Annotated in this window: 147 protein-coding genes, 8 tRNA genes, 1 rRNA gene, 6 pseudogenes and 6 riboswitches; of the genes and pseudogenes, 105 read left to right on the top strand and 57 right to left on the bottom strand. The window is 49.2% G+C overall.

Features of this window, described 5'->3' with window-relative positions:
• Positions 1-6: 6 nt before the first annotated feature.
• The 11 genes from rrf (at position 7) to ACZYR9_RS14570 (ending at position 2589) form a co-directional block, all read left to right on the top strand.
• Positions 7-123 (top strand): 5S ribosomal RNA (rrf, locus tag ACZYR9_RS14620).
• 48 nt (positions 124-171) lie between these two features.
• Positions 172-245 (top strand) — tRNA-Ile (locus tag ACZYR9_RS14615).
• 28 nt (positions 246-273) lie between these two features.
• Positions 274-349, top strand: a tRNA-Ala gene (locus ACZYR9_RS14610).
• Positions 350-353: 4 nt separating this feature from the next.
• Positions 354-429, top strand: a tRNA-Asn gene (locus tag ACZYR9_RS14605).
• A gap of 1 nt (position 430) precedes the next feature.
• Positions 431-522 (top strand) — tRNA-Ser (locus ACZYR9_RS14600).
• Between the two features lie 55 nt (positions 523-577).
• A tRNA-Trp gene (locus ACZYR9_RS14595) sits at positions 578-651 on the top strand.
• A gap of 19 nt (positions 652-670) precedes the next feature.
• Positions 671-745 (top strand) — tRNA-Gln (locus ACZYR9_RS14590).
• 12 nt (positions 746-757) lie between these two features.
• Positions 758-833, top strand: a tRNA-Lys gene (locus tag ACZYR9_RS14585).
• 105 nt (positions 834-938) lie between these two features.
• Positions 939-1009: transfer RNA gene (locus tag ACZYR9_RS14580), tRNA-Gly, on the top strand.
• Between the two features lie 485 nt (positions 1010-1494).
• Positions 1495-1581: riboswitch (cyclic di-GMP riboswitch) on the top strand.
• Between the two features lie 141 nt (positions 1582-1722).
• Positions 1723-1929 (top strand): hypothetical protein, encoded by a 207-nt coding sequence (locus ACZYR9_RS14575; RefSeq protein WP_488979217.1) that lies wholly within the window; start codon positions 1723-1725, stop codon positions 1927-1929.
• A 54-nt stretch (positions 1930-1983) separates the two neighbouring features.
• Positions 1984-2589: an HD-GYP domain-containing protein gene (locus ACZYR9_RS14570; protein WP_488979216.1), complete on the top strand. Its 606-nt coding sequence runs from the start codon at positions 1984-1986 to the stop codon at positions 2587-2589.
• Positions 2590-3259: 670 nt separating this feature from the next.
• On the opposite strand, the gene ACZYR9_RS14565 is transcribed toward ACZYR9_RS14570, so the two are convergent.
• The 4 genes from ACZYR9_RS14565 to ACZYR9_RS14550 form a co-directional block, all read right to left on the bottom strand.
• Entirely contained in the window at positions 3260-4699 is a 1440-nt protein-coding gene (locus ACZYR9_RS14565; protein ID WP_488979215.1) for a stalk domain-containing protein, read from the bottom strand.
• Between the two features lie 355 nt (positions 4700-5054).
• Complete coding sequence (locus ACZYR9_RS14560; RefSeq protein ID WP_488979214.1) at positions 5055-6686, bottom strand: anti-sigma factor domain-containing protein; 1632 nt, start codon at positions 6684-6686, stop codon at positions 5055-5057.
• Entirely contained in the window at positions 6683-7429 is a 747-nt protein-coding gene (gene sigI / locus ACZYR9_RS14555) for an RNA polymerase sigma-I factor (protein WP_488979213.1), read from the bottom strand. The genes ACZYR9_RS14560 and sigI overlap by 4 nt, the downstream gene beginning before the upstream one ends.
• Before the next feature lie 202 nt (positions 7430-7631).
• Positions 7632-8090, bottom strand: coding sequence for a hypothetical protein (locus tag ACZYR9_RS14550; RefSeq protein ID WP_488979212.1), 459 nt, complete (start codon positions 8088-8090; stop codon positions 7632-7634).
• A gap of 308 nt (positions 8091-8398) precedes the next feature.
• Between ACZYR9_RS14550 and ACZYR9_RS14545 the strand changes: the two are divergent.
• The 3 genes and pseudogenes from ACZYR9_RS14545 to ACZYR9_RS14535 all read left to right on the top strand — a co-directional run bounded on the left by ACZYR9_RS14545 (position 8399) and on the right by ACZYR9_RS14535 (position 10403).
• A pseudogene (locus ACZYR9_RS14545) lies at positions 8399-9416 on the top strand (zinc-binding alcohol dehydrogenase family protein).
• A gap of 113 nt (positions 9417-9529) precedes the next feature.
• The gene (locus ACZYR9_RS14540) at positions 9530-10066 is read left to right on the top strand and encodes an acyl-CoA thioesterase (protein WP_488979211.1); all 537 of its coding nucleotides are present in this window, start codon (positions 9530-9532) and stop codon (positions 10064-10066) included.
• Between the two features lie 16 nt (positions 10067-10082).
• Entirely contained in the window at positions 10083-10403 is a 321-nt protein-coding gene (locus tag ACZYR9_RS14535; RefSeq protein WP_488979210.1) for a cupin domain-containing protein, read from the top strand.
• Between the two features lie 50 nt (positions 10404-10453).
• Here the strand turns inward: ACZYR9_RS14535 and ACZYR9_RS14530 are convergent, their stop codons facing one another.
• Positions 10454-10747 (bottom strand): DUF3055 domain-containing protein, encoded by a 294-nt coding sequence (locus ACZYR9_RS14530; protein ID WP_488979229.1) that lies wholly within the window; start codon positions 10745-10747, stop codon positions 10454-10456.
• Positions 10748-10962: 215 nt separating this feature from the next.
• Here ACZYR9_RS14530 and ilvD point away from each other — a divergent pair, with 215 nt between their 5' ends.
• Entirely contained in the window at positions 10963-12648 is a 1686-nt protein-coding gene (ilvD, locus tag ACZYR9_RS14525; protein ID WP_488979209.1) for a dihydroxy-acid dehydratase, read from the top strand.
• Positions 12649-12712: 64 nt separating this feature from the next.
• Here the strand turns inward: ilvD and ACZYR9_RS14520 are convergent, their stop codons facing one another.
• Positions 12713-13015: a hypothetical protein gene (locus tag ACZYR9_RS14520; protein WP_488979208.1), complete on the bottom strand. Its 303-nt coding sequence runs from the start codon at positions 13013-13015 to the stop codon at positions 12713-12715.
• 174 nt (positions 13016-13189) lie between these two features.
• On the opposite strand from ACZYR9_RS14520, the gene ACZYR9_RS14515 reads away from it, so the two are divergent.
• Positions 13190-14236 carry an HRDC domain-containing protein gene (locus ACZYR9_RS14515; RefSeq protein ID WP_488979207.1) on the top strand — a complete coding sequence of 349 codons (1047 nt, stop codon included), beginning with the start codon at positions 13190-13192 and terminating at the stop codon, positions 14234-14236.
• Positions 14237-14271: 35 nt separating this feature from the next.
• On the opposite strand, the gene corA is transcribed toward ACZYR9_RS14515, so the two are convergent.
• Complete coding sequence (gene corA, locus ACZYR9_RS14510; RefSeq protein ID WP_488979206.1) at positions 14272-15207, bottom strand: magnesium/cobalt transporter CorA; 936 nt, start codon at positions 15205-15207, stop codon at positions 14272-14274.
• A gap of 475 nt (positions 15208-15682) precedes the next feature.
• Positions 15683-15806: riboswitch (SAM riboswitch) on the top strand.
• A gap of 120 nt (positions 15807-15926) precedes the next feature.
• Between corA and metA the strand changes: the two genes are divergently transcribed.
• From metA to mqnC, 3 genes are all read left to right on the top strand, one after another.
• Complete coding sequence (metA, locus tag ACZYR9_RS14505) at positions 15927-16853, top strand: homoserine O-acetyltransferase MetA (protein WP_488979205.1); 927 nt, start codon at positions 15927-15929, stop codon at positions 16851-16853.
• On the top strand, positions 16850-18040 hold the full coding sequence (locus tag ACZYR9_RS14500) for an aminotransferase class I/II-fold pyridoxal phosphate-dependent enzyme (protein ID WP_488979204.1): 1191 nt from the start codon (positions 16850-16852) through the stop codon (positions 18038-18040). Before metA ends, ACZYR9_RS14500 begins: the two co-directional genes overlap by 4 nt.
• 226 nt (positions 18041-18266) lie before the next feature.
• Positions 18267-19406: a cyclic dehypoxanthinyl futalosine synthase gene (mqnC, locus tag ACZYR9_RS14495; RefSeq protein WP_488979203.1), complete on the top strand. Its 1140-nt coding sequence runs from the start codon at positions 18267-18269 to the stop codon at positions 19404-19406.
• 57 nt (positions 19407-19463) lie between these two features.
• On the opposite strand, the gene ACZYR9_RS14490 is transcribed toward mqnC, so the two are convergent.
• Positions 19464-20960: a L,D-transpeptidase family protein gene (locus ACZYR9_RS14490; RefSeq protein WP_488979202.1), complete on the bottom strand. Its 1497-nt coding sequence runs from the start codon at positions 20958-20960 to the stop codon at positions 19464-19466.
• Positions 20961-21239: 279 nt separating this feature from the next.
• On the opposite strand from ACZYR9_RS14490, the gene ytxC reads away from it, so the two are divergent.
• The 3 genes from ytxC (at position 21240) to sda (ending at position 24910) form a co-directional block, all read left to right on the top strand.
• Positions 21240-22169 carry a sporulation protein YtxC gene (gene ytxC / locus ACZYR9_RS14485; protein WP_488979201.1) on the top strand — a complete coding sequence of 310 codons (930 nt, stop codon included), beginning with the start codon at positions 21240-21242 and terminating at the stop codon, positions 22167-22169.
• A gap of 331 nt (positions 22170-22500) precedes the next feature.
• Positions 22501-24438 (top strand): threonine--tRNA ligase, encoded by a 1938-nt coding sequence (thrS, locus tag ACZYR9_RS14480; RefSeq protein WP_488979200.1) that lies wholly within the window; start codon positions 22501-22503, stop codon positions 24436-24438.
• Positions 24439-24754: 316 nt separating this feature from the next.
• Positions 24755-24910 carry a sporulation histidine kinase inhibitor Sda gene (sda, locus tag ACZYR9_RS14475; RefSeq protein WP_488979199.1) on the top strand — a complete coding sequence of 52 codons (156 nt, stop codon included), beginning with the start codon at positions 24755-24757 and terminating at the stop codon, positions 24908-24910.
• 97 nt (positions 24911-25007) lie between these two features.
• On the opposite strand, the gene ACZYR9_RS14470 is transcribed toward sda, so the two are convergent.
• On the bottom strand, positions 25008-25994 hold the full coding sequence (locus ACZYR9_RS14470; protein ID WP_488979198.1) for an NAD(P)/FAD-dependent oxidoreductase: 987 nt from the start codon (positions 25992-25994) through the stop codon (positions 25008-25010).
• A 406-nt stretch (positions 25995-26400) separates the two neighbouring features.
• Between ACZYR9_RS14470 and ACZYR9_RS14465 the strand changes: the two genes are divergently transcribed.
• Positions 26401-27591, top strand: a complete 1191-nt coding sequence (locus ACZYR9_RS14465; protein ID WP_488979197.1) for an NAD(P)/FAD-dependent oxidoreductase — start codon at positions 26401-26403, stop codon at positions 27589-27591.
• A gap of 3 nt (positions 27592-27594) precedes the next feature.
• Complete coding sequence (locus ACZYR9_RS14460) at positions 27595-27867, top strand: hypothetical protein (protein ID WP_488979196.1); 273 nt, start codon at positions 27595-27597, stop codon at positions 27865-27867.
• 77 nt (positions 27868-27944) lie between these two features.
• On the opposite strand, the gene hemQ is transcribed toward ACZYR9_RS14460, so the two are convergent.
• Positions 27945-28691: a hydrogen peroxide-dependent heme synthase gene (gene hemQ / locus ACZYR9_RS14455; protein WP_488979195.1), complete on the bottom strand. Its 747-nt coding sequence runs from the start codon at positions 28689-28691 to the stop codon at positions 27945-27947.
• A 228-nt stretch (positions 28692-28919) separates the two neighbouring features.
• Here hemQ and ACZYR9_RS14450 point away from each other — a divergent pair, with 228 nt between their 5' ends.
• The 3 genes from ACZYR9_RS14450 (at position 28920) to zapE (ending at position 32001) form a co-directional block, all read left to right on the top strand.
• Positions 28920-29204, top strand: coding sequence for a YuiB family protein (locus tag ACZYR9_RS14450; protein WP_488979194.1), 285 nt, complete (start codon positions 28920-28922; stop codon positions 29202-29204).
• A 279-nt stretch (positions 29205-29483) separates the two neighbouring features.
• Positions 29484-30995 (top strand): replication initiation and membrane attachment family protein, encoded by a 1512-nt coding sequence (locus ACZYR9_RS14445; RefSeq protein WP_488979193.1) that lies wholly within the window; start codon positions 29484-29486, stop codon positions 30993-30995.
• 52 nt (positions 30996-31047) lie between these two features.
• Positions 31048-32001, top strand: a complete 954-nt coding sequence (zapE, locus tag ACZYR9_RS14440; protein ID WP_488979192.1) for an AFG1/ZapE family ATPase — start codon at positions 31048-31050, stop codon at positions 31999-32001.
• A gap of 97 nt (positions 32002-32098) precedes the next feature.
• Here the strand turns inward: zapE and ACZYR9_RS14435 are convergent, their stop codons facing one another.
• Positions 32099-32245 carry a YqzM family protein gene (locus ACZYR9_RS14435; RefSeq protein WP_210022340.1) on the bottom strand — a complete coding sequence of 49 codons (147 nt, stop codon included), beginning with the start codon at positions 32243-32245 and terminating at the stop codon, positions 32099-32101.
• Between the two features lie 182 nt (positions 32246-32427).
• Between ACZYR9_RS14435 and trxA the strand changes: the two genes are divergently transcribed.
• Together trxA and uvrC are read left to right on the top strand one after the other, a co-directional pair.
• A complete protein-coding gene (gene trxA, locus ACZYR9_RS14430; protein ID WP_488979191.1) occupies positions 32428-32745 on the top strand; it encodes a thioredoxin in 318 nt (105 codons plus the stop codon).
• Positions 32746-32814: 69 nt separating this feature from the next.
• Entirely contained in the window at positions 32815-34827 is a 2013-nt protein-coding gene (gene uvrC, locus ACZYR9_RS14425; protein WP_488979190.1) for an excinuclease ABC subunit UvrC, read from the top strand.
• Here the strand turns inward: uvrC and ACZYR9_RS14420 are convergent.
• Positions 34739-36421, bottom strand: a complete 1683-nt coding sequence (locus ACZYR9_RS14420; protein WP_488979189.1) for a CPBP family glutamic-type intramembrane protease — start codon at positions 36419-36421, stop codon at positions 34739-34741. The genes uvrC and ACZYR9_RS14420 overlap by 89 nt on opposite strands.
• A gap of 227 nt (positions 36422-36648) precedes the next feature.
• A riboswitch (cyclic di-AMP (ydaO/yuaA leader) is annotated at positions 36649-36787 on the top strand.
• Between the two features lie 64 nt (positions 36788-36851).
• Here ACZYR9_RS14420 and ACZYR9_RS14415 point away from each other — a divergent pair.
• The 3 genes from ACZYR9_RS14415 to ACZYR9_RS14405 all read left to right on the top strand — a co-directional run bounded on the left by ACZYR9_RS14415 (position 36852) and on the right by ACZYR9_RS14405 (position 40287).
• Positions 36852-38204, top strand: coding sequence for a TrkH family potassium uptake protein (locus tag ACZYR9_RS14415; RefSeq protein ID WP_488979188.1), 1353 nt, complete (start codon positions 36852-36854; stop codon positions 38202-38204).
• Between the two features lie 13 nt (positions 38205-38217).
• Positions 38218-38880, top strand: a complete 663-nt coding sequence (locus ACZYR9_RS14410) for a potassium channel family protein (protein ID WP_488979187.1) — start codon at positions 38218-38220, stop codon at positions 38878-38880.
• 75 nt (positions 38881-38955) lie between these two features.
• Positions 38956-40287: a TrkH family potassium uptake protein gene (locus ACZYR9_RS14405; protein WP_488979228.1), complete on the top strand. Its 1332-nt coding sequence runs from the start codon at positions 38956-38958 to the stop codon at positions 40285-40287.
• A 42-nt stretch (positions 40288-40329) separates the two neighbouring features.
• On the opposite strand, the gene ACZYR9_RS14400 is transcribed toward ACZYR9_RS14405, so the two are convergent.
• Positions 40330-41238: a LysR family transcriptional regulator gene (locus ACZYR9_RS14400; RefSeq protein ID WP_488979186.1), complete on the bottom strand. Its 909-nt coding sequence runs from the start codon at positions 41236-41238 to the stop codon at positions 40330-40332.
• Positions 41239-41504: 266 nt separating this feature from the next.
• Here ACZYR9_RS14400 and ACZYR9_RS14395 point away from each other — a divergent pair, with 266 nt between their 5' ends.
• The 4 genes from ACZYR9_RS14395 (at position 41505) to ACZYR9_RS14380 (ending at position 45911) form a co-directional block, all read left to right on the top strand.
• Positions 41505-42161 carry a succinate dehydrogenase cytochrome b558 subunit gene (locus tag ACZYR9_RS14395; protein ID WP_488979185.1) on the top strand — a complete coding sequence of 219 codons (657 nt, stop codon included), beginning with the start codon at positions 41505-41507 and terminating at the stop codon, positions 42159-42161.
• A 15-nt stretch (positions 42162-42176) separates the two neighbouring features.
• The gene (gene sdhA / locus ACZYR9_RS14390) at positions 42177-43937 is read left to right on the top strand and encodes a succinate dehydrogenase flavoprotein subunit (protein ID WP_488979184.1); all 1761 of its coding nucleotides are present in this window, start codon (positions 42177-42179) and stop codon (positions 43935-43937) included.
• A gap of 2 nt (positions 43938-43939) precedes the next feature.
• A complete protein-coding gene (gene sdhB / locus ACZYR9_RS14385) occupies positions 43940-44707 on the top strand; it encodes a succinate dehydrogenase iron-sulfur subunit (protein ID WP_488979183.1) in 768 nt (255 codons plus the stop codon).
• A 136-nt stretch (positions 44708-44843) separates the two neighbouring features.
• Positions 44844-45911 (top strand): LacI family DNA-binding transcriptional regulator, encoded by a 1068-nt coding sequence (locus ACZYR9_RS14380; protein ID WP_488979182.1) that lies wholly within the window; start codon positions 44844-44846, stop codon positions 45909-45911.
• A 114-nt stretch (positions 45912-46025) separates the two neighbouring features.
• Here ACZYR9_RS14380 and ACZYR9_RS14375 read toward each other — a convergent pair whose 3' ends face one another.
• Together ACZYR9_RS14375 and ACZYR9_RS14370 are read right to left on the bottom strand one after the other, a co-directional pair.
• Positions 46026-46982, bottom strand: coding sequence for a cation diffusion facilitator family transporter (locus ACZYR9_RS14375; RefSeq protein WP_488979181.1), 957 nt, complete (start codon positions 46980-46982; stop codon positions 46026-46028).
• Positions 46983-47480: 498 nt separating this feature from the next.
• Positions 47481-48377, bottom strand: coding sequence for a GAF domain-containing protein (locus ACZYR9_RS14370; RefSeq protein WP_488979180.1), 897 nt, complete (start codon positions 48375-48377; stop codon positions 47481-47483).
• Positions 48378-48757: 380 nt separating this feature from the next.
• On the opposite strand from ACZYR9_RS14370, the gene ACZYR9_RS14365 reads away from it, so the two are divergent.
• Complete coding sequence (locus ACZYR9_RS14365) at positions 48758-49594, top strand: alpha/beta fold hydrolase (RefSeq protein WP_488979179.1); 837 nt, start codon at positions 48758-48760, stop codon at positions 49592-49594.
• A 445-nt stretch (positions 49595-50039) separates the two neighbouring features.
• Positions 50040-50495 carry an OmpL47-type beta-barrel domain-containing protein gene (locus ACZYR9_RS14360; protein WP_488979178.1) on the top strand — a complete coding sequence of 152 codons (456 nt, stop codon included), beginning with the start codon at positions 50040-50042 and terminating at the stop codon, positions 50493-50495.
• Between the two features lie 392 nt (positions 50496-50887).
• Here the strand turns inward: ACZYR9_RS14360 and gcvPB are convergent, their stop codons facing one another.
• Genes gcvPB through gcvT form a run of 3 tightly spaced genes read right to left on the bottom strand, consistent with a single transcriptional unit; the run spans position 50888 to position 54889 of the window.
• A complete protein-coding gene (gene gcvPB / locus ACZYR9_RS14355; RefSeq protein ID WP_488979177.1) occupies positions 50888-52393 on the bottom strand; it encodes an aminomethyl-transferring glycine dehydrogenase subunit GcvPB in 1506 nt (501 codons plus the stop codon).
• Positions 52390-53742, bottom strand: a complete 1353-nt coding sequence (gcvPA, locus tag ACZYR9_RS14350; RefSeq protein ID WP_488979227.1) for an aminomethyl-transferring glycine dehydrogenase subunit GcvPA — start codon at positions 53740-53742, stop codon at positions 52390-52392. The genes gcvPB and gcvPA overlap by 4 nt, the downstream gene beginning before the upstream one ends.
• 40 nt (positions 53743-53782) lie before the next feature.
• Positions 53783-54889 (bottom strand): glycine cleavage system aminomethyltransferase GcvT, encoded by a 1107-nt coding sequence (gene gcvT / locus ACZYR9_RS14345; protein ID WP_488979176.1) that lies wholly within the window; start codon positions 54887-54889, stop codon positions 53783-53785.
• 189 nt (positions 54890-55078) lie between these two features.
• Positions 55079-55173: riboswitch (glycine riboswitch) on the bottom strand.
• Positions 55174-55415: 242 nt separating this feature from the next.
• Between gcvT and gcvH the strand changes: the two genes are divergently transcribed.
• Positions 55416-55823 (top strand): glycine cleavage system protein GcvH, encoded by a 408-nt coding sequence (gene gcvH, locus ACZYR9_RS14340; protein WP_488979175.1) that lies wholly within the window; start codon positions 55416-55418, stop codon positions 55821-55823.
• A 113-nt stretch (positions 55824-55936) separates the two neighbouring features.
• Here gcvH and ACZYR9_RS14335 read toward each other — a convergent pair whose 3' ends face one another.
• A complete protein-coding gene (locus tag ACZYR9_RS14335) occupies positions 55937-56644 on the bottom strand; it encodes a FadR/GntR family transcriptional regulator (protein WP_488979174.1) in 708 nt (235 codons plus the stop codon).
• A gap of 184 nt (positions 56645-56828) precedes the next feature.
• Positions 56829-57038, bottom strand: coding sequence for a PAS domain-containing protein (locus tag ACZYR9_RS14330; protein WP_488979226.1), 210 nt, complete (start codon positions 57036-57038; stop codon positions 56829-56831).
• Between the two features lie 197 nt (positions 57039-57235).
• Between ACZYR9_RS14330 and ACZYR9_RS14325 the strand changes: the two genes are divergently transcribed.
• On the top strand, positions 57236-57436 hold the full coding sequence (locus tag ACZYR9_RS14325) for a hypothetical protein (RefSeq protein WP_488979173.1): 201 nt from the start codon (positions 57236-57238) through the stop codon (positions 57434-57436).
• Between the two features lies 1 nt (position 57437).
• Complete coding sequence (locus ACZYR9_RS14320) at positions 57438-58412, top strand: bile acid:sodium symporter family protein (protein WP_488979172.1); 975 nt, start codon at positions 57438-57440, stop codon at positions 58410-58412.
• 122 nt (positions 58413-58534) lie between these two features.
• Here the strand turns inward: ACZYR9_RS14320 and ACZYR9_RS14315 are convergent, their stop codons facing one another.
• On the bottom strand, positions 58535-59710 hold the full coding sequence (locus ACZYR9_RS14315) for a MalY/PatB family protein (protein ID WP_488979171.1): 1176 nt from the start codon (positions 59708-59710) through the stop codon (positions 58535-58537).
• Positions 59711-59800: 90 nt separating this feature from the next.
• Entirely contained in the window at positions 59801-60370 is a 570-nt protein-coding gene (locus tag ACZYR9_RS14310; RefSeq protein ID WP_488979170.1) for a GbsR/MarR family transcriptional regulator, read from the bottom strand.
• Between the two features lie 294 nt (positions 60371-60664).
• On the opposite strand from ACZYR9_RS14310, the gene ACZYR9_RS14305 reads away from it, so the two are divergent.
• The 5 genes from ACZYR9_RS14305 to ACZYR9_RS14285 all read left to right on the top strand — a co-directional run bounded on the left by ACZYR9_RS14305 (position 60665) and on the right by ACZYR9_RS14285 (position 64933).
• Positions 60665-61873: a quaternary amine ABC transporter ATP-binding protein gene (locus tag ACZYR9_RS14305; RefSeq protein WP_488979169.1), complete on the top strand. Its 1209-nt coding sequence runs from the start codon at positions 60665-60667 to the stop codon at positions 61871-61873.
• The gene (locus ACZYR9_RS14300) at positions 61863-62705 is read left to right on the top strand and encodes an ABC transporter permease (RefSeq protein ID WP_488979168.1); all 843 of its coding nucleotides are present in this window, start codon (positions 61863-61865) and stop codon (positions 62703-62705) included. Before ACZYR9_RS14305 ends, ACZYR9_RS14300 begins: the two co-directional genes overlap by 11 nt.
• A gap of 20 nt (positions 62706-62725) precedes the next feature.
• A complete protein-coding gene (locus ACZYR9_RS14295) occupies positions 62726-63622 on the top strand; it encodes a glycine betaine ABC transporter substrate-binding protein (RefSeq protein WP_488979225.1) in 897 nt (298 codons plus the stop codon).
• Between the two features lie 330 nt (positions 63623-63952).
• A complete protein-coding gene (locus tag ACZYR9_RS14290; RefSeq protein WP_488979167.1) occupies positions 63953-64285 on the top strand; it encodes a hypothetical protein in 333 nt (110 codons plus the stop codon).
• An 18-nt stretch (positions 64286-64303) separates the two neighbouring features.
• Complete coding sequence (locus tag ACZYR9_RS14285) at positions 64304-64933, top strand: GDSL-type esterase/lipase family protein (RefSeq protein ID WP_488979166.1); 630 nt, start codon at positions 64304-64306, stop codon at positions 64931-64933.
• 96 nt (positions 64934-65029) lie between these two features.
• Here ACZYR9_RS14285 and ACZYR9_RS14280 read toward each other — a convergent pair whose 3' ends face one another.
• From ACZYR9_RS14280 to ACZYR9_RS14250, 7 genes are all read right to left on the bottom strand, one after another.
• On the bottom strand, positions 65030-65836 hold the full coding sequence (locus tag ACZYR9_RS14280) for a histidinol-phosphatase (RefSeq protein WP_488979165.1): 807 nt from the start codon (positions 65834-65836) through the stop codon (positions 65030-65032).
• Positions 65837-65843: 7 nt separating this feature from the next.
• Positions 65844-66746 (bottom strand): LysR family transcriptional regulator, encoded by a 903-nt coding sequence (locus tag ACZYR9_RS14275; protein WP_488979164.1) that lies wholly within the window; start codon positions 66744-66746, stop codon positions 65844-65846.
• Positions 66747-67073: 327 nt separating this feature from the next.
• Positions 67074-68666 carry an MDR family MFS transporter gene (locus tag ACZYR9_RS14270; protein ID WP_488979224.1) on the bottom strand — a complete coding sequence of 531 codons (1593 nt, stop codon included), beginning with the start codon at positions 68664-68666 and terminating at the stop codon, positions 67074-67076.
• A 49-nt stretch (positions 68667-68715) separates the two neighbouring features.
• Positions 68716-69150, bottom strand: coding sequence for a MarR family winged helix-turn-helix transcriptional regulator (locus ACZYR9_RS14265; RefSeq protein WP_488979163.1), 435 nt, complete (start codon positions 69148-69150; stop codon positions 68716-68718).
• Between the two features lie 171 nt (positions 69151-69321).
• Positions 69322-70116 (bottom strand): HAD-IIA family hydrolase, encoded by a 795-nt coding sequence (locus ACZYR9_RS14260; RefSeq protein WP_488979162.1) that lies wholly within the window; start codon positions 70114-70116, stop codon positions 69322-69324.
• A 29-nt stretch (positions 70117-70145) separates the two neighbouring features.
• Positions 70146-71810, bottom strand: a complete 1665-nt coding sequence (locus ACZYR9_RS14255) for a sensor histidine kinase (protein WP_488979161.1) — start codon at positions 71808-71810, stop codon at positions 70146-70148.
• On the bottom strand, positions 71803-72495 hold the full coding sequence (locus ACZYR9_RS14250; protein ID WP_488979160.1) for a response regulator transcription factor: 693 nt from the start codon (positions 72493-72495) through the stop codon (positions 71803-71805). The genes ACZYR9_RS14255 and ACZYR9_RS14250 overlap by 8 nt, the downstream gene beginning before the upstream one ends.
• A gap of 250 nt (positions 72496-72745) precedes the next feature.
• Here ACZYR9_RS14250 and ACZYR9_RS14245 point away from each other — a divergent pair, with 250 nt between their 5' ends.
• The 5 genes from ACZYR9_RS14245 to ACZYR9_RS14225 all read left to right on the top strand — a co-directional run bounded on the left by ACZYR9_RS14245 (position 72746) and on the right by ACZYR9_RS14225 (position 77403).
• Positions 72746-73693 (top strand): acetylxylan esterase, encoded by a 948-nt coding sequence (locus ACZYR9_RS14245; RefSeq protein WP_488979159.1) that lies wholly within the window; start codon positions 72746-72748, stop codon positions 73691-73693.
• 59 nt (positions 73694-73752) lie between these two features.
• Entirely contained in the window at positions 73753-74730 is a 978-nt protein-coding gene (locus ACZYR9_RS14240) for an aldo/keto reductase (RefSeq protein ID WP_488979158.1), read from the top strand.
• Positions 74731-74969: 239 nt separating this feature from the next.
• Positions 74970-75899 carry an LLM class flavin-dependent oxidoreductase gene (locus ACZYR9_RS14235; protein ID WP_488979157.1) on the top strand — a complete coding sequence of 310 codons (930 nt, stop codon included), beginning with the start codon at positions 74970-74972 and terminating at the stop codon, positions 75897-75899.
• Between the two features lie 154 nt (positions 75900-76053).
• Positions 76054-76293: a VOC family protein gene (locus tag ACZYR9_RS14230; protein ID WP_488979156.1), complete on the top strand. Its 240-nt coding sequence runs from the start codon at positions 76054-76056 to the stop codon at positions 76291-76293.
• Between the two features lie 90 nt (positions 76294-76383).
• Complete coding sequence (locus ACZYR9_RS14225; RefSeq protein ID WP_488979155.1) at positions 76384-77403, top strand: NADH:flavin oxidoreductase/NADH oxidase; 1020 nt, start codon at positions 76384-76386, stop codon at positions 77401-77403.
• 46 nt (positions 77404-77449) lie between these two features.
• Here the strand turns inward: ACZYR9_RS14225 and ACZYR9_RS14220 are convergent, their stop codons facing one another.
• Complete coding sequence (locus tag ACZYR9_RS14220) at positions 77450-77956, bottom strand: metal-dependent hydrolase (RefSeq protein ID WP_488979154.1); 507 nt, start codon at positions 77954-77956, stop codon at positions 77450-77452.
• A gap of 247 nt (positions 77957-78203) precedes the next feature.
• Between ACZYR9_RS14220 and ACZYR9_RS14215 the strand changes: the two genes are divergently transcribed.
• The 3 genes from ACZYR9_RS14215 to ACZYR9_RS14205 all read left to right on the top strand — a co-directional run bounded on the left by ACZYR9_RS14215 (position 78204) and on the right by ACZYR9_RS14205 (position 80182).
• Positions 78204-78656: an NUDIX hydrolase gene (locus tag ACZYR9_RS14215; RefSeq protein ID WP_488979153.1), complete on the top strand. Its 453-nt coding sequence runs from the start codon at positions 78204-78206 to the stop codon at positions 78654-78656.
• Positions 78657-78815: 159 nt separating this feature from the next.
• Positions 78816-79274 (top strand): chemotaxis protein CheX, encoded by a 459-nt coding sequence (locus ACZYR9_RS14210; RefSeq protein WP_488979152.1) that lies wholly within the window; start codon positions 78816-78818, stop codon positions 79272-79274.
• Positions 79275-79405: 131 nt separating this feature from the next.
• Positions 79406-80182, top strand: coding sequence for an SDR family NAD(P)-dependent oxidoreductase (locus ACZYR9_RS14205; RefSeq protein WP_488979151.1), 777 nt, complete (start codon positions 79406-79408; stop codon positions 80180-80182).
• A 49-nt stretch (positions 80183-80231) separates the two neighbouring features.
• Here the strand turns inward: ACZYR9_RS14205 and ACZYR9_RS14200 are convergent, their stop codons facing one another.
• On the bottom strand, positions 80232-80489 hold the full coding sequence (locus ACZYR9_RS14200; RefSeq protein WP_488979150.1) for a DUF2573 family protein: 258 nt from the start codon (positions 80487-80489) through the stop codon (positions 80232-80234).
• Between the two features lie 187 nt (positions 80490-80676).
• Here ACZYR9_RS14200 and ACZYR9_RS14195 point away from each other — a divergent pair, with 187 nt between their 5' ends.
• Positions 80677-81477: an alpha/beta hydrolase family protein gene (locus ACZYR9_RS14195; RefSeq protein WP_488979223.1), complete on the top strand. Its 801-nt coding sequence runs from the start codon at positions 80677-80679 to the stop codon at positions 81475-81477.
• A gap of 78 nt (positions 81478-81555) precedes the next feature.
• Here the strand turns inward: ACZYR9_RS14195 and ACZYR9_RS14190 are convergent, their stop codons facing one another.
• Positions 81556-82215 carry an MOSC domain-containing protein gene (locus tag ACZYR9_RS14190; protein ID WP_488979149.1) on the bottom strand — a complete coding sequence of 220 codons (660 nt, stop codon included), beginning with the start codon at positions 82213-82215 and terminating at the stop codon, positions 81556-81558.
• Positions 82216-82364: 149 nt separating this feature from the next.
• Between ACZYR9_RS14190 and ACZYR9_RS14185 the strand changes: the two genes are divergently transcribed.
• Together ACZYR9_RS14185 and ACZYR9_RS14180 are read left to right on the top strand one after the other, a co-directional pair.
• A complete protein-coding gene (locus ACZYR9_RS14185; protein WP_488979148.1) occupies positions 82365-83753 on the top strand; it encodes a DEAD/DEAH box helicase in 1389 nt (462 codons plus the stop codon).
• A 28-nt stretch (positions 83754-83781) separates the two neighbouring features.
• Complete coding sequence (locus ACZYR9_RS14180) at positions 83782-84321, top strand: hypothetical protein (protein ID WP_488979147.1); 540 nt, start codon at positions 83782-83784, stop codon at positions 84319-84321.
• A gap of 59 nt (positions 84322-84380) precedes the next feature.
• Here the strand turns inward: ACZYR9_RS14180 and ACZYR9_RS14175 are convergent, their stop codons facing one another.
• Complete coding sequence (locus tag ACZYR9_RS14175; protein WP_488979146.1) at positions 84381-86012, bottom strand: FAD-dependent oxidoreductase; 1632 nt, start codon at positions 86010-86012, stop codon at positions 84381-84383.
• Positions 86013-86345: 333 nt separating this feature from the next.
• Here ACZYR9_RS14175 and ACZYR9_RS14170 point away from each other — a divergent pair, with 333 nt between their 5' ends.
• Together ACZYR9_RS14170 and ilvA are read left to right on the top strand one after the other, a co-directional pair.
• Entirely contained in the window at positions 86346-87608 is a 1263-nt protein-coding gene (locus ACZYR9_RS14170; protein ID WP_488979145.1) for an S-layer homology domain-containing protein, read from the top strand.
• 177 nt (positions 87609-87785) lie between these two features.
• Positions 87786-89039, top strand: coding sequence for a threonine ammonia-lyase IlvA (gene ilvA, locus ACZYR9_RS14165; protein WP_488979144.1), 1254 nt, complete (start codon positions 87786-87788; stop codon positions 89037-89039).
• 66 nt (positions 89040-89105) lie between these two features.
• Here ilvA and ACZYR9_RS14160 read toward each other — a convergent pair whose 3' ends face one another.
• A complete protein-coding gene (locus ACZYR9_RS14160) occupies positions 89106-90413 on the bottom strand; it encodes an aminotransferase class I/II-fold pyridoxal phosphate-dependent enzyme (protein ID WP_488979143.1) in 1308 nt (435 codons plus the stop codon).
• A gap of 199 nt (positions 90414-90612) precedes the next feature.
• Between ACZYR9_RS14160 and ACZYR9_RS14155 the strand changes: the two genes are divergently transcribed.
• Together ACZYR9_RS14155 and kduI are read left to right on the top strand one after the other, a co-directional pair.
• A complete protein-coding gene (locus ACZYR9_RS14155; protein ID WP_488979142.1) occupies positions 90613-91392 on the top strand; it encodes a DeoR/GlpR family DNA-binding transcription regulator in 780 nt (259 codons plus the stop codon).
• A 111-nt stretch (positions 91393-91503) separates the two neighbouring features.
• Positions 91504-92337: a 5-dehydro-4-deoxy-D-glucuronate isomerase gene (gene kduI, locus ACZYR9_RS14150; protein WP_488979222.1), complete on the top strand. Its 834-nt coding sequence runs from the start codon at positions 91504-91506 to the stop codon at positions 92335-92337.
• 75 nt (positions 92338-92412) lie between these two features.
• On the opposite strand, the gene glsA is transcribed toward kduI, so the two are convergent.
• The gene (gene glsA / locus ACZYR9_RS14145; RefSeq protein ID WP_488979141.1) at positions 92413-93363 is read right to left on the bottom strand and encodes a glutaminase A; all 951 of its coding nucleotides are present in this window, start codon (positions 93361-93363) and stop codon (positions 92413-92415) included.
• A 739-nt stretch (positions 93364-94102) separates the two neighbouring features.
• On the opposite strand from glsA, the gene ACZYR9_RS14140 reads away from it, so the two are divergent.
• The 4 genes from ACZYR9_RS14140 to ACZYR9_RS14125 all read left to right on the top strand — a co-directional run bounded on the left by ACZYR9_RS14140 (position 94103) and on the right by ACZYR9_RS14125 (position 96982).
• Positions 94103-94567 (top strand): NUDIX hydrolase, encoded by a 465-nt coding sequence (locus ACZYR9_RS14140; protein ID WP_488979140.1) that lies wholly within the window; start codon positions 94103-94105, stop codon positions 94565-94567.
• Positions 94568-94676: 109 nt separating this feature from the next.
• Entirely contained in the window at positions 94677-95027 is a 351-nt protein-coding gene (locus ACZYR9_RS14135; protein WP_488979139.1) for a hypothetical protein, read from the top strand.
• Positions 95017-96369: a nucleoside 2-deoxyribosyltransferase gene (locus tag ACZYR9_RS14130; protein ID WP_488979138.1), complete on the top strand. Its 1353-nt coding sequence runs from the start codon at positions 95017-95019 to the stop codon at positions 96367-96369. Before ACZYR9_RS14135 ends, ACZYR9_RS14130 begins: the two co-directional genes overlap by 11 nt.
• Positions 96326-96982 (top strand): 7-cyano-7-deazaguanine synthase, encoded by a 657-nt coding sequence (locus tag ACZYR9_RS14125; RefSeq protein ID WP_488979137.1) that lies wholly within the window; start codon positions 96326-96328, stop codon positions 96980-96982. The genes ACZYR9_RS14130 and ACZYR9_RS14125 overlap by 44 nt, the downstream gene beginning before the upstream one ends.
• A gap of 99 nt (positions 96983-97081) precedes the next feature.
• Here ACZYR9_RS14125 and ACZYR9_RS14120 read toward each other — a convergent pair.
• Positions 97082-97315 (bottom strand): annotated as a pseudogene (locus ACZYR9_RS14120) (transposase); the annotation flags it as partial.
• 98 nt (positions 97316-97413) lie between these two features.
• On the opposite strand from ACZYR9_RS14120, the gene ACZYR9_RS14115 reads away from it, so the two are divergent.
• The 3 genes and pseudogenes from ACZYR9_RS14115 to ACZYR9_RS14105 all read left to right on the top strand — a co-directional run.
• Positions 97414-97590, top strand: a complete 177-nt coding sequence (locus ACZYR9_RS14115; RefSeq protein ID WP_488979221.1) for a transposase — start codon at positions 97414-97416, stop codon at positions 97588-97590.
• A gap of 479 nt (positions 97591-98069) precedes the next feature.
• Positions 98070-98312, top strand: coding sequence for a hypothetical protein (locus tag ACZYR9_RS14110; protein ID WP_488979136.1), 243 nt, complete (start codon positions 98070-98072; stop codon positions 98310-98312).
• A gap of 13 nt (positions 98313-98325) precedes the next feature.
• A pseudogene (locus ACZYR9_RS14105) lies at positions 98326-98484 on the top strand (integrase core domain-containing protein); the annotation flags it as partial.
• Between the two features lie 31 nt (positions 98485-98515).
• Here ACZYR9_RS14105 and ACZYR9_RS14100 read toward each other — a convergent pair.
• A pseudogene (locus ACZYR9_RS14100) lies at positions 98516-99419 on the bottom strand (transposase); the annotation flags it as partial.
• Between the two features lie 151 nt (positions 99420-99570).
• Positions 99571-100950, bottom strand: a complete 1380-nt coding sequence (locus tag ACZYR9_RS14095; RefSeq protein ID WP_488979135.1) for an RNA/DNA-binding domain-containing protein — start codon at positions 100948-100950, stop codon at positions 99571-99573.
• A 253-nt stretch (positions 100951-101203) separates the two neighbouring features.
• Here ACZYR9_RS14095 and ACZYR9_RS14090 point away from each other — a divergent pair, with 253 nt between their 5' ends.
• The 4 genes from ACZYR9_RS14090 to ACZYR9_RS14075 all read left to right on the top strand — a co-directional run bounded on the left by ACZYR9_RS14090 (position 101204) and on the right by ACZYR9_RS14075 (position 106487).
• Complete coding sequence (locus ACZYR9_RS14090) at positions 101204-102265, top strand: LLM class flavin-dependent oxidoreductase (RefSeq protein WP_488979134.1); 1062 nt, start codon at positions 101204-101206, stop codon at positions 102263-102265.
• Positions 102266-102602: 337 nt separating this feature from the next.
• Complete coding sequence (locus ACZYR9_RS14085) at positions 102603-102875, top strand: hypothetical protein (RefSeq protein WP_488979133.1); 273 nt, start codon at positions 102603-102605, stop codon at positions 102873-102875.
• A 150-nt stretch (positions 102876-103025) separates the two neighbouring features.
• On the top strand, positions 103026-104246 hold the full coding sequence (locus ACZYR9_RS14080; RefSeq protein ID WP_488979132.1) for a sensor histidine kinase: 1221 nt from the start codon (positions 103026-103028) through the stop codon (positions 104244-104246).
• Between the two features lie 192 nt (positions 104247-104438).
• A complete protein-coding gene (locus ACZYR9_RS14075; protein ID WP_488979131.1) occupies positions 104439-106487 on the top strand; it encodes a catalase in 2049 nt (682 codons plus the stop codon).
• 40 nt (positions 106488-106527) lie between these two features.
• Here the strand turns inward: ACZYR9_RS14075 and ACZYR9_RS14070 are convergent, their stop codons facing one another.
• Together ACZYR9_RS14070 and ACZYR9_RS14065 are read right to left on the bottom strand one after the other, a co-directional pair.
• The gene (locus tag ACZYR9_RS14070; protein ID WP_488979130.1) at positions 106528-106683 is read right to left on the bottom strand and encodes a hypothetical protein; all 156 of its coding nucleotides are present in this window, start codon (positions 106681-106683) and stop codon (positions 106528-106530) included.
• A gap of 19 nt (positions 106684-106702) precedes the next feature.
• Positions 106703-107065 (bottom strand): hypothetical protein, encoded by a 363-nt coding sequence (locus ACZYR9_RS14065; protein WP_488979129.1) that lies wholly within the window; start codon positions 107063-107065, stop codon positions 106703-106705.
• A gap of 225 nt (positions 107066-107290) precedes the next feature.
• Positions 107291-107394, top strand: a riboswitch (purine riboswitch).
• Positions 107395-107562: 168 nt separating this feature from the next.
• On the opposite strand from ACZYR9_RS14065, the gene ACZYR9_RS14060 reads away from it, so the two are divergent.
• From ACZYR9_RS14060 to ACZYR9_RS14020, 9 genes are all read left to right on the top strand, one after another.
• Positions 107563-108168 carry a xanthine phosphoribosyltransferase gene (locus ACZYR9_RS14060; RefSeq protein ID WP_488979128.1) on the top strand — a complete coding sequence of 202 codons (606 nt, stop codon included), beginning with the start codon at positions 107563-107565 and terminating at the stop codon, positions 108166-108168.
• 1 nt (position 108169) lies between these two features.
• Positions 108170-109462, top strand: coding sequence for a nucleobase:cation symporter-2 family protein (locus ACZYR9_RS14055; RefSeq protein ID WP_488979127.1), 1293 nt, complete (start codon positions 108170-108172; stop codon positions 109460-109462).
• Between the two features lie 313 nt (positions 109463-109775).
• On the top strand, positions 109776-110786 hold the full coding sequence (locus ACZYR9_RS14050) for a LacI family DNA-binding transcriptional regulator (RefSeq protein WP_488979126.1): 1011 nt from the start codon (positions 109776-109778) through the stop codon (positions 110784-110786).
• Positions 110787-110960: 174 nt separating this feature from the next.
• Complete coding sequence (locus ACZYR9_RS14045; RefSeq protein ID WP_488979125.1) at positions 110961-112013, top strand: sugar ABC transporter substrate-binding protein; 1053 nt, start codon at positions 110961-110963, stop codon at positions 112011-112013.
• Positions 112014-112095: 82 nt separating this feature from the next.
• Positions 112096-113601 (top strand): sugar ABC transporter ATP-binding protein, encoded by a 1506-nt coding sequence (locus ACZYR9_RS14040; protein WP_488979124.1) that lies wholly within the window; start codon positions 112096-112098, stop codon positions 113599-113601.
• On the top strand, positions 113598-114623 hold the full coding sequence (locus tag ACZYR9_RS14035; RefSeq protein WP_488979123.1) for an ABC transporter permease: 1026 nt from the start codon (positions 113598-113600) through the stop codon (positions 114621-114623). Before ACZYR9_RS14040 ends, ACZYR9_RS14035 begins: the two co-directional genes overlap by 4 nt.
• A 50-nt stretch (positions 114624-114673) precedes the next feature.
• On the top strand, positions 114674-115696 hold the full coding sequence (locus ACZYR9_RS14030) for a dihydroxyacetone kinase subunit DhaK (protein WP_488979122.1): 1023 nt from the start codon (positions 114674-114676) through the stop codon (positions 115694-115696).
• 24 nt (positions 115697-115720) lie between these two features.
• On the top strand, positions 115721-116377 hold the full coding sequence (dhaL, locus tag ACZYR9_RS14025) for a dihydroxyacetone kinase subunit DhaL (protein ID WP_488979121.1): 657 nt from the start codon (positions 115721-115723) through the stop codon (positions 116375-116377).
• 107 nt (positions 116378-116484) lie between these two features.
• A complete protein-coding gene (locus ACZYR9_RS14020; RefSeq protein WP_488979120.1) occupies positions 116485-117150 on the top strand; it encodes a class II aldolase/adducin family protein in 666 nt (221 codons plus the stop codon).
• Positions 117151-117232: 82 nt separating this feature from the next.
• On the opposite strand, the gene ACZYR9_RS14015 is transcribed toward ACZYR9_RS14020, so the two are convergent.
• On the bottom strand, positions 117233-118336 hold the full coding sequence (locus tag ACZYR9_RS14015) for a PRK06851 family protein (RefSeq protein WP_488979119.1): 1104 nt from the start codon (positions 118334-118336) through the stop codon (positions 117233-117235).
• A gap of 224 nt (positions 118337-118560) precedes the next feature.
• Between ACZYR9_RS14015 and ACZYR9_RS14010 the strand changes: the two genes are divergently transcribed.
• From ACZYR9_RS14010 to ACZYR9_RS14000, 3 genes are read left to right on the top strand one after another with little or no spacing between them, the layout of a single operon-like run.
• On the top strand, positions 118561-119136 hold the full coding sequence (locus tag ACZYR9_RS14010; RefSeq protein WP_488979118.1) for a uracil-DNA glycosylase: 576 nt from the start codon (positions 118561-118563) through the stop codon (positions 119134-119136).
• A gap of 38 nt (positions 119137-119174) precedes the next feature.
• Positions 119175-119762 carry a DNA-3-methyladenine glycosylase gene (locus tag ACZYR9_RS14005; RefSeq protein ID WP_488979117.1) on the top strand — a complete coding sequence of 196 codons (588 nt, stop codon included), beginning with the start codon at positions 119175-119177 and terminating at the stop codon, positions 119760-119762.
• 21 nt (positions 119763-119783) lie between these two features.
• Positions 119784-120536, top strand: a complete 753-nt coding sequence (locus ACZYR9_RS14000) for a uracil-DNA glycosylase family protein (protein WP_488979116.1) — start codon at positions 119784-119786, stop codon at positions 120534-120536.
• A gap of 129 nt (positions 120537-120665) precedes the next feature.
• Here ACZYR9_RS14000 and ACZYR9_RS13995 read toward each other — a convergent pair whose 3' ends face one another.
• The 5 genes and pseudogenes from ACZYR9_RS13995 to gmd form a co-directional block, all read right to left on the bottom strand.
• Positions 120666-122219 carry a hypothetical protein gene (locus ACZYR9_RS13995; RefSeq protein WP_488979115.1) on the bottom strand — a complete coding sequence of 518 codons (1554 nt, stop codon included), beginning with the start codon at positions 122217-122219 and terminating at the stop codon, positions 120666-120668.
• A gap of 77 nt (positions 122220-122296) precedes the next feature.
• Positions 122297-122482 (bottom strand): hypothetical protein, encoded by a 186-nt coding sequence (locus ACZYR9_RS13990; protein ID WP_488979220.1) that lies wholly within the window; start codon positions 122480-122482, stop codon positions 122297-122299.
• 93 nt (positions 122483-122575) lie between these two features.
• Positions 122576-123373, bottom strand: a pseudogene (locus ACZYR9_RS13985) (mannose-1-phosphate guanylyltransferase); the annotation flags it as partial.
• 47 nt (positions 123374-123420) lie between these two features.
• Positions 123421-124350 (bottom strand): GDP-L-fucose synthase family protein, encoded by a 930-nt coding sequence (locus tag ACZYR9_RS13980; RefSeq protein WP_488979114.1) that lies wholly within the window; start codon positions 124348-124350, stop codon positions 123421-123423.
• A 38-nt stretch (positions 124351-124388) separates the two neighbouring features.
• Positions 124389-125375: a GDP-mannose 4,6-dehydratase gene (gene gmd, locus ACZYR9_RS13975; RefSeq protein ID WP_488979219.1), complete on the bottom strand. Its 987-nt coding sequence runs from the start codon at positions 125373-125375 to the stop codon at positions 124389-124391.
• Between the two features lie 269 nt (positions 125376-125644).
• Between gmd and ACZYR9_RS13970 the strand changes: the two genes are divergently transcribed.
• Together ACZYR9_RS13970 and ACZYR9_RS13965 are read left to right on the top strand one after the other, a co-directional pair.
• Positions 125645-125938, top strand: a complete 294-nt coding sequence (locus ACZYR9_RS13970) for a Dabb family protein (RefSeq protein ID WP_488979113.1) — start codon at positions 125645-125647, stop codon at positions 125936-125938.
• A 211-nt stretch (positions 125939-126149) separates the two neighbouring features.
• On the top strand, positions 126150-126959 hold the full coding sequence (locus tag ACZYR9_RS13965; RefSeq protein WP_488979112.1) for a DUF2797 domain-containing protein: 810 nt from the start codon (positions 126150-126152) through the stop codon (positions 126957-126959).
• Positions 126960-127141: 182 nt separating this feature from the next.
• Here the strand turns inward: ACZYR9_RS13965 and ACZYR9_RS13960 are convergent, their stop codons facing one another.
• The 3 genes from ACZYR9_RS13960 to ACZYR9_RS13950 form a co-directional block, all read right to left on the bottom strand.
• Positions 127142-128398 carry an MFS transporter gene (locus ACZYR9_RS13960; protein WP_488979111.1) on the bottom strand — a complete coding sequence of 419 codons (1257 nt, stop codon included), beginning with the start codon at positions 128396-128398 and terminating at the stop codon, positions 127142-127144.
• A 40-nt stretch (positions 128399-128438) separates the two neighbouring features.
• Positions 128439-129230, bottom strand: a complete 792-nt coding sequence (asd, locus tag ACZYR9_RS13955) for an archaetidylserine decarboxylase (protein ID WP_488979110.1) — start codon at positions 129228-129230, stop codon at positions 128439-128441.
• Between the two features lie 159 nt (positions 129231-129389).
• Positions 129390-129596 carry a hypothetical protein gene (locus ACZYR9_RS13950; protein WP_488979109.1) on the bottom strand — a complete coding sequence of 69 codons (207 nt, stop codon included), beginning with the start codon at positions 129594-129596 and terminating at the stop codon, positions 129390-129392.
• 164 nt (positions 129597-129760) lie between these two features.
• Positions 129761-129866, top strand: a riboswitch (TPP riboswitch).
• A gap of 111 nt (positions 129867-129977) precedes the next feature.
• Between ACZYR9_RS13950 and ACZYR9_RS13945 the strand changes: the two genes are divergently transcribed.
• The 4 genes from ACZYR9_RS13945 to tenA are packed head-to-tail and all read left to right on the top strand — an operon-like array spanning position 129978 to position 133606.
• Complete coding sequence (locus ACZYR9_RS13945; RefSeq protein WP_488979108.1) at positions 129978-130571, top strand: ECF transporter S component; 594 nt, start codon at positions 129978-129980, stop codon at positions 130569-130571.
• Positions 130568-132088 carry an ABC transporter ATP-binding protein gene (locus ACZYR9_RS13940; protein ID WP_488979107.1) on the top strand — a complete coding sequence of 507 codons (1521 nt, stop codon included), beginning with the start codon at positions 130568-130570 and terminating at the stop codon, positions 132086-132088. The genes ACZYR9_RS13945 and ACZYR9_RS13940 overlap by 4 nt, the downstream gene beginning before the upstream one ends.
• Before the next feature lie 6 nt (positions 132089-132094).
• A complete protein-coding gene (locus tag ACZYR9_RS13935) occupies positions 132095-132895 on the top strand; it encodes an energy-coupling factor transporter transmembrane component T family protein (RefSeq protein ID WP_488979106.1) in 801 nt (266 codons plus the stop codon).
• 48 nt (positions 132896-132943) lie between these two features.
• The gene (gene tenA, locus ACZYR9_RS13930) at positions 132944-133606 is read left to right on the top strand and encodes a thiaminase II (protein WP_488979105.1); all 663 of its coding nucleotides are present in this window, start codon (positions 132944-132946) and stop codon (positions 133604-133606) included.
• Between the two features lie 47 nt (positions 133607-133653).
• On the opposite strand, the gene ACZYR9_RS13925 is transcribed toward tenA, so the two are convergent.
• The gene (locus tag ACZYR9_RS13925; RefSeq protein WP_488979104.1) at positions 133654-134454 is read right to left on the bottom strand and encodes an SDR family NAD(P)-dependent oxidoreductase; all 801 of its coding nucleotides are present in this window, start codon (positions 134452-134454) and stop codon (positions 133654-133656) included.
• 270 nt (positions 134455-134724) lie between these two features.
• On the opposite strand from ACZYR9_RS13925, the gene ACZYR9_RS13920 reads away from it, so the two are divergent.
• Together ACZYR9_RS13920 and ACZYR9_RS13915 are read left to right on the top strand one after the other, a co-directional pair.
• Entirely contained in the window at positions 134725-135792 is a 1068-nt protein-coding gene (locus ACZYR9_RS13920) for a hypothetical protein (RefSeq protein ID WP_488979103.1), read from the top strand.
• A 98-nt stretch (positions 135793-135890) separates the two neighbouring features.
• A complete protein-coding gene (locus tag ACZYR9_RS13915) occupies positions 135891-136319 on the top strand; it encodes a hypothetical protein (protein ID WP_488979102.1) in 429 nt (142 codons plus the stop codon).
• A 63-nt stretch (positions 136320-136382) separates the two neighbouring features.
• Here the strand turns inward: ACZYR9_RS13915 and ACZYR9_RS13910 are convergent, their stop codons facing one another.
• Both ACZYR9_RS13910 and ACZYR9_RS13905 read right to left on the bottom strand, forming a co-directional pair.
• Complete coding sequence (locus ACZYR9_RS13910; protein WP_488979218.1) at positions 136383-137153, bottom strand: pirin family protein; 771 nt, start codon at positions 137151-137153, stop codon at positions 136383-136385.
• A 264-nt stretch (positions 137154-137417) separates the two neighbouring features.
• The gene (locus tag ACZYR9_RS13905) at positions 137418-138215 is read right to left on the bottom strand and encodes an EcsC family protein (RefSeq protein ID WP_488979101.1); all 798 of its coding nucleotides are present in this window, start codon (positions 138213-138215) and stop codon (positions 137418-137420) included.
• Between the two features lie 87 nt (positions 138216-138302).
• On the opposite strand from ACZYR9_RS13905, the gene ACZYR9_RS13900 reads away from it, so the two are divergent.
• The 4 genes from ACZYR9_RS13900 (at position 138303) to ACZYR9_RS13885 (ending at position 144903) form a co-directional block, all read left to right on the top strand.
• Positions 138303-138875, top strand: coding sequence for a DNA-3-methyladenine glycosylase I (locus ACZYR9_RS13900; RefSeq protein WP_488979100.1), 573 nt, complete (start codon positions 138303-138305; stop codon positions 138873-138875).
• A 121-nt stretch (positions 138876-138996) separates the two neighbouring features.
• Positions 138997-140172 (top strand): glycosyltransferase family 4 protein, encoded by a 1176-nt coding sequence (locus ACZYR9_RS13895; protein WP_488979099.1) that lies wholly within the window; start codon positions 138997-138999, stop codon positions 140170-140172.
• Positions 140173-140311: 139 nt separating this feature from the next.
• Complete coding sequence (locus ACZYR9_RS13890; RefSeq protein WP_488979098.1) at positions 140312-144607, top strand: WIAG-tail domain; 4296 nt, start codon at positions 140312-140314, stop codon at positions 144605-144607.
• A gap of 170 nt (positions 144608-144777) precedes the next feature.
• Complete coding sequence (locus ACZYR9_RS13885) at positions 144778-144903, top strand: hypothetical protein (RefSeq protein WP_488979097.1); 126 nt, start codon at positions 144778-144780, stop codon at positions 144901-144903.
• 161 nt (positions 144904-145064) lie between these two features.
• Here ACZYR9_RS13885 and ACZYR9_RS13880 read toward each other — a convergent pair whose 3' ends face one another.
• Positions 145065-146189, bottom strand: coding sequence for a YheC/YheD family endospore coat-associated protein (locus ACZYR9_RS13880; protein ID WP_488979096.1), 1125 nt, complete (start codon positions 146187-146189; stop codon positions 145065-145067).
• Positions 146190-146443: 254 nt separating this feature from the next.
• Between ACZYR9_RS13880 and galU the strand changes: the two genes are divergently transcribed.
• From galU to ACZYR9_RS13845, 7 genes are all read left to right on the top strand, one after another.
• Positions 146444-147343 (top strand): UTP--glucose-1-phosphate uridylyltransferase GalU, encoded by a 900-nt coding sequence (gene galU, locus ACZYR9_RS13875; RefSeq protein WP_488979095.1) that lies wholly within the window; start codon positions 146444-146446, stop codon positions 147341-147343.
• On the top strand, positions 147333-148433 hold the full coding sequence (gene glf, locus ACZYR9_RS13870; protein WP_488979094.1) for a UDP-galactopyranose mutase: 1101 nt from the start codon (positions 147333-147335) through the stop codon (positions 148431-148433). Before galU ends, glf begins: the two co-directional genes overlap by 11 nt.
• 102 nt (positions 148434-148535) lie before the next feature.
• Entirely contained in the window at positions 148536-149357 is an 822-nt protein-coding gene (locus tag ACZYR9_RS13865) for a hypothetical protein (protein WP_488979093.1), read from the top strand.
• A 13-nt stretch (positions 149358-149370) separates the two neighbouring features.
• The gene (locus ACZYR9_RS13860; RefSeq protein ID WP_488979092.1) at positions 149371-151374 is read left to right on the top strand and encodes a glycosyltransferase; all 2004 of its coding nucleotides are present in this window, start codon (positions 149371-149373) and stop codon (positions 151372-151374) included.
• Positions 151375-151449: 75 nt separating this feature from the next.
• Complete coding sequence (locus ACZYR9_RS13855; RefSeq protein ID WP_488979091.1) at positions 151450-152364, top strand: DUF707 domain-containing protein; 915 nt, start codon at positions 151450-151452, stop codon at positions 152362-152364.
• A gap of 63 nt (positions 152365-152427) precedes the next feature.
• A complete protein-coding gene (locus ACZYR9_RS13850) occupies positions 152428-153318 on the top strand; it encodes a glycosyltransferase (RefSeq protein WP_488979090.1) in 891 nt (296 codons plus the stop codon).
• Entirely contained in the window at positions 153315-154412 is a 1098-nt protein-coding gene (locus ACZYR9_RS13845; protein ID WP_488979089.1) for a hypothetical protein, read from the top strand. Before ACZYR9_RS13850 ends, ACZYR9_RS13845 begins: the two co-directional genes overlap by 4 nt.
• Before the next feature lie 214 nt (positions 154413-154626).
• Here ACZYR9_RS13845 and ACZYR9_RS13840 read toward each other — a convergent pair.
• The 4 genes and pseudogenes from ACZYR9_RS13840 to ACZYR9_RS13825 all read right to left on the bottom strand — a co-directional run bounded on the left by ACZYR9_RS13840 (position 154627) and on the right by ACZYR9_RS13825 (position 159678).
• Positions 154627-155631 (bottom strand): annotated as a pseudogene (locus ACZYR9_RS13840) (ketoacyl-ACP synthase III).
• A 345-nt stretch (positions 155632-155976) separates the two neighbouring features.
• Positions 155977-157392, bottom strand: coding sequence for a glycosyltransferase family 4 protein (locus tag ACZYR9_RS13835; RefSeq protein WP_488979088.1), 1416 nt, complete (start codon positions 157390-157392; stop codon positions 155977-155979).
• 28 nt (positions 157393-157420) lie between these two features.
• Complete coding sequence (locus ACZYR9_RS13830) at positions 157421-158389, bottom strand: SDR family NAD(P)-dependent oxidoreductase (RefSeq protein ID WP_488979087.1); 969 nt, start codon at positions 158387-158389, stop codon at positions 157421-157423.
• Positions 158386-159678 (bottom strand): nucleotide sugar dehydrogenase, encoded by a 1293-nt coding sequence (locus tag ACZYR9_RS13825; protein ID WP_488979086.1) that lies wholly within the window; start codon positions 159676-159678, stop codon positions 158386-158388. Before ACZYR9_RS13825 ends, ACZYR9_RS13830 begins: the two co-directional genes overlap by 4 nt.
• Before the next feature lie 289 nt (positions 159679-159967).
• Here ACZYR9_RS13825 and selB point away from each other — a divergent pair, with 289 nt between their 5' ends.
• Entirely contained in the window at positions 159968-161884 is a 1917-nt protein-coding gene (gene selB / locus ACZYR9_RS13820) for a selenocysteine-specific translation elongation factor (protein WP_488979085.1), read from the top strand.
• Between the two features lie 151 nt (positions 161885-162035).
• Positions 162036-163088, top strand: coding sequence for a selenide, water dikinase SelD (gene selD / locus ACZYR9_RS13815; RefSeq protein WP_488979084.1), 1053 nt, complete (start codon positions 162036-162038; stop codon positions 163086-163088).
• Positions 163089-163632: the final 544 nt, after the last annotated feature.

Here is a 163632-nt window from a genome sequence, read left to right as displayed (position 1 = left end):
TCTTAGTTTGGTGATGATGGCGGAAGGGAACCACGCGTACCCATACCGAACACGACCGTTAAGCCTTCCAGCGTCGATGGTACTTGGACCGCAGGGTCCTGGGAGAGTAGAACGTCGCCAAGCGAGCCAAGCCTACCTGAGGTGGGCTTTTCTTATGTTGCCAACTCATTCGGGCCCTTAGCTCAGCTGGTTAGAGCGCACCCCTGATAAGGGTGAGGTCGGTGGTTCGAGTCCACTAGGGCCCATCATTCAAACTTTATAAGCCGCATATACGGGGCCATAGCTCAGCTGGGAGAGCGCCTGCCTTGCAAGCAGGAGGTCAGCGGTTCGATCCCGCTTGGCTCCACCACTATTCCCTGATAGCTCAGCTGGTAGAGCACTCGACTGTTAATCGAGTTGTCACAGGTTCGAGTCCTGTTCGGGGAGCCATGGAGAAGTGTCCGAGCTGGCCGAAGGAGCACGATTGGAAATCGTGTAGGCGTCACAAGCGTCTCGAGGGTTCGAATCCCTCCTTCTCCGCCATATCATCTTAGAACAATACATAAACAGTACGAAAGCGATCAATATTCTTTTACATAGGGGCATAGTTTAAAGGTAGAACAAAGGTCTCCAAAACCTTTGGTGTGGGTTCGATTCCTGCTGCCCCTGCCAATTGTCGAATAGAGGTCATTGGGGATTAGCCAAGCGGTAAGGCAACGGACTTTGACTCCGTCATGCCTAGGTTCGAATCCTAGATCCCCAGCCATTTGTTGTGAGCGAGCCATTAGCTCAGTTGGTAGAGCACCTGACTTTTAATCAGGGTGTCGTAGGTTCGAGTCCTACATGGCTCACCAGTTAGTTTAGATGTGAGTATATGACGGAATGGGCTGACACATCAGACTTAGGATCTGGCGGTCGGTCTTGGGGTCCAAGTCCCCTCTACATGCACGTTGTTCTTTGCGGATGTAGTTCAATGGTAGAACTCCAGCCTTCCAAGCTGGTAGCGTGGGTTCGATTCCCATCATCCGCTTTGATTATATTTTCCTGCCTATTGGCTAATAATGAACGGGAAGCCATAGGAAAGGAGCAATGAACATGGGCGACGATTCCATCAAACCTAATGGGTCACAGCATGCCGAGCCTCCAACGAATGATCCAAAAAAGCAAGGGAGATCAGCGGCAAAGAAAAAATCGAAATAAATCGCTCTAAAGACTTTGCAAACATCTAAGCATCAAGTTAATTATTTAAGCTTAGCAATCGTACAAGTAGGATCATTCGCCGTCAGGTGATATGGTCCTTTTTTGTTATATTTTTGAACTCGATTAGGATAATTGATTTATTGTGAATCGGTTGTCTTTTTCCCGAAATGAATTTTTTAGTAGAGCATACGAACTATTTTTGTTTAAACAATAGTTACAATAAAAATGAAAATTTTTACTATAAAAAAGGAATTTGATTCAATATGTCGAATATTGTTTAATATTATCTAGTTTTCTGACAAGTCTTCCTTGAAAAGTCGATAAAGGCACACCCATTGAAAAGTGGGGTCGCAAAGCTACAGGGGCTTCAGTGCGAATGCACTATGCCAGCCAGTTACCGAAATCTGGATTCACCAATCCTCCAATTTCGGAGGATTTTTTTTGGTTTTGGGACGTTTGATGTAGCATTCTTTCATCGTCACTCTAAGTAGATGAGTCTGACAATCCTTTGAAAATATCTTAGTGATGTGAGGAGAGAGTGAAATGTACCTTGGCCGAGTTCCTGGTATGGGATTAGATGAGATGCAAAACAAATCGTATGAAGAATTAAAAAACCATTACTCCAATCTGAAAGCTGAATTAAAGGTAGCTCGAATTAATTTTGAATTCGAAAGAGCATTAGATCTTAAGGAAGAAATCGAAATTATATTTAAAGAGCTATCTAGAAAAAAGGAAAAAAAGACCAGTTGAGACGGCTTCAGAGGCTCTGCTTGTTTTGAGCTTCACGGTATGGAGGACGATGTAATGAAAAATGAACGATTATTGTACATACTTTTCCGATTAATGAAGAAAGAGCTAAGTACATACGAACATTGTATGAGGGTTGGCAAAATGGCCAAAATTATGGCCTCGTATCTTCATTTTAATCAGGAGCAAACACGCAGTTTGGTAATAGGCTGCCTTCTGCATGACATTGGAAAGATATTTATTCCTACGGATATCATAAATAAGGAGACCGGCACAACGGTAGAAGAGTGGGAAACGATGAAACGTTATCCTGTTCTAGGCGCAAATCTGGCGCAGAAAGAAGGAGTACAAGATCTGAACATCATTGAAATCATTAAATTTCATCGCGAACGCTGGGATGGGGCCGGATATCCTTATGGTTTGCGTGGCGAGTTCATTCCTTCCTTTGCGCGAATTTGCTCTATTCTTGATGCTTTTGACGGTATGCTGCAAGACCGCCCGCATCGCAAGGGCTTATCCGTACAAGAAGCCAAGCAAGAGCTATGGTATCAAAGCAGGAAGCAATTTGACAAAAACCTTGTTCAAGTTTTCCTGAATATCCCTTCACATACAATTGAAAATGTTACCATTTATAATAATTGGCGAAAAGAACATTTCGGATGAATACAGCATGCTTTTATTTAATAGAAAAAAAGTTTGAATGATTTGAATTTCATGCCGGGCCCAAGAGCACAATGAACAAGCTGGGAAAATAGTACCAGTGGAAAAGCATCTTAATCGGTGCCTTCATTGCTTCTTCTTTGGCCCTTTGTTTTTTGCTTACGCAGCGCACTTCTTGTAATGAATTTTTAATTTTAATCCATCCAACTCGATACGGTCGCGTCCCCATTAAACCTTCTCTTCGATGTTTTCCCAAAACGGATTTCCTCCAGACTTATACATGCACAAAGCGATGGTTAAAAAAAGGTTATAAATAACTCTCCTGTAACCCAACCGTTGTTAAGTCAAAACAAGCCCGATATGTTGAAATAACACCTTGATTTCATCGTAAATATGAATGAGATACCCGTAAAAAAAAAGAGCCAAAACCAAAACCATTTTACACCTCAATCGTTGTGGGCTTCAGGAGGCCGATAGAATTGTTCGATGACTCCATCCTTGTGACCCACGAACCTGAGTGGCTTTTCTGGGTCTTTAATGCATTCAAACTGAATTCCAGTAATCGGAATCGTATAAGCTTGTTGCAATGAGTTTTTGTTGTATTTTCTGATTATATAGTGGATTCCCGACCTAAGGACATCCTTAGGTCGGGAGACAATTATGGTTGTCCCATTTATTCGGAGATTACGATCATTTGACTTTCGGCTTTCCAATCGACCGTGGCGCCAAGCGATTCAGCTACAAAACGCAGTGGAAGGACCGTGCTGCCGTTTACTATTTGTGCGGGCGCATCAATGGTAACTTGCTGCCCGTTCACGAAGGCCACATTGCTCTCGTTCGTCAATTGAATCGTCGTCTCACCAAGCTGAATGGTAACTTCCTGCATGGCCTCGTTCCACTCCACATTCGCACCAAGCGATTCTGCAATTGCCCGGGCAGGTACTAATGTAAACCCGTTTTCAATAAATGGATTGACTTCAAATTGAGGCACAACTCCATTAACGAAGGTCTTAAGCTCTGTATTATTGGTTTGTGCAAAAGCTTTATTCAATTCTTCAAATACCAATGGATTGTTTGGATTTAATGCAGCGGCAGTAGAAAGCTGGGCAATCGCTTCGTTAGGCTTGCCCGCGTTATTTAACTCTTCACCAAGTTTAAACCTTGCAACCGCACTAGTCGGGTTTTTCTCAACTGCCTGCTCCAGGTAAAGCTGCTTCTCATCTGTTTTGCCCTGGCTTCCAGCCATCTCGGCCTGCAGGATCAAGGAAAGATAGCTTTCCGGTGCTTTAGCATTCAATTGCTTTGCGATTTCCTGCGCATTGTTAAGGTCGCTATTAGCCAAGTAAGCTAAAGCTAATTCTACATAGAGGTTGTTATTGTCCGGATTTGCAGATAACGCTTGTTGGAATTCATTGATGATGGAATTGTAATCAACATTTTCTTTCAAAGTGAAAAGATCCATTGCTGCTTTTTCTACTGCCAGATATTGCTCATAGGCTGCCGGATCCACCGTAGAACGGAACTCCGCCAGGCTCTGAGACAGGTCCGTTACTGCTTCGAAGTTGAATTCAAAGGAGTCGTCCGTCAAGTCAAAATCAAGCATGTCCTGAATGTTCTCCATATGCGATTCAAAAGAAGCTGAATGATCAGGTGTTTCGGAAGGCTGGGTCTGGTCTTCCTCAGTATTGAAAGAATCGGCTTGGTCAGAAGTATCATCTGATCCGGAATCAGATGAAGAGTCGGAAGACATATCACTCGATTCGTTGGAAGACATATCACTCGATTCGTTGGAAGACGTATCACTCGATTCGTTGGAAGACATATCACTCGATTCGTTGGAAGACGTATCACTCGATTCGTTGGAAGACATATCACTCGATTCGTTGGAAGACGTATCACTCGATTCGTTGGAAGACATATCACTCGATTCGTTGGAAGACGTATCACTCGATTCGTTGGAAGACGTATCACTCGATTCGTTGGAAGACGTATCACTCGATCCGGAATCAGATACCGATGAGGAAGAAGTATCACTTGTTTGAGCAAAGCTGGAATGAACTGGTGCAAGTAATAGCAATGATGCAAGAGATAATGCAGTAAGTTTTTGATTCATTTGTTCATAACCTCCATTGGATATGTAGTATTTTGTTTCATGATTGTTAATACGACCTTAGTTGTACATAAATGGGGGTCATTCGACATATGTTTTCAATTTTTTTTATTTTTATGGTTATTTAGAACTATATATCAGGAAATGATATTCTTTTTGGTCTATGCTATCCTGCCAAGTTCATCGATTGTTATTATACAATAAAGGAGCACGCGTTCTTATTCTGGTGTTGACTTTCAATTAAACAAAACAACCTTACCTCAAGAAAATCTCGAAGTAAGGTTGTCTTGATATGATGATGACCCGGTAAATCTGATGTTTGGGTATCCGATGGCAACGGACAACCTTGTGTTTCAAACTACCATGAATTAGACCCAGCAGATGAGTCGCTGGAATCGGAAGAACTAGACGAATCGTTTGAGTCATCAGAGCTCGACGAATCAGACGAATCGGAAGAATTGGATGAGTCATCAGAACCCGACGAACCGGACGAATCAGACGAGTCGTCAGACCCCGAGGAGCCTGAGGAACTCGATGATCCTGAAGAGTCCGAAGAACTCGGTGATCCGGAAGAACTAGACGAATCGTAAGAGCTGGACGAATCATAAGAGCTGGACGAATCATAAGAGCTGGATGAGCCATTCGAACTCGACGATCCGGATGAGCTGGACGAGTCGTAAGAGCCTGAGGAGCTCGACGAACTTGACGATCCGGACGATCCGGACGATCCGGACGATCCAGACGATCCAGACGATCCAGATGATTTAGGTATACTCGACGAACCGGTTGGACGGTTAGCCTTCGAGGAGTCCGATGAATTAGAGGCTCCTGACGAAGCGGGTGAACCATACGATCCGGACGATCCGGATAAACCGGACGAATTGGAAGTATTAGATGAACCGGTTGTCTGGGAACTGTTGGGCTCCTTAGGTGTATTAGATGAATCTGATTTGTCAGGGATGCTTGAAGCCCCCGGTTTGTCATATGCTTTGAAAGGCTTCGATGAGCTTGAAGGCTCAACGGGGTTCCTATTGCCGTGCTGCTCCCGAGATGAAGCTTCAATCGGTGTTTGCTGCCTTGTATTATTTATGCTTGCGCCAGAAGGAGACACAGTATGACCCGCATTCTCTACTGACATTTCCTCAGGAACCGCCGGTTGGTCCAAGCTTTCGGTATGCTCATTTTGTTCAACCCATGAATCTGCAGGCTGAAGCTCATTTTTCTCTTGAGTTATCGGAGAGCGGATGGACTCAAAAAATTGCTCCTTACGGATTCCCGCTTCTTGTAAGACCTTAGCCAAAGACTCTGATGCGGCTTTTTTCACGTCTAAATGAACTCCAAGCTGCTCGGCCTGCTGGATTAGCAGCCATGTATTCAAAGAAATATTATTTTCCTTGGCTTTGTCATATGAGGCTTGGTCAGCTTGTTCAACCTTGAGGTAAGCATTGATCTGCTCGGCCAGAAGGATTTTTGTTATAGCAGTTTCAATCATGCTTGAGTTTAAGACGGAATCACCTCGAAGTCTTGCAGCCGTGATCATTATCATATTGTCTTTGTTCCGGTTGATATACCCGAGGGCAATCGACCTTGAAATGATTTTCTCTACGGCCTCTGGCATTGTCAATTTTCCCGATGGAAAATGATCCAGCACTTGTTCCGCATCTGTATTCAGGGCTTTGACCTCAACAATGCGATTCTCTGAATCCAAATATAATTCCAGACTAGGGTTAATATCAATAGCAATGACCTGATCATATTTGGGCTGATTTTGAAAAAATATCGTTAAGCCTATGAGAATAAAAAGACATGCTGCAGCCGAATAAAGCCAGGAAGTCGGAATCCGTTTTTTCTTGCGGAGAGGAACAGAGATTCGTTCCCCTACACTAGGGATTTCCTTCGGAAGGGGAAGATTACGGAATTTGCCGTCATCACACATGACTACAATATACTGATCCGTAATCTTCATGACAAGTCCTTTGGTTTCCTTCATGATATTCCCCTCCTTTCCAATTCCGGAAATGCAATGGACGATTTCAAGTGGGGGAGATCATCTGAAATGAGGATCACAATGAGCGCGATCAGATATTTTCTTCCTCTTTCCACCGTTTTGCGGCTTACCTTAACAAAATCGAGAATCTGCTTGAGCGGCAGCTGTTTTGTTTTCATCAGTATCTCAACTAAATGAGGGTAGCTTACAAAGTCGTTGGCAATCTGAATCAGATTGTTTCTGGCATCTGTACGCTCGGGAGAGGCCTCTTCCAATTCCTCGAAATAAATGCCGAATTCCTCTAATCTGGAGCTGTAGATTTGGATTTCTTCCATGCGTTCTTGAATAAGCAGCTGTTCATTATAATGGTTCCAGGATTGCTTAATCTCAGCCGGATTTGACTCATATTCGTCACCCTCCGGATCGTGTGCAGTAGAATCCAAGCTTACTGATAAATGATGACGGCTCGATTTTCTGAAGTAATCAATGAGCCGGGATTGGATGATAAGTTTCGCATATTGATGAAAATTATCGTTTTGAGACTCATTATACCTGTTGATGGCCTCATTGAAAGCAATCAGGCTGATGCTCATTTCATCATCGTTCCAAGAGACGATTCGTTTACAAATTTTAGATGCCGTCTTTTCTACAAAAACTTTGTTGTCTTCAATGATTTCTTGCCGGCTTAATTCATCTCCTTGCTGAGCTTTTTTGATCAATTCTTTAAGAATAAATTCTTCCAACATCTGCCGTCAACTCCCCCCTTGCCATGATACGTAATACGGATGAGTGCCAGCCTAACTGTCCGTTAACCGATTCGTTTTGAACATTTTTTTGTAGGCCGCCGGCGTCATCCCAACGATTTTCTTAAACACGCGATGAGAATGAGCCGATGTAACGGAAGCCTGGTGAGATAACACCGCTAGTCCAAGACTTTGATCCAAATGTTCATCGATATAAAGCAGAGTATCCTTCATCCAATGCGGGCAGTCGGTTGAAGAAGGGGCCTCGATGGGGCGTTCTGTCGGCTTTCCGATGATAATGAAGAAGAATTTGATGAAGCAGCAGTACAACGGCGTCTCGATAACCGGTTTCTTGGTTCTGTATTTCTTCGTTCATCTGTTTCAGCGAGGATGCAAGCATACGCTGCTGCAGCGGCGGTAAAGCAAATTTATAGTTTTTGTGCTGTTTTCCTTGCTCAAAACATTGCAAATAGGGGAAGGACTCGCCGAACGAGGCCTGATGAATCAAAAGCGGACTAAAGAACACGGCGGTCGATGTGACAGGATCAATGTGATCGGGAAAAGCCCGATGGATGGTATTGCCTGGAATAACAAACAGATCGCCTTGCCGCATGTCATGAAACGTTTGATCGATAAAAAAAGGTACCTTTACCGCGATAGACATAAACCAGCTCGTACTCATCGTGCAGCTGATCGGGAAGCTCGTCTTGCGGGCTTTACGTGTCCATATAGACGAAAGCGAAAGGAAAAGCGGTACTCGAATGGAATTGCTTGCGAACGGGTTCCATAACAGAACTCCCAGCACGTGGAATGTGTATTGAAGATATCAAAAAAGAGTATAAAGATGCAAGAATATGTTATTTCATCATCTTGAACTGTTGATAGAATGAGAGAGATGGAGTTGATGATTAGGCAAGGGAAGTCGGGAAACGGATGAAACGAAGATGACTTGGGGAAGAGGAGCAGATGAGCATGAAAGGTATCATTTGTGAACAAATCGAACAGCTGAAGCTTGTTGATCTGCAGGAGCCTTCCTATAAAGAAGGGGAAGCTATTATCCGTATCCGAAGGTTTGGAATTTGCGGCACGGATATGCATGCCTATAAAGGAAATCAGCCCTTCTTCACCTATCCGCGGGTGTTAGGGCACGAATGAGCGGGAACGATCGAACGGGTTGGGGACAATCCGCAAGGATTTCGCGAAGGTGACCAGGTCGGTATCGTTCCTTATATCAAGTGCGGCGATTGTATTGCCTGCCGGAACGGCAGATTGAATGGCTGCAGGCAAATGAAGGTGCTTGGCGTTCATATCGACGGAGGCATGCGGGAGCTCATTACCGTTCCGGTCACACACTTAAACAAGACAGAGGGACTTTCCTTGGATCAAGCCGCGGCCTTGGAACCGTTCAGTATCGGTGCGCATGCGGTAAGAAGGTCGGAGCTTCGCAAAGATGAAACCGTGCTGGTCATTGGCGCCGGGCCAATAGGTTTAGGCGTTATGGCATTGGCCAAACAGTGTGGCGCTCATGTGATTGCGATGGATATCAATGAAGAACGATTGGCCTTTTGCAGGCAGCGGGCCATGGCGGACCAGACAGTGAATGCGCTCCGGCAGCCTAAAGAACAGCTGGAGTCTTTAACGAATGGAGATTTTCCGACTGTCGTATTCGATGCTACCGGTAATTCGAGGTCGATGACCGATTCATTTCAATGGGTAGCTCACGGGGGGAAACTCGTATACGTAGGTATGGTGAAAGCGGGATATTTCATTCTCCTTCCCTGAATTTCATAAACGGGAAATGACGCTGTTAAGCAGCAGGAACGCTACCCGTGAAGATTTCGACCATGTGATCGAGGCGGTTCGAGGCGGCATTCTCAACGTCGGCAGTTATATTACTCATCGTGCGGATTTTATGCAAATGATCGGGCATTTTGATCAATGGCTTAAGCCTGAATCCAAGGTGATTAAAGCTATGGTAGACATGCGCTAAATTCGGCTCATGCTGAACATGACATATTATTGACAACAATTGGATTAAACTGCATAATGTGTTCAAAACGTACATTCGCGTACTACGCACATGAAGGAGCCGGCAGACTACAGATGGAACGAAGATATGTCAAGGAATCAAGGTGCTATAAAACATCCCGAGTGTTTCCGACGGATGTGAATAACCACAATACGCTGTTTGGCGGAAAATTGATGGCTTATATCGATGACATTGCTTCGATCGCGGCTTCCAAGCACTGCCGCAGAAACGTCGTTACGGCTTCGACGGACTCCGTCGACTTTTTATCGCCGGTTCAAACCACCGATTCGGTATGTCTGGAATCGTTCGTCACCTGGACGGGCAGAAGCTCTATGGAGGTTTTTGTCAAGGTCATCACCGAGGATCTGAAAACAGGGGAACGCACCATTGCCGCGACCTCATTCCTTACCTTCGTTGCGCTCGATGACAATAAGAAACCCGTTTCCATACCCGCCGTCATCCCGGAAACAGAAGAGGAAATCAGGCTTCATGAAACAGCTGTGCATCGTGCCGAGATGCGCCGATTGCGCAGGGAAGAAAGCAAAAAATTTGCGGACTACCTTACGATGAGCTTTCCATGGGAATCCCAATCTTCATCCAATCATTCTTAAAGCGGAGGCAAAGCGAATGAGTAATATTAATGTATGGGAAAATGCGGAGCCAGGCGTTAAACGGAAAATTTTTGAACCCGGCGCCGGAATGATGATGATGGAAGTGCATTTTGAGGAAGGAGCGGAAGGCTATATTCACAGCCATCCGCATGAGCAGCTGACTTATTGTTTGAAAGGAAAGCTGGAGTTTAGCATCGACGGTGTGAAGCAAGTCGTAAGCGCTGGAGAATCGATTTATGTTCCAAGCGGCGCCAAGCACGGATGTCGTGCATTGGAGCCGAGCGCGATATTGGATTCCTTCACGCCGGTGCGTGAGGATTTAATCAAGAGATTATAAGAGAAAAGCCGATCGGTTCCCTATGGGAGCTGTCGATCGGCTTACTTCATTTAAATATCCGTAAAGTTGACCGGTCCTATAACCTCCGTCAAGAAGGCTGTGAGCTCCACGGCTTCTTCCTCGTTGATCTTGTATACGTGCTCCAGGTAGCCTTCGGCCTCCAGATCGTCGGGCCCGATAACCGCGGTGCGTCCGGTTTGCAAATCCGTAACCATCTTCTTTCCGTAAAAACGGTTTGTGGTCGTGATGGCCAAGTCAAATCTCCGCAGCGAATCTCCGACAAAACAAACGAACCTTGTTTTCGTTTCCTCCGTACCGTCGTATAAGTAATCAAATTCCATGATTTCCGCTTTCCTCCGTTTCAAGCTGCCGTAAGTAATTTGAATTATAACAGATTTTCCGAGCCTTCGCCAAAATGGCCTGAACAGGGGAAGACATTAGCATATTTTTGGGCATGGGATTCGTTTTCATTTCTGACGAAACATGATACAATCGGTAGAAGCGATAACATTCATAGAATGAAGCGATTCATAGACTAGAAACGGAGGCTTTTAAGAAAATGTCCAAAGGAAAAATGAGAAGTGACATGATTAAGAAGGGCTTTGACCGCGCCCCTCACCGCAGCTTGCTGCGTGCTGCCGGCGTCAAAGAAGAAGATTTCGACAAGCCGTTCATTGCGGTTTGCAACTCCTATATTGATATCGTTCCCGGTCACGTCCACCTGCAGGAATTCGGTAAAATCGTCAAAGAAGCGATCCGTGAAGCGGGCGGCGTTCCGTTTGAGTTCAATACAATTGGCGTAGACGATGGTATTGCGATGGGGCATATCGGTATGCGGTACTCCCTGCCAAGCCGTGAAATCATTGCCGATTCCCTGGAAACGGTTGTTTCCGCACACTGGTTCGATGGAATGGTCTGTATCCCGAACTGTGACAAAATTACGCCGGGCATGATGATGGGCGCCCTGCGCGTTAATATTCCTACCGTATTCGTCAGCGGCGGACCGATGAAAGCCGGTAAAACCAGCGATGGCCGTTCGATTTCCTTGTCCTCCGTTTTTGAAGGCGTTGGCGCTTACCAAGCGGGTAAAATCGATGAAAAAGGCTTGCAGGAGCTTGAGCAGTACGGCTGCCCAACCTGCGGATCCTGTTCCGGTATGTTTACGGCGAACTCCATGAACTGTCTGGCCGAAGGTCTTGGCCTTGCGCTGCCGGGCAACGGTACGATTCTTGCCGTCGCTCCGGAGCGCAGAGAGTTCGTAAAGCGTTCCGCCAAGCAGCTGATGGAGCTGATCCAAAAAGACATCAAGCCGCGTGATATCGTAACGATTGAAGCGATCGACAATGCGTTTGCTTTGGACATGGCGATGGGCGGTTCGACTAATACCGTGCTTCATACGCTGGCATTGGCGCATGAAGCGGGGATCGATTATCCGATCGAGCGCATCAATGAAGTGGCCAAGCGCGTGCCGCATCTGGCGAAGATTGCACCGGCTTCCGATTACCATATTGAAGACGTGCATAACGCCGGCGGCGTGAGCGCGATCATCAACGAGCTGCTTAAGAAGCCTGGAGCAATCCATGGGGATCGGATCACCGTAACCGGCAAGACGCTGAGCGAGAACGTTGCCGGCTGCGAAATTCTGGATAAGGATGTCATTCATACGCTTGACAATCCGCATTCCGAGCAAGGCGGATTAGCCGTTTTATTCGGCAATCTGGCTCCGAACGGATCGATCATTAAGGTCGGTGCAGTCGACAAATCCGTAGGCGGCTACCATAAAGGACCTGCGATTTGCTTCGATTCCCAAGAAGAAGCTCTTTCAGGCATCGCCAACGGCAAAGTGAAAGAAGGCCATGTGGTCGTTATCCGATACGAGGGGCCAAAAGGCGGACCGGGCATGCCGGAAATGCTGGCTCCGACTTCTCAAATCGTCGGTATGGGTCTTGGCGCGAAGGTGGGTCTGATCACAGACGGCCGTTTCTCGGGCGCATCCCGCGGTATCAGTATCGGACATATTTCCCCTGAAGCAGCGGAAGGCGGTCCGATCGCATTCGTTGAGGACGGAGACATCATCGAGCTTGACTTGACAAACCGCAAGATTGAGCTTCTGATCAGTGAAGAAGAATTCGAGCGTCGTAAGGCGAACTGGAAAGGCTTTGAGCCGAAGGTAAAGACCGGTTATCTGGCCCGTTATTCCAAGCTTGTTACTTCCGCAAGCACCGGCGGCGTTATGAAAGTATAATTCACATATCCATGATAAGACAGCCTCATCGGTATAACAGCCGATGAGGCTGTCTTGGTTGTATTTATTCGTCTACGTGATCGTCTCCCGAGGAATCGTGGGTCGGATGGGCTCCGGGATATTCCCGTGAAATTCCCGCATGGAGCTCGCGATTCTCGTAAGTAAACCGCTGCTGCGGCCGCTGGTCTTCTCTCCAAGGGCTGCTTTTGCCCAGCGATTCGGTTTCCAGACTGCTTCCGTAAGGCCCTTCTGGGAATTCCTCTGCGGTCAGGTCATTGCGCTGGGATTCGACGGTTTTTAGATCGGTGTATTTCTTTTGCGGGGCTTCCTCTATAAAGCCTTCTTGATCGCGGTCGATCGAATCCATATGCCGATACCTCCTTGAGACAATATGATAAACTAGTCGTTTCATTTTAACCCTTATCGTGGATTATTATCCAAAAGCCGCTTGATTTCATTTGTTCTTTCGTGATATGATCGAATTAATTTCAAACGTCGATTGAGGAAGCACCTCTCTTACTTACCGTAGGAGGGTGTTTTTTTGCGTTTGAAAAACCATTTTCAGGAGGGAACCCTATTGAATCTGATGTTTTTGAACAGTCTGGAAAAAGCGACGGAGGAGGGAACAGTTCGGACGGCTCAAGTATCCATCGGTGAAAATCAAGGCGTATGGTTCGTGATGTGGAATGAAGTCAAGTCGGATGGACGGTCGGAGCAGGAGACTTGGTATGAAGGATTACAGTGGGATGAGATGCTATATTCCTTCCGGGAGGGTGTATTTACGAAGCAATGTGAAGGCTTTAAGCCCCTGATGGAGATGAGCGTAAGTGAGCTGGATGGACTTGGAGGACGCGCCGCGTTTGTTCAAATGCTGCATTTTTACAGTGAAAAGCATTCGAACGAGGAGCTTTATGAAGCGCTGCGTCAATGGCGGTGGAAGCAGGCTTCGCGCGAAAGTAAAGCGCAGTTCATCATTGCTACGAATCGGCTGCTCAAAATGATCAGCAGCTTCGTTCCTCAAACGGAAGAAGAGCTGCTGCAGCTCCCGGGATTTGGACGAGCCAAATTGGCCTTGTACAGTGCTGAAATCATTGCAATGACTGCGGCATTTCCGCGCACCGGCTCGTTTCCGCTATCGTGGGTCGAGGGAAAGGTCGACCCGTTGGAATTTAATGCTTGGCTGCTCGGAGAGAAGGAGCGTAAACGCAAAGCGGAGGCAAACAAGCAGGAGATCAAACAAAAGCTGCTCGAAGGGATTTCCCGTGGTGAGCAGCTCGATAAGCTGATCGAGCAAACCCAAGTCCAGCGCAGGAATCTGCTGCTATGGATCGAGGAGCTGGACCGCGACGGTTACGATCTTGACAGCTATATCGAGCAGCTTCTCGAGCCGATTTCCGCTCAAGAGCGGGACCTGGCATGGCAGGCGTTCGAGAATCAGGGCGACCGTTATTTAAAGCCGATTCTGCAATCGGTCTATAAGGAGGAAGAGCTCTCGGCCAAGGAAACGGATCGTATCTACGAATGGCTTCGTCTGCTGCGCATGAAATTCCGCCGTGCAAATGCAATGAAAGCGGTGGAGGCGAGCTGATCCGGCAATGGTCGCTTACGCAAAAAAGACCGGCCTTAAAGCCAGTCTTTTTTGCGGAATAGGATGAACATGGACACACCGACAATGATCATAAATCCTACGGCAGCAATTCCGCCATAGGCATAATGAAGGCCGGGAATGTAATCGAAGTTCATCCCATAGATGCCCGTGATAAACGTCAGAGGCATGAAGATCGTGGTGAGCGCCGTAAATACCCGCATGATATCGTTCGCGCGGCCCGCGAGGCTGGACTGATAAGCTTCCCGCAAGTTGCCCATCAAATCCCGCAGCGTATCGAATGTCTCTGAAATTTTCACTGCATTTTCGTAGACGTCGCCGTAATACTTTTTGAGCGGCTCATTGATGAGCCTTAGATCTTTTTTATGGAGTGTATAAAGCACTTCTTTTTGCGGGACAAGCACTTTTCTGAGCCATAATATTTCGCTTCGCAGTCCGATAATTTCATTCAGGTGGGATTTCTTCGTATGCATCAAAATATCTTCTTCAAGCTTTTCGATTTTGGCATCGATCCGGTCGCCGACAATGGTATAATTGTCTACAATCAAATCCATCAGATGGTACAAAAATTGGTCGGGAGAAGTAACCTCTTCTTCCCAAAGCACCGGCTTTACAGCACGGATTTCGTTGATTTTCTGTCTTGTGATCGTGATGATGTAGTGCTTGCCCAGAAACATGTTCAAGGCGCGAAGGAAAATTTCTTCATCGTCAAAACGGATGCTGTTGACCACAATGAAATAATGCGTATCATAAAGCTCGATTTTGGGCCGCTGCTCTTCCTCCGCAAGCACATCCTCTACGGCCAATTCATGAAGATGAAATAAGGGCTGTAAAATATCCAAGTCCTCCGGCTCGGCATCAATCCAGTAAAATCCATGCTGAGGCGGATGAGCGGTCTGAGTAATATCTTCTACAATCGTAAAAATGCCATCCTGCACTAATCGTGCCTTCATAGGTTCCACCCCTTTGTGTATACCCGAGTGGAACGTACGGCCGTATCAGCCGTTCCGGGTGTAAGGCGGTCATTCCCGGAAAAGAGCGTTAAGCCTGCACTCTAACGCATCAAGAAAGGGGAACAATCCGACGAACGGCTGCGACCGGGCTCCAAACGAGTTATTCTGTTGTTTGAACGTAAGATTTCTTCCTCTCGGGTCTCCGTCCATTCGAATACTGCACCCCTTTTTACGTGAATTGTCGAATACTTGTCTAGTATACCTCCTCATTTTCGAGAAGACAATCCATAAGGCATAGAAATATACACCTTACCTATTATATGTAAACGAATCCCTTTTGGTGTCCCGGAATTACTCTTCGGGCGAGTACCGTTTATAAGGTTATGCCGTTTTTTAGAAGGCTGCGCTTGACGTTAGCCGCGTTTTCGTTTACATTAATATTATCTAAAATCAACTGAATAGATTCGGTTTCACACTCTTATCAAGAGCAGGTGGAGGGACTAGCCCTATGATACCCGGCAACCGACAGTTCTTTGCATGGCAAAGACTGCACGGTGCTAAATCTTGCGGAAGCTGTAATGGTTTCTGAGAGATGAGAGAGGACGATGTTATATACAAAGGCCTTTCTCGTGCGTACGAAGAAGGCCTTTTTGTTTTGCCTTCTGCGAGCGTGAGAGTGCAAGGAACAGCGAATCCTACGATGTGAAGGAGTGATACCGATGCCTATTAAGGTTCCAGATCATTTGCCCGCCAAAGAAGTATTAATCAACGAGAACATTTTCGTCATGGACGAAAGTGTGGCCTATCGTCAAGATATACGGCCGCTTCGAATTGGGATTGTGAATTTGATGCCGACCAAGGAGACAACAGAAACGCAGCTGCTGCGGCTGATCGGAAACACTCCGCTCCAGGTCGAATTCATTCTGCTGCATCCGAAAACCCATACGTCCAAAAACACATCACCCGAGCATTTGGAGCAGTTCTATAAAACATTTGACGATGTAAAGCATGAACGGCTCGACGGCTTGATCATCACCGGTGCTCCGGTGGAACAAATGGATTTTGAAGACGTAAACTATTGGGAAGAAATCAAGCAAATCATGGAATGGAGCAAAACGAACGTAACCTCCACACTGCATATTTGCTGGGCGGCTCAAGCCGGTCTGTTCCATCACTTCGGCGTGCCGAAGTATCCGTTGAAGGAAAAGATGTTCGGTGTGTTCCCGCATACGATCACAAGATCCAATGTCAAGCTGCTTCGGGGGTTCGACGAGCAATATCTGGTGCCCCAATCCCGCCATACCGAGGTGCGCCGGGAGGATATATTGAAAGTGCCGGAGCTGGAGATTCTCTCCGAATCCGAGGAGGCGGGCGTATATATCGCTGCCACCCATGACGGAAAGCAAATTTTTGTTACAGGACATTCGGAATATGATGCGTGTTCACTCAAAATGGAGTATGACCGCGATATCAATAAAGGCCTGACGATTGCCGTTCCGAAAAATTATTACCCTAACGATGATCCGAGCAAGCTGCCGCTCAACACTTGGCGGGCGCATGCCAATCTGTTGTTCTCCAATTGGCTCAACTATTATGTGTACCAAGAGACGCCGTTTGATCTGCATAAGGAGGAATTAACCAGATGAGTAGCAGTAATCAGGAAAATCAGCGCTTAAAGATAGAGAGCCGGCTGGCTCAAATCGGTTCTCAGGAGGAGCCGGTGACAGGAGCGGTCAGCTTTCCGATCTATCAATCTACGGCGTTTCGTCATCCGAAGCTTGGGCAAAGCACAGGCTTCGACTATGCGCGAACGAAGAGCCCGACGCGTAAAGTGCTGGAAGACGCCTTTGCCGAGCTGGAATCCGGAGATGCGGGATTTGCCTGCAGCTCCGGGATGGCGGCGCTGCAAACCATTTTTGCCTTGTTTAGTCAAGGGGACCATTTGATCGTTTCTCTGGATTTGTACGGCGGTACATACCGACTCCTTGAACGCATCATGTCGCGTTTCGGGATAACGGCCACTTACGTGGACACGAACAGTATGGATGACCTGGAAGCCAGCATCAAGCCGAATACCAAAGCGATTTTGATCGAAACCCCGACCAACCCGCTTATGATGATTACGGATCTGGAGCTTGTGTGTTCCTGGGCCCAAAAGAAAGGAATTCTGACCATCGTCGATAACACGCTGTTGACGCCTTTCTTTCAGCGGCCGATCGAGCTTGGCGCCGACATCGTCATTCACAGTGCAACCAAATATCTCGGCGGTCATAACGACGTGCTTGCCGGTCTTATCGTCACGAAGGGCAAAGAGCTGTCGGAGCAAATGGCCTTCCTGCATAACTCCATCGGCGCGGTGCTGAGTCCGCAGGACAGCTGGTTGTTGATGCGGGGGATGAAAACGCTGGCGATTCGCATGGAGCGCCACCAGGCCAATGCGATGGCTGTAGCTTCGTTTCTGAAGTCCCATCCGCAGGTGGAAGCGGTGTATTATCCGGCTCTTGCGGATCATCCGGGGCATGAGATTCAAAACAAGCAATCCTCAGGAAACAGCGGCATTTTTTCTTTCAAAATGAAGGATGCCCGCTACATTGAGCCTATTCTGCGGCATATCAAGCTGATTGCGTTCGCGGAAAGCTTGGGCGGGGTCGAATCGCTAATGACATATCCGGCGGTCCAGACGCATGCCGACATTCCGGAGGAAATCCGCCGTAAGATTGGCGTGGACGATAAACTGCTGCGATATTCCGTCGGGATAGAGCATGCCGACGATTTGATTGCAGATTTGTCCCGGGCTATTGAATTGGCCCGTCAGGAAATTGAAGGAAATTAACCTCAAACGTAAGGGTAATGGGAAATGAAGCCGGTGAACCTATCCAATGTCACCGGTTTTTTTCTTTGGGTAATGAAACGGAATTGGAGCATAAATCCGGAGCAGCCGGAACAATTTATTGAATTTTTGACCGTACGAAGAGCGCAGGTTCAAAATGAAGGTCTTTTTGTCTGGCAGGTAACGTGCGATTTATGGTACGATGAAAGCGTAAAGGAGATGAATTGCGATGAGTTCCATCGACCGGATATTGGAGCAAGCGCTGGCCGGAAATCGGATCAGTCTGGAAGATTGCATGACGCTCTATCAATCGGATGAAATTGAAAAAATGGGCCATGCTGCCAACCGGATCATGCTGAAGCACCACCCGGAGCCGATTACGACTTTTGTTATCGGACGGAATGTGAATTATACAAATATTTGTGATGTGTACTGCCGGTTTTGTGCCTTCTACAGGGCTCCAGGCTCAAAAGAAGGATATGTGCTGCCGGATGATGTCATATTCCAAAAAATCCAGGAAACGATAGATGTCAACGGTACGGAAATTTTGATGCAGGGAGGTACGAACCCGGACCTGCCTTTCACGTACTATACTAATTTACTGCGAGAAATTAAAAAGCGGTTCCCCCAGATCACGATGCATTCCTTCTCTCCTGCAGAGATCAGGAAGATGAAGGATGTATCGAACGGTCTTACGCTGGAAGAGGTTGTCCGTGCTCTTCACGAGGCGGGTCTTGATTCACTCCCGGGCGGCGGCGGGGAAATCTTAGATGACAGGACGCGGCGCAAAATCAGCCGTCTGAAGGGCTCTTGGCGCGACTGGATGGATGTTATGCAGACGGCTCACCGGGTCGGGATGAATACGACGGGCACGATGGTTATCGGCTTCGGCGAATCCATAGAAGAGAGGGCTCTGCATCTGCTTCGCATTCGAGACGCTCAAGATGAATGTATTGCCAACGGCTGGAATTCGAAGGGCTTCCTGGCTTTTATCTCGTGGACCTTCCAGCCGGAGAACACGAATATGAAAGCCGAGAAGCTGGGGGCGGAGGATTACCTCAAAAATGTGGCGATCAGCCGTATTATGCTGGATAACATTCCGAATTTCCAATCTTCCTGGGTAACGATGGGGCCGGAAGTGGGCAAGCTGTCTTTGCATTACGGCTGCAACGATTTCGGATCGACGATGATCGAGGAGAATGTCGTATCCGCTGCAGGAACCACGCATAAGGTGAACATCGGCTCGACACTGCAAATCATACGCGAAGCGGGTAAGATCCCGGCTCAGCGAAATACGAAATATGAGATTTTACGCGTGTTTGACGACGAATCGGCCGCTGTGGACAAGGACTTTATCATGCAAAATTAATACACAAAAAGACGCTTACTCTTTGTAGGAGTAGGCGTCTTTTTTGTGTATTCCGGGTCAGCCCAGCCAATGGAACAGGCGGTTTGGCGCCGTCTCGTCGGGAGCAGGAAAGAGAGGATGAACGGGGAACAGCAGCTCAGGGGTTAGCGTAGCTGTATAATTCCCGGCTGCTGCAGTGCCGCTTTCGATCTGCACCCAGGTGCCTTTGGGAACGAGCGGATAGAGCGCAGCGATATCGCTGTTGGTCAGCCGTATGCACCCCTGCGATTGATTTTGCCCAATGGATTCATTATCGAGGGTTCCATGGACCGCAAGCTGTCCCATACCGAGAGCGGCTTCCCCGTATACCCCAGGATGAGTGCCTTGCGGTTTTACAACCCTTTCGGAGATAGAGAACCGGCCTTCCGGAGTAAGGTTATTCTTGCCCAGACCGACGGGAGCTTCCGCCAGGACAAGCGGACCGGCCGCAAGCCGCAAAGCGTGGGCGGACGGGTCAATCGTCAGGGTAAGAGGAATATAAGGATAGGCTGAATTGCCATTAGCTGTGTTGGGATAAAACAAAGCCGAGGGCTCCTCCGCCGCGGGATCGTACACCCAGCCGCCGCCGCGATCAAAAACGGTTCGGACATTGGCCGAACCGGATTCCGTTTCTATAGGAAGGAAGCTTAAATAATTGTTTGGGTAGTCTTTAAACAGCAGGTCGATGGAGGAAGGAGGGCTTCCGTGATCCGCCACATAGGCCAGGAGAGCGGTTCTTACCAGGTTGGCCCCCGCGGCGGTATGAAGCTTCTGGACTTCGGGATTCAGAAAGCGGATTTTTACGGCCGTATCGATAGCTGGGTTATATTCCGCCACAACAAAGGATTTGCTTTTTGACGTCTCATCGATCAGCGGCATGGCTTTATTGTCCATGCTGCTCACGGGAGAAGCCACACCATAAATGCGAATACTGTGGGTCGGATACGTTTCAGAAAGCTGCAGCGCTTTCATATGCAGCGCTTGTTCCACTTGCTCACGAGGGTGGCCGTACGGGAAATGCATGACAAACGGTGTCTCTATGCTTTCATAGATGACTTCTTTGCCGATGGACCACGGTAAGACAACGGATACCGCTTTGGAGACGGCCGCTGGACCGTAAAGCGCTGCAAGCAGCAGAAGATTCAATAGCAGCAGCGCAATGAGCAGTGCTTTCATAAACAGGGGGATGAAAGCGCGCTTCCTCGTACCGGAAGAGTAAGATACATCTTCTTCATGCCGGGGAGTCGCCTGATGTAACAGGTTATCCAACCGACGAAGGGCTGTGTAAGCAGGGTAGTAGTATGGTGAAGGATGCGTTTTCATCGCTTCTTTATAATGAAACAGTGCTTTGCCGGCTTCTCCATCATGCTCAAATTGCTGTCCTAACCGATAATGCGCCTCAGGCGAATGAGGATCGAGGAAGCGAAGGACCTTTTCATAATAATTAGGGTCGTTGCGGTTCAAGTATACATTTTTATGAAGATGAATCAGATTGTCCGCTGCCGGGGATTTGAATCGATTGCGAATGTCCCGCATATCTGCCCTCCTGTTCATTCTAACTATATGATACATATAGTATCATAACCGGAATGATTTTTATATAAAAACTGAGATTTAATATACATATTGTATCTGCTATAAAATGCTATACATCTTGATTGTTTCATGCTGATCCGGGGCATTGGCGTGAGGAAGCCGCAGAATTGTGTGTAAATCTCAATTAACCCTATACTTAGGCTGACTGTTATTTGTATATATGCCGTTGTCCTACCATATACTTAAAAGGAAAGTAAGGCCTTAAAGGAGTGAGTGGGGATGAAGCTGTTTACAGTGACCTTGACCAAACGTACGGATGAACAAGCAGACCGGCTGTATCGACTGCTTCAATTCTCCTGCGGAGTCCTACATAATAAGGAACACATCCATATCGCCCTGGCTCGGCGCAAAGGCTTGCATCAAGTAGAAGTCAGCAGAGTATCGCCTGATTATCAGCCGAAGGAAAAAGGCGTTCAGCTCTATAAAGCGGCGGCGGAGGTCCTCGCGGATTATGTATTGGAGCAAGAGGAACGGGAGCAGCTGCGCAAGATCATTAAACAGGAATCCCGCTATCAGCAGGATGAGGAAGTGGAAGGAATTCTGGCTTTTTGCGGGCAGGTGCTGTACGGTGAAGGCGAATGGAGCGAAGGAGCGGGCCCAACCGAGGCTTATTTAAAAAGAAAATATAAAATTTCGGCAGAGATTTACGAATATCTTGACGAGCATGCGGAGTTGAACCTGGAGGGATTTTTACGGTTTCGGCTTCAAGCCTACAGGGATGAGCTTCGGGAAGTGGTTGAATATGCGATCGACGAATTTGTGATGGACCGTCAGTATCAGGAGTTCATCTCGCTGCTGCAGTATTTTGTTTATATCCAGGAGGCGAAGATACCATGTGTTCACTTGCTCCATAAGGGCGGCAGCGATTTTATGCTGCTTAACGAACGAATGGAGATAATGGACACCGATGAAACAGATGCGGTTGTGACGGTCGAGATGCTGGAGAAGGAAATGAATGTGGAAGATATGATCATCAGTACCTTAATCACGATTTCTCCTCAGTACATCTATATTCACACCAGAGAACCGGAGCTGCAGGTGATCAAGACGATCAAACAAATTTTCGAGAATCGGGTGGAGCTGTGCGGTTACTGCAAGTTGTGTCATAACCTTGACCGGGGAACGGCTGCTGAATATAATAAAGGATAAGGCTGTGATCAAAGATATGAACGATTGAAGTACTGCCCAGAGAGAGGGGACTCGGCTGAAATCCCCTTCAGTGAACAACAATGGTTTACCCCTTTGTAGCCGTGACGTGGAACGACGATCCTGACAGGCAGTGGCCGCGGGCGTTCAGTATATGTCACCGGTTCATTCACGTTACCGAATGTCTTGAGGATTCGAAGCATGACGTCGATTTCTATAGGCGGCTCTCGAATCGAATTAGGGTGGAACCACGAGCCAAGCGCACTCGTCCCTTGCGGGATGATGCGCTTTTTATATTTTTCAAAAATGGATTTAGAATCGGAGGTACAAAAGCATGGCAGTAAAAGTAAGTTTTCCGGATGGTGCAGTAAGGGAGTATGAACAGGGGATCACGGTAGAGGATGTTGCCGGCTCGATTAGCTCAGGCTTGAAGAAGAATGCAGTCGTAGGCAAGCTGAACGAGAAGCTGGTCGATTTGAATACGCCGATCGAAGCGGACGCATCGCTTCAAATTGTAACCCTGGACAGTGAAGAAGGGCTGGAGGTATACCGTCACAGTACAGCTCACTTGATGGCCCAAGCGATCAAGCGTTTATACGGCGAAAAGAATGTAAAGCTCGGGATCGGTCCGGTGATTGAAGACGGATTTTATTATGACATTGATATGGAGACCTCGCTGACGCCGGAGGATCTCGGGAAGATCGAGAAGGAAATGGAGCGAATCACTCAGGAAAATTTGCCGATTCGCCGCCGCGAAGTGAGCCGGGAAGAAGCGATCCGCATTTTCACCGAGCTGGAGGATCCATTGAAGCTGGAGCTGATCCGCGATCTGCCGGAGGACTCCGTGATTACGATTTATGATCAAGGAGAATTCTTCGATCTATGCCGCGGCCCTCATCTTCCGTCCACCGGACGAATTAAAGCGTTCAAGCTGCTGAGCGTTGCGGGTGCTTACTGGAGAGGCGACTCCAAAAATAAAATGCTGCAGCGCATTTACGGTACGGCGTTCGCGAAAAAAGCGGAGCTGGACGAGCATCTGCATCTGTTGGAGGAAGCCAAAAAACGCGATCACCGCAAGCTGGGCAAAGAGCTGAAAATGTTTACCTTCTCCAATGAAGTCGGACAAGGACTGCCTCTGTGGCTTCCGCACGGGGCAAAATTGCGCCGCACGATGGAACGCTACATCGTTGATTTGGAGGAGCGGTTGGGATATCAGCATGTGTACACACCGGTGCTAGCTAACGTGGAGCTTTATAAAACAAGCGGCCATTGGGAGCATTACAGCGAAGATATGTTTCCTAAGATGACGATGGATAATGAAGAGCTGGTGCTTCGTCCGATGAACTGTCCGCACCATATGATGGTGTACAAAAGCGATATGCGCAGCTATCGCGATCTGCCTGTAAGGATCGCCGAGTTGGGTATGATGCACCGCTATGAGATGTCCGGAGCATTGACCGGTCTGCACCGCGTTCGGGCCATGACGCTCAACGATGCGCATATTTTCTGCCGTCCAGATCAGATTAAAGAGGAATTTGCCCGCGTTGTAACCCTGATCCGTCAGGTCTATGAGGATTTCGGAATTAAGGAATACCGTTTCCGGTTGTCCTACCGCGATCCTAAAGATACCGAGAAGTATTTCCAGAACGACGAAATGTGGGAAATGTCACAGCGTATGCTGCGTGAGGTTGTGGAAGAGCTGGGCTTGCCGTTCTTTGAAGCGGAAGGTGAAGCTGCCTTCTACGGTCCTAAGCTTGACGTCCAGATCAAGACGGCGTTGAAGAAGGAAGAAACACTGTCTACTGCACAGCTCGACTTCCTGCTGCCGGAGCGTTTCCAGCTCGAGTATGTCGGCGCCGACGGTCAAAAGCACCGTCCGGTTGTTATTCATCGCGGTATAATCTCCACAATGGAGCGGATGACGGCATTTCTTCTGGAGAATTTCGCCGGCGCGCTGCCGACTTGGTTGTGTCCGGTTCAAGCGAAAGTGCTCCCCGTATCCGGCAATTTCGAGGGCTATGCTAAGGAAGTGGAAGAAAAGCTCAAGCTAGCCGGCATTCGTGTGGAAGCCGATTTGAGGAATGAAAAGCTTGGTTACAAAATTCGTGAAGCACAATTGGAAAAAATCCCTTATATGCTTGTTGTAGGTGAGAACGAGGTCCAATCGGGCAGCGTATCGGTACGTAAGCGGGGACAAGGCGATTTGGGCGCTCAAAGCTTGGAAAGTGTTGTAGCGATGATTGAGGAAGATATTCGTTCGAAGCAGGTATAAATAGTAAACCGTCAGACAAAAGATCAAGTCTGACGGTTTTTTCTTTTGTCTTGAAGGGTGGAGCCCCCATGAAAGGAAATATTTATTAGATTTATTGATTGTGGAATTTTAATTATTCTTTTTTATCAATGAAAAGGAATGTGAGCTTGTGTATAACTTTGCCCACATTTTCCACTGCATAAATATCCAGTTTTCTACAGTTATTCACAAAATACACACAGGTTGTTCACATGGTTCTGTGGATAACAGAACGCTTGTTCTATTTTTTATCGCATGATAATATGATGGTAGATTAAGGAATAAGGTGATAGCGATTATGAAGCTGATCAGTAATGAGATGTTGGTTGAGTCTTATTTCAAGGCCATTGATTTGCGCTTGGAGGAAGAGTTCGTTGAATTGTTGTTGGATGAAATTAGAAACCGGCAAATCAACTTAGAATACTACAGAAAAGGTGAAGCCCAGGTCAGTTGACCGGGCTTTTTTTCTTTGCCAGAAATATGAAAAAAGAAAAAACCGGGTTCAATCCCGGTTTTTGAATTCATAGCTTAGCTTTATAAAAAATAGCTGCCTACATCTTCATGTTCGAGCTGTGGCCCGGTGAAAGCTTGGCCGTAGGGTCAATATATACTTTGGCGTTGTTGATCGCGGTAGGCGCTTCGCCGAAACCGACGGCGATCAATTTCAGCTTGCCCGGGTAAGTTGTGATGTCGCCGGCTGCGAAAATGCCGGGAATGTTTGTTTCCATTCGGGAGTCCACGACGATCGAGCCATTCTCGATCTCAAGCCCCCATTCGGCGATCGGCCCCAGGCTGGAGACGAAACCAAAGTTAACAATAACAGCATCGACATCAACGACGGTTTCTTCACCCGTTTTGATGTGCTTGAGCGTTACTTTCTCAATCAGGCTGTTGCCGTGCATTGCGGTGATCTCCGTTGGAGTGACCACCTCAACCTTCGAGTTCATCAGGTTCTCAACACTATGCTCATGTGCGCGGAATTTATCGCGGCGGTGAATCAGCGTCACCTTCTCGGCGATCGGTTCCAGCATCAGCGCCCAGTCTACAGCGGAATCTCCGCCGCCGCTAATGAGCACTTTTTGTCCTTTAAACTGGTGAAGATCGTTGACGAAGTAATGCAGATTCTTCTTTTCGTATTGGGCTGCTTCCGGCAGCTCCAGTTTTCTAGGTTCAAACGCTCCGACGCCCCCGGTAATGATGACCGCTTTGGATTGGTGAGTCCCTTTGTCCGTAGTCACTTCAAACAGCCGCTCGTCTTTTTTCTCTACCTTCAGCACTTTCTCTTCCAGGCATACTTCGATAGGAAAATGCTTCATTTGGGTATTCAGATTGTTGACCAGCTCTTGAGCCGTCACTTTGGGAAATCCAGCCACATCATAAATGTATTTCTCCGGATAAAGGGCAGCCAATTGTCCGCCAAGCTGAGGCATGCTTTCAATTAACTTTACCGAAGCCTGTCTCATCCCGCCGTAAAAAGCGGCAAACATACCAGCAGGACCCCCGCCGATAATAATCACGTCGCTCATTTCATTACTCATGTATAAATAACACCTCCGAGATTCAATCCTTCTTATTATAAACGTATAGCCGATAGTATGAAAATAAAAAATCCTCTTTTCAATGAGTGATTTAATTGATTAGCCCGATAAAGTTTTTGTATAGCAATCGACAAATTTTGCGTCTTTTTTAGGTGCATGCCCATTAGTCTGCCGATTTTCCTGCTATTTTAAGCAAAATAGGGCTTGATATTTGAGTCATAACATTATATTATTTTGGTGAATTGGTTAAAACTGTTGTTCAAGGTATGCTTTAAACGCTTATACTTTCATTTGCAGTGGAAAAGGTATAGCTTGAAACTATTTTTTGGCATAACTTGTGTAATTTTTCACAAACGGTTTTGTAGCCATATACAAAAGCAAAAAACGGGATGGAAGGGATAAAACCATGAGTCGAATTCCGAGAATAGTCATTTTGGGCGCAGGGTACGGAGGTATTGTAACGGCTATTCGTTTACAAAAAGAGCTGAACTACAATGAGGCGGATGTTACCCTTGTAAACAAGCATGATTACCATTACATTACCACTCATCTGCATATGCCTGCAGCAGGTACGGACAATCCTGAAAATGCAAGAGTGAATATTTTGAAGCTCATCGATGAGTTTAAGATTGACTTCGTTAAGTCCACGGTCGTTCAAATTCGTCCGCAGGAGAAGAAGGTCATTCTTGAAGAAGGAACGCTCTCGTACGACTACTTGGTTATCGGACTTGGCGGAGAGCCGGAAACGTTCGGGATTCCGGGGTTGAAGGAATATGCGATGAATATCCGTTCCATCAACAGTGTGCGCTTCATTCGCGAGCATATCGAATACCAATTCGCCAAATTCAAGCGTGAACCTTCCCGTACCGATTACTTGACCTTTGTAGTCGGCGGAGCCGGGTTTACCGGAATCGAATTTATTGGCGAGCTGGCTGACCGTATACCTCAGCTATGTAAGGAATTTGACGTGGATCCTTCCCTTGTAAAAATTTATAACGTTGAAGCGGCGCCTACCGCGCTGCCGGGCTTTGATCCGGAGCTGGTGGAGTACGCGATGGAAGTTCTGAAGAATAAAGGTGTAACGTTCAAAATCGCTACAGCCATCAAAGAGTGTACGCCAGAAGGCGTCGTGCTCGCGACGGGCGAGGAAATCAGGTCCTCTACGGTCGTTTGGACCGGCGGTATTCGCGGCAATCACATGCTGGAGGAAGCGGGCTTTGAAACGATGCGCGGCCGTATTAAAGTGGATGAGACCCTTCGCGCGCCAGGTTACGATAATGTATACGTCTTGGGCGATTGCTCCATTGTGATGAATCCGGAAGGCCGTCCGTATCCGCCAACCGCACAAATCTCGATGCAGCAAGCGGAAGTGTGCGCAGGCAACCTGGTTGCTCAAATTCGCGGTTCCGAGCTGAAAAAGTTTGAATACAAGCCTAAAGGTACGGTAGCTTCCCTGGGCCGCGGCGAAGCGATCGGCATAGTCGGTTCCAAGAAAATCAAAGGCGGCATGGCTGCGATTATGAAAAAGGTCATCGATTTGCGTTACTTGTACATCATTGGCGGAATTCCGCTCGTTATTAAGAAAGGAAAATTCTAGATCGTGAGACACTGCAGCGTTCAAGTTCGGGGACTTTTAACGCGGGATGAGCTGGACCGGTACAATGCGCTGATGGATGTCGGCCATTACTTGGAAGCACAAGAGCGCTACGATCTGGTGCATACGGTTCAGAATGAAATCGACATTTTGATTCTTCCTGCCATCGAGCGGTTGAAGGAGAAGTCACGTCAGCGCGACCGGGATACGGAAGAGTATCTTCGCCGCAAAGAGCTCGAAAAAGAGCTGGAACGTTTGACCGCGGACGATGACGATTAATCAATAAAACCTTATCGCAGGTTCGGTTTCTTCAGAGACCGGGTGCGATAAGGTTTTTTGTTTGAGCAGGCGGAAGACTAAAGCTTCAGCATCGCTGCCATTTTGTCTTGATCAAGCAGATTTCCGACGTAGAATTCGCCGAACTCCCCGAAGCGGGCGCTCGTTTCGTCAAAACGCATTTCATAGACGATCTTCTTGAATTGAAGTGCGTCGTCGGCAAACAGCGTAACTCCCCATTCCCAATCGTCCAATCCGATGGAGCCGCAGATGATTTGCTTTATTTTTCCCGCATAATTCCGACCGATCATGCCGTGGCCACGCATAAAGTTACGGCGTTCCTCCGTGGAAAGCATGTACCAGTTGTCATTGCCTTCGCGGCGTTTATTCATCGGGTAGAAGCAAATGTGCTTAGCCTTTGGCAAGATCGGCTTCAAACGGGCGACGATTTCGGGGTCCTGCATCGGATCCGTACCCGGTTTAGCCATATAACCGCCAAGCTCAACGATGGAAACATAGGAATAAGTCGGTACGGTGACTTGAGCGAACAGCGTTTTGTTAAATGCCGTTTCAAGCTCATTGAGCTCTTCGAGCGTTTCCCGCAGGTGCATGAACACGAAGTCAGCCTTCTGTCCAACGACGGAATAAAAAGCGGTGCTTCCCTGCTTTTGGTCTTCCGTGCTTTGGTATTGTTTCAGTAAGGTATACAGCTCATCCTCTGCGCGGGCTCTTTCCTGGTCCGTCAGGCTTTTCCAAGCGTTCCAGTCGATGGCGCGGAAATCGTGCAGGCAGTACCAGCCTTCCAAGGTAGCTACGGCTTCACTCATGATAGACAGCTCCTTTATATTCAAAATGGGTTATGTAAATTTGAGGTCGCTTGTACCATTGTAGCGAAAACGGTTGTAAAGGGCAAATGACAGACCGTGACAAAACAGCGAACGATTTGTGTCGAAGTCCTCTATGACAGCTTCTCTCCCTTTACCGGGACCTACCGTTTATTATAAAATGAAATGGATAAGCTTGCGTTATGTACGAAAAGAAAGGGGCTGTCCGGCTTGCTTCAATTGATTATCGTCACGATGCTGTTGTTCGTGCTATTTTTCGGACTCGGTTTTATTCTAAACATGCTGATGAAAACGACTTGGTTTCCCATTTACGGATATATTGTGCTTGTCATCGGTTTGGTCATTTATTGGGAATGGGGTACCGGCTCGCTTGGCGCCAACCTGGCGGAGTACTCGATCGTCGATTATATCCCTGCCATCGGCGGACTGATCGGCGCCGTTGTCAGCGGCTCCACAATCAAATCTCTTCGTCAAAAAGGCTACAAAATGTTTTAAGCTTTCTAGTTTTTTGATGCCTTTGATTTTTCTACCTATTCCCCTATAGGCCCTGCCATTTTGGCGGGGCTTACGTTTTTTGGTGGTTTGGAGTGGAGTGGAGAGTCGTGCAGCGGCCGGAGGCAGTTAACACGAGCTCGCAGCGGAACGCCAACAAACACCATAGGGTACTTAAACTCCGCCAACCCACGCAAAGCCTTCTTTTTCATCTACACATCTTGTCGATTCCTGTGGTAAAATGAAGGGTAAGACTCGCAACACGGATGGAGCTTTGAACGAATGCGAATAACCAATTTGCTGCATTTTTCCGAATATCACCGTTTCTATGTCGTACGGGATTTCGCGTTGAGCAGCCTGGATTACAAGATGCTGACCGCCGTTTATCAGCCCATGATCGGGGCATATGCTTTAAGCATATACCACACGCTGTTTCAGCAGCTGCCGGCCGATAAGGCTGGCTGCTCCGAGGTGGAGCAGCAGCGCAAGCTGTTTTTGGCGTTGGGGCTGGAGGCGGGGGAGCGGGGCAGGCAGCTTTTTATCGAGCAGACCTCGCGTCTTGAAGCGGTAGGGCTTCTGAAGACCTCGCGCCGGTTTGCGGCGGCTTCGGAGGATTATGTATATGAATATACCTTGTATGCACCTCAAACACCGGCGGAATTTTTCCGCAATCAGCATCTGACGCTGCTGCTGCGCGATAAGGTCGGCAAGTATGCGGTCTTTGCGCTGCGGGACGAGCTGGTACAGCCGGAGCCTGAAGAACTGAAGGATGCTAACGCGGAGAATTTATCCGTCCCCTTCTACGAGCTGTTTCGGCTCAACACGCAGGTTGTCGATTATGAGCTGGAGCAGGCTTTCTTTGAGTCTGCAGCGTCTGAACCTGCGGAAGCCAAGCCTGAAGTTATGTACAAAGGCTATCAGTATGCCGAAATCATTATGCATTTTCCCCGTGAGTCCTTAAATCGGGAGTATGTCGAAAGGCTCAAGTACGAAACAGAGCAGATGGCGACAATTAATTTTGTGGCAAAAAAATATAATTTATACCTTACGGATGTTTGTCGTTTGCTGGATGAGGACGGCGTGTTTGATGAAGAGGGCAGGATTCATCTTGAGCTGCTCCAGCATAAGGCGAACCAGGTATTCCGGGCGGATAAGAAACGAAGCGACGACCGTACCCGTCTGCTGGCCAGAATGACCGATCAGCAGGTAGAACCGAACCGCGATGGCAATGAGGGCGGCCGTCCATCGGAGGACAAAATCGTCGAAATGGAATATTATCTGGACGTGCCCGATATTTTCCAAGGCGAATGCAATCAGCATCAGTACAATTACATTTTGCGCAATGAGCCTTATACCTTCCTGTTAGAGAAAATTTTCTCGAAGGGCTCGGTGCCGGACGGTTTGCTCGATACGCTGGCCAAGGTGGATTTGAATTACGGATTGAGCGAAGAAGTGATCAACGTACTCATTCATTATATCTACGTAAATAAACGATCCTGGTCAAGGACGTCCATTGAGTTTAGCGTGACGGACATGCTGGGCAAGCAGGTAAGCTCATTTGAACAAGCGGTGCAATATATTCGCGAGCAGGTGAAATATACGGACAAGAAAGCGTCCAGAAATGCACAAGGCACAAGCGGCAGGGGTGCTGCAGCGGCAAGGGGAGGCCGGGCAGCGGGGCGTCAAAAGCCGGTCATTCCGATCGTCAAGGACGCGCCGGCCGCCAAACGGCTAACGGAAGCCCAACGGGAGGAGCTCCGTAGAAAGGCTCAGCAGCTTGACGGGCAGCGATAGGCTTGTGCATAAGGCTTAAGAGTGAATCGGAAACCATGGGGAGGTGGAGCCGGTGGAATCGTTGGGAGAGCTGCTGCGCGGTGTGCAGGGACGCCAGCTGCTAAAACAGGCGGATGAAAAGCTGCAGCTGGTGGCTGCGGACCCGCTCATCGTCAAGCTGAGGCATAAATATCCGGGGCTGGATCATCAGACGATGAAGCTGAATTTGAACAAGCTGCACCAATATGTGACAGAATATAATAACTGTTCTAATTGTCCGGGCCTGGACCGCTGTCCAAACGACCTTGAAGGGCATTACTCAATAGTAACGGTCGAATCTTCGGAGGATCGAACACGCGTCCACGATCAGAAGGTCGCCTGCAAAAAGTTTGTTGCAAGGTCAACGCAAGAGGCGGTTCGCAGCCGGATTCGCAGCTTTTATGTCGATGAGCGCGCGCTATCGGAAGGCTATTCGTCATTGGAGATATTAGGTAAGGACCCTGATCGTGAAGAGGCGGTCGGACAGGTGATGGATTATATTTTTCGGGCGCGGGAAAACGGGCTGCAGTCGACGGGGCTTTATCTGGCAGGTCAGTTTGGAACAGGCAAAACCTTTCTCATGTGCTATCTGCTTTATGAGCTGGCCAAGGACGGGTATACGGGAGCTATTGTGTACATGCCCGATTTTGCCGAGGATTTGAAGTCGATGTTCCAGGAGCCGCTAAAGCTGAAGGAAACGATCGATGTGCTGAAGGAAACGGATCTGCTGGTATTTGATGACATCGGCGCGGAGAATCTAAACCCTTGGCTGCGCGACCACGTGATGGGAGCCATACTTAATTACCGGATGAACCGCAAGCCGACTTTCTTTACCTCTAACCTGGATTTAGCCTCGCTGGAGAAGCATTTTAGCTTCACCACCAAGGATGGAGACGAGGAATACAAAGGACAGAGGATTATGGACCGCATTCGGCATTTCGTCGAGGTGGTTATGGTGAACGGAACGAATAAGCGGGGGGAGAATTAATCCCGCTCCTTATCTCATCGCAAATAAAAAAGCCCTGCTCGCGTAATAAGGCGTCGAGCAGGGCTTTTGGCTTTGGAAAGCTTGCCTGATGAAGAAATTACTTCACTAACATGGAGATAACAGTGGCCACTACCGCGATTCCGAAAAGGACGATAAAAAATACGCCGAAGCCCATGGCCGTATCCATCAAATCGTCGCGTCCTTCTTCGTACACGTGCAGCTCCGGATGTTTCGGATCGTTCATGTACCTTTCCTCCTTCGGCATGAGCCGGGGTGCATATATAAAAATAGTATACCCAACTTTCAAAGCGATTGTAAAGAATGTGAAAGTGACAATTATGCAAACTTTGCTGCGGTTGAAAAAGGACTGTGATGTGGTATACTTTACATGTTGACATACCAAACCGAAAGGAGAAAATATAAATCATGGCAATCGTAAATGTTTCTGACCAATCCTTTACTAACGAAGTAGAAGGATCCGGTACAGTTTTAGTAGACTTCTGGGCTCCTTGGTGCGGTCCTTGCAAAATGATCGCTCCTGTACTTGAGGAGCTGGATAAAGAAATCGGTGACAGCGTAAAAATCGCTAAGGTGAACGTGGATGACAATCCGGAGTCCGCTTCCCGTTTCGGCGTTATGAGTATCCCTACGCTGATCGTGTTCAAGGACGGACAGCCGGTTGACAAGGTTGTCGGCTTCCAGTCCAAGGACGCGCTGAAAAACGTACTGAGCCGCCATCAATAATTTGGCAGCCGGTATGTAAGGTGACGAAGAAGCTCTTTTTCTGCTATGCTGAAAAAGAGCTTTTTTGTTATGGAAAGGAGAGGAGCGCAGGTGACCGAATACGAAGGGGGAACCCGGGACCCGCAGGCCCGGAAGAAGACGCTGGAAGCCATCAAAACCAAGCTGTCGCTCGTACCGGAGCAGCCCGGCTGCTATTTGATGAAGAACCGGGATGGTACCGTCATCTATGTCGGCAAAGCGAAGGTGCTGCGCAACCGGCTGCGGTCCTATTTTACCGGCAGCCATACCGTGAAGACGCAGCTGATGGTCAATGAGGTCGTCGACTTTGAATACATTGTTACGGCAAGCAATGTGGAGGCGCTCATTCTTGAGGCCAACCTGATCAAAACGTATTTTCCGCGATATAACGTTCTGCTGAAGGACGACAAATCGTTTCCATATATTAAAATTACGAATGAAAAGCATCCGCGGCTCGAGGTGACGCGAAGGGTATTGAAGGATAAAGCCAAATATTTCGGCCCTTACCCGAACGCCTTTGCGGCACAGGAGACCAAGAAGCTGCTGGACCGACTGTATCCGCTGCGCAAATGCAAGACGCTGCCGGACCGGGTATGTTTGTATTATCATATTGGACAATGTATCGCGCCTTGCGAATACGAGGTGGAGCAGGCTGAGTATGACAAGATGGTGAATGAAATCAGCCGATTCCTAAACGGCGGACACCAAGCCATTAAGCTGGAGCTGACCCGTAAAATGAACGAAGCGGCAGAGGAGCTGAACTTTGAGCGGGCCAAGGAATTCCGCGATCATATTCTGCAAATCGATGCTGTAATGGAAAAGCAGAAGATTACGACAACGGATACGGTGGACCGTGACGTGTTCGGCTATGCCGTAGACAAAGGCTGGATGTGCGTGCAAATTATGTACATGCGCCAAGGGAAGCTGATCGAGCGCCACGCATCCCTCTTCCCGTACTATGGGGAGGCAGATGAGGATTTTCTTTCGTTCGTAACGCAGTACTACAGCGAGAATCCGGCGCTGCCAAAGGAGATATTCCTGCCGGCATGGGGAGCGGGGCAGGCGCAGGAGGGGGAAAGAGAGATTGCCGAGCATGCGGAGCATCAAGCTGTATCCTCTGATGCCGAAGCGGAAGAACAGGCTTCCGAATCCAAAGTGGATGTCAAAGAAGCGCTGGAAAGCTGGCTGAAGTTGAAGGTGCACATTCCGCGCCGGGGGTTAAAGAAAAACATGGTGGACATGGCCTGCGAGAATGCCCGGGTTGCTTTAGAAGAAAAATTCCGATTGATTGAACGGGACACCGAGCGTACGGTCAAGGCTGTCGAGAACCTGGGTCACTATTTGGGCACGGGCGTCGTACGGCGTATCGAAGCGTTCGATAACTCCAACATTCAAGGCTCGGACCCCGTTTCGGCAATGGTTGTTTTTACGGACGGCAAGCCGGACCGTAAAGAATATCGCAAGTACAAAGTACGCACGGTAAAAGGGCCGGATGACTATGAAACGATGCGCGAGGTCGTAAGGCGCCGCTACGAACGGGTGCTCAAGGAAGGCCTGCCGCTGCCCGACCTCGTGGTTATCGACGGCGGGAAGGGGCATATCGCTGCTGCGGTAGACGTGCTGGAGAATGAGCTGGGACTATTTATCCCCGTTTGCGGTTTGGTCAAAGACGCCAAGCACAAAACCGCGCAGCTGCTCATGGGAGATCCTGCCGAGGTCGTGCCTCTGCCGCGCGACAGCCAGGAATTTTATTTGCTTCAGCGTATCCAAGACGAGGTGCACAGGTTTGCGATCACCTTCCACAGGGAAACCAGAGCCAAGTCGATGGTCGTATCCCAGCTGGATTCTGTTCCCGGCATTGGGGAGAAGCGACGTAAGGCGCTGCTGAAGCATTTTGGCTCTCTGAAAAAAATAAAAGAGGCCAAGCCCGAAGACTTTAAGCCTCTTGGTATCGGCGCCAAGCTCGCGGAGCAAATCATAACGGCGTTAAACGGCCAGAGCCAGAGTCCGGATTCGGATCAGGCAATGGACTCGGCCGGGGAAACGATGGGGGCCGGCGATTGAATCTGGCGTGCAGCCGTGACAGTATCCAGCCGACGGCCAACGGCGCCGCCAAATAAGCTGCTCCGGCAGCCACCTGTCCGGGCTCTCCGATCAGCATGATCGAGAGTCCCATCAGGATGCTGTTCATCGAAGCATGAGCGAACAAGGCGGTAAGAAAACCATATTTCAAGAATACATAGCCGAAAATCAATCCGATGACCGTCACCTCAACCAATCGGGTATATACCGGATATATGGGGTATTGGGTATGGCTCATGGCCCAAATGACACTCGGCAAAAGCACGGCCAGGAAACGGCTGCGCGTCAGCTTAAGCATAAGAGCTATGCCCAACAGCCGGTAAATCGCCTCCTCGGAGATGGAAGCCGCCCACGCCATCAACGGGAAAATACCGGGATATAGCATGTTGTAAACAGAGTCTGTCGGGTCGCTGACCGTCCATACGCCGAAGGCTTCGGTGGCGACAAAAAACATGGTTTGCTGCAATCCCAGAATGAACAAGCAAAGTAAATAACCCCGTTCCGCCGCTTTCCACACCTCTCTGCCGAATACCGAATCCCGCCATACCGGCCAAGGATTCCATCCGCGGTCAAGCCACAGCTTGCGTCCCGCACTCAAGGCCAAATACGTCGAAACGGCCATAAGCCCGACAAAGATATGGGTAAACCACAAGGTAAACAGGGCCCCCGGTTCGGAAGGTCCGTTCCCGTGCATCGTCCGGAAAGCAGGCATCATATTAAAATTGTTGGCGATATAAATCGCAAGAAAGAAAAACGTAAGCAGCGCACCTCGTGTATAGCGGATTTCACGACGGCTCCTTATGATGACAATAAACGCTGAGAGTGTCATCACAAGCGAGATGCCCATGCTGATTCGCGTCATCAGAGCGGAACGACGGTCCTGCCCTTCCTGCCAGACAATATAATCATCCGGAATGGGAAATAACGGCTCAAACGCAGTGATCCGGCGGTCTGTCACTTTCATGTGAAGCTCCAACGGCGTTTCACCGATTCGCTCCGTTTTGCTGCGGAAAATAAGGTTTCCATTCCCGGCTCGTCCAGACTCGTCTGCCGGCGTAAATTCCACCGGGTCGTAGCCCATCTCCCGCATGATTTCATGGGCCTGCTTCATCGGTTCGGCATCCGGCGCGCTAACGGATTCGCTTTTGGCGGCTGCGGATCGGCTCTTCGAGAATCCGAACACGGTAAGGCTTTTATAGTTGATAGCGACATAGTACGTTACGCTTTTTTCCATGTCGTTGATCTCGACCTCATAATATTCGAGAGGAAATTGCTCTTCATACTTTTCTTTGTAATCATCGTACAGCTGCTCTTTTTGCAAATAACCGTTGCGGACCGGATAGGATTGGTACAAGGTATGGGCTTGTACTTCTTGTCCCAACGCGAAGCGGCCGCGCACAAAACGCATTGCGGCATCCGCCGCTTGCTGCTTTGTAACGGCAGGCAGGCCTGCGGCATCGTCTTCAAGGGAGCGGTTCTCGTCCGTAAAGGCGGAGGCAAACGTAACGCCGAGGTACAGCATCAAGCCAAGGACAGCCAAAAGCAGCAGAGGGGGTTCTTTTAGTCGATTCGGCATGAAAGACTCCTTAAAGAAAGTGGATAATAACAGTCTATTCTTTAAAAGTAACATACATTCCATCGGCAAATCCAATGATAACAAAAGCTATAAGGGGCATTATTCAGTAAAGCGAAGCACCATACCTAAAAAAGCGCTTACACATGTCGTAATTCTGCGAAATCCGGTGCATTTAGGTGAAAAAAGGCTTTGTACTTCAATGAAAAGAGGATTATAATTCATATCAATTGAATAACGAGCCGAATTTCTTTAGGAAAACGGGGGAACCATGAGTTTAGGGGTGAATTCAGCGGTTGTGAGCCGCTGATAGGGTGCCTGTACATCCGAATCCGTCAGCTAACCTCGTAGGCTTGAATTACAGGAACCTTAATTTGACATTGGGTTTCCAGTGTCTTTTTTGTTGCCTGAAACCGTAAACAGGGGTGCAACCATGAAAGTCATCACCAAGAAGATTGAACTAACGCCGCCGCAAATTTTGGTCGTCGGTTTCGCCGTCATTATCTTGATCGGCTCCATTCTGCTTACGCTTCCCGTATCCTCGGCCAGCGGTGAGTCCCTGTCTTTCCTGGATGCATTGTTCACTGCTACTTCGGCTACTTGTGTCACCGGACTCGTCGTTGTAGATACGGGCACTTATTTTTCCGTGTTCGGACAGGTCATCATCATGCTGCTGATCCAGGTCGGCGGGCTCGGATTTATGACCATGGCTACCTTGTTCGCGTTTGCCTTGAGAAAACGCATTTCGCTTAAAGAAAAGCTCGTTTTGCAGGAAGCGCTGAACCAAAGCAGCATCGAGGGTATTGTGCGGTTAATCCGCAAGGTGATCGTATATTCGCTTACGATTGAGTTTACGGCTGCCGTTATTTTTGCCGTTCGGTGGTCGTTTGATCTGGGTCCCGGCAAAGCGGCTTACTATGGCATGTTTCATGCCGTCTCCTTCTTCAATAATGCCGGATTCGATCTCTTTGGGCCGGTAACGGGGAAATTCAGCAGCATAACTGCGTATGCGTCTGATCCAGTCATCAATGTAGTTTCCATGGGACTCATCATATTGGGAGGCATCGGCTTCTTCGTTTTATCGGATCTCATGGACTACCGAAAAAACAAAAGGCTTACGCTTCATTCTAAAGTGGTGCTTAGCGCTACCGGTTTTTTGATCGGAATCGGAGCGATCATTATATTCATCTTTGAATTTACGAACCCACGGACGCTAGTTCCGCTGGACTGGTCCGGTAAAATTCTCGCCTCGCTTTTTCAATCCGTTACACCGCGGACAGCCGGAGCCAATACGCTTGATATTGCCGGGCTCAGGCAAGCGACGCAGTTTTTTATCATTATCCTGATGTTTATCGGGGCTTCTCCCGGCTCTACAGGCGGGGGGATCAAGACGACGACCTTTACCACGCTGATCGGCGCGATGATAGCGATGATCCGCGGGAAGGAAGACATTGTGCTCTTTCGTTACCGGTTAGGCAAAGAAAGGATTCTAAAGGCCGTCTCGATTACGATGATTGCTTTGGCGCTGGTCATCGTCATCACGATGATTCTTTCTACAACGGAGGATCATTCGTTCCTGATGATTTTGTTTGAAGTGACATCGGCCTTCGGAACGGTAGGCTTGTCGATGGGGTTAACACCGGATTTGTCGGATCTCGGCAAGGTCCTGATCGCGATGACCATGTTTATCGGACGCTTGGGTCCGCTGACGCTGGCTTATGCACTGGGACCGAAGACAGAGAAGGAATTGTACAGATATCCGGAAGGAAAAATTACGATTGGTTAGGGGAAACGGAAGTATGAAAAACACGCAGTACGCAGTCATTGGATTAGGGCGCTTCGGCTCAAGCCTTGCCGTGGAGCTTCTGAAATTGGGTCATGAGGTGCTTGGCATCGATATGGATGAAGAAGCCGTGGAGGAGATGAGCGATAAGCTGACTCATGTGGTGGTAGCGGATTCGACGGATGAAGAGGTCATTCGGTCGTTGGGCATCCGGAATTTCGATTGCGTCGTGGTAGCGATCGGCGACGATATTCAAGCCAGTATTCTTACGGCGATTCTGCTTAAGGATATGGGGGTAAAAACCGTTGTAGCCAAGGCGCTTTCGGAGCTTCACGGGAAAGTGCTGAATAAAATCGGCGTAGACCGGGTTATTTATCCTGAACGGGATATGGGGATCCGCGTAGCCCATCAGCTCGTTTCTCCAAATCTGCTTGACTACATTGAGCTCTCCGATGACTACACGATTGCGGAGCTTGCCGTACCCAAAAGGCTTGCCGGCCGGACGTTAAAGGAGCTTGATCCCAGGGCTCGTTACGGCTGCAGCGTCGTGGCGATCAATCGAAAGAACGGTGTCATCATTGCGCCTACTGCGGCGGATACCTTTGAAGAGCGTGACGTTATGGTTGTGATCGGAACAAACGAACAGATCGAAACGTTCGAGAATGAAGTCATTCGCTAGTGTGCGGAGAGCTTTATTGATACCTGTTGTGAAACAGAAGGGACGTGCCAAGGCTTGAAACCTGGGTTTGGAGTTATGAAGCTCTCGCCGCCGCAAATTTTGGCGCTTGGGTTTACTTTGATTATTTTAGTCGGATCCGTTCTGCTGTCACTCCCGATAGCTACGAGAAGCGGGGAACCGATGGCCTATCTGGACGCTTTATTTACAGCTACGTCGGCAGCTTGTGTTACCGGACTTGTATTAGTAGATACCGGCACTTATTTTTCTACATTCGGTCAAATTGTTCTGATTGCTATGATTCAGATCGGCGGACTCGGGTTCATGACGATGGCGGCGCTGATCGCGCTTGTTTTCAGACGCCGGATTTCATTAAAGGAGCGACTGGTGCTTCAGGCCGCGATGAATCAAGGCAGCATGGAAGGCATTGTCCGGTTAATCAAAAAAGTGATTTTTTATTCCCTGACGATTGAGCTTGTGGCGGCTGTGATCTTTACGCTCCGTTGGTCGTTCGATATGGAGTTTTCCCAAGCGGTGTATTTCGGTATCTATCATGCCATCTCATTATTTAATAATGCAGGATTCGATTTGTTTGGCGGGATTCACAAGCCGTTCGGCAGTATGTCGCATCTGACCGGCGATTGGATTGTCAATTTGGTTGCGGTCGTTCTGATCGTGCTTGGCGGGATCGGTTTTATTGTTATCGCCGATTTGCTGGAGTATCAGAAAACCCGAAAGCTGTCGCTTCACTCCAAGGTTGTGCTCACCATTACAGGAATGCTGACGGTGGTCGGATTCATAGGACTGCTGATCTTTGAATTTACCAATGCCAGAACCTTCGGAGCTTTAGACACCTCCGGTAAAATCCTGGCTTCCTTGCTTCACTCGGTGACCCCCCGTTCCGCCGGAGTGACCACGGTGGACATCTCCGAAATGAGGCAAGCCTCGCAGTTTTTTATCATCATTCTCATGTTTATCGGAGCATCTCCGGGATCTGCGGGAGGCGGTATCAAAACGACCACTTTTGCCATATTGATCGGAGCGCTCATCACGATGGTCAGGGGAAAGGAAGACATCGTGATGTTCCGGCACCGGCTTGGTAAAGACCGCATTCTTAAAGCGATTACGCTGACCATGTTCGCTATTTTTGTGGTCGTCTTTATCACCATGCTGCTTTCCACGACGGAGGATCATGCCTTCTTGGTTATTTTGTTCGAGGTGACCTCCGCTTTCGGCACGGTCGGCTTAAGCATGGGGCTAACCCCCCAGCTCACCGAATTTGGCAAAGTCGTGATTTCCCTAACGATGTTCGCCGGGCGGCTGGGACCGTTGACCCTGGCTTATGCGCTGGGAACGAAACCGGAAAAGGAGCTGTACCGTTACCCTGAAGGTAAAATTACCATCGGCTGAGACGGTTTATTTCCATGGGCCGGGGTGAGTTAACCCTGAGAGTTAATCGCCCGTCATTCTTTCGGGCTGGTAATGACGTACCGCTTGATCAATGAACAAACCGATAGAAGGCTGAAGAACGGCATCCTCTGTATACAGCAGAGAGGTCGTTCTTTTTGTTTGCTTCAGCTCCGGTATAAAGCGTACGGTCAATTGGTTATTTTCCATTAAATTATGGCGCAGGTAGGATTCCGGAAGCAATGTGGCCGCATTGCAGGTGGAAACCAGACGCGTAATGGCTTCGAACGAATCGATTTCCATTTTGACGTCGGGATGGACCGCATAGCGGTGGAAAATCTCGTCCATGAGGACACGATACCAGGTGCCCCGCGAGAACAGGATCATCGGAAGCTCGTGAAGATCATGGACCTTAAGCTCCGGCTTGCCGGTATAAGGATGGCCGTCCGGCAGCACAAGGCATAGGTGGTCGTCGAACAAGGGTACGCAGGTAAGGGCCGTGTCTTCGATTTTGGAGGCGACGACACCGATGTCTACTTTTCTTTCCTTAACCAGCGGCACGATTTCATGGGTTTTGCCGGTGACCGCCTTAATATCGGTGTTCGGGTATTCCCGCATGTACATGGTAATCAGGTCAGGCAGCGTAGACTGCAGCGTGGTTAAGCTCGCTCCGATGATCATGCTGGCAGGCTGCACGCCGGTTTTGTATGCCTGCAGCGCTTCGTGCAGCTTGCGTTCAAGCCGCTGCTGCTCAAGAGCGTAATCATAGGTGATTTCTCCAGCGCGGGTCAGCTCAAGACGCTTGCCTATGCGCTTGAACAATTCGACGCCGAGCTCCTCCTCGAGGCGCATGATTTTGCGCGAGAGCGCAGGCTGCGATATATTCAGCAGCTGAGAGGCTTTATTCAAGCTTTGCTGCTCGACAACGGCTGCGAAAACATCAATGAGTTCCATAAAGAGAGCAATCTCCTTTTTGCATATGCAATATTGTTATAACGGTATATAAAAAATCCGCACTTCCATTATAAGCGATTCAAGAGTACTATGTATATGTCACTTCCTGTTCACATATTTCACCGTATTCTGCATAAAAGAATGTCGATTCATGGAAAATAGTTGTAGCGTTTTCTGTTGACGCTCCTTGTATGCGGGAGTACAATGATAAATGGTTTTGACGAAATAGTGACAAGCTTTGACCTTAAGGGGGGAACGAATTACTAATGTTTAAGAACTCGTATTTTTCTCGAAAGCTTCATTCATTGCTGGGTGTCATTCCGGTAGGTTTCTTCCTGATCGAGCACCTGCTGACGAATTACAAAGCGTTCAGCGGTGGACACGCAGGCTTTATGGAGCAAGTGTATTGGCTGCACTCGCTGCCGTTGGTTCTATTCCTGGAAATTTTCGGGATCTGGATTCCGCTGGCATACCATGCCATCTATGGTCTGTATGTAGCCTACACAGCACGCAACAACGTGTCCAACTACGGTTATTTCCGTAACCAAATGTTTTTCCTGCAGCGGGTGACCGGCGTAATCACGTTTATTTTCGTGGCGTGGCACTTTTTCCAAACTCGCTTTCAGATTGCGATCGGTGCGGTAGAGCAAGGTGAAATCGGCGTACACATGCACGGTATTGTAGTCAATCCCGTTTATTTCGTATTTTACGTTATTGGTGTTATCGCAGCCGTATTCCACTTCAGCAACGGAATGTGGTCCTTCCTTGTGAGCTGGGGAATTACGGTTGGTCCGCGTGCACAGCGAGTATCTACTTATATTTGGATGGGCGTTTTTGTTATCATGTCCATCATGTTTATCTTGTCATTGACGGCATTCATGGATCCATCATTCCAGCAAGTGCCGCAAATGGCTAAAGGTTAAGGAGGGCGGACGATCATGGCGAATTCGAAAATTATTGTAGTCGGTGGAGGTCTGGCAGGCTTGATGGCCACCATCAAAGCGGCCGAAGCCGGAGTTCACGTAGACTTGTTCTCCCTGGTTCCAGTCAAACGCTCCCACTCCGTGTGTGCCCAAGGCGGTATCAACGGAGCGGTAAATACAAAAGGGGAAGGCGACTCCCCGTGGGAACACTTTGATGATACGGTATATGGAGGGGACTTCCTCGCGAACCAACCGCCTGTTAAAGCGATGTGTGAAGCGGCACCCGGTATCATCCATTTGATGGACCGGATGGGCGTTATGTTTAACCGTACTCCGGAGGGTCTGCTGGATTTCCGTCGTTTTGGGGGAACCAAGCACTCTCGTACGGCATTTGCCGGTGCCACAACGGGTCAACAGCTGCTGTACGCGCTTGATGAGCAGGTACGCCGTTGGGAGACGGCAGGTCTGGTTAAGAAATATGAGCATTGGGAGTTCCTTGGTGCGGTATTGGACGATGACGGCGTATGCCGCGGTATTGCCGGTCAGGATCTGCGCAGCATGGAAGTAAACACATTCCGCGCGGATGCGGTTATTTTGGCGACAGGCGGCCCTGGGATCATCTTCGGTAAATCGACCAACTCCGTTATTAATACAGGTACGGCGGCGAGCGCAGTGTACCAGCAAGGTGTATATTACGCTAACGGCGAATTCATCCAGATTCACCCGACAGCCATTCCGGGCGACGACAAGCTTCGTCTGATGTCCGAATCGGCACGCGGTGAAGGTGGACGCGTGTGGACCTATAAAGACGGCAAGCCTTGGTACTTCCTTGAGGAGAAATATCCTGCGTACGGAAACCTGGTGCCTCGTGATATCGCGACGCGGGAAATTTTCAGCGTGTGCGTTGACCAGAAGCTTGGCATTAACGGCGAAAACATGGTTTATCTTGACCTGTCCCATAAGGATCCAAAAGAGCTGGACGTTAAGCTGGGCGGGATCATTGAGATCTATGAGAAGTTCATGGGCGACGACCCGCGCAAAATTCCGATGAAGATTTTCCCGGCCGTTCACTATTCGATGGGCGGTATGTGGGTAGACTATAATCAAATGACGAACATTCCTGGCTTATTCGCCGCAGGCGAGTGCGAGTATCAGTACCACGGTGCGAACCGTTTGGGTGCAAACTCGCTGCTGTCCGCGATCTACGGCGGTATGGTTGCCGGTCCGAAGGCTATCGAATATATTAAAGGCTTGGATAAGCATGCGGAAGACATTTCTTCTTCTGTGTTCGACCGTTGGACGAAGCATCACACCGATAAGTACGAAGGCATCTTGAAGATGAACGGTACCGAGAATGCTTATGTCCTGGGTAAAGAGCTTGGCGATTGGATGACCAACAACATGACGGTGGTCCGCTACAACAAGCAGCTGCAGGAAACGATCGACAAGATTAATGAACTGAAGCAGCGCTACAAGAACATCAACATCAACGACTCCGCACGCTTCAACAACCCTGGCGTGGCTTATACCCGTCAGTTGTGGAACATGCTTGAGCTTGCTCATGCGATGACGCTCGGCGCTTTGCTGCGTGACGAGAGCCGCGGCGCTCACTACAAGCCGGAGTTCACAGAACGTAACGACGAGAAGTTTATGAAGACAACGAAGGCCAAATGGACACCGGATGGCCCGCAAATTGAGTATGAAGACATCGACGTATCACTCATTGCGCCTCGTAAACGTGACTATACGACCGACAAGAAGAAGGGAGGAAATTAATCATGGCCGAAGCCACTGCAACTGCAAACAAAACGATTAAGTTTGTCGTAACCCGTCAGGACACACAAGATAGCGCACCATACACCGAGGAATTTGAAATTGCATACCGTCCGAACATGAACGTGATCAGCGCATTGATGGAGGTTCAACGGAACCCGGTGAATGCGAAGGGTGACAAAACGACGCCGGTATGCTGGGAATCCAACTGTTTGGAGGAAGTGTGCGGAGCCTGCTCCATGGTCATCAACGGCAAGCCGCGTCAGGCTTGTACAGCGCTTGTAGACAAGCTGGAACAGCCGATTCGCATCGCTCCAATGTCGACGTTCCCGGTTGTTCGCGACCTGGTTATCAATCGTGAGCGCATGTTCTCCGCTCTGAAAAAAGTGAAGGCTTGGATTCCGATCGACGGTACGTACGATCTGGGTCCTGGGCCGCGTATGGCCGAAGCAAAGCGTCAATGGGCTTACGAGTTGTCCAAGTGCATGACTTGCGGCGTCTGCCTGGAATCCTGTCCGAACGTGAACGATAAGACAGATTTCATCGGCCCTGCAGCAGTATCCCAGGTGCGCTTGTTTAACGCGCATCCAACAGGCGAGATGAACGCTCACGAGCGTCTGGACGCACTCATGACCGACGGCGGAATCGAAGGCTGCGGAAACTCGCAGAACTGCGTGCGCTCTTGTCCGAAGGGCATCCCTCTTACGACTTCGATCGCAGCAATCAACCTCGATACAACGAAGCATTTGTTCAAAAAATGGCTCGGCATGTAATGCTGTAAGTGAAGTCCGGTTAACGGCCGGGCTGAACAGAGTGACCGCCTTTGTCGGCTTTGGCCGGCAGGGGCGGTTTTTTCAAATTTTGTTTACGATATGCTTTACATTTTATGAGATGGGAGCTGCTGAGCCGATGAGTAAAAAGCGCCAGATTACCATCGTTGACCTGGCTGAAGCTGCTGGCGTTTCTATTGCAACGGTCTCCAATGTGTTGAATCGGCGGAATGTCCCGATGTCGGAGGAAACGATCCGCAAGGTCGAAAAAGCGGCAGAGCATCTCGGTTATCGCCGCAATGTCATGGCGGCGAGCCTGAGCCGGCGTAAATCGTATGAATTGGGGATGCTTGTACCCAGTTTTGCAGGCTATTACGGCCGGTTTGCCGAAGAAATGCAAAAGGCGGTGCATTTGCACGGATACCATTTGTCCGTTTTCTCGGCTGCCGGCTTTGATCCCGAGATTGAGAAGAGCCATATTGATGTCTTGCTGCAGAGAAGAGTAGACGGTCTCTTCTGCCATGGTCTTGGGATGTCACAGGAAGCAACAAGGAAAATCGTCGGGGATGGAACCCCCCTCGTCCTGTTTAATGCCTGGGGATGGCCCAACGATATAGCGGCGGGTGCCGTAAATCTGGATTTCGTAGATGGCTGCATGCAAGCGGTAACGCACTTATATGAACAGGGCTGCCGCAGTCTGTTTTATTTAGGACGGAAAAAAGCGCTTGGTACGGATGAGCAGCGCCGGATAGGTTTTACGGCAGGGATCCGGCAGCTGCCCGATGTGGTGATCTCCGGAATGCTCGATTTGGGTGAGGCGGATTTGGAAACATTGGTGGATCAAGTGCTGGAAACGGCCGATGGAGTAAGGTCAATCGGTATTTTGGCCTTTGACGATATGGCGGCCTTGACGGTCATGTCCGCCATTCAGCGCCGTAACGTTCGAATACCGGAGGATGTGAAGATGGTCGGGATTAACAACGATCCGGTAGCTTCGATGTGCCATCCTGCTTTGACAACTCTGGATATTCCTTATCCGGAGCAAGTGAAGCTTGCGATCGGGATTATGCTGGATAAGCTTGGTGAAACCGGGCGGTTGGAGCGTATTGCAGCTTCTGATCCTCATTTTGTTTTACCGGATGAGCATGAAATTCGCATTCCGCTTCAGCTCATTTCACGCATGTCTACATTTGACCGGCAGATCTAAGCAGCATGACATGGGCAGAATTGCCGAATCCATGATACGCGGAAGAACGCAAATTAAGCATAAAACCCTCTTGCCGTCCATCAGGATGGGAGAGGGTTTCGCTTTGTTACCGGATTAGGTCGGCAGTACCGTCCCGTTGATTTCTTCTTTGTGCCGTAGAAATTCCTTGCCGTATTCCCCATGGGGATGAATGACCGCATGCTCCATCTGAATGGTGGAATGCTCAATGCCGTATTTCTCCTTCAGCGTCTCGTTGATGGCGAGAATGATGCAGAACGGTTGGGTCTTATCGTCAATAAATACATGTGCGGTCAGCGAATAATGGTCGGTGGAGATCGCCCATAGATGCATTTCGTGCACGTCCTCCACGCCTTCTACCTGGGCAATCGATGCGCGTATTTCATCCAATTGAAAGCGCTCGGGCACCGACTCCATGAGAATATAGTACGCTTCTTTAACAATTTTGGCGCCGCCTGTAAAAATAATTCCCCCGATCACCATACTGATCAGCGGATCCAACCATTTGTAGCCCGTAAAATAAATCAGAACCGCGGAAACGATAACCCCGACGGAGCTGAGCAAGTCTCCGATAAAGTGCCATAATGCGCTCTTGATGTTTAAGTTTTCTTCTTCCTTCGCACTGCGGCTTAGTACGTAGGTCAATACGATATTAACAACAAGTCCGATCGAGGCTATGGTCAGCATCAGCTTCAGATTGATGTCTTCCGGATGGATAAAGCGCCGGATGCCTTCAATGAAGATCCATACCGAGATGGCGCATAGCGTAAGACCGTTGATCGAAGAAGCGATAATCTCAAAGCGCAGGTACCCGAACGTAAACCTCGCATTGGGGGGGCGGGTTGCCAAATAGATTGCAAACATGCTGAGCCCGAGCGCGAATACGTCGGATATCATGTGAGCCGAGTCGGAAAGCAAAGCCAGAGAATTGGAGAGGAGACCCCCGACGATTTCCACTATGGTAAAAAATCCAGTCAAAAGCAGCGTAATCCACAAGGTTTTCTTGGACCGGGACTGTTCCTTGACGTGATGTAAATGATGATAATCGTACATATACTTCACCTCACCTTTCATGTACCCCTATGATCCGGATTATACGTCAAGCGCTGAATTTTGGCAAATACTTTAATTGAGACTGATATTCATTCGTTTTGGACAGATTATCTCCTATTTGAGAAGTTTTATCAATATTTTGAGAAGTTTTATCAATGATTTGAATATTATTCTCAATACTATATGGAGCGCTTTCAAATTTGTTACACAAATGAAATATTTCTGTTACTTGTTTAACATGTTGACCATGTATTATTAGTGACAAGACCCCCTTTTTAATATATACACCTTAAGACCCGCCCCGTTGGCGGGTCTCTTTTTTTGGGTGTTGTAGTCAACGATCCCTTGAGAGACAAGGGATGGACCGATCTTACCGGGTATTTTAATATTCTAACTATATGTTTTGATAAGGTTATTTTGGAAGCTGTTCCCGCTGATGCGGAATAGGATAGCCGTTTTCCCCAGACTTTAGAACCGTAAGGGGACACTTACAAGCCTTTATGCCATGATTTTTTTACGAAATCTCACTTCATACATTCGTGCGGTATCCGTTGTTATGACCTCATCCATTACTTTTTTCATCATCTCCATACCGGGCATTTCGTTAAGCGTTTCCTGTATGTACACATTAGGAAAATAAAAATGAATAGCAAACACCAGCTGGTTTTCATGAATATTCCAGTAAACGATAAATGGTTTCTTGTAATAAGTCCAAAAATTAACACACAAATCTTCAGTCCCTTGTCGAAAGAGCGAGGCCTCATCCTCAGATATACCGAGCTTTTCGGCCAGGGAATAAGATAGGGCTCCGGCGTTGTAAGCAGCTTGTTTTCCTGTTATTTTTTCCCCGCGGCTCGAAATGCCCTTGCTCAGGTTTTTATTGCGAACCTCAAGCTCGGCTACGACCCAGCTGCTCAAATGATTAAGTAGAATCTGCTGCTCGAGGCTGAATTCCCGAGGCTTGTTATCGATAATACAAAGGGAGCCAAGGATATTACCTTGTCGTGTAACAATGGGTGCGCCGGCATAAAACAGTAAATCGTACTCCTTCACCAATGGATTGTTGGCAAACCACGGATGGGTACGGGCGTCGTTTACCACAATTATGTTTTTAGCGGCAACAACATATTGGCAAAAAGACAACTTCCGGTCGGAGGAACGGTCTCGTTCCAAATCTCCGGTTAAGCCAATGCAGGATTTGAACCACTGCCGATCATCTGTAACAAGCGAGATCAGGCAGGTGGGTACCTCGAATATTTTGCTTACGGTATACGTAATTCGATCAAAGGCCTCTTCAAAATCAGTATCTACAATCTGTAAAGTGTCGAGCTCCTGAAGGCGCTTGAACTCATCTTCCATGGAATAAAATACATGTCCTTTTTCATTGGTTATCATGGAAATTACTATACTCCCTCTACCCGCTCTGGATGCATTGTAGTCAGGTCCAGTAATTGAACCCTCTCTTAATTATAATACCGCCCCGACATTTGAGCACCGAAAAAACTTTGCAATTTGCAATTCCACGCAAAAAACAACACACTCCCCAAAAAAGCTTTGGGTCTGCTTAAAGAACTACCCGATATGATTCAGCAATTTCGGCTGTTAACAGAATTGGTTTAAAAGGAGATTGTGAGGTTAAATATGAAGAAGCATACTAGCAAAATACCGATTACTAAAACAGTTTTACAGCTTTGAAAAAAAGCCGACATCCCCTTGATGGAGGATGGTGGGGCGCGACGAAGACTTAATTTTGAAGATAGGAGTGAAATATAGATATGGCTACATTAACGGTTGCAACAGAAAATAATGCCCCCGTCGAGATTTATTACGAGGATGCTGGAACAGGCAAGCCGGTTGTGCTCATTCATGGTTGGCCTCTTAGCGGGCGTTCATGGGAGGCTCAAGTTCCCGCGCTCGTGGATGCCGGTTATCGAGTCATTACGTACGACCGTAGAGGATTCGGTAAGTCGTCTCAGCCATGGGAGGGATATGACTATGATACATTCACAGCCGACCTGCATAAGCTGATCGAACATTTGGATCTCCGTGACGTTACTCTAGTGGGTTTCTCTATGGGCGGGGGGGAAGTTGCGAGGTATATAGGTACCTATGGTAACGAGCGTGTTGAGAAGGCCGTTTTCGCCGCTGCCGTTCCTCCGTACCTTTACAAGTCAGACGATAATCCTGATGGGGGACTCGATGAAGCTACCATTAATGTATTCCAAGATGGGGTAAAATCGGATCGGATTGCGTTCTTGAACAAATTTACCAAAAAATTTTTCGCTGCAGGGAATCAAACCGATATGGTTAGCAAGCCATTTCGTGTTTACATCCGTGATATGGCGGCTTTTGCATCATCTAAAGGAACGCTGGACTGTATCGAAGCATTTGGGCGTACGGACTTCCGCAATGACTTGGAGAAGGTCACTGTGCCAACGCTTATCATTCACGGTGATTCAGATGCCATCGTACCGTTTGAAGTAAGTGGTAAAAGGACACATGAAACGATTCCCGGAAGCCAGCTCGTTGTCATAAAAGGCGGCCCACATGGACTCAATGCAACCCATGCGGATGAGTTCAATGAAGCGTTGATCGGCTTTCTTAAGGGCTGAGCCGGGAGTGCCCCAGAACCCTTATAAATCAAGGGATCCCGGGCATTTTTCATTCAGTCATTTCTCAGGGATTTCCTGGATGTTAATTGAATGTTCATATAAAAAGAAGGGTCATTAAACAATGGCCCTCTATTATTTTGAGTGGAGATCAAATAGCATATAGGAGGATATGAGCTGTTAGTTCATTTAAGGAAGTATGTCTCAATCTGGATGCTGAGCGTGCTGTGCATTGAGCACTTTTTTTCGAGGCCTACTTCAATGTTCCCGGTTTGAAAAACCCAACGGCAATTGAAAAAATCGATTCTACGGATCCCGTTCCGACACCTGTTCCGGCTGAAGTATCCATAGCTGACGCAAAAATGCGGCCGGGCCAAACGTTGACGATCCAAGGCGTCGTAACGGACCAATCAGCACCGATATCACCGCTCCGGTGACCGAAGCTGCCATGGAAGGCTTGAGCGGGGAAGGCCTATACAATAAAGACGATGTAAAAGTGAAGGTAACAGCGACCGACGGTGACGGGCTCGGTGTTAAAGAAACGCAATACCGCATCAACCAAGGCGAATGGGGAACGGTCAACGGAGGAGCCTTTACGGTAAGCGCAGAAGGACGTAATGCCGTCGAATACCGTTCCATCGATAATGCGGGCAGCATCGAACCGGCAAAGCAGTTGATTGTCGTGATCGACAAAACCGCGCCGGCAATAACATGGGGGCATGGAACGCACACCGTCAAGGCAGCAGCCCAGGATTTGGCGGGTAATCAAAGTGTAATCACTTATTCGTTGGAAGTGATCATGGATTTGGATCATCTCGACGAATTGATCCAAGCCGGGGCGGATGCCGGGAAGATAACAAACCGGGGTATCAAAGTACCAAGGCGTTCGCAGACCTGCGGCTGACGGAAATTAGATATATTTTGCCTAACGGTTATGACCACAATCAAGGCGAGGATCATGAGCATAAGCAAGAGCATGATGATGATCAGAATCAGCATGGAGAAAACGACCAGCACAAAGATTTGGGTCAACGCGGGCAGCGGTGGTAGAAAGGAACTTCATATTCATGTAAAAGGAGAACCCGCCATTTTAGGCGGGTTTGCTTTTTTTATCGGAATTTATTCAATCAGAATCCTTAAGATAGCGCGAAGTAAACCGCCTCCTTGAGAACCCGTTGCTCCCATGACTGCAAATGATTTTTTTATCCGCCATGTACATCCCCCGCTAAACGATTATTCACTCCCGCAAGATGAATATGATACCAAGTGAACATTAATGTATAAATCGAAACATTTTTAGCTGCAGGAACAGTTCAGTACAGGCTTTCGGGCCGCTTGCGTCTCATTGAGTCTTTTCACGGCCGTGGTGTGCGGGGCGTTTAATAATATTTCCGGATGATGCTCGGCCTCGTGTGCGATTTGAATCATTGTATCGATAAAGGCATCAAGCGTTTCTTTGCTTTCGGTTTCGGTTGGCTCGATCATGATGCATTCCTCGACATTCAGCGGAAAATAAATGGTGGGGGGATGATAGCCGAAATCCAGCAGTCTTTTGGCTACATCCAGCGTATGCACACCGAATTTTTTCAGTCCTATGCCGGATATGACGAACTCGTGCTTGCATAAGCGTTCATACGGAATCTCGTAATAAGGCGCAAGCCTTCTCATCATGTAGTTGGCGTTCAGCACGGCGCACTCGGATACGGTGCGAAGCCCTTCCGGACCATAGCTGCGGATATAGGTGTAAGCCCGGACGAGAATTCCGAAATTTCCGTAGAAGGCTTTGACTCGACCGATGGAATGAGGTTTGTCATAGTCGAAGTAATACGTGCCGTCCGCCTTTCGTTCCACGGTCGGCTTGGGCAGGAATGGAACCAGCCATTGCTTCACGCCCACCGGACCTGCTCCCGGACCTCCGCCGCCGTGCGGAGTGCTCATCGTTTTATGAAGATTTAAATGAACGACATCGAAGCCCATATCCCCCGGGCGCGTAATGCCCATAATCGCGTTCGAGTTGGCCCCGTCGTAATATAACAGCCCGCCGGCTTCGTGCACGATTTTCGCTATGTCCACAATCTGCTCCTCGAACAATCCGAGCGTGTTGGGATTGGTCAGCATGAGTGCGGCCGTATCCGGGCCTACCGCTGCGCGAAGCGCTCCCAGATCGACCAGCCCCCTGGCGTCGGATCGGATGGTAACGGTCTCAAGCCCGGCTGCGGTTGCGCTTGCAGGGTTGGTGCCGTGAGAGGAGTCCGGGACAATGACTTTGGTCCGATGCTCGCCTCGGTTTTCGTAATAAGCACGAATCATCATCAGTCCGGTCCACTCGCCGTGTGCCCCGGCTGCGGGCTGCAGCGTAACCTGGTCCATGCCGGTGATAGCGGCCAAGTCATTTTGCAGCGTATATAATAATTCCAATGCGCCTTGAATGGAGGCTTCAGGCTGGTACGGATGAATGCTGGCAAAGCCGGGAAGGCGAGCGACGTCCTCGTTGATTTTCGGATTGTATTTCATGGTGCAGGAGCCCAGGGGATAAAATCCGTTGTCGACACCGAAATTACGGCGCGATAAGGCGGTGTAATGACGAATGACGTCCACCTCGCTGACCTCGGGAAGCTGAGCCGGCTTTGCTCGCAGCAGATGCGAAGGAATCAGATCTTCGATGCTCGTCTGCGGCACATCGCATTCGGGCAAGGAATACCCGGTCCGTCCCGGCTTGCTCAGCTCAAAGATCAAGGCTTGGTCGTGCTTTGCGCCACCCGTTTTCTCCAAGCTATGTTCACTGGAATGTTCACTGCTCATAGGAAAGCCTCCCATCGGTTGATAAAATCCTCGATTTCCTCTCGGGTTCTGCGTTCCGTAACGGCGACGAGCACATGATTTTTTAACTCCGGATAGTCAGTACCCAAATCATAGCCTCCGATAAATCCGTAGGACAACAGGTCCTCATTCAGCCTTTTGATATCGGTTTGATCGGGCAGCTGAAGTACGAACTCGTTGAAAAAGGGGCTGCTGAAAGCGAGGGAAACGCCCTGGATTCGCTCAAAGCTTTGGGCCGCGTAGTGGGCTTTCTGCACATTTGTGCATGCGGCTTCCCGCAAACCGGCTTTACCTACGACGGATAAGTAGACGGAAGCGCATAGAGCGAGAAGCGCCTGGTTGGAGCAAATATTAGAGGTCGCCTTCTCACGGCGAATATGCTGTTCCCGTGCCTGCAGAGTAAGCACGAAGCCGCGCTTGCCGTCGCGGTCCGCCGTTTGGCCGACGATTCGTCCGGGCATTCTCCGGATCCACGGCGAAGCGACGGCAAAGAAGCCGCAGGTGGGTCCGCCGAGTGCTGCGGGAATGCCCAGAGGCTGGGCATCGCCTACGACGATGTCCGCACCGAGGGCGCCCGGCGGCTCCAGCAAGCCGAGGGAGAGCGGATTGGCACTTGCTACAAGCAAACCATTGACGGCATGAATGATCGGACCTATAGGCCGTAAGTCCTCGATACAGCCGAAAAAATTGGGCGACTGCACAATCACGGCTGCGGTCTGATCGGAGACATTGGAGGCAAGCTGCTCCAGATCCGTTACCCCATTCCCATAGCCGATTTCAACGACATCAAGGTTTAACCCCCGTGCTGCGGTGCGTAACGTTTGCCGTGCCTCGGGATGAACCGCCCGCGACACGACAAGCTGCTTTCGCTTGGTTGCTCCGCATGCCAGGGCCCCGGCCTCTGCCAGAGCGGTAGCGCCATCATACATACTGGCATTGGCCGCGGCCATTCCCGTCAATTCGCAAATATACGATTGGAACTCAAAGATCGCCTGGAGCTCGCCCTGGCTGATTTCCGGTTGATAGGGGGTGTAGGCCGTGTAAAACTCGGAACGGGAAATGAGGTGTTGAATGACGACGGGGATGTGGTGGTCATAGATACCGGCGCCCAAAAAGCTGGTGTAATGATCGGTATCCGCATTTTTCTCTGCTAACCGGCGTGTATGCTTTAATAGTTCATGCTCACTCAGGGCGGAGGAGACATTCAAGGCTCCTTGAAACCGGACCGGGGCGGGGATGTCGGCAAACAGCTCCTCGACCGACTCCATGCCGATTTCAGCCATCATGTCCTGCCGATCCTGCTCCGTCATCGGTAAGTATCGATGCTTCATCATATTCAGCTCCTTTATGATAGGGGAATGCCGCATGATCTTACTTATTGACCCTTTTATAAAACGGAGTGGGCACGACCTGAGCCCTTAGCCGTTTGCCGCGGACGTCCACTTCGATTTTCGTGCCTATGTCAGCATAGCGTGAATCCAACAGGGCTAAACCCAGGCTCCTCTTTAAGGTGGGGGATTGCGTGCCCGATGTGACTTCTCCGATGCATTGGCCGTCTGCATAAACCTTGTAGTGGGAGCGGGGGATCCCGCGGTCAATCGTCTCGATGCCTACAAGCCTGCGGCGTAAACCTTCCTGCTTTTGCTGCAGCAGCACCTCTTTTCCGATAAAATCGCCTTCCTTATCCAGCTTTACGACAAACCCGACACCGGCTTCCAATGGCGTCATCCCGGCGCTGAGCTCTTGTCCGTACAAGGGCAGCCTGGCTTCCAAACGCAGCGTATCCCTGGCTCCAAGACCGGCTGGAATCAAGCCGAGCTCCCGGCCGTTCTCAAGCAGCGCCCGCCATACATCAGGAGCGCCGATGCCGGGAAGATAGAGCTCAAATCCATCCTCGCCGGTATAGCCCGTACGGGAAATAAGAGCCTGAATGCCGCATACGCGCGCATGGGGAATGAACGAAAATGAGACTAAATCGGCAAGAGGAGCATCGGTTATCCGGGAGAGGATGGATTCTGCCAAAGGGCCTTGAAGGGCAAGGAGAGCCGTTTGCTCGGAGATATTTTGGATGACGACGTCGCCAATCAGGTGGCGGTCCATCCACTCCAGATCCTTGTCGATATTGGAGGCGTTGACGACCAGCATATACTGGTCTGCGCTCAGCCGATATACCAGCAAATCGTCAACAACTCCGCCGTCTGGATAGCACATCAGACTGTAATGTGCCTGATCGTCTTTCAATTTGGAGACATCGTTGGTTGTCAGCCGCTGCAGATAAGCCTCGGCAAACGTGCCTGTTACGAGGATCTCGCCCATGTGGGAGACATCGAACAACCCGGCGGATTGACGAACGGCATCATGTTCTTTTTGAATGCCCGTAAAATAGACGGGCAGCTCCCAACCGCAAAAATCGATGCAGCGCACTCCAGGTTCATTCGCATACACGGGGAATAAGGGGGTTCTTTTTAAGGGGAACATACCTTTCACCTCTTTCAATTATCTGGCCTCGCAAGCGTATAGAAATAACAAACAGAGCAAAAGAAGCGGGCTTTCCGGTGCTGCCGGCGGTGCCTCGTTCTTTGCTCTGTCCTTTATACCTGAGAGTTACCTCATGCCGCAGCACAAGTTCCCCTTGGGTGACCTGTTTGCAGGTTCTCTTCAGAGATGTGTCAGGCAAAAGTCCTTTTGCCTGAGAGATTCACCTGGCGGCTTACCCCTTCGGTGTTACTTTAATGTTAAGTAATCTCTCCCTTTGCCGTCATCCACCAATATGTAATTATCTTATTCTCATTATTTCCCGGTTGAAACCGATTGTCAACGTGTTTCTTTGATAAAATAATTTAATATGTAAGTTATATTGACGTTAACTTGTCCTCTGAATTATTCTACAAGTATACGTGTGAAGATGCCGGATAAGCGATAGCAGGAGTAGCTGCGCCGCTGGGGGAGAACGTTCGTCCGCCGGCAGGTGCACAATACCGGATATACGGGGAGCTGTATGGATATGAGCGAAATTAAAGCGAACGTTTTCTACAGCAAAGAGCATGAATGGGCGGAGATCAGGGGAACCGGGACGGTAAGGGTGGGCATAAGCGATTTTGCACAGTGCGAGCTGGGGGATATTGTATTTGTCGAGCTTCCAGAGGAAGGATCGCACATTCGCGCCGGAGACCCTATAGGTACGATCGAATCGGTGAAAACCGTATCAGATTTGTATGCTCCCGTTTCGGGGATTATCACGAAGATAAACACCACTCTGCTGGATCAGCCTGAGCTTGTCAATGAGCACCCGTATGAGGACGGATGGATCGTAGAAATTCAGCGGTTTCCCGATACCGATGAAGAGCTTAATGCGCTTTTAAATGCGGAGCAGTATAAGGCTTATCTCGACGAACAGCATGACAACGGATGAAGGGGCCATGTCTTGTCTTGCCCCCGGTACTTACCTTTAATGCAGATTAAAGAACCGAGCCTCCCGGCTGATGCCGGGGGGTTCAGTCTCTATTTGAGCGTCGGACTGAAATCTTAATGATCTATGATGGATTTGAAGAATTGTTTGGATCTGTTAAACGAATAGTCACTGGCTTCCTGAATCCGCTTCAAATCCCTCGATTTGAACGCCTCAAGCAAACGCGTCCGGTTCTCAACGCTATTCGTTTGGGCTCCGGGAACATGCAGGAGCTTAAGGCTTGTTTCTCTGCGCAGATGGATAATCGTCTGCATCAGCTTGTTGTAAATTTGGTTTCCGCAGATTTCGCCCATAAAGCTATCAAATCGGTCCAATAGCTTTAAAAAAGCTTCGGGATCGTCTGTTGTGCTGACCTTCTGCAGCTCGGACAATAGCTCTTCCAATTCCTCGAAATGAGCTTCCTCTGCCACCTTGGCGGCGGTCAAATAAACCTCCGATTCAATTAATCTTCTTGCGGCATAGACCTCATCCAAATTGTGAATTTCGTTATGAAAAAGCCAGGTAATGGTTTCCGCAGAAATGGGCTCCATCTGCTCTTTCACGAAGCTGCCTTCTCCGGCCTTGATTTTAATTAAGCCGATCAGGGACAAGGCACGCAGCGCTTCACGTATGCGTCCACGGGCTACGCCGAATTGCTCGGCGAGCAGTCTTTCGTTCGGAAGCTTTTCTCCCGCCGCCAGCTCTCCGGAGATAATCGATTGAGCGATTTGCTCCATGATTTGCTCCGTTGCGGTCACTTTTTTGATCACTTCGACTTTAATCATTCCAAATAACCTCCAGAAAAATGTGAAAAGTGTATTGATAAACAATAGATGGCCAAGGATTATAATATGGTGCTACCACGCTACCATATATCTATAATACATTAGTTTATCAGAAGAATATGGATGTAGAAAAGGGAATGTTGGCTTCCAAACCGTTTAATGTGATAAAGCGAAAAACAGCCTGCTAAGTGTTTGTGACAACATTTAGCAGGCTGTTTTTCCTATCCTGCCGAGGCAGAAGGAACAACCAGGTTAATTCAAATGAAAATGAGTAGCCAAACATAGTTAATGTCGAGGCATTTACGTATAAAAATTGACCGTCCACCTCTACAATACATATACCGTCCGGATGATTTTCGAAAAGATACTGAAATACACCAGGCTGCGCGAACATATTTTTATTCAGCATTATTCGTGTATCCGCCTTTAACCGTTTGCAATTATCTTTGATAAGTTTGCCTGCCGGATCCTTCTAAAGGTATTGAGCTTCACTGCCCAACAAAGTTTAATTGAGCCATCGTTTAAAATAATTAACGAAATCTGCTTGTTTGCAGGGCCAATCATTTCCTTACGTACTAGGGGAGACCCGCAATGAAAATTTATCTGACACAAATGAGTAGTAGTATGATAATATTTCAGTTGGTGACAAATTTATGGTATTACGTTAACATTTATCACGGTAAAAATCGAAAGAATGGCTGGAAGGCTGCACGGGATAGATGGCTGAAAGCCGAAGGAGAGGCAATGTTCACAGAAAATGAAGAAGCTATAGGAAATCTGGTGCGTATTTAGAATGGAACAACTGAATAAACTGCTTGAAAAAGTTTTTCCTTTTCTTACGCCATGCAGCGTTTTGCTCGGGGTGGTCTTATCAGGCCTGTTATCATCCTTTACTTCCTTGGTGCCGTGGCTTTTCGCATTCATGACTTTTGCCGGAAGCCTGGGAATGAATGTAAGCGATTTTCGAAGGGTGCTCTCACACCCTTTTCCCATTTTCGTTTTTCTCACCGTTCTTCACGTGGTGATGCCTTTGGTGGCCTGGGCCGCAGGACATATGGCCTTTCCTGGAGATCCGTATACCATTACGGGATTAATTCTGGTGCTGGTCATCCCTACGGGAATCGCCAGTTTGGTTTGGGTTTCCATTTACCGTGGCAATTCAGCGCTGACTTTAACGATGATTCTTGTCGACACCTTGCTTGCGCCGCTGTATGTTCCGTTTTTGATGTCTGCTTTCGTTGGGGAGCAGGTGGCGATGGACGCGTGGGGGATGCTCAACGGCTTGTTGTGGATGATTGTTTTGCCGTCCGTTTTGGGCATGCTGGTCAATCAATACACCGGGGGAAAAGCCAAAGTGAAGTGGAGCCCGGTCCTATCGCCTCTGTCCAAAATAAGCTTGGCGCTCATTGTCGCCATCAACAGCTCGGTGGTTGCGCCGGTGATCACGAATTGGGACTGGGGTATGGTCTATATGCTCTTCGTCTGCCTTGTTGTAGTCGCGCTGGGCTATATCATCGGTTGGGGAGTTGCCCGGGGTATGAAGCTGCCGCATGAGCTGGTCGTAAGCATGACGTTTAACTGCGGGATGAGGAACATCAGCACCGGAGCGGTACTGGCCATCGCCTACTTTCCGCCTGCCGTGGCGGTGCCTGCCGTGGTCGGTACAATATTTCAGCAGCTGCTGGCTTCGGTGTTCGGAAGCCTGCTTTTCCGCAAGGCGGAGCCGGCGGTGGTGAAGGAAGCTGTGCCGCAAACCCAATCGGCTTGAGGTGGCAGGCTGGTCTTTACCCTCTGATGCCCGTGGAAACCAAAGCTGCATAAGGAAAGCCCTGTATCCGGGAAAAGAACTCCCGAAAACAGGGCTTTTTCGTGTCGGTAAGAAACGACGGATTAACCTCTGTTGGAGGCCGCCTTGCAAAAACGCTTCAGCGCTTCTTCCAGCAGCGACCTTGGACAGGCCAGATTAATGCGCAGCCAGCCCTCCGCCTCCGTGCCGAAGACGGAGCCCTCGCTGAAGGCCACGCGGGCTTTCTCGAACATGAGCGACTTCAGACCCTTAATGTCGAGGCCCAGGCCGCGGCAGTCCATCCACAGCAGATAAGTGCCGTCCGGACGCATCGGCTTCACCTCGGGAAGATGCTCGGCCAAATAAGCCATGGCATAATCGACATTGCCTGCGATGTATTCGATCAGTCCGTCGAGCCAAGCCTCCCCGTCATTATAAGCGGCCATTACGGCTTCATGAGTAAAGAAGTTCGTCATATGCAGGCTGAGCGCTTTGACCCGATAATCGAATTTTCGTTTCATCGCCGGATTAGCGGTAACAATGAACGAGGATTGGATGCCGGGGAGATTAAATGTCTTTGTCGGCGCCAGAGCAGTCAAGGTGATTTGTGCGAGCTCCTCGGATAGGGAAGCGAACGGAATATGCCGATGTCCCGGCAGCGCCAGGTCACAGTGAATTTCGTCCGAAATGACCGTAACCCCATGCTTCAAACACAGCTCGCCCAGACGCAGCAGCTCCCCGCGCTCCCAGACCCGTCCTCCCGGGTTATGCGGACTGCAAAGCAGCATCAGCTTGGCTCCGCCCGCCATCAGCTCCTCCAAATGCTCATAATCCATTTCATATCTGCCGTTACGGATGACCAAAGGGTTTTTGGCCACCTCACGGCCATTCATCCGAATCACATCGTAAAAAGGATAGTAGACAGGAGACTGCAGAATCACGGAGCCGCCGGGCTCGCTGAACAAATCCACCGCGATGCTCAGCGACGTAACGACACTGGGCACATCGCTCAGCCACTCCCGTTCAATCGTCCAGCTGTGCCGGCGTTCAAACCAGTGAATAATGGCGTCCACATAAGCTTCATTTTTGATCGAATATCCGTAAACCCCTTGAGCCGCCCGGGCTTCCAGCGCTTGCCTTACGGCCGGAGGGCTTTCAAAATCCATATCGGCTACCCAAAGGGGAAGAATGTCATGATCTCCGAACAGCTTGTGGGATTGATCCCATTTGTAGGAGTGCGTATTGCGTCGGTCAATGACACGGTCAAAATCGGTTTTCACAAGCTTCACCTCATCATACGAATAGTATCCACTTATTCTATCATATTTTGCGTTTAAACAGGAAAAAGGAGCCGAATGCGGCTCCTTTTGTTATGGATTTTCAGACTCATCCTTGGGCACAAGCGAGAAAATATCCCCGTTCTCGAGCGTATCGATCAAACGACCCAGCCACATGTAATAGCGAACGGCTTCCTGCAGCTTATCGATATCCGTATTGACGACTTTCTGCAGCTCTTCATTATCCAGGTGGGCTTCCTTCAACCGCTGCAGTTCGCTAAGTGACTTGCGCACGGCTTGAAGATTCATTTCCGTTTGCTTTCTCCACTTGATAGCAAAGAAATCCGCAAACGTCTGGTACCAGTCCGGCTCCACTTCATACAGATCCTTGCGCGTTCCCGGTTCCCATACCTTATGAACCATCTTCAGATCCGTAAGCGTCCGAACGCCGGTGCTCATGCTTGTCTTACTCATCCCCATGCCTTCGCCCATTTCATCGAGCGTCATGGGCTTGTCTTGAAAAAACATCATACCGTATAAATGTCCGGACGATAACGTAACTCCGTATAAGTCCATATTTTTACCGATTGATTCAATAACGCGTTTGCGGGCTTTTTGAATGATGCCGACTTGTTCCTCCGACATGCTAACCCAGTTGTTCATCGTTTTGCCTCCTCCGGACGAAGCCGGCTGCCTGTTCAGATGTTGTTGGAAAGCTGTTCATAAGCTGCGGACCGGCAGCCGCCGGCACGCCCTTATTGGAATATTTACATTGTATTGAACTTGGTTTTGAAAGTAAAGAAGTCACATGGGCAGGAATTTGGAGGAATAAGGAGTATTCTGTACGATATGTTTGTAAAGTTTTTTCTGTACGTACGAAACAAACTTATTTCACTTTTGACCATTTTGCGCCAAAACCTGTAAACTTAAGCACATCAGAGATTGGGGTGATTACGTTTGATCGAGGTGAAGAACCTGACTAAAATATTCGGGCAGCAGCCGGAAAAAGCGTTGAGCCTGCTGGAGCAAGGATGGAGCAAAAAACGCATTTTTACCGAGACGAAGCTGACCGTAGGCGTGAACCGCGCCAGCTTTACAGTAAAAGAAGGGGAGATTTTCGTCATTATGGGATTGTCGGGCAGCGGGAAATCAACGCTGATCCGGCTTTTAAACCGCCTGATTGAACCGACGGGAGGAAGCATCACGTTCCAAGGTGAAAATATCGTCGAGATGTCGGAGGAAAGACTTAGAGAGTTCCGTAGAACGGCGATGAGTATGGTGTTCCAAAAATTCGCTTTATTCCCGCATCGGACGATCATACAAAATGTGGAATTTGGTCTAGAGGTGCAAAAAATTCCGGCCAAAATCCGCAAAGAGAAAGCACGGGAAGCACTGGCTTTGGTCGGTCTAGAGGAATGGGAGCACAGCTACCCGGACCAGCTTAGCGGAGGGATGCAGCAGCGGGTAGGACTGGCCAGAGCGCTTGCCAACTCGCCTCAGGTGCTGCTGATGGACGAAGCGTTCAGCGCGCTGGATCCGTTGATCCGAAAAGACATGCAAGAAGAGCTGCGGGAGCTGCAGGAGAAGCTGAAGAAAACCATCGTTTTCATTACGCATGACTTGAATGAAGCGCTTCGTATCGGCGACCGCATTGCTTTGATGAAGGATGGCTCGATTGTGCAGATTGGCACACCGGAGGAAATTATGATCTCTCCTGCCAACGAATATGTGGAGCGGTTTATTGAGGATGTCGATTTGTCCCGGGTGCTGACGGCAGCTCATGTCATGCGTAGGCCGGAGACGATGGTCTACGACCGGGGAGGCCCAAGGGTAGCGCTTGAGCTGATGCGAGAGAACGGCATCTCCAATCTGTTCGTTGTTGACAACGCCAGACGTTTGATCGGCGTTCTGACGGCAGAGGATACGGCTCAGGCTATTAAAGAAAACAAAGGGCTTGATGACATTATTGTTAAAGATGTACCGAAGGTTCCGGAGAATATGCTGCTCAACGACTTGTTTGAGCTTGTCAGTGTCAGCCGAGTGCCGGTAGCCGTCACCTCGGAAAGCGGGAGACTGCTTGGCGTGATTATCCGCGGCGCCGTACTTGGAGCCTTGGCAGGAAATCACGACCGGGTGCGAAAGGCGGTGAGCGAGGATGGTGCCTAAGCTGCCGATTGCTCCTGCCATAGAGCGTTTTGTGGATTGGTTCGGTTCAACCTTTGAATTTTTGTTTGATTTCATCTCCACGCTTATCGGCGGCACGGTAGACGCTTTTTCATGGCTGTTTCATTTGCCGCCGGCGATTGTTTTTATCCTCTTGATCGTTTTCTGGGCTTACCGCTCGGCAGGCTGGATGCTGGGGCTGTTTTCTCTTATCGGACTGCTGTTAATTGACAATCTCGGATTTTGGGACAACACGATGGACACGCTGGCGCTCGTCATGACGAGCGCGCTGGTTTCGGTCATTGTGGGATTGCCGCTTGGCATATGGTGTGCGAGGAATAATTCGGTTCAGAATGCGGTTACGCCGCTTTTGGACTTTATGCAGACGATGCCTGCATTCGTCTACTTGATTCCGGCCGTGTTCTTCTTTGGATTGGGCGTTGTGCCCGGTGTCATCGCATCGGTTATTTTTGCCGTGCCTCCCACGATCCGGTTGACGAATCTCGGTATCCGCCAGATTCCGTTTGACTTGGTTGAAGCCGCGGATTCCTTCGGTTCGACGCCAAGCCAAAAGCTGTGGAAGGTTCAGCTGCCGCTGGCCATGCCTACATTGATGGCAGGAATCAACCAGACGATTATGCTCTCGTTGTCCATGGTCGTTATTGCCTCCATGATCGGAGCTCAGGGAATCGGTGCGGACGTTTATCGCGCGGTAACTCAGCTCAAGATCGGTGAAGGCTTTGAGGCTGGTATTGCTGTAGTGATTTTGGCGATCCTTCTGGACCGCTTAACTCAAAATATGGTCAAAAGGAAAAAAGGAGAGGGTAAACATTGAAAAAGAGAACGCGCAACCTGATGATTATGGCTGCTTGTGTATTGGGGATATCCGTGCTGGCCGGCTGCGGACAGAAGGATTCCGGTTCTGCCGCCGGGTCCGCTAATGGCACCGCTTCGATCGGTGAACAGGTCAAGTATCAAATTATCGGGATTGATCCCGGCGCCGGCTTGATGCAGGCCACGAGCAAGGCGATGGAAGAGTACGGACTTACGGATTGGAAGCTGGTGGAGGGCTCCAGCGCCGCCATGACGGCTGCGCTGGACAAAGCTTATAAAGATCAGAAGCCCGTGATTGTAACGGGTTGGACGCCGCACTGGATGTTTGCCAAATATGATCTCAAGTATCTTGAAGACCCGAAGAATGTATATGGCGGAGATGAACAAATTCATACGATCGTCAGAAAAGGGCTGAAAGAGGATCATCCTTCGGCTTACGCTGCGCTGGACCGGTTCGAATGGACTCCCGACGACATGGCGAAGGTGATGGTGGAGGTACAGGGTGGCAAGAAGCCTGAAGAAGCGGCTGCGGCATGGATCAACGACAATGCAGCCAAAGTGGACCAGTGGGTGAAGGATCTGCCTAAAGAAGAAGGTAAACCCTTGAAGCTCGCTTACGTGGCTTGGGATTCTGAAATCGCCAGTACGAACGTGGTGAAGCAGGTGCTGGAAACAAGACTTGGATATAAAGTCAGCCTGCTGCAGGTCGAAGCCGGACCGATGTGGGCCGGAGTAGCCGAAGGCGATGCGGACGGCATCGTAGCTGCATGGCTGCCGACTACGCACAAGGATTACTTTGATAAGTTCAAGGACAACATTGAAGACCTCGGTCCGAATTTGAACGGTACCAAGATTGGCCTGGTCGTACCTAATTATATGGATATTAACTCGATTGAAGATTTGAAAAAAGCAGAATAGACGGATAGAAAATGGTTGCTGGACTCAGGATTCCGGAACGCAAGTGCCGGATGAAACGGGTCCGGCTTCTTTTTTTTGGCTTTTATCATAAACGTCCGGACCCAGGTATTCCCACCCATTTTGCCGCAAGCAGTCCACTCACCCAAGCCATATCAAACCCATTCACATAAGCTGGATTAAGTAGACAAGTCGGAGTATGCCAACACGTTAAGAGGGTAGGGAATGCGTATGAAGAAGTCTAAGCCAATGCAAGTCCGTAAAACCGTCCCGCGTGCGGCGCAAGGCCCAATACCGAAAAGTCGCCACTCTGGGAGTGCAGGCCATCCTTACATGAATACAGCGAATGTAAAAGGATTGTTCAGTCCGTTCGGAGGCGGGGGAGCAGCAGATGCTCCAGGCAGTACGGGTGGTTCCGGTGGCGGCTTTTTCTCGTTGTTTAACCGGATCGGGGGATTGGACGGCATTTTATCCACGATGGGAAAAGTACAGAAGATGTTCGCGATCATGAAACAGATGAGTCCGATATTTAAGCTGATGGGCGGCCTGGGAGGATTAGCCGGGATTAGAAGCTTGGAAAATGCGAACATCAACTTGGTGCCTCCTCGGCGTAAACATGCTGCTAAACCCGGAAAACCGGTTTCGCATCAGAAACAGAGGTCATAGTAGAGAGAGGTGAAAAATATGCTCACCTATGCAGCGATTGGCGATTCGTTAACCGCCGGAATAGGCGGATGTCCCGGAGCCGGCTTGGTGCCGCAGTATCGGTCTATGACAGAGAAGCGGCTCGAACGGCAGGTGCAAAGCATCAATTTGGGAATATCGGGGGCGACAACAGGTGAATTGCTTCAGGTGGTGTGCGGCAGTCCCGAAGTTCGCCATATTCTAGCTCATGCGGATATCATTACGATCACGGCGGGAGGCAATGATTTAATTCGCGCCGCCAGGGATTACGCCATTCAATCAAATCCTCAGGTCCTCCAGCAGGCGTTGGTACAGTGCCGGAACAACTATGCCAAGATGGTTCATTCCATTCGGAAGCTGAAGGCAAAACGTTCAAGGCCTTATATCATCCGTGCGGTCGGTCTATATAATCCGCTGCCGCAAGTTCCCGCGGCAGCCGGATGGATTCAAAGTCTGAACCTGCACATTGAAAGTCTGGAGTGCGGTAATTTTCAGGTAGCGAGTATTTACAGCTTGTTTGACGGAAAGGAAAAAGAGCTGCTGTCTGCTGACAGGATTCATCCGAATGCTGCGGGGTACCGTGTTATGGCACAGCAGATGAGTCTTCTTGGCTACAGGCCGCTTGGTTAAATCCGGTCAGCCCGTGCATCGGCTTGACCGGATTGTTGTGTCAGCTTGCAAAAAAAAACGGACGTCAGGACAACCCTGATATCCGTTATGGAGAGTCTATAAAGGTACCTTTTGCATTTGCTTCTCTTTGAAGTATACCCACTCGCGGAACCCGATCTCCTTGAGCCGCGCGGCGACTTCTTCCCATTCGTCACCGACACGGCCGGGTACGTGTGCGTCCGAGCCGAAGGTCACCTTCACCCCGTAATGCAGCGCCCGCTCGAGAACCGAATCGATCGGATACCAGCCGCCGCAATCCTTCGTTTTGCCGGAGGTGTTGATCTCGATGGCGATGCCATATTCGCCGATGGTTTTCAGCGTCCGGTCGACCGCATCCGTCTGGATATCGGAGAACGCCGGATAGAAGCCCCGCATCGCATCGATGTGACCGAGAATTTGAAACATGCCGCTGCGCGCGGATTGCTCGATCAGATCGTAATACAGCTCTTTTTGCTCAACCTTCTGCCGCTCGTTCAATCCGTTCCAGCGTTTTTTATTGAAGATGCTGACTCCGCCCGACAAATGGACAGAGCCGATGATGTAATCAAACGGATACTGATCATATACCTTCCGATATACGTCCGCATGCTCCGGGAAAAAGTCCGATTCGACCCCAAGCAGTACCTCGATGCGTCCCCGATACTCTTCCTTGAGCTTCAGGACTTCGTCTACATAGCGTTGAAACTCGCTCTTGGCCATAGCGATGCCCGGCTGTTCCCGGTCGACCTTGCTTGCGAAGTAAGGCGAGTGGTCGGAAATTCCGATGACCTGAAGGCCGTGGGCAATGCCTGCTTCGATGTAATCGCGAATGGTGCCGACGGCATGCCCGCAGCGCTCGTGATGGGTATGCAAATCGAATTTCATTCTCACATCACTCCGAACCGATAAATTGAATTTCTTCCATGCCTTTGAGGTCCATTAAGAATTGATGCAGCGCCGAGCTTAAATAACGGCCGGATTTGTAAACTACGCCGACCGGATGACTGATCTCCAGCTCGTTGACGTTAATCATTTTTAGCGTACCGAGTCGAAGCTCATTTTGAATCGACATCTTGGAGATGATCGCAGCCCCCAAATTCAACTCCACCATCCGCTTTACTTCCTCGCTGCTGGAGAGCTCCATGACCACCTGTGGAACGATATTCAACTGCTTGAGAATTTGATCCACGAACCGGCGTCCCGCCGTTTCGGGAGAAAGCATGATGAGCGGCAGCTCATGCAGCCGTTCGATGGGGACATGACTGTATTGGGCCAGCGGGTGGTTAGGGGACACGACAAGCTCGAATGTGTCGTAATACAGTACGGAGCTTTCCAGCGCCGGATGTTTATCGAACAAATAAGTAATACCGATGTCGATTGTTCCGTTCTCGACGCTTTGCATAATTTGCGAAGTCGTCATGGAATGAATCGTCGTTTTAATGAGCGGGAATTGGTTTTGAAAATACGATAACACCCTCGGCAGTATTTGGATAGCGATGGACGTGGTCGTTCCGAGGTGAATGTGTCCCTGGGGCGTTTGGTTCAAATCGGCAAGCCGTTGTTTCAAATCCTCCACCGTCTGCAGGATCATCTCGGCATGCTCCAAAAATACCTTGCCGCTGTCAGTCAATGTAACAGGTTGATTCCGGTCGATAAGGACCGTTTTGAACTCGTCCTCCAGGCTTTTGATTTGCGCGGAGACAGCAGGCTGAGTTAAATTGAGAAGCTCGCCGGCCTTACGGAAGCTCATCGTTTTGGAAATCGTAATCAGCGTTTCCAATTGGTTGAGGTTCACGGTATCCCTCCTCTCCCAAGCGTGAACCTGCGCGAATATAGGGTGCGCAGAATAACTAATTTTTATCAAATTTGTAAAATACATAAATCCGGTTTCTCGCCTAATTTCATTATATGATACTTAAGGTATAAGGGCAAACCAGGCAAGAAGCCCAAAGTTTACATGCCGCCGAACGCATCGGACATTTGATGAAGAAAGATCATCCTGCAAAAAAAGGCGTTTCCGTCTCTCGAGGTGCAGGATTGCTTTAATTAACGGGAAAATGTCCATTTAGTTACTGCTTTTTCTCAGGATAACGAAGAGGTCGTCCTTTCAGTAGAACAACTATCATTCCGGGGCTGCTTCGAGGGCTTCTTCCTTCCTGCCGCGGTTTTCCAATTTGATTTTACCCAGAAACAGCGTTAAGAAGGCGCCGAGAAGCACAAAGGCGAGTCCGAACCAGAAGACGGAATGCAGCGATTCGATCAAAGCGTTTTTAACGATCGGAATGATTTGATCCACCAGCGCTTTAGGGAATTGGGTCAGCGTTTCAGGAGTCAAAAGCGTTGAATACAAGCCCTGCGGGTTCGTATGGATCGTTTCGGCCCATTGATCGGCTATGCCTGCCGCTTGCTCCGGCAGCTCTTTGAGCTTGGGCACCAATTGCGATGAGAGCAGTTCATCCGATCTGCTGTTCATGACCACGCCGAGAATTGTCATACCGAAGGTACCGCCGATTTGGCGGAAAAATTGGCTGGAGGACGTGACTACTCCAAGCTCCGATTTCGGGAATGTCTCCTGCAGTGTAAGCGTCAGAAGAGGCATCACCAGACCCATACCGAGTCCGAGCACCACCATGATCCCGCTTGCGGCCAGCTTGGTGGTATCTATATTCATTGTCGTAAGCAATAAAAAGCCGGACGCCATTACGACCATTCCGATAACCATTTGTGTTTTCACGCCGATTTTGTGTACCAGCTGTCCTCCGAGGATGCTTGCCGCAATCATTGTAATCATAAGCGGAGTCATGACCGTGCCGGAAGCCGAAGCGCTGATTCCCGCAATACCCTGCATAAACAGAGGCACAAACATAATGGCTCCGAACATTCCCACGCTCATCAGAAACCCGATGGAGTTAATCACGGTAAAGGTTCTGTTTTTAAACAGACGAACAGGTAAAACCGGTTCGCTCGTTGTGGATTCAATCCGCACGAAAGCGAGCAGCGAAATGGCGGAAATGACGAACATACCGATGATCTGCCAAGAGCCCCAAGCGTATTCTTTACCGCCGAATGTAAGGGCCAGCAGCAGCGTAACGACCCCGATAATCATCGTAATCATGCCTGCCATGTCAAATTTGACAGGTCCATGCGCCCGCCGGCCTCCCAGGCCCATCGCGATAAAAACCGTTGCCAGAATGCCGACAGGCAGATTGATAAAAAAGATCCAGTGCCAGTTCATCGAATCGACAATCCAACCGCCGACCTGGGGACCGATGACGGAGGCAAGGCCAAAAATTCCTCCGAATACACCCTGCCACTTGGCGCGCTGTTTTCCGGTAAAGATATCCCCGATAATGATCATGGCCATCGGCATCATGATGCCGCCTCCGACTCCCTGCAGCGCCCGGAACCAAATCAGCTGCTCCATCGTCTGAGCCAGCCCGCACAGCATGGACCCCAGCATAAAGACCACTAAACCTGTGATGTAAACCGCTCTTCGACCCATCAAGTCGGCGAGTTTTCCGGCAATCGGAACAACGGTGGTCGATGTCAGCATATAAGCCGTCGTCAACCAGGTCATTAAGGTGAAGCCTCCAAGCTCTCCTACAATCCGCGGCATGGCCGTTCCGACGATCGTATTGTCTAGAGCCGAGAACAGCATGGCGATGATCAACCCGGCGATCAGCAGACCGCGGCCGGCAATTTGGTTATTTTCCAATGAGTTCAAATCTATGGTTTGTGACACTATGATTTCCTCCCCGTTATTTTTATTGTTCCATATAATGGACGATTTTCTCAAAATTACGCAAAAACAGCTCCAGCTCCTCCGGCTCAAGGCAGGCTAAATACCGCTTGATTTGGACCGTACGAACCTCGCGGATTTTCTCTAACGCTTCACGTCCGGGGTCAGTGATTTCAAGAAGGACAACCCGCCGGTCCGTTTCGTCGTATCTTCGTACGACAAAGCCGTTGTTCACCAGCCGTTCAATCATGGTCGAGATGGCTCCGGGGGTGACCTCCATTCTTTGCGCGAGCTGTCCGACAGGACAACGTCCGCCGGTGGAAAGGGTATACAGTATCATCAATTGAGGTCCTGTCAACGGCAGGCCGGCGGGGATACCAAGCTCAGGCCCCAGCCTGCGGAACAGGGTGAAGAAGGCGATCTCAAAGCGCTGGATGTCAGAATCCAAGGGGGTGTTCATAAGTAATCATCCTTATCCTGCGGAAAATATTTTATATTAAAATTATTTAGTTATAAATAATTTAGTGGTTGAAATGAATCCTATCATCCGTCCTGACAAATGTCAAATGGAAACAAAAAGAACCCTTTCTCCCTTATCTGGGAGAGGGTTCTTTGAGATACCGCAACCGTTTTACCCGATCCGCTCGGCGAGCTCCATGAGATGGCGGCAAATGAGCTCCGGCCGGACACCGGCCTTTGCGATTTGCGCTTCGGCATTGGATTCGTTCGCAAGCCCTGTAAGCACCAGGGCCGTACGGCACTTGGCATCCGCTCCACCGCGGATATCGGTGTTCATATTGTCGCCGACCGCCCAAATTTCCTCGGCGGAAAGCCCGAGCTTGGCGGTGGCATAGCGCATAATGATCGGAGAGGGCTTGCCTATGACGACAGGCGCCGTTTCGCTTGCGCGTTCGATCGAAGCGGAAATGGAGCCCGCCCCCGGCGAAAGCTCGCCGTTCCACGGAAGCAGGTGATCCGGGTTCGTCAGCACATAGGCAGCGCCTGCCCGGATGGAGCGCACGGCCTTAAAGAGCTTCTCGTAGCTAAAGGTCCGGTCGATCCCCTGGACGACGGCCGATACCCGGCGATGGTCCGCTTCCTCTCCAATCAGCTCAAATCCCGCCTCGGTCAGCGCCCGCTGCAGCCCGGTCTCTCCGATGCACAGCACCGGATCGCTCTCCAGTCCTGCATCCTTCAGATACATTGCCGCCGCTTGGGAGGAAGTGAGCACTTCGTCCGGTGATGCGTCAATGCCCGTCGCTGCGAGGTGCGAAGCCACCTGTTCCGGCGTTCGGGATGAATTGTTGGTCAGGTACACAAACGGGTAACCCCGCTCCCGAAGCCAGCCGATAAACTCCGCGGCGTAGGGAATGGGACGGTCGCCGTTGTAAAGCGTTCCATCCAAATCGAGTAAAAATCCAGGCATTCTGAACCTCCTGCGAATAATGTAATTTCTTAAGCTGCCAGCTTCAGCTTGACATAAAAATGAATGCTTCCGTCCGCCGATTCGGCCCAGACCGTTCCGCCATGTGATTCGACGATGCTTCTGGCGATCGCCAGTCCTAATCCTGAGCCCCCGGTGTCGGAGGTACGGGCCTTGTCGACGCGGTAGAACCGGTCGAACAGCAGCTCCAGCTCCTCACGGGTAAGGGCGTCCGCTTTGTTGCTGATTCGGATCAGTACATCATGATGATCCTTCGCCATTCCGACCGTAATGGTCCCCGGCTTGGGACTGTACTTGATGGCATTGCCAAGCAGATTCTCGAACACGCGGATCATCTTGTCCACATCGATCCGTACGGATAGTTTTTCCTGCGGAATGCTGCGGATGAGGGTCAACTGCTGTTCCTCACTAAGGGTTACGTACTCCTCCAGCAGCTGCTCCAATACTTCATTGATGGGGACTTCCCGCTTATGCAGGGGAACGTCCTGATGGGAAAGCTTGGTATACTCAAACAAATCCTCGATGAGTCCCTGAAGCTTCTCCGCTTTGCTGTAAGCAATGGAGACATAACCTGCGGCTTGCTCCGGCGTTTCGTAGTTCTTGTCCTGCAAAAGCCGCAAGTAGCCGATGATCAAGGTGAGCGGTGTGCGCAAATCGTGGGACACATTGGTGACCAGCTCGTTTTTTAACCGTTCGGCCCGCCGTTCCTCTTCTATTGTATGCTGCAGATCGGCTACCATCAAGTTCATGTCTTTGGCCAGCGATCCGAGCTCATCGCGCGAGCGCTCGATCACCCGGTGATCCAGATTCCCTGTCGCGATAATTCTTAGCCCGGTGGCCAGCTCCTCGATGTATCTCATTTTTTTTCGGGTCAAATAGTAAAAAAGAAAGATAAATACGGCGATGGCGCCCAGCAGCGAAAGCGGGCTCTGGCCTTTGATGTAGCTGATCGACGGCTGCGGAATGCCAGAGACGATCAAGTAGGACTTTTGATTGTCATAGGTGACCGGATAAAAGCTGGAAAATTCCGAGCGTCTGCCGGTGCTTTCATTGCGGGTTTCCATGGCATTGCGGATCACCTTGTGAACGTCGATATACGTTTCCGGAGCGTTCTCGCTGCGGAATACGACTTTTCCTTCCAGATCGGTAATGACGATTTTGTAGTTCTCATAAGTAGAAAGCTGCTGGACGTGATCTATAAATTCGCGTTTGCGCTTTTCTTCCAGCTGCTTTTTTTGCTGCTCATCACTAACGTTAGAACCGGGATGTGCAGGATTTTCACCGGGAATTTCTACAGCAGCGTTCGATCCAATCGAATCGCTTCCCGTTTCATACGGATGATCATTCGAAATGGACGGCTCCAGCAGATGAACTAGCGAACGGGCCTCACGGTCGATTTCTCTGATCCCTCGGGAGTAATCGATGACCGTACCTTTGTTGATTTGGCCGAATAAGGCGGAGCTGATGCCATAGGAGAGCGTGCTGATGCCAAGACAAATCGCGAAGGTCAATACCAACTGAAGCCGTATGCTGCGTTCCACATGCCCGCGGCCCATCCGGAACAGATCCTGGATGAACAAGATCAGGCCGCGCAGCAGGGTGAACGGAAACCAAGTGAAGGGAAAGCGTTCCAGGATCGGCTTGCGGGGCCGATTCATTTTATCCAGGCTATTCAACTTTGTATCCCACTCCCCATACGGTTTTGATGTATTTCGGCTTTCTCGGGTTAGCCTCGAGCTTCTCCCGGATTTTCCGGATATGGACCATGACGGTATTATCCGAATCCAGATAGGCTTCCTTCCATACGGCTTCATAAATTTTTTCGATGCTCCACACGATACCCCGGTGACGGGCAAGCAGCTCCAAAATGGCGAATTCACGCGGGGTCAGCCGGATCTCTCTTCCTTCAACCTTCACTTCATGCGTCAAGGTATTGATCGTCAGCTCGTCCACCTCGATCTCATGGTCTTTATTGGGCAGCGCTACGTTCAGCCGAGTATACCGGCGAAGCTGGGATTTGATCCGGGCAATCAGCTCCAGCGGGTTAAAGGGCTTCGATACATAATCATCGGCGCCCGTGCTGAGGCCTAGAATTTTGTCCATGTCCTGACTCTTGGCGGAAAGCATGATGATGGGCATGTTTTTTTGCTCGCGGATTTTGAGGCAGGCTTCAATTCCGTCCATCTTCGGCATCATGATGTCGAGGACGACAAGGTCGACTTCTTCCTTCTGCAGGATGCTTAATGCCTCCAATCCGTTCCCGGCCCGCAGAAGCCGGAAGCCTTCGTTTTTCAAGTAAATTTCCAGAAGATCTATGATTTCTTTCTCATCATCGACCAGGAGAATCGTATGCTGAGCCATTGGTTAACGGCCTCCTTCTATCCGAATCAATTCAGGGCGTTACGCCGATCATAACATGTTTCATTGTACCCGTTAATTCTTAACAGTCCTTTGCTTAAAATCTTAAATCATTCTTAATCCATACGGAGGCGAAAGCAGCCGGTGCCCGGTGCCGTTGAACGAAAGTTGACAGCCCTGATTTCATCTTGTTACCATCCTTGTAGAGTTGATTACTCCGGCGCTTTGGGCCGAGGGAAAAGGACGGGCTCGTATGCATTTTATCGATAAAAGAATAAGCGAGCTGGAAAATTATACAGCCTATTCGCCGGCTCCGGATGATCTGGATGCGTTCTGGAAGAGGACGCTGGAGGAAGCGGAGCATAGAGCGCTGAACGACCGGCGTGAACCGTACGACGCCTTATCCGATTATTACCGGACCTATAAGGTCGTCTATGAAGGGTACGATGAAACGCCGATTCACGGGTGGTTTCTGCTGCCGAACTTTGCCGGCGGGGAGCCGCTGCCTTGTATCGTTTATTTTCACGGGTATCACGGCAGTAAGGAGTATCCGGAAAACTACGCCAAATGGCTGCTGATGGGTTATGCCGTACTGGCCGTCGATATTCGGGGGCAGTCCGGGGAGACGGGCAACGCGCTGCCCCAGCACTTTGGAATGACCAAAGGATGGATGACGCAGGGACTGCTCGACCCTAAACAAAGCTATTACCGCGCGATCACTGTGGATGCGCTGAAGGCGCTTGAATGGGCGGCCGGGCAGCCGGAGGTGAATGCCAAGCAAATCATCGTTGTCGGGGGGAGTCAAGGCGGGGGCCTGGCTTTAATCACCGGGGCCTTGAGTGCCGTCCCGGCGAAGATCGTCGCCGATATCCCGAATATGTGCCACATGGATTACGGGATCATGAACTCCACCGGCTCCCTTTCGGAGGCGGCGGCTTTTGTGTCCAGGCATCCGGAACGGCTGGAGCAGGTGCTGCGCACACTCAGCTACTTTGACATGCTTCATCTGTACGACCGGCTGCAGGCGCCTGTGTTCATGTCGGTCGGCTTGAAGGATACGATTTGCTTACCGGAGACGATTTACGCCGTTTATAATCGTATCACCGTGCCTAAGGAGCTGCATGTGCTCCCGTTTAACGGACACCATGTGAGCGGAGATCATTTCCGCAGACGGATGGAGTTTATATGCAAATCATTTTGACGTGACGATATGGCAATGTTAAAAAATCGGATGCAACATCAGAAAGGAAGACAACAGCGATGAAGAAAACCATTCCATTGCAAAAACGGGGCATTCCCGCCAGTCGTTTGGTGCTGGGCTGTATGGGGCTTGGCGGAGGCTGGAACCGCAATCCGGTTACCGTGGAGGATCTGAAGCAGGCGCATGAGGCGGTGGAAACGGCGCTTTCGGCCGGGATCACCATGTTTGACCATGCGGATATTTACGCTAACGGTAAAGCGGAGCAGGTATTCGGTCAGGTGCTTCGGGAACGTCCAGAGCTTCGGGAGCAGATCGTGCTCCAATCCAAATGCGGCATCCGGTTTGATGAAGGACCCGGCCTGCCGGGAAGATATGATTTCTCCGCGGAGCACATCCTTTCCAGCGTGGACCGGATTTTAAGCAGGCTTGGCGTCGAATCGCTCGACATCCTGCTGCTGCACCGGCCGGACCCTTTGATGGAGCCGGAAGAAGTGGCCGCAGCTTTCGACAAGCTGAAACAGGCGGGTAAGGTAAAGGGATTTGGCGTGTCGAACATGAGTCCGTCGCAGATCCGGTTTCTCCAGTCGTGTCTGGAGGCGCCGCTGCTTGTGAACCAATTGGAATTGAACCTGGCGAAGCTGGATTGGCTTGAAGCCGGTGTGCTGGTGAACCAAAAAGAAGGCGCCGGGATCTCGTTTCCTGAAGGAACGCTTGAGTTTTGCCGGATGGAGGATATCCAAATTCAAGCCTGGAGTCCGTTGGCCAAGGGAGTGTTTACCGGAGGGGAGCTGGAGAATCAACCGGAGTCGGTCCGCCGGACTGCGGCTCTTGTCCGGGAGATGGCGGACACGAAGGGAACGGCTCCGGAAGCTATCGTATTGGCATGGCTGCTGCGCCACCCGGCCGGCATCCAGCCTGTACTGGGCACGATCCGGCCTGAGCGTATTCGGGCCAGTGCCGATGCCGTTCATGTGAGCATGACACGTGAAGAGTGGTATTCTCTGTACGTGAGCTCCAGAGGCAGTAAAATGCCGTAATGGGATGTAAGTGAAACGTCCCCGTATTCGCAGCGCCGTCAGGCGAAGCGATACGGGGTCTTTACTGCTTTGCATAAACCTGACATCATTCATGCAGATTAATCCTATTGGGGATTCGCAAACCATGGTTTTCCGGTTTAAGGCTATTTTTGTTATGATGGAGTGAAAGCGAAGTTTCATCGGCCATGCCGGTGATTCCGTTTTATACATGGCATTACATATAGAGAGAAGTTGATTTCATGAAGCTTAGCGTGTTGGATCTTGTCCCCGTTCTTTCGGGAGCCGACTCCGTACATGCTTTGGAGCAGGCGGCGCTGCTCGCACGTACGGCAGAAGAGCTGGGCTACCATCGTTATTGGGTAGCCGAGCACCATGATATGAATGGACTCGCATGCACTGCACCGGAGGTGCTATTAGCTCATATCGGCGCGCGTACTCAGCGGATCCGGCTAGGATCGGGAGCGCTGCTGCTTCCTCATTATAAGCCGATCAAAGTGGCGGAAACCTTTCATATGCTGGCTGCCCTGTATCCCGGACGAGTGGATTTGGGCTTGGGCCGGGCTCCCGGCGGCTCGGCACATGTCAGCATCGCATTGAGCGGTAATTTTTTGGAGAATGTCAGGGTGCTGCCGGAAACGCTGCAGGCTTTGTCGGAATTGTTGGCCGACAATTACCATCTGGAAGGACAGCCGGTAAAGGCACGACCGACTCCTCCTCGCCCACCGGAAGTCTGGATGCTCGGCACGAACCATAAAAGTGCCTCGTATGCCGCTGAATTCGGTACAGGGTACGTTTTCGGACAATTCATGAGCGACCAGGACGGGGTGGAGGTGCTGTCCGCTTACAGGCAGGAATTTCAGGCTTCGCACCTTTCCAAGGAACCCGGGATGATCGTAGCCGTTGGAGTCATTTGCACTGATACCGAAGAAGAGGCCAAAAGTCTGGCTGTCCAAGCGAAATCGTGGTTTGGACAGGATGGCTCTGTAGAAGAAGAGAACCCGTATACCGATCGAAAGCTGCTGGCGGGAACCCCGGAGCAAGTGAAAGGGAAGCTGGAAGAATTAAGCGGGCTATACGGCGCCGATGAGTTTCTCATCGTAACCATGATACCGGATTACTCCAGGCGTCTGAGGTCATATGAATTATTAGGTCTAGCCGTAAACAGGTGAAGAAAGAGCCGGAGGGATTAGCCAGTGGCCAAGTATATCCCTATATTTATAGCGAGAACGCAAGAAAACAGGCGGAATTTTATGCTGAAGCATTGAATGGCCGTATCGCAGAGATCCGGACCTTTGCCGATGCGCCAAAAGAGAATATGAGTCCATGAAAGACAAAGTGATGGGTCTTGCATGCGGCGGGTCACGTTTTTTTAATGTCCGATTCGGCCCGATTCAGCGGGGCAGCGGCCTGGATTTAACTCTGGAATACCCGGCTGTGGTGGAAGCGCGGAGCGCGTTTGACGGTCTTGCGGCAGGCGGAAAGGTCATCATGCCGTTGAGCGGAGATTCTGGGGAACGATGCTCGGCCGTGTGGAGGAGCCGTTTGGCGTTCGCTGGCAAATGACAACCGAGTCATAAATGCGGCAGGAGTTGTAAATGATATCCATTCAGGATACTATAGTCATAATACTACGTTAGCAAAGGAGTATTCCTTATGGCCAAACTATCAGCCCCATTTACCTTAAAGAGCTTGGAATTAAAAAACAGGGTCGTTATGCCGCCGATGTGTCAATACTCTGTCAGCGCAAAAGACGGAGCGCCTAATGATTGGCATTATGTCCACTATGTCTCCAGAGCTGTCGGGGGAGCGAGTCTCATCATTATGGAGATGACGGATGTGGAGCCGGATGGCCGGATTACGGATTTTGATCTCGGATTATGGTCCGACGATCACATTCCCGCGTTCAGAAGAATCATTGACGAAGTACATAAATACAACGCGAAAATCGGGATTCAAATCGCCCATGCCGGACGTAAGGCGGAGGATGCGGAGGTTCCGGTCGGACCTTCCGAAATTCCTGTAAGCTCTGAATTCAAGAAGCCGAGGGCTCTCACCACCGCCGAAGTAAAGGAAATGGTCGTAAAATTCCGGGAAGCCGCCAGACGGGCTATTGAAGCCGGTGTGGACACGATCGAAATCCACGGCGCCCACGGGTATTTGATTCATCAGTTTCATTCGCCGGCCATCAACAACCGCAGCGATGAGTATGGTACCGATCTGGCGAAATTCGGAGTGGAAGTCATCCAGGCAGTGAAGAGCGTCATGCCTGAGCACATGCCTCTCATCATGAGAATCTCTGCGGTGGAATACATCGACGGGGGCTATGATCTGGACCACAGCCTCGAAATCAGCCGGAGGTACAAAGAGGCAGGCGTGGATATGTTTCATATTACGAGCGGCGGAGAAGGGCCTGCAGGCCAAAGAAAGCCTGGAAATTATCCGGGCTATCAAGTTCCGATGGCGCGCGCCTTCAAGCAAACGCTTGGCCTTCCCGTCATCGCGGTCGGTCTTTTGGAAGATCCGAAGCTGGCGGAAGCGACCGTCGCTAATGAAGATGCCGATTTGATCGCGGTAGCCCGCGGCATGCTGCGCGATCCTTATTGGGCGATTCATGCGATTCAAGCCGTATCCGGTAAGCCTGAGCTGCCGGAGCAGTATAAAAGAGCGTATTAAAAATAAGAAAAAGGGCTGCCACTTGGCCAGCCCTTTTTCTATTGCGTTAAAATATACCGGTAAACCTGATCGTAGAAGCCGGAAGCCATATGCCTGCGGCAAGCAGCATCCAACGAAATACCGTTTCGCTTGTCGATCCCGTATCCACGGCCAGAAATTTGGGAAGCAGGCGGATCCTCACTTTTAGCGGCCAAAATAATTGAACTCCCTGTTCATTGAACAAATCGATGAGCGGGTGAGACAAATAGGCGGCGATGAAAACAGCATGATATAATGGCGATAAAGGCAGGGAGAGCGCCATTAATGTCAAAATGAAGAGTATGGAATGCGTCAATGTCCGGTGACGCACGTGGAGAAGCCGCAGCAGTGAAGATACCGGGAAAAGCAGCTTGGCCATCGTCGAGCCCTGTTTGTCGACATCGGCCAGCGGACCGGCCAGACAGCCGAGCAGCAGAGCCCCTGCGGCTTCCCAGGACCAAAATGAAGCGTCATGATAAATCATTACAAGCTCAGCGGCTACCAGTCCGGCTGCGCCGTGTGTTTTTTGAAGCATATCCATCCTCCCGTTTCCAGTATGACATGAAGTGAATTTTGGGAACCAGATAATGTTCGAACGATTGGGCGAAATACAGGCGGTAGGAATTCTACGAGGTCGGGAGGACGTTGCGGATGAGGTCATCCTACACTGCAGGAACACCGAAGGATTGAGATAGGGATCCTATAAAATGATTATCGGTAAAACGGATGTTAGGCAGGTTGAACTCGGTTACAAGCAATGAGCATCGGTATGGAGGCAGCTTATGAGCAAACCATGGTTTCAAGTGAACAGTGCGGTATATTTGTTATTTGTGCGGAACGGAAAAATTTTGATGCTGAGACGGGCCAATACAGGGTATGAGGACGGGAAGCTCTCTCTGGTCGCAGGAAAGCTGGACGGAAACGAGGAAGTCAAGCGTGCGGCGGTACGGGAAGCGGAGGAGGAGAGCGGGCTAAAGCTAAGTTCGGATGACGTGGAGGTAGCCTGCGTCATGCATCGGCTGTCGGATACCGGAGAATGGATTGACTTTTTTCTTAAAGTGAATCGGTGGGAAGGAGAACCCGTAAACAAGGAGCCGGACAAATGCTCCGAGATCGGGTGGTACCCGTTGGAGCAGCTTCCCGATGATACGATTCCGCATGTTCGTCAAGCCATTCGTAATGTACTATCCGGGGTGATTTACGATAGCTACGGATGGGATGAAATTACGGACTAAGAACGGATTTTTAAGTCTACAGGTCTATGGTTTTGTGAAATTTCACACGAAATCCGACATTTGCCTATACTTATTAATTTAGATTAGGTATAATGAAATAACGAAAAAAGTCCTAGAATTTTGAAAGAAATTGCCCAAAAAAAGGAGACCATTAATCTTATGAAGGCAGAGCTCATCAATCCGTTCTTGGAATCGGCTCGCATTGTTATTGAGCAAGTCGCCAATATCCGGCCGTCCACCGGTCAGCTCGGCATCAAAGACGTGAAACTTGTTGAAAACTACATCTGGATTCAAATCGGGATGACCGGGCAGATGGAAGGAGACATCGTTTTCGGGCTTCAGGAGGAAGTGGCGTTGAAAGTCGTTTCCGCAATGATGGGAGGATTTCTCATTACCGAGATGGATGAAATGAGCAAAAGCGCCATATCCGAGCTCGGCAATATGATCAGCGGTAATGCCAGCACCATGCTGTACAACCAAGGGGTTCGTGTAGACATTACGCCGCCGAAGCTGATGCAATCCGCGAATGCGGCGGGCTTTGATGCAAAGAGAGCGCTCACCATTCCACTTATCATGGATGGAATCGGAGAATTGGATATTCAAGTGCTGATTGCTTAATCATGCAGTTGAAATCATAGCCAAATGATGTGTAAGATGATAGCGAAGGCTTGAAACCGGTCCGAATGGCCGTTAAGAGCTTTCGCTTTTTTCTTTTCTTCTAAGGTCCATAACGGCAGGGGGCACACACAATGGATTTTCAAGGAAAAATCGTAGCGATTACCGGCGCTTCCAGCGGTATAGGGGCGATGATGGCGCGGATGCTTGCGGCCCGGGGGGCCGTTCCGATTCTGATGGCGCGTTCGGAGCAGAAGCTGACGGAGATCGCCTCTACTATAAAAGGTCCGCACGGCGTATACTTGCTTGATGTAACCTCCGGGGAACAGGTAGCCAAGACCATGGAGCGGGTGATCGCCGAGCACGGCCGTATCGATATATTGATCAATAATGCCGGATACGGCGTGTTCGAAGCGTTCTTGGATGCGGATTTGTCTGAAATCGAGAGCATGATGGACGTCAACTATATGGGGGTCGTCCGCTGTACCAAGGCGGTGCTGCCGCACATGCTCAAGCAGGGCGGCGGTCACATTGTGAACATTGCCTCCATGGCGGGCAAGATCGGATCGGCCAAATCCAGCGGATATTCAGCCTCGAAGCATGCGGTGCTGGGCTTTACCAACTGCCTGCGACAGGAGCTTGTCGGCACCGGCATTCATCTGACGGCGATCAATCCGGGGCCGATTGACACACCGTTCTTCGACCGGGCCGACCCGACCGGGCATTACGTGAATAATATCAGATGGTTTATGCTGAAGCCCAAGCAGGTGGTCATGAAGGTGCTCACGGCGATCGAGCGCCGAACGCCGGAAGTGAATTTGCCGTTTATGGCTGCTTTCGGAGTGAAGCTGTACCAGCTGTTTCCGCGCTTGTTCGATCGGATCGCATTTAAGCTGTTGAATAAAAAGTAGGCGGAAACCAAGGACGGTATTGATTATGGCAGCAGCGGGCGGACGCTTGTTATTCCTGCTTTTGATTCTCGGCTTTCAGCTTGAGATTGAGGTCGCGCACTTCCTCGAACAGCTTGCGGATGTCGGCTTTCCCCTCGGGATGCAGCTGATTCCAATGACTGGCCAAGGCAGGCATGGTTTTATGTATGTGGTTATATATCGCCCAAACCTTGATTTTCTCCACCGTTTCGGGGGAGACATCGCCGGTGAGCAGCTCGGAGAACTTTTCTAAGAGTCCGTCGAACTCTTCTGTAAAACGTGAATTCATTGAATTTCCACCTTTCCGGTCATAATACATCATAGTTTATCTTGAAGATACCCTAGTGTCAAAAACGGAGTGAACAGTCATGCAAACCAATAGGCAAGGGACTACAGAGAGCGAGGAGGTGAAGCCGGCGGCCCGGGAAAAGATACCGACTGCCGAAGAAGCATGCACGGGCGTCTGGGAGGATGGCATGCTGGTAGAGCGTGAACCGTTGCGAAGCCAGGCCAAAGGGATCAAGCTTTATCTGCTAACCTACATCAGTCAGGGCTTGAAGGTCAAGGGCTATTTGGCTGTTCCCGAAGCTGGGGCTCCTGGACCGGGACTGCTCTACTGCCGCGGTGGAATCCGCAAGGTCGGCATGGTGCGTAAAAGGCGTATCTTCTCTTTGGCGAGGCGGGGGTACGTGGTGTTCGCTCCTTTTTATCGCGGAAATGAAGGCGGGGAAGGCCGGGAGGACTTCGGCGGAGAGGACCGTTTCGACGTCTATCATGCGGTTAAGCTCATGCAGTCTTTACCGGAAATGGTGCCTGGTCCGGTGCCGTTGATCGGCTTCTCCAGAGGAGCGATCATGGCGATGCAGGCGGCTAAGGAATGCCCTGAGGTCGGTCCTGTCGTCGTCTGGGGCGGTGTGAGCGACTTGTTCGATACCTACGAAGAGCGTGTGGATCTAAGACGGATGCTCAAAAGGGTGGTGGGACACCCGAGAAAGCAGGCGGATGCGTATGAACGGCGTTCGCCGGTGTTTTGGATTGAACAGGTGAAGGTGCCTGTGATGATCGTGCATGGAATGAATGACATGCAGGTCAGCGTATCCCACGCGCGCAAGCTCGCCGGGGCATTGGAACGGGCGGGGAAAGACTATGCGATGGAGCTGTACGAAGGCTTGGAGCACCGATTTCCGAAGGAGGACGACGAGCGCGCACTCGATGCCGTCTTCGCCTGGATAAAACGTAAACAGGAAGAGCTGAACCGCTCGAGATTCAGAGAGTAAAGAGGGCAGACACCTGCACAGCCTGTGCAAAAAGTGCAGGTGTTTTTTCATGGCCTCAAGGCTTGGCATGGCTTCTTCTTACGAATCGCCGCTTTGTTGACCTTCGAGCCTTGCGCGAAACGTATCCTTCCATGCGCTAGACAGCTCTTCGACTTGCAGCAGCTCCTCCATGGCCCTGCGGTTCGTTTTTTCCTGATACATAATGCGGTTGGCGTAAGCGATCGTGATTGGATTCGGGAGCCGGCCGATGGGAAGGAGTCCGTTTTCTTTACTCACGAGGCCTTCCTCCAGAACCCTGAAATAATACCCTGTATACCCGGTATTTTGAACCAGCAGGGGCAAATCGGGTCTGTCCAGTTTGACCGAGAGCTTAAAGCACGGCTGACGCGGCTGGCTGACTTGAACGACCGCCTCTCCTAAACGGAAGGTGTCTCCGATACAAATGTACTCCTCGGTTAACCCGCGGACGGTCAAATTTTCTCCGAAGGCTGCAGGCGGCAACGCCCGACCCATCACGGACTCCCAGTAAGCATAATGCTCATGCGGGTATACGCAAACGGCTTTATCCGGTCCCCCATGATGGATAAGGTCCGCTTGACCGTCTCCCTCCCAATGCAGCCGGGTCAAAAAAACAGGTTCTGCGGCAGGAGTTTTGTAGATGCCCGTAAGGAGATCTTTCTTTTGATAGGAAACGATCTTGGGCTGTCCTGTGTTAATGGAAACGATATCGATGCTCATGGGAACCTTCCTTCCTTGTACTTAGGGGTATTATATCCCGCTTGTCCGGCATGATCAATTTCATTTTTACCGGCAGGACGATTCGTAAGAGAAATTGGCGGTACAATTTGGTATACTAAGAAAACGAAAGACGTAGAAGGGATGATGGAATGAATACGGGCTTTGCTTCTTTACATATTGCTCCGGCTTATGTCAAACGGCTGCAGGAGCTGGAAATCACTGAGCCTTCGCAGATTCAGGCGGAGGCGATCCCCATTGCGCTGCAAGGAAAGGATCTTGTCGCCCAGTCGCAAACCGGAACGGGGAAGACACTTGCTTATTCACTGCCGCTGCTGCACAAGGTCGACGAATCGGTGCGGGAAGTGCAGGCACTGGTGCTCGTGCCGACGCGAGAGCTTGGCATGCAGATTGTCAAAACGCTGGAGGACTTAACAAAAGACAGCGAGATTCGCGTACAGCAGCTGATCGGAGGGGCTTCGATCGAGCGCCAGATCGATAAGCTTAAGCTGAAGCCCCAGATCGTAGTCGGGACTCCCGGCCGCGTGTATGAGCTCGTCAAGCTGAAAAAATTGAAGCTTCACGGGATTCGCACGGTCGTTGTTGACGAGGTAGACCAGGTGTTCGAGCTTGGTTCAATGCAGGAGGTCGAAGCGCTGTTTAAAGGCATGCTCCGCGACCGGCAGCTGCTGTTCTTCTCGGCTACGTTTCCGGCACCGCTTCAGAACGTGATCGACCGCTGGATGAATGATCCGGTTTATGTGCGCGTCAATCCGGCACAGCGTACGTCAGAGACGCTCGAGCATCTGTATTTCGTCTGCGAGGAGCGGGATAAGATCGACACGCTGCGCAGGCTCGTCCGGTTATATAACCCGAAGGCCGCCATCGTGTTTATCAACGAGACGGATGATATCGGAGAAGCGGTAGCCAAGCTGCAGTATGTCGGCTTGTCCGTGGAGGGTCTGTACGGAGAAGCGTCCAAGCAGGACCGGGCCAATGTCATGCAGGCGTTTCGGTCGGGCAAATTCCAGCTGCTGCTGGCTACCGATGTTGCTGCACGCGGTCTGGACCTGCCGCAGGTGACGCATGTCATTAATCTGGATCCGCCGGTGGATGCAGACCATTATGTACATCGCGTGGGTCGTACGGGCCGGATGGGGCGCAAGGGATTGGCTTTGTCGATCATTACGCCGCGGGAGCAGTTCATCATAAACAAGTTTGAGAAGACCCTTGGGATTGAAATTGAACACAAAGCGATGTATCAAGGTAAAGTGATCGATCCGAAGCAAGAGAGGGGACCGCGGCGGGTAGTCAAAAGCCCTGCAGAGCGTAAAGGGCCAGGCGGAGAAGCCGCGCCGGCGGAGCGCCGGAATGCTCAAGGCGGCGGAGCGGGTCAGGGCAAGCCTGCGAGGGCCAGTGCGAAAGGGACGCCGGAACAGCAGAAGGCCCCTAAAAGGAAGCCGGAGAGGGAGCGCGACCGAAAAAATAAAGGCGCGCCAAAGTGGCTGAAGGAAAAGCAGCAGGGGAACCCGAAGCCGTAACGAAAGACCGGGGCGGTGATGTTTTCAAGTGAGTGTGTTCATCAAGCGTTTGGCGGCGTTGGCCATTATTTTGGCCATGCTTGCTGCGGGTGCGGCATGGTACGTTCGTCCGGCCGAACCGCTCGATCTGTCTTATGCACCGTTGGATTTGGGGGATAAGCTGACGGCGATGCTGATGGCCCGAAAACTGGAATTGGTTTTGACCGAACATGAGGTGAACGACCTGTTGAAGCAGGCACTCGCCAGGAGAGCTGAGCTGCGCCCGGGCATAACGGTAACGGGAGCTGCATTTGCGCTGAGGGAAGAGCGGCTGTCCGCTGACGTAAACATCCTCGTCGGGCGGCGGCTTGAGGCAGGAACCAAGCTGCGGTTTGAGCTGGGCTGGAAGGAGCCTTATTTGACGGCGCTGCATACCGGCACTCAAATCCGCGGGTTATCTGTTCCGCTTGGGTGGTTTCGGCTCAGCCCGCTGCAAATCCATCTGAACGACTATTTACCGAAGCATGTGAGCATTCGTGAGATAGCTTTTGAGGACTCCACGGTTAAGTTAAGCTTTGCTATCCGATAAAACAAATAAAACAAATAACGGACCCGTCGGGGTCCGTTATTTGTTTAGTGAATCTGCGGCTACTTCCGCTTCTTCACGTATTGTGCATAGACGATCTCGCCCGTATCCAGCTTGGCGATTTCGTCCGGCGTCCAACCGGCGATCTTATTGTTGCCGGACACTCCGGTCAGCTTAATCGCATATTTGCTTGCAAGGTAGCTCTGCAGCGCCGGCATGTCGGATTCATTGACTTCGCGGAGCTTTTTTTTGCCTTGAATTTGTCCCAGAATGACACCGATCGATTCCGCAGCGAGACTGGTATTCGGTTGAATACGCGCGCTGCCGAAAGCGATCGCGGAGGCCCCGACGTTTTTGCCGGCCATAATCACGTTATCGTAATTTTTGAGCAGGAAGCTGCGCAGCGGCATCCCGTATTTGTCCGGCCGGCCCATCTCGATGCCCCACTTATTCGCACTGGTGCCCTGCAGATCAAGCGGATAGCCCCCGATGCTGACGTTATCCCAGAACATTTTGGCCCCCAGCATGTCCGACGGCTTGAGCACATAATCGGTTTCGTAGTGGTTATACTCGCGGATATACAAGTAGTTCGGGAAGCCGTTAAGCTCTGCTTTCTCCCAGCCTACGATGTTTTTGCGGAAATGCTCCAGGATGTGCGGAATTTCCTTTTGGCCCAGCTCCATCGCTTCAGCGACCGACTTGTCATCGGACGGATCGACGGTATAAATCAAGAACGCATTGATGATGACTTCACCGTCCCGCTGATGGACTGCATTCAGTCCGCGAAGGAAGACACGATCGTTGGTCGGCTTATATCGGCTGGTCATCCCCGTAAGTCCGATAGCATAGCTGTGATCGACTTGACCGTAACCGTACTTTTGGTTTCGCTCCTGCGTGGTCAAACTGTTGAAATGCTGTTGGAATTTCGTCCAATCGACGTTCTTGAACTTCATCATCATGCCGGAGCTCATATATTCAATTTGGCTTTGTCCATAGAACTTTTCCAGTCCCGGCAGACGGTTAACCTCAAGCTTGCTCGCCATCGCCGCATAATCGGTATTTTCTACCCAGTAAGAAGCTTCAATCCGTTTATGTTGCCCCTCCTTCGTCGTGTATTGAAGCGCTCCCACCCCATGAGCGCCAAACTGTCCCTGAAGCTGTTCTATGCTGTCGATTCGTATGCCTTGCTCTACAGGAATGCCTTGAATCAGTTTATCGAAATATTGCTCGAATTCATTAAGCTTGCGGATTTTGCCGCTGCGAAAACCGTCGAACAGCTCCTTCGCCCGTCCTTGAACCAGCAGGCGGCGCGCATCATCGCGGGTCTCGTCCAAAAAAAGCATCTCTCCCTGCAGCACTTGACCTCCGAAGGCATCGCGAGTGTCGAGAACCTTCACCTTGAGTCCTTCATCCGCTGCAGCGCGGGCTAAGTAGAGGCCCTCGAGCTCACTGCCGATGACGACGATATCTACCTGTTCTTTGGGAACAGAAGAGTTCGGATCCGGTTTCGAATGGGGTTGAGCCGATGCGTTGGAGGCGTTCCCATTCCCGGTTGACGATGCCGCCATATTCGTATTCGGAGAGCCTGCGTTCTTACCGCCGCCCCCGACCAAAGCATAGACCGACGCTATGACGACAAGAGACAGAACCGCCAGAAGGGCGGTCATTTTTTTTCTTTTCGCATTTCTTCCCAAACCGATTCGCTCCTTTATTGTTGCGGGATTCAAGCTCCTCATCCCCATCGTTTCTGCTGTCAAGTTTATCACTTTTGGAAAAGTTGAGCAAAAGCACCCCCACAAACATTTTTAGGGTGGCGAAATGATTTGGTGAAGCAAGGAACTCTTCGCGAAGGTTCTGAGATCATCCTCATAACGTAATCAATCGGTGACTTGCATGCAGACGCTTTACGAAGCGGCGTCCGGACAAGCGTAATCTAGCGCTGCGGTATGGATGCCGTTCGCCGGTCTCTTGTCCGAACGGTGTGGCTGCTGCCTGTCCAAAAACAAACTTTTAAAGGAGAATGACCGATGAACACGACATTTAAAAAGACTGTTGTTTCCGCATTGACTCTGGCTATGGTACTGGGTGGTTCTACCGCCGCATTCGCCGACGGCAAAGGTAAAGGACGCGATAAGGAGAAGGACGACGATCGCAATTGGAAAAATCAGTATGAGTCCCGCTTTGATTATAAGAACAATGATGAAAAATATGGAAACAACAACGACATCAACGTCAATATCAAATTGAGCTTTGACGACCTGAAAGGAAAAGACGTCGAGTGGGCGGCGCGCTACATAGCAAGCTTGGCATCCAAGCGCGTATTTGAAGGATATGAGGACGGTACGTTCCAGCCGCGGAAAACGATTTCCCGCATCGAAGCGATTACGGCAGCCGTTCGTTTGATGGGCCTTAGAGATCAGGCCGAATCCGATGCGGCGAAGCAGGCGAACCTGAACTTCAAAGACGCCGACAAAATTAAAGAAGACTACCCTTGGGCGACAGGCTATGTATCGGTAGCGCTTCAAAACGATCTGTTCTTGGAAACAGACGATAAGGTCGAGCCGAATAAACCGGCGGATCGTCTATGGGCGACGATGCTGCTTGTCAAAGCTTTGAAGCTTCAAGATGAAGCCAAAGCGAAAATGAATGCGCAGCTGCCTTTCAAGGATGCCAAACAAATTCCTGCAGGAGCAGTGGGTTACGTAGCAGTAGCATTGGAGAAAAATCTCATTGACGGTTATGAGGACAATACGTTCCGTCCGAACAAGCCGGTAACCCGTGCTGAGCTGGCAGCGCTGCTTGACCGTACAGGAACCCAATTGCCTGACCGTACTTCCGTGAGCGGGACAGTAAGCGCATCGGTATCCAATAACTTGCTTCCTATTAAATTAGAAAATAACACAACGGCGAATGTCGAGCTTGACGCCAATGCCTTTATTTTCCGCAATGGCGCCAAAGTAGCGGCAACCGAACTTCGTGCGGGAGATCAAGTTTTGATCCGCACTTATAGCGGAAAAGCCATTTATGTTGAAGTATTGAACCAATCAAATGACCCTGAGCAGAATGCCGACTTCACGGTCACTGGCACATTGAACAGCTACACCTTGAATTCCAAGGGCCAACTTGGCACCATTTCCATTAACCAGTCGGTCAACGGCGGAGTTCAGACGGCGGTATACGGCGTATCCACCGATCTGTATATTTCCGGTGATCTCAGCCTGCTGACTGCAGGCCGCTCGCTTGAGCTGAGAGGCAAAGCCCAAGTCGTAAACACCATCATTATTCGATAGATGACAGACTAAAGAAGAAAAAAGGTTGGAATTGCATCGTAAGTCCTTCATCCGGCGCCCGGCGCCTGGTTGAAGGGCTCTTCTTTTTTTGTCGGAATGAGGCAAGGGTAGACACGATTTTCTTAACGTGTATAATTAGTAGGAAATATGGTGACAAACGTTGGAGGAAGCGCCAAAATGAATGCACAACGCATCAAGCTCGAGGACATTATCGTGGCCAGCCATGTGCTGAAGGATGTCGTTCAGCACACCCCGCTGCAAAAAAATTTCATTTTGTCTGAGAAATACGGCTGTAACGTTTATTTGAAACGGGAGGATCTTCAGGTCGTCCGTTCGTTTAAAATACGCGGTGCCTATAATCTGATCCGCAGTCTTCCCGAGGAAAAGCTGCAAAGAGGCGTGGTGTGCGCGAGCGCCGGCAATCATGCGCAGGGTGTCGCTTATTCCTGCAAGACGCTGCAGATCCCGGGCAAAATTTTTATGCCGGCTACGACGCCGCGGCAGAAGATTTCGCAGGTAAAGCTGTTTGGCGGCCCGTTCGTAGAAATACTGCTGATCGGCGATACGTTTGACGATTCGCTGAGAGAGGCTTTAGCTTATTGCGATCGGGAAGATATGTCGTTTATTCATCCGTTCGATAACCCAAAGGTCGTAGCTGGGCAGGGAACGGTAGGCCTGGAGCTGATGAACGACATGCGGGAGGAGGCCGATTATGTGTTTGCAGGTATTGGCGGCGGCGGTCTGATTGCAGGAATCGGCACGTACATCAAAAGCATCAGCTCCACAACACGGGTGATTGGTGTTGAAGCTGCCGGGGCGCCCTCGATGCGGCAGTCGATTGATGATGGAGAGATTGTAACGCTGGGCGAGATCGACAAGTTCGTAGACGGTACGGCCGTCAAGCGGGTAGGCGAGATCAATTTCGACATCGCCCGTGAGGTAGTAGACGATATTGTTGTCGTTCCGGAAGGCAAGGTATGTACGACGATTCTCGAGCTGTACAACGAGAACGCGATCGTAGCCGAGCCCGCAGGGGCGCTTCCGGTTGCGGCACTGGAGTTCTACCGCGAGCAGATTGCGGGCAAGAACGTGGTGTGCGTCATCAGCGGCGGCAACAACGATATCGACCGGATGCAGGAAATTAAGGAACGGTCGCTTATTTACGAGGGCTTGAAGCATTACTTCATCGTCAATTTCCCTCAGCGAGCCGGGGCCCTGCGGGAATTTCTCGAGTATGTGCTGGGACCTAATGACGATATTACCCGATTTGAGTATACAAAGAAAACGAGCAAGGAGAACGGACCGGCCCTGGTCGGCATCGAGCTGAAGCATAAGGAGGATTACGGTCCTCTGATTGAACGGATGCAGCAAAGAGGCCTCCGTTTCAGTGAAATCAACAAGGATCCGAATTTGTTCAATTTGCTGATCTAATAAAAAAATCCAAGTCCGCTGCTCCTTGATGGAGCAGGGACTTGGATTTTTTTATAGGCTTTCCGATTATTTGGAGTTGAGCTTCTCGATATCCAGCACACCTTGGTAGATCGTTTCGAACAGTTCTTCAATATTCTCTTCCTCGATGCAGGAGAACGCTACACGAAGGTCTGTTTCGCCAAGTGCGATCGTGCCGATGCCGTATTGCTCCAGGAGATGGACGCGCAGGGTTTCGGCGTCAACGGTCTTCAGCTTCAGGCACATGAAATAGCCGGAATTAAACGGGTAGTATTCCCAGGCGCCGTCGAATTTACCGCTGTCGAGCAGCGCTTTGGTACGGTTGGCGCGGCCCTTCATGATTTCAAATTTCTCCTGCTTCTGCGCTTTGAAATCCGGAGATTGCAGTGCGTGCAGCACGAACGTTTGGGACGGATGCGGGCCGCTGGAGATCGTCGCGCGGATGATGCCCATCGTTTTCTGCTCAAGCGCAGCTAATGTGGCGTCGCTTTGGCCGGCATAGGTGATAAAGCCGACACGGAAGCCCCACACATATTCTTCCTTGGTGGCGCCGTCAATTTTGACAGACAGGACGCGCGGGTGCAGGTCGGCCAGATCTCCAGCCAGCGATTGCTGCAAGGAATCCTCGAAGAAGAGTCCGAAGTAGGCGTCGTCGGTCACGGCAACCACATTGATACCGGCTTCCGCGGCATCTTTGATGGCCGCCACGATCGTGCGTCCTTCTTCCGGTCCCGGCGTGTAGCCCGTGGGATTATTCGGGAAGTTCAACAAGACGATCGCTTTGCCTTTATCCTTCTGCGCCAGCAGGGCGTCGCGGAGTCCGTCCGCGTTAAATTTGCGTTCGCTGTTGTACAGCGGATAGTATACGAGCTCGGCACCGCGGCGAATGCCGAAGGTCAATTCATAGTTCTCCCAATTTTTGTCAGGGATGACAACGGCATCTCCCGGTCCGGCGAACAAGTCGGCTACGATGCTCAGCCCGTGCGTCAGCGCATTGGTTGCGATCGGGTTGCCGAGACCTTTGCCTTGAAGGGAGGGGTTTTCTTCCAGCATTTTGCTGCGCCAAGCGGCACGCAGCTCCGGTTTGCCGGCCGGCGGGGCATATTCATAAATGTCCTTGGGATTATAGGCGGACAAGGTATCCTGAATCACTTTGAGATGCATCGGTTGGCCTTTTTCGAGCGCCGTACCGATGGTAGCGTTGAATTTCTTGGCTTTGGCCTTCGCTTCTGCGGATTGGCTGAGAATGCCTACCTTAGGGAAATAGATTTGCTTGCCAAGATCGGAAAGCATGTCGAATACGTGTCGGTTTTCTTCCGCGATCGTTTCATTCAATTGGCGTGCAAGTGGATTCATTATGATTCTTCCTTCCATGTCTTCTTTTGGCATTAGTTCATATTATATCACTTTACCGCGGGAGCGTCACGGTGCTTTTTTACAAAATACGGGTGTCGGAAGAAACCATTTGGGCTGTTTTCAACGAAAGAATCTTGGTTTTGCCCGGAAAGCTGTGTTACGATGGGGGAAAGTATATTCGCACGAGCGGAGGAATCCGATGTCAGCCATCAAACGTTACGAAAGCATAATGGAGCTGCTGATAGCCCAACAAGAAGTGACCGTTGTCGAGCTTGCCGCCCGGCTTGGGGTAACGGGTAAAACGATTCGTCAGGATCTGGAGAAGCTGGAGGCCAAGGGACTGCTTCTGCGAACCCATGGCGGGGCGATCCTCGCAAATGAGGGATATTCCGGGTTGTTCCCCGACAAGATGCCGAACGGCAAACAGACGAATGAAAAATACGAGGCGGCCATGCGCGCGCTATCCTTCATTGAACCCAACGATATTATCGCACTGGACAGCGGCAGCACGACGCTGCAGATGGCCCGAATGCTTGACAATGAGCCGCTCACGGTCATCACAAACGATCTTTATATCATCAGCGAGTTAATCAAGAAGGATCAAATCCGGCTTGTCGTTCCAGGGGGCTTCCGCAGCCGGAATCTGTTGGTCAGCGAGGATCCGGGACGGTTTTTGGAGAAGCTGAACGTGCAGAAGGCCTTTCTCTCGACTACCGGGATTCACCAGGAGTACGGCTTTACCATCTTTACGCATATGCATATGGAGCAAAAGCAGGCGTTGATCCGTTCAGCCAAGCAGGTGTTTTGCGTCGCCGACAACAGCAAGTTCGATAAAGGTGCGCTCATCACGTTCGCCAAGCTTTCGGACATTCCAGTCATTATTACGGACAGCGGTTTGCCTGAAGAAACAGCGCAAAAATATACGTCGGCAGGCGTTCGTATCGAACAGGGAGATTCAAGGCATTCGAGAATACAATAAATTCATGTTCATTTATGTTCATTTTGGTTTATTAATTATTTATATATACTAAAATGAACGTTCGTATTATAATGGCAAGTGAATACGTTATCGGGAGGAATTCATATCATGATGGAAAACCGTTATGCGGCCAATCCGACAGATGCGAAATTATACGATACGGAACGCTTGCGCAAACAATTTTTGATGGAGGGATTATTTGTTCCCGGTCAGCTGAACATGGTATACAGTCACGTAGACCGCTTTATTACAGGGGGCGTAATCCCGGTAGAAGAGCCGGTGAAGCTGAAAGCCGGCAAGCACGATATCGGTGGGGATTATTTTCTCGAGCGCCGCGAGATCGGGATCATCAATATCGGCGCCCGGGGAAGCGTAACGGTAGACGGAACCGAGTACGGGCTGGACAATAAGGATGGCTTGTATGTCGGTCTCGGAAACAAGGAGGTATGGTTCAGAAGCGAGGACGCATTGAACCCGGCACGCTTTTATCTCAGCTCTACGCCTGCGCACAAAAATTATCCGACGGAAAAAGTGGCGGTCAGCCAAGCGGAACCGGCACATCTGGGCTCTCTCGCCAACTCCAATGAGCGCACGATCTATAAATATATCCACCTTAACGGCGTAAAGAGCTGCCAGCTCGTAATGGGTATGACGCTGCTGAAGCCGGGGAACATGTGGAATACGATGCCGAGCCACACGCATAACCGCCGTTCGGAAACGTATCTCTACTTCGATATGCCCGAAGATGGCGTAGTGTTCCATATGATGGGAGAATCCAACGAAACCCGCCATCTGATTGTCCGCAATGAGCAGGCGATTATCAGCCCCAGCTGGTCGATCCACAGCGGCGTCGGTACAAGCAATTATACGTTCATCTGGGCCATGGCCGGAGAAAATCAGGAATTTACCGACATGGATATGATCGCAATGCAGGACTTGAGATAAGCTGTAAGAAAGCAAAAAACACAAGCCCCCGCACTTTGGCGAACGGGACTTGTGTTTTTTTGTATTTTTCCGAGGCTAAAAAATACTCCAATCAAACTGCTCCGACAGCGTCTGCAGCAGGTGAACCCCTGCAGTGCTGTTGCCTTTGTCATTAAGCGCCGGACCGATCACGCCGATACCATAACGGCCGGGTACCAGCGCCATAATGCCGCCGGCTACGCCGCTCTTGGCCGGGATGCCGACACGGATGGCGAACTCCCCGGAGGCGTTGTACATGCCGCAGGAAAACATGAAGGTTTTGGCGATCTGCACGTAACGCCTCGGGATCAGCCGGCGTCCGGTCAGCGGGTCCGTGCCGTTCATGGCCAGCACCAGGGCCATTCGCGCCACGTGACGGCAGGTGACCTCAATCGAGCAGTGCTTAAAGTAAACGTCGAGGATGTCCTCTACGTCATCGGCTTCGCTAAGCACTTCGTTATCCTTCAGGAAATAGGCCAGCGACCGGTTGCGGTGGGCGGTAGACGACTCCGACCGATAGACGGCTTCGTTGTAAGTGAGCGAAGCGTCGTCGGCCAGCTCCCGGAAAAATGCGAGGATGCGTTCCGTTTTTTCCGCCGGTGTCGCTCCGTGAATCAAAGAGGAGACGGCAATGGCCCCGGCATTGATCAAGGGATTGAACGGTTTGCCCGGCTCCACCAGCTCCAGCTTGAGCATGGAGTTGAAGTCGTCGCCCGTCGGCTCCATGCCTACCCGCTGGAATACGCCTTCCTCGCCCCGATCCATTAAGGCAAGGAGCAGCGTAAACACTTTAGAAATACTCTGCAGGGTAAAGCGCAAGCCGCAGTCGCCTGCGGTCACTTCCCGTCCGCTGCCGTCCATTACGGTAATCCCGAGCGCATCGGCCGGGGCGAGAGCCAGCTCGGGTATATAGGAAGCCGGCTGGCCCTGGGACGTTACGCTCCGGCTCGATTCCAACCATTCAGGGAGCCTCTGTGCAAGTAAGTTCAATTCGGATTCGTTAGTCAAACAGATAACCTCCTTTTATATTAGAATAGCTTTTTTGCACATGAAAGAAAAGCTTCCATGGGGGAATCGGCAGCAACGGGTTATGAATCAGGGAAGTCGGAGGGGATGATCGCGTATTCCTCGCCGTCCTGCCCCAGCTTTGGTGGAGCCGTTCACCTTTGCTCAGTCGCTGTTTGAGCCGCATCCGGTCAAACTGCTCGAGCAAAAGGCGCTTGCCGCCTTTATGGGGAGCGGAACGGCACCTGCGCCGAATGAAACGGATATGTAGCCGGAAATTCGGTTTATTCATGCGGCTGCTCAGATCGGACTAACCCGCTGGTTTGAATGGACGGACAGCGATGCCGGGCTTCATATATTCGGCTGGTGGAGAGGGAACGAAGAAGATTACCAAACCTTTCGCAGACACTGTACGGAGGTCGGGGTCCGGTGGTCGGAGACGCATGTCCTTCAACGGGATGGCCTGAGATACGGCGCATACTTTTACTTTTCGCATTTGTCCGAGCGGGAGATGGCGCTTGGCGTAGAGAGGATGAAAGGGGTAGCTGATGGGGAATTTGATGGGAATTTACCATGAGGGAAAAACGGATTTTTTTAAGATTAAACATGGTGAACCTTATCATAAGTAACGACAACGCATTTGAAGATATTTTTATATGAAGCATATGTTCTCTTTAAGATATCCTACTAATTTGCTATCTTATTATCGGATCATTATCTATATTGGGTGGGGGGGAATATTATGGGTAATGTATTTACATTATGTATTGTTAGAGACAATGATAAGATTCTTGTTCAAAAGAGGCATAAAAGCCCTTTTAAGGGGTATTGGAATGCACCTGGTGGAAAGGTTGAATTGCTAGAGTCTCCAAAAGAGGCCTGTATTCGTGAAGTTATGGAAGAAACGGGAATATATTTGAATGATATAAAATTCCGCGGTGTAATGACTGTATCTAATGTTTTAAAGAAAGAAGGTACAGAAGTATTAATGTTGTTTGAATCAAATGATTTTCACGGTCAGCTTATCTCATCTGAAGAGGGAGAGGTTGATTGGGTGGAAATGGAAAAAATTTATACTAGTAGTTATGTTCCAGAGAGTATGACATATCTACTTCCCTATATACTTGATTGTGAGGGCATTATTACAGGGAAATTAGTATACAATAAAAATACACTGGAAGTATGCGATATTTCTTTACAAAGTTAAGGAGAGCCTGAGAGCACTCCTTAACTTTTTTTGTAATAAATTGGAGGAGTTTGGATAACGATGTCTAATATTAATGTATCTGTGAAAATTAATATCGGAGGGATATAAAGTGGGAAGTTCTGGAACAGGATCTTTTGGTGACCTACATACTCCAAGTAACAGCGAATTATGCGTAAAAGCTATTAAAGAGGCTTTACTAGAAGAGGTAGCACGGTCAGAATATTATAAGGCTCAAAATAAGGTGCCCTTAAAAGATCATGAAGTAGAAGTAAGCGATGCTACAGTTAATGGCAGAATTGTAGTGGTTAGTTCCATTAATATGGATATCATCGGCTTCATGCCTAGTAGGTACAGTTATCTTTTAGGCTGTATGAAAAAGGGTCATAGGTACACCGGTAAAGTTGTTTTTAGTGCAAATTTACCTATTCCTAAGGTAATGGTAAACTTAGATGCAAACTAGTTTGAAGTTTTTGTTAATAGGAGAGGTCTACACAGATGTTCATTTACAAGCACAAGTAGATGATAAAAATATGTTGAGGCTTGGTGGGGTTTTTCATACTGCGAGAGCGCTTCACGCTCTTAAAGTAGAGTATTCTTTAGCATATATCTCACCTAGTTATTTATTAAAGAGTATCTCTCACTGGGCAGAACAACTAGGTGCAAAATCATGTCATCAAATAGGTGAAATTCTGGAGTGTCCTAATGTAATATTTATTGCTGATTCCGTAGAAGCAGGAAACCAAGGCTATAATGATATATTAAAGGATCAACACGATACTGAATTATGGTTGGATGAATTAAAAAAGGTTCTTCAAACAAAATCCCCAACAGATATAATCCTATATCCAGGAAAGTACCCAGTGGATAGAGTTCTTCAAATCATTAAGGAACTTTCGTGCAGAGTACACATAGATTGCCAGTATGGTAAAGAGCAGATAGTTGGAGTATTGAACATGGGGATTGAACTCGAAACGTTTATTATTTCTACGTCTTCTGAGTATTTCAAGGATATATGTCTAGGTAAGAGTTCAAACCTAGCTGACGTCGTAAATTCAGGTAAAGTTAACTCTGTTCTGTTAAAGGAGAATAGAGGCGGATCACGTTACTATAGGAGTAATGATGGATGGATTGATGCACCTGCATTTCCGGTTGAAACGGCTCACTCTGTGGGTGTAGGAGACTGTTTTAATGCAATATTTCTTGCTAATTATTATCAGGAAATACAGACAGAGATTTCATTAAGACTTGCATCGTATTCTTCGGCTTGGTATGCAAGTACTTGGAAACACGAATTGTTTTGTGATTTGATGGAAAGTCTTCCTAGTTATGATGAGATATTAGAGTTAAAGGGTACGGAACTGCACTGGGAAGAGAGGAGTGAGCAACATATTTATATTGCTGCACCAGACTTTCCAGATGTTAATGTTACTTGGATTGAAAAGTTATATGCTGCTCTTCAGTATCATAATTTTTCACCTCATCGGCCCGTGGTGGAGAATGGGATAATTAGAGGAGATGAACCCGATTTTCAACAGCTAGAAGCCTATAATAAAGATTTAATTCTTCTTGATAAATGTTCTGTTCTGGTAGCTGTTTTATTAAATGATGATCCAGGTACTTATGTTGAAATAGGTTGGATGGCAGCCAAGGGTAAGCCTACTATACTTTTTGATCCAAACAAGTCAGCAAGAAACCTCTTTTTAAGAAAGACTGTCAGCAAAATTTGCCATACCCTAGGAGAAGTTATAGACACTGTTTATGAATATGCTTCTAGAACAAAGGTTGGTGGGAAAAATGAGTAGATTCGACGCGCTCCTTATGGCATCAGGTGGCATGGATTCTACTGTTATGGCGTATTGGTTACAGCAGCAAGGGAAACGAGTACTTCCATTGTTTATTGACTACGGTCAACATTTTAAACAGGAAGAATATAATACCCTGCTTAGAGTTATTCCTAAGGATTATAAAGAAGCAATCAAAGTTGTACGAATTGGAGATATATATCGTACTTCTCCTTCACGCATGATCAATGAGCCAAACTTATGGGAGGATGAAGTCGTAGCTGATGATTTATATTTGCCCTATAGAAATTTATTGTTTTTATCAGTTGCCGCTTCTGTAGCACAATCTGAAAATATAACCGAAGTATATTCAGCGTTCATAAATTCAAATCATGCTAAAGAAATAGATTGCTCCAAGGACTTTTTTGATAAGTTGGGTACAATGTTAGAGGATTACGGAACAGTTAAGATATGTATGCCTTTTCGAGACAATTCAAAAACAGAAGTCGCGGAACTTGGAATCAAGCTAGGGGTACCTATTGCAATGACGTACTCATGTCAAGCCAATAGTAGAGTTCACTGTGGCGTATGTCCTAACTGTGTAGATAGATTAACTGCGCTCAATAATTTATAGTTATAATGTCCTAAATGGGGCTGTCCCAAAAGTAGTTTTTAATTATGCAGGGACGGCCTTGTTCTGAGAGTTTAAGCAAAAAAAGCGCGAGTTTGGGGGTTACATGGCCCCCACGACTCGCGCTTTTTGGTTTATCATTGCCCATTTGAGTAGATTATGGGCAAGCGAAAGCCACCCGACCTCCAGGCTCACTTTGGGCAAGCCGTGAAGCAGGAACCGCCGGAAGCTCCGGTTGTTTTTCATTTGTCCAAACACACTCTCCGGTTCAATCATACGACGAACGGAAAGCTTATATCCTTCTTCACTTTGAAGTAGTTCTCGTGCTGCTTCCTCTAAAGCCCCGAATTTACCTTTGAGTCTTTTCTCTTAATCTACTACAATGTGAATTAACCGAAGTGGAGGGATGAAAAGATGCAGCGGAAAGTTACAGCATAGAATTTAAACAGCAGCTCATCCAGGAAGCGCTTGAAGCTGGGAATGCCAGTCAGGTCGCAAGAAGACACGGAATTGACGGTAAGATGTTATCCCGATGGATTCGTCAATCTCAGCAAGCAGGTTGGAAAAATGCGGCTCCTGACGCGAGAAAGGCAGCGCCCTATGCGCCATAACCCAAAGAATTTCAAGTGTTGGAACACGAGAACGACAAACTGAAGAAACTGCTTGGCGAAAAAGATCTGGAAATATCGATTCTGCGTGACCTCGTAAAAAAGGTGAACTCCACATATCGGACAAAATAGAAATCGCCGACATATGGATTGCGCGGGGGTATAAGACTGCAATGGTGCTGCGAATGGTTGGCGTCAGTGAAGCAACGTACTATTACCGAAAGAAGCATTTCAAGCAAGAACGAGTATTTAGGGGTGGACGCCCAATTCCTGGGTATTCCTTCAATCAACAAAAACGTCCCATCAGTGACGATCAGATCAAAGAATGGTTGATGGAGCTCATCGCCGGGGAAGAGTCAGCCTATGGTTACCGAAAATTAACCGTATGTCTCAGGCGATAGCATGGGCTGATCATTAACAAGAAAAAGGTATATCGACTTTGCCGTGAACTAGACATCCTTCAGCCTCAGCGGCGAAAACGGGTGCAGTATCCCAGAAGACTGACGAATAACCGGGAAATCCGGGGTTCTAATCAGCTTTGGGAAATGGATGTAAAGTACGGTTATATCGCAGCAGAAGAGCGGTTCTTTTCCCTGCTGAGCCTCATTGATGCGTATGATCGGTCGATCATCGATTACCATATGGGTCTTCTTGCGAAGGCAAGCATGCCGCGCAGATCGTACAACGTGCTCTTTGGAAACGCTACCGGTGATTCGTACCGATAATGGTCCGTAGTTCATCAGCCATGTTTTTGAAGAGACCTGTCTGCAGCTTCAGATAGAGCATGAGCGAATACCGCCGAAAACACCGAACAAAAATGCACATATTGAAGCGTTTCATGCCATTTTGGAGAAGGATTGTCTATCCAGACATGAATTTGAGAGTTACCAGGTTGCTTACCAGATTGTATCAGACTATATCCTATTTTATAACCAGCGTCGGCAATCACTGTACCCGGCAACTGACCGAGCACTGTCTTTACTTTCTCTAAAAGCGGCTTCAAGCAGCGTGTGTCGGTCGGGCACTGATGCAAGCTGTATCCGACGATGAAATGGTTTTCCTGTTCCGATCTGCACATTGTAGCCGGGCTTGAGTTGTCCGTTTTGCATATGATCTTCTTTCATCCGCATGAAGGTCGCATCCGGAACGGTCTTGCTGTAACTGTTCCGCCCGCCTAGCACCTCTTGGTGATGCTCATATGTTTGCAAACGCGGCAGAAGATCTTTACGCACCAAGCGAACCGCCTTTTTCAGCGATCTGTCCTTTGGTTTGGCTTTCAGCTTTTCTTCGAGTTGCCGCTCCGCTTCCTCGATGCCGGCAAAGAGCGTTTTTACTTTTTCTTGCAATCGTGCTTTATGCTTTACCACCGCTTTGCCCCAAACAAACGTGTACTTATTGGCGTTCGCTTCGATTTTGGTACCGTCCACAAAGTCATGCTTGAGCTTCACGTACCCGGCCTCCACAAGGAAACCAACTACCGCAGTAAAGATGCTTTCCAACACGTCTTTCATCCGCTCGGAACGGAAACGATTAATGGTGCGGAAATCTGGCCGTTGCCGGGCGGCGAGCCGCATGAACGGGATGTGTTCACGGACTGCTTTTGCGATTTGACGGGAGGAGTAAATCCGTTGAGCGTAGGCATAGATGATGATTTTCGTGAGCATCTTCGGGTGGTAACTGTCTCGGCCTCCACCTGGATAAGCAGCCGCAAAAATGTTGTTGTCCAACCGATTAACCGTAACATTTACAACGCGGACAAGATGTCCCGCTGGAATATCCTCCTCTAAATCCATTGGCAGATAGAGTTGATCCATGTTATATTGAATGTACAAAAGAAGCCCTCCTTTGAATGGTTGCTCGTCACTTCCATTTTACCAAGGATTGGCTTCTTTTTGATTTACAAATATGAAAACAAGGGCCATCCCCGTTACCTTCGGTGATTTTTGGGACGGCCTCCACTACTCTAGTCTATTGTTTTGTAAATTATTTTTTTAATTTATACCTAAATTTAAAGCGATTTGCTTTTGGGTCTTCTGGTATAATGCGTCCAGCTTTACGTAGTTTTTGCAAGGATTTTTTAACCTTATTTTCTGAATCCTCGCCAGTTATTTGCCGGGCAATTTTATTTGTGATCCATTCGTTTGTTTTTAAATAATCAATGATTTGATCTTCATATGAAGCCAATTTTCTATGGTGTAAAGTAACAATAACATTATTATCAATCTCATCAATTTCAGGTGATACCAATCCAGCTTTTCGCATTGCATTATAAGCAGTATTCAGTCCTTCACCTAAATCGTGATTCATGGGATCAGGGAGCTTATTAATAATACGAACTAGATTCGGGTTCCGAGCGAAGTGAGCATTCAAGATATTTTCTTTAGTTACATTACCAGGAAGACGTCCAGGTGACTTAATTTCAATTCTGTTATCAAAGATTGTAACATGAATGTCGTCTGCAATGCTGTAATCACGATGAAGAAATGCATTCACGAGAATTTCGTGTACTGCCTCTACTGGATAGGATACATCTAATTTTATCCCATCCATATTGGTGGATTCCTCATCTATTATTTTAAAAATTGATTCTTCAGCGGAGCGAGCTAACTTTTCAAGTGGACCTGATAAAACAATATTTCTAGCTAGTTGTTCACGCTTATATTCACTCGATAATGTTTTCATCCGGACAATTTTAACGCTTGCTTTAGATTGTAGGACTTCTTGAGGTTCTTCATCAAAAAGAAGCACACATGCTACAGTAGGCTTAACTTTTTCTTCCTTCTCAATAGTAAGTCTATTTCTTCTGAGAAATCGAATGGGTTCTTGATTACTACCAATTCTCTCGAGGTAATTATTTAAAAAGGGCGCATAAAGAATATCGTCGAGCTCTGAAGTCTCAACCCGCTGTTCTTCAAATTTGTAAAAACCTTTAGAATAGCCGAGTTGTGTCACCTGGTCACCTTTTATTTTAATGGAAGATGCGTTTATTCTTTGATAGCAATCGCTAGATGCAGTATAGTGCACTTTTTCACTTTTGGGAATAATGAGATGTAAGATATAGTTGTCTTTGTATTTTAGAAGTTCAATTTCTACTCCTTCTACAGTTGGATTCGTTTCCATGATCAGATGTTTAATAATATCATTTGCTTGTTCAGGTTCATTGAAGCCTTTAAGCCGATCCTTTACTTCACTATCTTCAATTCCAATATAGAGGTCACCACCATCAGCATTTGCAAATGCAACAAAAGTATTTTGCAACTTATTAGGTGAAATATACTTGCTTTTGAAATCAAGTCTATGGTTTTCCTTTTTAGCTAAAAGCTGTTTAATTTCATTTAGAGTAATTTCACGTTCCTCTATCATTAAAAAACACCTCGATAGAATATAGATAGTTTTTTATGGGTATTCGTCACAAATTATGGGAATCCTCTTTTAACCGACAAATTTTTGCCGTTACAGACAAGGCGGGAAACCGTATCAGCAGTAAGGGAGACTGTAATCAGCACTTCAAGAAACTTGAAAAGAGTAAAGCAAAGGACCAAAATATAGATATGTGATGTTGTCAGCTTGAGAAGAAGCTGGCGAGAACAGAATATTTAAGTGGGGGGAACGATGTGTGGAGATAGGTGTGAGCACGTTTGTAGAGACAACGCCGGACGTTGAAACCGGTGAGGTGATGAGTCATGCCCAGCGATTGCGTGAAGTTGTCGAGGAAATTGTACTTGCAGATCAAGTGGGGTTGGATGTATTTGGCGTGGGTGAGCATCACCGTAAAGATTATGCGGCGTCTTCTCCTGCAGTCGTGCTGGCTGCGGCTGCGTCACAGACCAAACGGATACGGCTGACAAGTGCGGTAACGGTGCTTTCTTCTGCCGATCCGGTACGCATATTTCAGGATTTTGCTACGCTCGACGGAATCTCGAACGGACGTGCAGAGATTATGGCGGGCCGGGGTTCTTTTATCGAATCCTTTCCGTTGTTTGGATATGATTTAAATGATTACGACGAGCTGTTCGATGAGAAGCTGGATTTATTGTTAAAACTACGAGAATCTGAAAAAGTAACCTGGAAAGGCCGGCATCGGCCGGCGATTCATCAGCTTGGCGTGTATCCGCGTCCGGTTCAGAATCCATTACCGGTATGGATCGGCAGCGGAGGCACTTCGGAATCTGTTATCCGGGCAGGCCTGCTTGGACTGCCGCTTGTTCTGGCGATTATTGGAGGCAGTCCTATTCACTTTGCGCCGCTTGTGCAGCTTTATAAGAAAGCTGCGGCACACGCAGGTCATGATGTAATGCGGTTGCCGGTCGCGTCGCACTCGCACGGTTTCATTGCGGGCGATACACAGGCTGCGGCTGACAAATTTTTTCCTTCTACCCAGGCAAGCATGAATGTGATTGGACGGGAGCGGGGCTGGGGACAGTACAACCGTTCAACCTTCGATGCCGCACGAAGCTTTGAAGGAGCGCTTTACGTAGGAGATCCGGAGACCGTTGCCCGGAAAATCATTCACCTTCGTAAGCACGTAGGGATCACACGCTTCCTGCTGCACGTACCGGTTGGCACGATGCCTCATGAGGATGTGATGAGGGCTATTGAGCTGCTGGGGACAGAGGTAGCTCCGCGGGTTCGGGAAGAAATATCTAAATGGGAAGCCGAAAACGAAGAGAAGCAGTAACTCTGGCGCTTCTTTCAAATGAAGAAAGCGTTCCGGCAAAGAGCATCCTCTTTTTGCAGGAAACCATTGAGATACTCTAGAATAAGCCTAGCGAATGTTGGTTGGTACTTATTGAAAAGCTAAATCGTAATACAGATCATACGCCGAAAGATCTTGTGCATAATAGCGGGTTTGTTATTGCTGCAGCGTGCCAGTGAATCAGGCAGCTTGACTTGAGGTTTCCCCTCCGGTGTGTTCTCCCCCAATCGGGGGATTTTTTTATAGATAAAATAAGTCTATAGTATTATGAGATAACATGAGTTTCGGTGACGAAAGATGGTCACGCTGGAGAAAATGAATGTCACTTGAATTCCCGGCAACAGAAGCAGTACTGGGATCACCGTTGGGTAACAACCGCCATATTTCAGAGAAGGAATTTCAATCTAAATACTGGATTGGGGATAATATGATGAAGACATCGATCGATGTAACCAAAATTCTCTCCCAGCTGATAGCAAACGGCAGCATTAAACCATCGGCAATCGATCAATTTTTGGATCGGTTGGACCAAAGCCAAAAGTCTATCACAGCAAAAGTTGGGGAGCAAACCCAAGAAAAAGGGATCTTATAAAGCAAACATTTAAAGCGAACATCGTTAAGCGGTTGACATCGATTTGACCACTAGCCAGGTAAACAACAAAAAAATGATCGAATCACATAATTCATGATAATGGAATAAGTAATTGTCGAATCTTACATTAAATAGGTGATTGGAACGATTATGGCCATTATAAAAGATTTTTTGCTGCAGCTAGCGCTTGTAGCAACTCTTATGTTTACCTTTCAAATCTTTTTTGAGGAGAGATCTGAGAGAAATCATAAAGAACAAATCATCCTATCCGTATTATTGGGGCTATCCATCCTATTGTGTATGTCCTTTCCCGCTTACATTACCCCCGATATCCGTATTGATATTCGAATCGTCCCGTTGCTGCTGGGGACGTTATATGGCGGTTGGAAAATAGGTTTATTCCTATCTGCGCTGATCATCCTGTACCGACTTTATTTTGGGGTCGATTTGGGTTTTTATACTACTACGCTTACTCTTTTGTTTAGTATGCCGGCTATCTTATTTTTTCAAAAGCTCTTCATTCAAGCAGATAAGAAAAAGAAAATACAAATTGCGCTTATGCTTTCTATCTTCTATTGGCTTGTTGGGCTTACAACAGTGTTTTTGATAAGAGAGTTTTCATTCAAGGTTTTTCAGGTACAGTTAATTCATATTATAACTACTGTCATTGTTGTGTTGTTCTTCACTTCTTTAAACGAAAGGATAAAGGAAATAATCAGAAAGAATCAGCAGCTGCAATCCGACGCCAGGGATGCGGAAATTGGCTTTTTGCGTTCCCAGATCAACCCTCATTTCCTGTACAACGCCCTGAATTCTATTGCGGCATTGTGCATCGACGACCCTCAGAAGGCGGAGGAATTGACGCTCGATCTTTCGCGGTATTTGCGAAGCGGCTTTGACTTTAAACAACTGGATTCATTAACTACCATAGAAGATGAATTGGAGCTGGTAAAAGCGTATATCAACATCGAAAAGGCGCGTTTTGGCGCCAGATTGTGTGTGGAGTACGATGTGAATGCAGATCCGGATATCCGGATCCCCCCGCTGATTCTGCAGCCATTGGTAGAAAATGCTGTAAGACACGGCCTGATGTCCAATTTACGGGGGGGAACCGTAAAAATATCCGTGAAAAAGGAAGAGGACGCCGTGGTCAGCTTTGCCGTAGAGGACGATGGATGCGGTATGAGCGAATTAAAACGGGAGGAAATAATGAAGCCGGATGTAAAAAAGAAAGGCATAGGGCTGTGGAACATCAGTCAGCGCATCCAGCTTCTTTACGCAAAAACTATTCATATTGAAAGCGCAGAAGGAATAGGTACCAAGGTTTTCTTCGATATTCCTGTACTACCCCTCAAGCGGAATGGAGGTTGACATTCAAGGTGTGGATTCCCCAAGGAATTAATGATCCTTGTATATGATGCTTTACGGCAGAGATGCCGTTTTTTTATTTGGTTTTGTCGGTTGACTCTGCGATTTTTAGAAACCTCTGATTAACTCCTTTCCTAATCGGGTAACAAATTTGGGTACACTTTGTACAATTATCCGATGGGAGGGGCTTTATTGATGGGCAAAGATCGCACAATGAACGAGAACAGCAAAAATGAGCAGCTGGAGCAGTTTCGCGTCACGGATGAAGGTGAAAAATTAACGACGAATCAAGGCGTGAAGGTTTCCGAGGATGAGTTCTCTCTAAAAGCGGGCGAACGGGGCCCTACGTTGATGGAGGATTTTCATTTTCGGGAAAAAATGACGCATTTCGATCATGAACGAATTCCGGAACGGGCTGTACATGCGAGAGGCTTTGCCGCCCACGGGGAATTTCAAGTATATAAATCGATGAAAGAGTTTACCAAGGCGGGATTCTTGCAGGATCCGTCCGTAAAAACGCCTGTTTTCGTGCGGTTCTCCACCGTAGCGGGCTCGCGCGGATCAGCGGATTCCGTACGGGATGCGCGCGGTTTTGCCACGAAGTTCTATACGCAAGAAGGCAACTACGATTTGGTGGGCAACAATATACCGGTGTTTTTCATTCAGGATGCGATCAAGTTTCCCGATTTGGTGCATTCGTTCAAGCCTGAGCCTCATAATGAGATGCCGCAGGCCGCAACCGCCCATGATACGTTCTGGGACTTTGTAGCCAATAATCAGGAATCGGCTCATATGGTGATGTGGGCGATGTCCGACCGGGCGATACCGCGCAGCTACCGCATGATGGAAGGCTTCGGCGTACATACGTTCCGTTTTGTAAATGACAAAGGGGAAGCCCATTTTGTGAAATTCCATTGGAAGCCGGTATTAGGGGTGCATTCCCTGGTATGGGATGAGGCGCAGAAGATCGCAGGAAAAGACCCGGATTTCCATCGCCGCGATTTGTGGGAGTCGATTGAACAAGGCAACTATCCGGAGTACGAATTAGGCGTCCAGCTGATTAAAGAAGAGGATGAATTCAAATTTGACTTCGATATATTGGATCCGACCAAGCTGTGGCCGGAAGAAGAGGTGCCGGTAACCATCATCGGCAAAATGACCTTGAACCGCAACGTGGATAACGTATTTGCCGAAACGGAGCAGGCCGCCTTTCATCCGGGTCACGTCGTTCCCGGTATAGACTTTTCGAATGATCCGTTGTTACAGGGCCGTCTGTTTTCTTATACCGATACGCAGCTGACCCGCCTTGGCGGTCCGAACTTCCATGAGCTGCCGATCAACCGACCCGTCTGTCCTTTCCATAACAATCAGCGTGATGGCTTTGGCCGTCAGACGATTAATCGGGGACAGGTCAGCTATCACAAAAACTCGCTGGCAGCCAATACCCCTGCTCCTGTGCCGGAAAAGGAAGGCGGATATGCACACTACCAGGAGAAGGTGGATGGTCGAAAAGTACGCAGCCGCAGCGAAAGCTTTAAAGATCATTTTTCGCAGGCGACGATGTTTTGGAACAGTATGAGCGAGCCGGAGAAGCAGCATATCGTCTCGGCGTTCACTTTTGAACTGGGAAAAGTAAAGAGCAAATCGATCCGGCAGCAGGTGGTCGATATGTTTGCCAACGTCAACTTGGAATTGGCGAAAGCGGTGGCCGAAGGGATCGGAGCGGCTGCACCGCAAGGAAAAGGGTCCGATGTGACGAAATCTTCCCCTGCACTAAGCCAACTCAACACGAAGAAAACGCCGATCACTCGCAAAGTCGGCCTGATTATCGGCCAGCATGTTGATGACGGCGATTTGCCGTCGGTGTTAGCTTCCTTCAAGGAAGCAGGGCTTCAGGTCGAACTCATTAGCGACAAACTGGGAATGATCAAAGGCTCGGAGGGTCAAGAGCTTGAAGTCGACCATACCTTTTTGACAGCCGATTCCGTCCTGTTCGATGCGATCTATGCGGTTGGCGGAAGCGGAGAAAGCAAATCGTTCATCAAAGAGGCCGTTGCCTTTATTGACGAAGCGTATGCTCACTATAAGCCGATCGGAGCCACCCACGAAGGGAAGCAATGGTTGGAGAACAGTGATATGGCCAATAGCCCCGGAGTAGTCATAGGAAGTGAAACGAAAACCTTTGCCCGGGAGTTTATCGATGCCGTTACAGCCCACCGCCATTGGGAGCGTAAGTTAGTATAATGCATTGGCTGCAGCAGAGAGGTGAAATCCTCTCTTTTTCTTAATGCTTCCACTCCAGCGTTTCATCCGGGTCTGCCAGTGTGCGCCCGTAGTAGCGCTGGGTATGAAAATTGTGAATTTCGTTGCAGGCTTTCCTCATTTTCTCCATGATCACGGATTGATCCTCCTCGAACGGAGGCCAATACAAGATGTTCATTTCAAAAGCTTTCCCATTCTCATCCTCTCGGGAATACCGAATCCGATCCGCTTTTTTGAATCCGTTTTTCAAATAAAAGTTCATTCCTTTTTTGCGTATCTTCATCGTCGGGATCAATCGGCTCCGCTTCGAGCAGGATCAGCTTTCTCTTTTGCTTTAAACGATCCAGAACCTTCGAGCCGATACCCTTGCCTCTGGTATTGGAGCTTACAAGGAAATAATCGATAAAGATAAACGTCGGAAATTCGGCAAACAGCATCAGGTAATCGGGGGTTTCGTCCTTATGATAATAGGGGGACGTCTCCAGTAAAGATTTCAGCTGTCCCGGATCCTTCATTTCATGATCGGGAAAATAATCGGTAAGCTTCTCATACCATTGCATAGGGTAACCTCCGTGGCCGTGGCATAAATGTTTTCCACTATAGAATTATTATGGTGCAGGGGAGTGGGGGTTATACTTCTCCTGCTCGAGCCATAGGTAGGTCGGCAGATCAGATCGTGAAGCCGCCGGAAGAAGTGGAATGAAACAGAGAAAGATGTCGTATCTTGTGAAATTATCTCTTGAAACGATAGGGAAGAGTGTGTACTATATATTACTATATACATGGTAAAACAACATATAACAACTCGTATAATTTTGGGGATATGGCCCATAAGTTTCTACCGGACGACCACTTTAATCGACCGACTATGAGTGAAAGCGCATCTAGGGTTCCGTTTCTTTTGAACATGCAATAAAGAAAGACTGGTCCAAGCGATGCGGACACTTTTGTGTGTTACACCAAAAGGGATAAAAACCCAGAAGGACAGGCTTCACTTGAGAGGTACAGCTCAAGGAGCCTGTCCTTTTTCGGTTGGAAGAGGAGCGATGAACGCAGTATGGAATTATTGAAGCAACGGATTCGTCAGGAAGGATTGATTTTGTCCGAGACGGTGCTGAAGGTGGATTCTTTTTTGAATCATCAGGTGGATACTCAGCTTGCGTTAGAGATCGGACGGGAGTTTGCCCGGTTGTTCGGCCAAGAGGGCATCACCAAAGTGCTCACCATTGAGGCCAGCGGCATTCAGTTTGCCATGGCGACGGGGATTGCGCTGAATGTCCCGTTTATTTATGCAAAAAAGAAGAAGGCCGTTACTCTCTCCGAGAAGGTGTATTCGGCATCCGTGCATTCGTTTACCCGGCAGGAGACATACCAGGTTTGCGTTTCGCAAAAATGTCTGCGGCCGAACGATAAAGTGCTGATTGTAGATGATTTTCTGGCTACGGGCGCGGCGCTGGTGGGACTGGTCGATATCGTAAGAGAATCGGGTGCGGAGCTTATGGGTGTGGGCTGCGTCATCGAAAAAAGCTTCCAGGAAGGCCGCAGCCTGCTGGAAAATAAGGGAGTGACTGTGCATTCCTTAGCTCGGATCGCTTCGATGTCGCCGGGTGAGGTTCATTTTGTAGAAGACCATCGCTTATTCCAGGGTCAAGGGAGAATGTAACATGTTAAGCAAACAAAAAGTGATTACCTTAGGCTTTCAGCATGTGCTGGCCATGTATGCCGGGGCTGTCATCGTGCCGCTGATTGTCGGGGGGGCGCTCAATCTGACCAGTACCCAAATCGCTTATCTGATCGCAGCCGATTTATTTACCTGCGGCATCGCGACCATCCTGCAGGTAATGGGAACGAAATATTTCGGCAGCGGACTGCCCGTTATTTTGGGATGTACCTTTACCGCCGTCGGACCAATCATTGCCGTGGCCTCCACATCGAATCTGGCGACAGCGTACGGCGCTATTATCATATCCGGTGTGTTCGTTATTTTAGCCGCACCGCTGTACGGAAAGCTGCTTAAATTTTTCCCTACCGTAGTGACCGGATCGGTTGTGACGATTATCGGCCTTTCCCTGATACCTGTAGCGATGAATAACGCTGCTGGCGGACAAGGAAGTCCCGACTTCGGCCAACCGAGCAATCTGCTTCTCGCGCTTTTCACGCTGCTTGTTATTCTTGTTGTCAGCCGGTTGGCTACCGGATTTTTGCGGGCTATTTCCGTGCTTGTCGGGTTGGTTGCCGGAACGATTGCAGGCTATGCCATGGGCATTGTCAGCTTCTCGTCCGTTTCGTCGGCGTCATGGATTAGTGTTGCCCAGCCGTTCTACTTCGGTATACCTGAGATCAGTATCACCGCGATTATCACCATGATTATCGTAAATATTGTCAGCATGGTGGAGTCCACCGGCGTTTATTTTGCCGTAGGCAAAGCAACCGATCAAAACGTCGAGAAGAAGCAGATCGTCAACGGTTTGCGTTCCGAAGGTCTGGCCATTATGCTGGGCGGGATTTTTAATGCGTTTCCTTATACCGCCTTCTCTCAAAATGTCGGCTTGATCTCTCTCACTCGCGTGAAATCCCGGGATGTCATTTTTGCTGCGGGAGCTGTTATGGTTGTTCTAGGCTTGCTGCCCAAGCTTGCGGCCTTAACAACAGTCATTCCCAATGCGGTGCTCGGGGGCGCGATGATCGTCATGTTCGGATCTGTCGCAGCCGCCGGGATATCGATTTTGTCGGGGGTAGACCTGCGTAAGGGAGAAAATCTGCTGATCGCCGCCTGCAGCATCGCTGTCGGTCTGGGCTCGGCCACTCTCCCGCAGATGTTCGACCAGCTTCCGGGATTCGCCAAAATGCTGCTGCAAAACGGGATCGTGTCCGGATCCTTGACCGCTATTCTCTTGAATCTATTCCTGTCCAAGCGAAATAATGCGGCTGCCTCGGAGGCTGTTCAGGAAGCATAATACGCCATTACAAATCGTTCCCGTACTTGGTTTCGGGGACGATTTTTTTATGCTGACGGTCTAGTGATGGAAAGCTTCTCTCTTATATAGGCAAAATTTCCGATAGGGGAATGGTTTATGGAGATCTTACTCTAACCTACGGAAAGAAGGGAACGAGCCGGGAAGAATTCGAATACCAAAAAAGGAAAATATTTAAAAATTATCATTGAAATGAAAGCGTTTCCGTTTTATAATAGTCTCAATGAAACGTTTCACCCATAATGTTTAACTATCTTTATTCTTCTTTAAATAACGTTTCATTAAGGAGTGTAACATGACGCCGACAATAAAAGATGTAGCAGCAGCCGCGGGTGTTTCCATCGGTACGGTTTCAAAGGTCATTAACAAATCGGGCTTTGTCAGTGAGAAGATTAGAGAAAGAATTCTGCTTGCGATCACACTATTAAATTATAAACCGAATGCGGTTGCCAGGAGCTTGAAGCAATCCAAGACGCACTTGATCGGCATCATTGTCGATGATATTTCCAACCCGTACATGATGAAAATCATAAAATCAGTTGAGAATCTGGCGAAGGAAATGGAGTACAATCTCATTTCCTGCTCTCACAATAACCAGTCGGAGGAGGAAAGGAAGGCGCTCCAGTGGTTAATGGAAAAGCGCGTGGATGGAATTATTATGGTGCCGACAGGAAGTAATTTGGATGAACTCAATATGCCCAATAACTTTCCCGTTATCTTGGTTGACAGAAAGGTTGAAAAAGCCGGCTTTGATACGGTAGTTCATGAAAACATTAATACTTCGATTACCTTGGTTCAGCACTTGTATTTGCATGGACACCGCAGATTTCTTTTTATTCATGGGGCCCTTCGTCATTCGGTTGAAATCGAAAGGGTTAACGGAATCAAAAAAGCGATTCATCTTTTAGGACTTGATGTGAGCAATCAAGCATTTTTGGAGGTTGGAGCAACGCTTGAGCACATTTCGGCAGAAGTGCGAAAACACTTAGAGCGCTCAGGATTACCCGAAGGCATCTATGCTACAAATCAATTGGCATTAGCCGGAACGATTAGAGCACTATGGGATATGGATGTCCATGTACCGGAAGAGGTGTCGGTGGTAGGCTTCGGAGATATTGATACATACGATATATTGCGTCCAAGCTTTACCTTAGCGAAGGAAGACCCTTACGAAGTAGGGAAAATTGCATCCGAGATTCTTTTTGAAAGAATCGATTTCGATAAGCATTATGAACAACCCAAAGCGTTTCTTGTAACGCCTAAAATAATGATCGGGACTTCTTGCGGTACTCACACTAGACCATAAAGTGTCACAAGAAGTTTTATTTAAAGAATTGAGTATAACGTTTCATCGCTGTTGAAAGCGATTGCATTTTCTGTTGGAGGTGATGCACAGTATAAACACTGGCTGCTGTATGGGGTTAGCTTCAGACCTGTGAAAAAGGTGGTTCTAATTACAACAATATGGAGGGTGAAGTCAATGAGAAAAATGTTTAGTTTACTTTTTGCGGTAACGATAATGGTTTTTCTGACTGCTTGCGGATCCAATGGAGGTAATGAATCGGGCAATTCATCTGCCAATCATGCTCCTGCTCCAGACACAACAGAGGGAAACAAATCGGATACTGGAAAGCTAACAATCGGAATGTCGAACTCTATATTAAGCATAGACTTTTTCGTGGCACTCAAGCAGGGTGTTGAGCAGGGGGCCGCTAAAAATGGGTACGAACTTATTAATACCAATGCCAACGGAGATGCAGCCAAGCAGGTTGCCGATATTGAGGATATGATTCAAAAAGGTGTGAAAGCGATTATCGTGAATCCGCAGGATGTCGATGCCATTGTTCCGGCGATTGAAAAAGCAAATCATGCGAAAATCCCGGTTATCGCGCTCGATCGCGGGGCCTCGGCCGGTGAATTGCTGTCCTTCCTTGAAACGGACAACGTAGAAATGGGACGCAAAGCGGCAGATTATATCGCGGAAAAATTAAAAGAGAAAAACGGAGATTACAAAGGAAATGTAGTGGAGCTGCAAGGGCTGTTAGGAACGACTGCAGCGCGCGACAGGGGGAAGGGATTTAATGATCAAATGCAGCAGAAATACCCGAACATCAAAATCGTCGCACGCCAAGCGGCGGACTTTAATCAAGAGAAAGCACTAAATGTGACGACGAATATACTCCAAGCCAACGCTCAAATTGATGCGATTTTCGGACATAATGACGACAATACGGTAGGCGCTGCCAATGCGATTGATCAAGCCGGACGATTTAAGCCGATTGGAGACAAGGATCATATTGTTATTATTGGGATTGACGGTACTCGTCAAGCCGTTCAGGCCATTAAAGACGGACGTATTGACGCTACGATCTCCCAAGTACCAATTGAAATGGGTGAATTGGCCGTAGATTATGTGAAGCAAGCGCTGGTTGATAAAAAAACGGTTGAAAAGCATACGTTCACCCGAAACTTCCTTGTCACGAAGGAGAATGTAGAAAAAGAAAAATTGTGGGCTACCGAACTGAAAAAATAATTCAATTTATGAAAATTAAAATTTAGAAGGGTACAGCTTGCACCATCCGTACCCTTCTAAACCAAGATAAGGGGGATCAATGGTGGCTGAGTCAGCAACCTTATTGAAGATGACGGGGATCTCCAAATCTTTTATCGGTGTAAAAGCCTTGGATCAAGTATATCTTGAACTGAACAAAGGTGAAGTAATCGGTCTCCTTGGGGAAAACGGAGCTGGAAAATCAACTTTAATGAAAATATTAAGCGGGATTTATACACCGGATTCCGGAGAGATCTGGTTAGAAAACAAGAAATTATCTCTGCGCGGACCCAGGCATTCCCAAAGTGTAGGGATCAGCATCATTCATCAGGAACTCAATTTATTGCCTCATTTGACCGTAGCGGAAAATATTTTTATTCAATCCCTACCGCAAAAAGGAATTGCTTTGGATAAGAAAAAGCTTTTCGAGGATGCACAGCAGCTTCTTGATGAGCTTGGATTCCAAATTCATCCGAACACCCTGGTCGAAGATCTGACGGTAGGCGCCCAACAAATGGTAGAGATTGCAAAAGCATTATCCTTTCAGTCGAAAGTAATGATTATGGATGAGCCGACATCGGCGATTACGGAACAAGAAACGGCAAAGCTGTTTGAAATCATTCGTTCTTTAAAGGCTAAGGGAATCGCGATTATTTACATTTCCCACCGCATGGAGGAAATTTATGAAATTTGCGACCGGATCGTCATTCTACGTGATGGTTGCAATGCCGGTGAGGGGTTATCCGCCGAGCTTAAACCAGAGCAGATTGTACGGATGCTGGTCGGAAGAGAAATGACGCAAATCTTCCCCAAAAGAAAAGGGCAACCAAGCGGGGAAGTGGTGATGGAAGTTAAGAATTTCACTCGCAAGGGCGTTTTTGAAAATGTCACCTTCCGTTTGCACAAAGGGGAAATTCTCGGCTTCTCCGGATTGATGGGCTCCAGCCGAACAGAATTAATGGAATCCATTTTTGGAGTGGAGCCGCTTACCAGCGGTGAATTAACGGTGAATGGGAGACGAATCACTATCAGATCGACTCAGGATGCCATCTCCAAAGGGTTCGCCCTTGTGCCGGAGGATCGCAGGAAGCATGGCTTGATCAGTAATTTTACCGTGGTTCAAAACGTAACTCTAGCAACCTTAAAAAATATTTCCGGATTTCTTCAAAAAATCAATTTTAAGCGGGAAAGGGAAATTACGGATCGATATATTGCCCAACTCCGCATTAAGACCCCAAGCGGTGAAACGATGATATCCAGTCTGAGCGGAGGAAATCAACAGAAGGCCATCATCGCCAAATGGCTGGAGGCCAAGCCGAGTATTCTGATTCTTGATGAACCTACGCGCGGTATAGATATAGGGGCTAAAACAGAAATTTATCACATCATCCATGAGCTTGCCGCTCAAGGAACTTCTATTATTATCATTTCTTCTGAACTGCCGGAGGTTATTGGCCTAAGCGATCGAATTTTGGTGATGGCCGGTGGAAGGATTACCGGTGAATTCAATCGTGAGGAAGCCACACCTGAAAAAATTATGCTTTGCGCTACAAAAGGGGTGTACACATGATCGAAGAAAACGTAGCAACCAATCAGTCCTCGGTAGATAATATGGGCCCTGCCGGCAAGAGGCCGCCAAGTGTGAAGCAGCAGAATCAACTGCTCGCGCTGTTGTCCAAAAACAAAGTGCTTTTTGCCTTATTGCTGCTTTGCGTCTTTTTTTCCGTATCCACAGAACAATTTTTAAGACTGGATAATATTCAAAATATCTTTTTGCAAAGCGCCATCATGGGGATTGTTGCCATTGGCATGACTTACGTTATTATCACAGCCGGTATTGATTTGGGTGTCGGATCGGTTGTCGCAATCACCGGAATGGTGATTGCAGGCATGATTAATTCCGGCGTGCCGATCATCGTTGCCATTCTGACGGGTTTGTTGATTGGGGTGCTAAGCGGTATGATCAATGGATTTTTCATTACGAGATTCAATATGGCTCCGTTCATTGTCACGTTGGGCATGATGGCTGCGGCTCGTTCAGTTACCCTTGTCTACTCCGATGCCCAAACGATCTCGGTATATAAAGACCCCTTCCTGCAATTTCTCCGAATGGGTGAAATAGCAGGCATTCCAGTGATGATCTTAATCACCGTGGTATTGTTCCTGATCGCTGGCTATGTATTGTCCAACACGGTGTTCGGCCGTCATGTTTATGCGATAGGAAGCAACAAGAAGGCGGCTGAAGTTTCCGGTATTAATGTAAAAAAGATTGAAATGATGGTTTATGTGATTGCCGGCACATTGGCTGCCGTCGGCGGACTCATGATGACCGCGAGGCTGGGGTCCGGGACGCCGCTAGCTGGGGTAAACCTCGAGTTAATGGCCATCGCCGCTGTGGTTATTGGCGGAACGAGTCTCTCTGGAGGGAGGGGAACGATATTCGGTACGTTGATTGGGGTCCTGCTCATCAACGTATTAAACACCGGCATGAACCTCATGAATATTTCTTCCCATTACCAGGGATTAATTATGGGAGCGGTCATCCTCTTGGCTGCACTGATTGATTCTATAAGCAATAGAAAATCCAAATAAAAGGATTTCCCGCATTCCTATAAAATTCAATAATTGGAGGAAAGTCAGCCATGGAGCCAAAAACCAATGTAATGAAAAAATTTATTAACGATCCCGAAACCGTAGTGGATGATATGCTGGAGGGCTTACTTATTGCTCATCCGGATCAATTGAAGAGCGTCAGAAGTGACAACCGCGCCCTGGTTAGAGCTGATGCTCCTATCCAGGGGAAAGTAGCTATTGCTACAGGCGGGGGCTCCGGGCATCTTCCTTTATTCCTTGGTTATGTTGGAAAAGGGATGCTGGACGGCGTGGCGGTAGGTGATATTTTTGCCTCTCCAAGCTCGCAGCAAATGCTCGATGTCACCCGATCAATCCATGGCGGAGAAGGCGTTTTGTATATTTATGGAAATTATGGTGGGGATGTAATGAATTTTGATATGGCCGCTGAGTTAGCCGATTTGGAAGGTATTCGTGTTGAGACGGTCGTAGCCACCGATGATGCCGCTTCGATGCCGAAGGGGAATGAGCATCAACGGCGTGGTGTAGCGGGTATGTTTTATCTATACAAATTAGCCGCCGCCAAAGCGGAACAGTTCGCCAGCCTGGATGAGGTAAAACGAATTGCCGAGAAAGCCAATTTAAACGTGCGTACCATGGGCGTTGCTATGACCCCTTGCATCCTGCCTGCCGTTGGTCGGCCTACGTTTGAAATTGGAGAAGGAGAAATGGAAATCGGAATGGGTATCCATGGGGAACCGGGCATTCAACGCGGAAAAATTCAAACCGCTGATGAAGTGGCGCAAACCTTGGTTTCTGCTATTCTACAGGATATGCCGATCGACAAGGGTAGCGATGTCTCCGTTCTGATTAACGGTCTAGGCGCTACGCCATTAGAAGAGCTATATATTTTTTACCGGTCAGTTCATAAGCTGTTAGAGGAGAAAGGGATTCATATCTATAACCGTTATATCGGCGAGTATGCCACATCATTGGAAATGGCCGGACTTTCCATATCCATCCTGCGTCTTGACGATGAACTGCGCGAGCTGCTTGATGCCCCTTTTGCAACTCCGTTTCGAACTCAAATTTAAAATATTTCAGAAAGGAGAGGTCAAATGAAAGAAACACTGAATGTAAAAGACATCAAAAACATTCTGCAAGAGATCAGTAAAATAATGGATGATAATAAGGATTATCTCTGTAAGCTGGATGGAGCCTTGGGAGACGGTGATATCGGATTAACGATGTCTAAAGGATTTCGAGCCGTGGTTGAAAATCTTCCGAATACCTCTGACGAAAATATCGGTGTCGTATTAATGAACAGCGCGGTGGTGATGGGAGAAACGGTAGCTTCAACGATGGGAACCTTAATGGCTTCGGCTATCATCCGTGGAGGGAAAGTGACTCAAGGCAAATCGGAGTTGACTGCCCAGGATTTGCTGACGATGACCAAAGCGATGGTTCACGCCCTGGTGGAACGCGGTAAAGCGAAAGTCGGGGACAAAACGGTTCTGGATTCCATCATCCCGGCGATGGAGGCTTTGGAAGTGGCCACGAAAGAAGGCAAGTCTTTGAAGGAAGCGATGAATGACGCTTATGCTGCGGCAGAACATGGCGCCAAGCATACCATTGGAATGCAGGCCAGACACGGCAGGGCCGGCAGGTATCTTGAACGTTCTATCGGGCTTCAGGATCCGGGAGCTACGGTCGGAGCTCTCTTTTTCAAAGGATTTTCGAATTATGTCAATGCCAATACGTCTACGATGACGTAGCGGACCATACCCTGTCCATGTAGCTAGCCGGTAAGATGGAGGCAGATCCTTCCGAAGGCACGAAAAGGAGCTTGTTAGACGACGACGTTTGGAGGAGATTAACCCGAATGAATCTTGATGAGACCAAGGCCATGATTTTGGATATTGGACAACGAATGTACCGCAAAGAATGGGTGGCCTCCAACGATGGAAACATCAGCGTGAAATTGGACGCAGGCCGGATATTGGTTACCCCTACCCGGCAGAGCAAGGGCTATATGACCGCCGAGATGCTGTCGATAGTCGATATGCAGGGTTGTTTGCTTGAAGGCGCATACCAACCTACCTCAGAGTTAAAGATGCATCTGAAAATTTATGAATTGCGCCCCGATGTTAACGCCGTTGTGCATGCTCATCCGCCCTTGGCTACGTCCTTTGCCGTAGCGGGTATTCCCTTAGACCGATACATTCTGGCGGAAGCGGTGCTTGAGCTGGGCAAGGTTCCGATTGCGCCGTATGCGACGCCTTCTACAGAGGAATTGACCGATTCTTTCGTGGATTTGCTCGCAGAGCATGATTGTTTTTTATTAAAAAACCATGGGGCTACCACGATGGGAATCGATCTGATGACGGCTTATTATAAGATGGAATCGTTGGAGCATTCGGCCAAAATTATGTTTTATTCATCCAGCTTGGGGAAAGTGGATGAGATTCCTCCTGACAAGGTTCGGGTGCTTGAAGCGATGAGAGCGAAGTATGGCATTCATGGCAGACAGCCGAAATCAACCGTATAACCTGGGTAATAAACCGGGAGCGGCAAACAGCATCTTCCTTCAGCTTTGTGAGGGAAGATGCTTCTTTGCCGTTCCTGTTTGTTCAGTCGCTAATCGCAGCTAAGCCGATGATTTGCTGTTGAATTTTAGCCGTAATCTGATCTATCCAGCGGAAATCCGTGAGTTCAACATAGATTTGCTCAAGTTCATCCTGAAGCGATTTGGCTTGCGCCAGGTGCCCGATGGAGTCTTTCATTTGTGCGGCGTACCGTTCCCTGACATGGCTTAAGGCATCCGCATGAGCTTCATCCGTGCCGGGCTTGATGCAGTGCTCATACATATCCACGATCTCATCGGTCTCGCGGTCGGGGAAATATTCGTGAGGTGCTGTGCTGTCAAAGATGGCGAACCCGAGCTCCCGCACAATGACCATATCCAGACTGTTCGGATCAAAGCCGCAGTGATAGATTTCCACATCGAAGCCGCGTTGCATTCCTGCGGCTGCCAGCTTTTTCAGCAGGGTGGATTTCCCCGAACCGGCGCGGCCTTTAATGAAGTATCTTTTGAGGCCTTCAGTCAGATTCGGTACAAAGTCGACCGCACCGTTGGGAGTGGCCGCTCCCAAAAATCGGTGATCGACCCGGCTTTGCTTCTCCAGCCTTCGATCACCGTAGAGCAGCTGGATATACTCCTGGGTAAGTTTGTCAGCCGCCTGAAAGTTCATGTTGGCGATATAAACCGCTTCCCATTCGTCGTGAATACGAAGCGCTTTCGCAAACCCGGAATAAGCAAGTTCATGAGCTTGTTGAATTCTTTTCTTCATGCTCTCAATTACCTGTTCTTGAGCTGTTAAAATATCCCTGTTCCCGGCGTCTCCCAAATTTACGTACTGTACAATCGTTGTCCCGGACGGTTGGGATCCTTCTGTTCCACGAGGTACGGTTCCACTGATCATTCCCGCCTTTAGGGCAGGAATGATCAAACCGTCCAGCGCGTTATTGTCCGAAGGGCAATGAATAAACCAGATGTCATAGCCATCCTCAGCCATATGCTGTCCGATCGTTTGAATCAAGCCCGTTCTTCCCGCCGCGGGCCCTCCTTCCAAAATAAAAAGACGCTCCAGTCCTTGTAAAGACGAATCGAACAGGTTGGCAAAGCCGCGAGCCGTATTGCCGGTCGCATAAAAGTTTTTGACGATTCCGGTCATCGCCGTCACACCTTTCTAGGCTAATGTCATGGGGCATAGTTCATCGTATTACACCCCTGTCAAAAAGGTGCAGCCAAATTACAGTCGACGACGAGGGGGCTGCAGCTTGGGAAGCGGCCTTGGAATAGTCGAGATGATCGAATGGGCAACATAATGGTTAGCTTATTGGCAATTGGTGGCGAAGGCGGTTAATATTTATTCTTAGAGGTTAAGGAGAATTCCCCATGTTAGACTTTAAACCAGTCATTCTGCCGGAGGAACCAGCACCTCCGCACGCCGTAGCGTGTCAGCAATGTGAGCTTTCCAAACAGCGGCATCGTGTCATATGGGGGGAAGGAAACCTCGATGCGCCCATTTTTGTCTTGTTGGATAATCCCGGTTCACGTGAAGACCGGGAGGGTCAGCCCTTTTTATGCGGTACTCGGGAAACACTGCAGTACGGGATGAAAGCGGCCGGATTGAATATCGATTGGATTTATGTGAGCTATCTATTGAAATGCCGTCCAATCCGCGCTTATAATAAGCCGCTTGCTAGAGAAGTGTGCTTTTCTCATTTGCAGTCTCAATGGAAAGAGAAAAGGCCGAAGGTACTGTTTGGATTAGGCAATGTGGTGGTGCAAACCTTATTTCCGGACCGGGACGCGGATGTGAAAAGCTGTAGAGGAAAGTGGCATACGTTTCAAGAGATGCCGCTAGCGGTTTCCTATCATCCTTTGGCAGTGCGCCGAAGACCTAATCTTTTGAAATATTTCGTTGAAGATATCAAGCTTGTTTCTGATAAGATCAAAGACATGAACTAATAGGTTTGGATTTTAGAGATCCAAAAGAGGTGAGTCTAGTGTCGTTTCAACCTGTAGACGCTTCATTTTTCGAACAACCCACGCTTCAGCTGGCCCGTTCGCTGCTGGGGATGCTGCTTGTAAAAGAAACCGCAACAGGTACGGCTTCAGGCTACATTGTTGAAACCGAGGCTTACAGAGGTCCGGAGGATCGTGCCGCCCACAGCTTTAACCATAGGCGAACGGCAAGAACTGAGGTGATGTTTGGTCCTCCGGGATATGCTTATACCTATGTAATGCATACCCACTGCCTGGTGAATGTGGTCAGCGGGGAAGTGGGCTGTCCCGAGGCCGTGTTAATCCGAGCGGTTGAGCCCTATACGGGAATAGAATTAATGGTTGAGCGCCGCGGACAATCAAAACCGTTAAAACAGCTTGCCAATGGTCCGGGTAAACTGACGAAGGCTCTCGGAATAACGCAGGAGGATTATGGAAGGCCTTTGGATAAGCCGCCTCTTTTTATTGCACAAGGAAGAGAAATTAGATCCATAGCGACCGGTCCTAGGATCGGCATTGAGAACAGCGGCGAGGCCAAAGACTATCCATGGCGATTTTGGGAGGAGGCAAGCCCGTTTGTATCCAGGTAAGCGAAGCCGACGGGTGATGATATGCTGATAACCAATCATTTGAAAACGTATAAGACGGCCATTCGATCGCTCCCGAGCAATACCAGGCCATTCACGAAAGAGGATCTTCAGGCAGAACCTTTTTTGATGGAGCGCTCAGGAAAGCTGGAGATGTATTACTCTCCGCATAATGAATATGTGAATCGTGAGGCCAAAATCGTCATCATCGGGATCACGCCCGGTTGGACGCAGATGAAAACCGCTTTTCACTCGGCGAGAGAAGGCTTGGAGCAGGGACTTGCGGACGAGCAGGTTTGCAAAAAAGCCAAAGAAGAAGCGGGATTCGCAGGCGCCATGAGACATAATCTGGTGAACATGCTGAATGCCCTTGATTTGCAGCAATATTTAAACATAGCTTCATGCGAACTATTGTTTCGGCAGCATCGGCATCTGCTGAATACGACCTCCTTGTTACGGTTTCCGGTCTTCATGGAGAGGAGAAATTATACCGGGTCTCATCCTCCTCTGTTAACCATGCCTTTTTTTGAGGTGTATATTGAGTTATTGCATGAGGAGCTTCAATGGTTGAAACGATCACTGATCATCCCGTTGGGCAGAACGGTGGAGAGAGCTCTTCATGTATTGGAGCGGGAAGGAAAGCTTGATGCCTGCCGGTGTTTGTGGGGATTTCCCCATCCGTCCGGCGCCAACGGCCATAGACTCAAGCAATTCAGCGCCAATGCGGGCAAAATGAAAAAAATGGTAGAATCTTTATCAGGAACAGCTCTTAAATAAAACAAGAAACCCTTTTGCATAAGAAGGCAGAAGGGTTAAGGGTAAATTTATATTATCCTTGAAGTCCGATTCCTCGACTTCGATTTTTTTGTTGAGGTTGAGGAGGACCCTCTTGTTGATTCGCAGCAATCATTTCCGGATCAATCGATACCATATAGATTTATTCACGCGGTTGATAAAGTCTTCGAACATGTTAAACCTTTCGGTCATTATTGCTTCCTGACAGCTTAAGGTCCTCTCCAGCGTATTTAGCTTATCCGTCATTACTACCTTCTGATGGTTTAAGCTCTCCTCAAGCGTATTTAGCTTATCCGTCATGGCAGCCTCCTGACGGTTTAAGCTCTCCTCAAGGGTATTTAGCTTATCCGTCATCGCAGCCTTCTGATGGTTTAAGCTCTCCTCAAGGGTATTTAGCTTATCCGTCATCGCAGCCTTCTGATGGTTTAAGCTCTCCTCAAGGGTATTTAGCTTATCCGTCACGGCAGCCTCCTGACGGTTTAAGCTCCCCTCCAGCGTATTTAGCTTATCCGTCATCGCAGCCTTCTGATGGTTTAAGCTCTCCTCAAGTGTATTTAACCTTTCCGTCGTTGCTTCCTGACGGTTTAAGCTTCCCTCAAGTGTATTTAGCTTATCCGTCATCGCAGCCTTCTGATGGTTTAAGCTCTCCTCAAGTGTATTTAACCTTTCCGTCGTTGCTTCCTGACGGTTTAAGCTTCCCTCAAGTGTATTTAGCTTTTCCATCACTATATTCTGATGGTTTAAGCTCTCTTCAAGCGTATTTAACCTTTCCGTCAATGCTCCCTGACGCTTTAAGCTCTCTTCAAGCATGTTTAACCTTTCGGTCATCGTTAATTCCAGACGGCTCAACCTCCCATCATACGCATTTATCCTATCCGCCGTTCGATCGACATCGGGCTGGGACTGAACATGCACCACCTGATTGGTTGATTGGTCAAACTCAATTCCACTTTTTGAAATCACAATGTCCCACATTTTACTATTCAATTCATATTGGTTTGCATTCGGATATAAATTTTTTAGATATTTGTCGAAAACAATCGTTTCAATTAAATGTTGGTTAAGCGCTTGATCCCATCTTTGAGGGTGTGTTTGATGAAAAGCAATTTTGCTTAATACTCTCTTAGTCGATTTTTTAAACGAAGCGGGGACACAAACCATCCACCAGTCCCATGCGGGCTGCCCCATGCAGAGTCCGTCATCATCATAAATGTCAATTAGATTTTTATTAAAGAAGAAATAGTCAACCCCATTACTAACGATTCCGTCAGTATCTTTAATATGATTAACATCAACCCTATGTCCATAAACTAGACTGTCTAATGCCTCTTCATAAACTTGATGGATAAAATCGTTCCCGACCCCTTTAAAATGAATGTCAGAGTTAATAATCCCGCAAACTGTGTAATCAGAATTTTTTAGATATTTCATAAAATCGTAGATATAAATATAAGGCTTTCCAAACCGTTCCTTCGCTGTTCGTTCAACGATATAGAACATTATTTCCGGGAAAAACGGTTTAATCATTTCTATTTCTTCTTTACTGTTTAAAGAAACTACTTTTAAACCAAGATTTAACCAAGTATCGATTGCCATTTTTTGTATTTGGATATTTGTGGGTGATATAGAGGTTGTAACCAATATATTTTTTTTCGCAGAGCTCATCATCCAATACCTCCCAAGTAATATCTTGCTGACTCTAAGTTCCAATTACAAAAATTTACAAGTCTAAATTGCAGGCCTCAAGTGTATTTTATTTGCCCGGTTTCCTTAAGCTTTTCGACAATCATCTTTACTTCCTGAGCTCTTTCTATTTGACATACGATAATGGAATCACCCGCAGCGACTATGATCATATGATCAAGGCCTATGGTAGTTACTAGATTATCTGTACTGTAGATAATAGAATTTTTTGTATCTATCCCCAAATGCTTTCCTTGTATTGAATTATTATTAGAGTCACTATCAAATACTGCTGAAAGGGCATCTAAGCTTCCAATATCGTTCCACTCAAAAGAACCTTTTACTACCAGCAGGCGGCTGCTTTTTTCAAGAACTCCATTGTCAAAGGAAATATCGCTTAGCTCGCTATAGGCTTTCTCTAGAATAGTTTCAAAATCGGCTTGATTTTCATGCTTCAAGACATCGGATATTTTTTTATAATGTTCGGGAAGAAATTGATGTATGCCATCAAGCAAGGCGTTGAAATGACCCGCAACCATTCCGCTGTTCCATAAATAGTGATTGGATTTGATATATTCTTTTGCCGTGTCGATATCAGGCTTTTCTTTAAAACGCATGACCTCTAAGGCGTCATTTGACTCCATACAAGCTTCGGAGCTCACTTGAATATATCCATATCCTGTAGCAGGGTAAGTCGGTTTCACGCCAATGACAATTAACTCATTACTGCGTTCTGCCGCTTGATAAGCCTGATGAACGGCCTTTAGATACTCATCTTTATTGCGTACATAACTATCGGCGGGAATAAAACATATCAATCCTTTTTCGAATTTTTGAGCTAAAAGTAAGGTAGCATAGGAGATGCATGCTGCCGTATTTTTTCTTAAAGGTTCAAGTAGGATGTTAGAATCGGGTATGATCCCATGAAGCATTACTTTAGCTAGATCGAAATGATTTTTATTGGTGATAACATAGCATTTGTCTGGAGGAATAAGCTCGTTTATCCGTTCTACCGTTTGCTGCAGCATAGACTTATTCCCTTCCAGACTAACGAATTGCTTAGGTGTATGTTCCCTTGAGAGGGGCCAAAGCCTCAGACCTGCACCCCCTGCCATAATAACGGCATATTTTTCCATTGGATTCACACTCCAAGATATCTTAAGTACAATCCCTTAAATAGCTGTTAATTTCTATTTTTAATGTAGTAGTTGTAAGTTAACCGAAGTCCATTCTCTAGCTCTATTTTTGGTTTCCAGCCTAGATTTTTGATTTTAGAAATATCCAATAGTTTTCTGGGCGTTCCATCCGGTTTGCTGGAATCAAACATGATTTCGCCCTGGTAACCTACCACTTTTTTAATCATTTCCGAAAGAGAGCTTATGCTTATATCACGACCGGTACCAATATTGAGGTGTTCGTTGCCATTATAGGTCTCCATCAGATAGACGCATGCATCTGCCATATCATCTACGTATAAAAATTCTCGAAGCGGGGTGCCCGTACCCCATAATTGGATAGAGGGTTTATTGGCTGTTTTGGCGGCATGCATTTTGGTCATGATGGCAGGAATGACATGGGAATGATCAGGATCAAATCGATCATTCGGTCCGTAGAGGTTAGTGGGCATGACGCTAATATAATTCGTGCCATATTGAGCGTTAAAATATTGGCACATTTTAAGCCCTGAAATTTTGGCCAGCGCATACGCCTCGTTCGTCGGTTCCAAGGGTCCTGTCAAAAGGTATTCTTCTTTTATAGGCTGAGGACATAGCTTGGGATAGATGCAGGAGCTGCCTAAGAAAAGCAATTTTTTTACTTGATATTGGAAGGCGCTTCGGATTACGTTACATTGAATAAGTAAATTATCCATAATATAATCTGCAGGATAAGCGCTGTTTGCCCCGATGCCTCCAACCTTAGCTGCGGCCAAAAACACATATTCGATATTCGCTTCTCTAAAAAAATGCTCAACTTCAGCTTGGTCCGTTAAATTAAGCTCTTGGCGCGTTTTACCGACGATATTCCAATACCCCTTGCTTTGCAGGGTTCTCACCAAGGCGGACCCTACAAGACCCGTATGGCCTGCTACATAGATCCTGCTATCCTTTTTCATGAGCAACAATCTCCTCCATGGGGATATGGATAAGCGAATTAAGCGTTCATATCACTGTCGACCATTATTTTAACCAGTTGATTAAAGGATACCTTTGGCTTCCAGCCCAGCTTATATTTCGCTTTCGAGGGATCTCCCAACAGCAAATCAACCTCACTCGGCCTGAAATATTTGCTGCTGACGCAGACAAGCTCCTTACCAGTGCTTATATCGATCCCTTTCTCATCCAAGCCTTTGCCCCGCCAAGTTAGGGATATTCCCGCATGCTGAAAGGCCAGCTCACAAAATTCTCTTACCGTATGAGTTTCGCCAGTTGCAATCACATAATCGTCAGGTTCATTCTGTTGAAGCATCAACCACATCGCTTCCACATAATCGCCTGCAAAGCCCCAGTCTCTTTTTGCATCCAAATTGCCCATGATCAGCTTTTCTTGCTTCCCTTTCAGGATATTGGCGATTCCAATCGTGATTTTCCGTGTGACAAAGGTTTTGCCCCTTCGTGGGGATTCGTGATTGAACAGAATTCCGTTGCAGGCATACAAACCATAGGCCTCTCTGTAATTGACGGTAATCCAATAGGCATAAAGCTTTGCAGCAGCATACGGGCTCCTAGGATAAAATGGGGTATTCTCACGCTGAGGCACTTCTTGTACCAAACCGAATAGTTCACTGGAGGAAGCCTGATAAAATTTAATGCGGGGATTCACTTCTTTGATGGTATCTATCATTCGTAATGTCCCTAATGCATTAACATCTGAAGTAAACTCAGGTATATCAAAAGAAACTCCCACATGGCTTTGGGCTCCTAAATTGTAAACCTCACTAGGCTCAATCCGGTATAGCAGTCTGCTTAAGCTGCCCGAATCGTTTAAATCCCCGTAGTGTAAAAAAAATTGCTGCTGACCGTTGGAGTGGTTTTCCTTCAGATGATCGATTCTTTCAGTATGGATGGTACTGTTTCGGCGAATGAGGCCATGAACCTTTAGTAAAAGCTCTGCTAAATAGGAGCCGTCTTGCCCCGTTATCCCTCGGCTTTTCTCAAGTCATCTCATCCCCTTCAAAAAATCATATTGATTAATGATATTGATCTCAAAGAATTCATGCTTATATTCATGCCTACTAAATGTATAAATGTACTATTAACTTAGGTACAAGCGACTGATATAAAACGATAGCCCTTTCAAATGAAATAGAGCAGCGTTTTGAGAGAGGGGGTTAATATATGGGGGAAGTGGTTTTGAACGAGCTTCCATGGTATAGTGAAAGATATTTATAATAGAAAAGAGGCCTTCACATGATCGATCATATTGTATTAGTCAAATTTGGCGAATCCACTACTCAGGAGCAGCTGCAGGAAGTGGTTCAACGTTTCAAAGCGCTCAAGCATCATCTTACGGGAGTCGTAGATATTCAAGCCGGCATCAACTTTTCGGAGAAAAATCAAGGCTATCAGCTGGTATTGAGCGTTCGTTTTGAAAATAGAGCGGCTTTGGAGGCGTACGGACCGAATCCGGAACATCAAGCGGTTGCGGCGTTGATCCGGGAATTCGGACGAGTGGACAGTATTATAGTTGATATTGAAATCTAAAGCTCACTTCGAATAAATCGGCAGTAAATTAAGCTTCGTCTTGTAGCCTCAGGCTCGGATGAAGCTTATTTTTTGCCAGAATGCTAGGGGGATCCTTCTATTGTTCTCATCAAGCATGGGCTCCTTAAGTATCCTTTTTTCTCTGAGGGGCGTATAATGATCATAGGCTGATAGATTTCCAGCAGTACATAATCTAGGAGTGATTCTACGTATGCACAGCGGTTTTTTAAGAGGCTTTACACACCGGCACGAAGCTCCGGTTCAATATATATTGCGGCTTGATGACCGTGAGGTCCAGCTTAATGATTGGATGGGGGAGCAGCTTCACATTCAGTTTTTACATGAAATCCGATGCGTCCACTGCAATAGAAAAATTAAAAAAACATATAATTCCGGTTATTGTTATCCCTGCTTTATCGCTTTAGCCGAAAATGACCTTTGTATCGTTAAGCCTCATGAATGCCATTTTGATCAAGGAACGTGCCGCGATGAAGCTTTCGCACAAACCCACTGCATGGTTCCACACTATGTATATCTTGCGGTGAGCAGCGGCCTTAAAGTAGGTCTAACCCGGAAGGGTAACCAAATGAAGCGCTGGACGGATCAAGGGGCCGTTCGGGCGATTCCCATCGCGGAGCTCCCGACAAGAAAGCTTGCGGGAGAGCTGGAGTTTGAACTTAGCAAGCACGTGATGGACAAAACGGACTGGCGTAAAATGTTAAAGGGTGAAGTCAGCGAGGTGGAACTGCTTCAAAGCAGAGAAGAAATTCTCGCCCATGTTCCGGATGCCTTTAAGCCGTATTTGCTCAATGAAACAGAGGTATTCGAATTCGTTTACCCGCAATTGGAGTCGCTTCAGAAAATCAAGACGTATGACCTGGACAAATCACCAGTGATTACGGATCGTCTGATCGGGATCAAGGGCAGCTACCTACTGTTTGAGCAGGCGGTCATGAATGTGAAAAAATTCAGCGGATATAGGGTATCCATATCCCGCGGCGCCGGGCAGGCTGCGCAGTAATAACTAATCAATTGTCGACTTCGGATGATGAGCTTCATCTGTTTATCTGTTTATACAATGGATGAGTCAATTCGGTTTACGTTGTCCGTACTTACGCAAGCATATAGGGGTTATGGTTCTTCAGGAAGCAAAAAAGCACGATCCACCTGCAACTGGCGGTATCGTGCTTTCCATTTTTCAGGTTACGCTTCCTGTGCCCATTCCTTGAGGGTACGGTCACGCGGAAGGAAGAAGGTCAGTAGGCCGATCAGAGGAAGGAAGCTGACCATCTGCATGACCACGGGAAGATGCAGTATGTCGATCAGCCCCCCGAGGGCCACGGCTCCCAATGCCCCCAGACCAAAGGCCAAGCCCGTGACCAGTCCGGACACAGTTCCAATTTTGCCTGGAATCAGCTCCTGAGCATAAACGACCGTGACCGAGAAGCTCGATAAGATGATGAATCCGTTGATGAGCAAAATGACGTACGCCCAAAACGCATTGGCATAAGGTAAAACCGCGGCCAGCGGTGCGGAGCCTACCATGGAGAAGAAGATCAGGTTGCGCCGTCCGAATTTATCGGACAGCGGACCGCCCATGAAGGTGCCGAGTGCGCCTGCCGCAGCAAACAGGAAGATGTAGATCTGGGCCTTTTCCAAAGGAATGCCGAACTTTTCCATCAAGTAAAACGGATAATAAATGGTAACTCCGGCATGGTACCATGACCGGGCGAACACGAGAAAAATCAAGGTCAGTACGGCAAACGTAATCTGTTTTTTGCGCAAAGGACTCATGACCCGTACGCCGTTCTTTTTTGCCGCGGGCGGATGAGCTGCGATATAGCCGCTGTACCAGCGTGAGATAAAGAGCTGAACAAGAATGGCCAGACCGGCTACCGCCGTGAACCAGATTGCTCCGAATTGTCCGAGCGGTACGAAGATAAGGGCTGTCATCAGCGGTGCCAGGGATTGCCCCGAGTTGCCGCCGACCTGAAAGATCGATTGCGCGAGTCCGCGTCTTGAGCCTCCGGCCATGTAGGCTACCCGCGAGCCTTCCGGGTGGAAGACGGCGGAGCCGAGTCCGACGAGCAGTACGGACAGCAGAACCAGCCAGTAATTCGGCGCCAGAGCCAGTCCCAACACCCCGATGAAGGTGAAGCCCATTCCCAGGGGCAGCATGTAAGGGGAAGGACGGCGGTCCGAATATAGGCCGATGACCGGCTGCATGACCGAAGCGGTCATATTGAGCGCAAACACGATAAGACCCGATTGCATGTAGGTCAAATTCATCGAATCCTTCAAAATCGGGAGAATCGCCGGTATGACCGACTGAATCGAATCATTGAACAAATGGACCAAGCTGATGGCAAGCAGTATACGAAATACGGTTGGTTTCGCATTGGACTCCGGGGCCTTCTGAAAGACCGGTCCCGAAGCCGCCGCTCCGGTTTGCGCCTGCATGGCAGAACGCTCCTTTCCTGACGGATTAGGCTTTTACGGTCTAATCCTTCTGTTTCGTTGTTCCGAGCGCTTCACCCATGGCAACCCTGCTCCCGACCTTTAAGTCTTGGCGCGGGATGAAGGTGCCCGTTTCGGTTAGCAGTACAATAGTAGATCCGAATTCGAAGTAGGCCAGCTCGTCACCGCGGCTTAGCTCCGCCGGAAGCGGGGTAACGTATTGAATGCTGCTGACATTTAACGCGCCTACCTTCACGACGGCGACTTCCCCGGTTTCATGCTGAATATAAGTAATCAAACGTTCATTGCGGCTGAGGACCCGCCGCATATGCTTGAGTCCGAAGTCATTCACCGGATATACCTTGCCTGCGATATGCTCCTTCTCCAGAATGGTGCCTGTCACGGGCGAATGAATCCGGTGATAGTCGGTGGGACTCAAATAGAGTACATAATAAAATCCATGCTTGTAATTGATCATACGGGGACTTTGATTCAGCAGCTCATCGATCGTATAGTCCTGCCCTTTCACATTGACGATCAATCCCTCCCGAATGTCGCCCATCCCGGTGATCAGCGAATCGACGGGGCTGACTACGGTATTGGGGGTATCATCGATCGGACGCAAACCGCTTTTTAGCCTTCGGGTAAAAAATTCGTTTAAAGAAGCATACTCATGAACCGCTTTTTCCGCATCCTGTTCGCGAATGCCGTAAGTGCGGATAAAGCGGGGAATCAGCGCTTTGCTGGCTTTGGATTTGGCGAAGGCTCCCGTCAGTTTCGACACGGTCTTGCGTGAGGAAAGCTCAGTCAGAAGCCGGAATAGCGAAATCTTCATAATGGAAAGGTTCACCTGTTTTCTCATAATGTAAGTAAGCGAATCTAACGCTTATCTTGACACAGAACGGAGCACAAAGCAATCATAAAACGACCCTTATAAAGCAAGAAAAGCTCCAGCAGGAGCATTTCTTGTCGGCTATAGCTAAAGCATTAAGCCTTATTGGCGGTTTTTGTATTCCCCGCAGGAAAGACAAGCGGCCAGATTAACCAGAATCGGCTGGCTTGATCCGGAGTATTTGGTGCAGTATACGGGGGTTTTGTACTTGGGGTCGGGAGAGATCATGGTGCAGTAGGCGCATTGGGATACCAGATCCGGTGTAATGAAACGCTCTGCTTCCCGCTGCATCGATATCATGTCATTCATCCCATCTCACCCTTCGCACGTGATAGCGCTTTAAATTAACAGCATATCGGTACAAAGCTCGAAAGTGCAAGCAATGATTATTGTATCAGAAGAAGGTGGGATTGGCTATAGCATTTTATGCAATATTTCTCCATTGACAAATAGTTCAACCGTGATATGATGTTCTATGTCACTAGGGGAGCCGCAAAGGCTGAGATTGGATCGGTAGATCCTAGACCCTCTGAACCTGATCTGGTTTATGCCAGCGTAGGAAAGTGGAGATCGTAGGGCACATGTGCCTTTTCTGTGCTTATATGGCCGCTTCCTTCATGGGGAGCGGCCTTTTTGCCGTCATTCTCCCTGCAGGCTCCCATGACATGATAAAAAAGGAGAGAGGATACCATGTCCAAACGCTTGAAGCTAACGGATATTTTGGTTACGGTCGTCATTGCGGTTGTGTTCGGTATCATTTATAGGGTATGGACCGACATCTATAACCTGGCCAAGCTTCCGGGCATCCAGCTTGACCAATTGATGTACGGAATGTGGTTTATGGCAGCAACCGTCGCATTCCTGATCATCCGCAAGCCCGGGGTCGCTCTGCTGGCGGAAGTGGCCGCAGCCTCCGGCGAGCTGATCACCGGTTCTCCGTACGGTGTTGAGCTGCTTACGTATGGAGTGCTGCAGGGGATTGGCGCGGAGCTGATTTTTGCCTTGTTCCTCTATAAACGATACTCTGCGACCGCAGCCGGTCTCGCCGGAGTTGCTGCAGGAGCGGCCGCGCTTGCGCTCGATTTTCTCAAAGGCTATCTTCTGGAATTGCAAACCTGGAGTCTGATTCTTTATATCGTCATGAGGTTTATCGGCGGGTATCTCTTCGGCGGGCCTCTGGCCTACCTTCTTGTGAAGGCATTGGAAAAAACCGGAGTCACCCAGCTTGTGCGTCCGGCGAGCGCCGACGATTATGAGGCTTTGGAAAGGAAGAGGGGGCAGTGAACGGAGGACAGCCATATGCGGACCATTTCATCGCCTGGGTTTCGCAGCTTAGGCTGAAGTTTCCGGGCAGTCCGTCGCTGCTGTTCGATGATTTGACGGCGGCCGTGCCTGTAGGGCAAAAGGTGCTGCTGCTTGGTCCAAGCGGCTGCGGTAAATCTACGCTTCTGCAGGTCTTAAGCGGGCTGATTCCTGAGGCATTGGAGGTGCCGCTCAAATATGAAGGCATCGGGATTCCCTCTTCGTGGGGGTACTTGTTTCAAGACCCGGACTCCCAGTTCTGCATGCCATATGCAGATGAAGAAATTGCGTTTGCGCTTGAGAATATCGGGATCCCCCATGAACGAATGCCGGAGATGATCAAGCAGTGTCTGGAGCAGGTTGGACTGGCTCTGGATGATCCTCATGTGCCGATTGCTGCGCTTTCCGGGGGAATGAAGCAGCGGCTGGCTATCGCCTCGCTGCTGGCGCTGAAGCCTGACGTCTGGTTTCTCGATGAGCCGACATCGCTCCTCGACCCGAAAGGGACGTCCGAGGTATGGCAAACCGTAAAACAAATCACTCAGGATAAGACCGTTATTATAGTAGAGCACAAAATTGACGAAATTGTCGATTTCGTAGATCGGGTGATCCTCTTTGACGTTCACGCGCGTATCACTGCAGACGGAAAGCCGGAGCATATTTTCCGGGATTACAAGCCGATGCTTAAAGAGTACGGAATTTGGTATCCGGGCGTGTGGGATGACCAGGAGAACCGGTTCCCAAAGGATAACGACCGATTTTTAAGCGGTCCTCCCAAGGAGAGGGAGCCTTTGGTCCAACTTCACGGGTTTATCGGCTATCAGGGGAACACCCCCAAGATCGAAGCCGATTCCGCAAGCTTGTATCCCGGGGACTGGGTTGCTGTGGTGGGAGAGAACGGCGCGGGGAAAAGCACCCTGCTTCAATCCCTGATGCAATTGATTCCAACCCGAGGCAGCTACAGGCTTGCAGGACGGCCGGTACAAGGCTTCGACGACATTAACGGTATGGCGGCTTATGTTTTTCAAAACCCGGAGATGCAGTTTGTGACCAACAGCGTGTATGATGAATTGGCTTTTAATTTCAGGCGCGACGGGGAATCCGAGGAAGCGACCCGGGAGAAAACCGATGAGCTGCTGCAGTGGTTCGGTCTCGATCGGCACCGGAATTTGCATCCGTATCAGCTGTCGCTCGGGCAGAAGCGCCGTCTCAGCGTAGCGGCGGCAACGGTAAAAGCGCAGCGGCTTGTTCTGCTTGACGAGCCTACCTTTGGCCAGGATGCCGCAAATACGTTCGCGCTGCTGGAGAAGCTGGAGACTTGGCGGCAGGAAGGGGTTGCCATTGTTATGGTCACGCACGATCCGGAAATTGTAAGAAGGTTGGCTACCCGGGTCTGGGAGGTGCGGCAGGGGCGTCTTGCCGCGGAGCTCAGCCCCGAAGAGTACACAAGCCGGTTCACGGCGGCATGCCCGCCGCTTACCGCAGAACCAAGGAGCTGATGGGCTGTGCCGTTTCGTTGGTCATACAAGGAAACGTGGCTGCACCGCGTCAACCCGGCCTTTAAGCTGGTCGTTTCCATAGGCATGTTTATGCTCGTACTGCTGACCCATAATTTGAATGTGGTTATCCATATGACCTGGATGCTTGCGCTATTGTTCTTTGCAGCAGCCGGCCATCCGATGCGCCGGCTGCTGCTTTTGACGCTGCCCTTCGCGCTGATGTTCGTATCGTCGGCGACGTCCATGGTGTTTTTCGGCAAAGGAGAGACGACCTGGCTGCGCTGGGGACTCATACACATCACGGAGGAAAGCTTCTATCGCGGCATGCATATCGGGCTGAAATCGGTCAATATGGCGCTGATCGGCCTGCTGTTCGGACTGACGACGAGTCCCGTCCGGTTGTTTTATTCCCTGATGCAGCAGCTGCGGCTTCCGGCCAAGTATGCTTACAGCTTTATGGCCGCTATGCGGCTGCTGCCGATGGTGTCCGACGAATACCGCACGCTGAAGATGGCTCTCAAGGTCCGCGGCGTAAAGAGAGCCAATGGGATCCGGGGCTGGGTGGAAGCCCTCCAAAGGTACGCCATTCCGCTGCTGGCTCAAAGTATTCGCCGGGCCCAGCGGATCGCAGTAGCCATGGAGGCCAAACGGTTCTCTTTGGTCAAGCAGCGTTCCTATTACTATCTGATCGGCTGGTCGGGCAAGGATGCCATACTGATCGCTGTCATGCTGCTGATCTGGATCGTCGCGCAATGGCTTGGACAGGAGTTTCCGTATTTCGGCATCAGCGATGTAAGAACAAGTTAGAAGCTGGGCTGTTAACGAATCTGAATGGAGAAACGGAGGGAATTTCCGATGAAATTTTCCGAACACCTTCGCCGGGCGGCGGATGCAAGCTGGAAGGCCAGCTTCGAGCATCCGTTCGTTCGCGGCATTGGCGACGGCACGCTGCCGCTCAGCTGCTTTCGGCATTATGTGCTGAACGACGCCTATTATTTGTCGCAGTTTGCAAGGGTGCAGACATTGGGGGCCGCCAAGGCCAACGATTTATACACCGTGAACCGTATGGCCATACATGCTCAGGGCACTTATGAAGCCGAGCTGGCTCTGCATGAGAAGTTCTCGAAGCTGCTGGGCATCACCGAAGAGGAACAGAAGGCATTCGAGCCGGCGCCGACGGCCTACGCTTATACATCGCATATGCTGAGGGCGGCGTATTCCGGACAGCTGGGCGACATCATTGCCGCTATTCTGCCGTGCTACTGGCTCTATTACGAGATCGGAGAAAGGCTTGCAGGCTGCACACCGGAAGAGCCCATCTACCGGGAATGGATCGCCGCCTACGGAGGCGAGTGGTTCCGCGAGCTGGTCGAGGAGCAAGTTGCAAGAATGGATGAGCTCGCGGAGCAGGCGACGCCGCAGGACCGGGAACGGATGCAGAACCTTTTTGTGATCAGCAGCCGTTATGAGTATATGTTCTGGGACATGGCTTACCGTCAGGAAGCCTGGCCGATATAATACGTGCAAACCGCAGCGCCGGCAGCTGCGGTTTTTTATCGTGCCGTCTACACGCCCGGCTGCTGTCCGCCGTCGATAACAATTTCCGTACCTGTAATCGAAGGAACGCGATCGGACACAAGCAGCAGCGTCATAGCCGCGATTTCTGCAGGATCAACCACATGCCCCAGCGGAATGGCGGCGTTCAGCTCCGCATTTTGGGCTTCGACCGTAATCCCCTTAGCCTTAGCATTTTGCTCCGCCAGCCGTTGCATTCGTTCCGTAGCCGTGGTGCCGGGCGAAATCGCATTAATTCTTACATTGGACCGGGCCAGCTCCTTGGAGATTCCTCTTGTAAAGTTAAGCAGAGCCGCATTGGCGGTGCTGCCGGCCAGAAACGTCGGACCCGGAGTCCGCCCCGCCCCTCCGACGATGTTGACAATGCGCCCGTCTCCTTGACGGATCATGTGCGGGGCGGCTTCCTTGACCATGCGAATATAGCCGAGCAGCTTCAAGTTCCAAGCTTCCAGGAACGCTTCCTCGGGCATCTCAAAAAACGCACCCGCCTTAGCCGATCCGGCATTATTGATCAAAATATCGATGCGGCCAAAATGCTCCATCGCGGTGGATACCGCTTGTTTGACGGTCTCCGGCTTGCGCATATCCCCGTTCACTGTGACGATGCGTGAAGCGTCCTTCTCCGGATAATCTTGCAGGATGGCGGCTTTCGCTTGCTCCATGCGCTCCGTGTCCCTCGCTACCATCACGATGGAAGCGCCTTCTTCGAACAGCGCTTTAGAGCAGGCTAATCCGATTCCGGCGCTTGCTCCGGTGATAATGGCTATTTTACCGTTAAGTCCCAAATTCATCCCCATTCTCCTCCTTCTTTGGCAGCATTTCCTTGCCTCCTTCTATTTTACACCATGTGTATGCCCCCTGTAGATGAAAATATGAAACATGGCGGCATTCCCGTCCAGTGACGTTTTTTCTGTTCCCTATCAAATAGAGATAAATCATAGAAAGCAAAAATTAACAATATCTTCACTTGGGCCTGATGCTCCGTTAATTCATCTCCGACTATGATAAAGATGTCTAGACACCCATGGATCTCAGCCGCCGCATCGAAGCGGTATTCCGTGGTGGAGACCGTAACGCATTATTTTATCGGCTACTATGCGTACCATCCGCGTGATGACGGACCTACAACGTTAGATCGGCATGAGAATGATCTGGAGGGCGTGCTGTTGGTTATTCGCAAGAATGGATCGGAGTACGGTACATTTCAATTAATGGAAACCTGCGCTCACAACCAGTTTTATCAATACACCAACGATCCTTCCATTACGGGGGGCACGGACAATGTGGACGGAGGCGTGCTGTTTAACGGCTCGTATCCGAAAGTGTTTATTCAAGCCAACGGGCAAAGCCCATGGGGTGGACACGGGGTTTATGCTTATGACGGAAGCTCTGCGCCCGGGGGAGACGGGATTGTATATCAACCCGGTACGGCGGCGGATGAAGTAACGGACGCCACAGGCAGCTATACCCATAAATACAGTTATGCCCTTCTTTCTTTTGATGACTTCTGGGACCGGCGTACCGACATTGGCGACGGGAACACGTTTGGTGCATGGGGGAAGCAGGATGGAGATACTTACGGTGCAGATGCCGCCGCTATGCCATGGGTGTGGGATGATTCGGATGACGGCCCAACCTTCAAAGGAGATTTCTTAAGCGATCCTGCTCATATGGTCGATACACAACTAAACGGTTTAGGGGATTTTTCCCATCGGTATGTGAATCATCCTTATTATACACATAGGCTTCAGGTCTCTAGCGCACGGGATTCGTTTGGCGGCAAAAGCGATATCTATGTGAAGCGGGAAGCGAACGGAAACCGTGTGAGTGATGACCGGCTTTGGAAGAAGAACGATGCGTCGATCGGATCGGTTTATCCAGTGTTCTGGGGAACGATGGATGCCGTTATCGGCAGCCAGTATAGTTCCGCATATAACGACAGATACGTTACCGAGCCGGCAGGTGCGCTGATGAAGCTGATCGTCAACGATTCGGACGGCTCAAGCGGAGACGACGAAATGGGAGTATTGAGCGCTTCCCCGGCTGCGGGACAAACCGTCACCTGGAACGACGCCTTTACTTCAAACGGTCAAGCGAAAGTAACGGCAGAGATTCAAGCGGTAAGATAAACGCAGGGAGGCCGGAAGGCTTCCTTTTTTTGTTGCCTATCGAAGCATCATAATCCAGGCGGGGTCTCAGGATATCAGCAAAATCCTCGGAATGATGTTTGCTGGAACGTTTCCATCGGCTGTCCAACAACGACAGCTCCGTTTATCTCTTGACGAATGAAGAGGATGCCGGGTACGACGGGATTCTCTTCGGCGGAGACCAGCTGTCAGAAGGCTGGGAAAGGCTGGCGAAGAGGATGCAGCTGCGCTGCGGGGTGTGGAAAGCTCCTCATCACGGTATGGACGATGCTTTTAATGCAGCAATGCTTCGCTTGATCCGTCCGGAGGTTGTGGTTGTTCCGATTTGCTCTAAACGCGCCGGACCGCTTCGGACATATTGGGCCGGCTTGAACTTGGAGGAACCGGGTCAAGAGGTTAATCTGCTGATCACAGGGGATGTGGCGCCAGGTACGTCGAAGCTTATCATGGATGGAGCTATCCTTGTATATAGGTTAAGCCGGTCCGGGAACTTCATAACGGTTAGGTAATTCCAAACAACATCCCCCTACAGTCTTTTGTCGAATGACGGGGCCGCAGGGGGCTGTTGTATCCTATCGTTTCAGATACAGCGGATAATCGACCGATGAAGGCACTTCAATCCAAATCATGCGCAAAGGACCGTCGGAGGCGGCTTGCAGGACGACTTCGGCTTCAGACGGAGCGTTCATCACGATGAAATCCTTATGAGCGAACGACGTCTTCTTGGCACGGGAGTCCTCGACCAACCCGGCTCCGCGGATGGCGAGTGCAGTTAAAGTCCGTCCTGCCGGAATAACGTGCCGAATGGTGCCGCCTGGCTTTACTTCCAGATCCCACATACGCGCATCGGTGACAAGCTCAATAGGTGAACCGTGTCCAATAACCGTCTTTTGCATGAAGCTCTCTCGATGAACGGCAGGAAATGCTTCGTGTTCGAATTGGTTGTACGTTGGCGGCCGTTTCAGAGCGTCGCTTATCTTCGGTTCAAACCAAATTTGAAAGCCCTCCATGGAAGGGCCGATGAACCTCTCTTCATGAGACACGCCGGAGCCGGTTTGCATCACCTGCGCTCCGCCGGGACCTACGATGCTTCGGGTTCCGAGGGAATCCCCATGCTCCGCCTTCCCTTCGACGACATACGTCATGATCTCAAAGCCTTGATGCGGGTGAGGGGCAATGCAGCCTTCTTCCGGGGCGAATGCCCATGCCCAGTAAAATAAGGGACCGACCCGCTTTACGACGGACTTCTCGCCGGGAAAGCCGATCGGTTTTTGCTCTGTTATTTTGCCTCCGTCAAATGAGCCGGTTCCCTGCATAGCGGGAGTATAAACCAATACTTGCATCATACTCTAGGCCTCCTTATAAATAACCCGATGGACGGTCTGATTTTCGATGAAAATTTCCTTAAATTTAAGATAATTTACTTTAATTTAATTTAAGATTTCTGTCAAGCGCCCTGTCTTTTTGGTGTGCATATACAGCAATCCGGCCGGCTTCAAAGTCTCTTCTCTGAAGCCGGCGTATATGAGGTATCCGTGTCTGCTGTCATTTCATTACCGTTCCTTGTCCTTGGGACCAAGCGTTCGAAAGGGCATTACTCCGTCGTCTCAATCCTCAACCCAATCCAGGTTTTGCTGGTCGGGACCATCCTTGCGCTGCTTTGCTTCCTCAAGCCAACGCAGGCGGTAGCAGTTCATGCCGGCCTCCCCGAGCTCCTCGAGCAGACCATAGTTGGCCCATGCTCCTACGACAGCGCCAATGCCGGGAACCAGCTGCAGCATCTTGCGAAAGTCGATCGTATCCCGGTATTCCTGCTGCAGCTGCCGCCAATCGATGTGCTGCGCATAGGAATCGGCGGGAGGTAAAGCTTGCGCTGTTTCCGGCCACTCAGCAATGGTGCGGTAAAGCCCATGCTTTTTATTTTGGCTGGAGAAGGCGAGCTGAAACACATAGAGAATAAATAATCTTTCTCTGTAATCCAGCGTCGAATGTCCGTACACGTGAGCGAGCTCGAACAAAAATTTCATTTTGATGCCGATCAGAATGGGGAAATCCGCGATACCGAGCAGGATGCCGCCTGCACCTGCGCCCGCGCCTTCGGCAGCCGCCAGCTTTTTGTAAAAGGAGATCAGCTCCTCTGCTTTGTGATCACGCATAGCCAGGCTCAAAAAAGATAACGGTTCGTTTTTTGGGATAAAATCCATACTGAATAGAGCGGTTTGGACGATGCCCTTCACTGCAGTGGTGATGGTGGAGTGTACTTTCTCCGGAATGACCCGGTTTACCCGCATTTGCACCGCTTTGGACGTTTTTTCCAATAGTCCCGGCGGTTTGGTCAGTTCTTTCTCCCAACGGAGCAGAAGCTTTGCGATCTGTTGCTCGTATACGGTCAACTGGTGGTTCATTGCGATCCCCCGCTCGACGATAGGTCTATGTCCATACGTTGCTACTATTATACGCTATAATAATGGAAAAAAGGAGTTGTTGAGCATATGGTTAGCCGCTGCGGTTGGGTGAATGAAGATCCGCTGTATATCGATTACCATGATCATGAATGGGGGGTACCGGTTCACGACGACCGGAAGCTGTTTGAGCTGTTGATCCTTGAAGGAGTTCAGGCCGGATTAAGCTGGTATACGGTATTGAAAAAAAGAGAACGGTACCGCGAAGCGTACGACGGCTTCGATCCGGCAATCGTGGCCCGCTATGATGAAGCGAAGCTGGACGAGCTGCTTGCGGACCCCGGTTTGATTCGCAACCGCCTCAAAATTCGGGCGAGCGTTACCAATGCCCAAGCATTTGTTCGTGTGCAGGAGGAATTCGGCAGCTTTGACCGGTATATCTGGGGCTTTGTCGGTGGTAAGACCAAGCGTAATGCCTGGTGTTTGCTTCAGGAGGTGCCTGCCAGTACACCGGAATCCGATGCGATGAGCAAGGATTTGAAGAAAAGAGGCTTTACCTTTGTCGGCTCCACGATTTGTTATGCGTTTATGCAGGCCGCAGGCATGGTGATGGATCATACGACGGACTGCTTCCGGTTTGAAACCGGAGAGGCAGGCGTGTAGCGGGTCCGCTCCCTAGCCGGATCCTGGAATATTTGCTTTGAATTGGACAAGTGAGCCATTCCGCCCTTGCTGTCTCTTGAATACAATAAGGTAAGGAGATTTGCGAAAAGGAGGCAGCGCCATGCATCGTTTCGATGTAGCCATTGTGACGCCGGGGTCCTTTGTTATCCCTTCGGGCAAAAGCAGCTCTGTCGAGCTGGTAGTGGAGCAGGTGGCCAGCCGGATTAACAGCCATGTTCGACTGGTTGTCTTAGGCCGGCTGGGCGGCCTGCCGGCTTCGGAAGTATGTCAGGGGGTTAGTTACATTCGTGTAGCTGCCTCCTCCCCGCACCAGTACATCCGCAATGTCAGCCGACAGCTGGCTGTTCTTTGTCCCCAGGTGATTCAAGTGGAGAACCGGCCTAGGTTTGTCCAGTATTTGCGCCGGAGGTACCCGCAAACGCGTATATGGCTCTCGCTGCATTCTCTTACATTTATATCAAAATCTCGGATCGGCTCCAAAGAGCTGCGCCAATGTTTTGCCGCGGCGGACCGGATTGTGGTTAACAGCTGTTTTTTAAAGGAACAGATCGAGTTGATGGACCCGGGTGCCGCGAATAAAATTGCGGTGAACCATCTCGGCGTGGATGCGGGTCGCTTTATATCGAGGTGGTCACCCGAAGGAGCAACCAGACGGGAGATGATGCTGCATTACCAAGGATGGCAGGATCGGAAAATCATCTTGTATGTCGGAAGGCTGATCCCGATGAAGGGAGTTCATCATTTGTTGGAAGCCATGCCGCAGATCGTTTCGCAGGTGCCAAACGCCCTATTGCTCGTGGTGGGAAGCGCCTATTACGGCTCGGACAGGATTACGCCCTATGTCCTAAGACTGCACCGGATGAGTATAAAGCTGGAACGGTACGTTCGCTTCATACCTTATGTTCCGCACGAGGAAATCGATGACTGGTTCCGTCTGGCGGATGTACTGGTTGTACCGTCTGCGGATAAGGAAGCGTTTGGGCTCGTCAACGTGGAGGCTATGGCTTCGGGCGTTCCGGTGATCGCCACACGGGCCGGCGGTATGAAAGAGATTGTGGAAGACGGGGTAACGGGAAAGACGCTGCCGTTGTCGTCTTTGAGCTCGGAGCTTGCGCCTGCCGTCACATCGCTGCTGCAAAATGCGGAGGAAGTCCGGAGGATGGGAGAAAAGAGCATCAATAAAGTGAAGAATCAATTTACCTGGGAACATACGGCGGCAAGATTACTGGAGCTGTATCGGTTGGAAGGTATCCGTCTCTTAAACAGCGAAGCCTGATCGCCCGCAAAGCTTATGCGCCTGCCTATTTTTTATAGGGTGTATGACCTCCTAATAGGTGAATGCATATGTTATCAATGACTACTTTTGCAGGTTTTCATTGCAGCATAAAGTCATCACGGAATATAGGAGGGCACATATGAAAAAGGTGAGCCGCCGGAATTCCGGCAAAGTCAAACCGACACAAGGGAAGAGGGTCGGCACATTCATTAATGAACTGAGCTGGTTGGATGAGGTCGAAGAGACCGGCAGCCAGGGTGCTAATTCCGTCAGATCGATAAAAGAAGAGGCGACTCGGTCCGCGGTGCCGTCCGATGTAGATAGCACTTCTTTGAAGTCGTCGAATGGTTCGAGTAATGCATCAGTATATACGGACGATTTGGCTAATGAGTCGGTGACATCGGAAAAAATAGCCCGTTATGCCGTTGATGGATATAAAATTAAGCGCGGCAGCATCGGGAAGGATCATATTGCCGACTATGCGGTAGATGGTCCAAAGCTGGCTAATAACAGCGTGACCCAGCAGAAGCTGGCTCCCGGCGCGGTTACGGAAGAGCATCTGGCGGCCGGTTCCGTCACGACGGACAAAATTCAAGATCGGGCGATCAGCGGTATCAAGCTCCAAAATAACAGCATTACCTCGGAGAAGTTGGCGGACAAAACGATCGATGCGATGAAGATAGCCGAGCACTCGATTCACACCAAGCACTTGGCGGACGAAGCGATTACAGAAGAGCTGATTCAAAATCAATCCATTACTTCCGGCAAAATCAAAAGCGGAGCGATTCAAACCATTCATATCGCTAATGGAGCCGTCAATGCGGCGAAGCTTGCCGATGGTGCGGTTACCCCTGAAAAGCTCAAAGACTTATCAATCACAGCTGCCAAACTGGCGGACGGAGAGATCAGTTCGGCCAAACTGGCCGCCGGAGCAGTGACGGAAGATAAGCTGGGGCCATGGAGCGTTTCCACCGAGCATTTAAAGCTGAACTCGATTGTGCACGGTCATTTGACGCCTGGACTTGTCAAGAGCGACAATATCGCAGCAAAGCAGATTGAATCCGGCCATCTGTCGGATGGAGCCGTCGAATCCGTCCATCTTAAGGATGGAGGAATTACTTCCGCCAAGCTGGCCAAAGGGATCCTACAGGGGGCCCACCTTCAGGACGGAACTATTGAAGGGAAGCATGTCCAGCAGGGAGCGATCGAGAATAGGCATTTGTCGGCGCGAGCGGTCACCGGCGATAAGCTGGCGGCCTCCAGCGTCGGCGTATCCAATCTGATGGATGGAGCTGTGACGGCGGAGAAGCTGGCGGAGCACGCTGTGAGCTCCCGTAAGCTGGCCAAGGGCGCGGTGAAAAGCGAGCATTTGGCGCCTGGTACGGTAGGATCGGCACATTTGGCCGATAAATCGGTGCAAACCGGGCATTTGGCAGCCAAATCCATTGCTGCGGAGCACCTGCAGGATCGTATCGTGACTTCGGAAAAGCTGCAGGACCGAGCAGTCACGTCCGAGAAGCTCAGCAACGGGGCGGTACAGCAGCAGCATCTGCATGAGGGGGCCGTGCTTACCGGTCATCTGGCGAATCACAGCGTAACGACCTCTAAAATTTCAAGCGAATCGGTTTCAACGGATAAATTGACGAACCTTGCGGTCACAACGGCAAAGCTGGCGCATGCGAGCGTGACTCCCGAGAAGCTGGGCAAGGAAGCAGTACAGTCGGAGCATTTGGCTCCCGGTTCGGTGCAGCATGTGCATCTAGGGAAAGGATCGGTAAAGACGCAGCAGCTGGATGACGGTGCTGTGACCGCTGAGAAGCTGGCTAAAGGCGCTGTGACTGGTGCTCAGCTTGCCGAGGGAGCGGTTCGATCCGTGCATCTGGCCGAAGGTGCTGTGGACGCCAGCCGGCTTGCTCCAGGGATTATAGGAGCAGAGCACCTGAAGCAGGGCGCGGTTGGGGCATGGCAGCTGGCTGCCGATTCGGTAGGCGAAGCGCAGCTGAGGACGCAAGCGGTCACGACGGAGAAGCTGGCGCTTGGCGCAGTGGACAGCACCCGGCTGGCCGCCGGTGCCGTTGCGTCGGAACATCTGACCAAGAGATCGGTGGGGACGGTTCATCTTACCGATGAGTCGGTAGGCGAAGCTCAGCTTCAGACGCAGGCGGTCACGACGGAGAAGCTGGCGCCCGGAGCCGTAGACGGCAGCCGTCTTGCGGCAGGAGCCGTAGTGGCGGAGCACCTGGCTTCCGGAGCCGTAGGTTCGGTTCAATTGGCCGCCGGTGCGGTAGGTGAAGTAGAGCTGCAGCCGCAAGCGGTGACGACGGAGAAGCTGGCGCCCGGAGCCGTAGACGGCAGTCGTCTTGCGGCGGGAGCCATAGTGGCGGAGCACCTGGCCTCCGGAGCCGTAGGTTCGGCGCAGCTCGCAGCAGAATCGGTAGGCGAAGCCCAGCTCCAGGCGCAGGCGGTGACGACAGAAAAGCTGGCTTTAGGCGCAGTAGACAGCAGCCGTCTTGCCCCTGGCTCCGTCGGTTCAGAGCACCTGAGCCCGTTATCCGTAAGCTCGAAGCATCTGGCTTCCGAAGCGATAGGTGAAAATCATCTTCAGACAGGTTCGGTGACGGCGGAGAAGCTGGCCCCCCGCGCCGTAGTCGGCAGCCGGTTGGCTGAGGGCTCCGTCGGCTCGGAGCACCTGACCCCGTTCGCCATAGCATCGGAGCACCTGGCGAATGACTCGGTAGGCGAAGCTCAGCTTCAGCCGGGTTCGGTGACGGCGGAGAAGCTGGCGCCGGGTGCCGTAGACGGCAGCCGTCTTGCCGCAGGCTCCGTCGGCTCGGAGCACCTGACCCCGTTCGCCGTCACCTCGGAGCACCTGGCGGGCGACTCGGTAGGCGAAGCTCAGCTTCAGCCGGGTTCGGTAACGACGGAGAAGCTGGCGCCCGGCGCCGTAGAGAGCAGCCGGTTGGCTGTGGGCAGCGTCGGCTCAGAGCATCTGGCGCCGCTCGCCGTCTCCTCGGAGCACTTGATTCCCGACAGCGTGGGCTCAGAGCACTTGGCAAGCGAATCGGTCGGTGAGGTACAGCTTCAGCCGGGCTCGGTGACGGCAGAGAAGCTGGCGCCCGGCGCGGTGGTCGGCAGCCGGTTGGCCGCAGGCAGCGTGGGCTCGGAGCATCTGCTGCCATTGGCGGTGGAGGCAGAGCACCTGGCGAGCGAATCGGTCGGTGAAGATCAGCTTCAGCCGGGTTCAGTGACAGCAGAGAAGCTGGCGCCCGGTGCGGTGGTCGGCAGCCGGTTAGCTGCGGGCTCCGTGGCTTTCGAGCATCTGACCCCAGGCTCTGTCGGATTGGAACACATCGTTTTTGAGGCCGTAGGCGAAGATCAGCTGGGTCCGGAGGCGGTAACAAGGGAAAAGCTGGCGCCTGGCGCGGTAGACGGCAGCCGGCTGGCCGCGGGATCCATCTCGGCGGAGCATATAACCCTGGGGGCGATCCGATCGAAGCACCTGGCCGCCGATGCGGTTGGTGAAATTCAATTGAGGCCGTACGCGGTGACCATGGAGAAGCTGGCGCCCGGCGCGGTGAATGAGAGAAGTTTGGCCGCGGGAGCGATTACCGCGAAGCATTTGAGTGATGAATGTATTGATGGACTTCACATTAAACAGGAGACGATATCGGGCTATCATTTGATTCCCGGCACGATCTCGCTTCTTCATCTTGAACCTGCGCTTCAAACGCTGCTCAGCGGATTGTCCGCCATGGAAGTCCGTCAGGAAACAAGCGATCCCGCTGATTTGGAGCCCATGGCAAAAATTCAATCGGTAGACGCGTGTTCAGTCGCGGAATCGATTGCCGCAGAATCGGAGAATCCGGCCGATGATCCGGTAGTTGAATATGATGAAGCGGATACTCCTGAGATGACGGATGATTTGTCTTCAGCAGATTCGCAAGAGTCGATTGAAGTTGCGGAAGAAGCCGATGCTTCTTTCGAGGCCCCTGACCTTTCGGCCCTGCTTGGCCTTGCCAAAGCTCCTAATATCGAAGAGAGCACGGAATCGGAAGAGGACCTGGGGAATAATAACATCGTTTTGCACTCGATATTCATCGAATCGGAGACATCCCCGGATCGTGAGGCTGTCCTGGATGATCAGCCGGTTTTACCGGTGCAGGAGAGTTTACGGAAGCTTCAGACGCAGCAGTTTGGTCTAAACGTCTTTACTCTGCCTGCCGATTCGGACCGCGTTACCATTCAAGTGACCTTCGAACGGCCGTTTGCCGATGTAAACTATGCGCTTGTAGGCACCACAAGTCATCCCGGGGGGTACGCCGTAATTCAAAGCAAGGAAACCGACTGTGCCGTTATTGAAATCGTACGCTGCAACACGGTGGAGGAGCTTCAAGGGACTATCAACTGGATTGCGATGGGTATGGCATATGAATAAACGGATAAAGACTTGTTCCCGGCGGGGGCGAGTCTTTTGCCGTTTTCTTCATCATGGTCATGTAATGCTTGTCCATAGAGAAATATTGGTGTAAAGAGGTATATGTCCATAATTGGTACAAGGGTAATGCTTTCATAAGGATGACGTTGTAATCCGGCCGGATGATACGATTGTGCTTGATCGGACGCTCGAATGCACCCGTGTGGGTCTGGGGTTACGCCGTACCGGGCTATCACCAAATGCTGACAGAGCTTTACGAGTGGATGGCCGGTCACGGATTTTCGGACGCTGAGTAATCGGCGTTCTTTTTTTGTGGGAAAAGAGTGTAAGGGAAGGGCAGCTGGATGGATGCGGGACAGAGAGTAGGAAAAGGAAGCTGGCTCCCAACCATTCCTCGCAATTAAAGCTGCCCGGGGGTGGAAAAGAAAAGGACGAATCATCGTTTGAGGCTTTTGCATCATGTGTTTGTTTGGCATGTCGGGGACTCGATGCAGTGGGTTAGCAGGTGCTTGGCATAAGCCATCGGATTTTCGTAGGCGGCCTTCCATACATCCAGCATACCGGCTTCCCGAAAGCTGTATCGCTGGTCTTTTCCATTGCATTCAATAAACAGGGGGAAACCGTCAACCGTCAAGCCGATATCCATTCCAAGGTCGGCCAAGTCAGGCAAATGCTGTCCCAGATGATAAGCTATTCTTAATGCCAGATCAGATATATCTTGGATCACTTTCTTTGGATGCAGATGGGGATACTCCTCCTGCAAAATGTCCTCCAGCCGGTAAACTTTTCCCCCTTGGGCTAAATTCGTCAAAAAACGGCTTTTGGAAGCAACCTTGGCCACATATCCCGTAATCTGCCACTCTCCCGTAAATCCCCGCTGTACGGATACCCGAATATCAAAAGGACATTTCTTATAGGTTGCCAGAGGCAGGCATTGCTGAACGATATATTTTCCCTTTATTAATCTGCGCTTCAGAATCGGGGGGAGACAGGTCCCCCGAAATTTTACCGTTCGCCATGTTTTGTTGCGTTCGCTGAGTGAGGCCGGGCAGTTCAAGATCCAGCCGGACGGGGTGCGTTCCAGCTTCATGACCCCTCGTCCTACGCTGCTTTTATTGGGTTTAATGATGATTGAATCGAACTGTTTCATCATTTCTTTGACACTGGCGGTGGTGGCCAGGCAAGTTCTCGGCAAATGGGGGATGAAGGCGGGGTTTCCGGTCAGCAGATTGTGGATGGTTAGCTTGCCGTAACGGTTCCAACGGTTAAACACCAGCCTTCCTTCCTCGGACAACGATTGAAGCTTGCGCATTTCCCGCATACCTGGATAGAGGGCACGGTTATGAATGACCTTCGGTAAAGGAACGGCGGTCAAATGAAATCTGCCGTCGGCTGACGGGACATATCCTTTTACATAAGCCTTTCCGGTCTTCACATCGAGAAGACGAAAAAAGCATGGCGTCAAGCCGAATCTCTTGCCTGCCTCTACGTAAAAATCAATCCTCTCATGCATTGTTTTTCCTGAAGGTATTCTGCGGTGCAGCTGATCGTTGATAAGGATGCCCACGTAGGGAGGTAGCATCGTACTCACTCCTTTGTCCTAAGCATCGGACCTTCCTTGACCTTATAGTATATGTAGTGGGGAAATAGGGGGTATGGACACGTGACGTAGGCATTCAACGGGATATTTGCCTGTACGGGTCAAAAGCCAATTTTATGGAGGAGAGGTTATTGGTCTATGTCCATAACCCTCAAGGCGCATATCCTTTTAAGAGTAGTGCTTTTGTGCATAATGAATTTGTCCATTTCCACTTGGGGTAAAGGAAGGTGCTTTTAATGAAGGTTCGTAAAGCAATTATTCCGGCAGCCGGCTTGGGCACCCGCTTTCTTCCCGCAACCAAAGCCATGCCGAAAGAAATGCTGCCGATCATCGATAAGCCGACGATTCAATTTATTGTGGAGGAGGCTGTAGCTTCCGGAATTGAAGATATTATCATTGTAACGGGCAAGGGGAAGCGGTCGATTGAGGATCATTTTGATGCCGCGTTCGAGCTTGAGTATCACCTGCTGCAAAAAGGGAAGGTGGAGCTGCACCAGAAAGTGCAGGAGCCTTCCCGAATGATTGATATCCACTATATTCGTCAAAAAGAGCCGATGGGCTTGGGGCACGCGATTTGGTGCGCCAGAAAATTTATCAAGAACGAACCGTTTGCCGTGCTTCTCGGCGATACATTCGTACAGGGGAGCCGCCCTTGTTTAAAGCAGATGATGGAATACTTTGACCGCTACAAAACGTCGGTGATCGGCGTGCAGCCTGTTCATGAAAATAAAGTGTCCAATTACGGGATCATCGACGCTCAGCCCCTGCATGATCACTTCTATGCGATTTCCGGACTTGTAGAAAAGCCGAAGCCCGAGGATGCTCCCTCGAATCTGGCGATGATCGGACGATATATTTTGACCCCCACGATCTTTGATATCCTTGAATATCAGGAAGCGGGGTTCGGTCAAGAAATTCAATTGACCGACGCCATCTCGAAATTGAATGAGCTGGAAGCCGTCTATGCGTGTGAGATCGACGGGGTATGGCATGATGTAGGAGATCAGGCCGGATATGTCCGTACGATGCTCGCGATTGCCGCACAGAGAGAAGATATAAAGCCTCATCTGTTCGAAGCATTGCAATCGCTTTTGAATCAGCGGGAAGCAAGGCAGGAGATCATCGATGACGATTGATTTTTTGGTCGTGGGCGCGGGATTTTCCGGTTGTGTGTTGGCTCGTGAGCTGGCAGTCCGGCTTAATAAACGGATATTGATCGTCGATTCAAGAAATCACATCGGCGGCAATGCGTATGACTGCTATGATGAAGCGGGCATCCTGATCCAGCCTTATGGGCCGCACATCTTTCATACCAACAGTAAAAAGGTCTTTGATTATTTATCCCGGTTTACGGAATGGAATTTATACGAACATCGTGTGTTAACCCATGTTGACGGACGAAAAGTGCCGATACCGATTAACTTGGATACGATCAACGAGCTGTATGGGCTCAGGTACTCCGAGAAAGAGCTCGAAGCGTTTTTCGATTCGGTTCGGCAGCCGGTGAATCCCATTGTCAATTCAGAAGAAATCATCCTCAGTAAAGTGGGAATCGAGCTGTATGATAAATTTTTTAAACACTTTACGAAAAAACAGTGGGATGTGTGGCCTTCGGAGCTGGATCCCTCGGTTTGTGCAAGAATACCGGTGCGAACAAACAGGGACCCCCGGTATTTCACCGATAAATATCAGGTGATGCCGAAGCACGGATATACACGCATGTTCCAAAGAATGATCGATCACCCGAATATATCGCTCATGCTGCAAACGGATTTCAAACAGATTCAAAGCCTTATTCCTTACCGGTATTTAATTTATTCGGGACCGATCGATGCGTTTTTCGATTACAAGTTCGGCAAGCTGCCATACCGTTCACTGCAATTTAAGCTTGAAACATGGGATAAACCGTTTTTTCAGGAAGTGGGCGTTGTGAATTATCCTGCGGCCTATGATTTTACGAGAATTACCGAGTTCAAGCATATGACAGGGCAGCAGCACCCTAAAACGACGATTTTGTACGAATATCCCTCGGCAGAAGGAGACCCGTATTATCCGATTCCAAGAGAAGAAAACACCTGGATCTACCAAATGTATAAGCAGGAAGCGGAACAGCTGGAGAACGTCTGGTTTGTAGGACGCCTCGGAACTTACAAGTACTATAATATGGACCAAGTAGTAGCGCAAGCCTTGACTTTATTCGAATGCCGGCTAAAAGATCTGCCGTGAGGCAGAGGATGACAAGAAGGGGATAAGAAATTCACCGGAGGTCTTGGCTGTGGCCGGTTTGAATCCAAAGAAGACTGATGTATGGGAAGGAGTGAGCCGTTTATGATATTCTGTACGCTTGCCCGAAAGGAACAACGGATGGCTGCCGTTGTCCTGGCGAAATCGATTAAAAAATTTCATCCCCTTGCCCGGATCGTACTCTGTCTGGCAGACCATCATGCGCCTGCAGATCAAGTTTCTTTATTCGATGAAGTGGTGACCGTGACCAATAACGGGTTCCCTTTTGATTCGGCAGAAAGCTGCTGCGCCGCCAAAGCATACCTGCTGAGGCATATGCAGGCCTCCTTCCCGGACGAGAAGATCATCTACCTGGATCCGGAAATCAAGCTATTCGCTTCATTTGACGAGATAGAACATTTGCTGGAACGGCACGATATTATCGCAGTTCCCTATCATTTGGAGCCTTGGGATGTGGAGGATTATACTTGGGAAATCGAACGGCTGCAGAACGGTTTTCTTCATGCAGGTTTCCTTGCGCTTCGAAACTCGGAAACCGGTAGAGCGTTCACGCAGTGGTGGTCGCGGCATATCGATGAAAGCTATTACGGCGCCTCCAAAGACGGTAGGGCGGATCATAAATGGCTAAGCTTGGGCTTGGTGCCCTTTCAAATCTATCTGCTGAAGGACTCTGCCTATCACGTCGCTGCCTGGAATGTGCACGAAAGCGGCAGGACGGTGTCTTTGTCACCAGAAGGTCAATACTTGGTTCATGGCAAGCCGCTTCGTTCCTTTCACTTTACGAATCCTGACGGGCTCCTTGACCAGCGCCTGGAGGCTTTTATTCCTAACCTTGGACAGCCGGTTTACAAGCTGCTTCAAACGTATAGAGTAGAGCTGGGGCGCACTAATTCATCTTGGACATAAGGAGAGCAGGTTCATGATCATTTGTACTCTGACTACAGCCGGTCAATTATTCCGTGCAAAGGTAATGGCTAATTCCGCCAAAAAGCATCATCCCGACGCCAAGGTAGTGGTTTGCCTGATCGAAAAGACCAGGCATCCTGCAGAAAGAAGCTTCTCATGGTTCGACAGCGTAGTGCTCGCAAAAGATCTCGGCATTCCGAGCTTTGAAGCTTACTTATTTAAACGAAATGCTCATGAAGCCTCCCTTGCGCTTAAAGGCCACTTTCTAAAGTATGTGTTCCGGACTTATCCGAAGGAGAATGAAATCGTGTTTATTGATTCAAAAACACAAATTTTGAGTCCTTTAGATGAAGTGAGAGAAGCCTTGCGTGATCATTCCATGGTATTGACACCGTACGCGGCCAGGGATGAAGGGGAGAGTTATGATGTTCACGGTATGTTTAACATCGGCTTTATTGCGTTAAGCCGAACGGGAGATACCGGACGTTTTCTGGATTGGTGGATTAGCCGGTTGGACCGGTATGGTTATGATGACTATCAAAAAATAGGACTTTTTAATGAACAAAGCTGGATGGATTTGGTCCCCGTTTTGTTCGATGCGTACATCCTGCGCCATCCCGGATATCATACGGCGTTTTGGAATGGCCAGGAAAGCGCGACATCCATCGCAGTCAGTCCGGACGGGCAATATACGGTTCTTGGGCAGCCCCTCCGGCTGTTCCATTTCTCCAACATGACCGGAGTATTGGTGAGCTCTATGAAAAGGGTTCTCCTTAATAAAAAAGAAGCGTTGTACCGGTTGCTGCACTCCCATTGTAGAGAGCTTAAACGAATGGGGCAAACGGACGCAAGCCGCATTCATTGGAGTTATGATTACTATACGAACGGTAAGAAGGTGTCTCAAAATGCCCGCTCCTTTTTCAGGGAAAAGCCGGAGCTCGCACTGAAATATCCAACCCCCTACCAATATTCCAACCGGACCTTCAGATCTAATCCGCCCTTACGAATTGTTCAAGTGGTCTCCAATATCCCGGATGCCTATCCGTTACCCCCCGTCGATCAAGGAGGTACGGAAAAGATGGTCTACGAATTAACAGAAGAGCTGGTAAAGCGAGGCCATCAGGTGTATCTGTATGCCGCTCAAGGAAGCACCAGCAGTGCGAAGCTAATGGCCTATCCATCCCATATTCGTTCAAAGCATATCGGAAAATACGTACAGAGCACGCTCCCCACGCAAGTGGATATCATCCATGATCATACATTTAACTCGGCTGTCGCCCGGCGCAAATGGAAGGTTCCTGCGCTGTGCACCCAACATATTACACGGAATTACGGGGTCCCCCATTCCGTTTATGTCAGCAAGAGGGCGCTGGAAGTGATAGGAAAAAATAGAGGCTTCCACGTCTATAACGGGATCGATCCGGAGCAATATGAATTCAGTGAGGAGAAGCGGGATTACCTGCTCTTTATGGGAAGAATTATTAGAGAAAAAGGAATTCTGCAGGCGATAGAGGTTGCCGAGAGAACGGGACAAAAATTGATCATCGCCGGACCGTTGAAAAACATGCAGCTATATGAACACGAAATAAAACCAAGGATTGCAGGCAATCCCCAAATCGAATATGTCGGTTCGGCAGGCGGCAAGCAAAAACAAGAGCTTCTTAAGCATGCCAGATGTGTCCTGTTCCCTACCTTGTGGGAGGAGCCCTTCGGTCTTGTTATGGTTGAGGCGATGGCTTGCGGTACTCCGGTGGTTGCACTCGCCAACGGGTCCGTACCGGAAATTATGGGCGGTTTCCCAAATCTTATCTGCACGACGGTCGATGAGATGGTTCAGAAAGTGCTTCACGAACCGTTTCCGGCTCCCCGTGAACTGCGTGAGTATGTGGAAAGACACTTTACAAACAAGATGATGACGGAGGGGTATTTGGACATTTATGAGCGCTTAAGAAGAAAAGCCGGGAAGACGGGGAGAACAAAAGGGATCAAGCCGATGAAAAGGGTAAAGAAAGGCTGAAGAAATGAAACAAGAGTCAAAAGGAAAATAAGATAGCTGTCCGCTTAAAAAACTAATAAAGAGGAGGGAGCACTCATGAAGGGAAAGCGCAACCTGGTTGTCGCCAGAGTCGGAGATCGTTCACTCCACCATGAGTGGCTGCAGCCGGCGGAATACAAAAATTTCGACCTGTGTCTCAGCTACTACGGTGACAAGAAGGATCGATATGCCCAAGACGCAGAGTATTACTTTGAAAGCAAAGGAACCAAGTGGCCTAAGCTTTACGAGCTGATGGAAACGATGGGGGATCGTATTTTGGAATACGATGCAATATGGTTTCCGGACGATGACATCAGCACCGATGCTCAAAATATCGGACGGATGTTCCAGCTGTTCCACGAGCAAGAGCTCATGCTGGCGCAGCCGGCCCTGACGAAAAACGCTTTTTTTCAAGTGACGGTCCGCCACATTGATTATAAATTAAGATATACAAATTTCGTCGAGGTCATGGTGCCCATCTTTTCAAGTGAGGCCCTGCGCATTTGTTGGCCGACGTTTCGAAATAATTTGACCGGATGGGGGCTGGAGCATGTCTGGGCTAAGCTGCTGAACTATCCCCGTAAGAAAATGGCGATCTTGGATGAAACGCCGGTGGAGCATACAAGGCCTCCGGGGCAGGGAGATTTATACAGCAATATTCGATCGGAGCTTAACATTAATATCCTGGAGAACAACGAAACGAAAATGCTGGAGGACTATGGCATTACAGCCCCTAAGCCAGATGAGATCAAGCATTATGACGGGATCAAAATCTGGGATCCGATGGCAAAGCTGCGTGAGAAAGTGAAGCCGGAACCGGGGAGGGGAAAGCGTACGGGAGCAAGGGGGAAAAACCGTAGGATGACTCGGGCTGCATCCGGAAAAAGCAATTCAAAACCCAAGGGGCTAAAGAAAACGAGACAAGGAACGGTAAGGAAGAAAAAAACAGCCGGCCAGAGGAAAATCGTCTAGAGAGGAAGGAAAAAAACAAGACGGACCGGTTAAAATCGAAAGCGGCTTAAGGAGAGAAGCGGAATGATCATATGTACGATGACAACGGCGAGCCATCTGTACAGGGCCAAAGTCATGGCCAGGTCTGCGAAGAAGCATTATCCGACGGCCAAGGTAATCGTATGTCTGGTAGAGAGGGAGGTACATCCAGCCGCGCGGAATTCGCCTTATTTTGACCGTGTGGTACTGGCCAAGGACTTGGAGATCGTTCATTTCAAAGAATTGCTCCGGGAGAGGAGTATTCATGAGACAGCCTTTGTACTCAAGGGACATTTTATTCAATTTCTATTTCGAAGCTATCCTGATGAACATCAGCTGATGATGCTGGATACCGACATTCAGGTGCTGAGTCCGTTTGACGAGGTCCACGAGGCATGGAAGGCATACCCCATTGTCCTGACGCCGCACGAATTGGCGGATCAGAAGGCCGTCTATCTGTTTCACGGGATATTCAATATCGGATTTATCGCGTTAAGCAGGGCAAAGGAAACGGATCGATTTCTGGAATGGTGGATCAGCAGGGTGGACCGCTATTGCTTTGACCGCTGCTATTCTCTCGGACTTTTTTATGAGCAGAATTGGTTGAACTTGGCCCCTGCCTACTTTCGGGTTCATATCCTGCACCACCCCGGGTACAATGTCGCCTTCTGGAATTGGTCTGAGAGAGGGGATTCGATCGGTCTCACTCCGGGAGGAGAGTATACGGTAAAAGGGATGCCTATGCGTTTCTTTCACTTTTCGAACCTGACCGGTAAGCTGGCCAAAACGCTCAGGATGGAACTGCGTACCAAAAATAAAGCCATACGAATCCTGTATTATTCTTACTTAAGGGAGCTCAAGCGCATGGGGTGGAGCGATTGTGCGAGAATTACCTGGAGCTATGACAAGGGTGCAATAAGAGGTGGGACCCGATGATATTTGCGCTGCTAGCGCATCAAGATGAGCATGCTCTGGCCGCCCAGCTGGATAATATTCGTCATTTCAATCCCGATGCGCGGATTGTTCTCTACAATGGAGGCAACGATCCTGATTTTGCCCGGAAATTCAATATACCGATCTGCCCGTACAGCCGTCCCCTGAAGCACGGTAATTTGACACGTTATATGTGGGATATGATGAAATGGCTTGAGGAGACGAACGTAAAGTATGATTACCTGATTAATCTGGACCATGACGTACTGTTTTTGAAGCACGGATTCCATGCTTTTTTGGATGAGACCATGCGGGATTATGACTGCATGGGCTGGGATATGGTGACCAGCTGCAGCCGAAAGGATTCGGACTTGTCCTGCGTACAAACCATGTGGGACGAGTGGCATTTGTGGAAGCCGATTTTCCAAACCGATCATTTTATTCGGTTTTTGAATCCTACTCAGGTTTACCGGCATCAGCTCGTAAAGCATATGCTTGCCTCTGTCGACCATGCGGAGATGGAACGAAGGTTTGCGGCAACCCGAGTGTTTGCGCTCGAAGAAATGTTTTTCGTTACGCTGGCACTCGCCTGCGGGGGGAGGATTCGGGAATATCCGCGGGATGAGACATGGCACCGGGTTGCACGCTTTCAATGGCCGGGCATCAGTCGTCAGGAGGCTTATCAGGCCATGCATCACCCATATTATTACTGGGTTCACCCGGTGAAGGGGATGGAGCTGATCCGAATGCATCAGTGGTTAATGGCCGGGGCAAGCCGGCAGGAGGATATGCTGTCTTCTCCTGTGGCGCAGGACGCACCGGAACAGACGGCCACGGCGGAGAACCGGCGCATGAAGGGAAAGGAGCGCTTCAAGAATGAGCGGAGAAGGAAACGCCTAACAAAGCCTGCTGCCAAAAATAAGCGTAAAGCGGATGTAAAGGAAAGTAAAGGATACATGAAAAGAAAAATGCCTAGCGGCGGAAGGAAGGGAACGCAGCCTCTGCTTCACGAAAAAATCCACGCTTCCGGAAGGATGCGAAAAAGGTCGAGGAGGGGCAAAGGGAGCGATGCGAGGAAACAGAAAGCCGGCAGATGACCGTTTGGCTTTTACAGCTAAGACCGACAAGACATGCCGAAGGCTCGCTTGCCGGTCTTATTGCGCAGCCTTCTTAGAGGCTGCCGGAGGTTTATAGTGAACGCAGAGAAGCCTTACACGAACCATGGCATTCACCCATTAGCGTACGAAAGGCTCCTGATGAGCAGGATCCTAATCAGCTTTGGGACGCTTCCTCAATCCAATCGCTAAGCCACTATGGTTTGCATTTTAAATTCTTCCACTTTAACAGCAGCCCTCCGTGGACAAACCCGCCCCCAAAGCCGTACATCAGCACCGTATCGCCTTCTTTCAGCAAGCCCGTTTTGACCCCTTGGTCCAGAGCAAGGGGAATGGTGGCTGCCGATGTGTTGCCGAAATGCTCGATTGTATGCAGTGTTTTTTCCAGCGGTATTCATGTCCTTGCGCACACGGATTCGATGATGCGCAGATTCGCGCTGTGGGGTACAAACCAGTCCACATCGCTCGTGGAGAGACCGGCTTTCTCAAGCAGCTCGAATACCCCTTTGGGAACGGTCTGAACCGCGAATCTGTATACTTCGCGGCCGTTTTGCACGAGCTTGCCGCTGCCGTTTACGGGTGCAGCATTCAAGGAGGATGCTGTTAAAGCGCGGTACAAGTGCGGGCCCCCGGTGCCGTCTGAACCGAAGGTGGAGGCGAGGAACATGGCATCCTCTCCCCCGGCATCGCGTTCCAGCAGCACGGCCCCCGCCGCGTCGCCGAACAAAATGCACGTGGTACGGTCCGTGTAGTCGGTAATTTTGGATAAGGCGTCGGCACCGATGACCAGCGCCTTACGGTGCAGCCCGGAAGCAAGCATGCCGCCCGCCACATGCAGACCGTGTACAAAACCGGCGCAAGCGGCGCTCAGATCAAGCGTAAGCGTCTTTGGGATGCCAAAGTGCGCTTGAACTAAGCTGGCGGTAGAAGGAAAAGCGAAGTCGGGGGTGCTGGTGCTGACGATAAGCAGATCTACGTCATCCAATGAGGTATCGTATCGTTTGACGAGATCCTGAACCGCTTTGATACAGAGATGGCTGGTATACTCTTCCGGAGCACTGATCCGCCTTTCGCGGATGCCGGTACGCTGAACAATCCATTCGTCGTTGGTTTCCACTATCCGTTCAAGGTCTGCGTTGGTAAGCCGGTGTTCGGGCGTGTAGCTGCCGATGGACGTAATTTTTGAAACGAATTGATTCATGGCGGTTTCACCTCAATTTATTTTATGCACTGTGAAAAATTTTTTATGACCTGATATTAGTACTAGGTGCTAAAAATATCATACATTGATTTCCTGGCTCTGTCAATTTTCAATATTCCCAATACAATAGGCATAAATTGGGTGGAAGCTTTTCCTAAAGTGACCATAAAAAATACAGGCTCTCCCAATGGCAGTCTGTTCATAATGGTTTCGTATAAGGCAGCGTCTTTTTCCATTGTAAAGTATAAAGGAATGACATCCGGGAATGGATACTTCATCGTACAGCAGCCGCCGGTTGTCTGTAATCAATCGCCGCCGCTACCGTATAATTTGAAGACCATTTTGTTAGGAAGGGTAATTACTATATGTTTTCAGCATCTGTATAAAGTTTTGGTCAAACAGGGAATAATCCTCCGGTAATTTGGGAAATAACTTTTGCAGCATATTCCGATAATCAAGCGAATCAAAAGGGGTAGACAGTTCATAAAGCTGTTCGCTGATTAACGGTGAGGTTGTTCCTTCATTTATGCCAATATTTTTTAATGTTCCTTTATTTTTTGAGTGTAAAATATTCTCATAAATATTGAATAAACGGTTAATCATCTTTTCAATCCGCCATTGGTTTAACCCGAATTCCCTGCCATTTTTACTAAGCGTATCCCTCAAGGTCGCATTTTCCATCATTTCTTTAATATTTCGATACAGCGATTCGTTGTTGCCTGCCTTGGCGACTAATCCGGTTACTTGATGACGCACCATCTCCGGTAATCCGCCTGCATCCGTTACAATGACCGGCTTACCGGCTAATTGTGCTTCCATTACGGCAAAAGGGAGATTGTCTTGAATGCTCGGAAGGACACAAATATCAACCAGCCCAAGCAAAGCGGGGACGTTATTTTGTTTGCCCATAAACAGTACATGCTGCTCAAGATTCAATTTTTTTGTTTGTTGTTCCAATTCCTCGCGCAGCATACCGTCACCGATTAACCAGCATACCCAATCGCTGCGTTCCTGCTTCAATTGAGCCAAAGCTTCTAACAAATATTTATGCCCTTTTTCTGCAGAAAGACGTGCTGCACAGGCAATGATCTTTTTATTGGGTGGCGGGCCAAGTAACGAATCTTGATTCATTCTTGTTGTAAATGCTTCAATGTCAATTCCGTACGGGACCACCCCGATCATGTCTATCGGCATATTGTACTCCTCGACCAGCATTTTTTTAAGCCAGTTTGAAGGAACGATAATGTAATCGCTGGAAACGGATCCGCAATAATCACGATAACGGGCATAATGCCAACGGATGGAATTTTTTTCTCTAATTTCACCTTTCAGGAATTGTTCATGGGCGTAAGCTCCATGAATGGTGGCGATGAGTGGCGTTTGTTTCGGTTTCACGCGTAACATAGCCCGAGTAGATATGACGTCCTGGGTATGAATCAAATCGTATTTTTCTAGGTCGAAGCATACTGCCGCTAGTTCAAAGCTGATCCGTTCGTATTCATAATCTTTAACAAGAGGGTCCAGCCCCGGAAAGTAATGATCATACAGCGGATTGAACATTTCTTGCACCTGATATTTGACTTTGTATTTCATAAGATAATTTCCGTTATTGATGATATAGTATTTTAAAACATCGGGATGATGGGTAAAAATATCGACTTCATGTCCCTCGCGGTCCAAGGCTTGTTTAAGCTCCTTAACATAAGGCCATAACCCGGCTGTAGACGGAAGATAAAAGTAACACGCCAATAATATTTTCATGATGTCCCCCTTTCTGAATCGATCACTTTTACTGATGATTCGAACTCTTGTACCAAGTAATCGTTTTTAACAAACCTTGTTCGATAGTAACCTCCGGACTGTAGCCAAGCATCAATTCGGCCTTGCTGATATCGGGCAGCCGATTTTTCATATCCTCATAACCAGACCCATAGGCCAATTCATAGGGAAGATGAACAATGGAAGATGAAGAGCCGGCCAATTCCTTTATTTTGTATGCCAAATCATTAATCGTTATACGATAGGTGGTTCCTATATTGAAAACATGCTTGTCAAATGACGGGTCCATACATGGAATGATTCCATTAATCGCATCATCAATATAAGTAAAACAACGCGATTGCTCACCGTTTCCATAAACCGTGATGTCTTTATTGTTTAAGGCGGCCAAGATAAATTTTGGTATAACGCCTCCGTACTGTGTTGAGGTTTGACGTGGTCCGTAAGTATTAAAGAAACGTATGATAGTGATCGGCAAGCCTTTGTCGGCATAAGCAAAGCACATATGCTCATCGAGCGCTTTAGCTGTAGCATAGCACCACCGATGAATTTGAGGCGGCCCGAGGACACGGTCGGATTCCTCAGTAAAGGGGAGAGTTGTGTTTTTACCATAAATTTCTGATGTGGAGGCGAAAACGACTTTAATATGCTTCTCCCAAGCCAGCTCCAAAACGTTTCTAGTTCCGTCAATATTGCCTTCAATGACTTTAAGCGGATTTTCAACGGTATTTTTCACTCCGAGCACTGCCGCCAGATGGTATACTACTTGGCAATGCTCCAGTAAGGATTTGAGCAAAGGGCGGTCCAGGATAGTACACTGAACAAAACGAAAGCGTGGATGCTTTTCAAGTTCGGCAATGTGTGTTTTTTTTCCGTTGGACAAGTCATCAAGCACAACCACTTCATGTCCGGCTTGTAGCAGTGCTTCAGACAAATGCGAGCCGATGAATCCAGCGCCTCCCGTAACAACAATTCTCATGGTTCTCCTCCTCCCAAAAAGTATACTTTTGCCTTGCCTTGATGTCTGTATACGGTATGACGCGTGTCAAAAACCAGCGAAGCATGCTCTAAAATTTGTCGAACCGGTAAGGAGGAATGGTTCGTTAAAATGATCAGGCAGTCGCTTTCTGCGAGCACTGCATCTGTTAATAGAACACTGTGCAACGGTTCATGATCAATCGTAATGGCAGGAATATAAGGATCATGATATGAAACATTCGCACCCGCTTGCTTCAATTCACGAATGACTGTAAGGGCTGCAGAATCTCTAGTGTCGGCGATATCTCCTTTGTAGGTTACACCGTAGATTAATATATTGGCTCCTTTTAACGGCTTTTTGCTAACGAGAAGCTGTTCAGTCCGGCTGACGATATACTTCACGATCTTGAGATTCATTACATCTGAGAGTTCAATAAATTTGCTGATGTTATGATTTTGTTTTGCCTTCCATTGGAAATACATCGGGTCAACGGGAATGCAATGTCCACCAATCCCAGGCCCTGGATAAAATGCTTGGAATCCATAAGGCTTCGTATTAGCGGCCTGAATCGCCTCCCAAATGTCCAGATGGAGATGATCGCATAAAATAGCCATTTCGTTAATGAAGGATATATTGATAAAACGGTAACTGTTTTCTAATATTTTCGCCATTTCAGCCATTTCCGTAGAGGAGACAAGAACAACGTGCTTATAGATCCTGCTGTAGAGCTCTGAAGCTCTCTCTTGGCAGGCTTGGGTTATACCGCTTAATAACTTTGGGATTTCATCAATGGAATAAGATTTATTCCCAGGATCAATTCGTTCCGGGGAATAAGCTAAATTGAAATGAATTCCAACCTTTAGACCACTTTGTTCCAAAATAGGCAGGAGCACTTCTCTGGTGGTTCCCGGATAGGTGGTGCTTTCCAATACGACCAAATGATGGTTTTGCAGAATTTGGCTGATTTGCTTTCCTGCACATTGAATAAAGGAAAGATCCGGTATTCCTTGTTCTGTTAACGGTGTCGGAACACAAATAACGATGGATTCCACCTGCTTCAATGTATTGAAATCATCGTTAGCTTTGAAGTGATTGGAAGAAGTAACCGACCGGATTCTGTCATCCTCAATATCTTTGATATAACTGATGCCTTGATCCAATTTATTAAGCTTTTGCAGATCGGAATCTATTCCTGTAACATTGAAGCCCTTCTCTGCCAACATGATGGCAAGCGGAAGCCCGACGTATCCCAATCCTATAATCCCTATTCTATTTTTTGGGGTTTGCATCCTATGGTTCATCCCTTTCTAGAATCATTTCAAACTCAATCTATTCCAGAAAGCAAGAATTGGAATGGACGAACTTCCATTTAGTATAAAAATCAATCTCATTACTCATCACTTTCTGATAGCTGCTTAAGTTTTTTCACTTCTGCTTGCAAATCATATACAATTTCCAGCGATTTAATGGCTTTGACACGTTTGGAAGGAAAACATGGTAGAATAATCGTCAGCGGAACGGTTTACGTACTGCGGGATGGGGAATTCTTGACAATATACAGCAATAGAAGGTGAGCTTATGAAGCCTCGTTATTATACGATCGGTATGGCCGGACATATCGATCATGGCAAGACAACCTTAACCAAAGCTCTAACCCATGTGGATACCGATCGTTTAAAGGAAGAGAAGGAGCGTCAAATTTCGATCGAGCTCGGCTATGCGCCTTTTCCGCTGGATGAATATCAGACCTCGATTGTTGATGTGCCGGGTCACGAAAGGTTTATTCGCCAGATGATCGCCGGCGTTGCCGGGATTGATCTGGTTATTTTGGTTATTGCGGCCGATGAAGGCGTCATGCCGCAAACCAGAGAGCATATCGAGATCTTATCGTTCTTAGGGATTCAGTATGGCATTATTGCCGTTACGAAAGCGGACCGTGTGGAGCCGGACTTCATTGAATTCATCGAAGAAGATATTCAATCCGCCGTAAAGGATACGGTATTTGAAAAAGCCGACATCGTATTTGTGGACAGCATATCCAAAACCGGCTTCCCGAAGCTCATTTCTACAATCAAACAAAATTTGAGCAGGATTCCCGAGCGGAATGCAGCGGGGGCTTTTCGTCTTCCGATTGATCAAGTCTTTACCGTCCAGGGACAAGGGACGGTTGTCCGCGGCACGATTTATGAAGGGACCGTGGAAACAGGCGATGCGTTGACGCTTCTTCCGTACAAAACGAATGTAAAAGCAAGGAAATTACAAGTACATCATCAGGATAAGGACATGGCCACCGCGGGTCAGCGGGTAGCGATTAATCTGAGCGGTCTGCAAAGAGAAGAAGTCAAGCGGGGAGATGTCCTGGTCGCAGCAGGCGATTTTTCGATGAGCAGCACGCTGGATATTATGCTTACAACGGTTCACGATTTGCAGTTTCCGCTAAAGCAGCGTGCGCCGATCCGATTTCATTCCGGTACCGCTGAAGTCATGGGGGAAATTATTTTCTTTGACCGCAAAGAATTGAAAAAGAATGAAGAAGTGCTCTGCCAGATTCGTTTAGACGAGCCGGTAGCGGTCAAGCGCGGCGATCGTTACGTTATTCGTCGGCCTACACCTGTTGAAACGATTGGCGGAGGATGGGTCATTGATCCGTTCGGCGAGAAGTACCGTTTTGGGGAAAAGGCCATTTGGAAGCTGCAGCAAAAAAAAGAAGGAAGCCCGGAACAGCGGCTGCTGGATGCATTTCATACCCATCCATTGGCAGCAAGAAGCGAGCTGCTCAAAATGACCTCGATGCCGGTAGAAACCCTCGAAGAACTATTGGCCCGCTTGCTGAGTGAAAGCCTGATCGTTCAGATGGCTGCTGATTCGTTTACGTCCAGCGTCATCTGCGAGGAGGTCGGAAGCCGGATTGTTGAGCTTTTACAGCAATATCACGAGACATATTCCATGCGAACGGGAATGAATAAAGCCGAATGCATTCAAGCCCTGGATAAGAAGATACCGGCCAAGCTGACGGAAATGGTGATCGACAGGAAATTGAAGCAAGGAACATTAGGCAAAAATAAACAATACCTTTTCCTCCCCGGATTTACGCCTCACTTTCCAAGCTCGTGGAAGCAGCGGCTGGACAGGGCTTTTGTCCGGTTGTATCAAGATGAATTGGGTGTTCTTCCTTGGAATGACTATCTGGCCGGTGAAAAAATTCCAGAGCCATTGTATACGGAAGTGAAGCATTTCCTGCTTCAAAATCAATTCGCTTATCCGTTGGACGAAAAGCATCTGATTCATGGCGACGTTTTTGCAAGTAAACTCCGAAAGCTCTATCAAGAGACAGATGGTCAGCCTTTCAGCGTTCAAGAAGCGAAGGCCGTGATCGAGGCGTCGAGAAAGAATCTGATTTTGTTTTTGGAACTGCTTGATCAATTGAAGATCACGCAAAGAACGGAAGAAAAGCGGAACTGGGCCAAAGAATCAAGCTATTTGTCGGGTTTTTAGCTTGTTCTTAGCTGCTTCTGCGGCTTTGGGAGCCAGCGGTGATTTTGCAGAGCTTTCATTTTGTGATAACATTTCTATATGTAAACAAGCTTACATTGTTTACGATGCTTCTAACGTATTATACTTGGGGAAGAAAGGGCGGTGGTGTCCGATGGCACAAGGCGAAATCATTAAATTGACGCACTTATCCAGCAAAGGTGGCTGAGGCTGCAAGATCGGTCCGGAGGACCTGACGCAAGTTTTGCGTCATTTACCCAAAAATGTTCCAGATCCTAACCTGCTCGTTGGAATCGATACTTCGGATGATGCAGGTGTTTATAAGATTTCTGAAGACACGGCATTAATTCAAACGGTCGATTATTTTACACCGATCGTGGATGATCCGAGAATGTTCGGACAGATTGCCGCTGCCAATGCGCTTAGCGATGTGTATGCGATGGGAGGCAAACCGCTCACCGTATTGAATATCGTGGGCTTTCCGGTGAAGAAGCTGGATATGTCCGTTCTTGCGGATATTTTGCGCGGAGCAAGCGAGAAGGTGCAGGAGTCCGGTGCCGTTCTTGTCGGAGGACATTCCATTGACGATCAAGAGCCGAAATTCGGTATGGCGGTAACAGGCACCATCCATCCTGACAAGGTATGGACCAATAGCGGAGCAAAACCCGGGGACGCTTTGATCTTAACCAAGCCGATCGGTGTCGGTATTCAAACGACGGCGATCAAAAAGGATGCACTGACCGACGAGCAATTGAATCGTGTCATGCAGACGATGGCGACGTTGAACAAGACGGCTTCCGAGATTTTGCACGAATTTAACGTTCATGCATGCACGGATGTTACGGGCTTCGGGCTGCTGGGCCATGCCAAGGAAATGGCTGTCGGAGCCGGTGTCGGATTGGAGATCCTATCCGGTATTGTTCCTGTTTTGGAGGGCACGCGGAAATTGGCCGAGGACGGCTTCGTTCCCGGCGGCTCCAAGTCCAATCACAGATGGCTGCAGGAGAATGTAGAGTATGCTGAGACCGTCGATGAAATCACGCAGCTGATTCTTTGCGACGCGGTGACATCCGGCGGCTTGCTTGTGGCTTTACCCGAAGAGCAGGCAGATCAGGCTGTACAAAGACTGCGCGAAGCCGGAGTCGAGTATGCCGCGCGAATCGGTAAGGTTGTAAATGAGCATCCGAATCTCATTCATGTGAGTTAATGCAAAAAAAGATTCCTGTCGGTTAACCGACAGGAATCTTTTTTTATTCATTTGGCGTGCCCAGCTAAGCACGCATCTTCTAGCCGGTGAAAGTCCGGTCGCGGGAGGAGCCAAGTCCCCGCGTAGCTAGGATACTTGCGTATGGCGAAATCTGTGCGTAAAAGCGTATCGACGAAAGTACCTGTCGGAGACAGGGCGAGCGACATACCAGGCCGTAACATAAAGTGAATCCTGCCGCGTCGTCAAAAAGGCCTCGCAAGAGGGAAAAGAGGAAGCCGAGTCCCGCGAATGTGGACGAAGGCCATGGAAACTGTCATGAACTTGGAGCGACAGTGAAGAATCCTCCGGCGTATGGGGATCGGCATGGCATGAAAGAGGATGCAGTGAACTGGGGAGACCCTCCCCTGCACGAGAAGTTTTTTTTTTTCGTAGCAAGATGCTTTATAAGCTAATAAGCGAAGTGAGTCATCTGCAGGAAGGGAGTCCGAGGGGCGAATAGTACCGGAGAACGCAGAACAACACAACCTGCGGGAGGGAAGGCGCC

Source organism: Paenibacillus sp. F024 (genome assembly GCF_057814255.1).
This window is presented reverse-complemented; position numbering and strand designations above follow the sequence as displayed.

Coding starts and splice junctions, on each gene's coding strand:
- ACZYR9_RS14575 (WP_488979217.1), top strand. CDS start 1,723: ATGTACCTTGGCCGAGTTCCTGGTATGGGATTAGATGAGATGCAAAAC.
- ACZYR9_RS14570 (WP_488979216.1), top strand. CDS start 1,984: ATGAAAAATGAACGATTATTGTACATACTTTTCCGATTAATGAAGAAA.
- ACZYR9_RS14565 (WP_488979215.1), bottom strand. CDS start 4,699: ATGAATCAAAAACTTACTGCATTATCTCTTGCATCATTGCTATTACTT.
- ACZYR9_RS14560 (WP_488979214.1), bottom strand. CDS start 6,686: ATGAAGGAAACCAAAGGACTTGTCATGAAGATTACGGATCAGTATATT.
- sigI (WP_488979213.1), bottom strand. CDS start 7,429: ATGTTGGAAGAATTTATTCTTAAAGAATTGATCAAAAAAGCTCAGCAA.
- ACZYR9_RS14550 (WP_488979212.1), bottom strand. CDS start 8,090: ATGTCTATCGCGGTAAAGGTACCTTTTTTTATCGATCAAACGTTTCAT.
- ACZYR9_RS14540 (WP_488979211.1), top strand. CDS start 9,530: ATGGAACGAAGATATGTCAAGGAATCAAGGTGCTATAAAACATCCCGA.
- ACZYR9_RS14535 (WP_488979210.1), top strand. CDS start 10,083: ATGAGTAATATTAATGTATGGGAAAATGCGGAGCCAGGCGTTAAACGG.
- ilvD (WP_488979209.1), top strand. CDS start 10,963: ATGTCCAAAGGAAAAATGAGAAGTGACATGATTAAGAAGGGCTTTGAC.
- ACZYR9_RS14520 (WP_488979208.1), bottom strand. CDS start 13,015: ATGGATTCGATCGACCGCGATCAAGAAGGCTTTATAGAGGAAGCCCCG.
- corA (WP_488979206.1), bottom strand. CDS start 15,207: ATGAAGGCACGATTAGTGCAGGATGGCATTTTTACGATTGTAGAAGAT.
- metA (WP_488979205.1), top strand. CDS start 15,927: ATGCCTATTAAGGTTCCAGATCATTTGCCCGCCAAAGAAGTATTAATC.
- ACZYR9_RS14500 (WP_488979204.1), top strand. CDS start 16,850: ATGAGTAGCAGTAATCAGGAAAATCAGCGCTTAAAGATAGAGAGCCGG.
- mqnC (WP_488979203.1), top strand. CDS start 18,267: ATGAGTTCCATCGACCGGATATTGGAGCAAGCGCTGGCCGGAAATCGG.
- ACZYR9_RS14490 (WP_488979202.1), bottom strand. CDS start 20,960: ATGCGGGACATTCGCAATCGATTCAAATCCCCGGCAGCGGACAATCTG.
- ytxC (WP_488979201.1), top strand. CDS start 21,240: ATGAAGCTGTTTACAGTGACCTTGACCAAACGTACGGATGAACAAGCA.
- thrS (WP_488979200.1), top strand. CDS start 22,501: ATGGCAGTAAAAGTAAGTTTTCCGGATGGTGCAGTAAGGGAGTATGAA.
- sda (WP_488979199.1), top strand. CDS start 24,755: ATGAAGCTGATCAGTAATGAGATGTTGGTTGAGTCTTATTTCAAGGCC.
- ACZYR9_RS14470 (WP_488979198.1), bottom strand. CDS start 25,994: ATGAGTAATGAAATGAGCGACGTGATTATTATCGGCGGGGGTCCTGCT.
- ACZYR9_RS14465 (WP_488979197.1), top strand. CDS start 26,401: ATGAGTCGAATTCCGAGAATAGTCATTTTGGGCGCAGGGTACGGAGGT.
- hemQ (WP_488979195.1), bottom strand. CDS start 28,691: ATGAGTGAAGCCGTAGCTACCTTGGAAGGCTGGTACTGCCTGCACGAT.
- ACZYR9_RS14445 (WP_488979193.1), top strand. CDS start 29,484: ATGCGAATAACCAATTTGCTGCATTTTTCCGAATATCACCGTTTCTAT.
- ACZYR9_RS14435 (WP_210022340.1), bottom strand. CDS start 32,245: ATGAACGATCCGAAACATCCGGAGCTGCACGTGTACGAAGAAGGACGC.
- trxA (WP_488979191.1), top strand. CDS start 32,428: ATGGCAATCGTAAATGTTTCTGACCAATCCTTTACTAACGAAGTAGAA.
- uvrC (WP_488979190.1), top strand. CDS start 32,815: ATGGAAAGGAGAGGAGCGCAGGTGACCGAATACGAAGGGGGAACCCGG.
- ACZYR9_RS14420 (WP_488979189.1), bottom strand. CDS start 36,421: ATGCCGAATCGACTAAAAGAACCCCCTCTGCTGCTTTTGGCTGTCCTT.
- ACZYR9_RS14415 (WP_488979188.1), top strand. CDS start 36,852: ATGAAAGTCATCACCAAGAAGATTGAACTAACGCCGCCGCAAATTTTG.
- ACZYR9_RS14410 (WP_488979187.1), top strand. CDS start 38,218: ATGAAAAACACGCAGTACGCAGTCATTGGATTAGGGCGCTTCGGCTCA.
- ACZYR9_RS14405 (WP_488979228.1), top strand. CDS start 38,956: ATGAAGCTCTCGCCGCCGCAAATTTTGGCGCTTGGGTTTACTTTGATT.
- ACZYR9_RS14400 (WP_488979186.1), bottom strand. CDS start 41,238: ATGGAACTCATTGATGTTTTCGCAGCCGTTGTCGAGCAGCAAAGCTTG.
- ACZYR9_RS14395 (WP_488979185.1), top strand. CDS start 41,505: ATGTTTAAGAACTCGTATTTTTCTCGAAAGCTTCATTCATTGCTGGGT.
- sdhA (WP_488979184.1), top strand. CDS start 42,177: ATGGCGAATTCGAAAATTATTGTAGTCGGTGGAGGTCTGGCAGGCTTG.
- sdhB (WP_488979183.1), top strand. CDS start 43,940: ATGGCCGAAGCCACTGCAACTGCAAACAAAACGATTAAGTTTGTCGTA.
- ACZYR9_RS14380 (WP_488979182.1), top strand. CDS start 44,844: ATGAGTAAAAAGCGCCAGATTACCATCGTTGACCTGGCTGAAGCTGCT.
- ACZYR9_RS14375 (WP_488979181.1), bottom strand. CDS start 46,982: ATGTACGATTATCATCATTTACATCACGTCAAGGAACAGTCCCGGTCC.
- ACZYR9_RS14370 (WP_488979180.1), bottom strand. CDS start 48,377: ATGATAACCAATGAAAAAGGACATGTATTTTATTCCATGGAAGATGAG.
- ACZYR9_RS14365 (WP_488979179.1), top strand. CDS start 48,758: ATGGCTACATTAACGGTTGCAACAGAAAATAATGCCCCCGTCGAGATT.
- ACZYR9_RS14360 (WP_488979178.1), top strand. CDS start 50,040: ATGGAAGGCTTGAGCGGGGAAGGCCTATACAATAAAGACGATGTAAAA.
- gcvPB (WP_488979177.1), bottom strand. CDS start 52,393: ATGAGCAGTGAACATTCCAGTGAACATAGCTTGGAGAAAACGGGTGGC.
- gcvPA (WP_488979227.1), bottom strand. CDS start 53,742: ATGAAGCATCGATACTTACCGATGACGGAGCAGGATCGGCAGGACATG.
- gcvT (WP_488979176.1), bottom strand. CDS start 54,889: ATGTTCCCCTTAAAAAGAACCCCCTTATTCCCCGTGTATGCGAATGAA.
- gcvH (WP_488979175.1), top strand. CDS start 55,416: ATGAGCGAAATTAAAGCGAACGTTTTCTACAGCAAAGAGCATGAATGG.
- ACZYR9_RS14335 (WP_488979174.1), bottom strand. CDS start 56,644: ATGATTAAAGTCGAAGTGATCAAAAAAGTGACCGCAACGGAGCAAATC.
- ACZYR9_RS14330 (WP_488979226.1), bottom strand. CDS start 57,038: ATGTTCGCGCAGCCTGGTGTATTTCAGTATCTTTTCGAAAATCATCCG.
- ACZYR9_RS14325 (WP_488979173.1), top strand. CDS start 57,236: ATGAAAATTTATCTGACACAAATGAGTAGTAGTATGATAATATTTCAG.
- ACZYR9_RS14320 (WP_488979172.1), top strand. CDS start 57,438: ATGGAACAACTGAATAAACTGCTTGAAAAAGTTTTTCCTTTTCTTACG.
- ACZYR9_RS14310 (WP_488979170.1), bottom strand. CDS start 60,370: ATGAACAACTGGGTTAGCATGTCGGAGGAACAAGTCGGCATCATTCAA.
- ACZYR9_RS14300 (WP_488979168.1), top strand. CDS start 61,863: ATGGTGCCTAAGCTGCCGATTGCTCCTGCCATAGAGCGTTTTGTGGAT.
- ACZYR9_RS14295 (WP_488979225.1), top strand. CDS start 62,726: ATGATTATGGCTGCTTGTGTATTGGGGATATCCGTGCTGGCCGGCTGC.
- ACZYR9_RS14290 (WP_488979167.1), top strand. CDS start 63,953: ATGAATACAGCGAATGTAAAAGGATTGTTCAGTCCGTTCGGAGGCGGG.
- ACZYR9_RS14285 (WP_488979166.1), top strand. CDS start 64,304: ATGCTCACCTATGCAGCGATTGGCGATTCGTTAACCGCCGGAATAGGC.
- ACZYR9_RS14280 (WP_488979165.1), bottom strand. CDS start 65,836: ATGAAATTCGATTTGCATACCCATCACGAGCGCTGCGGGCATGCCGTC.
- ACZYR9_RS14265 (WP_488979163.1), bottom strand. CDS start 69,150: ATGAACACCCCCTTGGATTCTGACATCCAGCGCTTTGAGATCGCCTTC.
- ACZYR9_RS14260 (WP_488979162.1), bottom strand. CDS start 70,116: ATGCCTGGATTTTTACTCGATTTGGATGGAACGCTTTACAACGGCGAC.
- ACZYR9_RS14250 (WP_488979160.1), bottom strand. CDS start 72,495: ATGGCTCAGCATACGATTCTCCTGGTCGATGATGAGAAAGAAATCATA.
- ACZYR9_RS14245 (WP_488979159.1), top strand. CDS start 72,746: ATGCATTTTATCGATAAAAGAATAAGCGAGCTGGAAAATTATACAGCC.
- ACZYR9_RS14240 (WP_488979158.1), top strand. CDS start 73,753: ATGAAGAAAACCATTCCATTGCAAAAACGGGGCATTCCCGCCAGTCGT.
- ACZYR9_RS14235 (WP_488979157.1), top strand. CDS start 74,970: ATGAAGCTTAGCGTGTTGGATCTTGTCCCCGTTCTTTCGGGAGCCGAC.
- ACZYR9_RS14230 (WP_488979156.1), top strand. CDS start 76,054: ATGAAAGACAAAGTGATGGGTCTTGCATGCGGCGGGTCACGTTTTTTT.
- ACZYR9_RS14225 (WP_488979155.1), top strand. CDS start 76,384: ATGGCCAAACTATCAGCCCCATTTACCTTAAAGAGCTTGGAATTAAAA.
- ACZYR9_RS14220 (WP_488979154.1), bottom strand. CDS start 77,956: ATGCTTCAAAAAACACACGGCGCAGCCGGACTGGTAGCCGCTGAGCTT.
- ACZYR9_RS14215 (WP_488979153.1), top strand. CDS start 78,204: ATGAGCAAACCATGGTTTCAAGTGAACAGTGCGGTATATTTGTTATTT.
- ACZYR9_RS14210 (WP_488979152.1), top strand. CDS start 78,816: ATGAAGGCAGAGCTCATCAATCCGTTCTTGGAATCGGCTCGCATTGTT.
- ACZYR9_RS14205 (WP_488979151.1), top strand. CDS start 79,406: ATGGATTTTCAAGGAAAAATCGTAGCGATTACCGGCGCTTCCAGCGGT.
- ACZYR9_RS14200 (WP_488979150.1), bottom strand. CDS start 80,489: ATGAATTCACGTTTTACAGAAGAGTTCGACGGACTCTTAGAAAAGTTC.
- ACZYR9_RS14195 (WP_488979223.1), top strand. CDS start 80,677: ATGCTGGTAGAGCGTGAACCGTTGCGAAGCCAGGCCAAAGGGATCAAG.
- ACZYR9_RS14190 (WP_488979149.1), bottom strand. CDS start 82,215: ATGAGCATCGATATCGTTTCCATTAACACAGGACAGCCCAAGATCGTT.
- ACZYR9_RS14185 (WP_488979148.1), top strand. CDS start 82,365: ATGAATACGGGCTTTGCTTCTTTACATATTGCTCCGGCTTATGTCAAA.
- ACZYR9_RS14170 (WP_488979145.1), top strand. CDS start 86,346: ATGAACACGACATTTAAAAAGACTGTTGTTTCCGCATTGACTCTGGCT.
- ilvA (WP_488979144.1), top strand. CDS start 87,786: ATGAATGCACAACGCATCAAGCTCGAGGACATTATCGTGGCCAGCCAT.
- ACZYR9_RS14160 (WP_488979143.1), bottom strand. CDS start 90,413: ATGAATCCACTTGCACGCCAATTGAATGAAACGATCGCGGAAGAAAAC.
- ACZYR9_RS14155 (WP_488979142.1), top strand. CDS start 90,613: ATGTCAGCCATCAAACGTTACGAAAGCATAATGGAGCTGCTGATAGCC.
- kduI (WP_488979222.1), top strand. CDS start 91,504: ATGGAAAACCGTTATGCGGCCAATCCGACAGATGCGAAATTATACGAT.
- ACZYR9_RS14140 (WP_488979140.1), top strand. CDS start 94,103: ATGGGTAATGTATTTACATTATGTATTGTTAGAGACAATGATAAGATT.
- ACZYR9_RS14130 (WP_488979138.1), top strand. CDS start 95,017: ATGCAAACTAGTTTGAAGTTTTTGTTAATAGGAGAGGTCTACACAGAT.
- ACZYR9_RS14125 (WP_488979137.1), top strand. CDS start 96,326: ATGAATATGCTTCTAGAACAAAGGTTGGTGGGAAAAATGAGTAGATTC.
- ACZYR9_RS14095 (WP_488979135.1), bottom strand. CDS start 100,950: ATGATAGAGGAACGTGAAATTACTCTAAATGAAATTAAACAGCTTTTA.
- ACZYR9_RS14085 (WP_488979133.1), top strand. CDS start 102,603: ATGTCACTTGAATTCCCGGCAACAGAAGCAGTACTGGGATCACCGTTG.
- ACZYR9_RS14080 (WP_488979132.1), top strand. CDS start 103,026: ATGGCCATTATAAAAGATTTTTTGCTGCAGCTAGCGCTTGTAGCAACT.
- ACZYR9_RS14075 (WP_488979131.1), top strand. CDS start 104,439: ATGGGCAAAGATCGCACAATGAACGAGAACAGCAAAAATGAGCAGCTG.
- ACZYR9_RS14070 (WP_488979130.1), bottom strand. CDS start 106,683: ATGAACATCTTGTATTGGCCTCCGTTCGAGGAGGATCAATCCGTGATC.
- ACZYR9_RS14065 (WP_488979129.1), bottom strand. CDS start 107,065: ATGCAATGGTATGAGAAGCTTACCGATTATTTTCCCGATCATGAAATG.
- ACZYR9_RS14060 (WP_488979128.1), top strand. CDS start 107,563: ATGGAATTATTGAAGCAACGGATTCGTCAGGAAGGATTGATTTTGTCC.
- ACZYR9_RS14055 (WP_488979127.1), top strand. CDS start 108,170: ATGTTAAGCAAACAAAAAGTGATTACCTTAGGCTTTCAGCATGTGCTG.
- ACZYR9_RS14050 (WP_488979126.1), top strand. CDS start 109,776: ATGACGCCGACAATAAAAGATGTAGCAGCAGCCGCGGGTGTTTCCATC.
- ACZYR9_RS14045 (WP_488979125.1), top strand. CDS start 110,961: ATGAGAAAAATGTTTAGTTTACTTTTTGCGGTAACGATAATGGTTTTT.
- ACZYR9_RS14035 (WP_488979123.1), top strand. CDS start 113,598: ATGATCGAAGAAAACGTAGCAACCAATCAGTCCTCGGTAGATAATATG.
- ACZYR9_RS14030 (WP_488979122.1), top strand. CDS start 114,674: ATGGAGCCAAAAACCAATGTAATGAAAAAATTTATTAACGATCCCGAA.
- dhaL (WP_488979121.1), top strand. CDS start 115,721: ATGAAAGAAACACTGAATGTAAAAGACATCAAAAACATTCTGCAAGAG.
- ACZYR9_RS14020 (WP_488979120.1), top strand. CDS start 116,485: ATGAATCTTGATGAGACCAAGGCCATGATTTTGGATATTGGACAACGA.
- ACZYR9_RS14015 (WP_488979119.1), bottom strand. CDS start 118,336: ATGACCGGAATCGTCAAAAACTTTTATGCGACCGGCAATACGGCTCGC.
- ACZYR9_RS14010 (WP_488979118.1), top strand. CDS start 118,561: ATGTTAGACTTTAAACCAGTCATTCTGCCGGAGGAACCAGCACCTCCG.
- ACZYR9_RS14000 (WP_488979116.1), top strand. CDS start 119,784: ATGCTGATAACCAATCATTTGAAAACGTATAAGACGGCCATTCGATCG.
- ACZYR9_RS13995 (WP_488979115.1), bottom strand. CDS start 122,219: ATGAGCTCTGCGAAAAAAAATATATTGGTTACAACCTCTATATCACCC.
- ACZYR9_RS13980 (WP_488979114.1), bottom strand. CDS start 124,350: ATGAAAAAGGATAGCAGGATCTATGTAGCAGGCCATACGGGTCTTGTA.
- ACZYR9_RS13970 (WP_488979113.1), top strand. CDS start 125,645: ATGATCGATCATATTGTATTAGTCAAATTTGGCGAATCCACTACTCAG.
- ACZYR9_RS13965 (WP_488979112.1), top strand. CDS start 126,150: ATGCACAGCGGTTTTTTAAGAGGCTTTACACACCGGCACGAAGCTCCG.
- ACZYR9_RS13960 (WP_488979111.1), bottom strand. CDS start 128,398: ATGCAGGCGCAAACCGGAGCGGCGGCTTCGGGACCGGTCTTTCAGAAG.
- asd (WP_488979110.1), bottom strand. CDS start 129,230: ATGAAGATTTCGCTATTCCGGCTTCTGACTGAGCTTTCCTCACGCAAG.
- ACZYR9_RS13950 (WP_488979109.1), bottom strand. CDS start 129,596: ATGAATGACATGATATCGATGCAGCGGGAAGCAGAGCGTTTCATTACA.
- ACZYR9_RS13945 (WP_488979108.1), top strand. CDS start 129,978: ATGTCCAAACGCTTGAAGCTAACGGATATTTTGGTTACGGTCGTCATT.
- tenA (WP_488979105.1), top strand. CDS start 132,944: ATGAAATTTTCCGAACACCTTCGCCGGGCGGCGGATGCAAGCTGGAAG.
- ACZYR9_RS13925 (WP_488979104.1), bottom strand. CDS start 134,454: ATGAATTTGGGACTTAACGGTAAAATAGCCATTATCACCGGAGCAAGC.
- ACZYR9_RS13910 (WP_488979218.1), bottom strand. CDS start 137,153: ATGCAAGTATTGGTTTATACTCCCGCTATGCAGGGAACCGGCTCATTT.
- ACZYR9_RS13905 (WP_488979101.1), bottom strand. CDS start 138,215: ATGAACCACCAGTTGACCGTATACGAGCAACAGATCGCAAAGCTTCTG.
- ACZYR9_RS13900 (WP_488979100.1), top strand. CDS start 138,303: ATGGTTAGCCGCTGCGGTTGGGTGAATGAAGATCCGCTGTATATCGAT.
- ACZYR9_RS13895 (WP_488979099.1), top strand. CDS start 138,997: ATGCATCGTTTCGATGTAGCCATTGTGACGCCGGGGTCCTTTGTTATC.
- ACZYR9_RS13890 (WP_488979098.1), top strand. CDS start 140,312: ATGAAAAAGGTGAGCCGCCGGAATTCCGGCAAAGTCAAACCGACACAA.
- ACZYR9_RS13880 (WP_488979096.1), bottom strand. CDS start 146,189: ATGCTACCTCCCTACGTGGGCATCCTTATCAACGATCAGCTGCACCGC.
- galU (WP_488979095.1), top strand. CDS start 146,444: ATGAAGGTTCGTAAAGCAATTATTCCGGCAGCCGGCTTGGGCACCCGC.
- glf (WP_488979094.1), top strand. CDS start 147,333: ATGACGATTGATTTTTTGGTCGTGGGCGCGGGATTTTCCGGTTGTGTG.
- ACZYR9_RS13865 (WP_488979093.1), top strand. CDS start 148,536: ATGATATTCTGTACGCTTGCCCGAAAGGAACAACGGATGGCTGCCGTT.
- ACZYR9_RS13860 (WP_488979092.1), top strand. CDS start 149,371: ATGATCATTTGTACTCTGACTACAGCCGGTCAATTATTCCGTGCAAAG.
- ACZYR9_RS13855 (WP_488979091.1), top strand. CDS start 151,450: ATGAAGGGAAAGCGCAACCTGGTTGTCGCCAGAGTCGGAGATCGTTCA.
- ACZYR9_RS13850 (WP_488979090.1), top strand. CDS start 152,428: ATGATCATATGTACGATGACAACGGCGAGCCATCTGTACAGGGCCAAA.
- ACZYR9_RS13845 (WP_488979089.1), top strand. CDS start 153,315: ATGATATTTGCGCTGCTAGCGCATCAAGATGAGCATGCTCTGGCCGCC.
- ACZYR9_RS13835 (WP_488979088.1), bottom strand. CDS start 157,392: ATGAAAATATTATTGGCGTGTTACTTTTATCTTCCGTCTACAGCCGGG.
- ACZYR9_RS13830 (WP_488979087.1), bottom strand. CDS start 158,389: ATGAGAATTGTTGTTACGGGAGGCGCTGGATTCATCGGCTCGCATTTG.
- ACZYR9_RS13825 (WP_488979086.1), bottom strand. CDS start 159,678: ATGCAAACCCCAAAAAATAGAATAGGGATTATAGGATTGGGATACGTC.
- selB (WP_488979085.1), top strand. CDS start 159,968: ATGAAGCCTCGTTATTATACGATCGGTATGGCCGGACATATCGATCAT.